210 protein-coding genes, 2 tRNA genes, 1 other RNA gene and 2 pseudogenes (1 of these 215 running past the window's edge) are annotated in these 230,686 nt (G+C 35.8%); 112 read left to right on the forward strand and 103 right to left on the reverse strand.

Annotation, left to right across the window (positions count from 1 at the left end; all coding sequences use genetic code 11):
- Both NU09_RS02355 and NU09_RS02360 read left to right on the forward strand, forming a co-directional pair.
- Positions 1 to 2,464, forward strand: partial view of a T9SS type A sorting domain-containing protein gene (locus tag NU09_RS02355; protein WP_129749654.1) — the final stretch only. It extends 3,695 nt beyond the left edge of the window; the window shows 2,464 of its 6,159 coding nt (coding positions 3,696-6,159); the start codon falls outside the window, past its left edge; it ends in the stop codon at positions 2,462 to 2,464.
- 9 nt (positions 2,465 to 2,473) lie between these two features.
- A complete protein-coding gene (locus NU09_RS02360; RefSeq protein WP_129749655.1) occupies positions 2,474 to 3,334 on the forward strand; it encodes an outer membrane beta-barrel protein in 861 nt (286 codons plus the stop codon).
- Between the two features lie 168 nt (positions 3,335 to 3,502).
- Here the strand turns inward: NU09_RS02360 and NU09_RS02365 are convergent, their stop codons facing one another.
- Positions 3,503 to 4,507: an IS3 family transposase gene (locus tag NU09_RS02365; RefSeq protein WP_129749656.1), complete on the reverse strand. Its 1,005-nt coding sequence runs from the start codon at positions 4,505 to 4,507 to the stop codon at positions 3,503 to 3,505.
- Between the two features lie 265 nt (positions 4,508 to 4,772).
- Positions 4,773 to 6,170: a tRNA uridine-5-carboxymethylaminomethyl(34) synthesis GTPase MnmE gene (gene mnmE, locus NU09_RS02370; protein WP_129749657.1), complete on the reverse strand. Its 1,398-nt coding sequence runs from the start codon at positions 6,168 to 6,170 to the stop codon at positions 4,773 to 4,775.
- Between the two features lie 159 nt (positions 6,171 to 6,329).
- Here mnmE and NU09_RS02375 point away from each other — a divergent pair, with 159 nt between their 5' ends.
- From NU09_RS02375 to NU09_RS02395, 5 genes are all read left to right on the forward strand, one after another.
- The gene (locus NU09_RS02375; protein WP_129749658.1) at positions 6,330 to 7,973 is read left to right on the forward strand and encodes a hypothetical protein; all 1,644 of its coding nucleotides are present in this window, start codon (positions 6,330 to 6,332) and stop codon (positions 7,971 to 7,973) included.
- Between the two features lie 141 nt (positions 7,974 to 8,114).
- A complete protein-coding gene (locus NU09_RS02380) occupies positions 8,115 to 8,960 on the forward strand; it encodes a universal stress protein (RefSeq protein WP_129749659.1) in 846 nt (281 codons plus the stop codon).
- 66 nt (positions 8,961 to 9,026) lie between these two features.
- A complete protein-coding gene (locus tag NU09_RS02385; protein ID WP_129749660.1) occupies positions 9,027 to 10,802 on the forward strand; it encodes a MutS-related protein in 1,776 nt (591 codons plus the stop codon).
- A 110-nt stretch (positions 10,803 to 10,912) separates the two neighbouring features.
- Positions 10,913 to 11,761, forward strand: coding sequence for an alpha/beta fold hydrolase (locus NU09_RS02390; RefSeq protein WP_129749661.1), 849 nt, complete (start codon positions 10,913 to 10,915; stop codon positions 11,759 to 11,761).
- A gap of 77 nt (positions 11,762 to 11,838) precedes the next feature.
- Positions 11,839 to 13,686: a hypothetical protein gene (locus NU09_RS02395; protein WP_129749662.1), complete on the forward strand. Its 1,848-nt coding sequence runs from the start codon at positions 11,839 to 11,841 to the stop codon at positions 13,684 to 13,686.
- Positions 13,687 to 13,842: 156 nt separating this feature from the next.
- Here NU09_RS02395 and dnaN read toward each other — a convergent pair whose 3' ends face one another.
- The 5 genes from dnaN to NU09_RS02420 all read right to left on the reverse strand — a co-directional run bounded on the left by dnaN (position 13,843) and on the right by NU09_RS02420 (position 18,668).
- A complete protein-coding gene (gene dnaN, locus NU09_RS02400) occupies positions 13,843 to 14,961 on the reverse strand; it encodes a DNA polymerase III subunit beta (protein ID WP_129749663.1) in 1,119 nt (372 codons plus the stop codon).
- Between the two features lie 83 nt (positions 14,962 to 15,044).
- Positions 15,045 to 16,730: a gliding motility-associated ABC transporter substrate-binding protein GldG gene (gene gldG / locus NU09_RS02405; protein ID WP_129749664.1), complete on the reverse strand. Its 1,686-nt coding sequence runs from the start codon at positions 16,728 to 16,730 to the stop codon at positions 15,045 to 15,047.
- On the reverse strand, positions 16,730 to 17,455 hold the full coding sequence (gene gldF / locus NU09_RS02410) for a gliding motility-associated ABC transporter permease subunit GldF (protein WP_129749665.1): 726 nt from the start codon (positions 17,453 to 17,455) through the stop codon (positions 16,730 to 16,732). Before gldF ends, gldG begins: the two co-directional genes overlap by 1 nt.
- A 42-nt stretch (positions 17,456 to 17,497) precedes the next feature.
- Positions 17,498 to 17,794, reverse strand: coding sequence for a putative quinol monooxygenase (locus NU09_RS02415; RefSeq protein ID WP_129749666.1), 297 nt, complete (start codon positions 17,792 to 17,794; stop codon positions 17,498 to 17,500).
- Positions 17,795 to 17,840: 46 nt separating this feature from the next.
- Entirely contained in the window at positions 17,841 to 18,668 is an 828-nt protein-coding gene (locus NU09_RS02420) for an S-adenosyl-l-methionine hydroxide adenosyltransferase family protein (RefSeq protein WP_129749667.1), read from the reverse strand.
- Positions 18,669 to 18,771: 103 nt separating this feature from the next.
- Between NU09_RS02420 and NU09_RS02425 the strand changes: the two genes are divergently transcribed.
- The 5 genes from NU09_RS02425 to NU09_RS02445 all read left to right on the forward strand — a co-directional run bounded on the left by NU09_RS02425 (position 18,772) and on the right by NU09_RS02445 (position 22,234).
- Complete coding sequence (locus tag NU09_RS02425) at positions 18,772 to 19,719, forward strand: PhoH family protein (protein ID WP_129749668.1); 948 nt, start codon at positions 18,772 to 18,774, stop codon at positions 19,717 to 19,719.
- 60 nt (positions 19,720 to 19,779) lie between these two features.
- Entirely contained in the window at positions 19,780 to 20,232 is a 453-nt protein-coding gene (locus NU09_RS02430; RefSeq protein WP_129749669.1) for a DUF5063 domain-containing protein, read from the forward strand.
- Between the two features lie 2 nt (positions 20,233 to 20,234).
- Positions 20,235 to 20,672, forward strand: coding sequence for a hypothetical protein (locus tag NU09_RS02435; RefSeq protein ID WP_129749670.1), 438 nt, complete (start codon positions 20,235 to 20,237; stop codon positions 20,670 to 20,672).
- A gap of 52 nt (positions 20,673 to 20,724) precedes the next feature.
- Positions 20,725 to 21,672: a phosphoribosylaminoimidazolesuccinocarboxamide synthase gene (locus NU09_RS02440; protein ID WP_129749671.1), complete on the forward strand. Its 948-nt coding sequence runs from the start codon at positions 20,725 to 20,727 to the stop codon at positions 21,670 to 21,672.
- Positions 21,673 to 21,853: 181 nt separating this feature from the next.
- Positions 21,854 to 22,234, forward strand: a complete 381-nt coding sequence (locus NU09_RS02445; RefSeq protein WP_129749672.1) for an ankyrin repeat domain-containing protein — start codon at positions 21,854 to 21,856, stop codon at positions 22,232 to 22,234.
- Between the two features lie 52 nt (positions 22,235 to 22,286).
- Here the strand turns inward: NU09_RS02445 and NU09_RS02450 are convergent, their stop codons facing one another.
- On the reverse strand, positions 22,287 to 23,375 hold the full coding sequence (locus NU09_RS02450; protein ID WP_129749673.1) for a M42 family metallopeptidase: 1,089 nt from the start codon (positions 23,373 to 23,375) through the stop codon (positions 22,287 to 22,289).
- Between the two features lie 79 nt (positions 23,376 to 23,454).
- Here NU09_RS02450 and NU09_RS02455 point away from each other — a divergent pair, with 79 nt between their 5' ends.
- Positions 23,455 to 24,135 (forward strand): DUF4294 domain-containing protein, encoded by a 681-nt coding sequence (locus NU09_RS02455; RefSeq protein WP_129749674.1) that lies wholly within the window; start codon positions 23,455 to 23,457, stop codon positions 24,133 to 24,135.
- 75 nt (positions 24,136 to 24,210) lie between these two features.
- On the forward strand, positions 24,211 to 24,570 hold the full coding sequence (locus NU09_RS02460) for a hypothetical protein (RefSeq protein WP_129749675.1): 360 nt from the start codon (positions 24,211 to 24,213) through the stop codon (positions 24,568 to 24,570).
- Here NU09_RS02460 and NU09_RS02465 read toward each other — a convergent pair.
- A complete protein-coding gene (locus NU09_RS02465) occupies positions 24,567 to 24,911 on the reverse strand; it encodes a DNA polymerase III (RefSeq protein WP_242501811.1) in 345 nt (114 codons plus the stop codon). The genes NU09_RS02460 and NU09_RS02465 overlap by 4 nt on opposite strands.
- Before the next feature lie 88 nt (positions 24,912 to 24,999).
- On the opposite strand from NU09_RS02465, the gene NU09_RS02470 reads away from it, so the two are divergent.
- On the forward strand, positions 25,000 to 25,242 hold the full coding sequence (locus tag NU09_RS02470) for a hypothetical protein (protein ID WP_129749677.1): 243 nt from the start codon (positions 25,000 to 25,002) through the stop codon (positions 25,240 to 25,242).
- A gap of 13 nt (positions 25,243 to 25,255) precedes the next feature.
- On the opposite strand, the gene dnaX is transcribed toward NU09_RS02470, so the two are convergent.
- The 3 genes from dnaX to NU09_RS02485 all read right to left on the reverse strand — a co-directional run bounded on the left by dnaX (position 25,256) and on the right by NU09_RS02485 (position 27,813).
- Positions 25,256 to 26,341 (reverse strand): DNA polymerase III subunit gamma/tau, encoded by a 1,086-nt coding sequence (gene dnaX, locus NU09_RS02475; RefSeq protein WP_129749678.1) that lies wholly within the window; start codon positions 26,339 to 26,341, stop codon positions 25,256 to 25,258.
- Positions 26,342 to 26,423: 82 nt separating this feature from the next.
- Complete coding sequence (locus tag NU09_RS02480; protein ID WP_129749679.1) at positions 26,424 to 27,497, reverse strand: DNA topoisomerase IB; 1,074 nt, start codon at positions 27,495 to 27,497, stop codon at positions 26,424 to 26,426.
- Positions 27,484 to 27,813: a hypothetical protein gene (locus NU09_RS02485; RefSeq protein WP_129749680.1), complete on the reverse strand. Its 330-nt coding sequence runs from the start codon at positions 27,811 to 27,813 to the stop codon at positions 27,484 to 27,486. The genes NU09_RS02480 and NU09_RS02485 overlap by 14 nt, the downstream gene beginning before the upstream one ends.
- Before the next feature lie 174 nt (positions 27,814 to 27,987).
- Between NU09_RS02485 and rnpB the strand changes: the two genes are divergently transcribed.
- Positions 27,988 to 28,297: RNase P RNA component class A (gene rnpB, locus NU09_RS02490), an RNA gene on the forward strand.
- Here rnpB and NU09_RS02495 read toward each other — a convergent pair.
- The 3 genes from NU09_RS02495 to NU09_RS02505 are packed head-to-tail and all read right to left on the reverse strand — an operon-like array spanning position 28,294 to position 30,280.
- Positions 28,294 to 28,842 carry a DUF3575 domain-containing protein gene (locus NU09_RS02495; protein WP_129749681.1) on the reverse strand — a complete coding sequence of 183 codons (549 nt, stop codon included), beginning with the start codon at positions 28,840 to 28,842 and terminating at the stop codon, positions 28,294 to 28,296. The genes rnpB and NU09_RS02495 overlap by 4 nt on opposite strands.
- A 50-nt stretch (positions 28,843 to 28,892) precedes the next feature.
- Positions 28,893 to 29,480, reverse strand: coding sequence for a 16S rRNA (guanine(966)-N(2))-methyltransferase RsmD (gene rsmD / locus NU09_RS02500; RefSeq protein WP_129749682.1), 588 nt, complete (start codon positions 29,478 to 29,480; stop codon positions 28,893 to 28,895).
- Entirely contained in the window at positions 29,477 to 30,280 is an 804-nt protein-coding gene (locus NU09_RS02505; RefSeq protein WP_129749683.1) for a DUF3822 family protein, read from the reverse strand. Before NU09_RS02505 ends, rsmD begins: the two co-directional genes overlap by 4 nt.
- A gap of 111 nt (positions 30,281 to 30,391) precedes the next feature.
- Between NU09_RS02505 and NU09_RS02510 the strand changes: the two genes are divergently transcribed.
- Both NU09_RS02510 and kdsB read left to right on the forward strand, forming a co-directional pair.
- Positions 30,392 to 31,813: an ATP-dependent RecD-like DNA helicase gene (locus NU09_RS02510; RefSeq protein ID WP_129749684.1), complete on the forward strand. Its 1,422-nt coding sequence runs from the start codon at positions 30,392 to 30,394 to the stop codon at positions 31,811 to 31,813.
- Between the two features lie 19 nt (positions 31,814 to 31,832).
- The gene (gene kdsB / locus NU09_RS02515) at positions 31,833 to 32,561 is read left to right on the forward strand and encodes a 3-deoxy-manno-octulosonate cytidylyltransferase (protein ID WP_129749685.1); all 729 of its coding nucleotides are present in this window, start codon (positions 31,833 to 31,835) and stop codon (positions 32,559 to 32,561) included.
- Here kdsB and NU09_RS02520 read toward each other — a convergent pair.
- Entirely contained in the window at positions 32,558 to 33,277 is a 720-nt protein-coding gene (locus tag NU09_RS02520; RefSeq protein WP_129749686.1) for a phytanoyl-CoA dioxygenase family protein, read from the reverse strand. The genes kdsB and NU09_RS02520 overlap by 4 nt on opposite strands.
- A 4-nt stretch (positions 33,278 to 33,281) precedes the next feature.
- Entirely contained in the window at positions 33,282 to 33,944 is a 663-nt protein-coding gene (locus NU09_RS02525) for a spermidine synthase (protein WP_129749687.1), read from the reverse strand.
- Positions 33,945 to 34,004: 60 nt separating this feature from the next.
- Here NU09_RS02525 and NU09_RS02530 point away from each other — a divergent pair, with 60 nt between their 5' ends.
- The gene (locus NU09_RS02530; protein WP_129749688.1) at positions 34,005 to 34,556 is read left to right on the forward strand and encodes a 1-acyl-sn-glycerol-3-phosphate acyltransferase; all 552 of its coding nucleotides are present in this window, start codon (positions 34,005 to 34,007) and stop codon (positions 34,554 to 34,556) included.
- Positions 34,557 to 34,745: 189 nt separating this feature from the next.
- Here the strand turns inward: NU09_RS02530 and NU09_RS02535 are convergent, their stop codons facing one another.
- Positions 34,746 to 35,255, reverse strand: a complete 510-nt coding sequence (locus NU09_RS02535; RefSeq protein ID WP_129749689.1) for a helix-turn-helix domain-containing protein — start codon at positions 35,253 to 35,255, stop codon at positions 34,746 to 34,748.
- 280 nt (positions 35,256 to 35,535) lie between these two features.
- Here NU09_RS02535 and NU09_RS02540 point away from each other — a divergent pair, with 280 nt between their 5' ends.
- The 4 genes from NU09_RS02540 to NU09_RS02555 all read left to right on the forward strand — a co-directional run bounded on the left by NU09_RS02540 (position 35,536) and on the right by NU09_RS02555 (position 40,456).
- Positions 35,536 to 36,696 (forward strand): M14 metallopeptidase family protein, encoded by a 1,161-nt coding sequence (locus tag NU09_RS02540; protein WP_129749690.1) that lies wholly within the window; start codon positions 35,536 to 35,538, stop codon positions 36,694 to 36,696.
- Positions 36,697 to 36,787: 91 nt separating this feature from the next.
- Entirely contained in the window at positions 36,788 to 37,267 is a 480-nt protein-coding gene (locus NU09_RS02545) for an Lrp/AsnC family transcriptional regulator (protein WP_035130789.1), read from the forward strand.
- Positions 37,268 to 37,345: 78 nt separating this feature from the next.
- Positions 37,346 to 39,928 (forward strand): phosphoenolpyruvate carboxylase, encoded by a 2,583-nt coding sequence (locus NU09_RS02550; protein WP_129749691.1) that lies wholly within the window; start codon positions 37,346 to 37,348, stop codon positions 39,926 to 39,928.
- A gap of 9 nt (positions 39,929 to 39,937) precedes the next feature.
- Complete coding sequence (locus tag NU09_RS02555; protein WP_129749692.1) at positions 39,938 to 40,456, forward strand: DinB family protein; 519 nt, start codon at positions 39,938 to 39,940, stop codon at positions 40,454 to 40,456.
- 25 nt (positions 40,457 to 40,481) lie between these two features.
- Here NU09_RS02555 and NU09_RS02560 read toward each other — a convergent pair whose 3' ends face one another.
- From NU09_RS02560 to aroB, 7 genes are all read right to left on the reverse strand, one after another.
- A complete protein-coding gene (locus NU09_RS02560) occupies positions 40,482 to 40,982 on the reverse strand; it encodes a hypothetical protein (RefSeq protein WP_129749693.1) in 501 nt (166 codons plus the stop codon).
- Positions 40,983 to 41,063: 81 nt separating this feature from the next.
- Positions 41,064 to 41,507, reverse strand: a complete 444-nt coding sequence (locus tag NU09_RS02565) for a hypothetical protein (RefSeq protein WP_129749694.1) — start codon at positions 41,505 to 41,507, stop codon at positions 41,064 to 41,066.
- A gap of 70 nt (positions 41,508 to 41,577) precedes the next feature.
- Positions 41,578 to 41,901 carry a hypothetical protein gene (locus NU09_RS02570; protein WP_129749695.1) on the reverse strand — a complete coding sequence of 108 codons (324 nt, stop codon included), beginning with the start codon at positions 41,899 to 41,901 and terminating at the stop codon, positions 41,578 to 41,580.
- Positions 41,902 to 41,910: 9 nt separating this feature from the next.
- The gene (locus NU09_RS02575; RefSeq protein WP_129749696.1) at positions 41,911 to 42,882 is read right to left on the reverse strand and encodes a deoxyhypusine synthase family protein; all 972 of its coding nucleotides are present in this window, start codon (positions 42,880 to 42,882) and stop codon (positions 41,911 to 41,913) included.
- Between the two features lie 45 nt (positions 42,883 to 42,927).
- Positions 42,928 to 44,328: an arginine decarboxylase gene (locus NU09_RS02580; protein WP_129749697.1), complete on the reverse strand. Its 1,401-nt coding sequence runs from the start codon at positions 44,326 to 44,328 to the stop codon at positions 42,928 to 42,930.
- Positions 44,329 to 44,390: 62 nt separating this feature from the next.
- Positions 44,391 to 44,564, reverse strand: coding sequence for a hypothetical protein (locus tag NU09_RS17040; RefSeq protein WP_165357646.1), 174 nt, complete (start codon positions 44,562 to 44,564; stop codon positions 44,391 to 44,393).
- Between the two features lie 57 nt (positions 44,565 to 44,621).
- On the reverse strand, positions 44,622 to 45,689 hold the full coding sequence (aroB, locus tag NU09_RS02585; RefSeq protein ID WP_129749698.1) for a 3-dehydroquinate synthase: 1,068 nt from the start codon (positions 45,687 to 45,689) through the stop codon (positions 44,622 to 44,624).
- A 91-nt stretch (positions 45,690 to 45,780) separates the two neighbouring features.
- Here aroB and NU09_RS02590 point away from each other — a divergent pair, with 91 nt between their 5' ends.
- From NU09_RS02590 to NU09_RS02615, 6 genes are all read left to right on the forward strand, one after another.
- On the forward strand, positions 45,781 to 46,950 hold the full coding sequence (locus NU09_RS02590; RefSeq protein WP_129749699.1) for a proline dehydrogenase family protein: 1,170 nt from the start codon (positions 45,781 to 45,783) through the stop codon (positions 46,948 to 46,950).
- A 46-nt stretch (positions 46,951 to 46,996) separates the two neighbouring features.
- On the forward strand, positions 46,997 to 47,371 hold the full coding sequence (locus NU09_RS02595; RefSeq protein WP_129749700.1) for a DUF4258 domain-containing protein: 375 nt from the start codon (positions 46,997 to 46,999) through the stop codon (positions 47,369 to 47,371).
- Positions 47,372 to 47,465: 94 nt separating this feature from the next.
- Positions 47,466 to 47,540 (forward strand) — tRNA-Val (locus NU09_RS02600).
- 166 nt (positions 47,541 to 47,706) lie between these two features.
- Positions 47,707 to 48,273, forward strand: coding sequence for a Crp/Fnr family transcriptional regulator (locus NU09_RS02605; protein WP_129749701.1), 567 nt, complete (start codon positions 47,707 to 47,709; stop codon positions 48,271 to 48,273).
- A 57-nt stretch (positions 48,274 to 48,330) separates the two neighbouring features.
- Entirely contained in the window at positions 48,331 to 48,705 is a 375-nt protein-coding gene (locus tag NU09_RS02610; RefSeq protein ID WP_129749702.1) for a VOC family protein, read from the forward strand.
- A gap of 89 nt (positions 48,706 to 48,794) precedes the next feature.
- Positions 48,795 to 49,160, forward strand: a complete 366-nt coding sequence (locus NU09_RS02615; RefSeq protein WP_129749703.1) for a hypothetical protein — start codon at positions 48,795 to 48,797, stop codon at positions 49,158 to 49,160.
- A 25-nt stretch (positions 49,161 to 49,185) separates the two neighbouring features.
- On the opposite strand, the gene NU09_RS02620 is transcribed toward NU09_RS02615, so the two are convergent.
- The 5 genes from NU09_RS02620 to NU09_RS02640 form a co-directional block, all read right to left on the reverse strand.
- Positions 49,186 to 50,577: a TolC family protein gene (locus NU09_RS02620; RefSeq protein ID WP_129749704.1), complete on the reverse strand. Its 1,392-nt coding sequence runs from the start codon at positions 50,575 to 50,577 to the stop codon at positions 49,186 to 49,188.
- A gap of 2 nt (positions 50,578 to 50,579) precedes the next feature.
- Positions 50,580 to 51,944, reverse strand: a complete 1,365-nt coding sequence (locus tag NU09_RS02625; protein ID WP_129749705.1) for an HlyD family secretion protein — start codon at positions 51,942 to 51,944, stop codon at positions 50,580 to 50,582.
- A complete protein-coding gene (locus NU09_RS02630) occupies positions 51,937 to 53,610 on the reverse strand; it encodes a peptidase domain-containing ABC transporter (protein ID WP_129749706.1) in 1,674 nt (557 codons plus the stop codon). Before NU09_RS02630 ends, NU09_RS02625 begins: the two co-directional genes overlap by 8 nt.
- A 4-nt stretch (positions 53,611 to 53,614) precedes the next feature.
- Positions 53,615 to 54,286, reverse strand: a complete 672-nt coding sequence (locus NU09_RS02635; RefSeq protein WP_129749707.1) for a TetR/AcrR family transcriptional regulator — start codon at positions 54,284 to 54,286, stop codon at positions 53,615 to 53,617.
- 263 nt (positions 54,287 to 54,549) lie between these two features.
- Positions 54,550 to 56,235, reverse strand: a complete 1,686-nt coding sequence (locus tag NU09_RS02640; RefSeq protein WP_317125755.1) for an RluA family pseudouridine synthase — start codon at positions 56,233 to 56,235, stop codon at positions 54,550 to 54,552.
- A 94-nt stretch (positions 56,236 to 56,329) separates the two neighbouring features.
- Here NU09_RS02640 and NU09_RS02645 point away from each other — a divergent pair, with 94 nt between their 5' ends.
- Positions 56,330 to 56,887 carry a DUF6642 family protein gene (locus tag NU09_RS02645; protein ID WP_129749709.1) on the forward strand — a complete coding sequence of 186 codons (558 nt, stop codon included), beginning with the start codon at positions 56,330 to 56,332 and terminating at the stop codon, positions 56,885 to 56,887.
- A 22-nt stretch (positions 56,888 to 56,909) separates the two neighbouring features.
- Positions 56,910 to 57,473, forward strand: a complete 564-nt coding sequence (locus NU09_RS02650) for a hypothetical protein (protein WP_129749710.1) — start codon at positions 56,910 to 56,912, stop codon at positions 57,471 to 57,473.
- On the opposite strand, the gene NU09_RS02655 is transcribed toward NU09_RS02650, so the two are convergent.
- The 8 genes from NU09_RS02655 to rlmD form a co-directional block, all read right to left on the reverse strand.
- Positions 57,466 to 57,921, reverse strand: coding sequence for a GNAT family N-acetyltransferase (locus NU09_RS02655; protein WP_129749711.1), 456 nt, complete (start codon positions 57,919 to 57,921; stop codon positions 57,466 to 57,468). The two genes, NU09_RS02650 and NU09_RS02655, sit on opposite strands and share 8 nt — an antisense overlap.
- On the reverse strand, positions 57,918 to 58,745 hold the full coding sequence (locus NU09_RS02660; RefSeq protein ID WP_129749712.1) for a sulfite exporter TauE/SafE family protein: 828 nt from the start codon (positions 58,743 to 58,745) through the stop codon (positions 57,918 to 57,920). Before NU09_RS02660 ends, NU09_RS02655 begins: the two co-directional genes overlap by 4 nt.
- A 30-nt stretch (positions 58,746 to 58,775) precedes the next feature.
- Entirely contained in the window at positions 58,776 to 59,969 is a 1,194-nt protein-coding gene (locus tag NU09_RS02665; RefSeq protein ID WP_129749713.1) for an alanine dehydrogenase, read from the reverse strand.
- Positions 59,970 to 60,023: 54 nt separating this feature from the next.
- A complete protein-coding gene (gene tsaE, locus NU09_RS02670) occupies positions 60,024 to 60,431 on the reverse strand; it encodes a tRNA (adenosine(37)-N6)-threonylcarbamoyltransferase complex ATPase subunit type 1 TsaE (RefSeq protein ID WP_129749714.1) in 408 nt (135 codons plus the stop codon).
- A 9-nt stretch (positions 60,432 to 60,440) separates the two neighbouring features.
- Entirely contained in the window at positions 60,441 to 61,994 is a 1,554-nt protein-coding gene (locus tag NU09_RS02675) for a bifunctional response regulator/alkaline phosphatase family protein (RefSeq protein ID WP_129749715.1), read from the reverse strand.
- A gap of 145 nt (positions 61,995 to 62,139) precedes the next feature.
- Positions 62,140 to 62,841 carry a DUF6048 family protein gene (locus tag NU09_RS02680; protein WP_129749716.1) on the reverse strand — a complete coding sequence of 234 codons (702 nt, stop codon included), beginning with the start codon at positions 62,839 to 62,841 and terminating at the stop codon, positions 62,140 to 62,142.
- Complete coding sequence (locus NU09_RS02685) at positions 62,822 to 63,358, reverse strand: DUF6452 family protein (RefSeq protein ID WP_129749717.1); 537 nt, start codon at positions 63,356 to 63,358, stop codon at positions 62,822 to 62,824. The genes NU09_RS02680 and NU09_RS02685 overlap by 20 nt, the downstream gene beginning before the upstream one ends.
- 21 nt (positions 63,359 to 63,379) lie before the next feature.
- A complete protein-coding gene (gene rlmD / locus NU09_RS02690; protein ID WP_129749718.1) occupies positions 63,380 to 64,792 on the reverse strand; it encodes a 23S rRNA (uracil(1939)-C(5))-methyltransferase RlmD in 1,413 nt (470 codons plus the stop codon).
- A gap of 68 nt (positions 64,793 to 64,860) precedes the next feature.
- On the opposite strand from rlmD, the gene NU09_RS02695 reads away from it, so the two are divergent.
- From NU09_RS02695 to NU09_RS02730, 8 genes are all read left to right on the forward strand, one after another.
- A complete protein-coding gene (locus NU09_RS02695; protein ID WP_129749719.1) occupies positions 64,861 to 65,415 on the forward strand; it encodes a DUF1697 domain-containing protein in 555 nt (184 codons plus the stop codon).
- Between the two features lie 109 nt (positions 65,416 to 65,524).
- On the forward strand, positions 65,525 to 65,941 hold the full coding sequence (locus tag NU09_RS02700; RefSeq protein ID WP_129749720.1) for an OsmC family protein: 417 nt from the start codon (positions 65,525 to 65,527) through the stop codon (positions 65,939 to 65,941).
- Between the two features lie 89 nt (positions 65,942 to 66,030).
- Complete coding sequence (locus NU09_RS02705; protein ID WP_129749721.1) at positions 66,031 to 66,984, forward strand: helix-turn-helix transcriptional regulator; 954 nt, start codon at positions 66,031 to 66,033, stop codon at positions 66,982 to 66,984.
- Between the two features lie 72 nt (positions 66,985 to 67,056).
- The gene (locus NU09_RS02710; RefSeq protein WP_129749722.1) at positions 67,057 to 67,554 is read left to right on the forward strand and encodes a DinB family protein; all 498 of its coding nucleotides are present in this window, start codon (positions 67,057 to 67,059) and stop codon (positions 67,552 to 67,554) included.
- 179 nt (positions 67,555 to 67,733) lie between these two features.
- The gene (gene rocD, locus NU09_RS02715) at positions 67,734 to 68,978 is read left to right on the forward strand and encodes an ornithine--oxo-acid transaminase (protein WP_129749723.1); all 1,245 of its coding nucleotides are present in this window, start codon (positions 67,734 to 67,736) and stop codon (positions 68,976 to 68,978) included.
- A gap of 38 nt (positions 68,979 to 69,016) precedes the next feature.
- Positions 69,017 to 69,463: a hypothetical protein gene (locus NU09_RS02720; protein ID WP_129749724.1), complete on the forward strand. Its 447-nt coding sequence runs from the start codon at positions 69,017 to 69,019 to the stop codon at positions 69,461 to 69,463.
- A gap of 89 nt (positions 69,464 to 69,552) precedes the next feature.
- A complete protein-coding gene (locus NU09_RS02725; RefSeq protein ID WP_129749725.1) occupies positions 69,553 to 69,744 on the forward strand; it encodes a hypothetical protein in 192 nt (63 codons plus the stop codon).
- Positions 69,716 to 70,291, forward strand: coding sequence for a Smr/MutS family protein (locus NU09_RS02730; RefSeq protein WP_242501812.1), 576 nt, complete (start codon positions 69,716 to 69,718; stop codon positions 70,289 to 70,291). The genes NU09_RS02725 and NU09_RS02730 overlap by 29 nt, the downstream gene beginning before the upstream one ends.
- Positions 70,292 to 70,323: 32 nt before the next feature.
- Here the strand turns inward: NU09_RS02730 and NU09_RS02735 are convergent, their stop codons facing one another.
- Positions 70,324 to 71,289 carry a hypothetical protein gene (locus NU09_RS02735; protein WP_129749726.1) on the reverse strand — a complete coding sequence of 322 codons (966 nt, stop codon included), beginning with the start codon at positions 71,287 to 71,289 and terminating at the stop codon, positions 70,324 to 70,326.
- 109 nt (positions 71,290 to 71,398) lie between these two features.
- Between NU09_RS02735 and NU09_RS02740 the strand changes: the two genes are divergently transcribed.
- Positions 71,399 to 72,526 (forward strand): cysteine desulfurase family protein, encoded by a 1,128-nt coding sequence (locus NU09_RS02740; RefSeq protein ID WP_129749727.1) that lies wholly within the window; start codon positions 71,399 to 71,401, stop codon positions 72,524 to 72,526.
- Between the two features lie 78 nt (positions 72,527 to 72,604).
- Here the strand turns inward: NU09_RS02740 and NU09_RS17045 are convergent, their stop codons facing one another.
- The 5 genes from NU09_RS17045 to NU09_RS02760 all read right to left on the reverse strand — a co-directional run bounded on the left by NU09_RS17045 (position 72,605) and on the right by NU09_RS02760 (position 77,313).
- Complete coding sequence (locus NU09_RS17045) at positions 72,605 to 72,781, reverse strand: hypothetical protein (RefSeq protein WP_165357648.1); 177 nt, start codon at positions 72,779 to 72,781, stop codon at positions 72,605 to 72,607.
- Between the two features lie 109 nt (positions 72,782 to 72,890).
- On the reverse strand, positions 72,891 to 73,319 hold the full coding sequence (locus NU09_RS17165) for a hypothetical protein (RefSeq protein WP_242501813.1): 429 nt from the start codon (positions 73,317 to 73,319) through the stop codon (positions 72,891 to 72,893).
- The gene (locus tag NU09_RS02750) at positions 73,316 to 73,654 is read right to left on the reverse strand and encodes a PadR family transcriptional regulator (protein WP_129749728.1); all 339 of its coding nucleotides are present in this window, start codon (positions 73,652 to 73,654) and stop codon (positions 73,316 to 73,318) included. Before NU09_RS02750 ends, NU09_RS17165 begins: the two co-directional genes overlap by 4 nt.
- 103 nt (positions 73,655 to 73,757) lie before the next feature.
- On the reverse strand, positions 73,758 to 75,932 hold the full coding sequence (locus tag NU09_RS02755; protein WP_129749729.1) for a S9 family peptidase: 2,175 nt from the start codon (positions 75,930 to 75,932) through the stop codon (positions 73,758 to 73,760).
- 181 nt (positions 75,933 to 76,113) lie between these two features.
- Positions 76,114 to 77,313, reverse strand: a complete 1,200-nt coding sequence (locus tag NU09_RS02760; protein ID WP_129749730.1) for an aminotransferase class I/II-fold pyridoxal phosphate-dependent enzyme — start codon at positions 77,311 to 77,313, stop codon at positions 76,114 to 76,116.
- A gap of 170 nt (positions 77,314 to 77,483) precedes the next feature.
- Here NU09_RS02760 and NU09_RS02765 point away from each other — a divergent pair, with 170 nt between their 5' ends.
- The 3 genes from NU09_RS02765 (at position 77,484) to lpdA (NU09_RS02775) (ending at position 81,118) form a co-directional block, all read left to right on the forward strand.
- A complete protein-coding gene (locus tag NU09_RS02765; protein ID WP_129749731.1) occupies positions 77,484 to 77,942 on the forward strand; it encodes an Lrp/AsnC family transcriptional regulator in 459 nt (152 codons plus the stop codon).
- 28 nt (positions 77,943 to 77,970) lie between these two features.
- Positions 77,971 to 79,593, forward strand: coding sequence for a carboxylesterase/lipase family protein (locus NU09_RS02770; RefSeq protein WP_129749732.1), 1,623 nt, complete (start codon positions 77,971 to 77,973; stop codon positions 79,591 to 79,593).
- Positions 79,594 to 79,711: 118 nt separating this feature from the next.
- Entirely contained in the window at positions 79,712 to 81,118 is a 1,407-nt protein-coding gene (lpdA, locus tag NU09_RS02775) for a dihydrolipoyl dehydrogenase (protein ID WP_129749733.1), read from the forward strand.
- 156 nt (positions 81,119 to 81,274) lie between these two features.
- Here the strand turns inward: lpdA (NU09_RS02775) and NU09_RS02780 are convergent, their stop codons facing one another.
- The gene (locus NU09_RS02780; protein ID WP_129749734.1) at positions 81,275 to 81,697 is read right to left on the reverse strand and encodes a DUF4293 domain-containing protein; all 423 of its coding nucleotides are present in this window, start codon (positions 81,695 to 81,697) and stop codon (positions 81,275 to 81,277) included.
- Between the two features lie 202 nt (positions 81,698 to 81,899).
- On the opposite strand from NU09_RS02780, the gene rho reads away from it, so the two are divergent.
- Positions 81,900 to 83,678: a transcription termination factor Rho gene (rho, locus tag NU09_RS02785; RefSeq protein WP_129749735.1), complete on the forward strand. Its 1,779-nt coding sequence runs from the start codon at positions 81,900 to 81,902 to the stop codon at positions 83,676 to 83,678.
- Positions 83,679 to 83,717: 39 nt separating this feature from the next.
- Here the strand turns inward: rho and NU09_RS17050 are convergent, their stop codons facing one another.
- Entirely contained in the window at positions 83,718 to 83,885 is a 168-nt protein-coding gene (locus NU09_RS17050; protein WP_165357649.1) for a hypothetical protein, read from the reverse strand.
- A gap of 171 nt (positions 83,886 to 84,056) precedes the next feature.
- Here NU09_RS17050 and pyrR point away from each other — a divergent pair, with 171 nt between their 5' ends.
- From pyrR to NU09_RS02825, 8 genes are all read left to right on the forward strand, one after another.
- A complete protein-coding gene (pyrR, locus tag NU09_RS02790; RefSeq protein WP_129749736.1) occupies positions 84,057 to 84,590 on the forward strand; it encodes a bifunctional pyr operon transcriptional regulator/uracil phosphoribosyltransferase PyrR in 534 nt (177 codons plus the stop codon).
- A gap of 21 nt (positions 84,591 to 84,611) precedes the next feature.
- A complete protein-coding gene (locus NU09_RS02795; protein ID WP_129749737.1) occupies positions 84,612 to 85,541 on the forward strand; it encodes an aspartate carbamoyltransferase catalytic subunit in 930 nt (309 codons plus the stop codon).
- Between the two features lie 72 nt (positions 85,542 to 85,613).
- Positions 85,614 to 85,946 (forward strand): ribonuclease Z, encoded by a 333-nt coding sequence (locus NU09_RS02800; RefSeq protein ID WP_129749738.1) that lies wholly within the window; start codon positions 85,614 to 85,616, stop codon positions 85,944 to 85,946.
- A gap of 90 nt (positions 85,947 to 86,036) precedes the next feature.
- Positions 86,037 to 86,942, forward strand: a complete 906-nt coding sequence (locus NU09_RS02805; RefSeq protein ID WP_129749739.1) for a ribonuclease Z — start codon at positions 86,037 to 86,039, stop codon at positions 86,940 to 86,942.
- A gap of 76 nt (positions 86,943 to 87,018) precedes the next feature.
- A complete protein-coding gene (gene pdxH / locus NU09_RS02810; RefSeq protein WP_129749740.1) occupies positions 87,019 to 87,663 on the forward strand; it encodes a pyridoxamine 5'-phosphate oxidase in 645 nt (214 codons plus the stop codon).
- 82 nt (positions 87,664 to 87,745) lie between these two features.
- Positions 87,746 to 88,270 carry a SixA phosphatase family protein gene (locus NU09_RS02815; protein ID WP_129749741.1) on the forward strand — a complete coding sequence of 175 codons (525 nt, stop codon included), beginning with the start codon at positions 87,746 to 87,748 and terminating at the stop codon, positions 88,268 to 88,270.
- Positions 88,233 to 90,356 carry a polyphosphate kinase 1 gene (gene ppk1 / locus NU09_RS02820; protein ID WP_129749742.1) on the forward strand — a complete coding sequence of 708 codons (2,124 nt, stop codon included), beginning with the start codon at positions 88,233 to 88,235 and terminating at the stop codon, positions 90,354 to 90,356. Before NU09_RS02815 ends, ppk1 begins: the two co-directional genes overlap by 38 nt.
- A gap of 45 nt (positions 90,357 to 90,401) precedes the next feature.
- Complete coding sequence (locus tag NU09_RS02825) at positions 90,402 to 91,292, forward strand: Ppx/GppA phosphatase family protein (RefSeq protein WP_129749743.1); 891 nt, start codon at positions 90,402 to 90,404, stop codon at positions 91,290 to 91,292.
- Positions 91,293 to 91,425: 133 nt separating this feature from the next.
- Here NU09_RS02825 and lepB read toward each other — a convergent pair whose 3' ends face one another.
- Genes lepB through NU09_RS02840 form a run of 3 tightly spaced genes read right to left on the reverse strand, consistent with a single transcriptional unit; the run spans position 91,426 to position 93,563 of the window.
- Complete coding sequence (gene lepB, locus NU09_RS02830; protein WP_129749744.1) at positions 91,426 to 92,088, reverse strand: signal peptidase I; 663 nt, start codon at positions 92,086 to 92,088, stop codon at positions 91,426 to 91,428.
- Positions 92,089 to 92,097: 9 nt separating this feature from the next.
- Positions 92,098 to 92,862: a TIGR02757 family protein gene (locus tag NU09_RS02835; protein ID WP_129749972.1), complete on the reverse strand. Its 765-nt coding sequence runs from the start codon at positions 92,860 to 92,862 to the stop codon at positions 92,098 to 92,100.
- A 26-nt stretch (positions 92,863 to 92,888) separates the two neighbouring features.
- Positions 92,889 to 93,563 (reverse strand): ABC transporter ATP-binding protein, encoded by a 675-nt coding sequence (locus tag NU09_RS02840; protein ID WP_129749745.1) that lies wholly within the window; start codon positions 93,561 to 93,563, stop codon positions 92,889 to 92,891.
- Between the two features lie 248 nt (positions 93,564 to 93,811).
- Between NU09_RS02840 and msrA the strand changes: the two genes are divergently transcribed.
- On the forward strand, positions 93,812 to 94,357 hold the full coding sequence (msrA, locus tag NU09_RS02845; RefSeq protein ID WP_129749973.1) for a peptide-methionine (S)-S-oxide reductase MsrA: 546 nt from the start codon (positions 93,812 to 93,814) through the stop codon (positions 94,355 to 94,357).
- A 16-nt stretch (positions 94,358 to 94,373) separates the two neighbouring features.
- Here msrA and NU09_RS02850 read toward each other — a convergent pair whose 3' ends face one another.
- The 5 genes from NU09_RS02850 to NU09_RS02870 all read right to left on the reverse strand — a co-directional run bounded on the left by NU09_RS02850 (position 94,374) and on the right by NU09_RS02870 (position 98,461).
- Positions 94,374 to 94,691, reverse strand: coding sequence for a DUF6787 family protein (locus NU09_RS02850; protein ID WP_129749746.1), 318 nt, complete (start codon positions 94,689 to 94,691; stop codon positions 94,374 to 94,376).
- Between the two features lie 30 nt (positions 94,692 to 94,721).
- Positions 94,722 to 95,171, reverse strand: coding sequence for a DUF6146 family protein (locus tag NU09_RS02855; RefSeq protein ID WP_129749747.1), 450 nt, complete (start codon positions 95,169 to 95,171; stop codon positions 94,722 to 94,724).
- Positions 95,172 to 95,260: 89 nt separating this feature from the next.
- Entirely contained in the window at positions 95,261 to 96,220 is a 960-nt protein-coding gene (locus tag NU09_RS02860; protein WP_129749748.1) for a D-2-hydroxyacid dehydrogenase, read from the reverse strand.
- 30 nt (positions 96,221 to 96,250) lie between these two features.
- A complete protein-coding gene (gene serC / locus NU09_RS02865; protein WP_129749749.1) occupies positions 96,251 to 97,321 on the reverse strand; it encodes a 3-phosphoserine/phosphohydroxythreonine transaminase in 1,071 nt (356 codons plus the stop codon).
- An 81-nt stretch (positions 97,322 to 97,402) separates the two neighbouring features.
- Positions 97,403 to 98,461, reverse strand: a complete 1,059-nt coding sequence (locus NU09_RS02870) for an acyl-CoA reductase (protein WP_129749750.1) — start codon at positions 98,459 to 98,461, stop codon at positions 97,403 to 97,405.
- Positions 98,462 to 98,531: 70 nt separating this feature from the next.
- Between NU09_RS02870 and NU09_RS02875 the strand changes: the two genes are divergently transcribed.
- The 15 genes from NU09_RS02875 to NU09_RS02945 all read left to right on the forward strand — a co-directional run bounded on the left by NU09_RS02875 (position 98,532) and on the right by NU09_RS02945 (position 119,267).
- Complete coding sequence (locus tag NU09_RS02875; RefSeq protein ID WP_129749751.1) at positions 98,532 to 98,885, forward strand: 4Fe-4S dicluster domain-containing protein; 354 nt, start codon at positions 98,532 to 98,534, stop codon at positions 98,883 to 98,885.
- A 134-nt stretch (positions 98,886 to 99,019) separates the two neighbouring features.
- Entirely contained in the window at positions 99,020 to 99,793 is a 774-nt protein-coding gene (locus tag NU09_RS02880) for an oxygenase MpaB family protein (protein WP_129749752.1), read from the forward strand.
- 100 nt (positions 99,794 to 99,893) lie between these two features.
- Positions 99,894 to 100,238 carry a hypothetical protein gene (locus NU09_RS02885; protein ID WP_129749753.1) on the forward strand — a complete coding sequence of 115 codons (345 nt, stop codon included), beginning with the start codon at positions 99,894 to 99,896 and terminating at the stop codon, positions 100,236 to 100,238.
- Between the two features lie 168 nt (positions 100,239 to 100,406).
- Positions 100,407 to 100,682 carry a hypothetical protein gene (locus NU09_RS02890; protein WP_129749754.1) on the forward strand — a complete coding sequence of 92 codons (276 nt, stop codon included), beginning with the start codon at positions 100,407 to 100,409 and terminating at the stop codon, positions 100,680 to 100,682.
- Between the two features lie 427 nt (positions 100,683 to 101,109).
- Entirely contained in the window at positions 101,110 to 102,138 is a 1,029-nt protein-coding gene (locus tag NU09_RS02895; RefSeq protein WP_129749755.1) for a LacI family DNA-binding transcriptional regulator, read from the forward strand.
- Positions 102,139 to 102,407: 269 nt separating this feature from the next.
- Positions 102,408 to 105,524: a SusC/RagA family TonB-linked outer membrane protein gene (locus NU09_RS02900; protein WP_129749756.1), complete on the forward strand. Its 3,117-nt coding sequence runs from the start codon at positions 102,408 to 102,410 to the stop codon at positions 105,522 to 105,524.
- A 10-nt stretch (positions 105,525 to 105,534) separates the two neighbouring features.
- Positions 105,535 to 107,163 (forward strand): RagB/SusD family nutrient uptake outer membrane protein, encoded by a 1,629-nt coding sequence (locus NU09_RS02905; RefSeq protein ID WP_207209746.1) that lies wholly within the window; start codon positions 105,535 to 105,537, stop codon positions 107,161 to 107,163.
- 27 nt (positions 107,164 to 107,190) lie between these two features.
- Positions 107,191 to 108,315: a SusE domain-containing protein gene (locus tag NU09_RS02910; protein ID WP_129749758.1), complete on the forward strand. Its 1,125-nt coding sequence runs from the start codon at positions 107,191 to 107,193 to the stop codon at positions 108,313 to 108,315.
- A gap of 52 nt (positions 108,316 to 108,367) precedes the next feature.
- Positions 108,368 to 109,549: a glycoside hydrolase family 76 protein gene (locus NU09_RS02915; protein ID WP_129749759.1), complete on the forward strand. Its 1,182-nt coding sequence runs from the start codon at positions 108,368 to 108,370 to the stop codon at positions 109,547 to 109,549.
- An 86-nt stretch (positions 109,550 to 109,635) separates the two neighbouring features.
- Positions 109,636 to 110,328 carry an SGNH/GDSL hydrolase family protein gene (locus NU09_RS02920; protein WP_129749760.1) on the forward strand — a complete coding sequence of 231 codons (693 nt, stop codon included), beginning with the start codon at positions 109,636 to 109,638 and terminating at the stop codon, positions 110,326 to 110,328.
- Between the two features lie 2 nt (positions 110,329 to 110,330).
- The gene (locus NU09_RS02925; protein WP_129749761.1) at positions 110,331 to 112,139 is read left to right on the forward strand and encodes a glycoside hydrolase family 2 protein; all 1,809 of its coding nucleotides are present in this window, start codon (positions 110,331 to 110,333) and stop codon (positions 112,137 to 112,139) included.
- An 8-nt stretch (positions 112,140 to 112,147) separates the two neighbouring features.
- Positions 112,148 to 114,451, forward strand: a complete 2,304-nt coding sequence (locus NU09_RS02930) for a GH92 family glycosyl hydrolase (protein ID WP_262708007.1) — start codon at positions 112,148 to 112,150, stop codon at positions 114,449 to 114,451.
- Positions 114,452 to 114,482: 31 nt separating this feature from the next.
- Positions 114,483 to 115,913 (forward strand): glycoside hydrolase family 125 protein, encoded by a 1,431-nt coding sequence (locus NU09_RS02935; RefSeq protein WP_129749762.1) that lies wholly within the window; start codon positions 114,483 to 114,485, stop codon positions 115,911 to 115,913.
- Between the two features lie 15 nt (positions 115,914 to 115,928).
- Positions 115,929 to 118,103: a GH92 family glycosyl hydrolase gene (locus NU09_RS02940; protein ID WP_129749763.1), complete on the forward strand. Its 2,175-nt coding sequence runs from the start codon at positions 115,929 to 115,931 to the stop codon at positions 118,101 to 118,103.
- 9 nt (positions 118,104 to 118,112) lie between these two features.
- Positions 118,113 to 119,267, forward strand: coding sequence for an aldose epimerase family protein (locus tag NU09_RS02945; RefSeq protein ID WP_129749764.1), 1,155 nt, complete (start codon positions 118,113 to 118,115; stop codon positions 119,265 to 119,267).
- Between the two features lie 167 nt (positions 119,268 to 119,434).
- Here the strand turns inward: NU09_RS02945 and NU09_RS02950 are convergent, their stop codons facing one another.
- Together NU09_RS02950 and NU09_RS02955 are read right to left on the reverse strand one after the other, a co-directional pair.
- On the reverse strand, positions 119,435 to 121,147 hold the full coding sequence (locus NU09_RS02950) for a glycoside hydrolase family 43 protein (RefSeq protein WP_129749765.1): 1,713 nt from the start codon (positions 121,145 to 121,147) through the stop codon (positions 119,435 to 119,437).
- 36 nt (positions 121,148 to 121,183) lie between these two features.
- On the reverse strand, positions 121,184 to 123,088 hold the full coding sequence (locus NU09_RS02955) for a sialate O-acetylesterase (RefSeq protein WP_129749766.1): 1,905 nt from the start codon (positions 123,086 to 123,088) through the stop codon (positions 121,184 to 121,186).
- A 197-nt stretch (positions 123,089 to 123,285) separates the two neighbouring features.
- Here NU09_RS02955 and xylA point away from each other — a divergent pair, with 197 nt between their 5' ends.
- The 3 genes from xylA (at position 123,286) to NU09_RS02970 (ending at position 126,940) form a co-directional block, all read left to right on the forward strand.
- Positions 123,286 to 124,608 (forward strand): xylose isomerase, encoded by a 1,323-nt coding sequence (gene xylA / locus NU09_RS02960; RefSeq protein ID WP_129749767.1) that lies wholly within the window; start codon positions 123,286 to 123,288, stop codon positions 124,606 to 124,608.
- A gap of 68 nt (positions 124,609 to 124,676) precedes the next feature.
- Entirely contained in the window at positions 124,677 to 125,780 is a 1,104-nt protein-coding gene (locus tag NU09_RS02965; RefSeq protein ID WP_129749768.1) for a glycoside hydrolase family 43 protein, read from the forward strand.
- Positions 125,781 to 125,794: 14 nt separating this feature from the next.
- Positions 125,795 to 126,940, forward strand: coding sequence for an endo-1,4-beta-xylanase (locus NU09_RS02970; protein WP_129749769.1), 1,146 nt, complete (start codon positions 125,795 to 125,797; stop codon positions 126,938 to 126,940).
- 122 nt (positions 126,941 to 127,062) lie between these two features.
- Here NU09_RS02970 and NU09_RS02975 read toward each other — a convergent pair whose 3' ends face one another.
- Positions 127,063 to 129,687, reverse strand: a complete 2,625-nt coding sequence (locus NU09_RS02975; RefSeq protein WP_129749770.1) for a glycoside hydrolase family 3 C-terminal domain-containing protein — start codon at positions 129,685 to 129,687, stop codon at positions 127,063 to 127,065.
- A gap of 258 nt (positions 129,688 to 129,945) precedes the next feature.
- Here NU09_RS02975 and NU09_RS02980 point away from each other — a divergent pair, with 258 nt between their 5' ends.
- The 5 genes from NU09_RS02980 to NU09_RS03000 all read left to right on the forward strand — a co-directional run bounded on the left by NU09_RS02980 (position 129,946) and on the right by NU09_RS03000 (position 141,329).
- Positions 129,946 to 132,501 (forward strand): glycosyl hydrolase 115 family protein, encoded by a 2,556-nt coding sequence (locus tag NU09_RS02980; protein WP_129749771.1) that lies wholly within the window; start codon positions 129,946 to 129,948, stop codon positions 132,499 to 132,501.
- A 39-nt stretch (positions 132,502 to 132,540) separates the two neighbouring features.
- Complete coding sequence (locus NU09_RS02985) at positions 132,541 to 134,682, forward strand: alpha-glucuronidase family glycosyl hydrolase (RefSeq protein WP_129749772.1); 2,142 nt, start codon at positions 132,541 to 132,543, stop codon at positions 134,680 to 134,682.
- Positions 134,683 to 135,098: 416 nt separating this feature from the next.
- Complete coding sequence (locus NU09_RS02990; RefSeq protein ID WP_129749773.1) at positions 135,099 to 138,167, forward strand: SusC/RagA family TonB-linked outer membrane protein; 3,069 nt, start codon at positions 135,099 to 135,101, stop codon at positions 138,165 to 138,167.
- Between the two features lie 9 nt (positions 138,168 to 138,176).
- Positions 138,177 to 140,123, forward strand: coding sequence for a RagB/SusD family nutrient uptake outer membrane protein (locus tag NU09_RS02995; protein WP_129749774.1), 1,947 nt, complete (start codon positions 138,177 to 138,179; stop codon positions 140,121 to 140,123).
- Positions 140,124 to 140,288: 165 nt separating this feature from the next.
- On the forward strand, positions 140,289 to 141,329 hold the full coding sequence (locus NU09_RS03000) for a LacI family DNA-binding transcriptional regulator (RefSeq protein WP_129749775.1): 1,041 nt from the start codon (positions 140,289 to 140,291) through the stop codon (positions 141,327 to 141,329).
- A gap of 4 nt (positions 141,330 to 141,333) precedes the next feature.
- Here NU09_RS03000 and NU09_RS03005 read toward each other — a convergent pair whose 3' ends face one another.
- Genes NU09_RS03005 through NU09_RS03020 form a run of 4 tightly spaced genes read right to left on the reverse strand, consistent with a single transcriptional unit; the run spans position 141,334 to position 146,141 of the window.
- Complete coding sequence (locus NU09_RS03005) at positions 141,334 to 142,698, reverse strand: MFS transporter (RefSeq protein ID WP_129749776.1); 1,365 nt, start codon at positions 142,696 to 142,698, stop codon at positions 141,334 to 141,336.
- 5 nt (positions 142,699 to 142,703) lie between these two features.
- A complete protein-coding gene (gene uxaC, locus NU09_RS03010) occupies positions 142,704 to 144,119 on the reverse strand; it encodes a glucuronate isomerase (protein ID WP_129749777.1) in 1,416 nt (471 codons plus the stop codon).
- A gap of 15 nt (positions 144,120 to 144,134) precedes the next feature.
- The gene (uxuA, locus tag NU09_RS03015; protein WP_129749778.1) at positions 144,135 to 145,307 is read right to left on the reverse strand and encodes a mannonate dehydratase; all 1,173 of its coding nucleotides are present in this window, start codon (positions 145,305 to 145,307) and stop codon (positions 144,135 to 144,137) included.
- A gap of 12 nt (positions 145,308 to 145,319) precedes the next feature.
- Positions 145,320 to 146,141: an SDR family oxidoreductase gene (locus NU09_RS03020; protein ID WP_129749779.1), complete on the reverse strand. Its 822-nt coding sequence runs from the start codon at positions 146,139 to 146,141 to the stop codon at positions 145,320 to 145,322.
- A 206-nt stretch (positions 146,142 to 146,347) separates the two neighbouring features.
- Here NU09_RS03020 and NU09_RS03025 point away from each other — a divergent pair, with 206 nt between their 5' ends.
- From NU09_RS03025 to NU09_RS03035, 3 genes are all read left to right on the forward strand, one after another.
- Positions 146,348 to 147,370 carry a sugar kinase gene (locus NU09_RS03025; protein ID WP_242501814.1) on the forward strand — a complete coding sequence of 341 codons (1,023 nt, stop codon included), beginning with the start codon at positions 146,348 to 146,350 and terminating at the stop codon, positions 147,368 to 147,370.
- Complete coding sequence (locus tag NU09_RS03030; protein WP_129749780.1) at positions 147,360 to 148,031, forward strand: bifunctional 4-hydroxy-2-oxoglutarate aldolase/2-dehydro-3-deoxy-phosphogluconate aldolase; 672 nt, start codon at positions 147,360 to 147,362, stop codon at positions 148,029 to 148,031. The genes NU09_RS03025 and NU09_RS03030 overlap by 11 nt, the downstream gene beginning before the upstream one ends.
- A 116-nt stretch (positions 148,032 to 148,147) precedes the next feature.
- Complete coding sequence (locus tag NU09_RS03035; RefSeq protein ID WP_410501050.1) at positions 148,148 to 148,813, forward strand: NrtR DNA-binding winged helix domain-containing protein; 666 nt, start codon at positions 148,148 to 148,150, stop codon at positions 148,811 to 148,813.
- A 93-nt stretch (positions 148,814 to 148,906) separates the two neighbouring features.
- Here the strand turns inward: NU09_RS03035 and NU09_RS03040 are convergent, their stop codons facing one another.
- A complete protein-coding gene (locus NU09_RS03040) occupies positions 148,907 to 149,638 on the reverse strand; it encodes a GntR family transcriptional regulator (RefSeq protein WP_129749782.1) in 732 nt (243 codons plus the stop codon).
- Between the two features lie 233 nt (positions 149,639 to 149,871).
- Between NU09_RS03040 and NU09_RS03045 the strand changes: the two genes are divergently transcribed.
- From NU09_RS03045 to NU09_RS03075, 7 genes are read left to right on the forward strand one after another with little or no spacing between them, the layout of a single operon-like run.
- Positions 149,872 to 152,553 carry an ROK family protein gene (locus tag NU09_RS03045; protein WP_129749783.1) on the forward strand — a complete coding sequence of 894 codons (2,682 nt, stop codon included), beginning with the start codon at positions 149,872 to 149,874 and terminating at the stop codon, positions 152,551 to 152,553.
- Between the two features lie 43 nt (positions 152,554 to 152,596).
- On the forward strand, positions 152,597 to 155,659 hold the full coding sequence (locus tag NU09_RS03050) for a SusC/RagA family TonB-linked outer membrane protein (RefSeq protein WP_207209747.1): 3,063 nt from the start codon (positions 152,597 to 152,599) through the stop codon (positions 155,657 to 155,659).
- Between the two features lie 11 nt (positions 155,660 to 155,670).
- Complete coding sequence (locus NU09_RS03055; protein ID WP_129749784.1) at positions 155,671 to 157,248, forward strand: RagB/SusD family nutrient uptake outer membrane protein; 1,578 nt, start codon at positions 155,671 to 155,673, stop codon at positions 157,246 to 157,248.
- Between the two features lie 12 nt (positions 157,249 to 157,260).
- Entirely contained in the window at positions 157,261 to 158,448 is a 1,188-nt protein-coding gene (locus NU09_RS03060) for a SusE domain-containing protein (RefSeq protein WP_129749785.1), read from the forward strand.
- A gap of 10 nt (positions 158,449 to 158,458) precedes the next feature.
- Positions 158,459 to 159,649 carry a glycoside hydrolase family 76 protein gene (locus tag NU09_RS03065; protein WP_129749786.1) on the forward strand — a complete coding sequence of 397 codons (1,191 nt, stop codon included), beginning with the start codon at positions 158,459 to 158,461 and terminating at the stop codon, positions 159,647 to 159,649.
- 28 nt (positions 159,650 to 159,677) lie between these two features.
- Entirely contained in the window at positions 159,678 to 162,026 is a 2,349-nt protein-coding gene (locus tag NU09_RS03070) for a GH92 family glycosyl hydrolase (RefSeq protein WP_129749787.1), read from the forward strand.
- 17 nt (positions 162,027 to 162,043) lie between these two features.
- Positions 162,044 to 163,189: an MFS transporter gene (locus tag NU09_RS03075; protein WP_129749788.1), complete on the forward strand. Its 1,146-nt coding sequence runs from the start codon at positions 162,044 to 162,046 to the stop codon at positions 163,187 to 163,189.
- Positions 163,190 to 163,249: 60 nt separating this feature from the next.
- On the opposite strand, the gene NU09_RS03080 is transcribed toward NU09_RS03075, so the two are convergent.
- From NU09_RS03080 to NU09_RS03090, 3 genes and pseudogenes are all read right to left on the reverse strand, one after another.
- Entirely contained in the window at positions 163,250 to 165,409 is a 2,160-nt protein-coding gene (locus NU09_RS03080) for a TIM-barrel domain-containing protein (RefSeq protein ID WP_129749789.1), read from the reverse strand.
- A 400-nt stretch (positions 165,410 to 165,809) separates the two neighbouring features.
- Positions 165,810 to 166,001: pseudogene (locus tag NU09_RS03085) on the reverse strand (sensor protein KdpD); the annotation flags it as partial.
- 9 nt (positions 166,002 to 166,010) lie between these two features.
- Positions 166,011 to 166,820 carry an alpha/beta fold hydrolase gene (locus NU09_RS03090; protein WP_165357650.1) on the reverse strand — a complete coding sequence of 270 codons (810 nt, stop codon included), beginning with the start codon at positions 166,818 to 166,820 and terminating at the stop codon, positions 166,011 to 166,013.
- Positions 166,821 to 167,135: 315 nt separating this feature from the next.
- Between NU09_RS03090 and NU09_RS03095 the strand changes: the two are divergent.
- Positions 167,136 to 167,801, forward strand: a pseudogene (locus tag NU09_RS03095) (IS6 family transposase).
- A 403-nt stretch (positions 167,802 to 168,204) separates the two neighbouring features.
- On the opposite strand, the gene NU09_RS03100 reads toward NU09_RS03095, so the two are convergent.
- From NU09_RS03100 to NU09_RS03185, 18 genes are all read right to left on the reverse strand, one after another.
- Positions 168,205 to 168,292: transfer RNA gene (locus tag NU09_RS03100), tRNA-Ser, on the reverse strand.
- A gap of 147 nt (positions 168,293 to 168,439) precedes the next feature.
- Entirely contained in the window at positions 168,440 to 169,573 is a 1,134-nt protein-coding gene (gene ribB, locus NU09_RS03105) for a 3,4-dihydroxy-2-butanone-4-phosphate synthase (RefSeq protein ID WP_129749792.1), read from the reverse strand.
- Position 169,574: 1 nt separating this feature from the next.
- Positions 169,575 to 171,050, reverse strand: coding sequence for an LptF/LptG family permease (locus NU09_RS03110; RefSeq protein WP_129749793.1), 1,476 nt, complete (start codon positions 171,048 to 171,050; stop codon positions 169,575 to 169,577).
- A gap of 7 nt (positions 171,051 to 171,057) precedes the next feature.
- Positions 171,058 to 171,726: a LolA family protein gene (locus NU09_RS03115; RefSeq protein WP_129749794.1), complete on the reverse strand. Its 669-nt coding sequence runs from the start codon at positions 171,724 to 171,726 to the stop codon at positions 171,058 to 171,060.
- Positions 171,707 to 174,202 carry a DNA translocase FtsK gene (locus NU09_RS03120; protein ID WP_129749795.1) on the reverse strand — a complete coding sequence of 832 codons (2,496 nt, stop codon included), beginning with the start codon at positions 174,200 to 174,202 and terminating at the stop codon, positions 171,707 to 171,709. The genes NU09_RS03115 and NU09_RS03120 overlap by 20 nt, the downstream gene beginning before the upstream one ends.
- A gap of 45 nt (positions 174,203 to 174,247) precedes the next feature.
- Entirely contained in the window at positions 174,248 to 174,616 is a 369-nt protein-coding gene (locus NU09_RS03125; protein ID WP_129749796.1) for a diacylglycerol kinase family protein, read from the reverse strand.
- Between the two features lie 14 nt (positions 174,617 to 174,630).
- Positions 174,631 to 175,128, reverse strand: a complete 498-nt coding sequence (gene tpx / locus NU09_RS03130) for a thiol peroxidase (RefSeq protein WP_129749797.1) — start codon at positions 175,126 to 175,128, stop codon at positions 174,631 to 174,633.
- Positions 175,129 to 175,251: 123 nt separating this feature from the next.
- Positions 175,252 to 175,812, reverse strand: coding sequence for a helix-turn-helix domain-containing protein (locus NU09_RS03135; RefSeq protein WP_129749798.1), 561 nt, complete (start codon positions 175,810 to 175,812; stop codon positions 175,252 to 175,254).
- 83 nt (positions 175,813 to 175,895) lie between these two features.
- A complete protein-coding gene (locus tag NU09_RS03140; RefSeq protein WP_129749799.1) occupies positions 175,896 to 176,156 on the reverse strand; it encodes a DUF6952 family protein in 261 nt (86 codons plus the stop codon).
- On the reverse strand, positions 176,137 to 176,451 hold the full coding sequence (locus NU09_RS03145) for a thioredoxin family protein (protein WP_129749800.1): 315 nt from the start codon (positions 176,449 to 176,451) through the stop codon (positions 176,137 to 176,139). Before NU09_RS03145 ends, NU09_RS03140 begins: the two co-directional genes overlap by 20 nt.
- A 20-nt stretch (positions 176,452 to 176,471) precedes the next feature.
- Positions 176,472 to 177,110, reverse strand: a complete 639-nt coding sequence (locus tag NU09_RS03150) for a peroxiredoxin (protein WP_129749801.1) — start codon at positions 177,108 to 177,110, stop codon at positions 176,472 to 176,474.
- A gap of 110 nt (positions 177,111 to 177,220) precedes the next feature.
- Positions 177,221 to 178,696 carry a Na+/H+ antiporter NhaC gene (gene nhaC, locus NU09_RS03155; RefSeq protein ID WP_129749802.1) on the reverse strand — a complete coding sequence of 492 codons (1,476 nt, stop codon included), beginning with the start codon at positions 178,694 to 178,696 and terminating at the stop codon, positions 177,221 to 177,223.
- Positions 178,697 to 178,794: 98 nt separating this feature from the next.
- Entirely contained in the window at positions 178,795 to 179,250 is a 456-nt protein-coding gene (locus tag NU09_RS03160; RefSeq protein ID WP_129749803.1) for a DUF305 domain-containing protein, read from the reverse strand.
- Between the two features lie 90 nt (positions 179,251 to 179,340).
- Positions 179,341 to 179,835 carry a TPM domain-containing protein gene (locus NU09_RS03165; protein WP_165357651.1) on the reverse strand — a complete coding sequence of 165 codons (495 nt, stop codon included), beginning with the start codon at positions 179,833 to 179,835 and terminating at the stop codon, positions 179,341 to 179,343.
- A 76-nt stretch (positions 179,836 to 179,911) separates the two neighbouring features.
- Positions 179,912 to 181,300, reverse strand: coding sequence for a dihydrolipoyl dehydrogenase (lpdA, locus tag NU09_RS03170; RefSeq protein ID WP_129749805.1), 1,389 nt, complete (start codon positions 181,298 to 181,300; stop codon positions 179,912 to 179,914).
- A 650-nt stretch (positions 181,301 to 181,950) separates the two neighbouring features.
- Positions 181,951 to 182,775 (reverse strand): flagellar motor protein MotB, encoded by an 825-nt coding sequence (locus tag NU09_RS03175; RefSeq protein WP_129749806.1) that lies wholly within the window; start codon positions 182,773 to 182,775, stop codon positions 181,951 to 181,953.
- Positions 182,776 to 182,838: 63 nt separating this feature from the next.
- A complete protein-coding gene (locus tag NU09_RS03180) occupies positions 182,839 to 183,834 on the reverse strand; it encodes a glycosyltransferase family 2 protein (RefSeq protein WP_129749807.1) in 996 nt (331 codons plus the stop codon).
- Complete coding sequence (locus tag NU09_RS03185; RefSeq protein WP_129749808.1) at positions 183,831 to 184,283, reverse strand: type I restriction enzyme HsdR N-terminal domain-containing protein; 453 nt, start codon at positions 184,281 to 184,283, stop codon at positions 183,831 to 183,833. Before NU09_RS03185 ends, NU09_RS03180 begins: the two co-directional genes overlap by 4 nt.
- Positions 184,284 to 184,337: 54 nt before the next feature.
- Between NU09_RS03185 and holA the strand changes: the two genes are divergently transcribed.
- From holA to ettA, 4 genes are all read left to right on the forward strand, one after another.
- Positions 184,338 to 185,342, forward strand: coding sequence for a DNA polymerase III subunit delta (holA, locus tag NU09_RS03190; RefSeq protein WP_129749809.1), 1,005 nt, complete (start codon positions 184,338 to 184,340; stop codon positions 185,340 to 185,342).
- A gap of 54 nt (positions 185,343 to 185,396) precedes the next feature.
- On the forward strand, positions 185,397 to 185,576 hold the full coding sequence (locus NU09_RS03195) for a CAL67264 family membrane protein (protein WP_129749810.1): 180 nt from the start codon (positions 185,397 to 185,399) through the stop codon (positions 185,574 to 185,576).
- 126 nt (positions 185,577 to 185,702) lie between these two features.
- On the forward strand, positions 185,703 to 187,799 hold the full coding sequence (locus NU09_RS03200; RefSeq protein ID WP_129749811.1) for an ATP-binding protein: 2,097 nt from the start codon (positions 185,703 to 185,705) through the stop codon (positions 187,797 to 187,799).
- A gap of 90 nt (positions 187,800 to 187,889) precedes the next feature.
- Complete coding sequence (gene ettA, locus NU09_RS03205; protein WP_129749812.1) at positions 187,890 to 189,584, forward strand: energy-dependent translational throttle protein EttA; 1,695 nt, start codon at positions 187,890 to 187,892, stop codon at positions 189,582 to 189,584.
- A 29-nt stretch (positions 189,585 to 189,613) separates the two neighbouring features.
- Here the strand turns inward: ettA and NU09_RS03210 are convergent, their stop codons facing one another.
- From NU09_RS03210 to NU09_RS03225, 4 genes are all read right to left on the reverse strand, one after another.
- Positions 189,614 to 190,324 carry a hypothetical protein gene (locus tag NU09_RS03210; RefSeq protein WP_129749813.1) on the reverse strand — a complete coding sequence of 237 codons (711 nt, stop codon included), beginning with the start codon at positions 190,322 to 190,324 and terminating at the stop codon, positions 189,614 to 189,616.
- A gap of 94 nt (positions 190,325 to 190,418) precedes the next feature.
- A complete protein-coding gene (locus tag NU09_RS03215; RefSeq protein WP_129749814.1) occupies positions 190,419 to 190,922 on the reverse strand; it encodes a hypothetical protein in 504 nt (167 codons plus the stop codon).
- Positions 190,923 to 191,023: 101 nt separating this feature from the next.
- Positions 191,024 to 191,803 carry a hypothetical protein gene (locus tag NU09_RS03220; RefSeq protein WP_129749815.1) on the reverse strand — a complete coding sequence of 260 codons (780 nt, stop codon included), beginning with the start codon at positions 191,801 to 191,803 and terminating at the stop codon, positions 191,024 to 191,026.
- 50 nt (positions 191,804 to 191,853) lie between these two features.
- The gene (locus NU09_RS03225) at positions 191,854 to 192,690 is read right to left on the reverse strand and encodes a UDP-2,3-diacylglucosamine diphosphatase (RefSeq protein ID WP_129749816.1); all 837 of its coding nucleotides are present in this window, start codon (positions 192,688 to 192,690) and stop codon (positions 191,854 to 191,856) included.
- A gap of 135 nt (positions 192,691 to 192,825) precedes the next feature.
- Between NU09_RS03225 and aroC the strand changes: the two genes are divergently transcribed.
- On the forward strand, positions 192,826 to 193,884 hold the full coding sequence (aroC, locus tag NU09_RS03230; RefSeq protein ID WP_129749817.1) for a chorismate synthase: 1,059 nt from the start codon (positions 192,826 to 192,828) through the stop codon (positions 193,882 to 193,884).
- A gap of 387 nt (positions 193,885 to 194,271) precedes the next feature.
- Positions 194,272 to 195,762, forward strand: a complete 1,491-nt coding sequence (locus NU09_RS03235; protein WP_129749818.1) for a T9SS type A sorting domain-containing protein — start codon at positions 194,272 to 194,274, stop codon at positions 195,760 to 195,762.
- Positions 195,763 to 195,831: 69 nt separating this feature from the next.
- On the opposite strand, the gene NU09_RS03240 is transcribed toward NU09_RS03235, so the two are convergent.
- Entirely contained in the window at positions 195,832 to 196,245 is a 414-nt protein-coding gene (locus tag NU09_RS03240; RefSeq protein WP_129749819.1) for a thiol-disulfide oxidoreductase DCC family protein, read from the reverse strand.
- A 6-nt stretch (positions 196,246 to 196,251) separates the two neighbouring features.
- A complete protein-coding gene (locus tag NU09_RS03245) occupies positions 196,252 to 198,420 on the reverse strand; it encodes an endonuclease MutS2 (RefSeq protein ID WP_129749820.1) in 2,169 nt (722 codons plus the stop codon).
- A 120-nt stretch (positions 198,421 to 198,540) separates the two neighbouring features.
- Between NU09_RS03245 and NU09_RS03250 the strand changes: the two genes are divergently transcribed.
- Positions 198,541 to 199,206, forward strand: a complete 666-nt coding sequence (locus NU09_RS03250; RefSeq protein WP_129749821.1) for a uracil-DNA glycosylase — start codon at positions 198,541 to 198,543, stop codon at positions 199,204 to 199,206.
- Positions 199,207 to 199,210: 4 nt separating this feature from the next.
- Here NU09_RS03250 and NU09_RS03255 read toward each other — a convergent pair whose 3' ends face one another.
- The 4 genes from NU09_RS03255 to NU09_RS03270 all read right to left on the reverse strand — a co-directional run bounded on the left by NU09_RS03255 (position 199,211) and on the right by NU09_RS03270 (position 202,445).
- The gene (locus tag NU09_RS03255) at positions 199,211 to 200,143 is read right to left on the reverse strand and encodes a transglutaminase-like domain-containing protein (protein ID WP_129749822.1); all 933 of its coding nucleotides are present in this window, start codon (positions 200,141 to 200,143) and stop codon (positions 199,211 to 199,213) included.
- Positions 200,144 to 200,168: 25 nt separating this feature from the next.
- On the reverse strand, positions 200,169 to 201,014 hold the full coding sequence (locus NU09_RS03260; RefSeq protein WP_129749823.1) for a substrate-binding domain-containing protein: 846 nt from the start codon (positions 201,012 to 201,014) through the stop codon (positions 200,169 to 200,171).
- A gap of 127 nt (positions 201,015 to 201,141) precedes the next feature.
- Complete coding sequence (locus NU09_RS03265) at positions 201,142 to 201,489, reverse strand: translation initiation factor (protein WP_129749824.1); 348 nt, start codon at positions 201,487 to 201,489, stop codon at positions 201,142 to 201,144.
- 8 nt (positions 201,490 to 201,497) lie between these two features.
- On the reverse strand, positions 201,498 to 202,445 hold the full coding sequence (locus NU09_RS03270; RefSeq protein WP_129749825.1) for an isopenicillin N synthase family dioxygenase: 948 nt from the start codon (positions 202,443 to 202,445) through the stop codon (positions 201,498 to 201,500).
- 271 nt (positions 202,446 to 202,716) lie between these two features.
- Between NU09_RS03270 and NU09_RS03275 the strand changes: the two genes are divergently transcribed.
- Entirely contained in the window at positions 202,717 to 204,708 is a 1,992-nt protein-coding gene (locus NU09_RS03275; RefSeq protein ID WP_129749826.1) for a thiamine pyrophosphate-dependent enzyme, read from the forward strand.
- 380 nt (positions 204,709 to 205,088) lie between these two features.
- Here the strand turns inward: NU09_RS03275 and NU09_RS03280 are convergent, their stop codons facing one another.
- The gene (locus tag NU09_RS03280) at positions 205,089 to 205,595 is read right to left on the reverse strand and encodes a DUF2911 domain-containing protein (RefSeq protein ID WP_129749827.1); all 507 of its coding nucleotides are present in this window, start codon (positions 205,593 to 205,595) and stop codon (positions 205,089 to 205,091) included.
- Positions 205,596 to 205,777: 182 nt separating this feature from the next.
- Here NU09_RS03280 and NU09_RS03285 point away from each other — a divergent pair, with 182 nt between their 5' ends.
- Positions 205,778 to 207,697 (forward strand): DUF294 nucleotidyltransferase-like domain-containing protein, encoded by a 1,920-nt coding sequence (locus NU09_RS03285; RefSeq protein WP_129749828.1) that lies wholly within the window; start codon positions 205,778 to 205,780, stop codon positions 207,695 to 207,697.
- A gap of 8 nt (positions 207,698 to 207,705) precedes the next feature.
- Positions 207,706 to 208,311, forward strand: a complete 606-nt coding sequence (locus NU09_RS03290; protein ID WP_129749829.1) for a PolC-type DNA polymerase III — start codon at positions 207,706 to 207,708, stop codon at positions 208,309 to 208,311.
- A gap of 2 nt (positions 208,312 to 208,313) precedes the next feature.
- Here the strand turns inward: NU09_RS03290 and NU09_RS03295 are convergent, their stop codons facing one another.
- The 3 genes from NU09_RS03295 to acs are packed head-to-tail and all read right to left on the reverse strand — an operon-like array spanning position 208,314 to position 211,394.
- Positions 208,314 to 208,766 (reverse strand): DinB family protein, encoded by a 453-nt coding sequence (locus NU09_RS03295; RefSeq protein ID WP_129749830.1) that lies wholly within the window; start codon positions 208,764 to 208,766, stop codon positions 208,314 to 208,316.
- Between the two features lie 16 nt (positions 208,767 to 208,782).
- Positions 208,783 to 209,439 carry a hypothetical protein gene (locus tag NU09_RS03300; protein WP_129749831.1) on the reverse strand — a complete coding sequence of 219 codons (657 nt, stop codon included), beginning with the start codon at positions 209,437 to 209,439 and terminating at the stop codon, positions 208,783 to 208,785.
- Between the two features lie 47 nt (positions 209,440 to 209,486).
- Positions 209,487 to 211,394, reverse strand: coding sequence for an acetate--CoA ligase (acs, locus tag NU09_RS03305; RefSeq protein WP_129749832.1), 1,908 nt, complete (start codon positions 211,392 to 211,394; stop codon positions 209,487 to 209,489).
- Positions 211,395 to 211,729: 335 nt separating this feature from the next.
- On the opposite strand from acs, the gene NU09_RS03310 reads away from it, so the two are divergent.
- The 10 genes from NU09_RS03310 to NU09_RS03355 all read left to right on the forward strand — a co-directional run bounded on the left by NU09_RS03310 (position 211,730) and on the right by NU09_RS03355 (position 222,510).
- Entirely contained in the window at positions 211,730 to 212,338 is a 609-nt protein-coding gene (locus tag NU09_RS03310) for a flavin reductase family protein (RefSeq protein ID WP_129749833.1), read from the forward strand.
- The gene (locus NU09_RS03315; protein WP_129749834.1) at positions 212,338 to 214,650 is read left to right on the forward strand and encodes an FAD-dependent monooxygenase; all 2,313 of its coding nucleotides are present in this window, start codon (positions 212,338 to 212,340) and stop codon (positions 214,648 to 214,650) included. The genes NU09_RS03310 and NU09_RS03315 overlap by 1 nt, the downstream gene beginning before the upstream one ends.
- 15 nt (positions 214,651 to 214,665) lie before the next feature.
- A complete protein-coding gene (locus NU09_RS03320; protein ID WP_129749835.1) occupies positions 214,666 to 216,282 on the forward strand; it encodes an AMP-binding protein in 1,617 nt (538 codons plus the stop codon).
- Positions 216,282 to 216,710 (forward strand): acyl-CoA thioesterase, encoded by a 429-nt coding sequence (locus tag NU09_RS03325; protein WP_129749836.1) that lies wholly within the window; start codon positions 216,282 to 216,284, stop codon positions 216,708 to 216,710. Before NU09_RS03320 ends, NU09_RS03325 begins: the two co-directional genes overlap by 1 nt.
- Positions 216,711 to 216,724: 14 nt before the next feature.
- Positions 216,725 to 217,696, forward strand: coding sequence for a carbon-nitrogen hydrolase family protein (locus NU09_RS03330; protein WP_129749837.1), 972 nt, complete (start codon positions 216,725 to 216,727; stop codon positions 217,694 to 217,696).
- A gap of 28 nt (positions 217,697 to 217,724) precedes the next feature.
- Positions 217,725 to 218,831: a cupin domain-containing protein gene (locus tag NU09_RS03335; RefSeq protein WP_129749838.1), complete on the forward strand. Its 1,107-nt coding sequence runs from the start codon at positions 217,725 to 217,727 to the stop codon at positions 218,829 to 218,831.
- A gap of 22 nt (positions 218,832 to 218,853) precedes the next feature.
- On the forward strand, positions 218,854 to 219,771 hold the full coding sequence (locus NU09_RS03340) for a fumarylacetoacetate hydrolase family protein (RefSeq protein WP_129749839.1): 918 nt from the start codon (positions 218,854 to 218,856) through the stop codon (positions 219,769 to 219,771).
- A 27-nt stretch (positions 219,772 to 219,798) separates the two neighbouring features.
- Positions 219,799 to 220,554 carry an Asp/Glu racemase gene (locus tag NU09_RS03345; protein ID WP_129749840.1) on the forward strand — a complete coding sequence of 252 codons (756 nt, stop codon included), beginning with the start codon at positions 219,799 to 219,801 and terminating at the stop codon, positions 220,552 to 220,554.
- A 61-nt stretch (positions 220,555 to 220,615) separates the two neighbouring features.
- Positions 220,616 to 221,200 (forward strand): GDP-mannose pyrophosphatase NudK, encoded by a 585-nt coding sequence (gene nudK / locus NU09_RS03350; protein ID WP_129749841.1) that lies wholly within the window; start codon positions 220,616 to 220,618, stop codon positions 221,198 to 221,200.
- Positions 221,201 to 221,292: 92 nt separating this feature from the next.
- On the forward strand, positions 221,293 to 222,510 hold the full coding sequence (locus NU09_RS03355) for a DUF763 domain-containing protein (protein ID WP_129749842.1): 1,218 nt from the start codon (positions 221,293 to 221,295) through the stop codon (positions 222,508 to 222,510).
- Here NU09_RS03355 and NU09_RS03360 read toward each other — a convergent pair whose 3' ends face one another.
- Positions 222,511 to 224,034, reverse strand: coding sequence for a DEAD/DEAH box helicase (locus tag NU09_RS03360; protein WP_129749843.1), 1,524 nt, complete (start codon positions 224,032 to 224,034; stop codon positions 222,511 to 222,513).
- Positions 224,035 to 224,192: 158 nt separating this feature from the next.
- Here NU09_RS03360 and nfi point away from each other — a divergent pair, with 158 nt between their 5' ends.
- Positions 224,193 to 224,903 carry a deoxyribonuclease V gene (gene nfi, locus NU09_RS03365; protein ID WP_129749844.1) on the forward strand — a complete coding sequence of 237 codons (711 nt, stop codon included), beginning with the start codon at positions 224,193 to 224,195 and terminating at the stop codon, positions 224,901 to 224,903.
- Position 224,904: 1 nt separating this feature from the next.
- Here the strand turns inward: nfi and NU09_RS03370 are convergent, their stop codons facing one another.
- The gene (locus tag NU09_RS03370) at positions 224,905 to 225,417 is read right to left on the reverse strand and encodes a DUF6155 family protein (RefSeq protein ID WP_129749845.1); all 513 of its coding nucleotides are present in this window, start codon (positions 225,415 to 225,417) and stop codon (positions 224,905 to 224,907) included.
- A gap of 135 nt (positions 225,418 to 225,552) precedes the next feature.
- On the opposite strand from NU09_RS03370, the gene NU09_RS03375 reads away from it, so the two are divergent.
- From NU09_RS03375 to NU09_RS03385, 3 genes are all read left to right on the forward strand, one after another.
- Positions 225,553 to 225,924, forward strand: coding sequence for a hypothetical protein (locus NU09_RS03375; protein WP_129749846.1), 372 nt, complete (start codon positions 225,553 to 225,555; stop codon positions 225,922 to 225,924).
- 129 nt (positions 225,925 to 226,053) lie between these two features.
- Positions 226,054 to 226,341: a DUF3817 domain-containing protein gene (locus tag NU09_RS03380; protein WP_129749847.1), complete on the forward strand. Its 288-nt coding sequence runs from the start codon at positions 226,054 to 226,056 to the stop codon at positions 226,339 to 226,341.
- Entirely contained in the window at positions 226,342 to 227,601 is a 1,260-nt protein-coding gene (locus NU09_RS03385; RefSeq protein ID WP_129749848.1) for a mechanosensitive ion channel family protein, read from the forward strand.
- On the opposite strand, the gene NU09_RS03390 is transcribed toward NU09_RS03385, so the two are convergent.
- Entirely contained in the window at positions 227,598 to 227,996 is a 399-nt protein-coding gene (locus NU09_RS03390) for an acyl-CoA thioesterase (protein WP_129749849.1), read from the reverse strand. The two genes, NU09_RS03385 and NU09_RS03390, sit on opposite strands and share 4 nt — an antisense overlap.
- A gap of 306 nt (positions 227,997 to 228,302) precedes the next feature.
- Here NU09_RS03390 and NU09_RS03395 point away from each other — a divergent pair, with 306 nt between their 5' ends.
- On the forward strand, positions 228,303 to 228,935 hold the full coding sequence (locus NU09_RS03395) for a hypothetical protein (RefSeq protein WP_129749850.1): 633 nt from the start codon (positions 228,303 to 228,305) through the stop codon (positions 228,933 to 228,935).
- Positions 228,936 to 228,937: 2 nt separating this feature from the next.
- On the opposite strand, the gene NU09_RS03400 is transcribed toward NU09_RS03395, so the two are convergent.
- The 3 genes from NU09_RS03400 to NU09_RS03410 form a co-directional block, all read right to left on the reverse strand.
- Positions 228,938 to 229,879: a cation diffusion facilitator family transporter gene (locus NU09_RS03400; protein WP_129749851.1), complete on the reverse strand. Its 942-nt coding sequence runs from the start codon at positions 229,877 to 229,879 to the stop codon at positions 228,938 to 228,940.
- Positions 229,880 to 229,950: 71 nt separating this feature from the next.
- On the reverse strand, positions 229,951 to 230,301 hold the full coding sequence (locus tag NU09_RS03405) for a hypothetical protein (RefSeq protein ID WP_129749852.1): 351 nt from the start codon (positions 230,299 to 230,301) through the stop codon (positions 229,951 to 229,953).
- A gap of 16 nt (positions 230,302 to 230,317) precedes the next feature.
- Positions 230,318 to 230,515, reverse strand: coding sequence for a hypothetical protein (locus NU09_RS03410; RefSeq protein ID WP_129749853.1), 198 nt, complete (start codon positions 230,513 to 230,515; stop codon positions 230,318 to 230,320).
- Positions 230,516 to 230,686 lie beyond the last annotated feature (171 nt).

A 230,686-nucleotide genomic window follows, 5' to 3' on the forward strand; every position in this document is an offset into this window, starting at 1 on the left:
GGTAACGGTAACGGAACCTACCGTACTTACTGCCAACATTAGTTCACAAACCAATGTAGGCTGTAATGGAGGCACTACCGGTGCTGCTACAGTAACAGCAGCGGGTGGTACAACAAACTACACCTATTCATGGGCACCATCAGGAGGTACTGCAGCCACGGCTACCGGCCTTGCAGCAGGAACTTATACAGTAACGGTAACCGATGCTAACGGATGTACGGCTACTGCTTCGGTAACTATTACTGAGCCAACTTTACTTACTGCTTCTGCGGTAGTAAATACCAATGTAAGCTGTAACGGTGGTTCTAACGGATCAGCAACTGTAACGGCTGCAGGCGGTACAACAAACTACACCTATTCATGGGCACCATCAGGCGGTACGGCAGCTACGGCTACCGGCCTTGCCGCAGGTACCTATACTGTAACAGTAACCGATGCTAACGGCTGTACGGCCACCGCTTCGGTAACCATTACCCAGCCGGCAGTACTTACGGCATATGCTGTACAAAACTTCCCGGCCACCTGTGTGGAGAACCTGGATGGTGGCGCTACGGTAACCGCTGCCGGTGGTACAACACCATACACCTATGCATGGGATAACTCGGCCACTACTGCTGCGGTAACCAACCTTTCGGTAGGCAGTCGTACGGTAACGGTAACCGATGCTAACGGATGTACGGCTACAGCTACATTAACCATAGGATTTAACGATACGGTTAACCCAACGCCAACCGTTGCCAACCTTGCCGACATCACGGCACAGTGTGTGGTTAACGAGGCCGATGTTCCGGTACCAACCGCTACCGACAACTGTATAGGTACCATAACCGTAACGCATAACGCAACATTCCCAATCACGCTTCAGGGTACTACGGTAATTACCTGGACGTATGAAGATGTGAACGGTAACACGGCTACACAGACGCAAAACGTGGTAATTGACGATACAACAGCCCCTGTGGGCGATGTAACGAACCTTCTGGCCATTACAATGCAGTGCCAGGTGCTTACTACCGATATACCGGTACCAACAGCTACCGACAACTGTGCCGGCGCACTTACCGCTACAACAACTGACCCATTACTGTACACCACAGTAGGTAACTACGTTATTACCTGGAGTTATGACGACGGCAATGGTAACATTACCACCCAGACGCAGGATGTAATTGTAACCGAGTCGGCTATTAACGCAGTAACGTTTACCAGCCAGACCGTAGTGTACAACACGGCGGCACAGGCCATAACGGTAGACAACCTGCCGGCAGGCGCTACCGTAGCGTACACTATATCTCCGGATACCGGTTTAGGCAATGCAGCCATTAATACGGGTGTTTATACGGTAACAGCAGTGGTGACCCCGGCTCCGGATGCACCCAACTGTGACCCGATAACCCTAACGGCTACCCTGACCATAGAGCAGGCACAGCAGCAGATAATCTTCGATGCGCCTCCGGTTAAAAATCTTGAGGCTGACCCGGACTTCCAGCTCACTGCTACAGCTACATCAGGGCTTCCGGTGTATTATACCTACACCTATACGGCGCCAACCACTCCTGCAACCGTTACTGCCGACGGATGGGTAGACATGCTTACTTCGGGCGTGCTGCAGATAACAGCACATCAGGATGGTGACTCCAACTACCTTCCAGCTGTCCCGGTAACACAGGAGCAGGTAATTACCAGCAGCGACTCAAGCCTACATTTGGTAACCATTGGCGATACCGAATATGTAAACCCAACCGGCGAAGTGTATTACCTGATGCAGTGTGTTGATACTGCTGATGAAGTAACCGTAACCATTGAAACCGAAGTAGGGGCCGCCATCACCCCGGGCCATACCTTTACCATAGCTACCCCTCAGCCGGGCATCTACCACCAGGAAGTTGTGGTTACCTCCCAGGACGGAACGACTACACAAACCTATACCATTACGGTAGAGAAAATGTTCCCGTTCTTTGATATCGCGGTTCAGAAGTTTGATAACCTGTTGTTAGCGAACAACAATCCGCAAACCAACGGAGGATATTCATTTGTAGCTTACGAATGGTATAAAAACGGACAGTTGGTAGGCAGGCACCAGTACTATTCTGAAGGCCCGACCAACAACGACCTGTTAGACCCGGATGCAGAGTACTACCTGAGGTTAACAATAGTTGACGGCGATGTACTGCAAACGTGTATAGGACATGTAACGCTGGAGCACAGCTACAGGATGTCGGTAATACCTAACCCTGCTAAAGTAGCAGGCGAGGTTACCGTTACCTTAGACTTCCCTTCAGCCGAAATGGATAATGTGCGTATCGATATTTTTGATATTCATGGCAAGCTGGTTCACTCTTCTAACACCAGCGAGAGGATTACACCGGTACAGCTTCCGGGAACCCTTCAGGAAGGTATGTACATAGTAAGGTGTACTACGGCCAACCACGAGAAATCATTTAAAATTATTGTTAGCAATTAACCAATCAACATGAAAAATTATAAATTAATTTCAAAAAGCATCTCATCCATTTCCTTTATAGGGTTTTGGATAATGCTTACTGGAAATATTAATGCACAGGGACAGGATAAATCTTTCTCTGAAGTAACAATTAGTGTGGGTGGACCGACATCCTCTTTAAATTATGAAGTTACCGGTGGCGATGTGAGCAACCAGATAGGCCTTAATTTTGGCCTGGACTATACGTTCTTTTTTTCGGATAACTTCGGGTTGTCCCTTGGGGCAGAGTATCAAAGGTTTAATACTACCGCTAAAGCGCAGAATATCCCGGGGACATACGAAACTACTGACTTTGAAGGCGAGAGTTTTGAGTTCAGGTATGCCATGAAGCGTTTTAATGAAGAACAAAAGCTGGATTTTGTAAATATCCCTTTAATGCTGGTGTATCAAAACCAGGAGTACGACTTTTATATAAAGGCGGGCGCCAAGATTGGGTTGCCGGTATCGGGTAAGTTCAAATCGAACTTTAACCTGTCTGCCAGTGGCTACTACCCACAGTATGATGGTGAGCTGTTCGACCCGGCCTTTATGGGCTTTGGGGAGTTTGACGATGTGAAAGCCGACGGCGACATCGACGTTAAGCCTACCTACATAGCCTCGTTTGAGTTTGGTGTAAAGCAGCCCATAGGGAAGGGCAATCTGTATGCCGGCCTTTACTTTGACTATGGACTAAATGACATAGCGGATAAAAAGAGCATGCCGGTAGACTATACCGTTAACGACAGCGGTGCCGGCTTTGGATACAACAGTGTACTGAATACCGATTACGTGGACCAGCTTAAAACCATGGCCTTTGGTATTAAGCTGCGGTACTCCGTCTTTAATTTCTAATACAGGAAGTTTATTTTGTATTGAAGGGGCTGTCTCAACTGTCAGGCAGTCCTTTTTTTATAAGGGGTACTTTCAGTAGTTTTGCCCATAGCCTTGAGCGAGAGAATATTTGGCAAGTAGTGCCCAATAAGGCCATTACTTATTAAAAAGTTTTTGCTTAAGTATGTATTAAGCATGTTTTAAAAGCTGATTGTTTTCGAAAATATTCCTGTTGTCCAGGAAACTGTGCCGTCTCTTAACATTGTAAAAGTTTTCAATATAATAGGCAATCGATATTTCCGCTTGGTGTTTGTTTTGATAACTATTCTGATAAACCAGCTCGGTTTTAATGGTTTTGAAAAAACTTTCTGAAACCGCATTGTCCCAACAGTCGCCTTTACGAGACATGCTCCGGGAAACCGATTTGTATTGACGGAGTTCTTCCACAAACTCTTTGCACGCATACTGTATGCCTCTGTCGGAATGAAAAATCAATGATGAGTTTTCTCTAATCGGCCTGTTTGTAATAGCTTTTTTAAAAGCCTCCACAGTTGTATATCTTGTTTTTAGGGTCGTTGACAATGACCAGCCTACCACTTTTCGATCGTAGAGGTCAATTATGACAGTGAAATAAAGCCATCTTTTTCCCGCCCAGACATAAGTAATGTCCGATACCCAAACTTCATTTTCTCTCTGTACCTGAAAGCTTCGTTGAAGTTTGTTTTCAACGATAGGGAATTTATGGGAAGAATTGGTTGTTATCCTGAACTTCCTTTTGAAAACACTCTCGAGAGATGCACTTTTCATAAGCTTTCGAATCAGTTTTTCCGAAGCATGAAAGCGCAAAGCTTTTAGTTCTTTAGCAATTCTTGGACTGCCATATCTTTTGTTATTTTGAAAATGTATTTTTGTTATCTCTTCAAGCAATAATTGATTTGACAATTCTCTTTTGGACGGGGTTCTCAAAAGCCATTTGTAATAGCCACTTTTACTAACCCCCAAAATCCTACACATATCTTTTACCCTAAAGTACGCTACATTATGTTTTATAAATTCAAATCTGGCCTTCTTTGGTGCCGATATGTACTGACTACACTTTATTAAAATATCTCGTTCCTTTTTTACCTTGGCTAATTCCTTTTTAAGTAATTTAAATTCTTTTTGTGTTTTAAGCTTTGCACTTTTCCTTTCCATTTTGATTTTTTAACGCCTCAAAGTTCCCTTACTTTCTCTTTGTGTCCACTTTATGGTATGAAGACCAGTGTCTCTGTGTGCCATTATTTCGCCAAAAAAAGGTCCCGGAGGACAACTTTTAGAGCGAGGTACAAATGGGGTACAAATTAGAGCCAAACATCACCAAATAAAGATAAAGTGGCTAAAAATGAAAAACCAGTTAAATTGCTGTTTTATAACAATTTAACTGGTTTTGTTTGTGTTGTTTTGCGATGTTTTGCGGCTGCTATTTTCCGATGCAGAAATTAGCAAATATGTTTCCTAAAAGCTCGTCGTTTGTAACCTGACCTGTTATTTCTCCAAAGAAATAAAGTGCCTGTCTAATGTCGATAGCCATAAGGTCTGCCGAAATACCTGAACGTAGCCCAAACTGTACTTTTTGTATTTCTTCTAATGCCTTTAATAACGAATCATAGTGTCTTGTATTAGTTACTATGGTTTCGTTATTGCGAAGGGCTCCTGTATTTACAAATGATAAAAGTTTTTCTTTCAGTTCCTCAACACCTGTGTTTTCTTTTGCAGAAAGCAGGTAAAGCTCAGGGATTGCCTTTATAATTTCTGATTTTTGAATATCAGTAAGTTTGTCTGCTTTATTACCTAATACTACCAGAGGCTTTAGAGGGAATTGATTTTTAATTTTTTCAATCTCTATTTTCAGGCGTTTCATCTGAGCTTCTTCACTAGCGAGTTGAGAGCTGTCTACCAAATAGATAACAACCTGAGCCTGTTCTATTTTCTCAAAAGTCTTTTTAATACCAATGCTTTCAACCACATCCTGTGTTTCCCTTATACCGGCAGTATCTATAAAACGGAAGCCGATACCATTTATAACCAATTCGTCTTCAATAGTATCACGGGTTGTCCCTGCAATGTCCGACACGATAGCACGCTCTTCATTAAGTAATGCATTTAAAAGTGTAGATTTACCTACATTCGGTTCCCCTACAATAGCTACAGGTATACCGTTTTTAATTACATTACCCACGGCAAAAGAGTCTATAAGTCTTTTAAGAACAAATTCTATCCTGTCTAAAAGATCATGGAATTGAGTCCTGTCTGCAAATTCAACATCTTCTTCAGCAAAATCCAGTTCCAGTTCAATAAGTGATGCAAAATTTAAAAGCTCATCCCTAAGTTTGGCGATTTCGTTAGAAAATCCGCCACGCATCTGCTGCATGGCAATTTGGTGAGAAGCTTCATTATCACTGGCTATTAGGTCGGCCACAGCCTCCGCTTGAGATAAGTCTAATTTACCATTTAGAAATGCCCTCAGGGTAAATTCTCCGGCATTTGCCATTCGGCATCCCTTACGGAGCATAAGCTGTATAATTTGCTGTTGGATATAAGTAGAACCATGACATGATATTTCAACAGTATTTTCTCCCGTATAAGAATTAGGCCCTTTAAAAACCGAAAGCAATACCTGATCGTATATCCTGTTGTCTTCGGCAATATGTCCTAAGTGAATGGTATGTGTTTTTTGCTTAGTGATATCCTTGCCAGAAACAGAACGGAAAACCTTTGAAGCAATGGTTATAGCATCGTTTCCGGAAAGTCGTATAATGGCAATGGCTCCCGCGCCTGACGGAGTTGCAAGGGCAACAATGGTATCCTGAGAAATCATAAACAAAAAATTTTATGCAAAGATAGTATTAAAACAAACAACTGCATTATTTTACCATTCATCGCAAGAAAAGAGTCAATTATCTAAAAAATGACTTTCTATAATTAAGTATCAATACATTTGTATCATAATTTATAATAAACCCCACAAACAACTAAGATGAAGATTAATTTTATGCGTTTCGGCGCACTTTTAGGAGCAGTTCTTTTAATGATTTCGTGTAATAATGATGATGACACTATCAACAATAATAATGTTCAGGAAAAAATCATTTTAAATACAGATTCTTCCACATTAAACAATCGAATCAAATTTGACAATTCAGGAGTTTTAGATATTAATCTTCCATTTGCCGGGAGGGATAATGATCCTGTAGCCGGTAATTTCCCTTTAGAACTTGTAGCAGAAATTAATCCTCCTGTATATCAGGGATTAACACTTAAGGCGACTCACGTAGCCATTAACGGTAATTATGCTTATGTATCTTATAACATGCAGGGTGAAGCTTATGCAGGAGCAATAGACGTAATAGATATTACAAACCCTAACGTGCCACAGCTTGTTATGCAGGCTATATTGCCTAATACAGATGTGAGTTCGGTAAGTTATGATAACGGGGTATTATATATAGCAGGTGCTGCCAGTATTGATGCATACCAAGATTTAGATTCTCCTGCTTTTGTAGCAGCAATGACACTTTCTAACGGATTATTGACTACAAATTATACTCAAACTACACTGACAGGAAATGTAGGAACATCTGTAACGTCATCAGGAAATAAATACTTTGCAGTATCTGGTGATAACGGAGAGCTGACTCAGCTAAATAAATCTACTCATCAGGTAGAAATGGCTATTCCTGTAAGCGATTTAAGAGCTGTAGCTTATAACAGCAATAAAGTAGTAATCCTTAGCGGTACTCAGGGGATTAAGGTTTATAACGCAAATAATCTTAACCAGCAAAATACATTTGCAACTTCTCAGGATGTTGCAGATGCTAAAAGAACTATCGATTTTCTTAGTAATAACTCATTGTTAGTTTCTGAAGGTTATAACGGACTTGGGGTTTATAACATGAACTCAGGTAATAAAACACAAACGGTTACTGTACCAACATCTGTTGAGGGTGTAGATCCGTCTGATATAACTACTAATGCAGTATCAGTTAATGACGACAAAGTTTATATATCAAATGGTGGTGCAGGTCTTTATATCTATCAAAACGGTAGCGGAAACCAGGGACTAGATATTATGGGTTCTATAAACCTTGGCAGTTCTTGTAATTATGTTATCAGTAAAGACAAATATATTTTTGCAGCTATGGGTAACGGCGGACTTAAAATTGTTCATATCCTGTCTAATGTACAAACTATAGACTGTACTGACTTCCCTACCTATAATGGTTCTGCATGGTTAAATGTGAACTCTAACCAAACTAAAGAATATCAGGGTTCGGCTTCAATACAGGGCGCTAACATCAATTCTAACTCTAACCTTACCTTCTGTGGTTCGCTTGCAGTTTCTCAGGGACTTAATGTAAACAGTAACGGTACTTTTTATATGAAAGGTTCTTTGGCACAAGGTCAGGCTAACAACCCTTGGTTATCGCTTAACGTAAACAGTAATGCAGTATTTAGGGTAGAAGGTAGTGTGGTTATATATGGTAACCTTGTTTTAAACAGTAATTCTACTATAGAGTTTGTAGGCTCAGGCTCATCAATAACCATATATGGTAACGTTACAAAAGGAAGCAATGTAACAATTACAGGTACTTATACAGATACATTTAATAAGCTAAACTAGAAATACAAAAACGACACAAATTATTTTGCCGGCTTTAAGCCGGTTTTTTTTTAACAAAAACCTTACAAACAACCCTGATAAATATCATAATTTAGGTGTGTAAATTTTGTAACTTTACAGGAATCAACACTAAACTAAATTATGAAGCGTATTCTTTTTCCTACGGACTTTTCTCATGCCGCAAAAGCAGCTTATGTATATGCACTGCGCTTTGCCGACAGTTTTAATGCCGAGCTCATTATACTCCATGTTTATGATCTTCCTATTGTAGATACTCCGCCTATGCCGGAAATGACCAAAGAGATTTTTGATATTGTAGAGATGAATCAGTTCGAAAGCTTTAGGGAAGAACTCCCTGAGCTTCATAGAATAGCAGAGAGCAAAGGACTAGGCCATGTAAAAATGAGAAATGTCCTGCTTTATGGAGATCTTGTTTATAATATCAACAAAGTTTGTAAGGATGAAGCAGCCGATTTTATAATAATGGGTACTAAAGGTGCCAGCGGATTAAAAGAAACGTTTATAGGGTCTACCACTGCATCTGTAATGTCTAATACGGAAGTACCTGTGCTAGCGGTGCCTGAAGAAGCCGAATTTCATCATCAGATAAAAAATATAGCTTTTACCACACAGTATAAGGAAAAAGATAACGATGCCCTTAGACAGGCACTTGAAATAGCCAACAGGTTTAATGCTACGGTTCAATGCCTTTACATTAAGAATCCTGATGATCCTTCTGATATAGATGAACGTATTGCAGAATGGAAACTGTATTACAGGGATGAAAATATTGATTTCTTTAATATAGCTGGAGATCACATAGAGCAGACTATACTTGATTTTATTGAGAGTCAGCATGTGGATATGCTTGTTATGCGCAAGCACAAGAGAAACTTTTTTGAAAGGCTTTTCCACAGTAGCCTGACCAAAAAAATGGCCTATCATACAAAGGTACCTTTGCTGGTTTTTAAGGAACAGGAAAAATAATATATTATCCCGCTTTTGGCGGGATTTTTTATGCCTTTATTATATTTGCCACTTAACCGTACTATAATGGACTTTTACACATCACGCCTTTCTCAATTTACTCAGGAACTCGAACTTTTAAAAAAACGCTATAATACCATAAGTCTGTTAAGGCTTATTGCTGTTGTATGTTTTATATTTTTTGGCTGGCAAGCTATAAAAAACAGTTGGGATATGCTGTTTAACCTTAGCAGTATGTTTATATGTGCCGTTGCTTTTATAATACTGATGAGAAAACATTCACAGGTAGCTAAAGCAAAAACCAGGGCAATTGCATTGGTAGAAATCAATAAAAATGAAATAGCTTATTTAAAACGTGAGGCAATTCCATTTCCTGACGGAGGTGAGTTTGTAGATTTTCATCATACCTATTCCTACGATCTGGATATGTTTGGCAACAAATCATTGTTTCATAATATAAACCGTACGGAAACCTACAGAGGTAAAGTAAAATTAGCCTCTATGCTTTTAAAAGTTCTGCCACAGCAAGAAATACTTCAAAATCAGGAAGCTATAAAAGAGCTTGCCGATAAGGCAGAGTGGAGGCAGGAAATAAGAGCTTTAGGTAAAGTTAATAAGGATAGCAATATTTTATATAAAAAACTAACCGACTGGAGTAAAAAAGGGCTGTATGAAATTCCGAAATGGACAATGTTACTTGCTTATGTATTGCCAATATTATTAGCAGCCTGCTTATTAGGATACATATTTGTAAGGGAAGAAAAATTGCTGAGCTATGCAGGCTATCTTTTTATTTTCAATCTTGGTTTTCTTTCGTCCCGATCTAAATTAATTAAAGCAGAAATAGCTGATACTACAGAACTTCATGAGATTATTTATAATTACAGCCTTATAATAGAACAGATAGAGAACGAAACTTTTAAAAGTGAAAAGTTACAACAATTACAAAAAAAGCTTTTACTGAATAATCATAAGGCGGGAGAGCAGATAAAAGTACTTTCTGAACTTTTTTCAAGAATGGATACGGTTAATAACCTCTTTGTGATGATTGCTTTTAACGGAGGCTTCCTTTTCCACCTGCATACGCTTAATTCGCTTTTAAAATGGAAAAAACAGCATGCAGATGCAGTTTCAGAATGGCTTGAGGTAATTGCGGAGGCAGAGGCATTAAGCAGTATTGCCAATCTGTATTACAATAACCGCGATTTTGTATTCCCGCAGCTTAATAATGAATATAAAATATCCTTTACTAATGTTGCCCATCCGTTGCTTAATGCACAGACAAGGGTAGGTAATGATGTTGATTTTGATCCGAAATTCATGATCCTTACTGGTTCTAATATGTCAGGCAAGAGTACGTTTTTAAGAAGTTTAGGGGTAAATATGGTGTTGGCAGGTATTGGTGCTCCTGTTTGTGCGGCACAGGCTAATATACATCCGCTGCCGGTATTGGTTTCGATGAGGCTTTCGGATTCGTTGTCTGACAGTGAATCGTACTTCTATGCCGAAATAAAGCGTTTAAAACAGATTATGGACAGTCTGGAACAGGAAAAGGCATTTGTGTTACTGGATGAAATACTTCGTGGTACGAACTCTGACGATAAGCGTACCGGAACCATAGAAGTGGTTAAGAAAATGGTTGCCCGTAAAGCTATTGGTGCTATTGCAACCCACGATGTAGAGGTTTGTAATACCACTTTTGAATATCCCGAAGATTTGAGGAATAATTGCTTTGAGGCACAGATTATTAATAACGACCTGCATTTTGATTATACATTAAGGGAAGGTATTTGTAAAAACAAAAGTGCGACTTTCCTTATGGAAAAAATGGGTGTTATATAAATAGCCTTTGGTTTAACTTTTATTAACAGCTAAATATTTCTTAATGAGGGAAATGCTTTTTTTTTGGTTAGTAACTTTATGTTATTATTAATTCAAAACAATAAAAAGTTATGCCATTTATTACAACAAATTCTGTTAGTTTATCCGGAAGTTCAGAAGAAGTAAAGATATTTTATCAGGATATCGGTAGGGGCAAACCGGTAGTTTTAATTCACGGTTGGCCGCTTAATCATGCCATGTGGGAATACCAGCTTAACGAGCTTCCTAAACATAATATAAGAGTTATAGCTTACGACAGGAGAGGTTTTGGTATGTCGTCACGCCCTTGGGAAGGTTATGACTACGATACCTTTGCTTCCGATCTTAAAGCACTTATAGAAGAACTAGAGCTTACCGATGTGACTCTTGTAGGTTTTTCAATGGGAGGCGGGGAAGTAGCCCGTTACCTTTCTAAATACAATGAGGACGGAAGAGTTACAAAAGCAGCTCTTATAAGCGCCGTAACGCCTTATTTATTGCTTACGGATGATAATCCTACAGGAGTGAATCAAAGTACGTTTGATGCTATTCATAATCAGTTAGAGCAGGACAGGGCATATTTTCTGGCAGGTTTTGGTAAAACTTTCTTTGGGGTTCATTTGTTTAGCCATCCTGTTAGTGACGACCATTTACAGCACACACTTAATATGGCAATGAATTCTGCCGGATATGCGACCATCAAATCAATGCAGGCATGGTCTACAACCGATTTCAGGAGAGATTTACCTAAAATTAAAATTCCTTTACTGATAATTCACGGTAAGGCTGATGAAACGGTGCCTATTGGTGGTTCTGCGGATGAAACAGCCAAATATGTACCACACAGTCAATACATAGTATATGACGATGCTCCTCACGGGCTATTCTATACACACAGGGAAAAATTTAATGAGGATATTATAAACTTCATCAATTCATAAAATATTTATAAAATAGATTTTATGTTAAAAATATTCTTAATTTTTTTATATTCGTAAGGAATTAAACGCCTTACGTTATGAAACTTGAAAAAATACTTGATAATATTAATTCTTTTGAAAAGAATTCTTTTCTTAAAATAATTGATACTCTTATCGCTAATAAGCCTAAGAATCTAAAGAAAATTGAAAGCATATTATCTGATTCAAATAAAGATCTTAAAAACGTTGACAGTATCAATATTGTCAACGTTTTTAATTTACTGGAAGAAGAATTTACTGATTATATAAAAAATGAATTTTTAAAAACTTCTTCTCAATTAGATATCTTAATAGATATAATTTCCAGAGAAGGTTGTTGCATCATTAAACAAGACTGGTTTTCAAGATTGTATGATAAGCAGATATCGGCTTTAAATGCAAAGCTAAAATCTTTCAAGTCTGATATTGAGGATGAAAAATCTGAAATACCTATTGAGAGAAAAAGAGATTATAGAATATATAAAGAATGCTTAAGAACAGCATATTTAAATGATGTAGAAAATAATCTTGATAAAAAAATTACTTCAGATGAGCATTCAATATTATTGACTCTTTCTAATCAATTGTCACTTGCACAAGAGGAAATAAAATTGATTAATTATTTAATTCTTCCTGTTAAAAAGATGGATGTTGATTCAGTTATAAATGAATTAAAGTTCATAGGAGTAATCTTTTATTCCAAAAAGAATAATACGTTATATGTTGCAGATGAAATGGTTAGGCTTTTACGTAAAATAAGAGGAAAAGAAGTAGGGGATAAGTTTTTTAGGAGGGTACTCTTACAGTTAAGAGAACCTCAAATTAACTTAATATGTAAAAAACATAATATTGATAGAAAACTTCCATTTGAAGCCAAGATAAATGAAATAATCAGTGCAGGTATTTCATTTTCTCAAATACTTATTGAAGACATTTATAAAGAAGGTACTACCCTTACAGATAGAAAAAAGTTTATTAATGACTTTTGTGAAAAGAGTCTGGGTATTACTTCTATTAAGGGTACTGTAATTGAAGAGAAGGTTGATAATCTAATAAAATATTTTGACGAGTTAGAACAGGATGATAAGATAGGCATGTCACATGATGGATACGAAAAAATGCTTATCCAGATGAATGAAATTATTCCTTCAATTAATCAGATTGTAAGAAATAAATTTGACTTACAAGATGAAAATGTATTGAGGAGTAGTTTCTTACTAGATTATAATATAAAGCCTAGAGACATCATAGAACTTATTCCTGAGAAAGAATTACTAAGATTTTGTGAATCTAAAGATGTGAAAACAAGAGGAGATATTGTAATTAACATATTAGACGCATATAAAGATTCTGAGAACTTATTTTTAGAAAACTATGTAAATATAGGTTTCAGAAATCTTAACGCATTAAAAGAGACAGGGGTAATAGTTAAAGAAATTGATTTAGGACTAAAATTTGAGGAACTAACTAAAAAGATTCTTTTAGAGTTAGGGTTTAATATCGATGAGCCATTGAGAAAAAAGCTTAACACATCAAAAGATAAGATAGATATATTAATTAATCTGGGTAATAATGAATTGATTATTGTTGAATGTAAAACAATAAAAGAAAGTAACTTTAATAAATTCAGTTCAGTTTCAAGACAATTAAAATCCTATGATTCAATAGCTAAAAAGAGTGATTATAAAGTTATTAAATCACTATTAATAGCCCCTGAGTTTTCAGATGATTTTGTAAAAGACTGTGGATTAGAATATGAGCTTAATCTTTCACTAATAACAGCGTCATCACTAATGAAAATTTTAAATGGCTTTAGAAATTCTAAACTAAAAATATTCCCTCATAATTTATTGATGAGAGATGTTTTAATTCAGGAAGATCGAGTGATTAAAGCTATATCAAAATAATTGCTAATATTATTAGCAAAGAAAAAAACCGCAACTCAATTAAGTGTTGCGGTTTTATATATAAAAAGGGTTGGATAAATAGCTTATTTAAGGCAACAGCTTTCTAGTCGTGGTATATTTACGATTAAATTTTGTACTGTTTTAAAAACTAAGGTATTAGCTGTTTAGCATAACAGGCATTACCAGCATGGTAACGGTTTCACCTTCATCAAGCCCGTCTATAGGTGTAAGGATACCGGCACGGTTTGGTAACGACATTTCCAGCATAATTTCGTCGCTTTGCAGGTTAGTAAGCATTTCTGTAAGGAAACGTGAGTTGAAACCTATCTGCATATCGTCACCCTGGTAATCACAAGTAAGTCTTTCTTCCGCTTTGTTTGAGTAATCAATATCCTCAGCAGAAATGTTTAGTTCAGTACCTGCAATTTTAAGGCGTATTTGGTGTGTAGTCTTGTTAGAGAAGATAGCCACACGACGAACAGAGCTTAGGAAAGAAGTCCTGTTTATTAAAAGCTTATTAGGATTCTCTTTAGGTATAACCGCTTCGTAGTTAGGGTATTTGCCGTCAATTAGTCGGCAGGTTAATACATAATTATCAAAAGAGAATGTAGCGTTAGAATCGTTGTATTCAATCTTAACTTCAGCATCAGATGTAGCAAGGATACCTTTAAGGATGTTAAGCGGTTTTCTTGGCATGATAAAATCTGCCACCTGAGAAGCTTTTACATCAGTTCTTGCATATTTAACAAGTTTATGAGCATCGGTAGCCACAAAAATAAGTCCTTCCGGAGAGAACTGGAAAAATACACCCGACATTACCGGACGAAGATCGTCGTTACCGGCAGCAAAAATAGTTTTGCTTACTGCTGTTGCAAGTACTTCTGCAGGTACAACGGTAGAAGAAGGGTCTTCAAGCGATACTGCTTTAGGGAATTCTTCACCTGCTGCATAAGCAAGTGCATATTTACCCGAGTTTGAGCTTATTTCTATAGTGTTGTTATCCTCTACAGTAAAAGTAAGCGGCTGCTCCGGGAATGTTTTTAAGGTTTCCAGTAACAGTTTTGCAGGTACGGCAACGCTACCCTGGCTCTCTGAATCTATTTCAAGAGTTGCAGACATTGTTGTTTCAAGGTCTGAAGCAGAAACCGTAAGTTCGTTGCTGTTTAATTCAAAAAGGAAGTTATCTAAAATAGGCAGTGTGTTACTGCTGTTGATAACGCTTCCTAAAACCTGAAGCTGTTTTAGTAAATATGAACTGGATACTATAAATTTCATTTCTTTATTCTTTGATTTTCGTAAAAATTACGTTTCACAAATATATCGTAATCAAACCGAATGTGAAATATTTTTTATTAACACTATCGGGAATACTTCCTTTTTCTGATGAACGTAAACAGCAAGCCGAATACAAGCAAAATTATTATTGGTAATCCGACAGTTATAAACTGTGCGGTTGTATATTGTTCATAAACTTTTTCCTTATCTAGTAACGGAAGGTCTACATCTTTGCTTCGGATGTTAATAAGTCCGTTATCATCTAACAGGTAATTTACGCAGTTCATAAGGAAAGGCTTGTTGTCATAAAGGCTGTTTGTCCATTTGTCATAACCAAGCTCAAGCGGCTGATACGATTTGTCCAGCTGATTCTTTATGATATCGCCATCTGATATGATAATCATTTTGTTTTCACCTCCCACAGGTTTGAACGAAGGGTCTTTAAAAGGTAATACCCTGTTCTCGTAAGCTGAATGGAATTTACCTTCTAAAAGCACCGAAACAGGTATGTCGCCCTGTCCTTCATAATCAGAAGGATTCGTTTTCTCGTTAACCATACTAAGGCTTATCTGGGTAGGCATACCCAGTCTTTTAGAATAGGGTGATGAGTGTAGTAAAACAGTCTTCTTGATATCATTTTTAAGCGTATCTATCGAGTTAGCGAACTCAAAACGGATACCACTCATATTCTTCACGATAGGATTTTCAGAATCAGGATAAACAAAAGGAGATAATTTCCAAAGGAAGTCCTGATATTCGGTTTGGCTGCCTCTTTCACCTACTGCAAGTTTTATTGAAGTTGCCAGTTCGTCTTTAATAAGATCAGGATTAACCCTTACCCCATATTTAAAGAACATGTCTGTAAGATTGAGGTTTCGGTTAAAGGCAAGCGTATTACCGGTCTCGTTATAAAGACTGTCCATTTCTGCCTGTACCTGATCTATCATCCATAGCGTTTTACCACCATTTATTATAAACTGATCCAATACCTGTTTTTCCTCTTCCGTAAACTCTTTTGTAGGTTTTGCTATTATGGCAAGATCAAAATCGTTTAAAAGTTTTAATGTTTTGATTGGGTCTTTTGCAACCGAATCCAGTGTTACCGGCCCTATAAAATAACTTTCTCCGGCCTGTTTAAGAAAATCGGCAATAAGAAGGTCATGTAACTCGCCATTACCTTTTATCACTGCTATTTTCTTCTCTTTTTCGTTAATAGCCTTGCTTATGGCTTCGGCAAAAGCATATTCCAGGTGCTGTACAGAACTTACCACTTTTTCTGCGGTTGAAGTAGTCATTACATTTTTAAGCAGCTGCACTTTAGATGTTTTTGTCCCGTAGTTTACCATTGCCCAAGGAAAAACCACCTCTTGGCTTTGTTTTCCTTTATCGTCAACAGTTACACTTATAGGAGTAAGACCTCTGCTGTAAAGCATACGCATATCTTCCTGCATGTTATCCTCGTTTTCAAGAGGGTTTTCAAACTGGAAAATAATGTTAGAATTATGCGCCTTAAACTCTTCTAAAAGCTGCCTTGTTTCTGTCTGTAGCCTTTTAAACTCCCCCGGAAACTTTCCGTCAAGTAAAACATCTATGTATAAAGGCTCATCAATCTGGTCAATAAGATTTAAAGTAGCTTCCGATAGGGTATAACGTTTATCCTGAGTAAGGTCAAAACGTTTAAATAAATAGCTTCCTGCAATGTTAAGGGCTATTAAAATTACAACGGTAATAAGCAGTTGTTTTCTTATGTGTTTTTTAGTCTGTTCCATTACCATTTAAGAGTTTTAAGTTTATAAACAGTAAGCGATAAGAACAGGATGGTGATGCTGACAAAGTAAATAACATCTCTGGTGTCTATTACACCGCGGCTCATACTCTTAAAGTGGTAATCCATGCCAAGAGAGGAAATAAAGCCGCTAAAGCCCGTTATAAGCCCGGAAGCGGCCTCAAAACCAAAATAGAACAAAAAGCAAAGGAATACCGAAACGATAAAAGCAACAATCTGATTATCTGAAAGGGCAGAGGTAAATATACCAATTGCCGTATATCCCGCTATAAGGAACAATAGCCCGAAATAAGACCCTAAAGTGCTGCCCATATCAATGTTACCTTCAGGGTTACCAAGTGATGATAGTACAAATACATACACTACTGTAGGTAGTATTGCTAATACTATTAGCAAAAAGGCACCAAAAAATTTACCGTTAACTATTTCCCAAACGGTAAGCGGTTTTGTAAAAAGCAGTTCTATAGTTCCCTGTTTTTTCTCGTCGCTAAAGCTACGCATGGTAACTGCCGGGATAAGAAAAATAAGTATCCACGGTGCAAGGGTGAAGAAAGGGCTTAAATCGGCAAATCCACTGTTAAGTATATTAAAGTCGCCATCAAAAACCCACAGGAATAACCCGTTTAGTAAAAGGAAAATTGCAATAACCAAATACCCTATGGGTGAACCAAAAAAGGATTTGATTTCTCTTAGCAGCAAAGCTTTCATTAGTAATGCCTGTTTTTAAATCAAAGGTTAATAGTTGTATTCTTAGGGTAAAGTTACTACTTTATCCACACTCCATGCCTGAGGCTTGTCTTTAAACAGTTTTTTTGTAAAAGACCACACTTCATCAAACAGATCGGAGTGGCGGTAACTTTCAAGATCTTCTTCGGTTTCCCAATAGCTATAGGTAAAAAATACCGAAGGGTCCTGTTTGTCCCTGTATAATTCTAAAAAACGGTTACCCGGATAGTTTCGTATGTGTTGCTTGAATTCGTGGAAATTATTAAGGAATAAATCAACCTTATCTTCCTGAAAACTCATTTTTACAATCCGTACAAACATACTGTTTTTATATTTTAATATTCTAAGTGTTTATAATTATGCCAAACTATTTAAAAACCACATTAACCACATCCCTGAACTTAAGCCCTAAAAGTGTTCTTGCAGTACCTACAGTTTGAGGGTTACTTCTGTAAATGGCAATTTCAAGAAAGCCTGCCTCATTAAAAATAGCCAGCTTTTCGCCTTCATAGTCTTTAAGTGAAAATTTAGTGTTTACGGCAAAATCAGAATAACTTTCCTTAACCGACTTGATAGTCTTGGTACTGAAGGTAATTTCAAAATCCCTGCCTCTTGCTACTTCCTTAATAAGTTTTTGCGAAATATTCGTCACACAGTTTCCAAAGTGGTCTATATATACCACATAACCCTTAATGGAGTTTTTATCTCCGGCAACAACGGCCTGAAGCTCGTTAGTTTCCTTAAGCGACTGAATTTCTTTCCCTATAACACTTAAAGAGCCTCCTTTAGCCAAATGGCAGGCAACTGTTACAAAAACATCCATATCGGTTGAGCCGCTTGGCAGGCGGTCGTGAATGTTTATTTCAACAATGCGTTGCGGCACCATTTTTCTGGTAAGTATACTAAGGATACCATTATCGGCACAAACAAAATAATGATCGTTCCATTGCATGGCTATGTGCCTGTTTTCCCGGGTAAGCTCGGCATCAACCCCTATTAGGTGTACCGTTCCTTTAGGAAAACTGTTGTAGGCTGCGCCTACTACATAGCTGGCTTCCGATACGTTAAAGAGGTCTATGTCGTGAGAAATGTCAATAATGCGGGCATCTGCATAATCAGATATAATTTTCCCTTTCAAAGCGCCCACAAAATGGTCTTTGATACCAAAGTCAGTAGTAAGGGTAATTATTGACATAAAATTGTGCAAAAGTTTTAAAAAGTGGTTTTAAAAATTCACTAAATTTGAATGCAAAGCTAATAATTATATAGCTATCATTTCTAATTAAAAACAACTGCTTTTGAACGAAAGAACTATTGAACTTGTTGACATCGCTCCGAAAGATTTTTGGGGCGCTCAGGATTCCCATCTTGAAACCATTAAAAAATACTACCCTAAGCTAAAGATTGTAGCACGCGGTACCACACTTAAAGCCTTTGGCGAAAAGGAGATGCTCGACGAGTTTGAAAAGCGGTTTAAGAGGCTTATGCTTCACTTTTCACGCTATAACAATATAGACGATAATGTTATTGAAAGGGTAATACAGAGTGATTCTCAAGTTGAGATGATGGACTCTAAAGATAAAATTTTAGTACATGGTGTAGGAGGTAAGCTTATAAAGGCAATGACTCCAAATCAGCAAAAGCTGGTAGATTACATGGCTAAAAATGATATGGTATTTGCCATAGGTCCTGCCGGTACAGGTAAAACCTATACGGGTGTTGCCCTGGCTGTAAAAGCCCTGAAAGAGAAACAGGTAAAGCGTATTATACTTACACGTCCGGCTGTAGAGGCAGGGGAGAACCTTGGTTTTCTTCCGGGGGATATGAAAGAAAAGCTTGACCCTTATATGCAGCCATTGTATGATGCCCTTAGGGATATGCTTCCTCCCGAAAAACTGGAGGACTATTTACTGAAAGGTATTATACAGATAGCGCCGCTTGCTTTTATGAGGGGACGTACGCTTGATAATGCTTTTGTAATACTGGATGAGGCTCAAAACACGACGCATTCGCAAATGAAGATGTTCCTTACCCGTATGGGGCGTAATGCTAAGTTTATGATAACGGGCGACCCCGGACAGGTGGATTTACCAAGAAGAACCATATCCGGGCTTAAAGAGGCGATTTTAATATTAAAAGATGTAGACGGTGTAGGTATTTTATACCTGGATGATAAAGATATCGTTCGCCACAAACTTGTGAAGAAAATTATTGATGCTTATAAAAGCATAGAGAACCACGATTAACAATTCGGGGCTATTGGCCCCGTTTTTTTTCCATCTCAATGCTTTTTAAAACTATAAAAGATGGAAGAATCAAAAAAACTTTTATCCCTTATTAATGCAGTAGCAAAATGGGGGTTATACACAAATCCGACTGAAACCGCTCTGGAGGAATTAAGGCGCAGCCTGGCAGAACTTTATGCATTTTGCGTAAACATTCGCTATGATTTTGATGAGGAGTATTATCCTGATTCGCCGGATACGGATTATAATGCCATAAGGCAAACCATTGCAGTTAATTTTCCTGATTTTGGGTATTATTACGTGCTTTCTACTTTTAATCCTAATGAAAATCCGGAACTATACATGGGCGATGCTATTGATGACCTGGCAGATATTATAAGTGATTTACTGGAGACCAAATGGCGTTATGAGCATAATGGGGAAACGGACGCTTTATGGTTTTTGGAGTTAAGTTTTGTTTCACATTTTGAACAACATATTATAGATTTGCTACATTATATTAGAAATACATAATAATGATGGATATTACCAAACCCAGAACTTTTGTTTTAAGTATTATAGCTATTTTAACTGTATTGTTTTTAGTATTAATATCCCTGATAATAATATTTAATTTTGGAATGAGTTCTTTCGGGAATTATGGTATGAATAAAACAGTAGGTTGGGCTTGGGATATCAATAACTATGCACCATTTATAGCTTTATTTGCATTGATTTTATGTCTGTTAGGTTATATTACAATGTGGATATTGAAATTTAAGGTAAGCAAGTTAACAAGCCTTATTAATCTTGGAAGTCTGATACTTGCATTAGCTATTGGGTCAATCACTATGATTATAATGTCACGTTTACCTGAGCTTATTCTCTCTTTAACTGCCTTTATAATGCTATTGGTTAACTTCTCTTTTGGAATAAGGGCAAAAATGTATGATAAAAAGCAAAATTTGCAATAATAAGTTTCTTATTTTTGCAGCTTGTTAAACACGAAATAATAACATATAGGTAATGAACACCATCACGACCACTGATTTCAATTTTCCGGGACAAAAATCGGTTTACCGCGGTAAGGTAAGAGAAGTATATAATATTAACGACGAGCTGCTTGTTATGATAGCTACCGACAGGCTTTCTGCTTTTGACGTGGTTATGCCTAAAGGCATACCTTACAAAGGTCAGATTCTTAATCAGATAGCTACTAAATTTATGCGTCTTACTGAAGATATCGTCCCAAACTGGTTAATTGATACTCCGGATCCTAATGTTGCAGTAGGTCATTTATGTACGCCTTTTAAGGTGGAAATGGTTATTCGTGGTTACCTTTCAGGGCACGCGGCACGTGAGTATGCTGCAGGTAGGAGAATACTTTGTGGTGTAGAAATGCCTGAAGGGTTAAAAGAGAACGATAAATTCCCTTCGCCTATTATTACACCAACGACTAAGGCAGATAACGGTGAGCACGATATGGATATTTCTCGTGAAGATATTCTTGCAAATGGTATTGTAACAGAGGAGGACTACCTTGTACTTGAAAAATATACAAGAGACCTTTTTCAGAGAGGTACTGAAATTGCTGCTTCAAGGGGTCTTATTCTTGTTGATACCAAATATGAATTTGGTAAGACTAAAGAAGGTAAGATTGTATTGATAGATGAAATACATACACCTGATTCATCCCGCTATTTTTATGCAGATGGATACCAGGAGCGTCAAAATAAAGGAGAGGCTCAAAAACAACTTTCTAAAGAGTTTGTAAGACAATGGCTTATTGCTAACGGTTTTCAGGGAAAAGAAGGTCAGCAGATACCGGAAATGACCGAAGAGTATATTGAGAGTGTTTCTGAAAGGTATATTGAACTGTATGAGAATATTTTAGGAGAGAAGTTTGCTAAAGCGGATATTTCTAATATACATGATCGTATTGAAAAGAATGTTGTTGCTTTTTTAAGCAAATAAATTTTACATAAAAAATCCTTGGAAAGCGTCCTGCATATGCAGGACGCTTTTGTTTTTATATGCCTGCATAGTAAGATGTTTTGTGTTAAAATAATGTTAAAAACAGTATAATCCTGTAACGATTAGGTTTTTGCAAACGTCTATTACAGTAAATCAAATCATCAATTAAAAATCAATCATCATGAAAAAAACGATCATTTATTTAGGCTTGGCCATATTTACATTCAGTAATGTTGCAATGGCATCAACTTCTGTTAAACCTGCTACCGGATTTGAGTTAGTAAAGGAGTATAAAACCAACACTCCGCTTTGCAATGCTATTTGCAAAGGCGATGTGGAGACAGTTAAAAAATTCATTGAATATGGTGTTGATGTAAATGAGACATCAAACGGTAAAACGCCTTTAATGCTGGCAGCTCGCTATAACAACGTTGAAATAATAAAGTTATTAGTTGATAACGGTGCATACGTTAATGCTAAAGATGATAAAGGCTTTACAGCCTTAAAATATGCAGAGGCGTCTAACGCAAAAGAAGCAGTGGAGTTTCTTAAAGATGCATAATTAATACTTTATGTCCTAAATGAAAAAGCACCTCACTGAGGTGCTTTTTGTATTATTTGAAGTAAGAGAAAGTCTCTTCGTTTTCAATTTTTAAAAGTGATTCATAAATCAGTTTTATTACATTTTCAACGTCATCTCTGTGAACCATTTCTACTGTGGTGTGCATATAGCGAAGAGGCAGTGAAATAAGGGCAGAAGCCACACCGCCGTTGCTGTAAGCAAAAGCATCGGTATCAGTGCCTGTAACACGTGAGGAAGCAAGCCTCTGGAAAGGTATTCCGTTCTTCTCGGCAGACTCAATTATAAGTTCTCTCAAGTTATTTTGTACAGCAGGAGCATAAGTAATAACCGGTCCTTTGCCTATTTGCGTTTCACCCTCAATACGCTTGTCGATCATTGGTGTTGTACTGTCGTGACAAACATCGGTAACAATAGCAACATTAGGGCGTATGGTTTTGGTAATCATTTCAGCACCCCTAAGACCTACTTCTTCCTGCACTGAATTAGTTATGTAAAGCCCGAAAGGCAGTTTCTTTTTGTTTTCGTGAAGTAGTCTTGCTACCTCGGCAATCATAAATCCGCCAATCCTGTTATCTATAGCTCTGCAAACAAATTTATTGTCGTTAAGTACCATAAAATCGTCAGGATAGGTAACAACACAACCTACATGTACACCCAGTTTTTCAACCTCTTCTTTAGACGAACAGCCCAGGTCTATAAAGATATTCTCTATTTTTGCCTGCTCTTCCTTATCGCGTAAACGGGTATGTATGGCAGGCCAGCCGAATACACCTTTTACAATACCTTTTTTTGTATGTATGTTTACTCGTTTTGAAGGGGCAATCATGTGGTCAGATCCTCCGTTTCTAATAACATAAATAAGTCCGTTATCCGTTATATAGTTAACGTACCATGAAATCTCATCACTATGTCCTTCTATTACAACTTTATATTTGGCATCAGGATTGATTATACCTACTGCAGTACCATAAGTATCAGTTATAAAAGTATCAACATAGGGCTTAAGGTATTCCATCCATATTTTTTGGCCTCCGGACTCATATCCTGTAGGAGACGGATTGTTTAAATACTTCTCTAAAAAGGCTAATGAAGCGTTGTTAAGTACAGATTTTGTAGACATAAATATAATTTTTGGCTAAAATATAAATAACATTACAGAGTTAGGTATAATTGTATAAATTTGACATAAATTTTCTTATATGAAAGCAGGAATTTTCTCTTTATTACTATTTTTCGGTACGGCTTTTTGCTTTGGGCAGGAGGTTGTAAAAGATACTGTGAAAAATGGTATTGTAAATGAGACAGAGACCGACAGCATAACTTTTAATTATGAGCTGGAAGATCTGGTGATTTCTAATGTTAATGATGAGCTTTCCGCAGATGAGAAAAAAAGGCTTTTAATTCTTAAGAGGAGGGTGCTAAAGGTATATCCTTATGCAAAAATAGCGGCAGACAGGCTTACCCTGCTTAATGCTAACATGGCTAAGCTTAAAACCGATAAGGAAAAGAAAAAATACTCTAAAATAGTTGAAAAATATCTTGAGGATGAATTTGAAGCCCAACTTAAAAAGCTTTCGAGAAAAGACGGTCAAATTCTGGTTAAGCTCATCCACAGGCAAACAGGGGAGTCTACATTCGATTTGATAAAGGAACATAAAAGCGGCTGGAAGGCTTTTTGGTCTAACCGAATGGCCAAATTGTTTGATATAGATATTAAAAGAAAATACAGTCCGGCCACCGTACCGGAAGATTATTATATTGAAGGTTATTTGCTTGAAGCCTTTGATGCGCACAGACTGGCAAGGCAGGAACCTGCCTTTGAAATTGATTATGAAGCCATATCAGAAATGTGGCGTGAAAAGAATAAAAAGGATAATTAAAAATTAGTTAATACCTGCTTATCAATTAATTAAACTTTAAGCCGCACCTTTGCACCAATGCTAAAGCAATGCATTATGGAGAACCTGACAGGTAACCCCAAAAAGCAAAAGAAGGTGAAGAAAGAGGAGTTAAACACCCCAAAGGAACTGGCTACACTACTGCAGGCCAGGAATATTGATACCGCCCGTTTTGAACCCATAGGGGCAGGATTTTACCACTTGTATGAAGATTGTTTTAATGCCTCGGTTATTTGTATAGACCGAAAAAAGTTTGAGGAAGGTGCCCCTTATCTGGTAAAAATCATTCTTGAAGATTTCACTAATGACGAGTATCTCGCTTTCCGTAAGCGTTTTGAGGTTATCATTAATCCGGAGTATCGCAATTACTATAATTTAAACATTGCAAACGAGTTGCTGCAAAGTCAGATAGCTTAAATATCTAAGTCAAAAGTTTTTCGTAGTATTTCAAGAGCAGGATTAATAGCCTTTAGTTTTTCATAACGCTCTTCGGGAGTAAACGCATATTTCTTTTCTACGACCTCATTTACATGTGTTTCTACTACTATGTCATGATTATGTAGTTTGCCTCTTAAATAGCCTAAAAGGTCTAGTTTATTGTTATCAAAATCTACTTTAGATCCTTCGTTTGGCAACTCAAGCTTAATGGTAAACCCGTCATCCTGTAAAACAGGGTCGTTAATCTGCATATAGGTAGCCATAATCTTTTGGCCGCTATCACTTAGTCGTTGTGCAAATTTATTCCATAATAAGCGCATGTCTGTTTCATTAAAAGCCTCTTTAGGAAGCTCATCATGATGCCTTTGACTAACCTTTTGCTGTTCGGCTATTTCACGTTTCTGCCTGATGCTGTTAAGTGATAAGGCCGATACTTTTACGGTGCCATCCGGTTCTGGTTCCGGTTTAGGTGGTGCTTTTACTTCAACAGGCTCCTCAACTTCAAGCTCTTTTGCCGGTAATGGCGATATTCCTGTAGCTTTTTGCCCAGTAACAATTGGAGCAGGAGGAGTGGTGTTAGCAGTTTCTGCCGATGAATTTGCTGTAGTACTTTGCTGCGTACCGTTTACAGGTGCAGCCGTTTCTTTATAATAATGCGGTGGAATTATAAATTTGTCAGCTTTTTTTTTTCTCCATCAAAAGTGATAGAGGCAAGTTGCATAAGGCAAAGTTCAACCAAAAGTCTTTGGTTTTGACTTGTCTTATATTTTAAATCGCAGTCGTTTGCAATATCTATGCCTTTTAGTAAAAAGTCCTGAGGTGCTTTTTGAGCCTGTTGACCGTACATGGCCTGCGCAGCTTCTCCGGCCTCAAGTAATACAAGTGTTGCAGGGTTTTTACAAACTAGTAGATCACGGAAGTGTGAAGCAAGTCCGGCTACAAAATGATGTCCGTCAAATCCTTTGGCTAAAATATCGTTGTAAGCCAACAGCAGCTCAGGTATTTTGTTTTCTAAAATAAGATCGGTTACCTTAACGTAGTACTCATAATCAAGTACATTAAGGTTTTCAGTTACTGCTTGGCGCGTTAAGTTAGTGCCACAATAGCTGACTACCCTGTCAAAAATAGAAAGGGCATCACGCATAGCGCCATCAGCTTTTTGAGCGATTATATGCAGTGCATCATCTTCAAATTCAATACCCTGACTCTTAGCTACCTCTGCAAGGTGCTCTTTAGCATCTTTTACCGTTATACGCTTAAAATCAAATATCTGACAACGCGATAGAATGGTAGGGATGATTTTATGCTTCTCAGTAGTCGCTAATATAAAAATGGCATGTCTTGGTGGTTCTTCAAGTGTTTTAAGAAACGCATTGAAGGCCGCCTGCGAAAGCATATGCACCTCATCGATGATATAAACCTTATATTTTCCAGTTTGCGGAGGTATCCTAACCTGGTCAATAAGGTTACGAATGTCGTCTACCGAGTTGTTTGATGCCGCATCGAGCTCAAATACATTGAAAGCAAAATCTTCGTTGGGGTCATCATAACCTTCCTGATTGATCTTACGGGCAAGTATACGGGCACAGGTGGTTTTTCCAACTCCTCTTGGGCCTGTAAAAAGCAGTGCCTGAGCAAGGTGGTTGTTATCTATGGCGTTTAGAAGCGTATTGGTAATAGCCTGTTGGCCTACAACATCCTTAAAGGTTTGCGGGCGGTATTTACGGGCTGATACTATAAACTGTTCCATAGAAAAATCTGTGCAACAAATATAATAATTGCAGGGGCAATGACAATATTGTTTAAAAGGTAATAATTAAAAGTTACTAACATTAAGCCACCACTTCAGCAATATCTTCCGTTGTTAGTAGTTCGAGAAGTGCTTTCTCTTCTGCATTAAAACGGTCTTCTTCCTTATTTACAGGTTTGTAGTTCCAAATGGAGCCATTTTCATAGGAAGCTATAACCGTAGGATGGACATAATATTTTTTGCATACAGTTCTTGTATTGCCTAGTTTTGCGGCCACACTGTCTAATACGCTTACAATTTTCTTTTTGCAATCTGTAATATTTGCATGTTCGCCAATTTCATGAAAAGCGCAAAGCGCGTTAAGACTCCCTGCCCATGACCTGAAATCTTTTGCGGTAAAATCTTCTCCGGTTATTTCTTTGAGATAGGCATTTACATCGGCCGAGCCTATACTATGATGTGTACCGTCATCGTCATAATACTGGAAAAGCTCATAACCGGGAATATCGCGGCATTTTTTTACCAAAGCTGCTAACCTGCGACTTTGAAGTTTTATTTTGTGTTTTACTCCTTTTTTTCCTGTAAAATCAAATAAAACAGTTGTGTTTTCAAACTTTACATGTTTATCCCTAAGAGTAGTTAACCCAAAGGAGCCATAAAGCTTTTTATAAGCATCATTACCTATACGTATATTAGTTAGTTCGATAAGTTTAACTACCAGTGCCACGACCTTTTCATAGGGGAGTCCTTTGCGCCTAAGGTCTTTTTCTACCTGATCACGAATATCAGGGAGAGCCAGGGCAAATCTCCTTAACCTATAAAATTTTGACTGATTTCGTATTTTATTCCATTCCTGATGATAGCGGTACTGTTTTCTGCCTTTAGTATCGGTACCTGTTACCTGCAAATGGCCGTTTTCGAAAGGGGAAATCCATACATTTTCCCATGCGGGAGGGATAACCAGTTTTTTAATACGTTCTAAAACTTCGGTATCCTTAACTTTATTTCCGTCGTGGTCCAAATACGAAAAGCCATTGGGTTCCCGCTTTCTGTAATAGCCTTTCTCGCAATTTAAAGAATAACGTAAGCCAACGGCTTTTGCAGTAACTTTTGGATCGTTACCTATTTTTTCGAGTTTATTTTTAAGCCTTCGCATTGTTTTCGGCACACCCTTCATCTCTTCCTTTAATACTCAAATTATGTAGCATTTTTGCAGCACTTTTTTCAGTATAAGCGCCTTGTCCTGCTACAAAAACCCCTTTCTCCCCGTCATTAGAAATTATGCCGTATACAGTAGCCTCATCTCCCGGGTCGGTTTCACCTTCATAACGATATATATGCTCTATGGTGAAATCTTCACAGTGCTGCTTAATACGGTCTTCCTCAAGATTAAAATCGGTTGTAAACCCTTTTTGATACAGCTCTTCCAAAGCTTTGGAAACAGTTGCATAATGATACATTTGCCTATCCATAATTTCTGTGTTTAAAGTTAAGTTTGTTTGATATCTAAAATTAACCATTTAGAATCTAGGCTGCTGCCAACTAAATGTTAAACAAAAAGCCTGTAGTTATAAGAAAATCTTAAATGATTTGTAAGGCTTTACGTGTTTTATCAAACCACTTTAAAAACTTAATGTATCTTTGCCGCCGCAGGCCGCCTTATCGCTGCGCTAACGCGCGGAGGAAAGTCCGGACACCATAGGGCAGCATAGCGGGTAACGCCCGTCATTCCGTGAAAGCGGGAGAGGACAAGTGCAACAGAAAGGATGTACAGGTAATGCTGTAGTGAAATCAGGTAAACTCTATGCGGTGAAATGCCATGTATACCGGCAACTAAGAACTGCCCGTTCAATGCCGGGGGGTAGGCAGATAGACCCCTGCAGTAATGCAGGGGCCAGATAAATGATAAGGGTCCCGCAAGGGATACAGAATCCGGCTTACAGGCCTGCTTTTTATAATTTGTAGCTAAACATTATACCTGCCCTATAAGGCAGCCATTCGCCACTTTTATTATAATTTTTTACATGCTCATAACGGGTATCGGTACCCAGGTAATAACCTTTATAGTTAGCCTGCTGGTTGCCGCCTCCCATAAACATGTCAACCATCCACTTTTCGTTTATTTTTAGTTGATAGCCTATAGTAACACCAAAAAACAAAGCATATCCCTTTTGATATTTGTCTGAGTTGATGTAATTCCACTTTTGTAAAGTGAACTTACTGGCCCCAATGTGACCACCAACATAGATACCATTATAATTTTCAGTGAAATGATATCTTAATTCAGAAATACCCATGACTGTTTTGAACGGAGCACCATTTAATGATTGCCAATACGCTCCTAAAACATCAAACTGATAAGTAACTTTTTTACCCAATGAGGTTTCGACTCCAATCTGAGGGATTCCCAAAATGGTTGAAGGTGCGTTAAACTTAAAATAAGTTTGTGAAAATGAAAGGGTAGCAGTAAATAAAAGAACAATTAAAAAAAACTTTTTCATAGCTAAAAAAAGACCCCTTGTGAGGCCTGTATTATTGGTGAGATTAATGATTATTCCATCTCATCATCTTCTGAAATACCTGTATCTTCAAATTCCTCATTATCAAATTCGAAGAAAGTGAAATAGGATCCTCCATAATGTTTCTGGAAAGAGAAATTCATCAGATGGTCCATTTTGGTATATTTGGAATGCTCGATAATCATAATACCGTCTTCCTGCAGCAGTTCATTTTCAAAAACAAGTGTTGCAATCTCTTCAAAATTCTCCTGGCTCATATCGTAAGGAGGATCGGCAAAAATTATATCGTAAGAAGATTTGTTGGTTTTCAGGAACTTAACAACATCGCTTTTTATTGCAGAAATTGGTAATTCAAATTCTGCAGCAGTTTGCTTTATGAACTTAATACAACCAAAATCGGCATCAACCGATGTTATGTTATCCGCACCTCTTGACCCGAACTCATAACTGATATTACCTGTGCCTGAAAACAGGTCAAGTACTTTAAGTCCGTCAAAATCAATACGGTTGTTAAGGATGTTGAACAGCGATTCCTTGGACATGTCTGTAGTAGGTCTTACAGGCAGGTTCTTAGGGGCTGTAATCCTTCGTCCTTTATATTTTCCTGATATTATTCTCATGAGTTAAATAGTATATAATGCTGCAGCGTCTGATCCATACTTCTGTCCCATTTTTCCTTAAGGGCAAAAGGCTCAAACAATACAACATTTCTTATGTATTTGTACGCTATTTCATAACACGGATGCATCTCGTTTATTTTACCAAGTAATGAAACTTTTATAAACTCAGGGTTAAGCTGTAGTTGTTCAAAAGTAAATAAGAGGTAATAAAGAAAATCTTCCGGGGTGTTATATTCAAACGAATTAAACAGCAGCAGTTTTTGGTTACGTACCACTATAATTTCAAAATGAGTGGCTTGTATGTGTACAAAAACCTGTTTATCGTCTACATTTCTTGAAGCGTCAAGAAGTTTAGAAACCAGTATGCTGTTTGTGTTTTTATAATCAAAAGAGCCATAACGGTCTATTAAGAAGTTGTTTACATCCATAAACGGAACGTGAACGTTGTTTATATCATAGTTTTCAATAGTATCGTAGGCAAAAAAGTCGGTATCAAAAACCTTTGTGTTGTACTGCAGGTAACTACCTAAAAATTCTTCGTCAAAAAGGGCAGTAGGTACAAAAGTGTTTAGGCTGTTGTCATGAAGCACCACAATCTCATCATAGTCATACATCAACTCAGGGTGATTAACAAACGCCTTCCATAGCTGGTCTTCCAGAGGTTTTAATATGGAAAACGCAATACTGTGGCAGTCTGTTATCTTCTGATTTAAGGTGTCAAAACAACAAAAAGACATTTCGTTCAGCGAAATCTGCATCGAAAGTTTCTTATAGTTTTTTGTTGTGATGGTTTGGCTCATTTAGTAATTTTTGATGAGTTACAAATTTACATTCTTTTTTGGTTTGGCACGGGCTACTCATAAAAATCGCCTTATCTTTGAACTTCGTTTAAAAAAAGACTACAATTATTAATGAATTCAGCCGCTTTTTACAAAATACTCCGCAAACAGTTTCCTTACAATCCAACTGTAAAACAGGATATATTTTTACAAAAGATAGCCGAGTTTATAACCAATAACGAAAATAATGACCTCTTTGTTTTAAAGGGATATGCGGGTACAGGTAAAACTACCATAATAAGTACGCTGGTAAACCATTTAAGGGAAGCGGAAAAAAAATATGTATTACTGGCACCAACTGGCAGGGCAGCCAAAGTAATAGCCAATTATTCCCAAAAACCGGCTTTTACCATCCATAAACGTATTTATTTTCCTAAAAAGAGTAGTGGAGGAGCTATGGGTTTTACCATGCAGCAAAATAAGCATAAGAATACAATTTTTATTGTAGATGAAGCTTCTATGATATCAGATGTAGCTGCTGAGTCTAAAATGTATGAAAACGGCTCTCTGCTGGACGATCTCATCTCATACGTGTATTCGGGGCAGAATTGTAAAATGATCTTAATAGGAGACACCGCACAGCTTCCTCCGGTAAATTTAGATATAAGCCCTGCACTAAATATTGATACATTATCGCTGAATTATGATAAAAATGTTCAGCAAATCGAACTGGACGAGGTAATGCGACAGGAAACTGACTCCGGAATCCTTTACAATGCTACAGAATTGAGGGAGGTACTTAAATCTCACTTTATAGATACCTTTCAGTTTAAGGTAAGGGGATTTAAGGATATAGTGCGACTGATTGATGGTTATGATATACAGGATGCCATTAATCAGGCATACAGCAATTACAGTATAGAAGACACGGCTTTTATAGTACGCTCTAACAAACGGGCTAATTTATACAACCATCAAATAAGGACAAAAATACTTTCAAGAGAGAGCGAACTTTCTACCGGAGATTTTTTAATGGTAGTAAAGAATAATTATTTTTGGCTTACTGAAAAATCGGAAGCAGGATTTATTGCTAACGGTGATATTATTGAAATATTGGAGATATTCCGTATACAGGAACTTTACGGTTTTAAATTTGCAAGCGTTAAGATCAGGATGGTTGATTATCCCGACCAGCCTGCCTTTGAGACAGTATTATTACTGGATACCATAACAAGCGAATCGCCTTCGCTAACTTATGAGGAGTCTAACAGGCTCTATCAGGAAGTACAAAAAGATTATGAAGGAGAAAGTAATTACCGTAAATTTATGAAGGTAAAGAACAACCCATATTTCAATGCGTTACAGGTAAAATTTTCTTATGCCATAACCTGTCATAAATCGCAGGGAGGGCAATGGAATACGGTTTTTATAGAGCAGCCTTATTTGCCGGAAGGTATAGACAGTGACTATATAAGATGGCTTTATACTGCTGTAACACGTGCAAAAGACAGGCTTTACCTTATCGGTTTTAAGGATGATTATTTTGAAGAATAAAAATTTTAACACACTGAAAATGAGAATTATAGCAGTTATACCGGCACGATATGCCTCAACACGTTTTCCGGCAAAATTAATGCAAGATTTGGGCGGTAAAACAGTTATTTCACGCACTTATGAGGCAGCTGTAAAAACAGAACTGTTTGATGATGTGTTTGTTGTGACAGATTCTGATATAATTTTTAATGAAATTACTTCAAACGGAGGGAAGGCCATAATGAGTGTTAAGGAGCATGAGAGCGGCAGTGACCGTATAGCCGAAGCTGTAGAAAACCTTGATGTTGACATAGTAGTGAATGTTCAGGGAGACGAGCCTTTTATAAACAAAGAGCCGCTTGCCGATTTGCTTGAAGTCTTTAAAAGTGATGCAGCCCGCGAAATAGACCTGGCTTCTGTAATGATGCATATAACCGATTGGGAAGATATAGAGAATCCTAACAATGTAAAGGTTATTGTGGACCAAAAGCATTTTGCCTTGTATTTTTCACGCTCAATAATTCCGTATCCAAGAGATAAAGAAGCTGGAGTGAGGTATTTTAAACACATAGGTATTTATGCTTTCAGGAAACATGCTCTTATGGATTTTTATAAATTACCGATGCAAAGCCTTGAAGCTTCAGAAAAGCTGGAGCAGCTTCGTTATCTTGAATACGGAAAAAAAATCCGTATGGTGGAAACCTCACATGCAGGTATTGGTATAGATACTCCTGAGGATTTGGAAAAAGCTAAAAAAATACTGGGTTAATTTACCTCCAGTTTTTCAGCCCATTTAATTTCGCTAGGTAACTCCATATTGCTGAATTCAATATGAATAACCCTTCTGTTATTATTGTTTACTGTCCTGGCAGAGCTATGCAATAACAGTGGTTTCATTATCATGACGCCTCCTTTGTCTACGTTACAGATAACTTCTTTTTCCGTACTCCAGTCAATGGTTTCCGGGCGGTATATCTTTTTAAGATGAGATTCCGGTATTACCTTAAGTGCTCCGTTATTCTCATCGGTATCGTCAAGGTGGATACGGATAGTGAAAATATTTTCTAATATTTCAATAGGAGGCTGTACGGCAAACTGATTTTGCTTTACTGTCCACGGCCCAAAATTTTCAATCTCAGTTTTTTTGTCGACCGATATGGTTAAATCCTGATGATAAGCTACAAACCAGTTTGAATTTCCGGGTTTATTAAAATAAATAGATTTTATAGAAAAGTAATCTTTTCCAAACAGGGTACTGATTATAGTTTTAAGATTGTCATTAAAAACGAGAGATTGTACATAGGGAATTTCTTTTAAAAACTGCCTTATTGCAAAAAGGTCTTTAGATTTTCTAAAAGTATCACCTGTAATGTTAGTAGTATTTATTATTGCTGCAATATCTTCTGTTTCCTTTTTTGTATAAATGTTATTTAAAACAGTAAAACCACTGTTGTTAATTTCTTTTTTGTAAACAGCAAAATCCATAAACTTATCGTAATTTTTTTATGGTGAACAGTTCGTTATGATCCTCAACTTTCGGGTACATCCTAACCGAATAATCCTCTGTAAAACGTGAGCGATAAAGTAAATTACGCTCTTTGTCTTTTTTATTTAAGGTCATGGTATTAAATAATATAAATCCATTTACCTTAAGTAAAAAATTAATTCTGTTTATAAAGAACTCTTCAAATAAAAAATTAGGCATAACCGTATCCTGAAAGATATCAATTATTATTAAATCGTATTTTTCTTTTGTTTTTAAAACAAATTCAAAAGCATCATCATTTAAAAGGGTTAGGTTAGGGATTTCGTTAAGCTTAAAATAATCGTTGGCAATTGTAATTACGTCAGTATCCAGCTCAACCCCTGTAATTTGGCCTTTAAAACCTATTTCGCTAGCAAGGGTTTTAATAACGCTTCCGCCGGCAACACCTAAAACAAGTGCGTTTTCAAATTTTTTAATACGTTCAAAACCAATGTAATGAAGCCCTTTTCGCAGGATACGTTGCAGGCTGCCATAAGAATAATTTGTACTTTTAGAGTCAAGTACCAGTTGTCCGTTATTCCAGGTAACTTCAAGGGTTTTATTAATTGCAGAATTTCGTTTATAGATATTTACGGGGATAAAATAGCTAAGGAATTTCTTAAGCATTTCAATGTATTTCGTTATTGTAAATATATATTATTTTTGCGCCTGTTTCTTTAAATGCCTATGAAAAAAATATATCGATTTATCTTCTTTAAGTTAATGGGTTGGCGCTTAAATGGTTCTATGTCACCTGAACTTAAAAAATGTATTATAATAGTAGTTCCCCATACCAGCTGGATGGATTTTGCTATTGGGGTTTTTGCCAGGGGCAGTATAGGTCTTGAAATGCACTATGTTGCTAAAAAAGAGCTTTTTGTATTTCCGGCAGGGGTGTGGTTCCGCTGGATGGGAGGTGCCCCGCTTGACAGACAGAAAAATGAGAACAAAGTAGAGGCAATTGCTAATATCTTTAAAAGCCGGAAAGTGTTCAGGTTAGCCATAGCTCCTGAAGGTACCCGTAAAAAAGTGAATACATGGAAAACAGGGTTTTATTATATAGCACTTAAGGCTAATGTACCTATAGTAGCCGTAGCTTTTGATTATGGTAAAAAAGAAGTGAAATTAGCACTACCTTTTTATCCTACAGGAAATAAGGAAGAAGACTTTAAAATACTGGAATCTAATTATAAAGGAGTTACGGGCTATATACCTGAAAACAGCTATAAAAATGATTAAGAATAGTTTAACTAAAAATTATATTTGTTTAACATTTAATAGATGTAATTTTACAATACACCAATAAAAATAATATTAAGTGTATTTAAAAACAGCCGGGAGAAGGCTGCTTTTAGGAGAAAATAAATTTGTGTTTGTTTTATTGGTTAATGGACCCCGGAATTCTGGTTGAATTTCGGGGTTTCTTTTTTATGCTTTTGGCTTATAGTGTTTAAAAGTGCCGTCTTTATAGAAAATAACAACCTGCTCCACTTCTGAGTGATTATGAGCTACAGGTATGCTGGCAATTTCAGTAGCAGACTCTTTTGTTTCTTCAATAAGCTTTTCAGTAACTTCCTGTTGGTTTATTTCAACTTCTTCACTTTTATTTTCCGGCACCGAAAATAGATCTTCAAAATTATTTTTGGCTTCATTTACCGTAGAAGGAGAAGGGGTAGGTTGGGCTATATTTTCATTTTCGTGTTTTGCTTCGCCTTTAGGAAAAGATCCTTTACCATGTAATAGCCAATACAAATCTACCTCAGGATAATTGTCTGTAATACGCATAACAAAATCCAGACTGGGTTTATTTCTTCCTGATAAAAGATGTGATAATCCTGAACGCTGTACACCAATCTGATCGGCAAAAACAGAAGCAGATATACTGTAGTAATCTAATATAGTTTCCAGTCTTTTAATGAAATCTTCGGTGTTTATCATTGTAAACAAGTATTGGTTTATTAGTGTTTTACAAATGTAAACAAATGTTTTTAATTACACAAACACACACTCCGAGATGGTATAAACGCTAAATAAAAAGTTTAACTAGATACACTTAAAAATCTGATAATTAAAATTATAATGTTTTTATTTAAGACAGTGTTGAAGAGATCAATAGAATAATATCGAACGTGTTTACAAAAGTAAACTAAAGAATTAATTTCATTGTTTACAATTGTAAAAATTAAGATGTTTACTTTTGTAATCTAAATTGTTAAGCATGGATTTTGAAGGGATTTTCAGTAAATATGTAAACACTCAGTTACAAGGAAGATACATTACTAATAAACATATTGAACCAATATTAAACGAATTAAAAAACGATTTTGAAATTGGTGTTGCAGGTCATTCTGTTTTAAATAAACCTATATATAGTATTAAAACCGGTACTGGTTCAACCAGGGTTTTTATTTGGTCTCAAATGCACGGAAATGAATCAACCACTACTAAAGCGGTTTTTGATTTCTTAAACTTCCTTAAAAGCGATGATGAACTAGCTAAGTCATTTAAACAACATTTTACCTATTATATATTGCCTATTGTTAATCCTGATGGAGCTGAACTTTATACGCGTGCAAATGCAAATGAAGTAGATTTAAACCGCGACTCTGTAAATCTTTCACAACCGGAAGCTAAATTGCTGAGAGAGTCATTTGATTCCTTTAAACCGCATTTTGCATACAATATGCATGATCAGCGTACAATATTTGGATTGGGAGATAATAATCCTAAGCCTGCTACTGTATCATTCCTTGCACCTTCTTATAATGAGGATCGAGAGGTAAATGAACCAAGGCAGGTCGCTATTAATGTTATTGCTGCAATGAATGAAACATTACAGGAGTTTATACCAGGGCAGGTAGGCAGGTTTGACGACGGATTTAATATTAATTGTATAGGTGATATGTTTCAGTCTTTAGGAGTGCCAACAATACTTTTTGAAGCCGGACATTACCAAAATGACTATTTAAGAGAAAAAACACGAAAATTTGTGTTTTTTGCAATATTATCAGGATTTAATGCTATTTACGAAAACGTTATAGTTGTTAACAAAAGAGAAGATTATTTCAGAATTCCTCAAAATAAGGTAATATTTTTTGACTTCATGTATAAAAATGTCAAAATAAATTATGAAAATAAAGAAATTATCACGAATTTTGCATCTCATTACAAGGAAGTCTTAATTGATAATTCTGTAATTTTCGAAGCTTTTATTAAGGAAATAGGGGATTCAGGTAATTTTTACGGTCATGAAGAATATGATTGCCAGGAAGAACTTTTTACAGGACAAGACGGAAGTCATTTGCCAAAAAGTGAAGAAAAAGCAGATTTTATAGTAGGTAAAAACAGAGAATTTGTTAATGGATTAGAAAAAAAATAACGATATTCTTTTTTTATTGAAAATAAATTAATTTTTTTGTAGTGGTTTTATTATTAACAAATATATAATCTACCTAAAAAAAGTTACGCTTATGAGCAAGTTTCGTTTAGATGAAGTTGATCACCAGATATTAGATATGCTGATTGACAATACTAGGGTTCCGTTTACTGATATAGCCAAAAAACTATTAATTTCTGCCGGAACAGTCCATGTAAGGGTTAAGAAAATGGAGGATGCAGGAATTATTCAGGGTTCTTCACTTACTTTAGATTACGAAAAACTTGGATATTCATTCATCGCTTATGTAGGTGTATTTCTTCATAACACTTCACAAACTAAATTTGTTCTTGAAAGAATAAACGAGATACCTTTTGTAACTGTTGCACATGTTACTACCGGTAAATTCAACATCTTTTGTAAAATAAGAGCAAGAGATACTAAGCACGCAAAAGAAGTTATCTTTATGATTGATGATATTGAAGGAGTTTACAGAACAGAAACCATGATATCACTTGAAGAGAGCATAAACGATAAAAAACGTTTAATGCATACAATCTTCAAAGATCTGTAAGATTTTTTATAAAAAGTTTATAACCCTCATGTTAGTCGCATGAGGGTTTTTTTATTAAATTCAGTAAAAAATAATAGTATGTACCCAGCAACCAGAATAGAACGATTTAAAGAAAATGTTGGCCTTAAATATCAGCTGTTTAACAGCATTTTTATGACGCTTCCTTTTGATGCCATTGATAATACAGGTGTGTTGTTGCCATTATTTACTGAAACTTGTGAAAATGGCTTTAAGCAAAATAAAAATCCACGGGAAATTTTTGATGCATTTATAGAGAAATACCAGCAGGACAGTACCGAACAGGAAAAAATAGACCTGATGTTTCGCTTTATACAATATGTAGAGCGACAGGTTGTGCTTTTTGATGCTATAGAAGACGCTGCTTTTCTAAACCTTCACAATATAGAAGGAACAGGTTCTTTAAGAGAAATTAGAGAAAAGGCAGAAAGTCAGGGTTATGGTGATGAATTAAAAGATTTTTTAGAGGAATTTCAGGTAAGGACTGTGTTGACCGCGCATCCAACGCAGTTTTATCCGGGATCGGTATTAGGTATTATTACCGATTTAACCGAGTCCATTAAAAACAATAACCTTTCTGAAATAAAAACATTACTGGCTCAGTTGGGAAAAACTCCCTTCATAAAAAAAGAAAAACCAACCCCTTTTGATGAGGCGGTAAGCCTTATATGGTATCTGGAAAATGTTTTTTATAAAACAGCTGGTGAGATGTCATTTTATATTCAGGATACTATATATAAAGGAGAGAATCTTAACCATCCGGTTATGTCTTTTGGTTTTTGGCCTGGAGGTGACAGGGACGGTAATCCGTTTGTAACTACAGAGATAACTCTCGATGTCGCTGCAAGATTGCGCACTTCCATACTTAAATGTTATTATAGGGATATCAGGAAAATGAGACGTAAACTTACTTTTCCCGGTGTAGAGCCTTTAGTAATTGAAATTGAACAAAAGCTTTACCGTTCGGTATTTTATTCTCAGGGAGAACTTTATATTGAACTGGATGAGCTTAAAGGTCTGTTGAGTGAAATGAGAAAAATAGTGGTTGAAAGACATCAGTCACTTTATATAGACGAAATTGATAAACTTATAAATAAGGTAAATCTTTTTGGTTTTCATTTTGCTACACTTGATATCAGGCAAAACAGTCGTATACATGATAAGGTAGTTAATGATGTACTTACCAATCTTGATAACAAAAATAATACTACAGTAGCCTCAGGATATAGCTCATTAATTGAAAAGGATAAGCTAAAAGCTTTATTAGCGCTTAAGGGTACTATTGAAACTAATGATTTCGAGGATGACAATACCCGAATGACACTAGAATCAATTCTTGCTATGAAAACCATTCAGCAAAGAAATGGGGAACAAGGGGCAAACCGTTACATTATAAGCAATAATGAAAATGCTCATAATGTCTTAGAACTACTTACGTTGTTTGAATTACTGCAGTGGCAGGAACCAACCGTTGATATTGTTCCGCTTTTTGAAACAGTAGACGACTTAAAAGAGGCGGGTGAAGCAATGCGTAAATTGTATGAAAATCCAAAATATGCCCAGCACCTGAAGAAAAGAGGTAACAGACAAACAATTATGCTTGGCTTTTCTGACGGAACAAAAGATGGAGGTTATCTTATGGCTAACTGGAGTATATATACCGCAAAAGAAAATCTTACTGCGGTTGCCCGAGAATACGGTATTAAAGTAATATTTTTTGATGGCCGTGGCGGACCACCGGCAAGGGGTGGAGGTAAAACCCATAAGTTCTATGCTTCATTAGGCCCTTCTATAGAAAATAATGAAATTCAGATTACTATCCAGGGACAAACCATAAGTTCTAATTTTGGTACGTTGGATTCCTGTAGGTATAATCTAGAAAACCTTTTAAGTGCCGGTATTATAAATGGTGTATTTAATAAGGATAAGAAACAGCTTACCTCAGAACAGCGAAAAATGTTTGATGAACTGGCAAAACTAAGTTTTGACAAATATACCGAGTTTAAAAATCATCCGAAGTTCTTACCGTACCTCGAAAAAATGAGTACGCTTAACTATTATGCGAAAACCAATATTGGCAGCAGGCCTTCAAAAAGGAGTAAATCAGCTCAGTTGGATTTCAATGATTTAAGAGCTATTCCTTTTGTGGGATCATGGAGTCAGTTAAAGCAAAATGTTCCCGGATTTTATGGTGTAGGGTATGCATTAGGTGAAATGGAAAAAAACGGAAAATGGAAAGAAGTGGAAGAGTTATACGAACAGTCTTTATTTTTCAGGACACTTATAGAAAACAGTATGATGTCGCTTTCAAAATCTTTTTTCCCCTTAACGGCTTATATGAAAGAGGATAAGGAGTTTGGTTCATTTTGGGAAATTATTCATAATGAGTACCTTGAAACAAACAGATTGTTGCTTAAAGTTTCAGGTTATAAAGAATTGATGGAAAATTATCCTGATGGTGTAGCTTCTATTAAAATGAGAGAGCATATTGTATTACCTTTGTTAACCATACAGCAATATGCCCTTCATAAAATAAGGCAGATGAAGAACGGGGAGGAGAAGGACCATTTGCTTGAGGTTTATGAAAAAATAGTAACTCGTTCCCTTTTTGGGAATATTAATGCCAGCAGAAACTCTGCCTAAAATTTAAAAATGAAAGTAAGAGAATTATCAAGTGATGAGTATGCTCCGTATTGTAAAACCTATCTTATAAATGTTGATGACACTTACACATTAACCGAATGGATGGAAGTAAGTGTGCATGAATTTATTCACTTTGTACAGGATATACCAATGGATAAGCATGGTTACAGATATGCGGAAGGTAAGTGGACAATTAAAGAAATTATTCAACACATTATTGATACCGAACGTATTTTTGCTTACAGGGCTTTAAGGATTTCCAGAAATGATAAAACTCCGTTACCTGGTTTTGATGAAAGTGAATATGCTAATAACAATGATGCTGAAAACAGAGGCTTACAGGATATACTCACTGAGTTAGCTCTGGTAAGGCAGTGTAATATGATGTTGTTTAAATCTTTTTCTCAGGAACAATTGCTAAGAAAGGGTGAGGCATCAGGACATCAGGTGTCGGTAAGAGCGTTAGGTTTCCTAATTACGGCACATCAAAAACACCATATGAAAGTTTTTAAAGAAAGATACTTATAATAAAAAAAGCCCTTTTGGGCTTTTTTTATTTACAGTCTACTTTAGAAAGTGTTTGGGTAGAAGCGGCTTCTTTATTTTTATATTTCCATACACCATTTTCACCTTCAATCATTTCCCCATATATAATTGAAACCTGATTTTCACCTAAGGTAAATACCAGTTCTTCTTTATAATTCATGCCCTCTGCAGAATAATCGGCAATAGCGTTTCCTGTATTTCCGCTAAGTGTCCCTTTAAAAGTGCTTAATTTTTTGTCCTTCTCAAAAGGTAACCAGTTAAAAGTACCGCTAATACTGTCACCTTCTCTTTCAAGCTCAAAAACAATACTGTCTCTAATAACCTTGTCCTCATTATATTCGGCTTTACTTTCTGTAACTTTAAGAAAGCACATTTTCTCATAAGAAGGAGTTTCAGTTACATTTTTCTCTGCTTTTTCTTCGGGTACTATAACCTCTTCATTTTTTTTATCATTACATGAAATAAATAATGATGTAGTAATAATAAGTAATGCTGCTGTTTTCTTCATGATTAATGGTTTTTTATAAAAATAAATCATTGCCTAAAAAAAAAGAACTCAATTAAGAGTTCTTTAATATAGTTAATAGTATTATTTATCGGTTTCAATTTTATCTAAAACCAGATCACCACCATATTTAGGGTTGTCTTTATACCTCCATACACTATCTTTGTCCTTATATTTTTCATCAATTTTTATGTACACTTTTTCTTTATTTAAAGAAAAGAAAAATTCTTCTGTTTTGAGGGTATCGTTAATCATACCTGTAGCAAGTGTAGTTGCTTCTGTACCGGGCATAAGACCTTTAAAAGTAACCGCAGTTTTTGTTTTTCCGTCTAAAATATATTGGTAAGTACCGGTAAAACTGTCTCCTTTGCTTATTACATTAAGTATTATACGGTCTCTTTTTGAAAAAGCACCATATGATATTTTATTCGTTGTTTCAAGTGATATTTGTTCGGTAGGTTTTGCTTGTTTTTGACCGCAAGAGTAAAGTACCGAAGTAATAAGAGTAAAAAAGATAATTTTTTTCATAATAGTTTTACTTATAATAAAAAAGAACTCAGTTAAGAGTTCTTTAATATATCATTATCCCCGACACCTGTTATTCTTCTTCTTCTTCTTCTTCTTCTTCAGTATCTTCGCTTTCGTCAGCAATTTCAAGATCTTTTAATGCATCAAGATCATCGCTTCCGTCTGCATCAAGATCGTCATCTTCATAATTTTCGATTCTGTCTGCAAGCTTAGTACTTACTTTTACAAGGTAAATGGTATCCTCAGTACGTACTTCTACCGCTTCGATAGTTTCGTTTTTTGCATTTTTAAAACGGATGATGTCCGAATCATCATATCCGTCAGGAAATTTTTCCACAAGAAGGGTTAAAATTTCATTAGTCAATTTGGCGTAATCAACAATAACTCTTTTCATAAAATGATATTATAAATCTAACAGGTAAGCAAAAATTAGAGGGGCAACAATTGTTGCATCCGATTCGATAATAAATTTAGGTGTGTTGATATCCAGTTTACCCCAAGTGATTTTTTCGTTAGGAACAGCACCCGAGTAAGAACCGTAACTTGTTGTTGAGTCTGATATTTGACAGAAATAGCTCCAGAAAGGAACATCGTGCATTTCCATATCCTGATAAAGCATTGGTACTACACAAATAGGAAAGTCACCTGCTATACCACCACCAATCTGGAAGAAGCCTACGCCATTGTTACTGTTTTTAGTATACCAGTCTGCAAGGAAAGTCATATATTCAATACCTGATTTCATTGTAGAGGCTTTAAGTTCACCCTTAATTACATAAGAAGCAAAAATATTACCCATAGTACTGTCTTCCCAACCCGGAACCACTATTGGAAGATTCTTTTCGGCAGCAGCATACATCCAGCTGTCCTTAAGGTCTATTTCATAGTACTCTTCAAGAGCACCGGAAAGTAAAAGTTTATACATAAACTCATGAGGGAAGTATCTTTCACCGTTATCATCAGCATCTTTCCAAATCTTGTAGATGTGTTTTTGCAGCCTTCTGAAAGCTTCGTGCTCTGGTATACAAGTATCTGTCACACGATTAAGCCCTCTTTCCAGTAAATCCCATTCCTGTTGTGGAGTAAGATCTCTGTAGTTTGGCACTCTTTCATAATGAGAGTGAGCCACAAGGTTCATAATATCCTCTTCAAGGTTAGCCCCTGTACATGAAATGATTTGCACTTTATCACGACGAATCATTTCTGCGAAAATTTTACCAAGCTCCGCTGTACTCATAGCACCTGCTAGTGTCACCATCATTTTAGCACCGCCTTTAAGCTGATCTTCATACGCTTTTGCAGCATCAACTAATGCAGCCGCATTGAAGTGTAAGTAGTGCTTTTCAATAAACTGGCTAATTGGTCCTTTGTTCATTTTAATATTGTTTATGTATGTTTTTTTAAAAAAGTCAAAAATAGATTATTTTTTTTCGTATCCTAATATTTTTAGAATATCTTCTGCCTGTTGTTGTTCAGAAAACACCTCGGTAGCTAAAATACCGTTTTCATCCCTGTCTATCAGTATATGTTTTGGCTGCGGGATAAGGCAGTGGTGTAATCCTCCGTATCCGCCAATTGTTTCCTGATATGCACCGGTATTAAAGAACCCGATATATAAAGGTTTTTCTTTATTGTATTTAGGCAGGTAAATGGCGTTCATGTTTTGCTCTGAGTTGTAATAATCGTCACTGTCACATGTCATACCACCTAAAAGAACTCTTTCATACTGGTCATTCCAGCGGTTTATGGCAAGCATGATAAAACGCTTATTAATAGCCCATGTATCCGGAAGGGTAGTAATGAAAGATGAATCGATCATGTTCCATTTTTCCCTGTCATTCTGTTGTTTTTGGTAAAGTACCTGGTATATGGCACCTGCACTTTCGCCTACAGTAAACGAACCGAATTCAGTAAATATGTTTGGTACATCAACATCAGCTTCCTCACATGCAATCTTGATCTGGTTAACAATCTCATCAATCATGTATTGGTAATCATAATCAAAAGCCAGTGAGTTTTTGATAGGGAAACCACCACCTATATTAAGACTGTCCAGTGTAGGACATTCTTTTTTAAGGTTGATATAAACTTTTAAACATTTTAAAAGCTCATTCCAGTAGTAAGAAGTATCCCTTATACCTGTATTGATAAAGAAGTGAAGCATTTTAAGCTCCAGATTCTTGTTTTCCTGTATTTGTTTTCTGTAAAAAGGTACAATGTTTCTGTAACCTATACCTAATCGGGAGGTGTAGAACTCAAACTTAGGCTCTTCCTCAGCGGCGATACGGATACCTATTTTAAACTTACCTTCAATCTGTTCCTGTAAAAGGTCCAGTTCTTCGTAGTTGTCTATAATAGGAACAGTTTTGTTGTGCCCGCTATTAATAAGCCTTGCAATACCTTCTATGTATCCGTCTCTTTTAAAGCCGTTACATATTACATAAGTATTTTTATTTATTTTTCCTGACTCAAGCAGGTTTTCAACAATATTTATGTCAAAAGCCGACGAAGTTTCTATATGGATGTTGTTTTTAAAAGCCTCATTCATTACGTATTCAAAATGAGAACTCTTAGTACAGTAACAATAGTAGTATTTACCATCGTACTTATTTTTTTCCATGGCATTTCTAAACCACCCTTTTGCTTTACGGATGTTATTAGAAATTTGTGGCAGGTATGTAAATTTTAAAGGTGTACCATATTGCTCCACAAGCTTCATAAGATCTATGTTGTGGAATAACAGGTTGTCTTTATTTAGTGTGAATTCTTCCTGAGGGAAATAAAATGTTTGGTTTATCAGGTCAAAGTATTTTGTATTCATTGCTATTTGTAAGTTTTTGACAGATTATAAAATTAAGAAATACCTAAAGGAATAATCTGTTTTCAAACTCTTAAATTAGCATACATTATCTCTAAACTTTTGTGAATGTTTTTATTAAATAAAGTTTCATAACCTGTAATATTTTTCAGAAAAAGCATAAAACGCTTGATAAGGGCTAACTTACTGCTATTGCTTGTAGTTGCTGCTTTAGAAAGTATATTTAGGTCTCTTTTCATCGGCGCAAATGTAAAAAATATTCATTCGTATTTAAAAACAAATTTCTTAAAAAAATGTTACCCCAAATAGTTGTTGAATGCGTTGATTATCAAATCGTTTTTCACAGGCTCATTAAACAGGGCTTTTCCAATGCCTTTTAACAGCACAAACTGAACTTCACCAAACTCACTTTTTTTATCGTGAGCCATTATATTTATGATGTTTAGAATGTCGCTTTCACTAAAGTGGGTAACACCGAATAATGAAGTTATAACTTCTTTTATTTCGGTATATTCATTTAAAGTTAATAAATCTTTTTCAAATGATATGTAACTTTCTAAAACCATACCTATGGCAATGGCTTCACCGTGAAGTAATTCTTCTTTTTCAGGGTCTTCCAGAAAATAAGATTCTATAGCATGACCAAGGGTATGTCCAAAGTTTAATATTTTCCTTAATCCTTTTTCATTGAGATCCTGAGATACTATATCGTTTTTAATAATTACAGAAGTATATATAAGCTCAAGCAGGTCATCGGTTGTTAATCCGCTAAGGTCTAAAAACTGATTCCAGTAAGCTTTATTACATATAAGTCCGTGTTTCAGCATTTCTGCAAGGCCCGATCGCATTTGGTTCTGCGGTAATGTATCAAGGTAATTGACATCTATTAAAACAGCAACAGGTGTGTTGATAACCCCTACCTGATTTTTAAGTGTGCCCAAATCCACTCCTGTCTTTCCGCCTACAGAGGCATCTACCATAGCAAGTAGGGAAGTAGGTACATTAATAAAGTCTATTCCCCTTTTAAAAGTAGAGGCTACAAATCCACCCAAATCGGTAACCATACCACCGCCTACATTAATAAGGAGGCTCTTTCTGTCGGCACCCATTTCCGTAAGGGCATGCCAGGCCTGCACGCAAGTCTCTATGGTTTTGTTTATTTCTCCTGCATCAATTTCAAGTATCTCAATTTCCACGAGCGTGGCAAACTGGGCCAAAAAATTAGGGAGGCAAAGCTGAGAGGTGTTACTGTCGGCTAATACAAATACTTTAGAATACTTTTCGGGGGTTACATTATCCTTTAGGAAAGCATAACAATCGGCATTAAAATAAACGGAATATCCTGTGGATTGAATAGCCTGCATAGTGTAGTGTTTTAATTATATCGCAAAATAAAGTATTTTATATCATTAATTCTTGAACAGTATTTATATTTGCACAAATTTTTTAAACACAATGGAAAAAATCTTCAACAATACAGCGGTTGCTTTTTCCCTTAAAAGTGATACTGAACTTGACAGGGCATATTTTCTTTTTAAAATGATAGCTTCACAGCCTTTAGTGAGAATAGGAACAGCGGTAACTAACTTTGCATTAAAAGTACATTTACCTGTTGAAGGCCTAATCAGGGCTACAGTTTTTGATCATTTTTGTGGAGGTACTACAGAAGAGGATTGCCTGCCGGTTGTAGATAAAATGTTTACCAAAGGTGTTACTTCAGTTCTTGACTATTCTGTAGAGGCGAAAGAGGAAGAGTTGGAATTTGATAAAGCCCTTGAAAAAACATTAAAAACCATTGTTTTTGCAAAAGAAAGAGCGGCTATACCTTTTGCTGTATTTAAGCCTACCGGTTTCGGACGTTTTGAATTGTATGAAAAACTGGGAGAAGGTAAAACCTTTACAGTTGAAGAAGCTGCAGAGTGGAACAGAGTAATTGAGCGTTTTGAAAAGGTTTGTAAAACGGCTCATGAAATGGATGTTGCCTTATTGATTGATGCTGAAGAAAGCTGGATGCAGGACGCTGCCGATGATCTTGTTGCAGACATGATGCGCAAATACAATAAAGAAAAAGCTATTGTATACAATACCCTGCAAATGTACCGTTGGGACAGACTGGATTACCTTAAAAAACTTCATTCACAAGCTCAGGAAGAAGGTTTTCATATTGGAATGAAGGTAGTAAGGGGAGCTTATATGGAAAAGGAAAACAAAAGGGCAGAGGAGAAAGGTTATAAATCACCTATTTGTATTTCTAAAACAGCTACAGACGAAAACTATGATGCTGCTATAGTATATATGGTAGATCATATAGATAAGATGGCTATTTTTGCCGGCACTCATAACGAGGAGAGCTCTTATAGGCTTATGCAGCTTATGGAAAAGAAAGGTATAACAAAAGCAGATAGAAAAGTGTTTTTCGGTCAGCTTTACGGTATGAGTGATAACATTAGCTTTAACCTTGCTGAAAACGGTTACAATGTAACCAAGTATCTTCCGTTTGGTCCTGTAAGGGATGTTATGCCATACCTAATAAGAAGGGCAGAAGAGAACACTTCTGTAGCAGGGCAAACAACCCGCGAGCTTAATCTTATAAGCGCTGAAAGAAAAAGAAGAAAATTAGAATAACAAATTAAAGCAGGCTTGGCCTGCTTTTTTCAAAAATATATTTATTATGAAATTTAAACACCGTTTAGCTTATTACCTTTTTGGAGCCCTTATTGGCTGTATGTTCTTATTTATGTTTTTAGATAAGAAAGATGCCGAGTTTTGTTATCTGCCCAACTGTAGGGTATTAAAGAACATCAGAAGCAAATCTTTTACTATGTCAGAGGAGGCTAAGCAAAAATTAGAGGAAAACTGGGTAACAATGGATGATGTAAAGAAATGTACAGAGCATGGCGACGTAGATTTTTCAAGAAGTAAGGCTTCTTATAGAGGAGGTAAAATTTATGTTATTGAAGGTAGAAATACTAATAATGAGCCTATTGAGATTGAAGTGGTGAATTTTGAAAATAAAGTGCTTTTGAAGGACATAAAAAAACTTTAAAATATTTTTTAAAAACGCTTGCAAATACAAATACTAGGTGTATATTTGCACTCGCAATAAGGAACTGAACAAGGGACGAAATTGCAGACATATCGGGCGATTAGCTCAGTTGGTTCAGAGCATCTCGTTTACACCGAGAGGGTCGGGGGTTCGAATCCCTCATCGCCCACTACTTAAAGAACTCCTCAGGAAACTGGGGAGTTTTTTATTTATATTTGTTCTCATAAGAATCCGCCAAGGAGGTAGAGAGACAACTATTTTTGTTCTGATACGATATAGCTATATGAGAACTGGTTAATGTTTCCGAAAAATGGTACTCCAATTAATTCAAACAAATGATATCAGAGATATTACATACAACCGGTAATTATGCGGATTGGGAAGTGTCTGTTTTTGAGAAAGCGGTAAAGATAATTCAAATCCAAAAAGGGGAAACAATCTTACATGAAGGCGAAGTTGCACGCTCACTATACTATTTAATCCAAGGTGAGGCCTATCAGTTTAGAAGTGATGAAGACGCTTTACATGTTATTGACCTCCATACACAGGGCACTTGGTTTTTTAATTATAGCAGTTTCGTTTCCCAGGAGCCTTCCCGGTTGTCTATTGCGGCGTATTCTGATAGTACGGTTTTGGAACTTAGCCTCGAAGCAGTACATTACCTGATTGGAAAATCAAATTCATTTCTGCAATTAAACAATGTAATGATTGCTCCGGCAACAAGGTTGAATTTTTTCGATGCTGCCCTGACGCCTTTAGAGAAATATAATTTTGTAATGGGGAATACGCCAGACCTTGTACAGGCCTTTCCCTTAAAATTCATTGCATCTTACCTAAAGATTGCACCTGAAACACTTAGTCGCGTCAGGTTGCAATGGGCAAGGGAAGCAAGAGGTTCTTGATTTCAGTCAAGCGATTGTCCTACACTAATTGTTTAGCTTTGTAGCAAATAAGTAGCTATGAAACATAACGTCAAAGCCATTAGGCCATTTATAGGCGCACAAAACTTTAAATGTTCCGCTGATTTTTACCGCGACCTTGGGTTTGAAGAGGTAGTACTATCACCGGGTTTTTCGCTTTTTAAAACCGGTAACCTCGGATTTTATCTTCAGGACGCATATGTAAAAGACTGGATTGACAATACCATGATTTTTTTAGAAGTGGACGATGTTACAGCTTTTTGGGATACGCTTTCTGCCCTGCGCTTAGCTGAAAAATATCCGGGAGTTAAACTTGTACCTGTTAGAACCGAACATTGGGGCAGGGAATGTTTTGTATATGATCCTTCCGGTATACTATGGCACTTCGGAGAGTTTTTTACCCCTGAGAAGTGAGAAGCATATCTTTACCCCGTCAGGTAAGCGAATTAACTTTTACACTATCATTCCGTATCTTAAAACTAATAATTAAAAAGCACAATATCATGAATTTTACAAAACTGATTCCCAATATATTTTATGCAGATATTAACGACGGGCTTAAACTATTTGTAGAATGCCTTACCTTCGAAATCACGCACAATGAGCTAAGTGCAAAACAGCCTTTCTGCGTGCTGGAAAAGGACGGATTAAGCATATACCTCTTTCAGGATGCTGCGGCAGCTGGGGAGCACCACCCGGAAATCCGGCTGGTAACCGATGCAATTGAAGACGTGTACAAACAGGTTGCTGCTTCCCACCCTGAATTTTTACACCCGAATCTTAAGGTTGTTACACTACGGCCCTGGGGAGCAAAAGAATTTGCATTGACGGATTGCCAGCTTGGGATTAGAATACAACAGTGGACGTAACCGGGAGTGTACACTAAACTATAGACTATTGCGAAACAGCCATAATTTTGAAAAGGCCTGCATTGCTCATCAATAAACTGTTTTCCATGTTAATTTGCTGTATTCTTGCAGCTATAAGATTGGTCTCACGGGAATTGATAATAAAGATTGAACTTTCCCCAAACGAAAAAAGACGGTCTTCGGCTTCAAGCATTGTCTGGTAATCTTTTACAAGGCTTTCCAAAAGGTTTACCTGTCTTTTAAGCGATGCTATTTCTGTAAGCTGTGCATCAATCTTATTTTTAATCTGTAACTGTTCCTGTTGCAATTCGAACTTTGTATCCTGTAACTTGAGCTTAGTTAAGTTTAAGGCTCCTCTTTCTTTCCTTAAAAAAATAGGGAAGGAGAAGTTAAGTCCTATCTTGTAATCTTCTGTACGAAAATTATCAAAATAGGAGGGTTCTGAAAGATAATAATAGCCTAAATCAATTTTTGGAAGTAAATAATTGGCTTTGAGTTTTCTTTCAATATCCAGCATCTCAATTTTAGTTTCAAGCATTTTAAGTTTTGGATGTGTTGTAATAATAGCCTCAGTATTATTTATTTCTCCTGTATTTAATATAGTTTCAATCTGTTCAATGAGCTCTACTTCCGGTTTTAAATCTTCTGCAGGTTCAACCGGAGTTCCGTTAATCCATAAATAGTTAGCCATTTCCAGTCTCGCTTTATTTAATTTAAGCGTTGCATTTTCTAGGCTTAACTTACGGTTTTTTAAAGATATGCCCGTTTCTACACTATCAATAGCAGGTTTGTCACCCTGTTCTATAAGCTTTAAAACACCCTCATAGCGCTCTTCTGCATAATCAAGGTACTCTTTATACATTTGTACCTCGTTATAATGTTTAAGCCATGAAAAATAAGCCTCAGAAGCATTGTAAAGTACATCTAAAGCAGAAAGGCGCTGTTGGGCCTGACTAAGGTTTATTTGTAGTTTAGCGTTCCTTAAATCGGCCATTCGCTGATTAATAAATAATCCCTGTCCAACCGGTACGGTAATACCAACAGAAGTAAGCCCCTGGTTAGGTGTGGAGTTTTGCGGATTAAGATAAACACCCTCACTGTTATCAAAAGCTGCCTTTAGTTCTATACCATACCAAGTAGGGATTTTAAAGCTACTGTTTAAAATGGAATAATATTCTGTATCCTTGAATTGTTTTTTATCAAAGTCCACTTCAATTTTAGGATCAAATCCGCCACGTGCCTGCATAAGTTGTGCCTGCGCTTTATCAATTTCAAGATTGGCACGGCTCACCATTGGGTGATACTTTTTTACATAACCCAAATATTCACTAAAACTAAGTATGTCTTTATCAAATTCTTGTGAAAATGCTCCAAAAGGCATTAAAACAATAAAGACAAGAAAGAGAAACGGTTTCATGATTATTTCTTTTGGTTATCTTTTGATGAAGTTGCTTTATCAGTTTGCGCGCTGTAATAGTTAGGAGGGAAGCCGTTTAGGTTTCGCCATATCTCATACCATACAGGTACATTATCAAGCAAGGCTATTGTTTGTGCACCGGCACCTATACTTAATTGTTCCGGCCATGGTTGCTCATCCTTATCTGGAGATACAAGTACCCTGTATTTACCGTTAGGGCTTATAAAGTTTTCTATTGCCACTACACGACCGCCAAATGTACCATAAGACATTCCAGGCCATCCCGAAAATACAATGGTAGGCCATCCGTCAAACCAAACCCTTATTTTTGACCCTTTCCTGATTAAAGGTAAATCTATAGGGTCTACATAGGTTTCTACAGCAATATCATAGCCCGAAGGCATAATACTTACTACAGAAGTACCTTCCTTAATTGTTTCTCCTATACCGCTTAGTAGTGCTTTATTTATATAACCGCTTTGTGGTGCTTTTATGTAATATAAACCATTACGGATACTATAGTTAACATACTGGTTTTCCAGTTTGGTAACCTGTGCCTCGGTATCATAAAGACTGCTTAAGGCAGTATATTTATCACTACCTGCCTTAGATATCTTTTCGGTATACTCGGCTCTTATTCGGTTAATTTCTACACGCGCGTTAATAAGCTCATTTTTTGATCCAAGCAGTTTGTTTTCCTGAGTAATTATTTTTGCTTCTGCTTCCTGTAGCTTGAGTCTTTTTTCTTCTACATCGGTTAAAGGTTTTAGACCTTCACGGTTAAGGTTTACGGCACGGTCAAACTGTGTTTTTGCAATTGTAAGCTGCGTATTAACAGCAGCAAGGTCCATACTGTCGCTCTTAACTTTTAGTTGTGCCTGCTTTATTTTGTTACGTCCCTGTTCAAGTTTTAACCCTAATTCTGTATTTAAAGACTGCATTTGACTTTCCAGAGCGACTACTTTGTTGTCATAGGATTCTTTAGCCATTTTTTTGGCATCTACCTGCTGCTTGGTGTTTTCTACAAGGTTAGGGTCAAAGTATTCTTCCTTAATTTCAGAAATAAATACAATGGTATCGCCCTTATTTACAAAATCACCTTCCTGCACATACCATTTTTCAACTCTTCCCGCAATGGCAGAGTGAATGGTTTGTGGCCTTTGGTCCGGTTTTAATGTTGTTACAGATCCTGTACCCCTAATGTTTTGTGTCCACGGTAAAAACAAGCCAGCAAAACATATAACACAAACAAAAACAATTATCCTGTTCAGGATTTTGTAATGAGGCCTGTTGTTAAGCACTTTTATGGTCTCATATCCGGTACCATTTTCAATTTTAACCGGGTTATTGTCAGATATATTAAGCATTGCCTGTTATTTTAATGTCGTTAACAATCTCTCCGTTGTTCATTTCAATAAGCCTGTCGCAGGTTTTTTCCCAATACTGGTCAACCGATGATACAATAACTGTCCAGTTGTTTTGCGGGCTAACCAAAAAGTTGGTAATCTTTTTTGCACTTTCGGTATCCATACTTATGGTTGGTTCTTCCAGGAATAGTATTTTAGGTCGGGTAATTATGGCTCTTGCAATCATTATCTTTTGGATTACCGATCTTGTTAACTGTCTTCCGTCAGGATTAATTTGTGTTTCCAGTCCCATAGGCAGCCTTTTAACTATTGTAGTAAGGCCAACAGCGTTTAAAGCCCATTTAATATCTTCACCCTGAATGTATGGGTTATTAAAGGTTAAATTCTCCAAAAGTGTGCCTTCAAAAAGAGTGTCATCCTGCATAACTACACCTATGCGATCTTTATAACACCCATTGTCTGATTTTTTTATGATATTGTCATTGGCATATAGTGTTCCCGATGAAGGAATTAAAAAACCGGAAAGTAATCTCACCAATGTTGTTTTACCGGAATTATTATTCCCGGTAATAAATACTTTTTCAGACGGTAAGATTTTCAGACTTACTTTTTTGATGATATCAATGTCGTTATCAGGATAACGATAGCTCATTTCCTCAGTTTCCAGAGTAATATCATTTTCAAAAAGATCTGCTTTGGTACTTTTAAAATCTTCCTGAATTTCAAGATCTGTTACAACTCCAATTTTCTCGACAGCAGTAAGTACATCATATAGGGTTTCAAGACCAATGATGATCTTCTCTACCGAGTTAATAATAAGTAGTATTATAATTTCGGCAGCGACAAACTGTCCAATGTTCATTTTTTGGCTAAGTACTAAAAAACCACCAACAGAAAGAAGACCGGCTGTTATAAAAACCTTATATAATATAAGCTGCGAGAACTGTCTTTTTATTACATTAAAGTGCTTTTCCCTAAACGATACATAGTTGTTTACCAGTTTATCATTTTTATTAAGGGAGAAATCAAAATTACTTTTTCTCCCAAATGTATTTTTATTACGTGCTATTTCCTGTAACCAGTAGGCTACCTTATATTTGAAGGTAGATTCTTTAAGGCTTGTATTTAAGCCTTCCTGAAATGAGAATTTAAAGATGATATAAAGTATTCCTACCAATAACACACCAAATATTATAAAGAACGGGTGATAAAGTGATAGTAATATTAACCCAAGACTAACCTGTAATAGGGCAGTAGTGAAGTCTAGTAAAAGTTTTGATGTCCCTTTTTGTATGGTAAGGGTATCAAAAAAACGGTTAGCCACTTCAGGAGGATATTTATCATAAAGTGCATTAAAGCTTAATTTTGGTAAGCGGTATGCAAATTCAAATGAAGACCGTATAAATATTTTCTGCTGGAGATTTTCCGTTATTCTTAACTGCATCAGTGTTAGTATCCCCACCAATGCTACCCCCAGGGTTACTATTATTATTAGTACTATCCATGATATACTTATCTGACCTCCCTGTATAAAATTAACTATAGCTTGTACACCCAGAGGTAAAGAGAGGCTTATAAGCCCTGAGAAAGCTGCATAAAAAATTATTTGATAAATGTCTTTTTTATCCAGTTTCAGTAAATTATAAAATCGTTTTAATGGGGTCATATCTTTAATTTAAAACTTTGTTAATCATATCCATGTAAAAATCAGCTGGCGTAATTAAATCATCGCAGTTAGTTATGGACTTTAAATGTTGCTTTAAAAAATGCTGATGCAAAGCCCCTTCAATTATGGAACTTGCAAGAGAGTCAGGGTAGGGATAATTACTGTTTACCTCTTTTATTAGTTGTGAGATACGATGTATTACCCGTTTATAGATTAAAAAGAAACCATTTCTGTTTTCCAGATCAACTTCTTTTGTCAAAATTGTTTTTGTAAAATCTGATATAATTATTCGTTGTAATACAGATTCATTAATATGTTCGGTAGATAAATCATCTTCAATCTCTTCTGTAAATAATAAAATTGCTTTTTTCAGCCTCTCATGTGCACTTTCAAGATTAGCGGTTTCAAAAACCAGACGGTATTCCATCCAACTCCAGTACCACGAAGTAAGATATATTAAGAGTTTATGTTTGTTTTCAAAGTATCGGTATATTGAACTTTCATTACTTTCAATTTTTTGTCCCAGTTTTTTGAAAGTAAAAGCTTCAAAGCCCATCTCATCTATAAGCAAGATACTTTCATTCAATATTTTTTTACCTAATGCTGAACTTTCGGGATCTTTTACATAAACATTTTCGTTTATAATCAATTTAACGTTAGATAGGACAACTCGCATATTAAAATATTTACTTGCAAAAGTAATAGTATTACTTTTAATATTGATATTAAATTCTAATTTTAACTTTTGTTGATGTTTAAATTTAATATAATTAAGTGAAATTATGGCTTTTAACCATGGTGTAAATGCCTGTTTTAAGCGAGTAAAATTGTATGTGTAAGCATTAAATTTACATGACGTAATTTAATGTAAGATGCAGGGTTTGGATTTAATACGCGTTTGTGCGAAAAAGTAGTGGGAGGATTTAAGAAAATTTATATTTAAAAGCCTTCAGTTACTTCAAAACTTATTTTTTCCTCTGTTACAGGATGTACAAATTCAAGATAAGCGGCATGTAGGTGAAGTCTCTCTGCAGCAGTGCCATACAAATCGTCGCCTACAATAGGAGCGTTTAGGCCCAACTCATGTGCCGAGTGCATACGTAACTGATGTGTACGTCCCGTAAGTGGCCAAAAGTGAATCTTGGTTGTTTTATCTGTTTTTTCAACAACCTTCCATTTTGTAGTGGCTTTTTTACCATGCTCAAAACAAACAAGCTGTCTTGGCCTGTTATCCAGATCACCACGCAATGGTAAGTTTATTTCACCTTCCTGTCCGTCTATAACTCTGGAAAGCAATGCAGTATATCTTTTGTTTACAGTTCGTTTTAAAAACTGTTTTTGTATGTTTTTATGTGCTTCTTTGGTTTTGGCCACTACTAAAAGGCCTGATGTAGACATATCCAGCCTGTGTATAATAAGAGGTTCTATATCTCCCCACATGGCCTGTAGCCTAGAATAGACAGAGTCCTGAACCAATATGCCGGGAACTGAAAGCAGTTCAGCAGGTTTATTAACCACGATTAGATGATCATCTTCATAAACTGTCTCTAGTTTTTTTCCTTCGCCCTGATTGATAAGGAATGGATTATCATCTACAGGCATCCCTTCCAGCATGTGTTTTAGGATAGGCTTGCATTTACCTGTACAGGCAGGATAGTATTGTTTGTGCTTCCTGACTTCAGATTTTGGAGATGCTCCCCACCAAAACTCAGCCATTGCTATAGGTTTAAATCCGTGAAGGAAAGTATACTGAAGTAATTTAGGAGTTGCACATTCACCTGCACCGGCAGGAGGCTTGCCAAAAACGGTATCGCTGAATATAGCGTGCAGGCTTTTTTCTTTGCGGTCCTTATTTAAGAAAGCATATTGTTCAAAAAGCTGTTGCTGTAGTGCTGCCGATTTTTCCCTTCTTTCTTTCTTAAGACTTTCAATAGTGTCTTTATATTTTGCCACTTCAATTTGTACCTCTTCCAGAGTTTTTTTCCATTGATTGGAAAGAAGTGAGTACTGGTGGTTGTCATAATGGCTAAAGCGTATTAAATATGCTTCAAAACGAGCATAATCAGCTTCATTAATGATGTTTTTTCTTCGGTCGCGCAGACTTTTCCTGTAAGCCTTATTGCTTTTTAAACGTTTTTTAAATGCTGCTATTTCTTTTGCAGACTGAACAGAAAATTTTTCTAAGTCCTCTTTTAGCTTGATATATCTTTCATCCTGTTCAATTTCCTTAACCTTATCATTAATGCTGTTAAGAATGTATTGCTCTTTAAGAAAAAAGCTGTCTTCCACAAGCATATCAAAAACAGGAGGTACAAACATAGGATGGTCATTAGAATCGGCAAGTTTTCCTGAAAAAGCCGAAAGATACCCCAGCTTGCCTTCTTCATCCTGAATTACCAATACCCCAAACATTTTACCTATAACCAGTCCGGGTTGATTTTCTATAAGTCCGAAGTTATGGTTTAAATCGGTTTGATTTTCGAGATATTCCTGTAATTGAGCTGTAGCAATTTTAGTGAGCGGGTGGGGTTCGTAAAAAAACGGAAAAGTAAAGCGCTCCGGTAAATCTATATCATTTATCAGGCTCTCAGTAAAATACGTAATTCTGTCTTTTGGATTGCTCACCACCGCACAATTATTTTTTTGCGCGAAAGTAACTGATTTTGATTAAAAACTAAAAGAAAGCTACATTTGTTATCTATTATTTTGCAGGAATTTTATGGAATACGATAAGTTTATATTTTGCCTTGAGGCTGTTAACGATGTTGAAACAGATACCGAAACAGAAGTAGTAAGGAATTTGGAAAAGTTGGCTTATGAAGGGATAGACAGTATTTACAAGAGTTGTGACACAATAGAGGGAATGGAAGAAAGCCTTCAGATATTGCTTTATAATGACCATAATTTTAAAAATTATGAAATTATTTACTTGGTAATGAAAGGGGAGGCAAATAATATATGCCTAAATGGTTATTACTATAGTATTGAAGAAATAGCCGAGCTTTTTGAAGGAAGAATGAAAGGAAAGGTTATTCATTTTGCTAATTCAAAGATTTTAGATCTTGAAGAAGAAGAAGCCCAGTATTTTTTAGATGTTACAGGGGCTAAGGCTATTTCAGGATACGGAATTCCTTTTAGCGGTGTAAGCAGCGTTAATTTGGACAAGATATTCTTCAGCCTTTTTCAGGATAGTGATGATGTAGTTGATATTGTAGAAGAGCTGCATGAAAAAACGTATGCGCTTTGTAAAAGGCTTGATTTTAGGTTGTATTATTAATTAGACTTTAAGCGATTTATATATGGAGATATTTAGCGATATAATAAGTTTAATTAACCTTTTATTTATCAAGCCTCTTTTGGTTACAGTTTTTATTTTACTTTTTTACAGAATTTTATCTAGCAGAAAAGATGTTGTTACAGAAGCTGTTTTAATTGTAAAATGGGGAGTGCTTTTGTATATTTTTCTTGATATAATTTTCTATTCAGTACTTTTAATTTTTCCTAATGAAGAATATGGTTTTGTAAACAGGGCTACCGGGCCATATTGGTGGAGTTATTTAATAATGATGTTAGGACACCTTTTAATACCTCTGTTGCTGTTAGTAAAAAAGTTAGGTAGAAACATTTATTTCCTGCTCTTTGTAAGTTTTGTAATTAATATAGGCTGGATGTTCGAGAGATTTGTAATAATTATGACGTCAATACACAGAGATTATGAACCGGATAGTTGGTCAGGTACTTCAATTCCTTTGTATGGAGATTGGTCATTACTATTAATAGGTGTTATTGAAGCTGTATTAGTATTGACTTTAGCCTATTTTTTAACTCTTAAACCTAAGAAAGAAGAAATCAGTACTAATTAATTTTTTCTATACTATTTTCCATTCTGTATAAGTCCAAGTCTTTACCCCAGTAATCTTTCACGATTTCCTGAGTTTCAAAACCAAATTTCTGGTAGAATTTGTAGGCCAGCTGAGAGGTGCGCACCATTATTTTTGTAATGGTTTTAATTTCTTTTAATTTCTTAATCCTGTATAGGGTAAGGGTAGTACCAAGTCCGGCGCCCTGATGCTCCGGATGAAAAAAATCCCAGGAAAGAGTACCTGTGGTTTTATCTTCAGAAATATTAAAGCCTCCCGCACCTACAATTTCGTTATGCAGTAATATTATAAAATAGCTGTAAATGTGTTTATCCAGATAATCAATAAGGTCCTGTTCTTCTTCAGGAGCAAAATATTTTGGAATATTAAGACGAAGCAGCTTTATAAGAGATTCTCTATCAAGAGGAGTATATTCTCTTATTGTAATCATCTCTTGTAGAATAATATCCTGAAGCCTACAATAATTAGGCATACAGCCAGTGCCCTAATAATAACATGGCTTTTTATCCTGTGAGAAAAATAGGCTCCTAACTGAGCTCCAGGTACGACGCCTAAGCTTAGGTAAACTATGGTAAGAATAATTTCGTTATTGCTGTATGTTCCACTAAAGGCATGGGTAATAACACTAACCGTAGCCATTACAGCTAAAATAAAGTGTGAGGTAGCTGTTGCAATATGAACAGGGAAACGCAACCAGTTTACCATTGCGGGTACGTGTATAATACCTCCACCAATACCTAAAAGAGGGGAGATGTAGCCTACAAATACACTTATTATAGCTCCAAAAGATTGTTTGTAACTGTATTCATAAGTTGTTCCTGCCTTATCTGTAAGTTTGGTGCTTTTATATCCTTTTCTGGTAATTTGAGTTATTTTTTGAGCAACAACTTTTCGGTTTTTAAAGAAAAGATAAATTGATAAAACAACGAGTAATATACCAAAAATAATATTAAATGTTTTCTCGTTTATGTATTTAACTGTCCATACTCCTAATATAGATCCCGGGATAGTATATAAAGCAAATGTAACTCCAGCTTTATAATCAATCCTGCCCGATCGTGCATAGGCAAATGAACCTGATATGGAATTTAAGGCAACTACAGCTATAGATATTGCTGTTATTGTTTCAGGTTCAAATTGTGGGTAAAAGAATAAAAGAAAAGGAACAAGGATAAAGCCTCCACCGGCCCCAATAAGTGTTCCGACAGTTCCTATAATTAATCCAACAATGATGAGTAGTAGTGTGTTTTCCAAATCGGGTTTTTTTTCCTGATTTCTAAATAATTAAAATATTAAAAGATTAATATCTCTGAAAGGTATATTAAACCAGTCGGCTATAGATCTGTTAGTTAATAATCCATGATAGAAATATATACCGTGTTTCAAACCATAATTGCAGCGTATTGAGCTTTCTATACCACCATCTTCGGCCATCTGCAGTAAAAACGGACTAATGATATTACTGATAGACATAGAAGCCGTTTTAGAATAGCGTGACGGTATATTAGGAACGCAATAGTGAATTACATTGTTCTTAATAAATGTCGGCTTTTCGTGAGTGGTGATTTCCGAAGTTTCAAAGCATCCCCCAGTATCTATACAAACATCAATAATAACAGCACCTTTTTTCATATGCTCTACCATAGTTTCACTAACTACAATAGGTGTACGTTCTTTTCCACGCATTGCGCCTATGGCTACATCACAACGCATAAGGGCTTTTAATAATACCTTTTCTTGTATGGTTGATGTAAATATGCGTTGGTTAAGATTGTTTTGCAACCTGCGCAGCTTATTGATGGAATTATCAAACACTTTTACGTTAGCACCAAGTCCTAACGCTGTTCGGGCAGCATATTCGGCAACCGTTCCTGCACCAACAATAACAACCTCTGTAGGAGGAACACCGGTAATATTACCCAATAGTAAGCCTTTACCTATTTTTTGGTTTATCATCAATTCTGATGCTATAAGTACAGATGCTGTCCCTGCAATTTCACTTAATGATTTTACGGCAGGGTAGGAGCCGTCTTCATCCTTAATGAATTCAAAAGCCAGGGCTGTTATTTTTTTAGAAGTCAGAGCCTCAAAATATTCTTTTTTCTGGGTTTTTAACTGAATGGCAGAAATGATCAGCGTTTGCTGGTTCATCATTTCAATTTCCTTGACTGTAGGTGGTTCTACTTTAAGAATAACGGGACATCCAAATACTTTTTTTGTATCGTTGGTTATTTCGGCACCTGCGTCGCTGTATTCCTTATCCGTATAGCTGGAACTCAATCCTGCACCTGCTTCAATCATAACGCGATGGCCATGAGCCGTAAGCGAAGTAACCGCATCGGGTGTTAGGCAAATTCTTCTTTCCTGATAAGATGTTTCTTTGGGAATACCTATAAACAGGTTACTTCGTTGCTTTCCTACTTCAAGTTTCTCCTCCTGCGGAAGCAATTGCTGTTTTGTGAACGGTGTTAACGACATGGTTTGGCTGAAAAAATTTGATACAATTTACAAAAATTATACTAAGTTAAATAACTATTTTACAACTAGATGCCTCTTTCCGTCCGGCAGTTGTTTTATGGTAATTGTAGTGTGGTCTAAAGGTATAAGGTTAGGTGTTTTTTCCGGCCATTCTATAAGGCAAAAGTTACCTGAATAAAAATACTCATCAAGCCCCATATCATATGCTTCTTCTTCTGTATTTAAACGATAAAGGTCAAAATGGTACAGTATATCACCATTTTCTGTTTCATACTCGTTTACCAGAGAAAAAGTAGGACTGGAGGTCATGTCTTTAACCCCCAGCCGTTTTGCTATAGCCTTAATAAGTGTTGTTTTGCCTACACCCATGCCTGCATGAAACAGCACAGTCTTTTTCATATCATGTGCGAGTATCTGTTTTGCAGCATTATCAATCTCCTCAAGGGAAAAAGTCAGTTCCATATAATTAACCTATTTTGGGTTAAACACTAAAAACGGAATAATCATTTCTTCCAGTGAAATACCGCCATGCTGGTAGGTATTTCTGTAATAGCTTACATAATGATTAAAATTGTTTACATAAGCCAGAAATAAATCGTTTTTAGCAAAAATAAAAGAACTGCTCATATTTACAGCAGGAAGCTGAATACTTTTTGGATCTTTTACATGATAAACATCTTTATCTTCAAAAGTAAGGCTTCGTCCTGTTTTATAACGCAGGTTAAGGCTTGTATTTCTGTCTCCTATAACTTTAGAAGGGTTCTTTACGTTTATGGTACCGTGGTCTGTAGTCAGAATAAGTTTAAAGCCCATTTGCTGAGCCTGTTGTATCATTTCTAATAACGGGGAGTTTTTAAACCAGCTTAATGTAAGCGAACGGTAAGCTTTGTCGTTACTTGCCAGTTCTTTTACCACATCCATTTCGGTTTTGGCGTGAGACAGCATATCCACAAAGTTGTATACTATTGTAGTAAGGTCATTATTTTTAAGCCCCTTAAAGTTGTCTACAAGCTTTTTACCATCCTTAAAGTTGGTGATTTTATAATATTCCTGTTTGATGTTAAGACCTAAACGGCGAAGTTGTTCTGTAAGGAACTCAGCTTCATAAAGATTTTTACCACCATCTTCCACATCATTTTTCCAGTATTGCGGGTATTTTTTTTCCATTTCTAAAGGAGTAAGACCTGAGAATATGGCATTACGCGCATACTGTGTGGCAGTAGGTAATATGGAATAGTATGAAGTTTCCTTTTCAAGCTTGTAATGGTTATTCACTACACCTTCAAAAGCTTTCCACTGGTCATACCTAAGATTATCAACCACAACAAAAAGTATAGGTTGTTTCTTTTGAATTTCTGGAACAACAAGTTGCCTGAACAGGTTATGTGAAAGTATCGGTTTATCATCTTCTTTAGGATTAAACCAATCTTCGTAGTTTTTCTCTATAAATTTACCAAACTGTGAATTGGCCTCCAGTTTTTGAGATTCCAGTATTTCTATCATACTGTGGTCTTCAATATTTTCAAGCTCAATTTCCCAAAAGATAAGTTTTTTGTAAAGATCTACCCAATCCTCATAACTGTTTACCATAGAAAGATCCATGGATATTTTACGAAATTCCTTTTGGTAATCAAGCGTAGTTTTCTCAGATACCAGTCTTGAGATATCAAGGTTTTTCTTTAAACTAAGCAGTATCTGATTAGGGTTTACAGGTTTTATAAGATAATCGGCAATTTTAGACCCTATTGCCTCTTCCATAATGTATTCTTCCTCACTTTTGGTAATCATAATTACCGGAACAGAAGACTTTTTCTCTTTCATTTCGGCAAGCGTTTCTAATCCGCTTAACCCGGGCATATTTTCATCAAGGAATACTATATCAAAGTTTTCTTCATCAAAAAGATCAAGGGCATCCTGTCCATTATTGGCAGTAGTAACTTTATAATTCTTTTTTTCAAGGAAAAGTATATGTGGTTTTAAAAGGTCAATTTCATCATCAACCCATAAGATCTTTATTTCATTCATAATTCTGGTAGTTATTCAGCATAAAATTATCTTGCAATTTAACGCTAAATCCCCATTTTAGTATTAATTATTTTATAAAAATAACCCGTGGCAATAAAAAAAGCGCAAGTATATACTTACGCTTTTAAGTTAGGGTGCTGTTATACTATTTTTTACCTTTCTTGTAGATAGGTATTAAATAGGAAACAGTATAATTAAATCCGGTTCCAAAGCTACCTTCATAAGTTCGGTTAAAGCCCGGAATGTATAGATTGTCGAAGTTATCAGGCTTATTGTTTACAATAAGCGTCTTAAGCCTTAAGCTAAAACCAAGGAAAAGGTTATTTACCAGTTCTGCTTTTACACCGGCTACAAATTCAAGCCAATGTGCATTTAACCCAGTATATTCCTGGTTGGGATAGACTATAGTTGGGTCATAATAGCCGGAAGGATCATAAATCTCGTAACTATTAAGGGTTTGGCTAAAACTGCTTACCCCATAACGCATACCCACATAGATCATATTTTGCATGTCCAGCCAGTTCTCATAAGTATTATAATCAAAACCTACTTTAAGGTAGGTTCCGTTAGTGGTAAAGTTTAACTGGTCGTCGTCAACCGTAATTTTTGTGTTTCCTATCTCTGCAGCTGCAAAGAATTTTTGTGAAACCCTGTAGTCGCCCACAATCTCAAAACCCTGAAAATTATCGTCATAAATAGAGCGTGCAGCGGTATATAAGTCTGCACCTATACGAAGGCCATAACGCTGGTTTTTAATAGAAGTGTTGACTATTGTATCCTGTTCCTGTTGTGAAAATGCTGATGTAAAAACCAACATTAAAACGACACTAAAAATAAATTTTGACATGTACTTCATCTGAGGTTTCAATGTTAGGCTGTTCTATTGTATAATCCTGTATCCAAAGGCCGTCTGCATCCTGAGAATCATCTACCTGTGGGTTAGGATCATCCTGTGTATTCGGGTTAAGTATAAAATTAGATTTAAAACCGCAGGCTCTGGAAACATAAATTTCGTTATGTACATATTTAAAAGTAACAGCATCTTTGTTATAAATGGTATCACTGTTTACTTTTTTACCCAGACTAAAAATCCATTGCGATTCTTCATTATCAGTCCTCAGGGGTACTAATATTTTATTAGTGTTTAAATATGTTTTGTAACTGGGTAGTGTATCGCCATCAGTTGTGAAATATTGAAAATAAGTTACATTTTTCAGTACAGTACGGTTGTCTTTATCATAAAACTCAACTACAATATTTGGAGTAGTAATACTACCCTCTGCACATAAATCGTCTTTTTCACAACTCAAAAAGCCTATGGCTGTAAGGAGTAACAGAAAAGAACATGTAATTATTTTTTTCATATTGATAAGGCGGATATTAAATTATCGTTTTTCCAAAAGTACAACATTTTCCACATGATGTGTTTGCGGGAACATATCCACAGGACGCACACGTGTAACTTTATATTTTTCGTCCATCAAAGCAAGGTCGCGTGCCTGTGTTGCTGAGTTACAGCTAACATATACCACTTTCTCCGGTGCAATTTTTAAAATTTGCTCTACCACATCTTTATGCATACCATCGCGTGGCGGATCGGTAATAATAACATCAGGTTTACCGTGCGTACTAATAAATTCTTCATTGAACACAACTTTCATGTCTCCAACAAAAAACTCGCAGTTGGTAATATTATTGCGTTTAGCGTTTTCCTTAGCATCGGCAATTGCTTCCGGTACAGCTTCAACACCAATGACCTTTTTAGCTTTTTTAGAAACAAACTGTGCGATTGTGCCTGTACCTGTATACAAATCGTATACCAATTCGTTACCTGTAAGACCGGCAAATTCTCTGGTTATCTTATAAAGCTCAAAAGCCTGGTCAGAATTAGTCTGGTAGAAAGACTTGGCATTAATGCTGAATTTAAGACCTTCCATCTCTTCCAGTATATAATCACGGCCTTTATATAGTATAATATCCTGATCGTAAAGTGTATCGTTAGCCTTACTGTTAATTACATATTGTAATGAAGTGATTTGCGGGAAACGCTCTGCAAGGAAATCAAGTATTAGCTCACGTTTTTCCTTATCGTCTTCAAAGAACTGTATAAGTACCATTATCTCTCCTGTAGAGGCAGTACGTATCATCAGCGTACGAAGAAGCCCTTCGTGATTACGCGGATTAAAGAATGTAAGTCCGTTTTTATTGGCAAAGTCTCTTATCTCATTTCTTATGGCATTGCTGGGATCCTCCTGAAGGCTGCAATGTGTAATGTCAAGAATTTTATCCCACATTTTAGGGATGTGGAATCCCAGGGCATTAGCATTGTCAATTTCTTTTCCGCTTTGAATCTCTTCTTCAGTCATCCAACGGCTGTTGGAAAAAGAGAATTCCATTTTATTACGGTAAAAAAACTGTTTTTCTGATCCTAATATAGGTTCAAAATCAGGCAATTCTATTTTACCAATACGCTTAAGGTTGTTATATACTTCCTGGTTTTTATAAAAAAGCTGCTGGCTGTATTTCATGTTTTGCCATTTACAGCCTCCGCAAGAACCAAAATGACTACATACAGGGTCAATTCTGTGTTCAGAATATTCATGAAAGTTAATAGCTTTTCCTTCATAATACGACTTTCTTTTCCTGAAAGTCTGTATATCTACCACATCACCCGGAACCACATTTGGTATAAATATAACTTTTCCGTCGGGAGCTTTTGCTACCGATACGCCTTTTGCGCCTGCATCAAGTACTTTGACATTGTCAAACACTATCTTGTCTGATCTTTTTCTTCCCATGCGGCAAAAATAAGCTATTGCTTATAAAATTTAAATATTTTTGTAATTAAACTCTTTATACTACAATAATGGCTTTATACTTAGCGCTTTTCAGGGGGATAAATGTTAGCGGAAAAAAAATCATAAAGATGGAGGATCTTAGGAAACTCATGGATGCCGAAGGATACAAAAACGTGAAAACGTATATACAAAGCGGTAATGTGATTTTTGAGTCAGATGAAACTTCTAAATCAAAAATAGCTGCGGCTATTGAGTCCATGATTGAAAAACAATACGGATTTAAAGTAGTTATTTTTGTAATAGATATGAATGATGTTAACAGGGCAGTGGCTAATAATCCTTTTGCCAAAAAAGGAGAGTTGGAGGAAGGCACTAAAAAGCTGTATGTAACTTTCCTTTCGGAAAAACCTTCAGTTGAGAATATAGAAAAACTAGAGCAGAGTTCAATCGGAGAGGATATAATCGAATTAAGAGATGATATTCTATATTTTAAACTGATTTCTAAAGCATCTGAAACTAAACTTTCCAATAACCTTATAGAGTCTAAGCTTAAGGTAAGTGCAACTACAAGAAACTGGAATACAACCCTAAAACTGCAGAGTATGATGGAAGATTATGAGTAACGACTTACAACTTTAATCTTTTGTTAAATTTAAGTTGTTCATACTATGTTGCTTAGCAATTGAGTAACTTTATAAGGAATTAAAAACAACTATAAAAAAGAATCGACTTATGAAGAGAAATGCAACAGCCGTTTGGGAAGGCTCATTAAAAGAAGGAAACGGTAAAATTAGCACTCAAAGTGGTGTTTTAAACAATACACAATATTCATTTAAAACCCGTTTTGAGGATGGAAATGGTACTAATCCTGAAGAACTAGTAGCGGCTGCCCATGCAGGTTGCTTTACCATGCAGTTAACTGCTTATATAAATGAGGCAGGTTTTGATGTAGCATCTATTGAAACAAAGTGCAATATTGACTTTCAAAATGGTAGTATTGTCGAGTCTCATTTGTCATTAATAGCGAGAATTGATGATATAAGTACTGAACAGTTTCAGGAGCTGGTTAAAAAAGCTGAAACGAATTGTCCTATATCAAGACTGCTTAATACGAAAATCACGTCGAATGCAACGCTTGTGCAGAACTAGATAAATTACAAAGGTTACTTAAAGCCCCTTGCTAAGGGGCTTTATTTATTTTAGGGATTTGTATATTTGGCATATCAATCTCCAATCAAATGAACCGTTTTGACAGAATTACTGCAATATTGATACAGCTGCAGTCTAAAAAAGTAGTAAAGGCACAGGATTTGGCCGACAGGTTTGATATAAGCCTTCGTACTGTATATCGCGACATCCGTACACTAGAAGAGGCTGGTGTCCCTCTTTATGGTGAAGCAGGTGTAGGGTATTCTATAGTAGACGGGTACAGGCTACCTCCTGTTATGTTTTCCAGGGAAGAAGCGATGGCTTTTTTAACAGCTGAAAAACTTATGGAAAAGTTTACCGACGCTTCGCTACAAAATCATTTTTCTTCTGCCATGTATAAGGTTAAAGCTGTTTTGCGAGGGACAGAAAAAGACCTTGTTGAGAATCTTGAAAATCAAATAATAGTAAACCAGAGAAAACGGAATATTGTACCTCCCGGTAATATACTGGATACTTTGCTTAAAGCTGTATCAGATAAATTAGTTGTCAAGATGGAATACAGGGCCTTTGGTAATGAACAGACTTCTGAAAGAAAAATAGAACCAATAGGTATATTTCATGAAAATGAGAATTGGTATACTATTGGCTATTGCCATTTAAGACAAAGCTACAGGCAGTTTAGAATTGACAGGGTAATAAATATATTCCTTACCGATGAACAACAGCAGGAACGAACTTCGCTGAAGGAGTACTACGAAATGAAAGAAGAGGCCAGGGCTACACTTACCATGCAGCGGGTAGTGATAAGAGTTGAGAAGTCTATAGCATTGTATATACAGGAGCGCAGGTATTATTATGGATTCGTTTCGGAAAAGGCTGTAGGCGATTGTATAGAGATGACTTTTTTAACTCAATCGCCCGAAGAAGGCTTTGCAAGATGGTTTATAATGTTTGCCGATCATGCTGAAATAATTGAACCTCAGTCTTTAAAGAAAGATATAAAAAAGCTTTTGGAAAGAATTTCAAAAAAAATTGAAGCTTAAAAATGCTGCTGACATACTGTTGTCACAAACCAGGGTTTACTTTGTCTTGTCAAACAATAAACCACAACAGTTATGGATTTAATTAAGTTATTACAAAGAGAAATGAATCAGGAAGCTTTAACAACCCGCAAAATGCTTAGCAGGGTTCCTCCTGAAAAATTTGACTGGCAGCCTCATCCTAAGAGCATGACACTTGGCAGACTTGCATCTCACGTTGCCGAGTTACCGGGTTGGGTAGCCATGGTAGTAGATACCGACGAACTGGATTTTGCCAATAATCCGTATGAGCCTAAGGATGTAAAGAACACAGGAGAATTACTGGATTATTTTGAAGATTCTTTAAAAAACGGTAAAGACGCTTTAAACAGGGTGAACATCGAGCAATTCTCTGAGCCCTGGACACTGCGTAACGGAGAGCAGGTTTACAGTACAGAACCTAAGTATGATGTTATCCGTATGGCACACTCGCAGGTAATTCATCACAGGGCACAATTAGGGGTGTATTTAAGGCTTCTTAATATACCTATACCAGGGAGCTATGGTCCAAGTGCCGACGATGTTACCTTTTAAGGTTAAAAACACAATAAAATTACTAATCCCTCACTGCAGTATTGCGTGAGGGATTTTTATTTACATTTTAATCAGTTTAAGCTATAAATCGTTTAATTTTTATTAATTTGCAGTAAGGATGATTTCTCTCCTAAAACAAAGCAGGAATTGTAAAGTGAAAATTAAAAATTAAGATTACAATGTCAGTTTTAGAAAAATTGAGTTCGGCAGATGCCATTGCTTTAGAAGACAAATATGGAGCACATAATTATCACCCGCTTCCTGTGGTGTTAAGTAAAGGTGAAGGTGTTCATGTTTGGGATGTGGAAGGAAAAAAATATTATGATTTTCTATCGGCATATTCAGCAGTAAATCAGGGTCATTGCCACCCGAAAATTGTTGGGGCAATGATGGAGCAGGCTCAAACTCTTACGCTTACATCAAGAGCTTTTTACAATGACCAGTTAGGTAAGTATGAAAAGTTCATAACAAACTATTTTGGGTTTGATAAAGTATTACCAATGAATACCGGCGCCGAAGCGGTTGAAACAGCTATTAAGCTTTGCCGTAAATGGGCTTATGAGAAAAAAGGTATTGCAGAGCAACAGGCTAAAATAGTAGTTTGTAAGAATAACTTCCACGGAAGGACTACTACAATTATCTCTTTTTCTAACGATGAAGACGCCAGGAAAAACTTTGGCCCTTATACAGAAGGTTTTATTAAGATAGAGTATGATAATCTTGAAGCGTTAGAAAATGCTTTAAAGAATGATAAGGATATTGCAGGTTTCCTTGTAGAGCCTATTCAGGGTGAAGCAGGAGTTTATGTTCCGTCAGAAGGCTATCTTGCAAAAGCTAAAGCACTTTGCGAAGAACATAATGTATTATTTATTGCCGATGAAGTACAAACCGGTATTGCAAGAACAGGTAAGCTTCTTGCTGTTAACCATGAAAATGTGCAACCCGATATCCTTATTTTAGGTAAAGCTCTTTCAGGAGGTGCTTATCCGGTTTCTGCAGTATTGGCAAATGATGCAATTATGAATGTTATTAAGCCCGGGCAGCATGGTTCGACCTTTGGAGGTAACCCTGTAGCAGCTGCTGTAGCAATTGCAGCCCTTGAAGTGGTGCAGGAGGAAAAACTTGCTGAAAATGCGGAAAGATTAGGAATCATTTTCAGAGAAAAAATAAATCAATATATTAGCAACAGCAATGTTGTTACTTTAGTAAGAGGTAAAGGTTTACTTAATGCTATTGTAATAAATGATACCGAAGACAGTTCAACAGCATGGGACATATGTGTTAAGCTTAAAGAAAACGGACTTTTAGCGAAGCCTACCCACGGAAACATTATTCGTTTTGCACCACCATTGGTAATGAACGAGACACAGCTTTTAGACTGTATAAGTATTATTACAGCTACGCTTAAAGAATTTGAAAAATAATAAAAACCGATAACCAATTATTAATTAAATACTTTTTTATGGAAAATAATTCCGCATTTGAATCATTTGAATCTCAATTAAGTGCAGAAGCAAAAGGCTTTTTAAACACTTCTGCTAACTGGGGCTTATTTTTATCAATTATAGGTTTTATAGGCTGCTTATTTAGCTTATTCGGGTCATTAGGTATGATGGCAGGAGGTGCTGCGATGGGAGCAAATCCAGTTTTTGCTTCAATGCCTTCTATAGGAATATTAATGCTTGTAGGTACTGTTGTATTTTTTATTCCGGTTTTATATTTATGCAAATTTTCTATTTCTGTTAAGAAAGCTATTGAGGTTAATGATACAGAAAAACTTACATCATCTATACGTAACCTTAAAAACTATTTTATGTGGGCCGGCATACTTACAATTGTTTGGATTTTATCTTATGGATACCTAATGATTTCTGTAATTGCAAATGCAGCTGAGCTATCAAGAATGTAATACATAGAATCATAATATTTAAATCCCGCCCTGAGCGGGATTTTTTATTTAAAAAGATATAGTAAATTTGATGCTTTAATTTGATCTTGATGAAAACCGTATATATAATACTGATTTTTGCTGCGGCCTTCCTAGCCTTATTTGAACAATCTAAAGAGCATCCTAACCAAATAATAATGGTTTTGGCCTTTGTGTTTTTTGTTGTAGGATTAATGAGGCTTATGGCTAAGGTACCAAGCAAAAATGCTGAAAATGAAGATAAGAACGATGAAGAAGTTTGAGATAGGTGATGAGGTAACTGTTTTGGATGATTCTTTTAGCGGAAAGGTTAAAGGGTTTAAAAACGGTAAAATTGTTATAGAAACTCAGGAAGGTTTTGATCTTGATTTTGAGGAGCATGAGTTGGTTAAAATAAGCGGAGGAGGAGAGTTGAAATCTTTATTTTCTTCTCAAAGTCTTTCGTCTGTATTAAGAGACAAGGAAGAACCTAAAAAGAGAAGTTTCGTTAAAGAGAAACGTTCTAAAAAGGATGAGTTTGTTTTAGAAGTAGATCTTCACATAGAAAAACTGGTTCCTAATAAAAAAGGAATGTCTAATTATGATATTCTTACCCTGCAAACCGAAACAGCAAAAAGGCAGCTTGATTTTGCTATTAAAAACAGGATGCCTAAAGTAGTTTTTATTCACGGTGTAGGTGAAGGTATTCTAAAAGCCGAGCTCGATTTTTTATTGGGCAGGTATGATAATATTGTATTTGGTGATGCCAATTATCAAAAATATGGCCTTGGTGCTACAGAGGTATACATAAAACAGAATCCTAACAGATAAATAAAAAAGGCAGCTTAACGCTGCCTTTTTTATTATGGATAAACCCCAAAAGGATATTCTGTTTCGTCTTCAGGATAATATTCCTGAATCTCAAATGTTTCTTCTGTATTGCCTGAGTTTATAAATGTTATCCCCACTAAAGCTATATGATGTTCATAAGAACCGTCAATTTCACTAATGGTGGTCCTTACCCTTATTTCTCCTCCATCACCATTCCATCTTTCCAGAGTAACCGGATTAACAGGAGGTACATTACTGCAAATTACGTCTGATGAAAGGCTGCCTGAATAGATATCAAAAATAATCCTGTTGTTTTCATCAAACTCATATACCCTGTATTCATCTTCCTGAGTTACCTCGTTTATAAAAAGAGTGTTTTTTACCTCTGGAGTTAAATCCAGTTTAAGGGCTTCGTAGGAAGCATTATACTTAAATATTAAACCGGCATCGCCATCGCAATGCAGTACATCAATCTCATTCCCGTTACTGTCAGTTATAAATTCAAAATTATAACTTGGCTCTGTAGTATAAGTGCCAAAATTCTGATTCTCTATAACTGTACTTTGCTCACCATTAATAAATTCAAGATAAACTATTTTAATAATGTGCTGATAGCTATTATTATCCAGTTTTTCGGTTATAATTTTTAGTGTTCCTCCTGCAGATGCATTCCATTCTTCAACCACTATAGGAGATGAAGGCGGGATGTCACTGCATATAACCGATGAGTTAGCAGTACTATTATAGTTTCGGTAAATTACCTTGTTGTTATTACCTATAACAATATCTTCTCCTTCTTCTCCACTTTCTACATTAGCAAAATATGATGAAGGGATATCAAGAATAAGCATTTCGGTACCGTTAACTTTATATATAAGGTTATTTTGCGAACAGTACTGTAGGGTTGCATCACCAAAATCAAAACTTTTAAACGTCATATCGCCGTCATCACAACTTATAAAGAATATTACGCTTAAAATAGCCAGGAGCTTTTTCATAAATGTATTTTTCAACAAAAATAATGTTTTTAGCGAGTTAGTAAAACGTTTTTAAGTATCTATAGGATACAGGAATGATTTTTTATACATTTTAAGTAATTTTGCTGCTATGAAAAAAGCATATCTTGATAATGCCTCTACAACGGCTATGCGTCCTGAAGTAATACAGGAAATGGCTGCTGTTATGACAGAAAATTTCGGTAATCCTTCATCAACCCATAGCTATGGGCGTGCTGCAAAAGTTTTAATTGAAACAGCAAGAAAAACTATAGCCTCACTTATTAAGGCAGAAGCAAGGGAGATAATTTTTACTTCGGGGGGTACAGAAGCTGATAACTGGATATTAAGGAGTGCTGTAAAAGATTTAAAGGTTAAACGTATAATTACCGCAAGAACAGAGCATCATGCGGTGTTACATACTGTTGAGGTTTTAGTGGCGGAGTATGGCATAGAAGCAAAGTATGTTGATTTAAACCCTGACGGATCGTTTAATTTAAATCATCTGGAAGAGATGCTTGCTGAAAACATACCAACTTTAGTTAGCCTGATACATGTAAATAATGAAACAGGAGTAATAGCCGATTTACAGGCTATAGGAACTTTATGTAAACAGTATGGTGCCTGGTTTCATTCAGATACTGTACAATCAATAGGGAAGACCGAATTTGATTTGCAAAACCTTCCAATTGACTTTATGGCTGCCAGCGCACACAAGTTTCACGGACCAAAAGGAGTAGGATTTGCTTTTATAAGGAAAAATACCCCGCTGCATGCCATGATTTACGGAGGTGAGCAGGAAAAAGGAATGAGGGCAGGCACAGAGGCTATTCATCAGATAGCAGGAATGGCCAAAGCTCTTAAATTGTCTTATGACAATCTTGAAGAAGAAAGAAACTATATATCTTCTCTAAAACAGTACTTTAAAGAAAGACTTGATGCTGTAATGCCCGGTTATCGAATTAACGGAGAAGGAGCAGATCTTTTTTATAATATAACCAATGTATTACTGCCGCTAACAGAGGATAAAACCTCTATGATACTCTTTAATCTTGATATGAAGGGAATTGCCGTATCGCGAGGTAGTGCATGCCAGAGTGGTAGTATAAGGCCCTCACATGTGTTACAGGAAATGCTGTCGGAAGAAGATATTAACAAACCTTCTTTAAGGATTTCCTTTAGCCATTACAATACCAAAGAAGATATCGATTTACTGATTGATGCCTTAAAAACTATTTAGTTTTTACTATTCTTAAATAAATTCATAAGCTAAATCCTTGATAAAATAAGGCTTAGCTTATGAATATGATTCGTGATTCTAAGCGTTAGCCTTGTACTTATTATAGAAATAAGCAGGCAGGTATCCTAAATTTAAAAGTAAAACACCCATGCATAGCTGTATGCTTGCTGAGGGCCAGTGCATAATTTTAAAAAGGATGCCATTCCCAATCAAAAAGAAAGCAAAGAAGCCAGTTACATAAAATAGCTTTTTCATAATTTTAAAGGTTTTATAGTTAATAATATTTATTTAAATGCATTTTTATAAAATGTATAGATGTTAAAAAATAAGGCTATTAGCCTTATAATTATTGATTATTATTGTTTTATGAGTTTCTTATATATGCAAGTTTATATCTATGATAAAAATATAAGGGAAGAAAAGTAGTAATTAATAGTAAAAAGCCTATTGCTAATGATATACTTGCAAATGGCCAATGCATAAATTTAAACAACATGCCTATACAAATTAATGAACTGCTTATAAAACCGGATATTGATACAGCTTTTTCTCGTCTCATGTTTTTTTTAAACATCGTTTCTAAATAAGCATTTCTTTGTAAAGCTCTTATTTCACTGTATCCGCCAAAATTCTTGATTGCTTTTTTATATGCTGTATCAAAATCGTCAAATTCCCTGTTTTCAATATAAGTACAGATATGATCTAATACATCATTATGCAATTCTTCAGATGTTAATCCGTAAAGTTTCAGATTATCTGAAATAAAATCTATTTGCTGTTCTGTTAGTCTCATTTTGCCAGTTCTTTTTGTTTAAAAATTATAGAAAGAGTTTCAATAAAATTAGTAAGCTCAACTGTAACTTTTTCAGCAGCTTTTTTACCATCATCGGTAACCTGGTAGTATTTTCTAACCCTTTTGCCTATATATACTTTTTCGGTATTAAGTATGCCTTCGGCTTCCAGTCTGTGCAGTATAGGGTAGAGGGCACCTTCAGATATATCTATTTTCCCCTTCGTTATGTCTTTCACCGTTTGGGTAATTTCATAACCATACATTTTTCCTTTGTCGTTCAACAATTTCAGGATAATGGGCTGTAATGTTCCTTTTGTTAGCTCTTTATTATACATATTGTAAATATACATTTTATTTAAATGTATTAACAGAATAACGACATTTTATTTTGTTTATTATAAGGGAATAAAAAAGGAGCCCATTTGGACTCCTTAATTTTTATTTTAAATATGTTTCAAAATAGTCGGCTATTTTGTGGTTCAGGTGAATCCTGTCTTTTCCGCGAACATTATGTTCGTGAGTAGGGTAAAGGAAGTAGTCAACCTGTTTGCCGGCAGTAATACAAGCGTTGATGAACTCCATACTGTGTTGCTGAACAACTACATTATCCTGAGCCCCGTGTATCATTAAAAGTCTTCCTTTTAATTGACCTGCTTTATTAACTATACAGGCTTTCTCATAACCTTCAGGATTTTCCTGAGGCATATCCATATAGCGCTCACCATACATTACTTCATAATATTTCCAGTCGCAAACCGGACCTCCTGCAACACCAACTTTAAAAGTATCAGAGTGGTTAAGCATTAATGAAGTAGCCATAAAACCACCAAAACTCCAGCCATAAACTCCTATCTTATCCTGATTTACAAAAGATTTTGATTTGAGGAATTCTATACCCTTCATTTGGTCAGCCATTTCATTTTGGCCTAAGTTTCTATGTATAACATGCTCAAAGTCACGGCCACGGGCATCACTACCTCTGTTGTCAAGTGTAAATACCACATAACCTTGCTGAGCCATATAGTAATCAAATAATGATGCGCCTCCTAACCAATCGTTATTAACCAATTGTGCATGAGGACCTCCGTAAACATATACCATTACCGGATATTGTTTGTTAGCATCAAAATTACCAGGATAAATTAATCTGCCATTTAAAGGAGTTTTTCCATCGGCTGCAGTAATTGTTACGAGTTCCATTTTAGGCAACTCTGTTATACCTGTATATGGGTTATTAGCTTTAAATAGAGAAGTTACTTTTTTGTTAGCTGTATTTATAATGCTTACATCATTAGGAGTAGTGGTATTACTAAAGCTGTCTAAAGCTAAAGCACCGTCGCTACTAACCATTACAGAGTGTGTTCCCGAACCTGTAGTGATTTGTGTTGTTTTACTAGACTTAAGGTTTACCTGGTATAAATGTCTGTCTAATCCATTATTTGCAGTACCAACATAACATACCGATTTACCTTTAACATCAAAATCTAATAACTCTGTAACAACAACATCGTTATAACCTAAGTTTTTAAGTAGCTTACCGTCAGTGTTATAAAGGTATAATTGCTCATATCCGTCTTTTTCTGTTCTGTATAAAAACTCGGTATTGCTGTTAGGAACAAAAGTAAGTTGGTGTAAAGGCTCAACATAGGTTGAAGACTGCTCTTCAAAAAGAGTTTTTACAAAATTACCGGTTGTAGCTTCATATTTATTAAGTTTAAGATGATTTTGCTCGCGGTTAAGTACACCTACATAAATATATTTGTTATCAGGACTCCATGTAACACAGGTTAAGAACTGCTCTTTTGGCCCTTCTGTTTTTAAAGTAGTTTTACTGTTGTTTGCTACATTGTAAACAACAAGTGTAACCTCTTCACTTTTCATACCCGCCATAGGGTATCTAATATCTTTTTCTGTAGCAATACGCTGACCGAAATCCACTAAAGGGTAATCAGCAACCACGGTTTCGTCTTTACGGTAATATAAAAGCATTTTGCTGTCCGGAGACCACCACATACCTTTGTTGATACCAAATTCCTGACGGTGTACATAATCACTCCCGTTTACAATACCTTTATCAGTATCGTTAGTAACATTGGTATTTTGTCCATTTTCTGTAGTTATTACGATATTGTTTTCTTTAAGCCATGCTGCTGAAGTACCGTTTGGAGCCATTATCTGTTGGCTGGCATCTGCCGCAATTGCTATTGCATGCTTTACTTCTTTTTTCTCTACATCAAAAAGAACAAGATAGTTTCCGTTAGATCCTGCTGCTTCAAAAGCAATAGTGTTTTTGTCTTCCCATTTATATTGGTAAGGGAATATCTGGAAATTGAAAAATTCTGAAGGGTATTTATTTTTAAGTGCCGAAGTAAGTTCTTGCTTTGTAAGAAATGTTTTTTCTTCCCATTTAGCGTCTTCACTTCTTGACATTAATTTAGAATAGGTATTGTCAAGATAGGTGATGGTTTTTGCATCTTTTCTCCATTGTGGGGCTGTAAGGCTTTTAGGGGCATAGGCTTGATATTGCCCATAAGTAGCCTGTTCTATGGTTAGGTTTTGTTGTGCAGTAGCAACCATTCCCGATAAAAGGAACAGCAATAAAAGTTTTTTCATGTTTTTATAATTTATGGCGAATTTAGTTAAACTCTAACTTTTGCTGAAATATAATAATAGTAATTAGTAGTATTTATTGCTGAATAGTTACAAAAGAGGTAGAATTAATAACGTTTTTTGAATAAAATAAAAAACCGTTTCCTAAGAAACGGTTTTCAGTTGTTTATGTTTGTTTGAATAATTATAATACTCCAAGCTCCTGCATACAGCTCTTCATCATATTATAAGTTCTTTCAATATCGTTATCAAGTCCTATTGAAAAACGGATAAGACCATCAGTTAATCCCATTTCTTTTTGCTCATCCATTGGTATTTCGCTTGAAGTGGAAGTTCCCGGAGCACTAAATAATGTTTTGTAGAAACCTAAACTCACAGCCAGGTAACCAAGATTTTTATGCTGCATAAGCTCCATAAGCTCGTTAGCTTTGTCAAGAGTACCAACATCAACTGTCATCATACCTCCAAAACCATATTCAGGGTTAATCATACCCTTGTAAAGTTTGTGGCTTGGATGACTTTCAAGACCAGGGTAAACAACTTTTAACCCGTCTTTTTCAAAACGTTCAGCCAGATACATAGCATTATGGCTGTGTTGTTTCATTCTTATATGTAGAGTCCTTAGATTTTTAAGTACACTTGCCGCTCTAAGGCTGTCCATTGTAGGGCCTAAAAGCATACTTGCACCGTCGTTTACATTACGCAGGGCATCAATAAATTCCTGAGTACCACATGTAACACCACCTACAGTATCACTACTTCCGTTAATAAATTTGGTAAGACTGTGTATAACTACATCAGCACCCAGTTTAACAGGTGATACAGAAAGAGGAGAGAAAGTATTGTCTACAACAAGCTTAAGGTTGTGTTTTTTTGCAATTTTAGCAAGACTTTCAATATCAGCTACCTCAAGAAGAGGGTTACTAACGGTCTCACAGTATAAAACTTTAGTGTTAGACGTAATAGCTGCCTCAACTACATCAAGTTTGGTAATATCTACAAAAGACGTATTGATGTTTAGCTTTGGTAAAAAGTTTTTCATGAAAGCATATGTTCCTCCATATATAGTACGGCTGGAAACGATATGATCTCCGGCTCCGCAAAGCTGTAGCAATACAGGTGTAATTGCACCCATTCCTGAAGCCGCAACGTTAGCAGTTTCAGTACCTTCCATAGCAGCAAGTGCCTGACCTAAGTATAGGTTACTTGGAGAAGAGTGGCGTGAATATAAATAACAGCCTTCTGCATTACCTTCAAATGTATCGAACATTGTTTTTGCAGATAGGAATGTATAAGTTGATGAGTCAGATATAGAAGGGTTTACTCCTCCAAACTCTCCAAAATATTGCAGATCCTGAATATTGTCAGCCGGGTTGAATTTCATGATGATTTGTTTTAAAATTTTAGTAAATTACTGTTTCAAAGAGACAAAAATGTAAACTAAAAATCAATGATTATGTGTTTAATTAGATAATTAATCTATAAATTTGGATATTGTTAGTTTATTTTTTTACCTCTTATAACTAAATAATAGTTTAACCGAAAATTTTTCACATGAACTTTGATACAACAGATAAGAAAATATTAATGCTACTTCAGCAGGATAGTACGCGAACTACCAAAGAGTTATCGCTTAAACTCAACCTCTCGGTTACTGCGGTTTATGAACGGATAAAAAAACTGGAAAGGGAAGGGGTTATCAGTAAATATGTTGCCTTGCTTAACCAAAAAAAGGTTAATAGGGGATTTGTGGTTTTTTGCCATTTAAAGTTAACCCAACATGCTAAAGACTACCTTACACGTTTTGAACAGGAAGTAGTTAGGCTTGATGAAGTGGTGGAATGCTATCATGTAAGTGGGGATTATGACTATATATTAAAAATATATGTAGCAGATATGGAGGAGTACAGGGAGTTTATGGTGACAAAACTTACTACTTTGCAACATATAGGTAGTACACATAGTACCTTTATGATTAGCGAAGTGAAGAACACAAATGTGATAACTTTGTAATATATTTACATAAACCAACCGCATTATTATGAGAAAATACCTTTTTATACTTTTTGGAAGTATACTTGTTTCTTCGTGTACTCAAAATGAATTAGAAGTTAGGGTGGAACAGGGCGTTTTAGAAGGAGTTTTATTACCTGAAGGAATACACAGTTTTAAAGGAATACCATTTGCCCAGCCTCCTGTAGGCGAATTGAGATGGAAAGCACCACAGCCTCCTCTTGAATGGCCCGGAATACGTAAGGCAGATAAGTTTGCTGATAATGCCATGCAAAAACCGGTTTTTGGAGATATGAGTTTTAGGTCTTCAGGGATGAGTGAAGATTGTCTTTATCTGAACGTTTGGGTACCTGCTGATGCTAAGGGTAAAAAACTACCGGTATTGGTTTATTTTTACGGAGGCGGGTTTATTGCCGGAGACGGGTCGGAAGGGCGTTATGATGGCAAAAGCCTTGCTGAAAAAGGAATAGTAACGGTTACTGTAAATTACAGATTAGGAATTTTCGGGTTCTTTTCTCATCCTGAATTAACCAAAGAATCCCCTGATAAAGCATCCGGTAATTACGGGTTACTGGATCAGCAGGCTGCATTGGTATGGGTAAAAAAGAACATAGCTGCTTTTGGCGGTAATCCTGATAAAATTACTATTGCGGGAGAATCGGCGGGGTCTATATCCGTATCGGCACAAATGGCCTCCCCTTTATCCAGAGATCTTATAGCAGGGGCAATAGGGCAGAGTGGTGCTATGATAAAACCTACACTTGATGCCATACCTCTAAGCGATGCAGAGCAACACGGTGTTGAATTTGCACAGCGTGTTAAAGCAAAATCGCTGGCAGATTTAAGGGCAATTCCTGCTGAAAAATTATTAGATGATGCTTCAAAGCCCGGAGCTTTCAATACACGTGCAACTGTAGATGGTTATTTTTTACCTAAACTTCCATCAGAAATATATGCTGCGGGCGAACAGGCAAAAGTACCATTACTTGCAGGATGGACCTCTACTGAAATACCTTATATGGCTTTCATGCAGGGACAGTATCCAAATCCTGAAAATTACAAAACTAAAGTTGAACAGATGTTTGGGGATAAAGCAGAGGAAGTATTAAAGTTATACCCGGGTAATACTCAGGAAGAGGTAATTAGCTCTGCTACTGCATTAGCAAGCGATAATTTTATTGTCTTTAGCACATGGAAGTGGGCAGAGTTGCATAAAAACACAACAAGACAGCCAACTTATGTGTATAAATTTGCCAAACCAAGACCAGTCTTAAGGTCTGAATTAGGAGACGTTACAGAAGGACTGGCAGGTGGTATTAAGGAGAAAAGTGAAGAACAGAAAAAAGACACAATGCCAGCAGCCTTGTCTGGGGCATCTCATGCTTCGGATATTGAGTATTTATTAGGGAATCTGGATAAGAACGAATCTTATAAATGGAGTAAGGAAGATTATAAGGTTTCTGAACTTGCAGAACAATATATAGCCAATTTTATTAAAACTGGTAATCCTAACGCAGAAGGTTTACCACAATGGCCTGTAAGTAAGGCAGGGGAAAACATGAATATCATTAATTTAGATACGGTTACTAAAGCAGCACCACTATCAGATAGTGACAGGTACATTTTCCTGAATAGTCATTACGAATTTTAAGAAACGGCTAGGCAATTTATTAAAAGAGGAATACAAATTCCTCTTTTTTATTTGGTATCATGTAAATGATATTGACTAAATTTGCCCTACAAAATTAAAACACACTAAAAGTTATATTATGAGTTCATTTGACGTAGTCGTTATAGGCTCTGGACCCGGCGGATATGTAGCTGCAATCCGTTGTGCTCAATTAGGTTTTAATACCGCAATCATAGAAAAATACCCTACACTTGGTGGTACTTGCCTTAACGTAGGTTGTATTCCATCTAAAGCTCTTCTTGATTCTTCTCACCACTATCATGATGCTATATCTCACTTTAAGGAGCATGGTATTGATATTCCGGGAGAGATAAAAGTTAACTTCGAGCAAATGATTGCCCGTAAACAGGGAGTTGTTGATCAGAACGTTAGCGGAATTAAATACCTTATGGACAAAAATAAGATAACTGTTTTTGCAGGTGTTGGTTCATTTGAAGACTCTACTCATATTAAAGTGACTAAAAATGACGGTTCTGAAGAAGTTATCGAAGCTAAAAACACTATTATAGCTACAGGTTCTAAACCATCTTCTTTACCTTTTATCAAAATAGACAAAGAAAGAATAATTACTTCTACAGAAGCTCTTAAACTTAAAGAAGTGCCTAAGCATCTTATCGTTATTGGTGGTGGTGTTATTGGTCTTGAGTTAGGTCAGGTTTACCTTCGTTTAGGTGCTCAGGTATCTGTTGTTGAGTATCTTGACAGGATTATCCCTGGTATGGATGGTGGTTTATCAAAAGAACTTACCAAAGTACTTAAAAAGCAGGGTATGAAATTCTATACTTCTCACAAAGTTAAATCAGTAGAGAGAAGTGGAGAAGGAGTAAAGGTTCAGGCGGAAAACGCTAAAGGAGAAACAATCACTCTTGATGGTGACTACTCTTTAGTTTCTGTAGGTCGTCGTCCATTTACAGACGGGCTAAATGCTGATAAAGCTGGAATTAAGGTTTCTGACAGAGGACAGATAGAGGTTAACGATCATTTACAAACGAATGTGCCTAATATTTATGCTATTGGCGACGTAGTACGTGGTGCTATGCTAGCTCACAAAGCAGAGGAAGAAGGTGTATTTGTAGCTGAGACTCTTGCCGGACAAAAACCACACATTGATTATAACCTGATACCGGGTGTAGTTTACACATGGCCTGAGGTTGCAGCTGTTGGTAAAACAGAAGAGCAGTTAAAAGAGGCTGGTGTTGAGTACAAGTCTGGTAGCTTCCCTTTCAAAGCATTAGGCCGTTCTCGTGCAAGTATGGATACTGATGGATTTGTAAAGATCCTTGCTGATGCAAAAACTGATGAAGTTCTTGGTGTTCACATGATTGGTGCCCGTGTTGCTGATTTAATTGCTGAGGCTGTTACAGCTATGGAGTTTAAAGCGTCTGCAGAAGATATTTCAAGAATGTCTCATGCTCACCCTACGTATGCTGAAGCTGTAAAAGAGGCTGCGCTAGCTGCAACTGACAACAGAGCGTTGCATGTATAATAAAATGTTTATATCATATATATTAAACCCCGCAACTAGCGGGGTTTATTTTTGTACTTAATTTTCCTTACGGTAGAATTTCATTAGTTATATAAACTAAAAATCCCCGCTTATAAAGCAGGGATTTTAACGCACTAATAAACTAAGTTAAAAGGTTTACCTTAATCGGTCCACTGATTTTACGAGATCTTCGTCCTTTTTGATTGCCTTATTGGCAAGGCTTAAAAAAACGATAGAAATAATCGGAAGAATCATCCCAATACCCTTCTCAGAAACAATAAGATCCTTATTTGTTTCTCCGGATAAGTTTAGCAGCCGAATTATAAATAATCCTAATAAAATTAAATTTAATATTATATTAAGCCTGCCCATTACAAACTGGCTTTTTCTTTTCTTAAACGATACGATACTTATAATTGAAAGTGTCGTACTAAGGCCAAACAGCGCAATAAATGCCAGGTTTTTCATAAAAAAATATTCTTCCCCGGCAGCTGTAACCCATAAAGGAAAAACAAAAGGTAAAACACCTGCAGCAACAAAGGCTATAAATAGATATACTGTTTGTATTCGCTGTAACATTACTTCTTATTTTCGGTCACAAAAATATGGTTTCTTTTTTAAAAATAGCTATTGTATAGTAAAAATAAATTCGTATTATTGCAATACAAAACCGTAAGCGCTTCATTCTCCGAAGCGTTATATTTCAGAAAAAATACACCCTCACTTTATTTTTACTTAAATTTTGAATACACTCTCAATTAATTTAATTTAACATTGATACATGTTTGATATTTCCGAACTAAAAGAAATGAAGCTTCCCGAGCTTCAGGAAATTGCTAAAAAAGCTAAGATCAGTAAATACCGCGGCTTAAAAAAAGACGAGCTTGTTTACCAGATTTTAGACCACCAGGCTGCAAACCCGGCACAAATAAAGCCTTTATTTGATGAACCGGCACCGGCAACAGCAAAAGAAACAGCTGCGCCACAGGCGGAAAAGCCAAAAAGAGCAAGGATTGCTAATGATAAAGCCCCTGTAAATAAAAAGGCTCCTGTAAAACAGGAACTACCTAAAAAGGAAGAGCCTAAAGCTACTGCTGAAAAGGTTGTTGAAACAAGACCGGTTATACAGGAAGATGCAAAAGAGAAAAATATAGTGGCAAAAAAAGCTGACTTTAAACCTCAGCGCCCTGTAAAAGAACCTGAAACTACACAGCAGCCGGCTGCTGAAACAAAAACAGAAGCACCTGCTCAGCCAAAAGAAGATAACAGGAAAAAAAATATACCGGATAACAGGCAGAAAAACCAAAAACCTGCCGAAAGTAAGTCTACAAAAGCTCAGATATCGGAAGAAGAGCGTTTAGCGCAAATAGAACGTGCTAATGCAAACAATCCTAATCATCCGAGTTATAAGAAGAAGCAAAATTTCAGAGAACCCGATTATGAGTTCGACGGAATTATTGAGAGTGAAGGTGTTCTTGAAATGATGCCTGATGGCTATGGTTTCTTACGTTCGTCTGATTATAACTACCTGGCATCTCCGGATGATATTTATTTATCAAACTCTCAAATACGACTTTTTGGTCTAAAAACAGGAGATACCGTAAAAGGTGTGGTTCGCCCTCCTAAAGAAGGAGAAAAATACTTCCCGCTAGTTAGAGTATTAAAAATTAACGGACACGATCCTCAAGTTGTAAGGGACAGGGTTTCTTTTGAGCACCTTACACCGCTTTTCCCTGAAGAAAAGTTTAATCTTGCGAATAAGCAAAGTACTATATCTACAAGAATTATTGATTTGTTTTCACCTATAGGTAAAGGTCAGCGTGGTATGATCGTTGCCCAGCCTAAAACAGGTAAAACAATGCTTTTAAAGGATATTGCTAACTCTATAGCTGCAAATCATCCTGAAGTTTACCTGATTGTATTACTTATTGATGAAAGGCCTGAAGAGGTAACCGATATGCAGCGTAGTGTAAGAGGAGAAGTTATCGCTTCAACTTTTGATGAACCTGCAGAACGCCACGTAAAGGTTGCAAACATAGTGCTGGAAAAAGCTAAGCGCCTTGTAGAGTGTGGTCACGATGTGGTTATACTTCTTGATTCAATTACCCGTTTGGCAAGAGCTTACAATACAGTTCAGCCTGCTTCAGGTAAAGTGCTAAGTGGTGGTGTTGATGCAAATGCGCTTCAAAAACCAAAACGTTTCTTCGGTGCTGCACGTAACATAGAAGGAGGAGGATCTTTAAGTATTATTGCTACCGCTCTTACTGATACAGGTTCTAAAATGGACGAAGTTATCTTTGAAGAATTTAAAGGTACAGGTAATATGGAACTTCAGCTTGACCGTAAGATTGCTAACAGACGTATATTCCCTGCTATTGATCTTACTTCTTCAAGTACACGTAGGGACGACCTTCTTCTTGACGAGAAAACAATACAGCGTATGTGGATCATGAGGAAATATCTTGCAGATATGAACCCGGTTGAAGCTATGGACTTTATAAACGACCGATTCAAGAAAACAAGGAACAATGAAGAGTTCCTTCTTTCAATGAACGATTAATAAAATAAAAAAAAGCCCCGCATTTAGCGGGGCTTTTTTTTATTTTCTAAACTTACTTATAAGCCATATTATAAGTACTATAACAACAATTACAATAAAAATCCCTACTCCCATGCCAGCTTCAAAAATATCTCCTGCAAGTTCGCAACCGGTAAGTGTGGTTAACATTAAAGCTAAAAAGCTTAATTTCAATATTCTCTTTTTCATATTTCCTGTTTTTAGGTTTGTTATATAAATTTAAAGCACTAAAAACTGTATTTAGTTAAAATTAAATTAATCTTAAGCCTGCCTGAATAAAATAGCTGATTAAATATGAAATGTTATTTTTTCTAATTCTGTTTTTTCACTACTTTTACACTCCAAACATAACACAGCACTATGAGCCATAAAATATTGCTAACTTCAAAAGAAGTCAATATCATCCTTAATCGTTTGGCCTGCCAGTTAATTGAAAAACATCTTGATTTTTCGGATACAATACTTATTGGATTACAGCCCAGAGGCCGTTATCTGGCAGAACGTATAAAACAACTGCTTGAGCAGGATTACAATGTAAAAAACGTCCCGTTAGGGTTCTTGGATATTACTTTTTTCAGAGACGATTTTCGTAGGTCTGATAAGCCATTAGAGGCTAATAAAACCCAAATAGACTTTTTGGTAGAAAATAAAAAGGTAGTTTTTATTGATGATGTATTGTATACAGGTAGAAGCATTCGTGCAGCACTAACTGCAATACAGTCTTTCGGACGTCCGTCAGAAATAGAACTTCTTGTACTTATAGATAGGCGTTTTAGCCGTCATTTACCTATTCAGCCCGATTACAGGGGGAGGCAGGTAGATGCCATAAACGACGAAAAGGTAAAAGTAACCTGGGAGCAAAACGAAGGAGAGGATAGTGTTTATTTAATATAGGCGTAACAGCAAGTAACAGCAATGAAAGAATTAAGCGTTAATCATTTATTAGGAATTAAATATATCAACAAAGCTGATATTGACCTTATTTTTGAAACGGCCGACCATTTTAAAGAAGTAATTAACCGACCTATTAAAAAAGTCCCTTCTCTAAGGGATATTACAATAGCTAATATATTTTTTGAGAACAGTACACGTACTAAGCTTTCTTTTGAGCTTGCTCAAAAAAGACTTTCGGCAGATGTCATCAGTTTTTCGGCTGCACAATCATCTGTAAAGAAAGGGGAAACGCTTATAGACACTGTAAACAATATACTTTCCATGAAAGTGGATATGGTAGTTATGCGTCACTCAAATCCGGGAGCTGCACACTTTCTTTCTCAAAATGTTGGAGCAAGTATTATTAATGCCGGAGACGGAGCTCATGAACACCCTACACAGGGGTTGTTAGATTCTTATACTATAAGAGAAAGATTAGGAGAAGTAGGAGGTAAAAAGGTAGTTATTGTTGGAGATATACTTCACTCAAGGGTAGCACTTTCTAATATATTCGCATTACAGATGCAGGGTGCAGAAGTTATGGTTTGCGGACCAAAAACTCTTATCCCTAGATATATTGATTCTTTAGGAGTAAAAGTTGAGCCTAACCTGCGTAAAGCTTTAGAGTGGTGCGATGTGGCTAATATGCTAAGGGTGCAAAACGAGCGTCTTGATGTAAACTACTTCCCTTCTACAAGAGAATATACACAACAATACGGAGTTGATAAAGAATTACTTGACTCCTTAAACAAAGAAATTGTAATTATGCACCCGGGGCCAATTAACAGGGGTGTTGAGATTACAAGTGATGTGGCCGATTCTCAGCAGTCTGTAATATTAAATCAGGTTGAGAATGGGGTAGCGGTCAGGATGGCTGTTATCTATCTGTTAGCTTCAAAGATTAAGCAATAAATATTAAAATTATTATAAGAGGTAGCTTTTTTACTAACCACTTTGTAAATTAGCTATCAGTAATTGATAAAAATGAAAGTAGAAGAAAAAGGACATACCGTTACTCTAAAAGATACCCAGGGCGATGTTATTGCTTTCAGGGATAAGATAGAGGGCGAATACAATACATTCAAAAATCAAAATATCGTTATTGATATTACTCAGGATGCTGATGTTGAGTTAAAAGACATCCTGTCTTTTCTTTCGTTATCTAACAAACACAGGAAATCAAAAAAATCGTTTGTAGTTGTTGTAAACGATTTTGACTTTAATGAAGTGCCGGATGAAATGATAGTGGTGCCAACAATTCTTGAAGCACACGATATCATTGAAATGGAAGAGATTGAAAGGGACCTGGGCTTTTAATTCTTTAATTTATTATCTGTTGCAGGCAACAGGCGAGCAATTAGGGGCTATTATATAGTACCTTAATAATTGCTTTAAAAATTTAAGCAAATGAATCTTACCATATTAGGCTGTTATGCTGCTACTCCCAGAACATTAACTAATCCTACATCGCAGGTATTGGAAATTAAAAACAGGATGTTTTTAATTGATTGTGGTGAAGGTACTCAGGTACAGCTTAGGAAAAATAAGGTTCGATTCTCAAAAATCAATCATGTTTTTATTTCCCATCTTCATGGTGACCATGTCTACGGATTGATAGGGTTGATTTCTACTTTTTCATTACTTAACAGAAAAACAGATCTTCATATTCACGGACCAAAAGGTGTTAAGGAGCTTATTCTTATTCAATTGAAATTAACAGCATCCTGGACAAGTTTTGATCTATACTTTCATGAACTGGAAGGAAAAGAATCTCAGGTTGTTTATGAAGATGATAAGGTGGTAGTGAGTACAATTCCCTTACAACACAGGGTTTATACTAATGGTTACCTTTTTAAGGAAAAACCGGGAGAGAGAAAGCTAAATCTTGGGAAGGTAGAGGAGTATGGTATAGAGACCTGTTATTATCAAAAAATAAAGAATGGTAGCGATATTACGCTGGATGACGGTAGGGTAATCCCAAATGTTTCAATGACTTTTGATCCGCCCGCCCCTCAGAGTTATGCTTTTTGTTCGGACACGATGTATAAAGAAGATATAATCCCGATAATTAAGGATGTTGATGTTTTGTATCATGAGAGTACTTTTCTTGATTCGGAAGAACATCTTTGCGAGAAAACAATGCATTCTACAGCTAAACAGGCCGCTACAATAGCCAAGCAGGCTAATGTTAAGCAGTTGGTCTTAGGGCATTTTTCTACTCGATATGATTCTATTGAACTTTTTAAGGAACAGGCTCAAACTGTTTTTGAGAATGTACATTTGGCTGATGATGGTAAAATATTTGAATTTTAGCCAATTGATACGATTAGTGATAATCAGAAAATAATTAAATTAGAGGAGGCAGATTAGCCGGTAATATCCTTATAATATGAAAGATTTAAGTAACTACAGGCGCTCTTATGAAAAGAGTGAACTAACCGAACAGAATTTACCTGAAGATCCTATTACTCTTTTTAAAGCATGGTTTCATGAAGTAGAGGAGTTTGGAGGTTCAAGTGAGGTTAATGCCATGACAGTATCTACTATAGGTAAAGATGGTTTTCCTAAAGCCAGAGTTGTATTGCTTAAACAGTTTACTTATGAAGGTTTTATCTTTTATACTAATTATAATTCTGAAAAGGGAAACGCAATAGAAGCCAATCCAAATATTTGTCTGTCTTTTTTCTGGCAGGAAATGGAAAGACAGGTAATTATTAAAGGTAAGGCAGAGAAAGTAGCTGAAAACCTTTCTGACGGATATTTTGAAAGCCGTCCGGCAGGAAGCCGTCTGGGAGCTATAGTATCGCCACAAAGCGAAGTAATACCTTCAAGAGATTATCTGGAAGGAAAACTACATGATCTTGAAAAAGAATACGCTGAAGGAGAAATTCCACGTCCTAAACATTGGGGAGGTTATATTGTTAAGCCTGTTGAAATTGAATTTTGGCAGGGAAGACCAAACAGATTACATGACAGGATAAGATATAAACTGCAGGAAAATTTTAACTGGTTAACAGAAAGGTTAGCGCCGTAATAAAAATTAACAAAATGTTTGTATTTTATTATGTTAATATTTCGGATATTTAATATATAGATATTAATTAAAATGCAGGCTCATGAAAAACTTGATATTAATCCGTCATGCTAAATCTAGCTGGGATGCCCCTCTAATAGACAAGGACAGGCCGTTATCTAAACGCGGAATTAACGATGCTCATCTGGTTGCTAATAAAGTTTCCGGATATTTACCTAAAACTTTCCTCGTTTGGTCAAGCTCAGCACAAAGGGCTAAAAATACAGCCTACATTTTTGCAGAAAGCCTTTCTATCCCCATAGATAATATAATCTTTAACGACGACCTTTATACTTTTGAGGTAAGAAAGCTTGAGAAAATCATAAAAAGTTGTGATAACAAATATGATAACCTAATTCTTTTTGGACATAACGAGGCGATTACTAATTTTGTTAATATCTTTGGGAACATTACCATAGATAATGTGCCTACTTCGGGATTTGTTTCAATGTCATTTAATACAGATGATTGGAACGTTATCGAAAAAGGTACAATAGAACAAACCGTTTTTCCAAGCGAATTAAAAAAGTATGATCCACCACCACACACCGGTGAACCGGTATATTGATAGGGAAAAAAGCTGGCTTGCATTTAATGCGAGGGTACTGCAGGAAGCTGCAGATGAAAAAGTCCCTTTATTAGACAGGCTTAGATTTTTAGGAATATTTTCAAATAATTTAGACGAATTTTTCAGGGTTCGGTATGCTGCCGTAAGGCGTTTAAGTCTTGCAGGGCAAACCGGCGAAAAGATACTTGGTGGTATATCTGCACAGCAACTGCTTAAGGATATTACCGAGATTGTTATTGAACAGCAGTCTGAAAGTTTAAGGATATTAAGTGTTATAGAGCAGGAACTACAGCAGGAAAACATTTATATTATTAACGAAACAGAAGTATCTAAAGAACAGCAAAACTTTATAAAGGACTTTTTTATCCAAAAGGTAAGTCCTGAGTTGGTAACCATTATACTTAATGATCTAGATGAGTTTCCGCTTCTTAAAGATGCGGCGGGATATCTTGCGGTAAAACTTGTAATACCTCCAAAGGAAAAGAAAATTACTGAAGGAGAGCCTGTTAATCTTGAGCCTGAAGTACGTTACGCTGTTGTTGAAATGCCTAAGACTATTAACCGTTTTGTGGTATTACCTTCAAACAACGAAAAACAGTATATCATACTTTTGGATGATGTAATTCGCTACAATTTGTATAGTATCTTCAATATTTTTAATTATGAAAGCATTTCGGCCCACATGATTAAAATTACCAGAGATGCTCAGTTAGAGATTGATAGTGATCAGAGTAAGAGCCTTATGGAGAAAATATCCAAAGGAGTTAAGGAAAGAAGGATTGGTGAACCTGTTCGTTTTGTATACGACCAGTCTATAGAAAAAGATACATTAAACTTTTTCCTTACGAGAATGGGTATTGATGCTACCGATAGTATTATTCCGGGAGGGCGTTATCATAACAGGAGGGATTACATGAGCTTTCCTAATTTGGGAAGGTATGATTTGCTTTATAAACAAAATACTCCATTACCTATACCGGGACTTAGCCTAGAAGGAAGCATATTACAAAAGATAAAACAAAAGGATTATCTTCTAAATGCTCCTTATCAATCGTATTCTTATGTTATAAAGTTTTTAAGGGAGGCGGCGTTAGACCCTAAGGTTGTTTCTATTAAGATAACATTATACAGGCTAGCTAAGAATTCACAAATTGTGAGTTCCCTTATCAATGCTGCAAAAAACGGTAAGAAAGTAACTGTTCAGATAGAACTTCAGGCACGTTTTGATGAGGCGAGCAATATCTCCTATTCTGAACAGATGCAAAGAGAAGGTATCAACCTTATTTTTGGTGTAAAAGGATTAAAGGTGCACAGTAAAATATGTGTTATCGAGAGGATTGAGAAAGGTAAGTTTAAACGTTACGGTTTTATATCTACAGGTAACTTCAACGAAGCTACTGCTAAAATTTATACCGATGTTACTTTGTTTACCTATCACCAGCAAATATTAAAGGACGTAAATAAAATATTTGACTTTTTTGATGTAAATTACAGGGTACACAGGTACAAGCATTTGTTTGTTTCACCTCATTATACAAGGTCTAAGTTTTATAAACTGATAGACAGGGAAATACTTAATGCTATAGCAGGAAAAGAGGCTTACATTAAGCTCAAAATGAACAGTCTTACTGATTATAAAATGATTGATAAACTGTATGAAGCAAGCAGGGAAGGTGTAAAGGTTCAACTTATAATAAGAGGTATATGCTGTCTTATTCCGGGAGAGGAAGATATGAGTGAGAATATTGAGGCAATTAGCATCGTGGATAATTATCTTGAACACTCTAGGGTTTATATATTTGGTAATAGTGGCGACCCTGAGGTATATATATCTTCTGCCGATTTTATGACGCGTAACCTGGATGAGAGGGTAGAGGTAACGTGTCCTATCTATGATGCCGATATAAAACAGGAGCTTATAGATACTTTTGAGATAGGATGGAAAGGTAATGTAAAAGCAAGGCTTCATTCAGAAAACCTTGAGAATAAATACAGAAAACGCCCTCATGAAAAAGTATTCAGGGCACAACTTGAAACATATAACTATTACAGGGATATGCTTGAAGTGATTTACGAACAATTATAATTAGATTCTGAGGTTGTAAATGAAAGACCTTAGTAACTGAAGAGAATGATTAACATAAAAAAATATGCTGCTATCGATATTGGATCTAATGCCATGAGGCTATTAGTGTGTAATATTGTGGAGCAGGAAGGGAAACCTACACAATTCAATAAAAGTTCATTAGTACGTGTTCCTATTCGTTTAGGGCAGGATGCTTTTACAGTTGGTGAGATTGCAGAGGAGAGCATAGAGCGAATGATTGATGCTATGAAGGCTTACAAGCTGCTAATGAAAGTGCATAAAGTAGAACGTTATATGGCATGTGCTACTTCTGCTATGAGAGAGGCTTTTAACGGAAAGGAAGTAGCTGATCTTATTGAGCAGGAAGCAGGAATTAAAATTGAGATTATAGATGGTAAAAAGGAAGCAGCTATTATTGCTTCTACCGATTTACATACCTTTATAAAACCCGACCAAACCTATCTTTTTGTTGATGTAGGTGGTGGTAGTACAGAGTTTTCATTATTTGATAACGGAAAGATTGTTGCTTCAAAATCATTTAAAAATGGTACAGTACGTTTACTAAACAATATGGTTAACGAACTGGTTTGGGTTGAGATTGAAAAATGGATAAAAACCGTTACCGAGCCTTATGAAAGTATTACGCTTATAGGTTCCGGAGGTAACATAAACAAATTGTTTAAACTGTCGGGTAAAAAACAGGATTTACCATTATCCTATTTCTACATAAATTCTCAGTACCAGTTTTTAAATACGCTTACTTATGAGCAGCGTATTTCCGAACTTGGACTAAACCCTGACCGTGCTGATGTAATTATTTATGCTACCCGCATTTACCTTAATGCTATGAGGTGGAGTGGTGCACGTAATATTTATGTTCCTAAAATAGGACTTTCAGACGGTATTGTTAAAGCAATGTACTATGGTAAGGTATAATTAAATGGAAACAAGTGTAAATAACTTTTCTTTTGGTATAGGTATGTGGCAACTGTTCTGTATACTGTTGCTCCTGCTTTTTGCAGTAGGTATATTTTTTCTTGTAAGATTTGTTGTAAAAAAAAATGAGAAATTAATCGATTATAGTTGCTTTGATATCTCTTTTATCAATTAATCCGATATACCTAGAATCCATAGCATTATCCCTGTTATCACCCATAACAAATACTTTATTGGCAGGAATGATTATAGGACCAAAATTGTCTTTATTCCAGTTCTTTCCAAAAGTCTCAACGATAAATTTGTCGGGGATACTATCTAGCTTTCTTTTAAAAGGAAACTTTGCTTTATACATAATACTATCTTCAGCACTAGTAGTTAAGTATTTATTATTGAATAGGATAGGATAGGCTTTTTGTGAAAAATAATCTTTTTCATTTTCAGGAAGCTTTTTTATTTCTTCAATATCAATTAAGTAATTATGCTGAAGATTATAGTCCTTATCGAAATTTATCCCATTACGAAATAAAACGCCATCCCTAATTTCAAGAGTATCATTTTCTACTCCTACAAGTCTAAAAAAGCAGGAACCATACTCACATTTATAAATAATAAAATCTCCGACTTCTGCTTTTTTCAGACTCGAAGCGAAGAAAGTATCTCCTAATTTTATTGTAGGCTCATTACTACTAGTAGGTGCGTTGTAAAGATTTATTATTCCCAGTACCCTACATACAATGAGTAAAAAGAAAATAGTACCTAAAAAAATACCTGTAAATAAAAGTCCTTTTTTCATTGTGAAAATTTAAAATCCTTCAAATACACCTAATCCAAAAAGAGCAAAGTCATATTTAACCGGATCGGTTGAGTCTAATAGTCTTAATTCTGTATCCAGCTCAAACAGAGCTTTTGCGTCATTTTGTTTTCTATTCAATAAGCCAAGTTTACGGGCTACATTACCGGAATGAACATCAAGCGGGCAGGAGAGATTGGATGAGGAAATGTTTTTCCAAATTCCTAGATCAACACCAGCATTATCGTTTCTTACCATCCAACGTAGAAACATATTCATCCTTTTTGCGGCCGAACCATTTAAAGGGTCCGATATATGTTTTTGAGTACGTTGCTGATGTGCTATTTCAAAAAATATTTTTTTAAATTCACTAATGCTTTGCTGTAAGCTGTTGTTTTCCTGGTGCCTTGCAAATACAGACTCCAGCCCGCCATGATTGGTGTAAATGTTTTTTAGTGACTGTATAAAAGTGGCAAAATCGATACCGTTAAAAGTACGATGCACAAAGTTTTCTAAACTTTCAAGATGCTCTTCGTTATGACTCATCACAAAGTCATAAGGACTATTCCCCATGAGCTCCATCATCTTTTTGGCATTATTGATAATCATTTTGCGATTACCCCATGCTATAGTCGCCGAAAGAAAACCGGCGATTTCTATATCCTCTTTTTGTGTAAACAGGTGAGGTATCTGTATTGGGTCGGTATCAATAAAATCAGGGTTGTTGTAAAGTAATACCTTTTCATCAAGGAACGATTTAAGTTCCTCCATATTCATTTTTTCTTTCATTAAACCTGCTTCAATCATATATTATGTCCGGCTATTATCTGTCCGTCACTCATAACCAGTTTTCTGTCTGCCATATTGGCCAGTTCTTCATTATGGGTAACAATTACAAAAGTCTGCCCCATTTCATCTCTCAACTTAAAGAATAACTTATGAAGATTCTCTGCAGAATGTGTATCAAGGTTTCCGGACGGTTCATCGGCAAAAATAACGGCAGGCTTATTAATAAGCGATCTTGCCACGGCTACACGTTGCTGTTCACCGCCCGATAATTCACCAGGTTTATGATTTATTCTGTGTGATAGTCCCAGATACTCCAAAAGTTTTTTAGCTTCTGCTTCAGTCTCGGCTTTTGGTTTTCCGGCAATAAAAGCAGGAATGCAAACATTTTCCAGAGCTGTAAATTCAGGGAATAACTGGTGGAACTGAAATATAAATCCTAATTTGATATTACGAAACTTAGACAAGGCTTTGTCTTTCATGTTAATCACATCTTCATCATCAATTAATAATGAAGTGCCGGCCTCAGCTTGTGGTTTGTCCAATGTACCTAAAATTTGCAGGAGTGTTGTTTTTCCAGCTCCGGAAGCTCCTACTATAGAAACAATTTCTCCTTTTTTAATATGAAGGTCAACACCTTTAAGCACATGTAGTGCATCATAATATTTATGGATGTTTTTTGCCTGTATCATCAATTCGGGGTTTTCACAAAGAAACAAACAATTTAAAGAAAAATAAATCTTTTTTGGCACAATATTTCGTATATAAAAGTATAGCTATTACCTGAAAAAAGAATTGTATAATTTTGAAAAACCGTTACACAATGAAAAACATACTAGCCATTACATTTGCTTTTTTAGCGCTTTCCTGTCAGGGAAAAGCTGAAACTGCAACGGCCGAAAATAATAACGACGAATTAGAGAAAGGAGAATTAAAACAAATGGATAACAGTAAATTAGAAACCGCCATCTTTGCAGGTGGCTGCTTTTGGTGTACAGAAGCTTTTTTTACCGAACTTAAAGGAGTGGATAAAGTAATTTCGGGCTATATCGGCGGAATTACAAAAAATCCTACCTATAGGGAAGTGTGCAGTGGTACAACAGGACATGCGGAAGCAATTAAGATAACCTATAATCCTGATGAGATTGCTTATGAGGATTTACTGGAAATATTTTTTGCCACACACGATCCAACAACCCTAAACAGGCAAGGTGCCGACGTGGGGACACAATACCGAAGCGAAATTTTCTATACTACGCCGGAGCAGAAAACCGCGGCAGAAAACTTTGTTAAACTATTAGAAGATCAGAAGATATTTGATAAAAAGATAGTGACTAAAGTAACTGAAGCGCCAACTTTTTACCCTGCTGAAGATTACCATCAGGATTATTTTGCCCTAAACCCTGATCAGCCTTATTGCAGGGCGGTAATTGAACCTAAGATGGCCAAGCTTAAAAAGAATTATAAATCTAAGCTTAAGGAATAAAAGAAAAAGCCCCTGATTAAGGGGCTTTTTTATTTTTAAACAGGAAACCTAGTCCCATTGCCTTAAGCATCTTTTTTTCAAAGTTCCAGAAGAACCTGAACTGTCCGGAAATAAAACCGAAAAATACAAGCAGTACCTGATATACAGGAAAAATTATAAGTATTCTTAAAGGGATATACAGCCAGGGAGACAAAGCTTCTTTAGATATCCCCAACCACTGAATTACAGGCTTAGATAAATAAGCAGATGTAGATCCAGTTACGGCAAATACAATAAATATTAGTACAAGCTGGAAGTTACTGGTAATACCCCAGCGTTTTTTTAATTTTTCCATGAAAAGGGTTAAAAGACAAATATACTTGATTTAGAATTGTGGTACAATACCTCCCAAACGCTCTCCGGTAGTTAATTGAAAATATACCAGATAATTGTAAAGCATATAATTTACTTCATAACCATAATCTATATGTGGTTCATAATCTATAGCCATTAAATATAAGTCTCCATATCGTTGGGGCTGCATGGCCCGAATATTCCATTGTGTAACCCAAAGCTTATTTTTGGTTTCAAAATACTGTAGATTATAGTATCCCCTTGGTCTTGCTCTACTATATAACCATGAGTTAAATCCGGGGTCAATAATGATGATTTCGTATTCTAATTCATCGTTTGCAATACGCACCGTGTCATTAGCCATAGCGACAGCCTTTTCCTCGTCGGTTATAGACATGGGTTGCATGTCGCTTTTCTCCTGAGTCTTACAGCTTATTATAAGCAACAATAAACAAGAAAAAAAGAGTAAATAATTTTTCATAGCATCATGATTTAGCAATCATAACTATAAAATTAAAAAATAAAAGCACCCTTTTGGGTGCTTTAGTATAATTTAACCTTTTAAGGTTTTTATTGTTCTGTTTTAAGGATGCTGATAATCTGTTCTGCCAGTTCAGTACCAATCCTGTCCTGAGCTTCGAGAGTAGCAGCTCCGATGTGCGGAGTTAATGAGATTTTAGGATTCATTAGCACCTGTACGGCGGGTTTAGGCTCATCTTCAAATACGTCAAGTCCTGCAAAGGAGACTTTTCCTGAATCAAGAGCATCAACTAAGGCAACTTCATCAATAATACCTCCACGTGAAGCGTTAACTATACCTACGCCATCTTTCATTACTTCAAACTGATCTTTACCTATAAGGTAACCTTCCTGAGCAGGAACGTGAAGTGTAATAAAATCAGCATGTTTAAAGATGTCTTCTATTGGTTCGGTTGTAATCTCAACATTTATAAACTGGTTGTTGTAAAAATCAACCCTGATTTCTGCCTTACCAATAAACTTATCTGAAGCAATTACTTTCATGCCAAGGCCTAAAGCAATCCTCGCAACCGATTTACCTATTTTTCCAAAACCTATAATACCAAGAGTCTTGCCTCTAAGCTCTATACCGGCAGCATATGCTTTTTTAAGGCTTTCAAAGTTTATATCGCCTTCAAGCGGCATAAGTCTGTTTGAGTCATGAAGAAAACGTACTCCTGAGAACAAGTGAGCAAAAACAAGCTCGGCAACAGAGTCAGATGATGCGGCCGGAGTATTTATTACATGGATTCCTTTTTCACGGGCATATTCCACATCAATATTATCCATCCCAACACCACCGCGGCCTATAATTTTCAGGCTGGGGCAGTTGTCTATAATATCTTTTCTCACTTTTGTTGCACTTCTAACAAGCAGCACATTAATGTTGTTTGTGTTAATGTAATTTGCTACCTGCTCCTGAGCGACTTTTGTTGTTATAACTTCAAATCCGGCATCTTCAAGGGAAATAACACCGCTTTTAGAGATTCCGTCGTTTGCTAAAATTTTCATTATTATTTACGGGATTTTAATGATTAAAAATTAGGCGTTTCTTTCCAGCTCCTGCATAACATCCACAAGTACTTTAACGCTTTCTATAGGCATTGCATTGTATATGGAAGCCCTGTATCCGCCAACAGATCTGTGACCGTTAAGTCCGCTTATATCTGCCGATTTCCATAACTTATCAAACTGTTCAGTATATTTTTCATCCTTAAGCAGGAAGGTAACGTTCATTTTAGAACGGTCTTCTTTATTTGCTGTACCTGTAAATAACGTGTTACGGTCTATTTCATTATAAAGAAGCTCTGCTTTTGCATTATTTTTCTTCTCTACAGCTGCGACACCGCCGTTGTTTTTAATCCATTGCAAAGTTAACAGCGAAGTATAAACAGGGAACACAGGAGGTGTATTGTACATACTCTCTTTAGCAATATGCTGACCATAATCCATTATACCGGGAATAGCCCTGCCTGTTTTATCTAAAATATCTTCCTTCACCACTACAAGGGTAGTACCTGCGGGTCCCATGTTTTTTTGAGCACCTGCATAAATAAGGCCGAATTTAGAGAAATCCAGTTCTCTTGAAAAAATATCTGAACTCATATCACATACCATAGGCACTCCTGTTTCAGGAAAACTATGCATTTGCGTACCAAATATTGTGTTGTTGCTGGTGCAGTGAAAATAATCTGCATCTGTAGGTACAGTAAAATCTTTTGGTATATAAGTGTAGTTAGCTTCTTTAGAAGAGCCTATAATTTCAGTATTACCAAAACGCTTGGCTTCTTTAATGGCACCTGCTGCCCATGTTCCTGTATCCAGATAAGCGGCTTTTCCGTTTTCCTTTAAAAGGTTATATGGCACCCTTACAAATTCCATACTGGCACCGCCGGAAAGGAAAAGAGCCTGATAGCCTTTATTTTCTAAGCCTAAAAGCTCTAAAGCCAAAGATCTGGCTTCTTCCATTACAGCAACAAAATCTTTGCTTCTGTGGGATATTTCAAGGATTGAAAGGCCAAGGTTATTAAAATTGAGGACTGCCTGGGCAGATTTTTCAAATACCTCTTGTGGCAGGATTGAGGGACCTGCACTGAAATTATGTTTTTTCATGGGACAAATAAAATAGAATGCGAGTTACAAATTTCCAAAATATAGCTTAGAAAACAGCAAAAAATATTGGGAAATATTTCGCTATATTTTTGATAAAAATGCAATAGTATCTACATTATCAGCATAATCCCAAAGTTGTGGTTTTTGTGTTTGCCCAAAAGCAACTGTATTTTCCCCCGAAATGTTACCAACTATACATTGTATATGGTCCTTTTCATCTTCCAGTTTTGCTTTAAGATTATCGGTATTTGTATAATATTCGTAAAACAGACTCGAAATAGGAGAGGAGTAACTGTTATCTTCTTTTATGGTAAGAAAACCGTTATCAAGCAACTTAAAGTTACTCATTAAAAATACGGCTTTATTGTAGTCGTAATTGTTAGCATATTTTTCATACTGAATAATATCCCTGTATTCATAAACTGCTTCCCAAAACGGAGTAAAGTTATACCCTTCAGGAACAAATAATTTAGAGACATTTCTACAGCCTAAACCAAAATACCTGAATATATCTTCTCCAAGCTGTACAAGTTCTTCTTTACTCTCATTTCCTGTAAGCACTGCCGCAGAGTTCCTGTTCTTACGTATAATTGAAGGTTTATTTTTAAAATAATATTCAAAGTAACGGGCTGTATTATTACTTCCGGTAGCTATTACAGCATCAAAACCTTCCAGTTTTCCTTCGGTAAAACTAATGTAATCTTTAAAACGGGGTTCTACAGCAACAATGTATTTTGCTAAAAAGGGTAGTAACAGTTGATCGTTTGAAGATGTTTTCACTAAAGCTCTGTGTCCGCTTATTAAAACAGAAAGAAAATCATGAAATCCTACTAATGGTATATTACCAGCCAGTATTAAACCAACTGTTTTTGGTTGTACATTTTCAAAATCATATTCATTAAGCCATTTGTCAAGATTTTCAGATGTAAGAGCATCTGCCCAGGATTGAGCTGCAAAATATACCTGTTCTTCTGTAAACCAACCATTGTGAGACTGTGATAATTTTATTAGATTGATAAAATCATCAAAAAATAAGTCATTACATAATACCCCCTCTTTTTGAGAAGTATTATTTTCAGAAAACTGACTTAAAAATTTTCCTAATTCCACAAAGGCTGTTTTTCTTTCGTCTAAAGTCATTAGATTTGCTTATGAATAGTTTTGGATGTAATTTTGTGCAAATTTACATTATTAAAAAATAAAATAAGCTATGGCTATCATTATAACAGACGAATGTATAAACTGCGGGGCATGTGAACCGGAATGCCCAAATACTGCAATATATGAAGGTGCTGATGACTGGAGATATAAAGACGGTACCAGTTTAAATGGCAGAATTGTACTGCCAAGCGGGGAAGAGGTAGATGCTGACGAGGCGCAAACTCCTATTTCTGACGATATTTATTATATTGTTCCTGGTAAATGTACCGAGTGTAAAGGTTTTCACGAGGAGCCTCAGTGTGCTGCGGTATGCCCTGTGGACTGCTGTGTGCCTGATGATAACCATGTGGAAAGTGAAGAAACACTTTTAAACAGACAGGCATTTTTGCATAACGAAGAATAGTCTATTCTATATATCATTTTAAGCCCCAGCATTGCTGGGGCTTTTTTTATTGAAATAATTTAAGTCAAAATGTTTTTATGGTATCTGTAAATAATTTAACTTTGAAATGCAAAGTACTTTTAATTTAAAATAACATGGACACAGAATATTTTGTACCTAAAAATTCTATAGTAAGAAAGATATGGGGTAAGAGCGATACCATTATTTTTATATTCGCAGGGGCCTCTGCAGAGTTTGCCCTAAACAAGGCGGTAGACTGGCTGTATTTTACAGGTAAGCTACCTAAAGATCCTTTGGGCCGTCTTTTTTCTACAGTTGCTTATGCAAGATTAATTGTATTTGCGGAAAAAGAATCAGCCATAAAGGCAATTAACTCAATTGCAGCCATACATTCACAGGTAGAAACTAACAGACAGTCTAAAATACCGGATTGGGCATACAGGGATGTGCTTTTTATGCTGATAGCTTATTCCATAAAATCTTTTGAAGTGTTGGAACGTAAACTAACAATAGAGGAGAAGAGGGAAGTGTTTAATGTATTTAATAGGGTAGGACTGCTGATGGGATTAAAAGGGCTCCCTTTAAATTATGAAGAGTGGCAGAGTATGCGACAGGAGCATTTATCACAAAATATGAAGTATAGTCATTATACCGATGATTTATTCAGGCAATATAGAAAACATCTTGGTCCTGTAAGATATAGAATACTGCTTGAAGTACAGCGAACTGTAATCCCTGTTGAAGTTAAGGAAATGCTTAGAATAAAAAATACAGGGTTTATTAGCAATACAGGGTTATCTTTATATAAACTTGCAAAAGTTTTAAATTCCGATAATATTTTGAAATCGATAGTTTTACCTTCGGCTTATAAAGAGAAAGTAAAAGCATTGGATAATCCTCCTGTATAGAGTATTAAATATTGAAGAAGTTTTAACTGATACTAAGTATAATAGAATAATGAGAAATCTTAACGTTTATATTTATTTACATTAAAATTTAAAAAAAAATATGACAAAGAGAGAGCAATATCAATTAGAGTTTTTAAAAGTTTTGAATAATAATAGAGTTGATTATGAATGTTATCACACTGGACAAAATCCTGATTTTAATCGTTTAGCATTCAAATTATATATAATGGACAAGCTTGAATGTGAGGGATTAATTGATGAAATTAATAATGCTGAAAACGGAGAATATTATGAGCATTTTTTTTCATTAGATAATGCTGCAGCTAGTGACGAAGATGGCATAGAAATAGTTCCACCCAATATTATTATTGATAATCAATTGATAATTAGTTTTTCAGATATGAAGCAACTTTTAGATGAATGGTTAGACTTCAGGAATAGTTAAGTACAATAACATACCTTCCCCTGCAAAAAGTTACTATCCTAAATTATCGGAGATAGTGACCTTAGGAAATTTTTCTTAATATCGAAATAAAATAATTGAACATTATCTGCTAACACAAGTGTTATAATATAACTATATTTCACATCTGACAATTGTAAAATACTTATCATGAGTAAAAGCGAAGAATATAATATAAAATTTTATAAAATTACAATAGATGGTGGTCGTATCAGGTATATTTTTGACACCAATGAAGCGATTGGAATCTGTAAAAATCTATCTTTTATTTTCTTCCTTCATCGAAACGAAATCGAAGCTTTGATATGGGAAATAAATTCAATCCAGCAAAACGAGCCATATGATCATGATTTTCTGGAACAATCTGAAATTTATGGGATTTTTGAAGTCACTTTCTCAAATCCGGAATTTTATGTATCTGGATAAAACACCATCAACATGAACGATTTAAAATTATTATTAGAGGAATGGTTGGATTTTATTAATGAAGGATATTCTAAAGAGAGATCTTCTGAAAAATTAACGTTCTCATGTAGTCCTTTTTTAATGTATTTCAGACGTTCGTCCTGTGTGAATTTTTTCAGGTATTTCATTAGGCAAATTAAATCACTGTTCAAAAGATAGAGTATCATATAAGTTATGTTTTGGAAATATTTAAAATATTTTATATACCACTAAGAGTTGAAATCAAATATAAAACCACTCTCAAAAAAGCGGAATTTTAAACTTAATATATTATGAATTTAGCGTCAATAGTTTTTTGTTTTTGAAGATGTTTTATCATTTTAGTTATAAATTAACGTATTATTGCATAAAATAAAACACAACTATCACCTTATCGTCATTGTATAACATGAAAAAGAAACAAGTATCAATTAAGAGTATTGCAACGGCCCTCAATATATCTGTTACTACAGTTTCATTTGTACTTAATGGTAAAGCAGAAGAGAAACATATCTCTAAAGAGATGACTCAAAAGGTTTTGGACTATGTAAAAAAAACAAATTACAGGCCTAACCAAATAGCTCAGAGCCTTCGGACAGGAAAATCAAAAATCCTGGTTTTTATGGTTGAAGATATCTCAAATAACTTCTTCAGCAAATTAGCCAGGATTATTGAAGATATGGCTTATGAAAAAGGTTACAAAGTAATTTTTTGCAGTAATGAGAATGATGACAATAAATCTGAAGAGCTTATTCGCCTGTTTAATTTCAGGATGGTAGACGGATTTATAATTGTTCCTTCTCCGGGAATGCAGGGCGTAATTGAACAGCTTATTGAAGAAAATATACCTGTTGTACTTCTTGACAGATATTTTTCTGATTTAAATAGTAATATTGTTATTGTAAATAATGATGAAGCCGCTTATAACGCTACAGAACATTTAATAAAGAATCAATACAGGAAAATAGGTTTTATTACTACTGATACTTCTCAAACACAAATGCTTGATCGTTTAAACGGTTATAAAAGAGCTATTTCTGACAATGGTCTTGTTTCAAGCATTTTATCTATACCTTACAATGAAAGCAGTACACAAATTAGTAGAGATTTAATTTATTCTTTTGTTGCTGATAATCCTGAACTGGATTCATTGTTTTTCTCTACAAATTATCTTGCTCTTAGAGGGTTGGAGTCACTTAAATCAGACTGTGATGCATTAAAAAAGAATTTTGGTGTGGTAACATTTGACGATAATGAGTTCTTCTCTATTTGTAATCCTACCATAACTGCAGTTGCACAACCTCTCTATGAAATAGGAGAGGAGCTTATGAAGATAATGCTTAATCTGCTAAAAAAAATAGACGACAAACCTCAAAAGATTATTCTAAACACAGAATTGAAGATTAGAGAATCATCAAAGCCAAAGCAGCTATTTTAAGAATTTAGTTTTTCTTAATTTAAAATTTTACTCCTTAAAATTAAGAATACGTTAAATTTTATTTTGAATAAAAACATAATTTCAAAAAAAATAATTCTGTACTTCGCTGATATCATTGTATTATTTTTAAAAAGTCAGGTATTATTTAACACTTGATTGATAATTTAACATAATTAATTTGCTTAATGAAAAAATATTTGTTTTACTAAATCGTTTTAGTACATTTGTTTTAAACCTTAATTAATTATTCCTAGTTAACAATCAACTTAATGAAAATCAAAACTACTTTTAAAAATTTTCGGCAAAGCAGAGATTTGCTAAAAATAAGGGAAGGGTGTAATTTAAAAAGCACTTTACTTACCTTATCACTACTGCTATTATTTTCTTCTTCGGCTTTTGCCCAAACCCAGGTAAGGGTATCAGGTACGGTAAGTGATGCCACAGGTGTCACTTTACCAGGTGTTACAGTTTCTGAAAAAGGAACTACGAATGCTATACAAACAGATTTGGATGGAAACTATTCAATTGAAGTTTCTTCATCAGAATCTGTAATTGTTTTTTCTTATATAGGAATGCAAACGATTGAGAAGAAGGCCAGTGAAGGCCCGAACATTACAATTGTCATGCAGGATTCCTCTACAAATCTTGAAGAGGTTGTAGTAATAGGATATGGTACCCAGAAGAGAGGTAAGGTTATTGGAGCTGTTGATCAGGTAAACAATGAAGCCTTTAATGGTAGGGCTGTTGTAAATACAACTCAGGCACTTCAGGGGAAATCGCCGAGTTTAACAATTCAGCAAACCAACTCTGAGCCCGGCGCACCACTTAATATAAATATCAGGGGTATTGGTACACTTGGTAATAACAGTCTTTTAGTTGTAATAGACGGTATTGTGGGGGGAGATATAAATTCTTTAAATCCTGCAGATATAGAAAGTGTATCAGTTCTTAAAGATGCCGGTAGTACAGCAATTTACGGTTCAAGAGCCAGTAATGGGGTAATCCTTATAACTACACGTAAAGGAAAAAAGAATTCAAAAATGACAGTACAGTATAATACTCTTGTTGGTTTTAATTCTCCACATTATTTTACAAAACCTGTTCACGGTTATGAAAATGCTATGCTAAGGAATGAAGCTGCCTATAACTCAGGAGAGTCCAGTGCTGTTTTTACGGCAGATGAAATTGCAACTATGAAGGCAAATGGTGATACTGAATGGTTTGCCGAAGAAATAGTTAAGCCTGCATTACAACAAAATCATAATTTCTCGGTATCGGGAGGTAATGAAAATTCAAGCTATCTTGTTTCTGCAGGTTATTTAGATCAAAGGAGTACTTTCGTTGGTCCTTCTAAAGGAATGGAACGTTATAACTACAGGATTAATCTTGTAAATGAGTACAACAGATTTAAGCTAACGTCTTCTATAGCTTATGCGAAACAAAAAATTACAGACCATTCTTACTCTACAGGTACATTGATGGTAGATGCTTTTAGGGTACCATTATATTATACTCAAAAAGATGAAAACGGAAACTACCTTACTAATGATGTCCTTCAGCAGTTTAACCCATTAGGGGTTTTAGAAGAAGGTGGATTTAGAAGATATGATAATGATGATATTTTCGGTACTATCAATGCCGAACTTAAATTGACAGATAACGTTAAATTAAAAGGTATTTTTGGAGGAAGATCTTGGTCTAATACTATGTACAGCAGAGTCCAGACAGTTAATTTTCAACCAGGGGGTATTTATGGAGCAGACAGGAATACAAACGATGAAAGCCGTAAGAGTTTAGATCTTAATACTCAGTTTATGGCAGAATATACCAATACATTTGCAGATAAGCATTATGTAGATGTACTAGTTGGTGTTTCTAATGAAAATCATTCTGATAGAGGAACGGGTATTTATAAGCTTTATACAGATCCTGATCTAGGAACTCCTACAAGTGAAACAGTTATTAGTGAAAACTCATATAATTCTAATCAAAGCTCATCAAAAAACAGTCTTAATTCATTGTTTGGACGTGTTTCTTATGATTTTGAAAATAAATATTTTACTGAATTCAGTTTTAGATATGATGGTTCATCTAAATTCAGAAAAGACATACGTTGGGGATTCTTTCCTTCTGTAACAGTTGGTTATAATGTGACCCGTGAGGATTTTATGGAAAGTTACCGCTCTAATGTAGGTAATCTTAAACTAAGGTCTTCATACGGTGTAGTAGGAAATCAAAATGTTGGAAATTATCAGTTTCAAACTACTTACTTTACTTTTCAAAATGCCTATGGCTTTAACAATACAGGTGTAACCGGTACAGGATATAATTTTGCTAATCAGAATATCCAGTGGGAAAAAGCCTCTACTTTTAATATTGGTCTTGATGCTGACTTTTTTAAAGGAGCTCTTAGTTTAACTTTTGATTATTTTAATAAAGTTACCAGAGATATACTTGTACCACCTCAGGTGCCGGGTGTCTTTGGAACTGGTCTTCCTGATTTTAACTCTGCAGAAGTTGGTAGTAAAGGATGGGAGGTAAGTCTAACTTACAGACATTCAGGTGAAGTTTTTAATCACAGCCTTACTGTAAATGTTGGTGATTCAAAAAATAAAGTGCTTGACTTTAACGGAGGTCAGGAAAGGTTAACAAACCTTGAAGAAATGCAGGTTATTTTACGTGAAGGGCTTCCATATAACTCTTATGTAGGGTTGATGAGAGATGGTTACTTCCAAAGTTGGGAAGAAATTCAAGGAGCAGCTGTTCCTGTTGGTGTAAGTGTACAGCCTGGGGATAACAGATATGTTGACCTTAATAAAGACGGAAAAATTGATGATAACGATAAATTCATTTTTGGTAATCCATTCCCAAGATATACTTATGGAGTTACTTATAATTTAGGTTATAAAAACTTTGATTTGGGAATATTTGTTCAGGGTGTAGGTAAAAGAACAATGATGATAAGAGGTGAATTAGTTGAACCATTTCATTATAATTATGGTATGACCATGTATACACATCAATTGGATTACTGGACACCACAAAACCCTGATGCAAAATATCCTCGTTTAGCAAATAATGGTACTCAGTCTAATACCAATAACTTTAGAAGAGGATCTGATATGTATCTTTATGACGGTGCCTATTTAAGGCTTAAAAATATTCAGATTGGTTATTCACTTCCTGATAGTGCAGCTAAACAAATAGGTGTTGAAAAATTCCGTATGTATGCTTCAGGTCAAAACCTATTTACATTATCTAAAGTTAAATTTGTAGATCCTGAACTTTCAGAATTTAACAGTAATATGACGGCATCAGGAGCTAATAGCGGAAGAGCTTATCCTACAATGGTTTATGTAGGTTTAGGCTTAGATATAACTCTATAAAAAAATGAAAATGAAAAACAGAATTTTAAATAAACTTTTTCTTGTTCCTCTTGCAGCCTTAATGGTAGTGGGTTGTGAGCCGTTAGATCTTGCACCGGAAAATCAGTTTACCGATTCAAACTACTGGACAAGTATTGAGAATGCATCTACGGTATTAAATACTGCTTATTCTCAGATGCAGAACAGTAATTATTTCTTTTACAACGAAGGTTTGTCTGATAATGCTTATAATGGCAGGGGGGATGTGGCAGGTGTTGCTTCTATAGCTGCCGGTATATATGACCCTTCGTTAGCAAGGTTAAAAGATGAATGGAATACGAGATATGCCGGAATAAAAACCTGTAATTTATTACTTCAGAATATAGACAGGATATCAACAAGTGATGTAGAGACAATTGAAAGATTTAAGGCAGAAGCTCGTTTTTTAAGAGCTTTTCAACACTTTCAATTAACTACATGGTTTGGAGATATACCATTACTGGATCACGACCCGTCTCTGGAAGAAGCTACTTCAATTACACGTACTTCTCATGCGCAGGTTGTTGAGTTTGTATTAAATGAACTGGATGACATTATAGAAATATTGCCTACAAATTCACAATATGCACCTCAGGATAGGGGTAGAGTAACCTCGGGGGCTGCACTTGCCCTAAAAGCAAGAGTACTTTTATATGAAGAAAGATGGGATGAAGTTGTTGAAGCGACAGAACAGTTAATGAATGGCCAATATGGTGATTACAGTCTGTTTAATTCGTATAGCGGTATTTTTCTTCCTCAAAATGAATACAATAGTGAAGATATCCTAAGTATTCAATATGTTCCTCAGGACAGAATGTGGGGAGAGTTTTTTGATATGGCTCCTTTATCTGTTGGTGCAAGGCTTAATGCTTTAGCCCCTACACAGGAACTGGTTGATAGTTACCTTATGCTAAACGGACATAAGATTAATGATCAGGATTCAGGGTACGATGAACAAAATCCTTATGTAAACAGGGATCCAAGATTAACAGGTACTGTGGTATATCATTTATATGATTGGGATAATGGAGACGGAACTTCAAGTACTATTTATATAAAGCCGGGAACTTTTCCGGGTGATGATGCTCCGGACGAGTATGTTCCTGGTTCATCAGCAAGTCCTACCGGATATTACACACGTAAATATTTTGATCCTCAGCATTTATCTTCTTTACAGTCAGGTCTTAACCTAATGCTTATTCGCTATGCAGATGTATTGTTAATGTACGCTGAAGCTAAAAATGAACTTGGCCAGATGGACAGCAGTGTTTGGGATATTACTATTGGGGCATTAAGAGAAAGAGCCGGATTTACAGATGCATTAGCATTAAATTTTGATAGTTCTTTAAACCAGGCTCAGTTAAGGGATGTGGTAAGAAATGAGAGACGTTCAGAATTTGCTATGGAAGGCTTAAGGATTTTTGATATCAGAAGGTGGAAAATAGCAGAAGATGTACTTAACGGATGGGCTCATGGTGCTCAGTACGGAATAGAGTCTCAGGATAATGGATATATAAGGGCAAACCTTAGAACTTTTGATCCAGGTAAGCACTATTTATGGCCTATACCTCGTGATGAGAGATTGATAAACAGTAATTTAACTCAAAATCCTGGTTGGTAAAAAATTTAAAACTTAAAAACAATCAATATGAAAAATTTATATACAAAATTATTATTCCTGTTTTTAGCTGTTATGGCTACAGGATGCTCGGATGATGATGCCGTAAGTCATACTAATGTTTCGGCTGTTGAAGCATTATACTTACCTGAAGACAATAAATTCTATGATTTAGGTGCACAAAGTTCTGCCTTATTTGAGTGGCAGGGAGCGTATGCCGAAGATAATGGTGTTGTACTTTATGATGTTGTTTTTGATAAAGAGAACGGCGATTTTTCTAACCCGGTTTATGTTATCCCTTCTGATGGTAACGGATTTCAAAAAACGTTGAATCTTTCTTTTACGAAACTTAACACAATTGCAGGTTTAGCAGGCATTGAGCCTGAAACTACAGGGAAATTAAAATGGACAGTTCGCTCATCTAAAGGAATAAACTTTATGATGGCTTCTGTTTACCGTACTATCGAAGTTTTACGTCCGGGTGGTTTTTCACCTCCAGATCAGTTATTTATTACAGGTTCAGCTTCTGAAGAAGGTGATGTAGTTGAAAATGCAATTCCTTTTAAAAAGACCGGAGTTTCAACCTTTGAGATTTACACCCAGTTACAGGCAGGTGAATACAGTTTTATTACACGTATAAACGGAACTCCTGAAGTATTTTATATAAATGATGGTGATTTAAAACAAGACGGATCTACTACTTATAGTGATGAAACTAAAGTATACAGAATTAGGGTTGACTTTAGTGATGGATCTACAGAAATTACTGAAATACAAAAAATTGAATTATGGTTCCCTCCATTGAGTGAATATTTATTTGAATATAATTACGCAGGTCACGGAACATGGGAAGCTTTAAATGAATATATTGAGTTTAAGCAGGAATCTTGGGGAAGAGATGAGCGTTATAAATTTAAATTCACTGTAGTAACTGACGGAGAGACTACAGAAGAATGGTTTGGTAGTGTTAATGCAGACAACAACAGACCGGATGAAAATTCTTCAGAATCATACTGGTATATGGTTCCGGTAACGAATGATTTTTGGAATAACTGTTTCAAATTTGCCACACCGGTAGACATGAGTAATGTTAATGCTAAAATAGATTTTGGCGCAACAATACCGGCATATACACATAGCTTTACAGTACTTTAATAATAAAAAATATCCTTCGCTGTGTAGCAGCGAAGGATGAAAAACATTTAATATGAAAAGTTTATTTTCGATACAAAAATATGCGGCAGTATTCGTTTTGGGTTTAGGTGCTTTAGTTACTTCGTGTGATGATGACCCTATTCCGTTAAATGATCCTTCTTTAGGAGGAGGACAGGAATTTGAATATACCTGGGCTCAGACTGCTGATTCATTACAGGCTGCTACCTATAATACTTTTTTAGGTTCAAACGGAACTTTTGTACAAAACAATGCCGGTAATTCAACATTTCACTACTGGCCAAATGCCCATGCACTTCATGTATTGACAGACGGATATTTACGTACTGGTGATGAAAATTATGTTCCTAAAATGAAGGCTCTTCTTGATGGTATAAAGGTTAAGAACGGAGGCACCTATAACAATGTATTTAACGACGATATGATATGGTTGGCAAATGCTTGTGTTCGTGCTTATAATGCTACTAATGATGAGGATTACAAAGATGTAGCCTTGGAATTATGGGGAATAATAAAACAGAGTTGGAGTGATGATGTTTTTGGCGGTGGTATTACATGGAAGCAGGATACACCTTATCAAAAAAATGCCGTTTCTAATGCACCAGCAGCAATATTAGCGATGCGATTATATGAAATAGACCAGAATCCTGATGATCTTGTTTGGGCTCAAAAAATCTATGATTGGCAAAAAAGCACTCTTGTAAACCCATCCAATGGTATAGTGTGGGATAACATTTCATCTGATGGTCCTGAAGGTACTCCGGTTGTAAATTCTGATTGGGTGTTTACATATAATATGGGGACATATATTGGAGCAGGTGTATGGTTATATAATGCAACGGGTGATCAGTCTTATTTAACTGATGCTGTTAAGTCTGCAAAAACATTAATTATTAGCCCGCAACTAACAACAGAAGGTATCTTAAAAGATGAAGGCCAGGGAGATGGCGGATTATTTAAAGGTATTTTAGTGAGATATTTTACTGAGCTTATAGAAGTATCTTCTTTAAACTCTACAGATCGTAGCAGTTTTGTAAGTTTCTTACGATTTAATGCAACTACTTTTTATAATGATGGTCTGTTAAGACCTTCAATGATGTGCGGACCAAACTGGAAAAACACACCAACAGGAACTACTGATTTAACAACGCAATTAAGTGGCGTTATGCTTATCGAAGCAGCTGCAAAACTTCATGAAGAGCAATTATTAGATTAAATATGTAACCGCCGGCAGGAGTTTATTCTAACGGCGGTTAATCTTTTTATTAAACCAGCTAAACAATATACGCATATAAAATATACATGAAAAAAATAATTTTCCTGATGGCACTTTTTGTTGTGTTTGGATTTCAGAATACAAATGCACAGGATTGGGCTAACTTAAAAAAATATGAAAAAGAAAATATAAGATTGGGAAAACCTAAGGCGATGGAAAAGAGAGTGGTATTTATGGGGAATTCCATTACTGAAGGATGGCTAAGAACAAGCCCTTCTTTTTTTGAAGGTAAATCATATATAGATAGAGGGATAAGCGGGCAAACCACGCCGCAAATGCTTCTTCGATTCAGGCAGGATGTAATTGACTTAGAGCCAAAAGTTGTTGTGATTTTGGCGGGTATCAATGATATTGCCGAAAATACAGGACCAATATCTTTAGAACAAACAGCAGGAAATATCTTTTCTATGGCAGAGTTGGCAAAGGCTAATGGTATAAAAGTAATACTATGTTCAGTACTGCCGGCTTCTGATTTCCCCTGGAGTCCGGGAAAAAATCCGGGTCCAAAAGTAGTCAAACTTAACGCAATGCTTAAAAGTTATGCTAAAAATAATAATATTCCTTATGTAGATTATTATTCAGTTATGGTAAATAGCGAACTTGGATTAAAAAAAGAACTTGGTGAAGATGGTGTACATCCTAACAGGGAAGGTTATGCCATAATGGAACCTATAGTTGAAAAAGCGATTGCAAAAGTTATTAATGAGAAAGTAAAATAATAATGAAAAAATATATTGTTACAATAATTGCCCTTGTTGCTACCCATGTTGTTAATGCTCAACAATGGCAGCCGCAAGGAAATAAAATAAAAACTAAATGGGCAGAGCAAGTAGACCCAAATAAAACACTACCGGAATACCCGCGCCCTATAATGGAACGTGACAAATGGAAAAATCTTAACGGGCTTTGGGATTATGCAATTCAGCCGATAGGAAAAACTGCCCCTTCAAAATATGATGGGAAAATACTTGTTCCCTTTGCTGTAGAGTCAAGCCTGTCGGGAGTTATGAAAGAGGTTGGCTCGGCAAATGAACTTTGGTATGAAACCACTTTTTCTGTAGATAGTAACTGGAAAAATAAAGATATCTTATTACACTTTGGAGCAGTGGACTGGAAAGCCGAAGTGTGGATTAATGATGTAAAAGTAGGTGTTCATACAGGAGGGTTTAGTCCTTTCTCCTTTAATATCACACCATTTTTAAATGGTAAATCAAATAAATTAAAAGTTAAGGTTTGGGACCCGTCAAACGATGGACCTCAACCAAGAGGAAAGCAGGTTAAAAATCCGGAAGGAATTTGGTATACACCGGTAACAGGTATATGGCAAACGGTATGGCTTGAACCCGTTAATAAAAAACATATTGAGAAATTAAAATCAACTCCTAACATTGATACTAACACTATAACTATTTTAAGTGAAGTTGAAGGTGCTGATAAGGGAGATATTGTTGAAGTAACTGTATATGAGGGAAATACCGTTATTGCTTCCTCAAAAAGTGTTGCGGGACAATCGGTTGATATAATTTTAAATAATCCAAAACTATGGTCTCCGGATTCTCCGTTTCTTTATGATACCAGAGTTAAACTTATAAGCGGAGGTAAAGTACAGGATGAAGTAAAGAGCTATTTTGCTATGCGTAAAATTTCATCTAAGCGCGATGATAGTGGTATAGTAAGAATGCAGCTTAATAATAAGGATTGTTTTCAGTTTGGACCTTTAGATCAGGGTTGGTGGCCTGATGGTTTATATACAGCACCAACAGATGAGGCTTTAAAGTATGATATAGTACGAACTAAAGAGCTAGGGTTTAATATGATTCGTAAACACGTTAAAGTTGAACCGCAAAGATGGTATACACACTGCGATAGGTTAGGAATTTTAGTTTGGCAGGATATGCCAAGCGGAGATGACGGACCTATATGGCAAATGCATAATTATTTTGAGGGTACTGAACTGAAGAGAACGGCACAGTCTGAAGAATACTACAGAAAAGAATGGAAAGAGATTATGGATAACTTATACTCTTATCCAAGTATTGTAGTATGGGTTCCGTTTAATGAAGCATGGGGACAATTTAAAACTGTTGAAATTACTGAATGGACAAAGAAGTATGACCCAAGCAGGCTGGTAAATTCGGCTAGTGGAGGTAATCATTTCCAAACAGGAGATATTCTGGATATACACCATTACCCGCAACCTAACTTATTATTGTATGATGCAAGAAGGATAACTGTATTAGGAGAGTATGGAGGTATCGGTCTTCCTATTGAAGGGCACTTATGGCAAACAGATAAGAACTGGGGGTATACCCAGTTTAAAAATAAAAACGAGACTACTGCTAAATACATTGAATATACAGATTTATTGAAAAAACTTGCAAAGTCAGGATTTTCAGGAGCTGTATATACTCAAACAACAGATGTTGAAGGAGAGGTTAATGGTTTTATGACCTATGACAGAAAGATTGATAAAATGAATTTTTCAGAAGTTAGGGCAGCAAATCAGGAAGTAATCAATTCAATAAATTAATTGATAAGTTGAAAAGATTAAGTATACAAAATATTTTGTTAGGGTTAGTAATAGTAACCGCATCTGTTACTAGTAGTGGTCAGACTGTACCTGTTAGCGATAGTAGAACACCCGTAGAATGGGTGAGTCCGTTAATGGGTACAGACTCTGATTATCATGTCTCAAACGGGAATGTATATCCCGCTATAGCCATGCCGTGGGGTATGAATTTTTGGACTCCCCAAACAGGAGGCATTGGAGATGGTTGGACATACACCTATAATGCAACAAAAATTAAAGGTTTTAAACAAACCCATCAGCCTTCTCCATGGATGAATGATTACGGACAGTTTTCTATTATGCCAATAACAGGAGAACTTAGATTTAAAGAGGATGAAAGGCAAAGTTGGTTTTCTCACAAGGCAGAAACGGTAACACCATATTATTATAGTGTTTATCTGGCAGATCATAATATAACAACTGAAATAACCCCTACAGAAAGGGCAGCACGTTTTAGATTTACTTTTCCTAAAACAGATGAAGCTTATATAATTGTTGATGCATTTGATAACGGATCTTATATAAAAATAATACCTGAAGAAAATAAAATTATTGGTTATACCACAAAGAATAGTGGAGGGGTACCTCAAAATTTTAAAAACTACTTTGTAATTGTTTTTGATAAGAGCTTTACAACTTCTTCAGCTTTTAACGGAGATGATTTGGTAAAAGAGATGGAACTTAAAGCAAATCATACAGGAGCTGTAATTGGTTTTAAAACAAAACAGGGAGAACAGGTTAATGCTAAAGTGGCATCATCATTTATAAGTTTTGAACAGGCTGAAATAAACCTTAAAGAAATAGGAAACAATTCTTTCGATCAGCTAAAGGAAAAAGCGAAGTCTGTTTGGAATGAAAATCTGGGAAGAATAGTACCAGAAGGTGGAACCGCAGCCCAAACTACTACTTTTTATTCCTGTTTATACCGCTCCATGCTTTTCCCTCGTAAATTCTATGAGTATGATGCTAACGGAAATGTAATGCATTATAGCCCTTATAATGGGAATGTTTTGTCTGGGTATATGTACACAGATACTGGTTTTTGGGATACGTTTCGTTCTTTATTTCCATTTCTTAATCTAGTCTTTCCTGAACAGAATTCAGAAATTCAGGCTGGTTTGGCAAACGCATATAAAGAAAGCGGATGGCTGCCCGAATGGGCCAGTCCGGGGTTAAGAGATATTATGGTAGGCAACAACTCTGCCTCAATAGTTGCCGATGCTTATCTTAAAATAGGTTCTGAAAACAAATATGATATTAATACGCTTTATGAAGCGGTAATACACGGAGCTAATAACGCAGGGCCTTTAAAGGCAGTAGGTCGTGCCGGTGTAGAGCAATATATACAATTAGGTTATGTTCCTTATGATGTGGTGAATGAAAGCGCTGCAAGAACTTTAGAATATGCTTATGACGATTTTGCCATCTATCAGTTGGCTAAAGCATTAAAGAGACCTAAAAAGGAAATAGCCTTATATAGAAAAAGGAGCCAAAATTATAAAAACCTGTTTGATCCGTCGCATAATCTTATGCGTGGAAAAATGCAAAATGGGGAGTTTATGAAACCTTTTGATCCAATTCGTTGGGGAGAAGGTTTTACAGAAGGCAACAGTTGGCATTACAGCTGGTCTGTATTTCACGATATTCAGGGACTTATAGACCTTATGGGAGGTAAAGAGACTTTTGTAAAACAACTGGATAGTGTTTTTTCAATGCCTCCGGTATTTAATAACAGTTTTAACGGAGGGTTTATTCATGAAATGCGTGAAATGCAGGTGGCAAACATGGGGCAGTATGCTCACGGTAACCAGCCAATACAACATATGATATATCTTTATAATCACGGTAGTGAGCCGTGGAAAGCTCAGTATTGGGTAAGGGAGACCATGAACAGGCTGTATACCCCTAATCCTGATGGTTATTGTGGCGATGAGGATAATGGGCAGACATCAGCCTGGTATGTATTTTCAGCTATGGGTTTTTATCCAGTCACACCAGCTACAGACCAATATGTACTGGGAGCACCGCTTTTCAAAAAAATTACCATTAATCTGGAGAACAATAAACAGATAATAATAAATGCTCCAAAAAACAGTGCTGCAAACAGGTATATAAAATCATTAAAATTTAATGGAAAAGAGTATACTAAAAACTGGCTTAGCCATACAGAACTTATAAAAGGAGCAGTTCTTGATTTTGAGATGGATGACATTCCAAACAAGAATCGCGGAATTAATAAAGAAGATTTACCATACTCATTAACAAACGAATAATCAGGCATAGCCTTATATAAAAATTACAAGAATGCAAAGAAGAAAATTTATTCAGAACACTGCACTTTTCGGCGGTTTGACTTTACTTGATCCTATGGAAATTATTGCAGGGATTAACAGCGGAAATAATTTTCCGGTAGTAAGAGTGGCTAAAGGCAAAAGAAATTTTGAAAGTGAAGTAATAGAAAAAACAATAACAGAGTTTCAAAAAAACGTAAAAGACAAAGAGCTTGCCTGGTTATTTAATAACTGTTTTCCAAACACTCTGGATACAACAGTAACCTATGCACAAAAAAACGGACGACCTGATACATATGTAATTACAGGTGATATAGATGCTATGTGGTTAAGAGACAGTTCTGCTCAGGTATGGCCATATATGGCTTTTGCAGGAAAAGATACGAAGCTTAAAAACCTTATTGCCGGAGTTATTAACAGGCAAACAGAATATATTTTGAAAGATCCTTATGCGAATGCATTTTATGGAGACCCGAACAAAAGAGGAGAATGGACGAGTGATCATACTGATATGAAACCGGGAGTACATGAAAGAAAATATGAAATAGATTCTTTATGTTACCCTATACGCCTTGCTTATAATTATTGGAAAACTACTGGAGATACATCTCCATTTGATGAAAATTGGGTAAATGCAATAAAAACAACACTTAAAGTTTTTAGGGATCAACAGGAAAAGGACGGAAAAAATCCATACTCATTCCAACGCACAACCCAGTTTGGAACCGATACAAGGGCACTTAAAGGATATGGATATCCTGTTAAACCGGTTGGATTAGTGTGTTCTGCTTTTAGGCCGAGTGATGACGCTACAGTATTTTCATTTCTGATACCTTCAAATTTCTTTCTTGTAGTTAGTATGAAACAGGCTGCAGAAATGATGAGGGAAATTAAAAAGGACAATGCTACCGCAAAAGAGCTTGAGGCACTTGGAGCAGAAGTAGATAAAGCATTAAAGGAACATGCAATTGTAAATCATCCTAAATATGGAAAAATTTACGCATTTGAAGTAGATGGATTTGGAAACAGTTTATTGATGGATGATGCCAATGTACCAAGTTTACTGGGCTTACCATATCTGGATGCGGTTGATGTAAATGACCCAATTTATCAAAAGACAAGAAATTTTGTTCTTTCTACCGATAATCCTTTCTTCTTTAAAGGGACTGCAGCCGAAGGTATTGGAGGTCCTCACGTAGGAATGGATATGATATGGCCTATGGCAATTACTATGAGAGCTCTTACAAGCACAGATGAAAATGAAATAAAAGAGTGTATAAAGATGCTGAAAGCTACACACGGGGATACCGGGTTTATGCATGAATCTTTCCATAAGGACGATCCTAAAAACTTTACAAGACACTGGTTTGCCTGGGCAAATACACTTTTTGGAGAATTGCTGTGGGATACTTATAAAAAACACCCTAAACTTTTAGAACTGTAAAAGCGAGTTTAAATTATGAAAAAATACAAAAGTAATTTTGCATTTGCTTTTCTGGTTGCCGCCTTTTGTTTGGGAGAGGTATCGGCACAGTTAAAGACAAGTGTTGCAAAAACAAAATATACCTCTCAGGTTAATCCTTTTATCGGTACGGCCCCATTATTAGACACAAAAATTATAGGGTATACACCTCCTGCAGATATGCGTGTATGGGCAGGTCTTGTATTTCCGGGTTCTTCTGTACCTAATGCTATGGTACAATTAAGCCCTATGACGAAATATAGATCCGGGGCAGGTTATGAATATGAAGACACCTCAATTTTAGGTTTTACTCATACTAATAAAGGACATTGGAATTTATGTCATATTCCCATACTTCCTGTATCGGGTAATGCGTCAGTACCATATCAGTCTGCTTTTAGTCATGATAAGGAAAAAGGAAGTCCGGCATACTATGAAGTGTATCTGTATGACTATGATGTTTTGGTAAAACTTACTTCTACCTTACGTTGTGGTGTGCACGAGTATACTTATAAAAATAATTCAGGCAGAAAGATATTGTTTGATTTAGGTAAAGCAAACAATCATGTAGACGACTGGACTATTAAACAGGAAGGAACAAATGTAATTACGGGATATCAGCGAACCGGCGGAGAGAAAATTTACTTTTACGCTACAGTAGATGCTGATATTCTTAATACGGATGTAAAAGATATTACTAAAAGTAACGGATATGCCTTATTGTCTTTAAAAGACGGTAACACCCCGGTAACTCTAAAAATCGCTTTATCTTTTGTAAGTGTTGAAAATGCGGCTCAGAACCTAAAGAGTGAGGTAGGTAATAAAACTTTTTCACAAGTTTACCAAGAAGGTAATACAACATGGGAAAGCCTGCTGTCTAAAATTGAAGTAAAGGGCGGTACAACCCACCAAAACATGTTGTTTTACAGCATGCTTTACAGATCGTTTCTTTGGCCAGCCCTTAGAAGTGACGTAAACGGACAGTTTACGGATGAAGCAGGTAAGGTTAGAAAAGAGAATTATCGTTATTATACCCTGCCATCTTTATGGGATGATTACAGGAACAAGCTTGTACTTCTTAGTATTTGTTCTCCGGATGTAACAAACGATGTTATAAACTCTATGATTAATGAAGGAGAAATAAAAGGTTTTATGCCTACATTTTTTCATGGTGACCACGCAGCATCTTTCGTTGCAGGTTCTTATTTAAGAGGCATTAGAGATTATGATGTAAATAAGGCTTATGAATTATTGTTAAATAACGCTTATAAAGAGGGGGGAACAAGACCTTATATTTCGGAATATATTGCCAAAGGTTTTATTTCAGATCCGGATGTTAAGAATCCACATGTTGAAACAAAAGCAAAAGCGGGTGTTACAAAGACACTTGAATATGCTTATGATGACCATGCTTTATCGCTTCTTGCTAAAGAGTTGGGAGATACTGAAAATTATAAGGATTTAGAGAAACGCTCTAAAAATTATATCAATGTATTTGATAAACAAACCAGCTTTATGAGAGGAAGGCTTGACGACGGAAATTGGATTACTCCTTTTAATCCTGAATATCCTTACTATGAATATATGTATCGTGAAGCTAATGCATGGAATGTATCGTTTTATGTGCCTCATGATATGGAAGGTTTGGTTAAACTTTATGGAGGAAAAAAAGCTTTTGAGAAAAAACTTGATACTTTTTTCACGAAGCCATGGAATCCTGAATACATAGCCTGGAATATATCAGGCTTTATAGGTCAGTACTGTCACGGTAATCAGCCGGCTCACGAAGCTCCTTTTTCTTACTATTTTGTAAATAAGCCTGAAAAATCGCAAAAGATTATTGATGAAGTTTTAGCTACTATGTATGATATTGGACCCGAAGGTCTTGCTATGTGTGGTATGGACGACGCAGGCGAAATGTCATCATGGTTTGTATGGTCAGCTTTAGGTTTGTATCCTTTATCTCCGGCTGATCCTGAATATATAGTTACAGTACCGGTTTTTGATAAAGTTGAATGGACAATGCCGTCAGGTAAAAAGCTTGTAATAAGTAATCCTAACGGTAAAAGAGATTTAAAATCAATAAAAGTAAATGGTTCGGATATAAAAGGATATTTTATACCACATGATTTATTTATAAACGGTGGTACTATTGAAGTAAATACAAAATAACAGAATATAATGAATTTTAAAAGTATCATTATAATTTTAATAGCCTGTATTTTACAGGGATGTAAAGAAGAAGCCAAATCAGAAACACATTCTGTAGAAGAGGCCAAATCTTCTGTTACACAGTCTGTATATGCTATAACTTCTGAAGGAGAGGAGGTCCATAAGTATACCTTAATTAACATAAAGGGTATGCAAATGGAAGTCATTACAATGGGCGGAGCTATTATATCATTAACAGCACCGGATAAAGAAGGAAAATATGAAGATATAGTATTAGGATACACAACTCCTGATCTATATTTAAATGGTAATCCTTCATATTTCGGAGCAATTATAGGGCGTTATGGTAATCGTGTAGCTAAAGGCAAATTTACCTTAGAGGGTGTTGATTATCAGCTTCCGGTTAATGATGGAGTTAATCATTTGCACGGAGGTAAAGGATTTGATCAGAGGATTTGGAAAGCAGAGATAATTGCAGAAGATGAGCCTTCATTAAAGTTGTCGTACACATCTGTAAATGGAGAAGAAGGATATCCGGGAAATCTTAATGTATCTGTAATTTATACGCTTACTAATAACAATGCTCTTGAAATTACTTATGAAGCTGATACGGATAAAACAACCATTATAAACCTTACTCAGCACTCATACTTTAATTTATCAGGTAATTTTAAAACTATACTGGATCACAGTTTAGAAATTAAAGCTGATAAGTTTTTACCTGTTGACAGCACCCTCATCCCTACAGGTGAGTTAAGAACTGTTACAGGAAGAACACCATTTGATTTTACAGTAGCAAAAAATATTGGGAAAGATATTGATGCAGATAACGATCAGCTTGTAAAAGGTAAAGGATATGACCATTGCTGGATATTTAATGATACCATTAAACACATGAAAAAAGTTGCTGGTTTGCATCATAAAGAATCTGGCAGATACATGACAGTTTATACAGATCAACCAGCTATTCAGTTTTATAGCGGAAATTTTTTAGACGGAACTTTGGAAAGCAAAAAAGAAGGGAAATATGAGAAAAGAAGCGGTCTTTGCCTTGAAACACAACATTATCCTGACTCGCCTAATCAAAAAAAGTTCCCTTCGGTTGTATTAAGAGCGGGAGAGGTATATAAAACAAAAACAATCTATGAGTTTAGTATTAAGTAATTATAAATAGCTAAACAAATAGTCATAAATATTTTTTTGAAAGTTAGTAGTTTAAAATTAAAGCCAATTCAAATTGTGAATTGGCTTTTTTATTGAAAATGACTGATTTATTATAATTGATAATCGTAATAAGACAAAGCTTTCAAATGTATTTAATGAATTACTGATTAAGGTAAAATATCATTTGAACTCGTAGCGTATAAACCGATAAGGTTTCCTGTAAATCCTCCTGCAACATCGGTTGAAAGTATATCTCCTGATACTACTCCTCCAAGGTTATTGAATTTACTGCCATCAAAAGAGTAATTAAAACTATAGTCATCTCCTTTTGCAGTTACCTGTAGATATAATAGATTGTTTATATCTGTTTTCTGACTGGCAATAACTGTCGACTTTCCATTTTCTGTTCTCTCAAGTACGAGGTAATAATCGTTTCCTTTTTTGGTAAGCCCAAAAACATAATTGAATTTTTCATTTTGAAAACAGGTAATGCCGGCGAGATCTTTTTCTGATTTGGGTTGGTATGATAGTTTTACTTTCGCTTCAAAAGCAGCATGTTGTTGTCTATAGAAAAGGGTAGAAGTGGGACTAGTTGCTTTAATGTTTGTTTGGAAAGGAATGATTTTTAAACCTTTCTTTCCGGTTACTATAAACTTTTCTCTTGGTCCTCTTATGCCAATCCAGCGATAATCTAACTCATTAGAGATAAAGCTTTCTGTAAAGCTAAAATTCCCGTTGGGTAAAAAGCCGTTTTTCCCGGTTTTATTTTCAACACCATTTGGTAATTTTAATAAAGGTTTTAATGGAATGAGACCATTCTCAAAAACAGGAAATTCTCCACTCCAGTCTACGGGAAGTATAAATGTTTCACGTCCTGTGTTTACACGTTGTTTTTCGTTAGGGCGAACGGCAAGAAATACTCCGTAATAATTTCCGTCAGGTGTTTCCACAAGATCAGCATGTCCTGCCCAATCTACTTTATTTGCCCTGTCTTTTGCAAAATAGCGTTGGGTAAGTATAGGGTTATTTTTAGCAGGAATATAAGGGCCAGTAGGTTTATCGCTTACAAAAATTACTTCACTGTGCCAGTCGCCCGTCCCTCCTTCAGCACACATAAGATAATATTTGTTATTCTTTTTGTAGATATGAGGCCCTTCAATCCAAATTGGTTTTTGTGTAATATCTGTTCCTCCGTTTACAATAATCTTATCAGAATTAGGAACAACCTGATCTTTTTGCAAATCATATTCCCATATTTTTATAACCCTGTGTCCCTGATATAGTTCTGTTCCCTTATCCGGAGAATCATTATGCACCAAGTAAGCTTTACCGTTATCATCAAAAAATAATGACGGATCTATTCCTTCAAAATTAAGCTTAAAGGGATCGCTCCAGCTTTTAGCAGGATCTTTTGTTTTTACGACTATATTACCCATACCACCTGCAATCTCCGTAGTAATCATATAAAAAGTATCGTTATAAGGATTGTATTTAATATCGGGCGCATATACCCCGCCGGATATTCGTGAGTCTTCTACCTTAAGCTGAGATTCCCTGTCCAGTACATGTCCTATTTGTTTCCAGTTTACCAAATCGGTAGAATGAAAAATAGGAACTCCGGGAAACATGGCAAACGAAGAATTTACCAGATAGTAATCATTTCCTTTACGCGTAATGCTTGGATCCGGATAACAGCCCTGTAGTATGGGAGTATAAAACTCATCAGCCTTTAAAGGGTTTTTATCGTAAATATCATCTTTTCCCTGATAAGAGAATTCTGAAAACACAGGGCCTTCTTTGCTATTTAACTGAGGTTTTTGAGCCGAAGACTGATAAAATGATATAATAATTAATAGTACTGTTATTATTGTTTTTTTCATAGAAAAAAGGATTGGTTTTATTAAAAGAATAGGAAATTAATTGTCTGTCCTAAAAGGAACCGCAGGTAAATCTTCCTTATTAATTAAGTTAGGATTTACAGGATTGTCTGCCCAGGCATATCGTATGTACAATGGTTTTTCAATATTTTCATTCCATAGTATTACTGTGTTTCCATCTATTTTGGTTCTTGCCCAAACAAAATTCTTGTCTGTCCCGGCAATGGCAAATTCAGAGGGTGCCTCACCATCAGTTGTTGAAAGACCACTCCCTATATTGTTAAAGCTTACTATTATTTTATTTCCCTGAATTTCTGATGATTTGTAAGAAGGACCGGAACTTATTATAGATTCATTATAAGCCGTTTTTTTTGCAGCCAGTGCCAAGCGTTCACCTACCTCTTTTTTTCTGTCGGGATGTATGTCATTCCATTCACCTAAATCTATTGCCACTGCCATCGCTGTCTTTTGAATAGATAAAGATTTGGTCTGTTCTTCCCTAAACAATGCCCATTGACTTTCTGATGGGAGGTAGTTATAATCCATAAATCCGGGAAGCTGTACATATAAAAAAGGTAATTGTTTATTCCATTTAGTACGCCAGTCGGTTATAAGTGCAGCCTGAAGCTTTGAATACCCGAGTGCATTTCCGGTATTACTTTCTCCCTGATACCATACAAAACCTTTAATAGTGTAATTTGTTAAAGGTGATATCATTGCATTATAAAGTGCGGCAGGCTGATAATGTAGAGTTATTTTGTTATAGTTTTTATTAGACGGTGTATTTACTTTTCCGACTTTATATTGCCAGTATCCGGCAAGGTCAATAGTATCTTTTCCAGCAACAACATAATATGGTTTATCTGGTACAAAACCACCTTTGCCAAAATTATTGGTAACCTGTACAACAAAAAGATTTTTACCGGGTTTTAATACGTCATCAGCAACAGGATAGCGACGCTGAGGATACATATATGTTGTATTGCCAATTCGCTTACCGTTAATATATAGCACATCGGCATCTACTATGCGGCCTAAAAATACCATTGCCTCTTTCTTTGTCATAGCTTCAGGAATGTCAATTTCCCGTCTGTACCATACTGTACCGTCTAACCCTTTTATTCCCTGATCTTCCCAATAGCCTGGTATGGCTATATTTCTCCATCCTTTGGGTTTATAAGCAGTATCAAACCATTTTTCTTCCAGGCCCTTATCCTCAGGTAAAGAGGTTTCAGGTTGTGGTAATGTATTTTGTCTGCTTATGTATAAAGTATCTTTGTTCTTATTAATAGTTTCAAGTACATTAGGAAATTCCTTAAACCCTTTTTCGCTAATCCAGGCTTCAATGGGTGTGCCCCCCCAACTGGAATTTATAATTCCTATCGGGACTTTGTATTTCTCATATAATTCTTTAGCAAAAAAATAGGCAACAGCCGAAAATTCATTTATATCAGGATTTATAGCTTTTTTCCATGAGCTTTTAGATAGCTTTGTTTGAGGTTCAGAGAGATTTACAGTATTAGGTACAAAAAACTGCCTTATTTCATTATAGGATGCATTTGCTATTTCTTCGGCATACAACACATTATGTAACCGCATTTGATGTACCATGTTAGACTGACCTGCACAAAGCCATACCTCACCAACCATAATATCATTAAGTGTAATCTTATTACTGCCTTCAATTCCCATACTGTATGGTCCGCCAGCCTTACTGGGAGACAGGGTAATTTTCCATACGCCGTCTTTTGCAGTAGTAGTTTTATATTTTTTATTTTTAAACCTAATTGTCACTTTTTCGTTGGGAGCTGCCCAACCCCAAATATTTATAGGTTCTTCTCTTTGCAAAACCATACCGCTGCTTACTATCTCAGGTAATTTTACCTGTGCTTTTATGGTAATCGAAAGTATAAGAGTAAAAAATAAAATCAGGGCTTTTCTCATGTCTTCAGTCGGTTAAAAATTTTAAAAAGCATTATTTGTAAAGTTATTTTTTTTAATCAGTTTGTCTTGTAATATCAATAAAAGATACAGAAAACGTTTTCGTAAATTTTCATCTTTACTTCTAAGGCTTTAGGAATAGTACACTTACTTTTGAGAATAAGTACTTACCTTAAAGAAGGTTACAATCCACTAAAAATATGAACACTACAAAACAGGTTTATTTTAAAACTGTAGATAAAATACAGTTTGAAGGAAAGGATAGCGATAATCCGCTTGCTTTTAAATGGTATGATGAAAACCGAATAGTTGCCGGCAAATCACTTAAGGAACATTTTAAATTTGCAATGGCCTACTGGCACACCCTGTGTAATACAGGTGATGATCCCTTTGGTCCGGGTACAGTAAGAAATCCGTGGAATTCAAACGAAGATGCCATAGCCCGTGCAAAAGATAAAATGGATGCAGGTTTTGAGTTTATGGAAAAACTTGGCCTGCCTTATTATTGTTTTCATGATGTAGATCTTGTTGATGAAGCTCCCACGCTTGCAGAGTTTGAGCAGCGTGTACAGGCAATGGTAGCTTATGCAAAGGAAAAACAAAAAGAAACAGGAATAAAGCTGCTTTGGGGAACAAGTAACCTTTTCAGTAATCCGCGTTATATGAATGGGGCTTCAACAAATCCTGACTTTGACGTGGTAGCTTATGCAGGAGGACAGGCTAAAATTGCTATAGATGCAACCATTGCTTTAAATGGTGAGGGATATGTGTTTTGGGGCGGCCGTGAAGGTTATATGAGTCTTCTAAATACCGATATGAAACGTGAGCAGGAACATCTGGCAATGTTTCTTGCCATGTGTAGGGATTATGCACGAAATGAAGGTTTTAAAGGTTCTTTCTTTATAGAACCCAAACCTATGGAGCCTATGAAGCATCAGTATGATTTTGACGCGGCTACCTGTATAGGATTTCTTAACAAATTTGGGTTGCACGACGATTTTAAATTAAATATAGAGGTAAACCATGCTACACTGGCCGGACATACCTTTGAACACGAACTTCAGGTTGCAGCAAATGCAGGTATGCTAGGGAGTATTGATGCTAACAGGGGAGATTATCAAAACGGTTGGGACACAGACCAGTTTCCTATAGATATTTATGAGATAACCCAGGCGATGCTGGTATTTTTACAAAATGGAGGAGTAAAAGGTGGCGGAATAAATTTTGATGCAAAGGTTCGCCGTAACTCAATAGATTATGAAGATAAGTTTATCGCTCATATAAGCGGTATGGATACTTTTGCAAGAGGACTTATTTGTGCAGACCATATACTTAATAATACAAGATACAGCGAATTAAAATCCACACGATATATGTCATTTGACAGTGGTAATGGCGCTGCGTTTGAAAATGGTAAACTTACCCTTAAAAACCTTAGTGACATAGCTCGTGAAAATGGCAATCCTACGCCAAGGAGTGGCAAGCAGGAATTATTTGAGCAGATAATAGCAAACGCATATTAAACTTTTAAACCACTTTAAATACTTTATTTAAAGTGGTTTCTTTTTACCAATTAAAACCAAGACCTATAATGAACAGAAAAATTTACACATTAAGATCATACACGGCAATGATATCGGCAGCTTCACTAATAGCCTTTATTTCCTGTAAAGGGGAAAAGGAGAAAGAAGCCAACGTTGAGGAAACAAAAGAGACAACAGAAAAAGGGTTTTTAACTCAGCCTTTAGTTTCTCATATTTATACAGCAGACCCCTCTGCACATGTGTTTGATGGAAGGATATATATTTATCCTTCTCATGATATTGATGCCGGTATCCCTGAAAATGATAATGGTGACCATTTTGATATGAGAGATTATCATATTTTATCAATGGATAGTATAGGTGGAGAGGTTACCGATCATGGTGTTGCTCTTGATATTAAAGATATTCCCTGGGCCGGACGTCAGTTATGGGCTCCCGATGCGGCATATAAAAACGGAACATATTACCTGTATTTTCCTGTAAAGGATAAAGATGATGTGTTTAGAATTGGAGTAGCAACCAGTAAATCCCCGCAAGGCCCTTTTACACCCGAAAAAGAACCTATAAAAGGAAGTTTTAGTATAGATCCTGCTGTGTTTACCGATGACGACGGAACGTCTTATATGTATTTTGGGGGTATTTGGGGAGGTCAGTTGCAACAGTGGGCTTCAGGGAAGTTTGATGCAAACGGTTCAAAAACCGATTTAGAAGATCCAAACGTTCCTGCGCTGAGTTGTAAAGTTGCTAAACTTTCTGATGATATGCTACAGTTTGACGGACCTGTACAGGATGTTATTATAAGTGACAGTAATGGGAAGCCACTTCTTACTTCAGATCATGACAGAAGATTTTTTGAAGGCTCATGGATGCACAAATACAATAATAAATATTATTTTACATATTCCACAGGAGATACCCATTATCTGGATTATGCAACATCAGACAAGCCTACGGGGCCGTTTGTTTACGGAGGTCATTTTATGAACCCTGTACAAGGGTGGACAACACACCATTCAATTGTTGAGATTAACGGAAAATGGTACATCTTCTATCATGATACTCAACTGTCAGGAAAAACTCATCTCCGCAATGTAAAGGTGACGGAACTGACTCATAATCCTGATGGTAGTTTAGGGTTAATTAATCCGTAACAAAATCATAGTTAATGACGTACACAAGTAAAACCATAAGAAAAATTATATTAGTCACTGTTGTAGGTATAAGCTCATTTTCCTGTAAGCATAGTGTTGAATATAATGACAAAGGTGAAACCTTTAAGGATGCTTTTAAAGATAAATTCTACATAGGGGTAGCAATAAACCGTAGACAGGCTATGCAAAAAAATGAAAAGGAAGCTACTCTTATAAAGCAACAGTTTAACAGTATCAGCCCGGAGAACGATCTTAAATGGGAAAACATTCATCCTGCGCCGGGAATTTACAACTTTAATCCTGCGGACAAGTATGTAAAAACAGGAATGGAATCGGACATGTTCATTATAGGGCATACTTTAGTTTGGCACTCGCAAACCCCCGACTGGGTATTTACCGATGAACATGAAAATCTACTCACCCGAGAGCAGCTACTTGAACGGATGAAAAGTCATATAGATGCAGTAGTTACCCGATATAAAGGGAAGATAAAAGGATGGGATGTTATTAATGAAGCCCTTAATGAAGATGGCTCTTTAAGAGATTCTAAGTGGAGAAATATAATAGGGGATGACTATATAGAAAAGGCTTTTGAATTTGCCCATGCTGCAGATCCTGAAGCTGAACTGTATTACAACGACTATAATTTATATAAGGCTGAAAAACGAAGTGGTGCGATTAAGATAGTTAACAGCTTAAAGGATAAAGGAATACCAATAAAAGCAGTCGGGGAGCAGGGCCATTATAATTTAGACAGAGCCTCTTTAAAGGATATTGAGGCTACGATACAGGATTTTATAAAAGCCGGAGTAATTGTAAATTTTACTGAACTGGATATCTCTGTATTACCTGAAGCAAATGCAGATGCTACAGCAGATGTGGCTAATTCTGAAACATATAAAGAGGAACTTAACCCATATACTGACGGATTACCTGCAGAAGTAGAAAACCGTTTGGCACAACGTTATGGAAGCATATTTCAACTATTCGTAAAATATGAAAAACATATTGACAGGGTTACTTTTTGGGGCCTTTCTGATGCTGATTCCTGGTTAAATAACTGGCCAGTTAGAGGGAGAACCAACTATCCTTTACCTTTTAACAGGGACTATACCGTTAAAAAAGAGGTAACAAAAGCAATATTGGATGCTGCAAAATAAATAGTCTTCGTTAGTAAATAGCAAAGCCTGTAGTGAGTTCAATCCTACAGGCTTTTTAATTACGCTAACTAACTTTTAACCAGTAAAAGTTGTTACCGTAACTGTTCATAGACAGTCTTTCTTTATTTTATATAAATCGTTTTGGTTATCATATTACTGGTACTTTTATTAGGTTCTCCCGGTTGATGGCCACCAACAGCAATATCTAATTCCCCATACAATGGTTTTAATTCTCCGTCCGGAGTAACATGGGTAAGATCTTCCGGTGTAAGTTTAAAGATTACTGTTTTAGACTCTCCTGATTTTAGATTAACTCTTTCAAATCCTTTAAGGGTTTTTAGGGCTGTTTTTATTTTTTGGTTTTTATTTATTAGGTATAATTGGGCTACTTCATCACCCTCTGTTTTTCCTGTGTTGGTTATTTTTACTGATATTTCAATCCCTTCTCCTTTATTTATTTTTGCAGGTATATTTAACTGATCGTAAACAAAAGACGAATAGCTTAGTCCAAAGCCAAAACCATATAGAGGTTTTCCGGAAAAATATCTGTAGGTACGATTTGTCATGCTATAATCTGTAAATAGGGGGATGTCATTATCATCTCTGTAAAATGTTATAGGTAAACGTCCTGAAGGATTATAGTCTCCAAAAAGAATATCGGCAAGGGCCATACCGGCAGCCTGTCCGCCATACCAACAGTTTATAATCGCAGGTATGTTTTCACATTCCCAAGGAGTAGCAATGGCACTACCTGTCATCATTACAAAAATTACTGGTTTCCTCGTTTTTTGTAATGCCTTCATCAAATCAGTTTGTATTTGTGGGAGTAAAATAGAGGTACGGTCACCGCCATCAAACCCGGGATAGTTTACTTCCATTTCTTCACCTTCCAATTGAGGAGATATACCTCCTGCAAAAATAAAAGCATCTGCATCCTTGTACCGATTAGCAATACTTTCAAAGCTGGAGTTAGTGTATTTACCTGTACTAAACCTTACATTGGCTTTTCCTTTTCCCTGCCAATATTCTATCTGTAGATTATAAACAGAATCTTTTTTTACATTTAGTTCATAAGTTTTAGCTCCCCATCTGTTTCTGTTCCATGCATCAATAACCGTTTTTCCGTTTACAATAAATCGATAACCATCATCTGCTTCCAGTTCAAATACTACCGGTCCATTAACCTGAGGTTTAAAATCAGTAATGAAGCGTACAGAAAAATTGTAGGCTTTGATGTCGTTTATAACAGTTTGTCCTTCCTGCCAGTTATAATCAGGACTTTTTTCTGTTTTTACAATAGGAGTACCTTCTAAAAGCGTATTATTATAGTACTCTGCCTTAAAACCCTTTTTACCCTTATAAGAATATTGGTCTTTAAGATTGCTGTACTCAAGAAGAGTATTGTCTGTAAAATTAACTGCCTTTTCAAAAATTACTTCACAGTCTTTAGGTAGCTTTTCTTTTATTCCCTGCAACACAGTAGTAATATGCGATGGTGTGCCGTTATAATTGCCTAATACAGCTATTTTGTTATCAGCATTTGGACCCAAAATCACTACTTTTTTTAGTTTTTTACTTAGGGGTAGGGTTTTATTTTCGTTTTTAAGCAGTACTATAGATTCCCTCGCCATTTTTAGAGCATGATCTGCATGAGGTTTGCTTTCTAATACAGATGTTGGCGTTTGTGCATATTTTACCATAGAAACCGGGTCGAACATTCCTAAGCGAAACCGGATCATGAATAATCTTTTAACGGAAACATCTATTTGCTCTTCTGTAATTTCTCCCTTTTTTACAGCCTGTATCAGGGAGAGATATACATCTGTTCCACATTCCAGATCAGTACCGTGAAACACAGCATCTGCCGATGCCAATTCAGCATTTGGGTGTGTTTTGTGATGTTTAAAAAAGTCATCAATAGCCCAACAATCGGAAGAGACATACCCTGTAAAACCCCACTGATTACGTAAAATATCAATCATTAGGGTATTGCTGGCACAACACGGTTGCGTTCTGAATGCATTATAAGCACACATAACCCCTGCTACATCAGATTCGGTCACAAGTTTTTTAAAAGCAGGCAGATAGGTATCCCATAATTCGTACGGACTAACATCTACATCAAAAGTATGGCGAAGAGGTTCAGGGCCACTATGTACAGCATAATGCTTGGCACAAGCGGCAGCTTTCAGATATTTTGAGTCATTACCCTGTAGCCCTTTTACAAAAGCATCGCCTAGCTGTGCCGTTAAAAAAGGATCTTCCCCGTATGTTTCCTGTCCGCGGCCCCAGCGTGGATCCCGAAATATATTAATATTGGGAGTCCAGTAGGTAAGCCCCAGATAACGCTCTTTGGTTTGTCCGGTCTCCAATGCAATGTTATATATAGCTCTTCCTTCTGTAGCCGAAAAATCTGCCATAGTGTAAAGGGCTTCTTTATCAAAAGTAGCGGCCATGGCTATGGCCTGCGGATATACTGTTACATTATAGGGTGTACGTGCCACACCGTGAAGTGTTTCATTCCACCAGTCATATGCCGGAATTCCAAGACGTTCAATAGCAGGGGAAGAATTAAGCATTTGTGATACTTTCTCCTCAAGGGTTAGCCTGCCAACAAGGTCATTTACTCTTTCCTCAAAAGTTAAGTTATAGTCCTGAAACGGATATTGATGAGTCTGTGCAAAAACTGAGAAACCGGTATTTACATACAAAAAGAACAGAAATATATAAAGTGTATTAAATCTCATTTTTTAATAATTGAATAATTTGAAAGGTAATTTATTGGGAAGTATATATCCATTTTTTTGTTTTCTCATGACAGAGAAATAAAATGCATATTTCAAAAATATAACATAATTATAGTGCTCTTATCGAAACAAAATGAAAGTTACGAATACGTTTGCGCTTATATTTCAGAAAAATATGAGAATTAAGAAATTTAAAAGGTATTATTGAAATACAAAAATTTAATATTTACGGTAAATACCGGGATTAGTCAAAATATAATGAAACAAATTATAACCTTTTTAATAGTCTTAGTCTCTTTAAATGGTGTTGCACAGAAAGTTATAACCGATATTAATAACGGAATGGATTTTCCGGTTGTTACAACAGAAGCTGCTACAACCGTATTTTATGATAAGAATGAAGATTCACTTGTGTCAATAGCAGTAAACCTTTTTACAGATGATATTGAACGTGTAACAGGGAAAAGACCGCAACAGCTTACAAAGATTAATAAGGAAAAGAATATAATCATAATAGGTACCCTGGAGAAATGCACTTTTTTTAAAGAACTTGAGAAAAATAAAAAAATAGATTTTTCCGCATTAAGAGGAGAGTGGGATGGATATATGATTCAGGTGGTTAAAAGTCCTTTTAAGGGCGTTGACAAAGCATTGATTATTGCAGGTAGTAATAAACGGGGAGCAGCTTACGGAGCGTTAGAGCTTACTAAGCAAATGGGGGTTTCTCCTTGGTATTGGTGGGCAGATGTACCGATAAAGAAAAAAGAGCAGATTTTTATAAAGAGTGATGTAAACATTAATGATGCCCCTAAGGTAAAATACAGAGGGATTTTTATAAATGATGAAGCTCCCGCATTAAGTGGCTGGGTGGAAGAGAACTACGGAAAGTTTAATCATGAGTTTTATACTAAAGTATTTGAACTTCTATTGAGAAATAAAGCTAATTACTTATGGCCAGCAATGTGGGGCAGGGCTTTTAACGATGACGACAAACTTAACCCGGTATTAGCCGATAAATGGGGTATTGTTATGGGGACTTCCCATCATGAACCAATGCTAAGGGCTCAGGCAGAATGGAAGAGGTATGGCAGTGGAGCATGGGATTATACAAAAAATGAGGCAGTACTTAAAGATTTTTGGAGAAAGGGTATTGAGAATATGGGGTCTCACGAGAGTCTGGTAACCATAGGTATGCGTGGTGACGGAGATGAGCCAATGACAGAAGGTACCGCAACAGCACTTTTAGAAAGAATAGTTAAAGACCAGCGTGATATTATAGAAGAAGTGACGGGGAAACCGGTTGAAGAGACACCTCAGGTTTGGGCACTTTATAAAGAGGTTCAGGATTATTATGATAAAGGAATGCGTGTGCCCGATGATGTTACATTATTGTTGTGTGATGATAATTGGGGAAATATCCGGAAATTACCTGCAAGGAATGAAAAGGAAAGAAAAGGAGGCTATGGTATATATTATCATTTTGATTATGTGGGCGGACCAAGAAATTATAAATGGATTAATACCAATAATATAGCCAGGGTATGGGAACAAATGCATTTGGCTTGGGAATACAATGTAAAACAGATATGGATTGTAAATGTGGGTGATATAAAACCAATGGAGTTTCCTGTTTCTTTTTTTCTGGATTATGCATGGAATCCTGAGAAATGGACACCTGATAATTTAAGGGATTACTATACAGAGTGGGCCAGAGGTCAGTTTGGAGATACCTATGCTAAGGAAATAGGTATTATCCTTAGAGAATATGGTCAGCTGGCTTCAAGAAGAAAACCTGAACTGGTTGATAAAAACACATATAGTATTGAAAACTATGATGAAGCTTTAACGGTAGTTAATGAATACAAACAGTTATTACATAAAGCGGAAAAAATTGAGAATCAATTGCCGAAGGACTATAAAGATGCCTACTATCAGTTGGTTTTACACCTTATACAAGCCAATGAAAATTTGCATAGAATGTATATAGGTGTTGCCCTGAATGAAAAGTATGCTGCTCAAAACAATGTAAAAGCTAATGTTTATGCAGATTTAGTGAAAGAACTGTTTATAAAAGATTCCCTTATTTCTAAGCAATATAATAAAGAGTTGTCCGGAGGTAAATGGAATCATTTTATGGATCAGACACATATAGGTTATACTTCCTGGTTTGATCCTAAAAATAATATTATGCCATCAGTATCATATGTTTCATCTGATTTTCAAATTAAGCCTTTTATAGAGATTACTGAGGTAGTAAAATCGTCTAAAGAGCAAGCTGTAATGGATACTAAAACAATTTTTTATGAAGAGAATGGCTATGTTTCCATCAATGCAGAAAATTACAGTAAAGCAAATAACACAAACGGGATTGAATGGAAAATCATCCCGGATATAGGACGAACTGCATCAGGAGTCAGTCCTTTTCCTGTAACGGCTCCTGCACAGGATCCTTATTCGGGAGGGCCCGGTCTGGAATATACTTTTTACAGCTATGAAGACGGGCCGGTAAATATACATATCTATTTTTCCCCAACACTTAACTTCCATAATACCGAAAGCGGATTACGCTTCGCTGTTTCGGTAGATGACTCCAAACCTGTTCTTCTTAGCATAAATGCAGAGAAAGAAGAGAGGGCCTGGGCCAGTTGGGTGGCAAACAATATCATTATTAAAGAAACCACATTTAAGGAGCTTAACCCCGGAAAACATACTGTAAAGCTATGGATGGTAGATCCGGGTATTGTACTGCAAAAAATCGTATTAGATTTTGGAGGTATGAAAAAAAGTTACTTAGGCCCTCCTGAAACCAGATAAATAACTCACGTTTACATTTAATTGCGATACCACATAAATATGACACCAAAACTCTCACGAAGATTTTTATTTATTTTAATTCTTTTATCTCCTTTTATCCTTAAAGCTAATGATGGTTATGACCTTTGGCTTAACTACAGAAAAATTGAAAATAAAACACTACTCGACAAATATGGAAAAGCGTTTACCAGCTATTATATCTCAGGGAAATCTGAAACTTTAAAAGCAGCGGAAAATGAACTTAAACTTGCTTTTTCGGGATTACTGGGAACTAAGCCTAAAGTTTTGAATTCTATTACTAATAACTGTATTGTACTGGCTACAAAAAATGAATCTGTGCTCAAAGGGCATGTATCTGTAAAAAATTACGATAAATTAGGAAAAGAAGGCTTTATAATCAGATCAGTAAAAATTAATAACAAAAACTGTACATTAATTAGTGCCAATACAGATATAGGTATTTTATATGGTGTTTTTCATTTTATAAAGCTTATACAAACACAACAGATAGTCGATAAGCTAGCTATTACTGAAATTCCGAAATTAGATATAAGGGCTTTAAACCATTGGGATAATCTTGACGGGAGTATTGAGCGTGGATACGCCGGTAATTCCTTATGGAAATGGGACGAGCTACCCAATACAGTTGATAAAAGATATACTGATTATGCAAGGGCAAATACATCTATAGGAATTAATGCTACTGTCCTGAACAATGTAAACTCCAATCCTAAGATTTTAACAAAAGAATATCTTGAAAAGGTAAAGGCTCTCGCAGATGTTTTCAGGCCATACGGTTTAAAGGTATATTTATCCGTCTCATTTACTTCACCAATAAAACTGGGCGGTTTACCTACTGCCGACCCACTTAATCCACAAGTGATTGACTGGTGGGGAACTAAAGCAAAAGAAATATATATACTTATTCCTGATTTTGGAGGTTTTTTGGTAAAGGCAAATTCTGAAGGGCAGCCAGGACCTCAGGACTATGGGCGCACTCATGCAGATGGGGCTAATATGTTGGCACAGGCATTAGAACCTTATAAAGGAGTTGTAATGTGGAGGGCTTTTGTATATAATAGTGACCCCGAAGAAGACAGGGTGCTTCAGGCTTATAATAGTTTTAAACCTCTTGACGGCCAGTTTAAAGATAATGTACTTATACAGATAAAAAACGGTCCTATAGATTTTCAGCCACGTGAGCCTTTTTCACCACTATTTGGTGCTATGCCCAATACCTCGCTTATGATGGAGTTTCAAATTACACAGGAATATTTAGGGTTTTCTAATCATTTGGTTTTCCTTTCCACTTTGTACGAAGAAACATTAGACTCTGATACTTATGCCAAAGGAGAAGGAAGTACTGTAGGAAAAGTAATTGAAGGGAATTACTCCACTAAAAAACTTACGGGTATGGCAGGGGTTTCTAATATAGGCAATAGTGCGAACTGGTGCGGACATCCTTTTGCGCAATCTAACTGGTACAGTTTGGGAAGGCTGGCATGGAATCCTGAAACAGCTTCAGAAACCATAGCGGAGGATTGGATCCGTATGACCTTTTCAAACAATAAAGAATTTATTGCGCCTGTAAAAAAGATGATGTTGGAATCAAGGGAAACTACAGTAGACTACATGACACCTTTGGGATTGAACCATATAATGGCTTATAATACACATAGGGGACCAGGCCCCTGGGTTGATACCGCAGCACAACCCAACTGGAAATCCACCTATTATCACAGGGCTGATAGTGAGGGTGTTGGGTTTGACAGGACTACTGGTGGTTCTAATGCTGTATCGCAATATTTTTCTCCTGTAAAGGACAGGTTTAATTCACTTGAAACATGTCCTGAAAATCTTTTATTATGGTTTCATCATGTTAGCTGGAATCATAAATTGAAATCAGGTAATACTTTGTGGGATGAAATTTGCTTCCATTATTATAGTGGTGTTGATAAAGTAAGGGAAATGCAATCTTCATGGAATCAGCTAAAACCCTTTATTGATGATGAGAGGTTTATTAAAGTAAAGCATTTACTTGAGGAGCAGGAAGAGGAAGCTGTAATTTGGAGAAATTCTTGCGTGCTTTATTTTCAGACTTTTTCCAAAATGGCTATCCCTGTTGAATTGGAAAAACCTGAAAAACCATTGAGCTATTATATCGACCTTAAATTAGAATAGCTTTTCAATCAATAATTACAATTTTCATATCGGTTATCACAAATGGTTACCTATACCTATGTTATAAATATTGTTTTAAGCGCAATACTTCAATTATTGTTCTATTAACGCGAATAAAATAAAATATTGACAAATTAGGTGTTATTTTTTTGAGGATAATGTTTTTATTGAATTTTTAACTAAAACGTATTCGTAGCTTTTATGTATTAGATTTTTAACTTAAAATAAGAAAATTTTACTTTTGGTCTATAACACCATAAGGTGGTTTAAATAATTTAAAAATAGGTTCTTACATCATAACTTAAAAAATTAAGGGTGGCTTACACCTTCTTCACGAAATCGATTTAGTTATGATTGTTTGATCAATACAAGAAAAAGTAAACACAAATATTATTAATAACCAACTACTAACTATTATGAAAAAACTCTACAAAGTATCAATTAAATCCCATCGCCTTTTATTGGTTTTGGCGTTAGTCTTTAGTACGCACTTGTGCTGGTCTCAGGATATGAACATAAGTGGTACAGTTACTTCGGGAGATGATGGTATGGGTATACCGGGTGCTCTGGTTGCAGTTAAGGGGACAACAAACTCTGTAGCAACAGATCTGGACGGTAATTATACTATATCGGCACCCTTAAATGCTGTATTACAGTTTTCATTTATAGGATACCAGTCGCAGGAAATTACTGTTACCGGTAATACTATAAATGTAGTATTACAGGAAGAGGCACAGGTTCTTAACGAGGTTGTTGTTGTAGGTTATGGTACGCAGCGCAAAGAAGCTGTAACAGGGTCTGTTATATCAATTAAAGGAGACGATATAAGAGAAGTACCGGCACCTAACATAACACAGGCTCTACAAGGCCGCCTTGCGGGGGTTGAAATCAATCAGACCTCATCGCAGCCCGGAGCATCTATGCAGATTCGTATAAGAGGTGCACGTTCTCTTACTGCGAGTAATGACCCTCTTATTGTATTAGATGGTATTCCTTTTCCGGGCTCGTTAACAGATATAAGCACAGATGATATTAAAAGTATAGATGTACTTAAAGATGCATCTGCTACAGCAATTTATGGTTCAAGGGGTGCTAATGGTGTAATTTTAATTACTACCAATAAAGGAACTTTGGGCCAAAAGGCAAAATTCTCTTATAACTCCTACTATGGTGTAAGAAATGTATTTTCAGATTATCCAATGATGGACGGAGCCAAATATGCAAAATTACGTGCTGATGCAGGAATGTTCTCAAACGGAATTGACGAATCTGATGATGTAAATACCGATTGGCAGGATTTGTTTTACAGAACAGGGAGTGTACAAAACCATCACTTTAATGTATCGGGCGGATCTACTACCGGCAGCTATAGCTTTAGTACAACATATTATAAAGATGAAGGTGTTATACCTCTTCAGGATTATGAGCGTTTTTCACTGGTTAGTTCTTTGGATCAGCAAATAGGTAATTATGTAAGAGTTGGCTTTAATACAAATAACAATTATTCAGTTACTAATGGTAGTACTTTAGGTACTTACGGTGTTATAAGTATGTCACCATTGGCAAACCCTTATAATGAAGACGGTTCATGGAGAAGAACAGTAAGAATGCCGTTAGATGAGCAATGGGTATATTCAAGGGATATAATGAATAATCTGGATGACAGATTTTTAGATCAGACAAAAGCCTTTGCCTCTTATAATACAGTATATGGAGAAGTAAAAATTCCGGGAGTTGAAGGGTTAAAATACAGATTAAATTTAGGAGGAAACATCCGTATGAGTACAGGAGGAACCTATACAGGACAGGGAGTGTTCAGCACAAATCCTGATACACCTTCTACAGCTACTGTTAATAATTCTTTTAATAGTAACTGGGCAGTTGAAAACATAATTAGTTATGACCGTACTTTTGCTGAGAAACATACAATAAATGCAGTTGCTCTTTACTCGGCACAGGAAAATTTCTTTAATAGCTCTTCGATTTCAGCAAGAGAAATACCTTCAGATGCTTTTCAGTTTTTTAATTTAGGACAGGCTCAGGGAGAAATAACCATTAACCCTGCTAATCAGAGCTATCAGAAGAGTGGATTAGTTTCTTATATGGGGCGTTTAATGTATTCTTATGACGATCGTTATATGGTAAGCGCTACTTTCAGATCAGATGCCTCTTCAAGACTTGCTCCTGGGCATCAATGGCATTCTTATCCGGCTGTTTCTGCAGGATGGAATATTGCTAATGAATCCTTTATGGATGGAGTGGATGAGATCAGTCTTTTAAAATTTAGGATAGGCTATGGTGAAACTTCAAACCAGGCTGTTGATCCATACAAGACTTTAGGATTATTAAGTACAAGACCGTACAATTTTGGAGGTGATTTTGTGACGGGATATTATGTGTCCGAACTTCCAAACCCTAATCTTGGTTGGGAGTTCTCAAAAACATGGAACTACGGACTTGATTTCGGATTATTTAATAATCGTTTATCAGGAACTTTAGAATATTATGTACAAAATACAAATAATGTACTGTTAGGTGTTAATTTACCGCCAACATCAGGAGTAGGTAGCTACACGGCTAATATTGGTGAAACGCAAAATAAAGGTTTTGAGCTTTCTCTTAATGGTGTGATATTAGATAATCCTAGTGGAGTAACATGGAGTGCAGGTTTTAACCTTTACTCTAATAAAAATAAGCTGACAGCATTAGCATCGGGACAGCAGGAAGACGAGGCTAACTGGTGGTTTGTGGGTCAACCCATAAACGTTATTTATGATTACAATAAACTAGGACTATGGCAGGAGGGAGACCCTTATCTGGATATATTAGAGCCGGGAGGAAATGTAGGTATGATTAGGGTAGAATATACCGGTGATTATAATGAAGATGGTACTCCAACAAGAGCTATTGGCCCGGATGATCGTCAGGTTTTGGATGTTAATCCTGATTTTCAGGGAGGTTTCAATACTAATGTAAATTATAAGAATTTTGATTTTGGTATAGTGGGAGGTTTCCAGAGCGGAGGTATACTTATAAGTACGCTTTACGGTTCTTCAGGATACTTAAATATGCTTAACGGTCGTAGAGGTAACGTTGATGTTGATTACTGGACTCCAGAAAATACAGGAGCTAAATATCCTAAACCAGGAGGTATAACAAGCGGAGATAATCCGAAATACGGAAGTACATTAGGTTATTTTGATGCTTCTTATGTAAAAATCAGAACCATTAGCCTTGGCTATACCTTTAATCAGGACTTTATTAAAAAGGCCGGAATAGACAAATTAAGGCTTTATACTACGGTACAGAATGCATTTGTATTATACTCTCCTTATCACAAGGAAACTGGTCTTGATCCTGAACCTAACTCATATGGAGATCAAAACGCAGCCGTAACTACCAGTTATCAGAGAAGGTTACTTACAGTAGGTACAAATACACCTGCGACACGTACTTTTATGTTTGGTTTAAATCTAACATTCTAAAAATCAATTATGAAAAATTTAAAAATAAAAATTATAGCAACTACCCTTTTTACAGCCATACTGTTTATGGGATGTAGTGATGAAATTTTAGATGAACAGCCTCGCAGTATTTATACTCCTGATTATTTTAAAACTGAAGAAGGAGTTTACGGAGGTTTAACATCAATGTATGCACATTTAAGGTATATATACGGACAGGCATATTACTACAACAGTTGTCTTACAGGAACGGATGAGGTAACATACGCCCAAAGTGCAGATGCCAACTTTAAAGATATGGATCTTTCGGGTGTAGGACAGGTAACCAGTGTTACAAGCCGTGCAGATGTTTTATGGAATGCCGCTTTTCCTAATATTAATACTGCAAATGGTATAATAGAAAATGCTACGGAAGTAGGTACAATACCTGAAGCACTTATATCGGAAGCAAGGTTCTTTCGGGCATTTGATTATTTTATGCTGGTACAAACATTTGGTGGTGTACCATTAGACTTAGGAGCAGGAGAGTTAAGGTTCAATACAAATCCGGTAAGGACATCCGTGCGTAATACAGTTCCCGAAGTATATACTAAAGTAATATTCCCGGACCTAATAACAGCGATTAACGATTTACCTGAAGCCGGACGTGTAACCGGAGGTGCTACAAAAACTTTAGCTCGACTGTATCTTGCAAAAGCATACTTAACATATGCGTGGTGGCTGGAAAATCCTAACGGTATTCCAACTTATCCTGATACATCAAGGGTAGATCCTGACGGACAAAGTGCACAGTGGTATTATCAGCAGGCTTATGATATTGCTGTGGAAGCTATAGATAATCCGGGGCCATTTGCTTTACAGCAAACATATTATGATGTTAATTTGGGTTCTAACGACCGTAATAACGAAATATTATTATATGCTGACCATACTGAAGCAAGTGAATTTTATAATGGTGCCAGTTTAACTTACAGTAATGGTGCAGCTCCTGATAATTTTGCAGGCTGGATGATGACATGGAATTATACGAATCTTAGAAGTGCGGCCGATATGGCTCAAGAAAATCTTATAAGTTCGGTACAACGTGAAGCTTCTCAGGCCCTTGGACGCCCTTGGACGCGTATGTGTCCTACTATAGATGTAGTAACCAATACATTTGCAGATAAGACAAATGACTCAAGATACGATGGAACCTTTACCACTGTTTATCGTGGTAACTGGCCTAAAGGAGGAGTATCCAATGCATTCTTATATAATGCTAATAATATGGAGGTTTACCCGGGTGATGCCATATTAACTTTCTTAAACGAAGAACCTGCTGAAGCTATCGATTATTCAAACTCTGTATACAAGAGTAATATTGGTGCCGGTGTTTTACCGGGAAGGGCAGACTATGTAATATCGCCACAAGGAATAAGTAGGCTTGCCTATCCGGGCTTATGGAAATTGGGAACTTACCGTACCGATAATGGTAGTGGACTGGGGCAGCCAAATGCAGCGAGTACACGTCCGTTTAATGTGGCTAAATTCTCTGAACTATATTTTATAGCGGCAGAAGCCAATGTAAAAGGAGCAGCGCCACAGGGCGGTAAAACAGCTTATGATTTAATAAATGTTATTCGTGCACGTGCAGGTATGTGGCGTTGGGATAACAATGGCAATATGGTTAAGAATGAAGACAATAGTGCTGCTATGGTAGCTGCAACACCAACAAATATTGATATTAACTATATTCTTGCCGAGCGTTCTCGTGAATTTTATGGAGAGGGTTATCGTTGGTTTGATCTTGTGCGTACACAAAAATGGGGAGAGTTGGCTTCAACCTATACTATTTGTGGCTCAGGTATTGGCGATCATACACCACAAACAATTCAGCGTAATATTGAACCTTACCTTTATTTACGACCAATTCCTCAGGGTCAGCTTGATGCTATGGAAGGAAATACACAAAATTATCAGAATCCGGGATATAATTAAATTAGTTTGTGTTAAGTTGAGTTTAAACCTGCGACAGCTACTGTTGCAGGTTTAATTTTTTATATTGATAAAAAATTTGTAATTTATTTAGATAAATAGATTATTGATTGATATTTTATTTTAAATTATTATAATTGCCTTACCAATTAATTAACACAATTATAAATGGCTAATATTACAATAAAAGATATTGCAAAAGCACTTAATTTCTCTGTTTCAACTATCTCTAAAGCTTTAAATAACAGCTATGAAATAAGTGCCGAGACAAGAAAAATAATAATAGATTATGCTAACCAGCATAATTACAGGCCTAACAGGTTAGCAAAGAGCCTTAAAATAGGGCATACAAACTCAATTGGTGTAATTGTAAACTCTTTTTTCAGTAGTACTTTTTTGGCACAGGTATTAGATGGTATTCATAAGGCTTCCAATGAGGTAGGCTGTGATATTATTATAATGCAGAGTTATGAAAATGTGGCCAATGAGAAAGCTTGTTTAGACTCGTTAATCTCTAAAGGTGTTGATGGTATTTTATTATCTCCTGTTAGCGAAACATCTAATTCTGATTATATTAACCTTATTAATGAAAAGCACTGCCCGGTTGTCTTGTTTGACAGATTAAATCCTGAAATTAAAACAACCAAGATTGGAGTCAATGAATATAAAGGAGCATTAGAGGCCACCCAGCACCTTATAGACATTAACAGAAAAAGAATATTATTTATAACAGGAGATAAATTTGGTGATAATAATCAAAGAATTCAGGGTTTTAAAAAAGCATTAAAGAATTTAGACATACCAATTAATCCCCGATACATGGTTTTTTGTAGTCTCGAAAACACCGATGAAATGGATGCTAAAATAAGTAACTCCATATTGGAGTTAAGAGAGCAAAATATAGCACCTAATGCTATATTTGGTGCTACAGATGTTATAACTACCAGAAGCTTGGGTATTTTAGCAAAATTAAAAATAAAAGTACCGGAAGAAATTGCCGTAATAGGTTTTGCAAATACAGATATTGCTTTTTCACTTAATCCTTCACTTTCTGCTATAAGGCAGCCGGCAAAAGATATGGGGTATATGGCACTTAAAAAACTTATGGAGCTTATAGAATGCGAATCAAATGCAAAAAGGGCGTCAATATATGAAACCATACTGCTTGATACCTCAATAAGTATAAGAAACTCTACAACCCTGCAATAAGTATTTATTTTATTTTAGGCACCAAAAGTTTCATTATGAACCATGCAAACAGATAGGCAATCGCACAAAAAGTGAATACTATTGTGTATCCCATAGTCAGGTCTCCCGAAGCTTTATAGGCATCAAAAAGCTTACCTACAAGAAAGGATGTTAAAGCTCCCCCGATGCTGCCTGCCATAGTGCCTATACCGATTACGCTGGCTATTGCAGATTTAGGAAACATATCAGATGCTGTTGAGTACAGGTTTGCGGACCATGCCTGGTGTGCAGAGGCACACGTTCCTATTAAAAGCACCGGAATCCAGAATGTTATTTCTCCCAGTGGCTGAACTAATAGCACAACCAGAGGTATAAGAGCTATGAAAAACATTGCTTTTCGCCTTGCGGGTGCGGTATCATACCCTTTTTTTATAAAATATAACGGAAACCATCCGCCGCAAATACTACCTACCATGGTCATGCTGTATAACACGGCCAAAGGAAGGGTAATATCGGTGTTTTTCAACCCAAACTGTGAAGTTAGATAGGAGGGAAGCCAAAATAGCAGGAACCACCATACCCCGTCTGTAAAAAACTTACCCAATGTAAAAGCCCATGTTTCTCTAAAAGCCAATAGTTTAAACCATGAAGTTTTAGTTTCCTTTATTTCTTCAGGATTTATAATGTTAACTTCACTATCTTCTGTTATATATTCATATTCCTGAGCCGTTAACCTTTTTTGTTTTGAAGGCTCATCATAATAGATCCACCAGAAAACAAGCCATACAAAACCTAAAGATCCTATTATAATAAATGAACTTTCCCAACCTAGGTGATAAGCTATCCAGGGCACAGTAAGTGGTGCCAGAATAGCCCCTATATTTGATCCGGAGTTAAATATACCTGTAGCCAGCGACCTTTCTTTTTTAGGGAAATATTCTGCTGTAGCCTTAATGGCGGCAGGGAAATTGGCCGATTCACCAATTGCAAGTATTGCCCTTGCTATGATGAAGCCTGCTACCGATACAGAAATACCTGTAATTCCCAATATTCCTAAAAGATCTGAAGTTCCCTTACCTATAGGAATTGCAAAAGCATGTAGTATCGCTCCTATAGACCACACTATTAAAGCTATGGCATATCCTTTTTTTGTGCCTATCTTATCTATAAGCCTACCGGAGAGTAGGGTAAACAAACCATAAGTAAGTTGAAAAACGGCGGTAATCAACCCATAATCAGTATTGGTCCATTTCAGTTCTTCTTCAAGAATCGGATGTAATAAACTTAGTACCTGCCTGTCTAAATAGTTTATGGTTGTACCAAAAAAGAGCAGTGTACAAATTGTCCAACGATAATTACCAATATTATTTATGAGTTTTGTTTTATTCATCTATATTAACTTTGGTTAAGGTTAAAGTATTTTTTTGCATTGTGGTAGCAGATATCGGAAATTATAGATCCTATCCAGTTAACATCATTAGGCAGGTATCCTTTTCTGATATCTTCGGCAAAAAGGTTGCAAAGTAATCTTCTGAAATATTCGTGGCGTGAATAGGAAAGGAAACTTCGTGAATCTGTAAGCATACCTATAAAAGTACTTATTAACCCTTGATTTGACAGAGCATTCATCTGATTTGTCATTCCGTCAAGCTGGTCTAAAAACCACCAGCCTGATCCGTATTGAACTTTCCCTCTCACACCTTCTCCCTGAAAGTTTCCTGTCATTGTTGCAAATACTGTATTGTCTGCCGGGTTAAGGTTGTATAATATGGTTTTAGATAATTTATTATCAGATTCCAATTCGTTTAGTAATGTAGATAATGTTTCGGCCTGCTTATAATCTCCTACGGAATCAAAACCGGTATCACGGCCTAAAACCGAAACTTTGTATGCATTACTATTTCTTAAAGCTCCTAAATGAAATTGCTGTACCCATCCTTTTTCATGATACATTTTGCAGAATTCAACCAGCATAAAATAGGTAAAACTTTCTTTTATTTCTTTAGCTTTACTGTCATTACCGTTTAAAACCTCTTTAAATATTTTCTCAATATCAGTTTTGCTGTTCTTTCCTTTGTGAGGTATGGCACTTAGTCCGTGATCTGAAGATACACATCCGGCATCATTAAAATAATTGATTCTTATTTTAAATGCTTGTAGTAAAGATTCTAAATCTGTTATATCTATATGAGTAAGTTCACCTAATTTGTGTACATAGGTTCTGAATTTATTTCCGGAATCAATAGTAAATATCCGGTCCGGACGAAAAGTAGGCAGTACCTTGACCTTCGAATTATCCTGACGGATTTTAAGGTGAGCTTCAAGTGAATCAAGAGGATCATCTGTAGTACCAACCATCTCCACATTAAAATTGTTTAGTAATCCTTTTGGAGAAAAAGCCTGTGATTGAAGTTTTTCGGAAGTTGTATCGTAAATTTTACGGGCAGTGTCCTGATTTAAAAGTTCCGTTATACCAAAGGGATTTTTAAGTTCCATATGTGTCCAGTGAAACAATGGATTTCTTATGGTATAAGGCACTGTTTGTGCCCATTTTGAGAATTTTTCATAATCTGAGGCATTACCGGTTATATACTCTTCCTCAATACCCAAAGCCCTCATGGCTCTCCATTTATAATGATCTCCTTTTAGCCATGCATCGGTTATATTTTCAAAGTTTATATTATTAGCAACCGCAGAGGGGGAGAGGTGGGAATGATAATCTATTATAGGCTGATTTTGAGCATAGTTAAAGTATAACTGCTCTGCAATATCAGATTCAAGAATAAAATTATCTTTTAAAAAGAAAGACATAGTGTAATTTTAATATTATTGTCCGGTAATCCCTAATTCTAGACCTCGAAGTTCTGCCAACCCTTTTAACCTGCCAATGGCAGAATAGCCCGGATGTGATGTTTTGTTAAGGTCATCTAGTATCTGATGTCCGTGATCGGGTCTGAAAGGTATGGGTACAGAGCGGTTATTATTTTCTTCTAGGATAGCTTTCATTATTTTATACATATTGACATCACCATCTAAATGATTTGCTTCATAAAAATTACCTAACTTATCCTTTTTCACATTTCTTAGATGTATAAAATATACCCTGTGTTTTACGGTTTCAAATATTTCAGGAATATCATTATGACTACCTGCCCCTAACGAGCCGGTGCAAAAACATACCCCATTAAAATCATCCTTGACCTCATTAATTATATATTCAAAATCATCTTTATTGCTTACAATTCTCGGCAGTCCCAATATAGGGTATGGAGGGTCATCCGGATGAATTGTCATCTTTATTCCTTCCTTTTTGCAAACATCAGCAATTGATTTAAGGAAAAAAACAAGATTTTCCCTTAATCCCTTATGACCTATTGACTGATAGATTTCTATACTTTGCTGTAAGCTCTCAAGGGTAGTACTACTTTCCCCGGGTACTCCCATAAGAATAATCTCTTTTAAAGTGTTACTTTCTTGTATACTAATAGTGTCTTTTATTTTTTCTGCCTGTTCTAAAACAACATCAGAATAGTCTTTTTCAGCGTCTTTTCGTTTAAGAAGGTAAATATCAAAGTAAGCAACTGAAGCCCATTCAAAGTAAAGAGCTTTTGCTCCGTTTTTGAGTTCCAGGTCGAGTTTTGTGCGAGTCCAGTCTAACACAGGCATAAAATTATAGCATACAGTTTTTAAGCCACATGTACTCAGGTTTTTTAGGGATGCTTTATAATTTTCCAGATATATTTTTGCATCTTTACTACGTGTTTTTATGGCTTCGTGGACAGGAACACTTTCTACTACAGACCAGGTTAAGCCTGCATCCTCAATTTGTTTTTTTCTTTTTTGAATTTCTACGACAGTCCAAATCTCACCATGGGGAACATGATGCAGGGCAGACACTATTCCTGTGGCCCCAGCCTGTTTTATATCCTGAAGGCTAACGGTATCATCAGGTCCATACCATCGCCAGGTCTGTTCAAGTTTATTTTTATAAGTATTCATAAATCAACATAATTATACGCCACACCAGGCATTAAAGCCGCCATCAACAAAAACTGTTTCACCATTAACAAAGGCGGAAGCATCACTTAACAAATACACTAAGGTGCCCTGTAGTTCTTTAGGATTACCAAGTCGTGAATAAGGAGTATTGTCAGCAAATTTTTTTGCACGGGAAGTAAAGCTTCCATCTGTATTCGTTAAAAGAGTACGGTTTTGTTCAGTAAGAAATACGCCGGGGGCAATAGCATTAACACGCACCTTATCACCGTAACGTAGTGAGAGCTCTGTAGCCATCCATTTGGTATAGCCGTCTATACCATGTTTTGCTACAGTATAACCTAAAACACGGGTAATAGCTCTACTGGCAGCAAGAGAAGAAATATTTATAATTGCACCTTTACCTTTTTCCGCTATTATTTGTCCAAAAACGTGCGTTGGTATTATAGTACCATAAAGGTTCAGTTCGATTGCTTTTATGGTGTCTGACACTTTTGAGTCGAAAAGATTTTGATTTGGTTCAAAAGTTGCTCCAGGAATATTACCTCCTGCAGCATTTACCAAACCATCAATTGTTCCAAAGTGAGTTAATATAATATCTCTGGCCTTTATAACATCTGTTTCATCAAGCACATCTGCTATTACAGCAATAGCTTCTGCTCCATATTTAGCAGCCAGTTTTACTCTTGAATCAGCCTTTTCTTTATTACGCCCCAAAACGGCTATTTTTCCTCCGGCCTGTGCAATTGCCTCTATAAAGGATTCGCCCAAAACACCGGTTCCACCTGTTACGACTATAACTTTATCCTTTAAGGAGAAAGAGTCTAAAATATCCATAGATAAAATATTGGTTTATAATCTTTTTTCAATATTCAATATTACCTTTAAAATTCAAGAAAGGTTATTTATTACAAATATTTCAGCTAAAACGTATTCGTAAGTTTAGATAGCTCTTGTAAGTATAGCTGTTTTAAATATTTTATTTTTGAAGAGTAGGCTGTACTTAATTAAAATAGCTGTCTTAATAAAAATATTCTAAAAATTTGGATGAAATTACTCTTTTACAAAACCATAGGATATGCTGCTTTGGAGAAGTATTGCTTCGTTTTGCCTTAAAAGAAAATTGGGTTTCTGATTCGTCTATTCCTTATTATATAGGAGGGGCAGAACTGAATGTTGCAACCGCATTGGCATTATGGGATATTCCTGTAAATTACCTGACAGCCTTACCGGATAATTATATTGGGAAGGATATAGGCAATCAGATCAGACACAGAGGAATTAACACTGACGAAGTTTTCTATTCGGGGAATAGGTTGGGAATATATTATCTGCCTTATGGAACTGAAGTTAAAAATAATGGAGTAGTATATGACAGGGATTTCTCCTCCTTTTCACAATTAACACCCGGCACTATTGATTGGGATAGAGTTTTTGAAGACTGTACATGGTTTCATTTTAGTGCCATTAGCCCTGCTCTTAATAAAAATATTGCCCTCATTTGTAAAGAAGCTGTCACTGTCGCATCTGCAAAAGGTATAACAATATCCGTAGACCTTAATTACAGAAACAAATTATGGAAGTATGGTGAGTTGCCCGATAAAATAATGCCTGATTTAGTTAGTGACTGTAATGTAATAATGGGAAACATTTGGGCTGTAGAGAGTCTTTTAGGAATACCGGCACATCTTACTGAAAGTAAAAATGTTTCTAACGAGAAATTGAACGAAGCGGCAGTAATAAGTATAGAAAGAATACAGAAAAAGTATCAAAAGGTTCATACAGTTGCTCTTACCTATAGGTTAAAAGAGTCTTATTTTGGCGTATTGCAAAAAGAAGATACTTTTTTCACCTCAAATATTTTTGAAAACATATCTGTTACTGACAGTGTAGGGAGTGGTGATTGTTTTATGGCAGGGCTTATTTACGGTATATGTAATAACCTTCCTTCTCAGGATATAATTAATTTTGCTGCAGCAGCAGCAGTAGGTAAACTTGCTGAATCCGGAGATGCAACAAATCAATCAGTTGAGCAGATTAAAAGAATTTTAAGCAATGCGAGATAAAGAAATTATACATAATCGTATAAAAAGTGAGGGTATACTTCCCTTGTTTTATCATGACGATACCGAGGTTTGTATTGCAGTTACAAAAGCTTTATTTAAAGCAAATATTTCAATAATAGAGTTTACCAACAGGGAAAAAAATGCAATAAAAAATCTGCAGGCTATAATAAAGGAGCGTGATAGTTCAATGTCTGACCTCCTTATTGGTGTTGGTACAGTAACCAATGCCGATGAAGCCAATTTATTTATTGAGCTTGGAGCAGATTTTTTGGTAAGTCCTTTTTTTGATGAATCAGTTAATAACGCAGCAGTAAAAGCAAAAGTTCCATACTTTCCCGGATGTATGACGCCAAGGGAAATTCATCTTGCCGCAGCTGCTGGCTGTACAATTATAAAGCTATTTCCTGGAAATGTATTGGGGCCGGGGTTTGTTGAGGCAATACGTCCTCTCTTTACTACTATTGATTTTATAGTAACAGGGGGTGTGGAAACTAATCAAGATAATATTACTTTATGGTTTAAAAGCGGTGTATCTGCTATAGGGTTAGGAAGTAAACTTATTACTAAAAATATACTTACAAATAAAGACTACAATTCTTTGACGGAAACAGCCATTTCTGTTAAAACAATGATAGACCAAATAAAAAACACTAATCATTAATCTGATTATATTTTAAGTAAAGCCTCTTAAAATAACCAGTCATAACACCTTAAATGATTTGCAAAGTGGAAAAAAAGATTAATAAAGAGTCGGGAAAAACCACGCAAAAGTCTGTAATGAATTCCATTACAATTGACTGTGTAATATTTGGTTTTAATAAAAATGGACTTGAGGTGCTTCTTGTTCAACATGGTGTTGGTATACGTAAAGGGGAGTGGGGTTTACCTGGGGGATGGATAAGAGAAAAGGAAAGTATTGATAGTGCTGCCCAAAGACTTCTTGCTGACCTGACAGGTCTTAACAATGTTTATTTGGAACAGTTGAAAGCGTTTGGTCAGCCAAATCGTTTTCCTTTAGGCAGGGTAATAACCATAGGTTATTTTGCATTAATAATGCGTGATGATTATACTATTCAGCCAGGTTTTACAGCTTCCGATGCAAAATGGTATAAGATAAATGAAATACCAAATCTTATTTATGACCATAATGCCATACTTGATTACAGTATAGAATGCCTGCGTAACCGCGTAAGGCAGGCTCCGATAGGTTTTAATCTTTTACCCGATAAATTTACGCTTTTGGAACTAATGCGCTTATATGAAGAAATTTTAGGTATTGAGATGGATAAATCCAACTTCAGAAGAAAAATACTTAAAATGAAGTTACTTGTTGAATTGAATGAGAAACAAAAGAAAGTTTCTCATAGGGCCGCCAAATTGTATGAGTTTGATCAAAAAATATATGATAAACTAACAGAAAAAGGTTTTAGTTTTGAGATTTAAATAAAGGTTAGCAGAGACTCTGTCACACTATAGATTTCTCTATGGAGATTAATTTTTTAAATTAACTAACAATAATAACCTTTATTTTTTGAATCAAACCTCACGGTCAAATTCCAGTGTGTAGGTAAAGCTATCAGCGCGGTAATAACCATCGTTCCACTCTAAGGGCCTGTTTCCCGGGTCGAAAACAAAACGTTTTCTTCTAAGAATAGGGTCTCCTTCCTGTATTTCCAGTTTTTTAGCGAAGAAAGTATCAGCTTTTACAGCACTTATTTCTTCTTTAGATAGCTTAGCTATAGAATTATAATGAGCCAGAATATCATAAAGAGGTTTAGAGAAGTCTTCATTTCCGGTTAACCCTATACGAGGATTAAAATAAGATACAAAATATACGAACGGAATATCTGTATTTCCTCTTAAGCGTTCAAGCTTTAGTATTCTTGCATTTTCTTCTAGATTAAAAAACAGACTAAGCTCTTTATTGGCTTTTACCCAGCTAACATGAAGTTCATAATTTTTTGGTATGATTCCTAAAGCTTTCATTTCCTGAGAAAAACTTAACCAGTTTTGTGCTTTAGAACTTATTGCAGCTTTTTTGACAAAAGTACCAACCCCTTTTTTACGAGTTAGTAATCCCTCATAAACTAATTTGTTAATAGATTGTCTTAGTGTACTTCTTGATATGCCTAATTGTTTAGACAAACTAACTTCATTTGGCATTTTAGCGCCGTTTTGATATTCATCAGCTTTTATAGCCTCTCTAATTTGTTCTTCAATTTGAATATGTAATGGTATTGGACTATTATAATCTAATGATATCTTCATTTATTATGTTAATTATTTAATAATTATTTATTTTTTAAATTATCATTATTATCAGCATTAAACTTTATAAATAGAAACTTTATGCTGTTTTTTCTGCTTTTTATATAGACAAAGGTAATTAATTTTTAACAAAAATTAAGTTATTATTTTGTTATCATAAATGCTTTTCTTTAATTTGCTATAACGTTATTGTACATACATATGTACATATGTGTATTTTTAAATTAAATTATATGTCACTTTATTATTTAGGTATCGATGTAGGTGGTTCTCATATCTCCGGAGCATTGGTAAATGCAAAAACCGGAGAATTAATAAAAGAATCTTATCATAAGGCTGCTCATGACTCTAACAGTTCATGTTCAGAATTTTTTAAATGCTGCGAGGAACTCTTTTCAATTGTAATGAGTAACTCTAATGTGAGCAATTTTGAAAGTATAGCAGGTGTTGGTGTGGCCATGCCAGGACCCTTCGATTATGAAAATGGTATTTCTAAAATTTACGGTGTTAAAAAATATGAAGCCTTATTTGGGCTTAATGTTAAACAGGAATTACAAAAAATTGCTGGCGGGACACCTGTTTATTTTATTAATGATGCGGAGAGTTTTGCAATTGGTGAATATGTAAGCGGCGCAGCCATTAACAGTGCAAAAAGTATAATCATGACACTGGGTACAGGTTTTGGCAGCACATTTCTTATAGAAGGGGAGATGCAGGATGGAGTTGGGGAAGGTGTTCCTACAAATGGCTATCTGTATAATATTCCTTTTAAAGATGGTATTGCTGACGACTTTTTCTCTACACGCTGGTTTGTTCAACAGTGGAATGACATAAATAATGAAAATATTGCCAGTGTGGAGGCTATTGCCAAACTGGCGAATGAGAATGATCTGAAAGCCCTTGGTTTATTTGATTTATTTGCAGAGAATTTCGCAGATTTTATGAAGCCTTGGGTAGACTCATTTAAACCCGAACGAATAGTTTTAGGAGGTGGTATAGCTAAGGCAGCGCCTTTATTTATGGATAAGTTTTTAGGTAAGCTGAATTTAGAGAATAGTTTAGATGTAAAAATTTGTGAACTTTGGGATAAGGCAGCAATAATTGGGGCTGTAGCATACGTTAAAAACAAGCAGGAAAAAGAAATATCAAAAAATAAAATAGTAAGAAAAACAGAACAGTTTTTAATACCTGAAAAGAAAGAGGAAAGTAGTGAAATAGCCTATGATGCCTATCCGGCTTTTAATATTGGAAAAAGTAAAATTAAAACGGGTTATGAAAATCTTGCTCAATTTATATCACAATCTTCAAGTGTTGTTATAGATGGCTATCAGGGGATATTTTGGGATGATATTATAAAATCTATAGATAGAGAACTGGCTCAAATAGGTAAAAGTGCAAGATGGTTTCATGTTGATGCTGCTATGAAGCCGGCTGATGAGATTAATGGAATGTTAGAGCCTTATCTGGGTGGTGATGACCCTTTGTTTGGTAAGATTACCGACAAAACATTATCAGACTGGTTTGATAAAGACAAACTTTCTAAGATAGTTAAGGACCCATCGGTAGATATTAATATTGTTGTTGGGCCCGGTGCCGCATTAACAGGTTGGGATGCTCCCATATTATATATAGACCTTCCTAAAAATGAACTTCAGTTCAGAGCCAGGGCAGGAAGGGCAGGTAATTTAGGAATGGAAGTTCTTACCGATAACAAAAGCACTTACAAAAGGTTCTTTTTTATTGATTGGGTGGTTCTTAATAAGCATAAAGAACATTTACTACCTAACATAGATATTATTATTGACGGACAAAGGCCGGAGACTATTCTTTTTATGAAAGGAGAAGACTTGAGAGCCGGACTTACTGCCATGGCATCTAATGTTTTCAGGCCAAGACCTTGGTTTGAACCGGGTGCCTGGGGAGGCAGTTGGATGAAAGACCATCTTGAAGGCGTTAACAGTAATGTTGAAAATCTTGCATGGTCTTTTGAGCTGATGGTTCTTGAGAACGGATTGTTACTTGAAAGTGATGGTTTTATTCTTGAAGTTTCGTTTGACACTATAATGTTTAATAACTACAAAAACATTCTTGGAGATTGTGCCGAAACCTTTAAACATGACTTCCCCATACGATTTGATTTCCTGGATACTTTTGACGGAGGAAATTTATCAATTCAATGCCACCCTTCTCCACAATATATAAAACAGGAATTCGGCATGCCATTTACTCAGGATGAGACTTATTATATTCTTGACTGTAAAGATGATGCCGAAGTTTATTTAGGATTTAAAGATGGTGTTGAACCTCTGGATTTTGAACAGGCATTAAAATACAGTCAGGAAAAATCAATAGAGTTGGATGTAGACAGATATATCCAAAAATTCGAGGCAAACAAACATGACCTTTTCTTAATTCCGCACGGAACCATACATGCTTCGGGCAGTAATAATATGGTACTTGAAATAAGTAGCGCACCCTATATCTTCACATTTAAGATGTATGACTGGCTTCGTCTTGATTTGGATGGTAAACCACGTCCTATAAATATTGACAGGGGAATGGCAAATGTCAACTTTAACAGAAGCGGTGATACGGTTGAAAAAGAACTGATATCCAAACCATATGTTATAGAACAACATGATAGTTATACAATAGAGCATTTGCCTACACATAAGGATCATTTTTATGATGTTTACCGCTATAATATCACACACGAGGTTACAATAAACACTAACAACAAATGTCATGTATGGATGTTAGTGGAAGGCTCAAAAATAGAAATTACTACACAAAATGGTGTTTCACAGATTTTTAATTATGCCGAAACATTTGTAGTACCTGCTGCGGCACAGAGTTACACAATTAAAAATTTAAGCGATATACCTGTACTGCTGGTAAAAGCTTTTGTAAAATAATCATACCCTTACCGATAAACAACTAACACATAAGTATGAAATTATGAGAAAACACGAAAAAAGCAGACTGTTTTCCCGGATCGAAAAACGAACCGGATTAAAACTTGCCATACTCATTGCCTTAATTTTTAACACAGGTATGTATGCGCAAACCACCATTACCGGTGTTATATCAGATTCTACAACTAACGAAACTGTTATTGGAGCAACAGTAGCTGTAAAAGGCACTACTAATGCTGTCGTGAGTGATTTAAATGGAGTTTATACCATAAAAGCACCAGATGATGCAGTACTTGTTGTATCCTTTATAGGTTATGCGACTCAGGAACAGCAGGTAAATGGAAGAAATACAATAGATTTTGTACTTAAGGAAGAAATAAACTCTTTACAGGAGGTTGTTATTGTAGGGTATGCTACCCAAAAAAGGAACAGTATAACATCGGCCATCAGTACAGTTGATTCAGATGTTTTTGAGAACCGACCCGTAACAAGCGCTGCACAGGCTTTACAGGGTACAACTCCAGGGCTTGTAATACAGCAGGGCAGTAATGAGCCGGGTCAGGGTTCGGTAATTAACATTCGAGGTATAGGTACTTTTCAGTCAAATACATATCCTCTGGTGCTTATTGATGGTCTTATAGGAAGTATAGATAATATTAACCCCAATGATATAGAGACAGTTTCAGTACTTAAAGATGCGTCATCTACAGCCATATATGGTTCAAGGGCGGCTAACGGGGTTATATTAATTACGACTAAAAAAGGTAAAGCAGGGAAAACAAGTATTTCTTACGATTATTTATACGGTTTTCAGGAAGCAACCAACATGCCAAAATATGCTCAGGCATGGGAGTATGCCGAATTGCGAAATGAAGCATTAGTTAATTCAGGCCTGCCTGCAAGATATTCTCCTCAGGAGATCAATGAATTCAGATCATTAGGTAAAGGTACTATATGGCTGGAAGAATTATACAGGAAGTCAGCCCCTCAGGAATCACACAATATTGCTGTACAGGGTGGAGGAGATAGAACTACTTATCATTTATCTGTAGGACACTTAAATCAAAGGAGCCTTTTTGAAGGTAATGACGATTATGGATTAAAACGAAATAACGCAAGGTTAAATATAAGTTCAAAACTATTTGATAATCTAAACATTGTAGCGACAGGATTTTATAATGGCTCTACTGTAAATGAACACGCCTACTGGACAAATTGGCTAATAGAACAGGCTACCAGAATGCCGGTAATTTATAACATAAGAGATGAAGAAGGTAACTTTACATTACCAAGTGGTAGTAATTCTAATGCACTTGCAAGACTTACTAACGGAGGGATGAGAACTTATGAAATAGATAATTTTTCAGGAAGCCTTAGTGCAGAATGGAGCATTGTAAAAGATCTTAAGCTTAAAGGCTTTTTTGGAGCAAATGTTTCAGATAATAATACCCATGAATTTAGGAAATCTATAGATTATGCACCTTATTTAGGAGGTGGAGATTTGGAAAGTTCTGTTATGGATCGTTTTGATAAAACGGTTTTGCTTAATTCAACAGTAACTCTTAACTATACAAAGAATATAGGTGAAAACCATTCTTTTATTGGCTTGTTGGGACTATCGCAGGAAAGTAGTGAAAGAAGATGGTTTCAGGCAAGAAAAATAGGAATTCCGGGTAATGAGTTTGGAGTTTTAACAAACGGTACTGTTACAGATGAGAGCAATACTTATGGTAGTGCTGAAGAATGGAGCATTCAATCTTATTTCGGAAGACTTAACTATTCTTATAAAGATAAATACCTTTTTGAAGGTAATTTGCGTGCCGATGGCTCTTCACGTTTTGCTTCAGATAATCGTTGGGGAGTATTCCCTTCCTTCTCTGCAGGATGGCGTATATCGCAGGAGAACTTTATGCAGGCTACAGCAGGATTTCTAAGTAACCTTAAATTAAGAGCTTCATGGGGGCAGGTAGGTAATCAGGACATCGGACTTTACCAATACTTAAGTACCATTACAGTAAATACCCAGGCTTATTCATTTAATGATAATTTAGCTAATGGAGCATATTTTAGTGTAGCTAACCGCGACATTAGTTGGGAAACGAGTGAAACACTTGATTTTGGTATTGATGCCGGATTTTTTAATAACAGGCTGAACTTTACTTTTGATGTATACAGTAAAGACTCTAAAAATGTATTGGTTAGTAATTTGCCGGTTCCGGGAATTTACGGCACAGGTTCTCCGGTACAAAATGTAGGATCTATCAATAACTCAGGTTACGAGATAGCTGTAAATTATCGTTTTGATACAGGAAAAGTAAGTCATTCCATTACGGCTAATCTTGCAGATAATGTGAATGAGGTTACTGATGATGGTGGCAGGACGCTGATAGGAGGTACTGATGTAGTAACGATACTTAAGGAAGGGTTTCCTATTAATTCATACTATGGCTTAATGACTGACGGTATTTATCAAAATGCAGAAGAAGTGGCTAATGGACCTCAGCAAAACTTTAATGCAGCAGGTGCCAAACCCGGAGATTTAAGATATGTAGACAGGAATGGAGACGGAGTGATAAGAGAGGAAGACGACCGCTTTATATTAGGAAACCCTTTTCCAAGATATAATTATGGTTTTACTTATAGCGCTCAATGGAAAGGGCTTGACTTTAGCTTCTTTATACAAGGAGTAGGAAAGAGAAGCATGTGGATACGTGGGGAAGGCGTAGAAGCATTCCATAACAACAACGAAGGCCCGGTGATGGATTATCATATTGACCGCTGGACACCGGCAAACCCTGATGCTTCATATCCACGTCTTACTGTAGGTGCAGAATCAGCAAATAATGCTGCCAGATCTGACTTTTGGATACAAAATGCCGCTTATGCAAGGCTTAAAAATTTACAGTTAGGTTTTACAATTCCAAAAGAAATTACACAACAAATAGGAATAAACAGGCTTAGGGCTTATATAACTGGCCAAAACCTGCTAACACTTACTAAACTTAAAGCCGGTTACGATCCTGAAATTAATTCAGGAGATGCCAGTAGCGGAAGGGTATATCCGGTAACCAAAGTATGGGCAGTAGGACTAAATGTTAACTTTTAAAAAAATTACAAATGAGAAATTATCTGATCATAGCCTTATTTATCACGATGATAACAGGCTGCGAAAGTTTAGATACCCCGCTTGTAGACAGGGAGTCGGATATCACATTCTGGGATAAGCCCGAAGATGCATTGGCTGCCCTTAATAGCTGCTATCCGGATCTTTATGGAGCTGAACAGTTTATATTTAATGAATCTTTATCAGACAATTCGTATACAAGAAGTAATAACGGATCGTTAGTAAGAGATATTGCAAATGGTAGTTATGATGCATCCGCACCGTTAGTAAGAGAAGTATGGAATGCACGATTTGCGGGTATAAGGCGTTGTAATATACTTCTTGATAATATTGAAAATGTGGCGGGACTTAGTAATGAGCTTAAAGAACGTTACAGAGCAGAAGCCAGAGTAATAAGAGCCTATCACTACTTTATACTAATGAACAATTTTGGTGATGTGCCGCTTGTTACACAACAAATTAGTATAGAGGAATCTATGACTATATTCAGGTCACCAAAACAGCAGGTATTACAGTTTATACTGGATGAACTTGATGAATCGATGGGGCTGCCTACCTCTTATCCTGATACCGATAAAGGACGCATTACAAAAGGTGCTGCTATGGGGCTTAAAGCACGAGTACTGCTTTGTGAAGAGCGCTGGAATGAAGTGAGTGCTGTTTGTGAAGATATAATAAACGGTGAAGCAGGTAACATAGATTTATTTAACAGCTATTCTGGCTTGTTTAAGCCTGAAAATAAGGATAATATAGAAGTATTACTTAATGTAGAATTTATGCCTCTTAACAGAGAGCATAACATACAATATTTCCTTATTCCTCCATCTTTAGGTGGTTTTGCGGCAATATCTCCAACACAGGAGCTTGTAGATGATTACATCATGCTTAATGGAAATACCATAGCAGATCCTTCATACAATGAACTTGATCCTTATAGTAACAGAGATCCGAGACTGGATGCAACAATTATAAGGCATGAATCACAACTTGAAAATCCTGACGGAACTTTCACCACCATTCAAACTGCTTTAGGTACAGGTCCGGATGCAATTCACTATGCTTCAAATTCAACACCAACAGGTTATTATGTTGCTAAGTTTTATGATAAAACAGCCCGTAACCTGGTTAACTCCGGATCTAATTTAATTCTTATACGCTATGCAGACATACTCCTTATGTACGCAGAGGCTAAAGCAGAATTAGGACAATTTACTCAAAATGAATGGGATATGACTATACGTAAATTACGTGTACGTGCAGGTTTTACAAATGACAATGCTCTTGATTACCCTGCCGTATCTGGATCAGCTCTTATTGAAATTATAAGACGTGAGCGAAGATCTGAACTAGCTATGGAAGGATTAAGACTTATGGATCTAAGACGTTGGGGAAATGCGGAAGAAAAACTTAACGGATGGGTGCATGGTATGAAAACAGATGAAGATGCTGTTGACGATGGCTATGTAAGAGTGGAAAATAGGATATTTGATCCTGCAAAGCACTATTTATGGCCCGTGCCACAGGCGGAACGCGATTTAAATTCTAATATTTCACAAAATCCTAATTGGTAAAAATCGAAAATTATGAGAAATATTTATTATAGTTTACTTAGTCTTGTAACGATGTTCCTTTTTGCATCGTGCGGCGATGATGATTATGCATTGCAGGTTGGATTTGAAGCTCCTACAGAGCTTATAACACCAGTAGACAATCATTATATTGCAATTGATCTTGAAAATACGGCACCAACTGTTTTTGAGTGGACTGCTTCTGAATCTAAATATGGAGGTGTAGTCCTTTATGAAGTGGTTTTTGATATCCCTTCCGGCGATTTTTCAAACCCTTTCTTCCGTATTCGATCTGCCGGAGGAGGCAGTCAAAATTACCTTTCCCTAACCTCAGGCCAACTTGTGTCGATTGCACGAGATGCAGGTATAGGAGTAGACTCTGAAGGTGAGGTTAAATGGACGGTAATTGCTTCTCAGGGAGGCGAGAGTAAGGTGACTGAGCAGGTAAATGTGTTAAAGCTTAAGCGCCCTGCAGGAATTAGTGATATACCAACAACATTATTTATATATGGTGATGGTTTTGAGGCTGATAGTTTTGATACAGCTATGCAATGCAAAATGATTGCTGATGGTACGTTTGAAATAATAGCATCGCTTAATGACGGGAATATTAAGCTTTGTAATTCATTAGCTGATGACAGGACTTATTATCAGCTTGGTGTAAATAACAAACTTATTGAAGCAGATGGTGAGGCCGATATACCAGTTACAGGTACCGGAAATGCATATAGGATAGTGATAGACTTTAACCTGTTAACTATTTCGTATACCGAAATACAAAATATTCAAATGATAAGAACCTGGCAATATAATTTGGGAGATTTAGTTTATGAAGGAAATCATAAATTCTCTGTTTCCGGCATTGCATTACCTTATTTTCATGACTGGGGTTACCCGGAGGAACGTTACCGTTTTTGGGTAACAACAAATAATGGACTGGAAATATGGGGCAGCTATCATAATGATGCTATGAACGGATCTAACATTCCTGGTCTTACAGCCTTTAATGTACAGCCGGACGGTACATCTGAACCTGAAGAATATTACAATATCTATAATCTTGCAGATATACCTAGTCCGGGTCAAAACCAAGACTGGACAGGTATGTATAAACTGCCTGTAGGCTCTGAAGACAAAACTGCAGATGTAATTATTGATATGTCGCCATCACAAGATTATAAACACTCTATTACAGTATACTAAAAATATAATTATGAAATATCTATATATAACCTGCTTTGTGTTTTTTGCCTCTTTACAGATATCCTGCCAGGAGAACGAAGATACAGGTCTTATTAGCGGTGGGAACACTGAACCGGAAGAGACAATAACTTATAGTGAAAAAGCTAAGCAGACATTTGATCTTATCCAGCAATATTACAAGATTAACAGTACAGGCTATTATCGTGAAAACTTCCCTGTGCAATCAGGAGATAGAGAATGCTCTTACTTATGGTCTTTAGATGGTCTTCTTTCAGGAGTAAATCAGCTAGTAGCATTAGGCTTTGATGACCCTGAGCTTAATCACTCTTATGTAGCTCTTGAAGGCTATTATGATACCCAGCGTACACCGTCGGCTTATGCTGCCTTTCCTGTACAATACAGCCAGGATGACCGCTTTTATGATGATAATGCTATTATTGCCATTGATTTGATTGAAAACTATGAGATTACAAACAATACGGCATATCTTAATCGTGCTAAGGAAATTGCACAATTCAGTCTTACCGGAGAAGATAATCTTACAGGAGGAGGATTATATTGGAGCGAGCAAAACAGGAATAATCCGGAAAGTGAACTATGCATGAAAGCTGTAAGTTCTACAGCATTTTCGGTAACATATCTGCTAAGGCTTTATGAACATACTGATGAGGAACAATACCTTCAGTTTGCAATGAGATTATATAACTGGCTTAATGAGTATATTCAGGATCCGGTTGATAATCTTTTTTGGAATGATATAAGAGTAAGCAATAATTTTGTGAACACGACAAAATGGACTTATAATAGCGGTGCTATGATTACTAATAATGTCCTTTTATATGAAATAACAGGAGAAGAGGTTTATCTTGACAGAGCAAGGACTATAGCAGCATCTACTTACACTCATTTTACAAGAACTGTAAATTCAAAGCTGTTTTTCCCGGCTAATGATTCGTGGTTTAATGTATGTCTTTTTAGAGGATATCTTGATTTGTTACAGTATGACCAAACGGCACAAAGTTATGTAAATGTATTTATACAAAATGCAGACTATGCATGGAGCAATGCACGTAACGAATATGATCTTTTTTATGAAGATTGGGCAGGCCAAAATCCGGGGAGGGATAAATGGTTGCTTCAACAGGCAGGTTTAGTAGAGATGTATGGAAGGATTGCCATTCTTAAAGGAGAGCAACAGTAACTAATAAACCTGTATTAATATTTTAATTATGATAAATAAAACTTTAAGTATATCTATAGCTTTAATCAGTTTTATAACAGTATTTGGTCAGGAAAAAAGGGAAAAACTTTCCGATTATGTAGACCCAAATATAGGTACGGCACACAGCCGCTGGTTTTTCTATACCCCGGCTTCCGCTCCTTTTGGTATGGCAAAACTTGGCCCATCTACTAATGCACATTTAGGTAATGCCCAAGGATGGGAAGCTACAGGTTATGATGACAGGGATACATCTATAGAAGGATTTGCATGCCTTCATGAATTTCAGATAGGTGGTATTGTTGTGGCTCCATCTGTAGGGCAACTGCAAACAGTGCCCGGTCCCTTAGAAAATCCTGATGCAGGTTACCGTTCCCGATTTGACAGGAAGGATGAGTATGCCACTTCAGGGTATTATTCTGTACTATTAAAAGATTATAATGTAAAAGCAGAATTAACAGCTACAAAACGCGTAGGTTTTCAGCGATATACCTTCCCAAAATCAGGACAGTCTAATATTATTTTTGACATTGGTAACAGGCAGGGTGAAAGCGGTGCCGTAAAAGAAGCCAAGGTAACCTTGACAGCTGACGGCAGAATTGAAGGCTATGTTATTACTACACCTGAATATGTGAAAAAATATCAGGCCGGAGCCGATGTGCGCATGTATTTTAGTGCCGTTGTAGATAAGAAATTTAAAGATTTTGGAGTGTTTAATCATAATGATATTAAACAGGGTGTAAAAACTACGAGTGGTGAAGGTGCTGGAGTTTACCTTGTGTTTGATACACAGGAGAATGAAACTGTAACCGTGAAAATAGGTTTGTCCCTTACTTCAATTGACAATGCACGAAACAACCTGGAATCGGAAGCAAAAAAACTTGGTTTTGATAAAGCTAAAAAGCAAAACCTAAAAGTATGGAATGAACAGCTTGGCAGGATTACAGTAGAAGGTAAAAATGAGAAGGATAAAATTAAGTTTTACACAGGGCTTTACCATGCTTTATTAGGCAGGGGAGTAGGTAGTGATGTAAATGGTGCTTATCCGATGAATAATGGACAAGTAGGACAAATACCGCTTGATGCTAAAGGAAAACCTCTTTATAATTATTATAATACAGATGCTATTTGGGGTGGTTTTTGGAATCTTACCCAACTTTGGGCACTTGCATATCCTGAATATTATGCCGATTGGGTACAGGGACAACTATTAGTATATAAGGATGCAGGATGGCTAGGAGATGGTATTGCAAGCAGTAAATATGTGTCAGGAGTTGGAACAAACTTTACAGGTTTAGCAATAGCATCGGCTTATAATTCAGGAATAAGGAGTTTTGATATTGAAACAGCTTATGCTGCAGCTTTGAAAAATGAGCTTGGATGGCAGAACCGTATTGAAGGAGCCGGCAAAATGGATGTGAAACAGTTTATAGAGTTAGGTTATGTTCCGCAGTTAGATGATGTCGGCTTCAATACTTATGCTAATGGTTCTGGCTTTTCGGCATCACACACACTGGAGTACTCTTACAGTGCCTATGCAGTAGCTCAGTTTGCCAAGGCTTTAGGTAAAAACGACGATTATAACAAACTAATGGGTTTATCTAATGGCTGGAAGCTTTTATATGATAACGAAACTAAATTTATAAGACCTAAAAATGCTGAGGGAAAATTTGTTGATAATTTTGATCCTTTACAGCCCTGGAGAGGTTTTCAGGAGGGTAATGCTTGGCAATACACCTTTTACGTGCCTCATGCAGTAAAGGAGCTAGTACAGACGTTAGGAAAAGATACTTTTAACGAAAGGCTTAATAATATATTTGAATCATCACAAAAAAACATTTTTGGAGGAGGAACAACAATAGATGCTTTTGCAGGACTTTCTGCATTATATAATCACGGTAACCAGCCTAACCTTCACATTTCATGGCTTTTTAATTTTTCAGGCAAACCGTATTTAACTCAAAAATGGGTTCATGCGATTTGTGATGAGTTTTATGGAACAGAAGGTGTACACGGGTATGGTTACGGGCAGGATGAAGATCAGGGACAATTAGGAGCCTGGTATGTAATGTCGTCTATAGGTCTTTTTGATGTAAAAGGCCTTACCGATGTAAATCCGTCATTCCAGATAGGGAGTCCTCTGTTTGATAAAGTGACTATAAAACTTCCAAAAGAATTAAACAGGAACAAATTTGTTATAGATGTTACTAATAATTCTAAAGAAAACATATATCTGCAGGATGCTGATTTAAATGGCGCACCTTTAAACCAGCTTTCTATACCATTACAGCAAATAGCAAATGGAGGAACCTTAAAATTAAAGGTAGGAAAATCACATTCTGAAAAATGGTCACAATAATTTTATAATATTTTTTGATGCAAAAAGAGTTATCATCACTTAAGCTTTTTCCAATATTATTTGGATTCTTTATAATGGGATTTTGTGACTTGGTGGGTATTTCGGTTACTTATGCCCAATCACAGTTTCAATGGAGCGAGTCTCAGGCAGGGTTTTTACCATCACTGGTTTTTTTATGGTTTTTTATACTCTCAATACCTGCCGCTATTGCAATGGATAAGCATGGGCAGAAAAAAATTGTTTTAACCGGGTTTATAATAACCTTTGCAGCTACATTAATTCCGGTAATTCAGTTCAATGAGATTACCTGTTACATAACATTTGTATTATTAGGAATAGGCAATACTTTTTTACAGGTTTCCCTTAACCTTTTGCTGGCAAATGTTGTAAACCCAAATAAATTAGGTAGTTATGTGACTTTAGGGCAGTTTATAAAAGCTGTTTCATCTTTTTTAGGACCAATAATTGTAGGCTATTTTTCATTGAAATATGCCTCTTGGGAAAAGAGTTTTTATATATATAGTGCAATTACATTAATAGTAATGCTTTGGTTATTTTTTACAAGAATTAAAGAGAGTCGCAGTGAAAATAATGTTTCAGGTCTTATTGAAACGCTTTCTCTGCTAAAAGATACCAGAATTATGCTTGCTTTTATAGGTATTTTATGCATAGTGGGTCTAGATGTAGGCATGAACATTGTAACGCCTAAGCTATTAATGGAGCGAATAGGATTAATAAAAGAAGAAGCCTCATATGGATCAAGCTGGTATTTTGCTGCCAGGACTATAGGAACGTTTTGCGGTGTTTTACTATTAACTAAATTACCTGAAAGGACATTTTTTAGGTTTAATATGTTATTAGTGCTTTTGGCACTAATAAGTCTCTTTATTGTAAATAGTCAATCTTTAATACTGTTATTTGTTTGTATTATTGCGTTTGGCTCTTCCAGTATTTTTGCAGTGATTTATACTATTGCAATAAAAATAAATCCAAATAAGACTAATGAAATATCCGGTCTTATGATAACCGGTGTTGCAGGAGGAGCTATAATACCACCACTAATGGGAACAGCCGGACAGATTTCTGGTTCACAACAAGGCGCATTACTTATACTTTTAGTTTGTGTTGTGTATTTAAGTTTTTGTTCTTTTAAACTTAACTAAAAAACTAAAGGCTCTGTTGTCTGTTTCATATTCAGACAACAGAGCCTTTATCTTATCTTATTATAATTTTACTTTTATAATATCTTTTAGGGTACCATTACCGTTATAAACTTTATTATTCATTATAACTTGTACATTAATATTACGTATAATGGTATCAGTATTCATATTTCCTTTTTTATTACTTACTTTAACAAATACTGTTTTACCCTTTTTCTGAGCAATGAATTTAATCAAACTAAATTCACCATTTTCAAAATTCCAGTTATCACCTTCATCTATATAAAGTTCACCTAAAGCCTTACCATTCTCGTCAAGACAGACAATAAGCGTGAGGGGATCAAAAGAATTTTCATTAGTATTCTGAATAATTTTGCCTACAGGTAATATACTTCCTCCTCTAATCTTTATTTGAGCCTGGTAAGTATCCTCTAAATCACCATCAACCAAACTAAATTCTTCCCAAATACCAGAAGGTAGTGCCGGATCTTTTGCAAACGAAGGAATAACTAATAAGTCTTTACCTAATAAAAATGCTTGTTCTTCAGCTCTAAGTTTTAAGTCTTTACTATCTGCAAAAAAAACAGGAGCCATTACAGGTAATCCAGTTTTGTGCGAATTATAGAATAAAGTATATAGGTGGGGGAGTATACGATAGCGTCTCTCTAATGCAATTTTTGAAGATATTTCAATGTCTTGTCCAAAGGCCCATGGTTCTTTATTATTTGTACCAGCACAGGCATGTCCCCTGGCAAAGGGCATAAAGGCTCCAAACCCAAGCCAATTAGCCCATAAATCACCACTTGTATTGCCTAAAAAACCTCCAATATCCGGACCGTTAAAAGGTTGTCCAGAAAGCCCCAGAGTTAAAGACATGGGTACAGATAGCTTTAAGTGTTCCCAACTTGCATAATTATCACCGGTCCATGTTGCAGCATAGCGTTGTCCCCCTAAAAGATTAGCTCTGGTAAGTAGAAAAGGCCTTTTATTAGGGTTTGTATTTATAATACCATTATAAGACGCTTCGACCATTAATCTTCCGTATGCATTATGATATAACAAATGTGAGCCTGCAGGTAAATTATCACCTCCTCTATGAGGAGTCTCATAAGGCATAGTTCCCAAGCGTAAATTTTCAGGTAATTCATTGTCATTAACTGCCGGTTCATTCATATCGTTCCAAACACCGTCAATACCTGTGTCAAGAAAATCTTTATAAATATCTGCCCACCATAATCTGGCTTGCGGCATTGTAAAGTCTGGAAAAGTACAATCACCAGGCCATACTTTTCCATGGTATTCTGTGCCATCCGGGTTTTTAACCCATATATCATTTTTAGTGCCTGACTGGTAAATATGATAATTCTCATCTACCTTTACTCCGGGATCAATCATGTATACAGCTTTGAAACCTTTTTGGTGTAATTTGTCATTAAGACCTTTAGGATTAGGAAACCTTTTTTTATCGAAGGTAAAAACTCTGTATCCATCCATATAATCAATATCCATCCAAATAACATCACATGGAATTTTTTTTAACCTGAATGTGTCTGCTATTTGAAGTACACGTTCTTCTGAATCATAAGAAAATCTGCATTGATGATATCCCAATGTCCATCGGGCAGGCATTTTAATTGTACCAATAAGTTCTGCCAGGCCTTTCATTACAGCTTGTGGAGAATCACGATCTATTACATAGACTCTAAACAATGCACCTTCTGAATTGTATATTATTTTATCTGAATCTGTTATAAGTTCAGCTTTCCATGTGCTGTCAAACAATATGCCGAAAGCTGTCCCATTGGCGCGAACACCCATAACCCAGGGATGGGTTTGATAAAGTCTTTTCCCATTTTCAACACTGTATGCTCCGGTATCTGTATTCCAAAGTTTAATTGATTGATTATTTCGCAATAGCGGCCCTGTGACTTCACCTCCACCGTATAAACTGACATTATCTTCTAATACAAGGGTAGCACTTGCTTTATCGGCCACTAAAGTAAACTCTGGAAGTAGTCTCCAATTTTCAGGAAGACTACTATAGTTAACAGGATCACTTTGTAATATTAATGAAGGTGTTTTATTCTTATCAAAACCTTGTGGTATGAACTCGGCAATGCCATTACCAACTAATGATTTTTTGTGAATAGGAATAGTTTGAGAAAATGATAAGATACTATAAAACAGAAAAAAAATGCAATAATATTTACTTCTAGTCATTAGGATTATATTTTATAAGTATCAAATATATGTAAATCAAACTAATTACTAAAACGTTTTACTAAATTGAATTGTAGCCTAGTTAGAAGATATTAGGCTATAACAATTACATGTAAATAATTAAGGATAGTATATACCTGAACAATAATAGTTACAGGCTTGTATCACATGCATATTATCTATTTTGATCTTGCTTTGCGGGTTTGTAGATACAAATGTTGAACTTATAGAAACCTTAATACAACTTTTGAATATCAATAATATAGGAAACAATCAGAAAATAAAAATTCACATGAACCGTGAGTTATCTTAAGTTTTTATAAAAAATTGTTTCTTTTGTTTTTCTATTGGTAACCTGATTAACTCCGTTATTTTGTGTCCACTTTTTGGTATGAATTCCAATATGTTGAGGCTTAAAAAAATTACCTAGGGCCGACTGGATTTTATCGGCTGTATATATTTTTCCTTCTTTAAGGCGGGTAATCAGCTCATCGGCGATTAAGTCAATATTTACCATCTCGTCGGCAGCTTTAAGAACACTGTAGGGAATTCTTTCCTTAACCTCAATCCCTGTTATTTCCTTAATATCATCAGGCATGCATTACTTTTTTGTGTCCAGAAATTCAATTATACGCCTGTCTACCTCATCTTTTTGGTCTATAGTAAGAAAATGCCCGGCATCTTCAATAACTGCAGCATTTATTTTAGGCAGTATTTTACCTGCTTTTTCAACTATATTACTATTATTAAGAATATCATGATCGCCAACAAGCACTAATACAGGTAGTGTTAACGATTCAAGTTCTTTCTTACTGAAAGGAGTCATTTGCAGCACATCAAAATTAGACTTTGTATTTTTTACACCAAGGTACATCTGTTCCTTAAAGGCAGGAGCTATTTTTTCGGGCCTGCGTGAGAGGGCATTCACAGCTTTTTTTAAATTATTTCTGTTTGGGAAGAATTTAAAATTAGCAGCTGTCATAGTTTTAGTGTCAACCTCAATATTGTTAAAGGTTTGTACCGGTGCCAGCAATATGAGTTTTTTTATTCTGTCCTTAGAATGTAGCGTATAATGTGTTGCCATCCATCCGCCTCTTGACATTCCGACAAGATTAAACTGTTCTAATCCGAGATTATTGAAAACCTGATCATACCAAGAAATAATCTCATCTGTATTAAGTTTATCGCCTTTTGAAACTGATTTTCCGGGCTCCATTAAATAATCTATGGTATATACCCTGTATTTTTTTGCATAATCCCCAATATTTGGATACCACATAGTAGAACTGGCGTCCATACCATGCAATAGTACCAACGGCTCACCGGATGTAGGACCGCTTATTATAACATGTGCTGTGCCAAAGGAAGTATTAATATCTTTTTCCTCATAAGAAACAGGCCATAGTTTCATTGTATTATTATACGAGGTGATATATTTTTGTTCGGCTTTAGAATTTTTAAATACAAAATGGCTGCTTGCTGTTTTTGTTGCCCCACAGCTAAATAATATAAAAGCAGATACTATAAAAAGTGATTTATTGAACATAGATACTAAGATTTATTATCAAATTTCTGACATAATACAGTTTATCTGTATGACCATTTTTAAATATTTAACTAAAATGGTATGTTTTTAACGGAGTTTCCAGCATATAGATTTTAAACAATATTGGTTCTGTCGCATCTACACATATGTTTTACCTTTGGTCTTTAAAATCTTTATTTCATGAATATCAAAGGTCATTGCTATCCGAAATCTATAATTCTTCAGGCCGTATATTTTAAGCTTAGGTTTACTCTGAGCTACCGCGATGTTGAAGAGATAATGAAGATTCGCGGCGTTTAGGTTGACCATGCTACGATTCAGCGCTGGGTGTATAAGTTCACACCATTTATTGAGTTGCAAATGAAAAAGAGAAAACTTTTCGTTGGGACTAGTTGGAGAATGGATGAAACATATATTAAAGTGAAAGATGTTTGGTTTTATCTGTACAGGGCAGTTGACAAATCAGGCAATACAGTTGATTTTCTGTTGACTAGAAAAAGGCAGAGGATGAGTGCCCAATCTTTTTTAATCAAAGCGATTACTAATAATTGTAAACCAAGAGTCATCAATATTGATAAAAGTGTTTCCAATACTGGGGCTATCAAGGTTTATAATAAACGTTCTTTACCTAAAATTAAAATTCGTCAATGTTAATATCTTAATAATATTGTGGAGCAAGATCATCGTTTTATAAAATGGAGAATACAAAACAGCTTAGGCTTTAAAAGTTTTGAATCAGCTAAGAGAACATTTAGTGGAATAGAAGTTATACATATGTTGAGAAAGAATCAGATGATTAATCCTGGGACAACTACGTTCAAATTATTCTGCAAACTGGCAGCATAATTTTAAAGTGCTTGAATTTCCTGGACTTAACAAACAGATGCGACAGAACCTTGATTTGTTGTTGTAGGAGATTTTGGAAAAAATAGGTTTTCTCCATTTAGATACTTTTCAGTTTTAATGTAAAAAATGACTTTTAACATGACTTATCTGTTTTTAAATTAATATTCAAATAGATTTAAAAACTTCATGAGTCCCTATTGTTTTTAGGGAATTCCCCGGGAATTCTATCTTTTTAGTTACCCTTTTTCTGTAAAATAATAAACAAAAAAGATAGGGTAACCAATAGGGTAACTGTCCTTTGATATTATATGTGTATTTTAGAATATGTCTAAAAACGAAAAAACCTTAAAACACTAGTGTTTTAAGGTTTTTTGACTTTTAAAGTTTCTTTTGAAACTTCCTTTGGCGGAGAAAGAGGGATTCGAACCCCCGGACCTGTTACAGTCAACGGTTTTCAAGACCGCCGCATTCGACCGCTCTGCCATTTCTCCAGTATGTCGCTATCATTCCCTGATTGCGGTGCAAATATAGAAAGCTTTTCCGGTTTTCAAAAACATTTTAAGTAAAAAAAGTAAAATATTTTAGCACTGTTTTTTAAGCCTTTCATTTACTTATGGTTAAGAAAAAAATATTTTTTCTTAATATTCCACATACTCGGTAATTTCCAGTCCGTAGCCTATCATACCTACACGTTTTGTTTGTGTAGAGTTTGTAAGAAGGCGTATTTTTGAGATATCAATGTCATGTAAAATCTGTGCTCCGATACCAAAGTCTTTCACATCCATTTTAATTTGCGGAGCTTTATTGATGCCTTTTGACTGTAATTCTTTTAACTCTTTTATACGGGTTAAAAGTTCAGATGGTTGAATTTCCTGATTTATGAACAGTATAGCACCTTTACCTTCCTTATTTATGCGTTGAAACATATTATCAAGCTTTCTGTCGGCATCGTTTGTTAGTGTGCCTAAAATATCATTATTAACCTGTGTTGAGTTAATACGTGTTAAAACAGGTTCTCCTATATTCCAGCTGCCTTTTGTAAGGGCAACATGAACTTGTTTGTTTGTAGTTTGCAGATAAGCCCTTAATCGGAAAGTACCAAACCTTGTTTCTACTTCAAAATCTTCTTTTTTCTGAATAAGGCTGTCATGCTGCATTCTATATGCGACAAGATCTTCAATAGATACCAGTTTAAGGTCAAACTTCTTAGCTACTTCATATAACTGCGGTAATCTGGCCATTGAGCCATCATCGTTCATTATTTCACAAATTACACCTGCAGGTCTAAAACCGGCAAGCCTTGCAAAGTCAATAGCGGCCTCTGTGTGACCTGTTCTTCTTAACACACCACCTTCTTTAGCTATAAGAGGAAAAATGTGTCCTGGTCTCCCTAAATCGTTTGGTTTTGTATTAGTATCTACTAAAGCTTCTACTGTTTTAGCCCTGTCGTGTGCTGAAATACCTGTAGTAACACCATTACCTTTAAGATCTATAGAAACTGTGAAGGCGGTTTGCATACTATCGGTGTTGTTGGTAACCATAACATTTAGCTCAAGTTCTTTACAGCGTTTCTCGGTTAGGGGAGTACATATAAGCCCTTTTCCATGTGTTGCCATAAAGTTTATCATCTCGGGAGTAACCTTATCAGCAGCGGCAAGAAAATCTCCTTCATTTTCGCGATCTTCATCATCAACAACAATAATAACTTTACCGTTGCGGATATCTTCTATAGCTTCTTCTATAGTATTTAGTTGTATATGCTCAGCAGACATTTTATTCTTCGTTTGATTTAATCTTAAATAATTTCATTGCGGCTTTTTGCAACGGAAGCATAATTGCATCCATATTAATCATACCAATATCATTAGTGGCTCTGTATGTTAGTAATATTGCCAGAGGTGTTAATACAATAGATGACATCCATGACCCGAAAAATGGAGGGATGCCGTTTTCCTGAGCCAGTTTTTTACCAAAAGTATTTATAAAGTGGAATACAATAAATATGATTACAGCAAATACTATTGGTAAGCCAATACCTCCTTTACGGATTATAGCTCCCAGAGGTGCTCCTATAAAAAACATTAAAAGACAGGCATAGGCAATAACAAATTTTTCGTATAATGCCAGCCAGTGGTTATTAATGTTCTTCATTCTTTCATTTTGTGCACTAATACTTTGCTTAACAATATTGGCACTACTGCTTGTATTGTTAATTGATATATCAAGTATTCTTTGTTTTTTGGAATCGACCATAAGGCTTAACAGGTCATTTTTATCTGTTTTTACAGAATCAGGAAGCTTTTCAAGATTACTGAAGTCTCTTTCTGAATAACTGGTTTTCCTGGAAAGTGCATTAGCGGTGCGCTTTACTACATTGTCAGTTATAGAACGCTTTTCTTTGTTATAATTATTTTCCAGTGAATCAAGAGTGTAAGTAAGTTCACTTATAGTAAGCATTCCATTTGTTTGTGAAATTTTTTCCTCATCCATATCATCATTATTTAATATAGAAAGGTCAATATTCATAATTTGTTTAGAGAAAGTACTTTTAGCAAATGGAGCTTTTTGTTGTTCTCTTGAGTTCTTAGATTTAAGTTCCTCATAATAGTAACCGTTAAAAAGTTCAAGCTGTAGAAGATTAGAGGATTCATTGCTTTTAAGTAAGCCGTTTTTAGCTCTTATTATAGTTGACTGTATTTCTCCTTTACCTCTTTTATGAATAGTTACATCAGTAAGTTTTTCTCCTTTTTCGCCAGATTTTTTAGATACTTTTATATTAAAGTTGTCGCCAATTGAGTTGAACTGACCCTCAACAATAGCCATGGCTGGCTGTCGTTGAATTATATTTTTTCTAAGGTTAACAAACTTATATTCAGCCTTAGGGATAACATTATTTGCAAAGATGAATGCAACGATACTCAATCCTAAAATAAATATGGTAAGTCCTCTCATAGCGCGTCCTAAAGATATTCCAGAAGACTTCATTGCGGCAAACTCATAGTTTTCGGCAAAACTTCCAAAAGTCATAATTCCGGCCAATAGTATTGACAGTGGTAATACCAGTGGAATCATTTTAGGAGAATAAAACAAAAGAAACTTTATTACCAGCCAGGCATCAAGGTCTTTTCCTGCAAGTTCGGCAATAAACAGCCATATTCCCTGTAAAATAAATATAAAGAACAGGATAATAAATACTGTAGCAAATGTCGTGATAAACGATTTGAGGATATAGCGGTCTAAGATTTTCACCGGAAAACTAGTCTAATCTATTAATGTAATAATTAGGATATTTACTTTCGGTAAAGGTAAAATGATTTTTTGACAAAGGTTGATTTGTTTTAAAAGAATTTATGGTAAAAGTGCTTTTACTGCCATCTTTGTCTACTTGGATCAGATTATGGATGTGTTTTGTCTGATAATCAATGCCAATAAGTATTTCTTTAGCCTTGTTATTAGCATCAATAGGTTTCAGTTTTACATACTGTATTTTACGGCCTTTTACATTTTGAAGGATATCCATTGAATATTTATAGCCAGAACTAAAGAAAGTAAGCATTTTAGAAGGAGTAAGTTCGTCCTTCTTATCTTTATCATAATTTGAAATGGTTATTTCTTCGTCTTCCGGTACAATATTATATATTTTTTTACCGTCAAAGATTCGTGTAATGCCCATAAAGTTTAAAACATACATTTCTCCCTGCATAGAAACATTGCCTTTACTTTCCTGGTTAAGGTTACTATTTGGGTTGGAGTAGGAGTATTTAAAATCAAAAACTATATTTTCATATCCTTTAATTTTTGCTGATACATCATCAAGAAGCTTTTTAGCTTTTTGTGATGAATCCTGTGCGTTAAGTGAAAAGGTTATAAAAAATACGGTCAATACCCTTATAAAATTGTACATCTTAAAAGTTGTTTTCTTCATTCTTAAAAAATTGTTCCAGCGACGTAAGATCAGGGATTAAAACATTACGGGCTTTACTACCTTCAAAAGGACCTACAATACCAGCTGCTTCCAACTGGTCGATAAGCCTTCCGGCACGGTTGTACCCAAGTTTTAATTTACGCTGAAGTAATGATGCCGAACCTTGTTGGGCTGTAACAATAACTTCTGCGGCTTCTCTGAACATAGAGTCTCTCTCAGATACATCTATATCAAGATTGGTGCCACTTTCTTCACCTACATACTCTGGAAGCTGATAAGCATCCGGATATGCTTTCTGTGAACCTATAAATTCTGTTATTTTATCTACTTCCGGTGTATCTACAAAAGCACATTGTACACGCGTAAGGTCATTACCCTGTGTGTAAAGTAAGTCACCTCGGCCTATTAACTGATCAGCGCCCTGACTATCAAGAATAGTTCTTGAGTCAATTTTAGATGTTACCCTAAAAGCTATCCTTGCCGGGAAATTGGCCTTAATAATACCTGTAATTACATTAACCGAAGGTCTTTGTGTTGCAATAATAAGATGAATACCAATAGCACGTGCTAACTGAGCCAAACGGGCGATAGGAGTTTCAACTTCTTTACCGGCAGTCATTATGAGGTCGGCAAACTCGTCAACCACAAGAACGATATATGGCAGGAAACGATGTCCGTTTTCTGGATTAAGTTTTCTTTGTTTAAACTTATCGTTGTATTCTTTAATGTTTCTAACCATTGCATCCTTTAAAAGGTTGTAACGGTTGTCCATTTCAATACATAATGAGTTTAAGGTGTTGATGACCTTTGTGTTATCGGTTATAATAGCATCCTCACTATCAGGGAGTTTAGCCAGATAATGTCTTTCAATTTTATTAAATAAAGTTAGCTCAACCTTTTTAGGGTCTACCAGTACAAATTTAACTTCAGCGGGGTGCTTTTTATATAGTAACGAGGTAAGCACTGCGTTTAAACCTACCGACTTACCCTGTCCTGTAGCACCGGCCATAAGAAGGTGAGGCATTTTGGCAAGGTCTACCACAAAAGTCTCATTAGATATGGTTTTACCTAAAGCTATAGGCAACTCCATTTCTGCATTTTGGAACTTAGGAGAAGCTATTACGCTTTTCATGGAAACCATAGTTGGAGTTTTATTAGGTACTTCAATACCAATGGTTCCTTTACCCGGAATAGGAGCGATGATACGTATTCCTAAAGCCGAAAGTGATAATGCAATATCATCTTCAAGGCTTTTGATTTTTGAGATGCGTATCCCAGCTTCGGGTATTATTTCATATAATGTAACCGTAGGACCAACAGTTGCCTTAATTTGAGCAATGTCAATCTTGTAGTTTTTAAGAGTCTCTACAATACGGTTTTTATTTTCTTCCAGTTCTGCCTGATTGATAGTTATACCGCCTGAAGAGTACTCTCTTAGAAGCTCAATTGATGGCATTTGATAATTGGAAAGTTCAAGGGTAGGGTCAAACTCTCCAAAATCCTGAACAAGTTTTGCGGCAAGATTTTCTTCTACAACATCTTCTTCAGCAGACTTTTCTATTACGAAGCTTTCGTCGCTACTTTCAATTATCTCATTCTGTTTTGTCTCTTCAGGTTTAAAAGGTTCTTCCTTAGTTTTAGGATTCAGGTTAATTTCTGAAGAGTGACTTATAGTTGGTTTAAGTGATTCTTTATTTATTTCAAATTGAGAAGTAGGTATTGTTTTTAGCTCAATATTTTCTAAATCCAAATCGTCTTCTTCATCAGCTTCGTAAGCATTGTTTATTATAGGAGCAGTTATGCTTTCAGGAGTATTTTGTGCCTTTTCCTGTGCAGCAAGTTCCTGTAGCCTTTTTTCTTCAGCAGCTTCTCTTTCCTGTTGTCTTTTCTCAAAGAATGTTTTAATGGCATCCGGAGATATTTTAACCCTTAATAAAAGGAATACAAACAACCCGAAAATAAGTACAAGAAGAGTTCCTGTCTTGGCAAGATAATCCTGCATGTAAAGGTTTATTTCATAACCTATAATACCTCCTAATTCAGGAAGATACTGGTTGAAAAAACCAAAAAGGACCGAAAGGATTATTACCAGGTATAAATCCCAGAATAATGTTTTTTTAAGTTTGCCAACGGGTAAATCTAATACCAGATAAGATCCCAGTAAAAAGAAAAAGCGGATAAAAATAAAGGAAGCCGCACCAAACCCTCTATATATAAACAGGTCTGCAAGGTAAGCTCCAAACTTCCCCAGCCAGTTATATACCTTTTCCTGCCTGTTTCCTAAATCAGAAAGGCCACTTTGGTCAAAATCACCATATAAAAAATAAGAAACAAAAGAAAGCAGTAATGCTATGGAAAAAAGGAAAAACAAAATTCCTACCAATACTTTATTGCGCCTTGAAAGTTGGAATTTCTTTTTTTCCGTAGTGGGTTGAGCTTCTTTTTTGCCAGTATCTTTTTTATTGCTTTTTGCCATTTATAATTTGCTTACCTAATTGTAAAAATAGAATAAAACCTTAAATCAGCAGAAAAATTTAGGGTAATAAATAATTATGCCGATAGCTATTGCTGTAAGTGCCGCAAAAAATACGGCACCTGCAGCAATATCTTTTATAAAACCGATACGTTCGTTGTATTGCGGATGGATGAAGTCGGCTATTTTTTCGACTGCAGTGTTAAGTCCTTCAATAGAAATAACCAAGCCAATAGCAAATATTTGAAAGAGCCATTCGGTAGAGGATATTTCAAAATAAAAACCGGCTATGGTTACCAGTATTCCAATGGAAAACTGCACCATTATACTGTGCTCTGTAGTTAGCAGTTTTATTGCTCCTTTGGCAGCATAAACCATGCTTTTTAACCTGCCTGTAATAAACCTGTTGTCCTTCATCAAAAAGAAAATTATTAAAGTGCCGCTAAGGCATTTTCATAATTAGGCTCATCAGCAATTTCAGAAACCTGTTCAGTATATTTTACATTTCCGTTTTCATCAACAACAACTACAGCACGTGAGTGTAAGCCTGCAAGAGGTCCGTCTGTAATTGTAAGTCCATAGCTGTTTCCAAAAGAACCATCTTTAAAATCTGAAAGGGAAATTACGTTTTCAATTCCTTCAGCTCCACAAAAACGCTTTTGTGCAAAAGGCAGATCGCGTGAAATACAAAGAACTTTTGTATTTTTCAGTGAAGATGCTTTTTCATTGAACTTTCTTACAGATGTAGCACATGTCCCGGTATCAATACTTGGGAAGATGTTAAGTACAAGTTTAGTACCTTTAAAATCAGAAAGAGATACTGATGAAAGATCTGTTCCTGTTAATGTAAATTGTGGTGCTGCAGTACCGTTTTGAGGTAGTTCACCTGATGTTTTTACCGGATTTCCTCCTAAAGTTATGTTAGCCATTTTCTTAGATTTGTTAGCTAACAAAAGTAAGAAAATATATTATAAGAGTTTGGGTAGGGAGGTAGTTTTATAGTTATATTAAGACTAAGGCTGAGCTATTGTTTCTAACAAAAATGTATTAGCTTAAAGCTCATCTATTTTCCTACGTTTATTTTCTTTTACCGACTTGTAATGGGTAGGGGTGAAGCCTGTTACTTTTTTAAACTGACTCGATAAATAAGCCGCACTGCTGTATCCCATGGCTTCGGCAATTTCACTTAATGATAGTTCATCATATACCAGTAATTCTTTTACCTTTTCTATACGTTGGGCTATAAAGTATTTCTCAATAGTAGTGCCTTCAACTTCAGAGAAGAGGTTGCTTAAATAGGTATAATCATAATGGAGCTTATCGGCCAGCCAAAAAGAAAGATTTGTATTAAGTATACTGTCTGAATGATGAATTACATAAACAATCTCATTTTTAATTTGCTCTATAAGCCGGCCCTTTTTGTCGTTTATAATTTCAAATCCTAATTGTTTAAGGATAATTCCAAGTTCAGCGAGTTCTTGAGTTGACAAATTTCCTTCAATTTCCGCTTCACCTAAATCAATAGACTTTATTTTGGTATTTAGTTTTTCAAGCTCGTTTTTAACTGCAGTAATACAGCGGTTACAAACCATGTTTTTTATATAGATGTGCATTCTTATCAGTGTTGTTTTTAACAAAAGTAAACAAAAAACGCTCTGTTGTGATAACAGAGCGTTTAGGTAAATTATGTAAAAACCTAATTTTTATCAATTGCACCAAGAACACGTGTCATAAAGCTGTTTAGTGCTTCTTTGCGGTCCATTCCGTTCTTAACCATTTTATTTACCTCAAGGGCACCATACATGTTTGAGATAAGCTCACCTATAACATCAAGCTCTTCGTCTTTAAGAGAAGGAACTTCGGTTAATGCCTCAAGTACTTCTAGGGTTTCTATAATATAATCCTGGTCGTTATCTTCAATAAACTGGGTTAAATGCTTAATTACTGGTAACTTCATTGACTAATTCGGTTAAAACGTCTACTTTATTTGTTTGTGTCTGATTAACAAGAACACCGTTTTTAAAAGTGGCAAATGTAGGTAGGTTGTCTACTTTAGCCAGTTTTCTTGATTCCGGGAAATTCTCGGCATCAGCAATTACAAACGTTATGTTTTCATTTTCAGAAGCCATTTTTTTGAATTTTGGCTTCATGATTCTGCAGTTTCCGCACCATCCAGCCGAATATTGTACTACTACAACCGGCTCTCCTGAAACGATTTCTGCCAAATTATCTTTTTCCAGTTCTTTTAACATGGCTTCTTTAAATTTTTATATTAGTTTACGCTTAAGTAAGAAGCAACACCTGTACGGTCTGCTGTCATAGCTTCTTTACCTTCTTCCCAGTTTGCAGGGCAAACCTCACCTTTAGTTTGTACGTGAGTGTAAGCGTCGATTAATCTTAAGTACTCATTTACATTACGGCCAAGAGGCATATCGTTTACGCTTTCGTGGAAAATTTTTCCTGTTTCGTCAACAAGATAAGTAGCTCTGTAAGTAACATTAGAACCTTCTAAAAGAACTGAATCAGTCTCTTCGTTGTAACCTGCAGTTTCTACATCAAGAATACCAAGGATACTTGAAAGATTTCTGTTAGTATCAGCTAAAAGCGGGTAAGTAACCCCTTCAATACCACCGTTGTTTTTTGGAGTGTTTAACCACGCAAAGTGAACCTCGTTAGTATCGCAAGAAGCACCTATTACAATAGTGTTTCTTTTTTCGAACTCACCAAGAGCAGCCTGAAAAGCATGAAGCTCAGTAGGGCATACAAAAGTGAAATCTTTAGGATACCAGAATAAAAGTACTTTTTTGTTATTATTTACTGCTTCTTCAAAAATGTTAATTTTAAGGTTATCTCCCATTTCTGAGATAGCGTCAACTGCAATGTTTGGAAATTTTTTTCCTACTAAAGACATACTATTATTAATTTATGGTTTATAATTTTAATTCGTTGCAAAAATACATTATAATAGTTTTTAACTATAGTTATAAGTATCATAAATGTTTATTGGGATATAGAATTCCTTTATGCCGAAACAACTCTTTCGGTTAACTGTCTGATTTTAATCCTGAAAGCAGCAAAGATTAAAGTCATAATAGGACTTAAAATATTAAAAAAGGCGTAAGGAAGATAATTTAAGGTAGATACTCCTAATACGCTCGACTGATAGGCGCCACAGGTATTCCATGGGACAAGTACTGATGTTACCGTGCCTGAATCTTCTAAAGTACGGCTCAGGTTTTCCGGAGCGAGCCCTTTTTCCCTGTAGGCTTCAGCAAACATTTTTCCGGGAACCACAATTGCTAAGTATTGATCGGATGCGGTTACATTAAGTACAATACAGCTACTTACAGTACTTGCAAAAAGGCCAAAAATGCCATTAGCAACTTTTAGCATTGCTCTGCTTATTGCTTTTAACGCACCAATCGCCTCCATAACTCCGCCAAAAACCATAGCACATAATATAAGCCAAATGGTTCCTAACATTCCTTCCATACCTTTAGACTCAAAAAGTCCCTGTAATGTTTCGTTTGATGTTTCTACAGAACTTTTAACAGTGATAGAATTCATAATGCCTTTATAGCCCGAAATAAAGTCCAGTTTATTTCCACCACCAATTTTAGCAACCAGTTCCGGTTGGAATATAAGGGCAAACAATGCTCCTAATAGTGTTCCTATAAGCAGTGCTATAAGTGGTTCTGTTTTTTTTACAATTAGAGCGATTACTATAATTGGCACAATAAATAGCCAAGGACTGATGGTAAAAATTTCCTTTATAGCATTTAGTGTCGTTGCTGTATCGGTAGCACCTTCCATGTTCTGTGTTAATCCTAAAATAATAAACAGGATTAATGTAATGATATAGGTAGGTACCGTTGTATATACCATGTATTTTATATGCGTGAATAAATCTGTTCCTGCCATTGCAGGCGCAAGATTGGTTGTATCGGATAGGGGAGACATCTTATCACCAAAATAAGCTCCTGAAATTACGGCCCCTGCAACCATACCCGGATTAATACCTATTGTATTTCCTATTCCTATTAATGCTACACCTACAGTAGCTGAAGTTGTCCATGAACTACCGGTAGCTATTGATATTATAGAACAGATGATTACACATGCCGGAAGAAAAATGTCCGGATGAAGTATTTGTAATCCGTAATATATCATTGCGGGTACTATGCCACTTATAAGCCAGGTGCCCGATAAAGAACCTACAAGTAAAAGGATTAAAATAGCGCCCGATGTAGATTTAATGTTTTTAGACACTTTGTTAAGCATCTTTTCATAAGGTACTTTATTTACAAAACCTACTACTGCTGCAAATGCACCACCCATTAACAGTACAAACTGATTAGATCCGCCAATGGCATTATCCTTAAAAATATAAACGTTAAGTGCTAAAAAAGCGACAAGTAAAATTATTGGGATTAATGACTGAAACAGGGTTATCTGTTTTTCGTTATGTTGAGTAGTTTCGGGTATGTTATTATCCATTTATAGCCTTTCTGTTAAAGAAACGCAAGATAGTAAAATTCTGATATTTAGAGTGAGTATAAACAGTATGAATTTTACGACACTCACACAACAAAGACTTATTTATCTTCCATTCTTTTTAAAATATCCTTCATCTGCTCAATCTCTCTTTTTTGAGATTCAATAATCTGTCTTGAGAGAGCCTGTACTTCAGGATCTTTTAAATCGGCATGTTCACTGGATAATATAGCTGAAGAATGGTGGGGTATCATGGCTTCCATGTATCGTTCGTCATCTATGTAGGCTTGGGTTCTCAACATTACAAATGATGCGGTAAATAATAAAACTCCCGCTATTATAATAATATTGTTTTTTCCTCGGTTTCTATACATTTTCTGCATAAACAGCAACATTACCAGCGCCATAGGAACAACCATTAATATTGTCATATAAAATCGGCTAAGACTCAAGTATATATGACTTTCACTGGCTACATTAGCATACATTACAGCATACATTACTATAAATGAAACAAGCAGCATCAGCAAAAACCTTCCGTAGTTTCCTCTTTCCATTATATTGCAATTTATAGTTTAACAATAGTAAATTTACAAATAATGTACGGTAACTATGTTATAGATAAGTGAAAGTATGAGTTAGGTGTTTTATCTCCACGCTTCTATTATAGCTAGAAGCATAAGTTTTGTACCTATAAAGAAATTTCCTTCTTTGTAATTAGGGATGCCGTGTTTGTTGATTAACTGTTGGCAAAAATCATCATTAATTATTTCTTGTGTCCCTATGCTAGTGTTAATTCTTACACGCCTAAGTTTTTTACTTAATATTATACTCAACCCATTGTTTTTATCAGGTTTACCTATGCCCCAATAGCTAGATAGGTCAATGGTATATTTCTCGAAACTATCATAATTACTAATATTATCGATGGTCGCAACCACAATTTCATTTCCTGTTTCTTTTTCAAACAAGGAAATAATTTCTGTAAGCTCTTTTATTTCTTCTGGGGTATAAATATTTTCAAAATCATTTATATATCCTGTTGTGGGAGGGAACTGAGTGTTATTTTCTTTTTCTTGAGAAGAACACAATGAAATTGAGAATAAGCTAAATAAGAAAAAGAATATTGCTTTAATTTTCATTTGGTTAATTTTTTTATAAATATATAAAATAAAAAATCCGCCATAAGGGCGGATTTTATTATTATCGTTATACTTATTATAAGTGAATAACTTCACCATAAGCATCAGCAACAGCTTCCATCACTGCTTCACTCATAGTAGGGTGAGGGTGAACTGCTTTTAATATTTCGTGACCTGTAGTTTCCAGTTTACGGGCAACAACAGCTTCGGCAATCATATCGGTAACACCGGCACCAATCATGTGGCAGCCTAACCATTCGCCGTACTTAGCATCAAAAATAACTTTTACAAAACCGTCAGGAGTACCTGCTGCTTTTGCTTTTCCTGAAGCTGTGAACGGGAATTTACCAACTTTAAGCTCATAACCTTTCTCTTTAGCCTGCTTTTCAGTAAGACCTACAGAAGCGATCTCAGGAGTAGCATAAGTACAACCAGGAATGTTTCCGTAATCAAGAGGTTCTACGTGCATACCTGCAATTTTCTCTACACAAAGGATACCTTCAGCAGAAGCAACGTGTGCAAGAGCCTGTCCGGGAACAACGTCGCCAATTGCATAGTAGCCAGGGATATTAGTCTGGTAATAGCTGTTTACTAATATTTTATCTCTGTCTGTAGCGATACCAACTTCTTCAAGACCTATATTCTCGATATTTGATTTAATACCTACTGCAGAAAGCACGATGTCTGCTTCAAGAATTTCTTCTCCTTTAGCTGTCTTTACAGTAGCTTTAACTCCGTTACCTGTAGTATCAACTTTCTCTACAGAAGAGTTAGTCATTATCTTGATACCTGATTTTTTAAGTGAACGCTCAAATTGTTTTGAGATATCCTCGTCTTCAACAGGAACAATATTAGGCATAAACTCAACAATAGTTACGTCAGTACCCATAGAGTTATAGAAATGAGCAAACTCAACACCTATAGCTCCAGAACCTACTACAATCATTGATTTAGGTTGTTCTGGCAGGGTCATTGCCTGACGGTAACCAATAACTTTTTTCCCGTCCTGAGGCAGGTTAGGCAGTTCTCTAGAACGTGCACCTGTAGCTATAATGATATGATCTGCGCTTATTTCAGTTGTTTTACCGTCTTTATCGGTTACATCAACTTTTTTACCGGCTTTTACTTTACCGGCACCATAAATAACCTCAATCTTATTTTTTTTCATAAGGAACTGAACACCTTTGCTCATACCGTCGGCAACGCCACGGCTACGCTCAATAACAGCGTTAAAATCCTTATCAAACTCTTTTACTGTAAGTCCGTAGTCTGAAGCGTGTTTAAGATAATCGAATACCTGTGCACTCTTTAAAAGCGCTTTAGTAGGTATACATCCCCAGTTAAGGCAAATACCGCCAAGGTTCTCTTTTTCTACAACAGCTACTTTAAAGCCAAGTTGTGAAGCCCTTATTGCAGTAACATAACCGCCTGGACCGCTTCCTAAAACTATAATATCGTATTTCATCAGTATGTATTTTACCGGTTTAAATTCCGCGTACGAAAATAAGTATTTATTTGCTTATTCTAAAATCTTTGAATTTATTTCATTTTATTTAAATAATAAATAATCTTTATTAAATTTTGTGTAAAAAGCAAATTAAATAACAAAAAATTTAGATGTAATTAACATGTGTTAACATTAATTTTGTAATTTTACTAATGTAAGACCAAACCAGACCCCACAAAAGATCTTTTTCTTTTTTGAATTTTTATAATATTTAAAATCTAACTAATTGTTATAAAAATGTGATACTGAAGGAATATATTAAAATTTAATCCTTTTCAATTAACCAATTTCTACCACAACGCAAATTAAGGATTATGAGAGTTTTTACTTTAATTTTATCGACAATTGCTTTTTTCTCCACAACCTATTACTCAATTGTTGCATTCCCAGATCTGTCAACAGCAAACGGAATTTTGTATTTCTCAATGCTGGTTATTTTACTTTTAATATGTATTACCGGTATGATTTTAAGTATACCTATGGGTAACTCAAAGAAGAATAGAGCTGTTAATAACAGGAAACAACAAAAGCGAAACGAATACTCATTAATTTAAAAATGAAAAAGGCTGCCGATTGGCAGCCTTTTTTTATTATAATAAACTAAAGATTTATTTAGTTTGATTTTTCATTTCTTTTTCAATCATGTCGTAGAACTGATCGATTTTAGGAAGAACATAAATTCTTGTTCTTCTGTTTCTTGCTCTTCCTTCAGCAGTATCGTTAGATTCAAGTGGAATATACTCACCACGTCCAGCAGCAACTAATCTTTGAGGCTCGATATTAAAATCTTCCTGAAGTATTCTTACGATAGATGTAGCACGTTTAACACTTAAGTCCCAGTTATCCTGTAGTACAGGGTTTTTGATAGGCACATTATCAGTGTGGCCTTCCACCATACATTCAAAGTTAGGTTTATCCTTAACTATTGCCGCAACCTTTCCTAAAACTTCTTTAGCTCTGTCGCTTACCTGATAGCTACCGCTTTTAAATAGCAGCTTATCTGCAATTGAAATATATACAACTCCTTTTTCAACATTTACTTCGATGTCCGGATCATTTATACCAACAGCTCTTTTGATGCTAGTTACTAATGCAAGTGTTACAGAGTCTTTACGTGTTAAAGCATCCTGTAGTCTTGTAATTCTAAGGTCTTTCTCCTTGATCATTTCAAGAGATCTTTCAACATTGGCTGCATCTTTAGATGAAAGAGTAGCCATAGTATTGTGAAGGTCAGAGTTGTTCTTTTTAAGGTAATCAACCTGATCTGTCAATGAGCTCTTCTCGGCTAAACAGGTATTCAGCTTCATGGTAGCTGTATTAAGTAGATCCTGGATCTCTTTGTTCTTTGCTTCTAACTCGGCAATCTTCTTTTTAGATCCACAAGATGTCAGCGTCATTGCTGCCAATGATAGTAATAGAACGGTTCTTCTCATAAGATAGAAAGTTTAAATTTAAAACAAAATTATATATATTCCTGCAAATAATAACGCTTTGGTCTATAAACTATTGTTAAAATTTTTCTTACCTAAAATGAAATAATTGTAAACGATACTATTTGTTTTGTAGTAATTTTTATACTGCTTTGATTTTCTTTTGTTTAAAAATTTGAACAGATATAAATAAAAATAAAAATGAGACTTTAAAACAGCCCATAAAAAGGCAAATTTACCCTGAGAAAAAAACCGCATACTTGCCAATCCGTCCTGAAAAAGTCGGACAAACAGTACAGGAAAAAGTTTGCTTTTTGGAAGATTCTTAAGCATCATCCATAATGAGTTCCTAAAGTTGAGAAAAGTTTTCTTTGGGTTTGTATTTTTTAGCGTTGCTCCGCCTACATGAAAAACATGGGAAGTGCCGCAGTATTTTATTTTATAGTTTTGGTTAAATGCACGCCAGCAAAGGTCTATTTCTTCCTGATGGGCAAAAAAGTCTTCATCGAATCCGCCAAGCTCCCAAAAAACATCTTTTCGTATAAAAAAGCAGGCACCTGATGCCCAAAAAATATCTAAAATATCATTGTACTGGCCATTATCCTTTTCAATAGTTTCAAAAACACGACCCCTGCAATAAGCAAAGCCGTATTTATCAATAAAACCACCGGCAGCTCCGGCATATTCAAAAGTATCTCTTTTGTAGTAATCAAGTATTTTGGGTTGTACGATAGCTGTCTCCCTGTCTTTATCAAATAACTCAGCTATTGGTAAGAGCCAGTTAGGGGTAACCTCAATATCAGAATTTACCAAGGCATAAATTTCTTCATCAACTTCCTTAAGGGCCTCATTGTACCCTTTTGCATAGCCAAAATTGCCTTTGTTCTGTATAATTTTAATTTGAGGAAAAGCAGTTTTTACATACTCTACAGATGAATCGGTAGAAGCATTGTCTGCAACATATATAGTCGCATTTTCAGAATATTTAATGATGTAGGGTAAAAACTCTTCTAAAAGTGCTTTTCCGTTCCAGTTTAAAATAACTACGGCAATATTATTCATCGGCTTATTGTAAAGTCAGGCAGGTTACGTAGAAAATTATATTTTTCCTGTTCATAGTCCATATGGCAAAAGTAATGATTTAACCCGTTTGTAACCATCATATAGTTAGCATTAAGAGTCATGTTATAACGGGCTATCTGATCAAATGTGTTTTGAGTAATGGCAACCTGTGGGGCTTTGCATTCAATCAAAAGAAATATGCTTCCGTCAGGATTAAAAACCACTACATCATATCGCTTTGTGAGTCCGTTGATTTTTAATATTTTCTCAACGTTTATATATGATTTGGGATATTTTTTTTCATTAAGAAGGTAATGTACCACATGTTGCCTAACCCATTCCTCTGGTGTAAGAAGAATAAATTTTTTACGTATTTCATCAAAAATGGCGACCTTATTTTCACTATTTTTGAATCGGAAAGTATAATTGGGAAAGTTTAGCTTTTGCATAAAGCAAATGTATAATTTTTTTGATTTTAATTAATTTGACTAAACAAAGGCTTAGTGGACGAGGTAGTAAAAATTGTTAACGATATAAAACAGGGCAATATAAAGCCCATTTATTTTTTTATGGGTGAAGAGCCGTACTATATAGACAGGCTTACCGAGTATATTGAAGACAACATACTTAGTGAAGAAGAGAAAGGTTTTAATCAAATGGTGTTATATGGTAAGGATGTAAGTATTGAAGATATTATGTCCAGCGCCAGGAGATACCCTATGATGGCCGAAAGACAGGTAGTGATAGTTAAGGAGGCTCAGGAACTTTCCAGGACAATTGATAAGCTTGAGACTTATGCCCAGAATCCGCAGCCTACAACGGTTTTGGTGTTTGCCTATAAATATAAAACCCTTGATAAACGTAAAAAGGTTACCAAGCTTTTAGATAAGGCCGGACTGGTTTATGAAAGTAAAAAGCTTTATGAAAACCAAGTAGCCGACTGGATAAAAAGAGTGCTTTCCGGTAAAGGATATACAATAGAACCAAAGGCTGCTGCAATGCTTGTGGAGTTTTTGGGTAACGACTTAAGTAAGATTAATAATGAGATTGAAAAGCTGTTAATAATACTTCCTAAAGGAAGCAATATAACCCCAAAGAGCATTGAAGATAATATTGGTATCAGTAAAGATTATAATGTTTTTGAACTTAGAAAAGCCATAGGGGAGAGGGATCAGTTAAAGGCATATAAAATAGCTGATCATTTTTCTCAAAACCCAAAGGATAACCCATTGGTCATGACTACAGGCTTGATATTTGGTTTTTTTTCACAATTACTTCAATATCACGGTTTAAAGGATAAAAGCGCCGGTAATGCTGCAAAAGTACTTAAGGTAAATCCTTATTTTATGAAGGATTATGATATAGCTCTCCGTAATTATCCTATGAAAAAAGTTAGTGGTATCGTTAATGCTTTACGAGATATTGATGTAAAAAGTAAAGGAGTAGGGGCTAATGCCATATCTCAGGCCGATTTACTTAAAGAGATGCTTGTAAAAATATTTAATTAAATAAAAAGCACGATATTTGCAGGCTAAAACCCTTTATAAATATAATATAACAAAATGGGAATGAACAAAAACACCATCTTCGGGTGGGCTTCATTTATACTGTTCCTTATTGGTGCGGCTCTGGTTCTTTTGGGAGTATTAAAATATCCTGATTATGCTATAGGTTTTTCTGTAGTAGGAATCGGTTTTTTTGCAATCTCCTGGGCATTTAATGCTTTAAAAGGCAGGATTTAAGCATCTTTTTTCTTTTTATCAAAGCTTTGTAATAAATTACTGATTTAACATTTTAAATCAGAATTCATTTTTATTACCTTTACTTATCTTTATTTATTGTTTAAGTAATACCCAAGCCCTACACTAATGGAAAAACAAGCTTTTCCTATACCTGCTAATGAAAAAGAAAGACTCGAAGCTTTACATGATTATAATATTTTAGATACATTCTCTGAAGAGGAGTTTGATGATATTGTTCATTTAGCATCATATATATACAAAACCCCTATAGCTTTAGTGTCTTTTATTGATGAAAAAAGACAATGGTATAAAGCTAAAAAAGGGATGGATGTTTCTGAGTTACCCCGAGAGGAAACCTTTTGCCAGCATGTTATAATGCAGGATGATTTAGTTGAAGTACCAGATGCGACAAAACATCCTATATTTAAAGATAACCCAAATGTAACGGGAGACTTTGGCGTACGCTTTTATGCCGGAGTACCTTTAAAATCTTCAGAAGGTTATAATATAGGTACAATTTGTGTTGTAGATACGGTAGTAAAAGAGATTGATGATGATCAGCGTAAAGCACTTAAAATTTTGGCTCATCACGTAATGAATCAGGTTGAAATAAGAAAAAGAAACTTAGAAATAAGGAAAAGGAACTCAAATCTTCGTGAAGAGGTAGCCAGAATGGCAAAGAAAGAGCTGGAATCCGTAAACAGAGAACTTGAAAGTTATAAAATAGCTTTAGATGAAACTTCAGGGGTTATTATTTTCGATAAAGAAGGAAAAATAACTTTTGTAAATGATACAACATGTAGCATTACAAAATTCAAACGTAAAGAATTAATAGGTAAAAGTATTAAGGATACAAAAACTGCTTACGGAAATACAGGAGCATTCTCGAACTTATGGAATACAATTAATTCAGGTGCTGTATGGAGAAATGAAGTTAACAGTGAAACCAAAGACGGAAAACAGTATTGGGTTGAAGTGGTTGTAGTTCCTTTTTTAGATAGTAAAGGCATTCCTTTTAAATTTGTTGAAATAGCAAATGATATAACCGACAGAAAAGCTGTAGAGGCCGAATTGATTAAAGCAAAAGAAATTGCAGAAAAGGCTATTTTTGTAAAAGATAGTTTTATGGCCAATATGAGCCATGAGATTCGTACCCCAATGAATGCCATAATAGGTTTTACTGATTTACTTGCACGTACTGAGTTAAACGAAAAACAAAAAGAGTTCGTTACTAATGTACAGACAGCTGGTGACAACCTATTGTTAATTATTAATGATATACTTGATCTTTCTAAAATAGAATCAGGAAAGCTTGTAATTGAGAAGTCACAGTTTAATTTAAAGCATACTCTTAAACATGTTTACGATCTTTTAAAAGTAAAGGCTTCGCAAAACGGTGTTGAATTCAATTTATTTCTGGATGCCAATATGCCGGAAACAGTTTTAGGGGATAAGGGGCGTATAAATCAGGTATTAATGAATCTGGCAGGTAATGCACTTAAATTTACCGAAGAAGGAGAGGTTACAATTTCTGTAAAAAAGATTGATGATACCGATGGTAACTGTAGGCTTAAGTTCTCTATAAAGGACACAGGTATAGGTATACCAGAAGATAAACTGAATACTATATTTGAACGTTTTACCCAGGCAGAAGAAAGTACTACCAGGAGATTTGGAGGAACAGGATTAGGGCTCAATATCGTAAAGCAGCTTGTGGAGCTTATGGATGGAGAGCTTGGAGTAAAAAGTACTTTAGGAAAAGGATCGGAGTTTTATTTTATACTTGATTTTGATAAGACTTGTGAGTCCGGTACCATAGAAGAAAAAGTTGAAGAAAAACAACCAGCCGAGAGCTTAGGTAGCCTTTCTATAATGCTTTGTGAGGATAATATACTTAATCAGCATCTTGCCAAAAACATCATAAAGGGATTTGGATTTGATATTGATATTGCCAATAATGGGCAAGAAGGTATAGATTTATTGGCTAAGAACAACTATGATTTAATTCTTATGGATTTGCAGATGCCTGTAAAAGATGGTTACCAAACAACTGTATTTATAAGGGAGGAATTAAAAAATAATGTTCCTATTATAGCAATTACTGCACACTCATTAATAGGGGAACAGCAAAAATGTTTTGACTTAGGAATGAACGCTTATGTATCTAAACCTTTTAAACAGCATGAACTTCTTGAGAAGATATATGAGGTGATGGAGAAATAATAAAATCATAAATAAGTGCGGGTAATTTGAAATCTTTATATTTCAGATTATCTTTGCTGCTACTTAAAACTAAATTAATCAAATTACATAATGTCAGACGATAAGAAAGTAATATTTTCAATGTCCCGCGTAAGCAAAACTTACCAGGGAGCTAACAAACATGTACTAAAAGATATATACCTAAGCTTTTTTTACGGAGCTAAAATTGGTATCCTTGGTTTAAACGGATCTGGTAAATCATCGCTTCTTAAAATTATTGCGGGAGTTGATAAAAGCTACCAGGGAGATGTTGTTTTTGCACCGGGATATACTGTTGGGTATTTAGAGCAGGAACCACAACTGGATGAAAATAAAACAGTAATCGAGATAGTTCGAGAAGGTGTAGCAGAAACGGTTGCTTTACTTGATGAGTTTAATAAAATTAATGACATGTTTGGCCTTCCTGAGGTTTATGAAGATGCAGATAAAATGCAGAAACTTATGGACCGTCAGGCTGAATTACAGGATAAAATAGATGCATCAGGTGCATGGGAACTGGACACTAAGCTTGAAATAGCAATGGATGCTCTTCGTACTCCGGAACCGGACACACCTATTAAAGTGCTTTCAGGAGGTGAAAGAAGAAGGGTGGCTTTATGTCGTTTACTATTACAACAGCCAGATGTATTATTACTGGATGAGCCTACCAACCACCTTGATGCAGAGAGTGTACTTTGGTTGGAGCAACACTTACAACATTATGCAGGTACTGTTATAGCGGTTACTCACGACCGTTATTTCCTTGATAATGTCGCTGGATGGATTCTTGAACTTGACAGGGGAGAAGGTATTCCGTGGAAAGGAAACTACTCTTCTTGGCTTGATCAAAAATCAAAACGTTTAGAGCAGGAGGAAAAAACAGCTTCTAAAAGAAGAAAAACTCTTGAAAGAGAGCTTGAATGGGTTAGACAGGGAGCTAAAGGCCGTCAGACAAAACAGAAAGCCCGTTTACAAAATTACGACAGATTATTAAATGAAGATCAAAAACAGCTTGAAGAGAAGCTAGAGATTTATATCCCGAACGGACCAAGACTTGGTACTAATGTAATTGAAGCTAAAGGTGTTGCTAAAGCATTTGGTGATAAACTATTATATGATAACCTAAACTTTACTCTTCCTCAGGCAGGTATTGTTGGTATTATTGGTCCTAATGGTGCCGGTAAAACAACAATCTTCAAGATGATAATGGGACAGGAGAATCCGGATAAAGGAGAGTTTACTGTAGGAGATACTGTAAAGATTGCTTATGTAGATCAGTCGCACTCTAACATTGATCCTGAAAAAACAATTTGGGAAAACTTTTGTGACGGACAGGAACTAATCATGATGGGAGGCCGTCAGGTAAATTCAAGAGCTTACTTAAGCAGGTTTAATTTTAGTGGTAGCGATCAGAATAAAAAAGTAGCTACACTTTCAGGTGGTGAGAGAAACAGGCTTCATTTAGCCATCACTCTTAAAGAAGAAGGTAACGTATTGCTGCTGGATGAGCCAACAAACGACTTAGATGTAAATACATTAAGAGCTCTTGAAGAAGGTCTTGATAACTTTGCAGGTTGTGGAGTTATTATTTCGCACGACAGATGGTTCCTTGACAGAGTATGTACACACATCCTTGCTTTTGAAGGAGATTCTGAAGTATACTTCTTTGAGGGAAGTTTCTCTGAATATGAAGAGAACAGGAAAAAACGTTTAGGAGGTGATTTAACACCTAAGCGTATTAAATACAAAAAACTTATTAGAGGATAATAAAAAAGGAGGCTAATTGGCCTCCTTTTTTATTTTATCAGTTTTATTGCAAGAATAAGAACAACTATGTTAAGCGGTATAAACCAAAACAGCCAGTTAAGTGTATTCTTTTTGGTTCTGTTTGATATAAAATCACTAGTCTTGGTGTAAATTAATTCTGAAGCTTTTTCATTATTGCCTGATTTAATTACTTCAAGGCTTTGGTTTACAAACTCAAAAAACGGTAGTCTGTTTAAAAAGAACAAAATTACTTTTTTTGCTATCCCGGGCAGATTATCAAATTTATTTACAATACTGTTTATGTTTACAGAAGCGGTGTTAAGTTTTTCATGATTCTGAATTTTATTCTGAACCTGAAAGACCGTAATATCACATATCTTTTTAAAAACCGGAGTAAGTCCTTTAGATATTTCTAAATAGAAATTAAAGGTGATATATCTGTAAGCTTTATAAGCATATAATCCTGTAAAAATAATTCCTAATAGTAGTATTACCAGTGGAGTATACCAAGGTTTTTCAGATAAGTCAAAAAGGGAATAGGCTAACCAGGCTAAATTAATTGAGGCGATAAGAAACAGGAATAATGATGTTTTCAGAATCCCTTTAGTTCCTGATTTAATAATGGAAATAGGCTTGTTAAGCTGCTTTATTTTTTCAATTGTTTTTTTATCAACTTCAAAGCTGAATTCTTTTTTAGTTCCGGCTGATGTTTCTAATTCTAATGTAAATTCTTCTTTCATAATTAGTAAGGTTGGTTAATGAAAGCCAAATATAAAATAAACAATAAAAAAAGCCCTGGTAATACAGGGCTTTTTTTATTGTTTATTACGCTTATTAGAATCTGTAACGTACACCTAAAGCAATATCCGGTCCAAAGTCGTCTTCACGGAAATCATCGGCAAAATAAATCTCAGGTCTAAAGTCTAGAGATAATTGTAATGGTATATCAAAGTTGTACTCAATACCAATATCTCCTGCAAGTAGGGCATAGAATCCGCTGTCATCGTCGCCGTCATAATAAGGAGGACGATTATCTTTATCAAAACTCCATGTTCCAAAACCACCACCTACACCGGCATACCAGTTAAAGCCACCTTCAATGTTCCATACCCATTGGTATAAACCAACAACTTTAAAAGCATCATAATTATCTGAATCTCTCCATCCTAAGTCTACCTCAAGTCGGTTATTACTGGCTAAAAGACGCTGATATGAAACCTCAAAACCAAATCCGTCATTTTCTCCAAGTCTTAAACCTAAGGCATTTCGCCTATCCTGTGCATTAGTGCTTAATACTAATCCTAGTAGTAAAAAAGCTGATAAAAATAGTTTCTTCATAATGTTGTTTTAGTTATTTATTTAACAAATATACCATGTTGCTTTTTGTAAGAATACTATCTTTTCAAATATTTAACATCTTTGTTTAAGCCTGATTTGGCTTATTCAACATTATAAGAAGACAGAGTTTCTTCCTGATGTTGGCTATAGGATTGAGGAATAGGTAGTTCAATTGTGGGTAAGCTGCTTAAAGCATATTGGGTATTAGTTGAAGTGTGAATCATACCTATGTTTTCTGCATAATACTGTGTTGAGACAACTACATCCTGAGCAGGTAATAATGTATAAGGGAACGGAAAATCAGGTATAGAAACCTGTACCTGCATATTTAGTTTTACAACACTTGCTTTTACATTATTATATGATTCATTATTTGAAGTAGTAAAGGAAGGATAGCTTTCTCCAGCCTCAGAAGATAGTGTATAATTAATGGTAATATTAAAACCTTCTAATTGTTGTTGGGTACTTCCGTTTACTGAAGTTAATTGTGTACCGGCTGTTGCATTGGAGTCAAAAATTATAAAATCACTAATAGTTAAATCTAAAGGGAAATCAGGTATACCGGTATCAACACCGCCACTTAAATATAGTTTACCATCAGTATTTCTTAGCCCGTTACCTCGTAGTGAAGTAGAATAAAAGCCAATAGGGAATGACTCAGTTTTAAATTTTTTATAAATATTACCGTTAATAGTAGTGTCATTTGAAATGTATATTGAATCCTGTCCTGTTATTCCCTCCATAGTTATATCATAAACCCAATAATTACCTGTTGATAGAGGGATAGCATTATTTACTCCTGAAACAGAACTATCATCGTCTGAAGAGCAGGATATTAGGAATAAGCTGAAAATAAGTAGTAAGTAGTGATTTTTTTTCATTGTTTTTGGTTGAAATTAGAAGACTAATATAAACCAAAAATAGCTACTGATTATTTTTTATTAAAAAGTAACGATGCTATAAGTTCATTGCTTAGTTGGGTCTCCATTTCAAAATACTCCTCTTCATCGTTAAGCTGGACTTTTATCTCATCCATATGACGGTATAATTTCCATCTCTTTTTGTGATATTCAAGTGCTGTAAGGTTTTCTATCCAGTCACCGGAATTTAAATAAGTAACAGAACCTTTTTTGTTTTCCTTGTTAAGCATTTTAGGTTCATGAATATGTCCGCATACAACATAATCGTATTGATTTTCAATTGCCAGATCTGCAGCGATAGTCTCAAAATCAGAAATAAACTTTACAGCTTTTTTTACTCCCGATTTGATTTTTTTTGAAAGGGAATAAGGTTCTTTCCCCATTTTTACGAGGCACCAGTTTACAAAACGGTTTAACAGTATAAGGTAGTCATAACCAATACCGCCAAGTTTAGCTATCCATTTGGCATGGTTAACTGAGCTGTCAAAGACATCCCCATGAAAAAACCATGCTTTTTTATTGTCAAGCTCAAGTACAACCTTATCTACTATAGAGAAGTTTCCTATAGTTGTGTCGCTGAATTTTCTTAGCATCTCATCATGATTACCAGTAATGTAGTATACACGAGTTCCCTTAGAAGCGAAATCAAGCAGTTTTTTTACTACTTTCATATGTGGTTTCGGGAAGTAAGATTTTCTGAATTGCCATATATCTATTATATCACCATTTAAGATAAGTGTTTTTGGCTTAATTGTAGAGAGATAAGCCAAGAGTTCTTTTGCATGGCACCCATAGGTTCCTAAGTGTACATCAGAAAGAACTACAACATCAACTATTCTTTTTTTCATTAAGAATGTTTTATTGCAAAATAGACGGATTAACTTAAACTGGTGGTTAATTAAACATTAATTTTAGGTTTTTTGGAATCTGACTTAATTAAGGAGTATAAAACATTAAATTTGTAAACAAACTATTACTTAATCATGGCAGGAAATACTTTTGGCAATATATATAGGTTATCATCTTTTGGGGAATCTCACGGAGAAGCAATTGGAGGGGTTATAGATGGATGTCCGCCAAATATAGAATTAGACCTTAATGTGATCCAAAAAGAACTTGATCGCAGAAAACCGGGGCAATCTGCAATAGTAACACAAAGAAAGGAAAATGATGAAGTAGAATTTCTTTCAGGAATATTTGAAGGAAAAACTACAGGTACACCTATAGGGTTCATTGTGAGAAATACAAATCAAAAGTCTAAAGATTATTCTCATATAGCTGATACTTACAGGCCATCGCATGCTGATTATGTTTATGAAAAAAAATATGGCATAAGGGATTATAGAGGAGGAGGGAGGAGCTCTGCTAGGGAAACAGTGAGTAGGGTAGTTGCCGGAGCTATAGCAAAACAAATAATTCCTGATATAAAAATTAATGCATTTGTATCTTCGGTAGGAGATATATTTATAGATAAGCCCTATCAGGCACTGGATTTTTCTCTTACTGAATCTAATGATGTTCGCTGTCCTGATTTAGCCACAGCAGAAAAAATGGAAGCTTATATTAAAGAGATAAGAAAAGAAGGAGATACTGTGGGAGGCACAATAACATGTGTAATTCAAAATGTTCCTGTAGGACTAGGCGAGCCGGTATTTGATAAACTACATGCAGAGTTAGGTAAAGCAATGCTCTCTATTAATGCCGTAAAAGGTTTTGAATATGGAAGCGGGTTTTGCGGAGCTAAAATGAAAGGGAGTGAACATAATGACCTATTTAATACTGATGGAAGCACGAAATCAAACCTTTCGGGTGGCATACAGGGAGGAATAAGCAACGGAATGGATATTTACTTTAGAGTTGCCTTTAAGCCTGTAGCAACAATAATGCAGGAACAGGAAACAATTAATAGTAAAGGAGAAGTGGTTAAAATGCAGGGTAAGGGCAGGCACGACCCTTGTGTGGTTCCTAGGGCTGTACCTATTGTAGAGGCCATGGCTGCAATGGTAATAGTTGATTTTTACTTACTTAGTAAAGTATATTAATTTTGCTTTTATGAAAAACAATTACTTTTTGCTCTATTTTGTGGAGCTGTTTTTTCTGTAAATGATAAATATCTTATTTTAAGGTTAACTTTAATAGTTACAATCCTTTTATTATTAATTATATTAGGAGAGTTTACTCAAATTGATGTAGATAGTAATGTCTCTCAAGTGCAATTAAATGTTTAGACTTATCAATCGGCTGTATTTAATGAATATAAATTCAGTAGATGCAGTTCTTACTAAAAAAATAGTTAAGAATTAATAAAAAGAGTTAATATCTAAATAAAAAAGAGGGTCTAAAGCCAGTTTTTTATTTAATGTAAATAATAACACTTGTTTGATACTTTTTTTTTATTATTTTTGAGGTAAAATTATAAAACTATCATCATGAAGAAAAAATTACTTTTAGGAGCAATTTTATTTGCCTCTTTTTTAACGGCAAATGCTCAAGACAGTTGTGATGCGGCAACAGCTGTAACAACAGGTCAATACAGTGTATCAGCTATTAATGGTGCATATGAGGCAGGTTGTTATGCAGGAAACAGCCAAAATGCACCTGCAGCTGAGTGGTATGCTTATACTGCAACAGCTAACGGATATTTAACTGTTTCTAGTGCTATTACAGGAAATGCTAATGGAGAGGCAGGTATAGATACAAGATTGTCTATACTAACAGGTACTTGTGCAGCTCTAGAGTGTTATGGATATAACGACGATGTTGATCCTAATGCTACTACTCCAGACTACAGGTCTGAGGCTACTGTACCAGTTGAGTCTGGAACTGTATATTATATTGTATGGGATAACAATTGGCAAAATCAAGCTTTTGTATTTGATGTTACTTTTACTGCTGCTGATTGTGTTAGCCCAAATGTATTTGGTTTTCAATCGCCTTCAGTAGGAACTGACTCAGCTTCATTAAGTTGGATGGCAGCTCCTGGTTCTCCCGATTATGATGTTATGTATGGGGCTATTGGTTTTACAACAGACGACACTACAGGAACAACAGTGAGTGTTGATACAAATTCAGCAGATCTTTCAGATCTTCCTGCTGAAGCTAACTTATGGTATTATGTAAGATCAAACTGTGGTGATTCACAAGGTGACTGGGTTGGTCCTTTTGCTTTAACTTTAGCTGCTGGTCTTGATTATTCTAATGGCTTTGATGATGCAGCTAACAGAGCTGATGGATTTAGAAATTTAGCAGGATGGGGACTATCTACAGATGAGAATGAAGGTGCTACTTTGTCACATTCTCCTACAGGTTTCCTTTTTTCAGCTTTAAGTACTACTGGAGCATCTAATTCTTGGATATTAGCTAAGCCGGTTGTTTTAGCAGCAGGGGAAGAAGTTACTTTTTCTTACTATGCGCAATTATTAACTAATAGTACTACACTAAATGCAACATTAAATGTTACAGTTGGAATGTCTTCTGATATAAGCACACATGATATTGTTGATACTTACACATTTGCAGGTTCAGCTGCTTATGCTAATCATACGTTTACTTATACTGCAGATGTAGCCGGAACTTATTATTTTGCTTTTAATAATGCATCTGCTCAGGCAACAGGTAATAATTTTATCTTATTAGATACAGTTTTACTTGATTCTAACTTAGGTTCAGAAGATTTCCTTGCTTCTCAATTCTCTATCTATCCAAACCCTGCATCTGATGTAATCAACATTGCTAATGCTGAAAACATCCTTGTAAACGGTGTGCAGATTGTTGACCTTAACGGACGTGTTGTTAAGTCTGCTAAATTCAACGGAGTTACTGAAGCTCAAATCAACATCTCTGACTTATCTTCAGGAATGTACTTAATGAATGTATCTTCAGATCAAGGTACTATAACTAAGAAAATCGTTAAGAAATAATTTCTTATAGTTATAAAAATTAAAAGTCCCGCATTTGCGGGACTTTTTTATTTGTTGAAATTTAATATTTTAAAGAAATTTAGCTTTCATTTCAGGAGTTGGAATCATGCATTCTTCTTTTTTCCCATACCATTTATATCTGTTTCTGGCAATATAGTCATACACTGAATTTGAAACAGATTTTGGCAGGATTGAAAATGCATTCATCAAAGGATATATACCTCCAAGTTGTACCGCTATTTTAATTGCTGCTTCGGCTTTATAATAGTAAGCTAAGCCTGGTTCATATAAAATTATTGAGTCTGTTTTAGTTCTGTCAATACCAATATGATTTACAATCTCTTCTCCTAAATCTGATTGTAAGGCAACAAACCTGAAGATATCTTTTTTATCACGCTTAATAATAAACTGAACGGTCGAGTCGCATAAGTTACAAACACCGTCAAATAGTATTATTTTTTTATCTTTTGGTAAGTTTTCCATTTTTAATTATTTCTTTTTGGCTTCAACGAGTTCAAGAGATTCAATATCAACTTTTGAAGTAAAAATACCATAGTTTACAGTTGCTTTATTTTTTTCTATACTGTCAAGAGTACCTACAGCTTTACCGTCAATCATTCTTACCCTGTCGCCAATTTTTAAAATAGCTTTAGGTTTTACAATAGTTTTTTCCTTAAGTTTCTTTTCTTTTTTCTCTTTACGAATTTCTTCAACCTTTTCTTTAACCTCGATTTCAACCTTCTTTTTAACTACCTCTTTTGCCTTTTGCTCCTTAACGGTAAGTTTTTTGCGCTTCGAGTTTTCTATTTCAACCATTTTAAGGAATTCGCCTATTAGCTCTTTCTTATTTTTATTGTTGAAGTATTTCTCACTTATATCGTCAATTTTTTGCCCCATATAGATCAAGCGTTGGTTTGCATCATACAATTCCTGATAGCTTTCAAGTTTTTGCTGGATCTTTGTATTGATACTCTCCATTTTTTTACTCTCTTCACGTGCCTTTCCTTCTTCTTCTTTTAGGGTTTGTGAGGTTTTTTCCAGTTTAGAACGCTCTTTTTGAAGATTGGCAATTGTTTTATCAAAACGTATTTTACCTTTTTCTATTTTCTTTTTTGCTCTGTTGATCAGTCCAAAAGGTATACCATTTTTTTGCGCTACTTCAAAAGTAAAGGAGCTACCTGCCTGACCTAAAATCAGCTTATACATTGGTTCCAGAGACTTTTCGTCAAAAAGCATATTTGCATTTGTAGCGAAAGGAAGCTCATTAGCCAGTATTTTAAGGTTAGTGTAATGTGTGGTAATTATACCAAAAGCTTCCCTGTAATAAAACTCTTCAAGAAATGTTTCGGCCAGAGCACCTCCCAGCTCAGGATCAGAACCGGTACCAAATTCATCAATAAGGAAAAGTGTTTTTTCATTGCATTTCCTTAAAAAGTAATTCATGTTTTTAAGTCGGTAACTATAAGTACTAAGGTGATTTTCAATAGATTGATTATCACCTATGTCTGTCATTATCCTGTCGAATAAAAAGGTTTCACTTCGCTCATGAACAGGAATTAATAAACCACACTGTAGCATAAGTTGTAATAAACCTATGGTTTTTAATGTAATACTCTTACCTCCAGCATTAGGGCCTGATATTACAATAATCCTGTTTTCCTGTGTTAACTCAATAGTTTGAGGAAAAGTAGGTTTACTTTTCTGTTTATTATTCAGAAATAGGATAGGGTGGTAGGCTTCCCTAAAAAATAATCTTTTCTCATTTGATATTTTAGGTAGTATACCATTTATTCTGCGGGCATATTTAGCCTTCCCTGAAATAATGTCTATATCCGTTAAAAACTCCTGATAATCTTTCAATAAGGGAACATAAGGGCGTACAACATCACTTAATTGCCTAAGGATACGTTTTATTTCCTCTTTTTCTTCATATTCATAGTTATTAAGTTCTCGGGAGTAGCGTAAAGTGGCTTCTGGTTCTATATAAGTAATACTTCCTGTTTTAGAGCTTCCCAAGATTGAACCTTTAACTTTACGTCTGTACATCGCTAAAACGGCAAGTACCCTTCGGTTTTCCACGACACTTTCACGAATATCATCAAGATAACCTAAACCGTTATACTGGCTAAGGGCCATGGCAAAGCTCTGATTTATTTTACTTTTTACCAGATTCATTTCCCGGCGTATATTTTGCAGTTCAGGAGAAGCATCATCCTTTATTTCACCATACTTGTCTATTATTTTGTCAATATTCTTTACTATTTCCTTAGTGTATTCAACTTCATTGGCTCTCTTATAAAGGGAAGAATAATAGTCCTGAAATTTTTCCAAGAATTTTATAAGAGTATTAGACGTTTCTGATATATTGGAAATTTTCCTGAATCCTGCAGCTTCAAGATAGCTGTCTTCGATAGAAAGAAACTTGATTTCATTGGCTATTGCTTCAAAGCCATGATTGGGTAGCGCGTTATTATTATCGAAAGAAGATACGTATTCTGATGTTTGTTGTAAAGAAAGCATTAAGTCCTCCCTGTTTTTGAAGGGAGCAATATTCATTGCTTTTTCTTTTCCGTTATCTGTTGTACAGCTTGTGGCTACAGCTTCCAGAACGGTATTAAATTCTAAATCTTTAAGGGTTTTATCTGTGATACTAATCATTATAAATTTCAGCAAATTTTATACAAAAATACTACATATTTAGACTATATGTACAACTTTAAAATACCTTTATAAATGCTTTAAAGCGCGAATAAGTATATTTGTGAAAAATAAACAATAATGCAGGTTAAAATACATCCATCCTGGAAAGAAGTTCTGGAAAACGAATTTGAAAAACCATATTTTAATTCTTTAATTAATTTTGTTAAAGATGAATATACCCATCATACCTGTTATCCAAAAGGGAGTCATATTTTTTCTGCATTTGATCATTGTCCGTTTGATAAAGTAGAGGTAGTGATAATAGGACAAGATCCTTATCACGGTCCAGGTCAGGCCAATGGCTTATGTTTTTCTGTTAATGATGGTATTCCTATGCCGCCGTCTTTAATCAATATTTTTAAGGAAATTGAAACGGACTTGGGTAAACCATTTCCTCAAACAGGTAATTTAGAACGTTGGGCCGACCAAGGAGTGCTATTACTTAATGCTGTTTTAACGGTTAGACAGGGAGAGGCAGGGAGTCATCAAGGAAAGGGCTGGGAAACGTTTACGGATGCTGTTATCCAGAAAATTTCCGACGAGAAGAAAGACGTTGTTTTTCTGTTATGGGGTGGATTTGCTAAAAAGAAAGGTGCCCGTATTGACAGACAAAGGCATTTAGTACTGGAAACAGGACACCCTTCCCCGTTAAGTGCTAACAGAGGGTTATGGTTTAATAATAAGCATTTTAGCAAAACGAATGAGTTTTTAAAACAAAAAGAAAAGAAGGAAATTAACTGGTAACTAACTATTCTAAAGTTAGTGCCCCCAAAATTTCTTCTGACATAAATGGTCCTCCCGGATAGGTGGCTGTATAATCAAGGTTTAGCCATATTTGGCCGCGTTCATCAATGTGGTAATGAATTTCCCTACCACGGCTTTCATCCACAAATAAGACTTCTTTAATAAGGTAATTGGCGGTTTCCAAGTCAGCTTTATGGCCTACCAACATCTCCGGATACAAGTGTCCTCCTGTATGAATAAGTCTTGGAGTGCCACCTATAGCTCTTATGCAGGCAACCATAAGTATAGCATGGTCATCACAGTCTCCTGAAAAATGTTGTAAAGATTCTGATGCATATGCTATGTATTCCCTTCCTTTAGGATCGTTTACATAGTTCCATTTGTTACGTATTTCCTTAAAGACAGCAAAACACTGAATCATAAGTCTGTCTTTACGGTTACTTTTCACTTCATTAAAGTATTTTCTTGTAGCTGCTAGAGCAAAATTTCTGACTCTTGGGTTATTATAATCAATAGCATCTAAGGTTTTAGACTTGTTAGGGAAGGGTAGGAGTTTTGATATTATTATATCTTCGGGGTTAGGGTCATCTGCCATTGCAAAAACCATAGCTCTGTAATCCTCAAATACGGCAACAAAACCATATTTTCCAAATATAGACCCGTAAATTAAAGCTATAAGATAGAAGAAGATACAGACTATGAGAATCGTTTTTAAAAGCCTTAAAACTAACTGTATAGCAACTATTAATGTAATAAATATAAAAACCCTGTCCAAATGTAAAGGCCAGTTTGGGTCTAAAAGGTTTTGATGCAGAATTATAAAAAGAGGTATGGCAATAAGAACATTTAGTACAAAGATGATAATAGAATCCCAGGGCTTCTTAATCTGAAGCTTTTCTTTAAGTTTTTTAATAGATTCGGAATTTATCTTTGTCATTGTCTATTCGATAAAACACATGGTTTTATCCGGTTACTGCTTCATAAGATGTTTTATTTTCAATTATCTGTAAGCGAACTAACTGATTCTGCACTTTATCAAACGTGGTTTTATCCAGTTTCGTTTGCGACCATTCGGTTAGTTTTAACCATTCTTTTATATCTTCAACTTTTTGATGGTATTTGTCAGCCAAAACCATATCAATGTTTTCGATACTTTTAAAAGAAGCAGTTTTGTTATTGATTACCTCAAGAACTGTACCGATAGCCTCAGGATTCTTTTCAAGAATTTCGTTTCTTACAGCAATTACAAAACAGGGCCATGGAGTAGGACAGTCACCAATTCGTCTAAATATCCCTTTATCTACTAAAGGCTTGGTCATAAAGCGTTCCCACATAAAATAATCAGCTTTTCCTTCAGTAAGGGCATCAACGGCACCATCTATGGTATTAACGATTTCAAAATCAAGTTTAGTAGTATCCCACCCCTGGTTTTCAGCATTTACAAAAGCCATTAAATGAGATCCCGACCCATAACGACTTATAGCTACTTTACCATTTTGGATATCTTCTATTGTTTCGTGAGCCGAACCTGCAGCGACGTGAATACCCCAAATAAGAGGTGAGGCTACATATACCTGAACAATTTTAGAATGATTTTCTGCGGCAATATCCTTAATAATTCCTTCCGTTAAGATTACTGCAATATCGGTATCTCCATTGCGTAACATTTGACAAAGTTTACCTGTACCTTCAGGAACATCAGTCCATTTTAAATCAATATTGTTGTTTAAGAATTCTTTATTATTGATGCTTAAATGCCATGGCAGGTTAAAATGCTCAGGGACACCGGCTATTTTTAATGTAGTCATTATTTATGTCTGTTAAAAAGATAAAGGTACTAATAGAATTTACTGTCTCAAAACTTTTGGTATTATAAAAAATCCCTAAAAGGCATAATAGCACTTTAGGGATTTTAAATTATTATTTGATTAGTTATTAACCGCCTACACGTTTTACTTTATAGCCTTCTTTTACAAGGTAATCCGTTATTTTGTCTCTAAAGTTACCTTGTATTATTATCTCACCATCTTTAGCTGTACCGCCTACACCACAAAGGGTTTTTAGTTTTTTAGCAAGGGTTTTAAGATCTTCTTCATTACCTTCAAAACCTTTTATGACTGTAGCAACTTTTCCTCCACGATTTTTTTTATCAAGGTGTGCTTCAAGTCTTTGCTCTCCGTTTGCAGGGGTATTAATGTTTTCTTCGCTTTCAAACTCGAAGTCTTTATTGGTAGAGAAAACAAACCCTCCTAAATCTTCTAAACTATTTAATTTCTTTCCCATAATTCTTTCTATTTAATAAGTCCAAGTTCCACAAGCCTTTCGTGTAAAAACTCTCCCGCAGTTACATCATCAAACTGTTTTGGGTTGTTTTGATCTATACAGTTTTCTAGGCAGTTCAGTTCCATATCTGCTACTGGGTGCATAAAAAACGGAATAGAATAACGCGATGTACCCCATAATTCTCTTGGCGGGTTAATTACCTGGTGTATTGTAGATTTGAGCCTGTTATTTGTATGTCTGGAAAGCATATCTCCAACATTTATAACTAATTCATCCGGCTCTGCAATAGCATCAATCCATTCACCGTCATGATTTTGTACCTGGAGGCCACGTCCCTGTGCCCCCATAAGGAGCGTTATAAGGTTTATATCTCCATGCGCTGCTGCACGTACTGCATCTTTTGGTTCATTAGTAATAGGAGGGTAGTGTATCGGTCTTAATATACTATTACCTTCAGTTACATATTTGTCAAAATAGAACTCGTCTATCCCTAGATAAACAGACAATGCTCTAAGCACATAAATACCTGTTTTTTCAAGCATTTTATAGGCTTCCTCACCAGTTGAATTAAATTCAGGCAATTCTGCAACTTCAACATTTGGAGGATAGATAGTATTATATTTGGAGTCTGATTTCAAATATTGTCCAAAGTGCCAAAACTCTTTTAAGTCACCTTCCTTACGACCTTTTGCATGTTCTTTACCAAAAGAGACATAACCACGTTGCCCGCCAATTCCGGGTATTTCATACTTTTCTTTTGTTTCCAGCGGAAGATTGAAAAAGTCTTTAACTGAAGCATATAGCTTGTCTACCAGTTCATGATCAAGGAAATGCCCTTTTAAGGCCACAAAGCCTATATCTTCATATGCTTTACCGATTTCATTTACAAATTTTTGTTTGCGTTTCGGGTCATCCGAAAGGAAATCACGCAAATCTACACTGGGGATGTTTTGCATATTTTTTAATACAAATTGGTTTTATTAATCTTGCCTGAAACCAAGCATAACAAAGGTAGAAATAATTAATTCTTTTAAAGGAAAAAATAACATGCGGAAAGGTTAAAACATGATTATATTTTTTATGGTATAATCAAAAAGACTTGTTACTTTTGATTAATAAAAATGTTGATATATAATTTTCTCAAACGTTTGATGTTATAATTATATAACATTTAAACTTGATAATGTTATTTTTTATACATTTGAAGCAGTTTACTCAAACCAATTTATGACATCTACAGTATTAAAATTCGACAGGAAAAATTTAACTGACGCTAAGTTAATAGAATTATATAAAAAGCTTTTAAAACCAAGGATGATAGAGGATAAGATGCTTATCCTTATACGTCAGGGAAAAGTATCAAAATGGTTTTCCGGAATCGGTCAGGAAGCGATATCTGTTGGTGTAACAGCAGTACTACAAAATGACGAATATATACTGCCGATGCACCGTAACTTAGGTGTATTTACAGGAAGAGATATTCCTTTATACAGACTATTTTCTCAATGGCAGGGTAAGGCTAATGGTTTTACTAAAGGCCGTGACAGATCATTTCACTTTGGTACTCAGGAATATAAGATTATTGGTATGATTTCCCATTTAGGCCCACAATTAGGTGTGGCAGATGGTATTGCCCTTGCTAATAAGCTTAGCAAAAATGGTAAAGTTACTGCTGTTTTTACCGGAGAAGGCGCTACAAGTGAAGGAGATTTTCATGAGGCTCTTAATATTGCCGCTGTATGGGAATTACCTGTGCTTTTTGTAATTGAAAATAACGGATACGGATTATCTACACCAACTAATGAGCAATACCGTTGTGAACACCTTGCAGATAAAGGCATCGGTTATGGAATTGAATCTCACATAATTGACGGTAACAATATATTAGAAGTATACACTCAACTTAGTGAGATTGTAGATTCAATAAGAGAAAATCCACGTCCTGTATTATTGGAGTTTAAAACCTTCAGGATGCGTGGCCATGAAGAGGCGAGTGGTACCAAATATGTTCCGCAGGAACTGATGGATTTATGGGCTATTAAAGACCCAGTAGATAACTATAGAAACTTCTTAAAGGAAGAGGGAATTTTATCTGATACTCTGGATGAAGAAATAAGAGCCGAACTGAAGCAGGAAATAGATGAAAATTATCAAAAAGCATCTAATGAAGAACCTATACAGGCATCTTTAAGTGAAGAATTAAATGATGTTTATAAAGAGTTTTTTTTTGAGGAATTTAACTCTAAAAATGATTCTGAAAATATAAGGATGATTGATGCTATATCACAAGGATTAAAACAATCTATGGAGCGTCATGAAAACCTTGTTATAATGGGGCAGGACATTGCTGAATACGGAGGAGCTTTTAAAATTACAGACGGCTTTGTAAATGAGTTTGGAAAAGACAGGGTACGTAATACGCCAATATGCGAATCGGCAATAGTGTCTGCAGGTATGGGATTATCCATAAATGGATATAAATCGGTTATAGAAATGCAGTTTGCTGACTTCGTTTCAACAGGATTCAATCCAATTGTAAATTATCTTGCAAAAGTTCATTACAGATGGAATGAAAAAGCAGACGTGGTTGTTAGAATGCCATGTGGTGCAGGAGTACAGGCAGGTCCGTTTCATTCTCAGACAAATGAAGCCTGGTTTACCAAGACTCCTGGATTAAAGGTAGTATATCCGGCATTTCCATATGATGCAAAAGGGTTACTCGCTACAGCTATTAATGATCCTAATCCGGTAATGTTTTTTGAACATAAAGCCTTATACAGAAGCATTTATCAGGATGTACCAAAAGATTATTATACATTACCATTTGGTAAGGCATCATTAATTAAAGAAGGTAATAATGTTACTATTATATCATTTGGTGCCGGTGTACACTGGGCTTTAGAAGTTTTAGATAAAAACCCCGAGATAAAAGCAGATTTACTTGATTTAAGGACGCTTCAGCCAATGGATACTGAAGCAATAATCAATTCGGTTAAGAAAACAGGAAAAGTAATAATACTACAGGAAGACACATTATTTGGAGGTGTAGCAAGTGATATTTCTGCGATGATTATGGAAGAATGTTTCAATTATTTAGATGCCCCGGTTAAGCGTGTAGGAAGTCTTGAAACCGCAATTCCTTTTACAAAAGCCCTTGAAGATCAGTATTTGCCTAAAAAAAGGTTTGAAACTGCTCTTAAGGAACTACTTGAATATTAGTTAAGTTATTTCAATAAAAACCTCTGCCAACTAATGCCCCCAAAAGTTTACTGGCAGAGGTACAATTTAATTAATGTGCCACAAAACTACTAAAACCAAAAGTTAGGGTTTTATACTTTTATGTAATTTTAGTTATATAATTACTTATATGTCGATCTTTTGATGACAGATATATTAGAAGCATCAAAATTATTAATATAAGTAGTTATATATTATATTACTTTGCATAAGTATGAATAATTTTAAAAGCATTAAATTTGAATTATAATATACATTATGTAAAATAAAAGATATAAAAAACTCCACTACATTTTCATAATAGCTTAAAAATAACACTGCCTTACCAAGCAGTGTTATATATACTTATTATTTTATTCTTCTTACTTAATACTGATTGGAATATCAAGATTATCCCAGCTTAAAGTAACATTGTCAGCATTTACAGAATACTCTAAACTTTCAGTTTTAGCTGCAGATTGTTTTGGCTTTACAGTAACTCTTAACTGATCTTGAGCTGAATCATATTTTGAAGCCTGCATAGATCTGTCTTTACCAAAGATTATTGTAAAGTTATCTTTTTCAGGAATTACATAAAATGAATATTTACCTGCAGGAAGTTTTTTTCCTTCTACAGTAATCTCTTTATCAACTGCAAACATTGTTGGTGCATTTGCTCCGGCTCTCCAAACTTTACCATAAGGAACTAAGCCTCCCCAAATTTCTCTTCCTCTTACAGAAGGACTGCTGTATATAATACTAATGTTGGCACCGTTAATTTCACCTGATGATGAAGCTGCCGGACTTAAAGGCTGTTTTTCTTGTGCACCTGCTAAAACTGTAAAAAATACAGTTAAAAGTACTGTAGCAATTTTTTTAGAAATTTTCATGTTTTAATAAATTTGATTGTTAACCCCGTAAATTTAAAAACATTAATTTAAAAGCAAATTTTATTTTAAGGTTTATTTAAGAATTGTGAGTTAATTTTTAACAAACAATTGGATTGTTTCACTAGAAATTGCTTGCTATGATTGTTAAAAAGTAGTATTTTTAAATCACAAATAGCCTTATTATGAAAAATCCTGTTGCTGAGAATGTTGCTAATTTTTTGAAGCACTTCCCCCCTTTCAGTAGTCTTACTTTTTCAGAGTTGCTTAGTATTGCAAATCAGTCTAAGATAATTTATCTGGAAAAAAACCAAACTTTATTTAAAGGTGGTGAAGACACCCATAAGGATTTTTATGTCGTAAAAAGTGGTGCTGTGGGACTTTCGCTTACATCGGACGCAGAAGAAACCTTGGTAGATAAATGCGATGAAGGCGATATTTTAGGATTAAGACCTTTTTTTGCCAAGAACCATTATTTAATGACAGCAAAGGCTCGTGAAGAATCTATCATATGTGCTATACCAATTGCAGCATTTGAGCCTTTAGTGACGGGAAATTCTGAAGTATTAAAGTTTTTGCTTCAAAGCTTTGCATCACATACAAGAAACCCCTATGATAAAGAACATAGTGGAAAACTGATTTCTGAAAATATGATATTTGCTGAACATACTACAGATATCCAGTATTTTCAGCCGATAGCTTATACTAAAAATCCGATTACTGCTAATCTGGATGATGTGGTTATGTATATTGCTAAAACAATGTCTAACAGTGCTATAGGTAGTGTAATTATACAAAAAGATAAGCTACCTATAGGTATAATTACTGATAGAGATTTAAGATCTAAAATAGCTACAGGACTGTTTCCTATTGATGTTACTGCCGATAAGATTATGACAACTCCTGTTATAACAGTTCCGGAAAATATATCGGTTGCAGAAGCTCAAATGCTTATGCTTAAACACAATGTTGGACATTTATGTGTTACTAAAGATGGTACGGAAAAATCGTTTATCACAGGTATAATTTCTGAGCATGATGTTGTTGCCGCACAATCTAATACACCTGGTGTGCTTTTAAAACAAACCAGAAGAGCCTCTGAAGGAAAAGAGTTAAAGGTTGTGAGAGACAAGCTAAGTGAATTGATTCAAAACTCAATAGATAAAAACATTCCTATTTATCATATTACAAATATAGTGTCTGAAATAAACGTAGCTATAACAAGAAGGGCTATAGAGCTTGCGGTACAGGAAATGGGTACTCCCCCTCCTGCCCGATTTGTATGGATAAATATAGGGAGTCAGGGCAGAAAAGAACAGCTATTACTTACGGATCAGGATAATGCATTAATTTTTGAGGATGTAGACTCGAATGAATATGAAATGGTTAAAAGCTATTTCCTTGTTCTGGCTGATAAAGTGGTACATACCCTTAAATATGTGGGTTATGAAATGTCCCCAGATGATGTAATGGCTAACAACCCAAGATGGTGTAAATCAGTAACTGATTGGATTAAACAATACAATACATGGATAAACACCCCTGCTGAAAGAGGAGTTGAGTTAAGCACACTTTTCTTTGATCTTGATTTTGTATATGGTATACCTGAAATAGAACAGGTTATTACCGAAACCATTATTAAAAACATGAATCATAACAAGAAGTTTTTTGCTTATCTTGCTGCAGATACATTAAAAAATCCTGCACCGTTAGGGTTCTTCAGGCAGTTTTTAGTTGAAAATGACGGTGAGCATAAAGACAGCTTTGATATAAAAAGCCGAGCTCTTGAGCCGTTGGGAGATGCTGCAAGGGTTTTAGCTTTAAGCCATAACCTAGTAGACTTTACAGGTACTTACCAGCGTTATAAAAAACTGGCTGAGCTTGAACCTGAAAATGAAGAGCTGTTTAACAATTGTGCAGATGCATTTAATGTATTAATGCGTTTTAGAACTGAAGAAGGTTTAATTAGTAATTCTGACGGTAAGTATTTAAATTTGAAAGATTTATCAAAGTCAGACAAACTAAAGCTTAAACATTGTTTTCAGCCTATAAACGAGATACACGATTTGATTAAAAACCGTTTTTCACTTACATATATAAATTAATATATAGTATGGCATTAGACTGGCTTATAGGGACAAACCTACCACAATTCTGGAAAAACTATCTTGCTCATTTTGAAAAGGAGGAAAAACAGGAAGTACATAAACGTTATGTAGTTTTTGATATGGAAACTACAGGTCTTAACTGGCGTGAAGATGTTATACTTTCTATTGGTGCCATTGGTATAAATGATAATGCCATTGAAATAAGAGATTTCTTTGAGATTTTCATCAGGCAGGAAAAATTTAATCCGCAATCTATTGCTTTCAGTGGTGTTTTTAAGGATGAGGAGGAGAAATATGTAGAGGCCGAAGCCATGATACAGTTTCTTAACTTTATTCAAGATGCTACCCTGGTTAGTCATAATATAAATTTGGATATAGAAATGATTAATCTGGCCCTTAAGCGCTTGGAGTTAGGGAGATTGAAAAATGCTTTTATGGATACAAATGCCTTATACCAGCGTTGGCAACATCATGTCGAAGATACTCAGGTGAGCCTTGATGAAGTATGTGATGCCTTAAAAATAAACAAGAGCGATCGTTTAACTGCATCGGGTAATGCATACATAACCGCTCTTGTATTCTTAAAATTAAAAGCTAAACTTGGCTTTTAGATTTATAAATTATCCCTTTTATAAAAAATATAATCGGTAACTAATGGTGCTAAGCCATGTAATTTAGAATCTGTAGCTATTTGCCCCCTGTGATAGGTTGAGTGGTTTACAACATGAAAAAGCATATCCCTTATGATGTTTATAAATTCCTCTCCTTTTGAGTTAAAATAGCTTATTCTCTCTTCTAAATTAAATGAATCGATTATTCGTATTGAATTTTGGAAATTTACCTCATTAATTTTCTTAAGGTTTATTACAGGGCGCATTTCCCAAACCTGTGTTTTACAATCTTTTTTCTCGATTCTACTGTTCCATATTTCGTGAGCATTAATGGTATGATTTATTAGTACTAACGATTTTTCCGGAATAGCATCTTTACTTTGCAGTAAGCTGTCAATTAACTTACTGTTGAAAGTATATGTATATTCAAAAATTTCTTTTAAAAATGTTTTCATACTAATAGCTGTTTGTTTAATATTTGCAGCCCCGCTCAATAACAAGAACTTTTTTTAGTTTCTTATAATCTGTCAGAATCATTTTTTCAAGCAGTTCCTCATCCTTAACAATATAAGTTTGCCTGAAAAGCCCACTTGGAAGTGTTTTTCCTGATGCCCAGCAGAAGTAAGGAATAGTACCAGGAGTTACATTAGGAAGGTGAAATTCTGTACTTTTTTGAATTATAAAGTGCCTCTCACCGGATTCTTTAGCAGCTCCCGGATCAACAGACCTTATGACATAATGCTGAAGTGTGTCTTTTTTAATAATAGTATCATTTAGTTTCTGGAAATCAAAACTAATAACAGAGTTTTTAGCATTACTCAAATCCTGTTTTTCTGTAGAAGAACAGTTTACAATAATACTCTCTTCATTAAAAAAATCTTCTTTAGACATTTTAAGCATAGCCTTTTGTCCTGAAGCATGTAAAAATGTTATTGTTACATTTTTACCTTTTTCTAAAACAGACAGTATGTAGCTGTTATCTTTTGAGTTAGAAAATTCAAAAGTTTTGTCTACATCTGTTTTCTCGTCTTTTTTGAACTGATACTCAGAGTACGTGTCAAATTCATATCGCTGCCCAAATCCTGCAAAGGAAATAAGCAGCAATAGTGCTGTAAAGTGTTTGTTCATGGTTGGTTTGGTTGTTGTTTAGTTTTTAGTTGGATGTTGGGATTTATTTATAATCTTTCATTTTTTATTTCGTCTACAATTTCAGGGTTTAACAATGTTGTTGTATCTCCAAAGTTAGAAAAGTCGCCTTCTGCAATCTTTCTCAATATTCGGCGCATAATCTTTCCGGAACGCGTTTTAGGCAATCCTGATACGAATTGAATTTTATCCAGTTTTGCAATAGGGCCTATATGGCTTGATATATGCTCGTTAATTTCTTTTTTAAGGTTTTCTCTGTTTCGGTCTTCACCCGATTCTTTAAGAATAATGAATCCGTAAAGGGCATTGCCTTTTACATCGTGAGGAAAACCAACAATTGCAGATTCTGCAACTGCAGGATGCTCATTTATAGCATCTTCGATAGGTGCAGTGCCCAGGTTATGACCGGATACGATAACTACGTCGTCTACCCTACCGGTAATACGGTAATAACCTACTTCATCTCTAAGAGCTCCGTCTCCTGTAAAATATTTACCGGGATAAGCAGTAAAGTATGTTTCTTTAAATCGTTGGTGATCTCCCCATATGGTACGTGCCATTCCCGGCCAAGGGAATTTAATACAAAGGCTTCCCACTACCTGATTATCTTCTATCTCATTACGCCTCTCATCCATTAGTACGGGCTGTACTCCCGGTAATGGTAAAGTAGCATAAGTTGGTTTAGTTGGCGTAACAAATGGTATAGGTGATATCATTATACCGCCTGTTTCAGTTTGCCACCAGGTGTCCACAATAGGAGATTTCTTTTTACCAACATGGTCATTGTACCAGTGCCATGCTTCCTCATTTATAGGTTCGCCTACAGATCCTATTATTTTAAGTGAAGAAAGATTGTACTTATCTACCCATTCCCAGTTTTCTTTGGCAAGTGAACGGATAGCTGTTGGTGCAGTATAGAACTGGGTTACTTTGTGTTTATCGATTACTTCCCAAAAACGCCCAAAATCAGGATAAGATGGGACACCTTCAAAAATAACAGTTGTTGCACCGTTTAATAGCGGACCATAAACTATATAAGAGTGCCCTGTTATCCAGCCTATATCAGCTGTACACCAGTACACATCATTCTCTTCATAATTAAATATATTCTTAAAGGTATAAGCAGTGTAAACCATATAACCTGCCGTAGTGTGTAGCATACCTTTAGGTTTACCGGTAGAACCAGAAGTATAAAGTATAAATAAAGGATCTTCAGCATCCATAATTTCTGCAACATGGTTAGGTTGTGCAGCATCTAAAAGGGGTTGAAGCCATTCGTCGCGTCCCTCCTTCATTGTAACAGTGCTGTTAGTTCTTTTTACAACCAGTGTTTTTTCAACACAGTCACATTTTTCAAGTGCTTCATCAATTATGCTTTTCAGTTCTATGGTTTTGTTTCCTCTATATCCTCCATCGGCAGTAACAACAAGTTTACATTGTGAATCCAGTATTCTTGCGGCAACGGCAGAAGCAGAGAAACCGGCAAAAATTACCGAATGCACGGCACCTATTCTTGCACAGGCTAAAACGGTAACTGCCAGTTCGGGTATCATAGGCAGGTATATACATACCCTATCCCCTTTTTTAATGCCCTGGTCTTTTAGTACGTTTGCCATTTTGGTTACCCTGTCATATAACTCATTATAAGTTATATGTTGTGCTTCCTCTTTAGGGTCGTTAGGTTCAAATATAATAGCTGTTTTGTCTCCCCTTTTAGAAAGATGCCTGTCTATACAGTTTTTTGTAATGTTTACTTTGGCGTTTAAAAACCATTTCACATCAGCCTCCTGCATATCAAACTCGACAACCTTATCCCATTTCTGGTACCAGGTAAAGTTTTCATCTGCTATTTTATCCCAAAATTTGCGGGGTTCTCTTATAGATTTATTATAGTGCTTAAAATATTGTTCAAGACTTTTTACCTGATAGTAACTCATCTTAATTATGCGGTTTTAATTGTTAAAAGTCAAATAAGTCCTAACAAAAATACAATAATTAGGTGCACTTCTGTATGGCATTTCGGATAAAAATCATGATTTTCTCGATAAAGTAAAAAATATACTTAAAACACGATTTTTTTATTTAGTACATAATTTTAAATATATTTTTTTGAAATTTATTTAAATTTTAAATTTGCTGTTGATCAGTAAAATAACAACCAATAATGAAAAGAAATTTAAATAATTCTTTTTTAAACTATGTCTTTATAACATAAATATGTAAAAAATGATAATATTTTTTTCTTTTATTTGCAATATATATTAATACCGATATGATAATTGACCCGGCACATACAAGCCAAAGTGACGTTTATAAAATCCTTACCGGATCGGTTATTCCACGACCTATAGGATGGATATCCACAATAAGTGAAGACGGAGTACCGAATCTTGCTCCCTTTTCGTTTTTTAATGTTGTGGGCGAAGATCCGCCACATGTAATGTTTTCTACCGTAAGGCCCGGAAACTCTAATAAAGATACCCTTAACAATGTACTCGCGACAAAACAATTTGTAGTAAATATGGCCGTTGAAGAACTGGTTGAAGCGGTAAATACAAGCTCTGCCTCCCTTCCTCCTAATGTTAATGAGTTTGATTATGCAGGAGTTACACAGGCTCCGGGTATTAAGGTAAAAGCACCAAGAGTACTGGAAAGTCCTATAAACTTTGAATGTGAGCTAGTACATCATTATACACTTGAGGACCACAAACATGGAGGGGCTACCATTATGATAGGACGTGTAGTAATGTTTCACGTTGATGAAAGCGTATTATTAGATAATTATAAAATTAATCCTGAAGTATATAAACCTGTGGCCAGACTGGCAGGTTCTAACTATGCTAAACTGGGAGAAGTTTTTTCAATAAAAAGACCTCAATAATGAAAATAACAGTTATCGGCGGCGGACCCGGCGGTTTATACTTTTCGATATTAACTAAGAAAGCTATTCCTGATTGTGATATTACTGTTTATGAACGTAACAAAGCTGACGATTCCTTTGGCTTTGGGGTAGTATTCTCAGATGAAACCTTAAGCGAATTCTTAACACGAGACCCTCAGTCGTATGATCTAATAAGGAGCAGGTTTGCTTATTGGGATGAGCTTGATGTAGCCCGAAATGGTGAGAAAGTACGCATTACAGGTAATGGTTTTTGCGGATGTTCCCGTAAAACACTTTTACAGTTATTACAGCAACGATGCCGTGAAGAAGGACTAAAACTAAATTTTGAAGCTAATGTAGATGATGTTTCACAGTTTAGTGATTCCGATATTATAGTGGCAGCCGATGGTATTAACAGCTGTATAAGAGATAAATTTGCTACAGAGTTTGGAACCGAAATCAAGATGCAGAACAATCGTTTTGTATGGTTAGGTTCTACAAGACCACTTGATGCCTTTACCTATTTCTTTAGGGAAACACCACACGGAACTTTTGTGGCACATACTTATCAGTATGAAGAAGGTATGAGTACCTGGATATTTGAAACTACCGATGAGACATGGCAAAAAGCAGGTTTTAGCGTTACTGATGAGCAGGACACTATTGCAAAATTATCAGAAATGTTTAAGGAAGAACTTGACGGACATTCGTTGATTTCCAACAGGTCACACTGGAGACAATTTCCTGCGGTTACCAATAAAAACTGGAGTAAAGACAATATAGTATTATTAGGAGATGCCAAGGCAACTGCCCACTACTCTATCGGTTCGGGTACTAAACTGGCTATGGAGTGTGCTATTGCACTGGCCGATTCGGTAATAAAATACAGAACAGACACAAAAGCTGTTTTTGAGAACTACGAAAAGCTTAGAAGAAATCGTGTAGAGGTTATTCAACATGCTGCAAATGTTTCTCTTGAATGGTTTGAAAATATGGACAGGCATATTAAGCATGATTTTATGCAGTTTGCCTTTAGTGTAATGACAAGGGCTAAAAAAGTAACTTTTGAAAATCTTGCACTAAGGGATTCATCCTTTACTCAAAAAGTTCTGGAAGAATTTAATACAAGAACTGAAAATAAGAACCTTAAAACTTCTGCCGCTTTTACATCTTTCCAATTAAGGAAAATGAAGTTGGATAACAGGATTGTTATGAGTCCCATGGAACAATATTCTGCCGTGGACGGACTTGTAAACGACTGGCACCTGATGCACTATGGTTCAAGGGCTGTTGGCGGTATAGGGTTAGTCCTTACCGAAGCTACAGCTGTATCCCCTACAGGCAGGATCACTCTAGGATGTCCGGGAATATGGTCTGAAGAACAAGTCGCAGCATGGGAAAGAATTACTGATTTTATACACTTAAACAGTACTTCTAAAATAGGAATGCAAATAGGCCACTCAGGCAGAAAAGGAGCTGTAAAATTCCCTTGGGAAGGCAATAATGAGCCATTAGAAAATGCATGGGGATTAATGTCGGCCTCCCCTATTCCGTTTAACAATAAAATAGAAACTCCTGAGGAAATGACACAGGAAGATATGGATATCATAGCTTCTGAGTTTGTAACAGCCGCACAAAATGCAGATAAAGCAGGATTTGATATGATTGAATTACAAGCTCATCACGGATTCCTGTTAGCTTCATTCCTTTCTCCTCTAACTAATATACGTAATGATGAGTTTGGCGGAAGCATAGAAAACAGACTGAAGTTTCCTATAAGGGTATTTAGAGAAATGAGGGCTGCGTTCAATCCAAACAAACCTATGAGTGTAAGGATTTCTGCTTGTGACTGGGCAGAGAACGGGATTACTGAAAACGATGTTGTAAAAATAGCCGAAGCCTTTAAAGAAGCCGGGGCTGATATTATAAATGTTTCTACCGGATTAACAGTAGAAAATCAAAAACCAGCAGTGGGAAGAATGTGGCAAACCCCATTCTCTGATATGGTTAGAAATGAAGCAAATGTACCAACAATAACTGCGGGGTATATTCAGGATATAGACCAGATCAATACCATTTTACTTAATGGTCGTGCCGATTTAGTTGCACTTGGAAAAACATTACTGTTAGACCCTTCCTTTGTCAGGAATGCACAGGCTTATGAACAGCATAAGGCTGACAATTTAGACGGCTTGGGGATACCAAAACCTTATTCTTTTGCTACTTCTCACCTTTACCCGTACAGGGCTGGTGAACGCAAAATGATGGAAGGAATGAAAAAAGCACTTAAACCTTTAACTCATAAAAAGTAATAAAGCATTATAGTGATGAAACATTACGAAGATAATTTTGCACACGATCATTTACCTTCTCAGGAATTACATGCCGAGTGTTTTACAGGGCATTCTGATTTTGAATTTCCGGAGGATTTAAACTGTGTGGAAAGGCTTTTAGACAGGCACATTGCCGGAGGTAACGGAAATAAGGTTGCCATACGCACTTTTGATACAGAATGGACCTATAAAGATTTATATGAAAAAGCGAACCAGATAGCTCATGTATTGACTGAAAATTTAGGCCTTGTTCCAGGTAACAGGGTACTTATTCGTTCGGCTAATAACCCTATGTATGTTGCCTGTTGGTTTGCAGTATTAAAAGCCGGAGGTATTGTAGTAGCCACTATGCCCCTTTTAAGGGAAAAAGAGCTTACGGTAATGGTTGAGAGTGCCAAAATATCACATGCATTATGTGATTACAGGCTTGAAGAGGAAATGATGGCTGTAAAGAGTCCGTTCCTAAAGCAGGTTATTACTTTTGACGGTTCGGGGAAAGGAATTTCTAAATTGGAAACCCTTATGGCCAATAAGCCAAAAACCTTTGATAATTACGCTACCAAATCAGATTCGTTGTCTATTATAGGTTTCACATCCGGTACTACTGGAAGACCGAAGATGACATCTCATTATCACAAAGATATTTTACTGATTTGTGAAGCTTTCCCTAAATATTCATTACAACCTACTCCGGATGATGTCTTTACGGGTAGTCCGCCACTTGGTTTTACCTTTGGATTAGGAGGATTGGTATTGTTCCCGTTCTATTTTGGAGCTTCAACCTTTTTGATTGAAAAACCGGCTCCTGAGTTACTTTTACAGGCTATTCAGGACTACAAGATAACTATTTGCTTTACCGCTCCCACAGCCTGGAGGGTACTAACCCAAAAGGTTCAGGATTATGATATTTCATCCCTTCGCAAATGTGTTTCGGCGGGAGAAACGCTTCCTGTAAAGGTTTGGGAAGACTGGTACAAAGCTACAGGACTTAAAATCATAGATGGTATTGGCTCTACCGAAATACTGCATATCTTTATATCCTCCAATGAGGAAAACATGCGTATTGGAGCAACCGGATTACCGGTTCGCGGCTATGAGGCAAAAATTATTGATGCTGATGGCAATGATATTGAAGATGGTACTGAGGGCCGACTTGCTGTGAGAGGAATTACAGGTTGTAAGTACCTTAACAGCCCTGAAAAACAAATGGAATATGTTCAGGGTGGCTGGAATGTTACAGGAGATATTTTCCGAAAGGATAAAGAAGGATATTTTTGGTTTGTTGCCCGTGGTGATGATATGATTATCTCATCAGGGTATAACATTTCAGCAATTGAGGTGGAAAGTGTTTTACTAACCAATGAAAACGTTTCGGAATGTGCTGTTGTGGGACTTCCTGATGAAAATCGCGGCATGCTTGTTTGCGCTTATATAGTACTAAAAGACAAGTCAAAAGCTTGTGACGAACTTACAAAGTCTATTCAGGATTGGTTCAAGGAAGCTGCTGCCCCTTACAAATATCCAAGAGAAATAAAATATGTTGATGTATTACCTAAAACCGAAACGGGTAAAATACAGCGATTTAAATTAAAAAATACGGTACAGGCTTAATGGAAAGAGCATTTATTAAAAAAGAAAAAGTACGTTTTCAGCATGTAGATTATGCAGGTATAGTTTTTTACCCTCGTTTTCTGGAAATGCTTAACTGCCTTGTTGAAGACTTTTATGAAGAGGCTTTAGAATTACCTTTTAAAAACATACATAAAACCGGAGGTATACCAACGGTCGATCTAAAAGTACAGTTTAAAAAAGCGGCCCGTTTGGGTGATGAACTTACCAAATACCTTTGGTTAAAAAACATAGGAGGTTCATCTATGGTATGCGGATTTAAATTTGAACATGAAGATGGTTCAACCTGTCTTGAAGGAGAGGTTACACTTGTAAAGGTAGATTTCCTTAATGACAGAGGTGATATTAAGGCTAGTCCGTTTACTGATGCTATGAGAATAGTGTTAGAAAGATATAAAACAGAGAATTAATAATTCGAAATACAATGTTAGAATTACCAAAATTTAAAGCTGCTGCCGTTCAGGCTGCTCCTGTTTTTCTTAATGCAGAAGCCACAGCAGACAAAGCCTGTTCAATTATTGCCGAAGCTGCAGGAAACGGAGCATCATTAGTTGCTTTTCCTGAAGTGTTTGTAGCTGGTTATCCTTACTGGAACTGGATTATGACTCCGGTACAGGGAAGTAAATGGTACGAAATTTTATATAAAAACTCTATTGCCGTTCCCGGACCTGAGGTTAACAGGATTTGTGAAGCAGCTAAAGAGCATAATTGTCATGTGGTTATTGGTGTAAATGAGCGCGGGCAAAGCTTTGGAGAATTATATAACACTAATCTTATTATTGATAACAAAGGGAATCTGATAGGTAAACACAGGAAACTTGTACCTACATGGGCTGAAAAGCTTACCTGGACAGGCGGCGACGGTTCATCTCTAAAAGTATATAATACGGAGATTGGCCCTATTGGTACACTGGCTTGCGGTGAGAATACTAATACCCTTGCCCGTTTTACACTGCTTACTCAGGGAGAATTAATACATATTGCGAATTATATTTCGTTACCCGTAGCGCCGCCTGATTATAATATGGCTGAAGCTATTAAGATAAGGGCTGCGGCACACTCATTTGAAGGTAAATTGTTTACCATTGTGTCCTGTTCAACCATATCTAAGGAGATTATGGATGCTCTGAAGGAAGACGTGCCGAATGTAGAAGAACTGCTTACCAGAAAAAACAGTGCATTCACAGGTGTTATAGGGCCAAACGGAGCTGTTATAGGTGAACCGCTTATAGATGAAGAGGGGATTGTGTATGCTGATATCGATTTGTCTAAATGTATTCAGCCGAAACAAATGCATGACATATTAGGTCACTATAACCGCTTTGATATATTTGATTTAAAGGTAAATACCACCCCGCGAAAAAACATTACCTTTATTGATAATCAAGAAGATTAAACAACAAACAACTTAAAATACTATTAGTATGGATACAAAATACGATGACAGTGTACTGGGACGCGCAAGAGTACAGGACACTCCAGAATTAGAAGCCTACTATGCAGAATTGAACAAACTTGGTGCCGGTGCTCTATGGACCGTTGCAAATGATATTGAACCTTGGGAACCTCGTCCCTCTTCTGTTCCGATGCTTTGGCGTTATGAGGATTTAAGGGAGCTGGTTTTAAAATCATCGGAGCTGGTAACACCAGAGCAGGCTGGCAGACGTGTCGTTTATCTTGTAAATGATAAACGCAGGGATGTTAGTGCAGCTGTGGGATGGCTTTATACGGGTATTCAGGTTACAAGGCCTGGTGAAAGTACATCGGCTCACAGGCATAAAGCTTCTGCCTTACGTTTTATCATGGAAGGTGAAGGCGGATATACAGTTGTAGACAGTAATAAAATAATGCTGGAAGTCAACGATTTTGTTATCACTCCTAACAGTACTTGGCATGAACATGGCGTTGAAGAAGGCGGCAAGACCTGCATTTGGCAGGACGGACTTGATATTCCTTTAGTAAATGCACTTGAAGCTAATGATTATGCCGTTTTTGATGGTAAACAACCGTTAGAAAAACCTATAAACTATTCCCCGTTAACTTATGGGGGTGCAGGTTTAGTACCTGCTGACCAGGAGTGGAATAAGCCCTACTCTCCCCTTTTTAAATATTCATGGAAACAGGTTTACCCTGCTTTACAGGATGCAGCAAAAGTTAAGGAAGGCTCGCCTTTTGACGGAATACTTATGCATTATACCAATCCCGTAACCGGTGGCCATGTAATGCAGACAATGGGTGCTTCTATTCAGATGTTGCGTCCTGGAGAACATACCAAAGCTCATAAACACACAGGTTCTTTTGTGTATCAGTGTGCTAAAGGTAAAGGTTACTCAATAATTGGAGGAAAACGTTTCGACTGGAAAGAAAGAGATATTTTCTGTGTACCTTCGTGGGTTTATCACGAACACGTAAACCTTTCCGAAACAGAAGATGCATGCCTGTTCTCGTTTAATGACCTGCCTGTTATAGAATCACTTGGATTATATCAGGAAAAAGCACATCCGGAAGGACACCAGAAAATAGAACAATAAGAATACAAACGAATAAATAATAATGAAATTAGTAACTTACAGAATAAACCATGCGCCGTCAAGCCTTGGTTTTATTGAAGGTAATATTATAATTGACGCCGAAAAACTGGGGCATTTAAAAAAGAGCCCGCTTCCTAACAATATGCTTGATTTTATTGATTTAGGTGAGCACGGCGTTAAGCAGGCTACACAATTAGTAAACACTGCAACAGAAGAAGAACTTTTAGAGTGTTCTGTTCCAATTTCAAACGCTACAATACTTGCTCCTATACCAAAACCTAGAAAGAACATATTTGGTATTGGCCTTAATTATACTGAACACGTTGCAGAATCGGCACGTTCTTTAGATACTTCTAAAGAGCTTCCGCAGCAACCCGTAATCTTTTCTAAGCCTACTACAGCTGTAACAGGTACCAATACTAATATAATTCACAATCAAAAAGTAACACAACAGCTTGATTATGAAGTTGAATTAGCTGTTATTTTAGGTAAGGGAGGTAAAAACATCGCTAAAGAAAATGCTTTAGATTATGTTTACGGTTATACGGTAATAAACGATATAAGTGCAAGAGATTGCCGTCGTGCCGGACAATGGATTGTTTCTAAAGGTCAGGATACTTTTGCTCCTATGGGGCCTGTATTGGTTACCAAAGATGAAATAGCAGATCCCCACAACCTAAACCTTTCACTAACGGTTAACGGTGTTGAAAAGCAAAATTCTAACACCAAGTTTATGCTTTTCAATATTAACGACCTGATACATGATTTAAGTACAGTGTTTACTCTTGAAACAGGAGATATTATTGCTACCGGAACACCTGCAGGTGTAGGCGCCGGAAGAAATCCTCAGGAGTTTATGTGGCCAGGCGATGTTGTTGAGGCAACTGTTGAAGGTATAGGCACCCTTAAAAACACTATTGTAGATTCAGAAAGTTTATAATAAACACTTAAAGTTTAACTTTAAATAATGAGTAATAAAGTATACAGAATAGGTCAGATAGTTCCGAGTTCAAATGTAACTATGGAAACTGAGATACCTGCCCTTTTACGTTCTCGTGAGACAATCGCACCAGAGCGTTTTACCTTTCATTCCAGTAGAATGAGAATGAAAAAAGTAACCAAAGAAGAGTTAGAAGCGATGGATGCCCAGAGCCTTAAATGTGCTCAGGAATTATCTGATGCACGTGTAGATGTAATGGGTTATGCCTGCCTTGTTGCTATTATGAGTATGGGACGTGGTTACCATTGTGTTTCGGAAACTAATCTTTACGAGGAAACTGTAAAAAATGATGCCCCTGCTCCTGTTGTTACGAGTGCAGGTGCTCTTATAAACGGATTAAAAGTATTAGGTGCTAAAAAAGTAGCAGTAATTACTCCGTATATGAAACCGTTAACTGAAATGGTTGTAGACTATATCGAGCATCAGGGATTTGAAGTGGTAGATTATGTTGCCCTTGAAATTCCGGATAACCTTGAGGTTGCCGCTCAGGATCCCAAAAATCTGCTTGAGATTTATAAAAGACTTAATCTTGAAGGCGTAGATGTTATAGTTGCTTCGGCCTGTGTACAGATGCCTTCGCTTGAGGCGATTGACGCTATAGAGAAAGAAGTGGGCATTCCGGTAACATCGGCAGCAGTATGTACAACATACGAAATGCTTAAAAAACTTGGATTAGATACTAAAGTACCTATGGGTGGTGCTTTGTTAAGCGGAAAATATTAAAATATAGTTATATTTGAATATACTTATCCCCTCTTTAACGAGGGGATTTTATTTTTGTATAATGGAAAAGGAAAAGAATATAAAAATCATCTCTTCTACCCTTTTATCGGATAATTGGGGAGAACTACGTAAAGTTAAATATGACTTTAAGCTTAACGACGGTACATGGCAACAACAGGAGCGTGAAGTTTATGATCGCGGCAATGGAGCTGTTATCCTACTATACAATAAAGACAAGGGTACTGTTATACTAACCAGGCAACTACGTATACCTACCTGGTTTAATGGTAATGAGGACGGTATGATGATTGAGGCTTGTGCGGGAGTTTTGGATGAAAACGATCCGGAAGAATGCATAAAGCGCGAAACACAGGAAGAAACCGGATACAAGGTTACAGAAGTAAAAAAAATAATGGAAGTTTATATGTCACCAGGGTCGGTAACGGAAATCATTTACTTTTTTACAGGAGCCTATGCAGATGATATGAAAATAAGTGAAGGTGGTGGTGTTGAAGGTGAACATGAAAATATAGAGGTTCTTGAAATTCAGTTTATTCAGGCCCTTCAAATGGTTGAATCGGGAGAAATTAAAGACGCTAAAACAATTATGCTGTTGCAATATGCAAAGATTAATGATTTGGTGTAAAATAGATACAACATTATAACAAACCGCCGTGTTTAACATTATGTAACACGGCGGTTTTGTATTTTTACAGTTCTTACTTCACTTAACAATTAATGAAACGATCAGGCTCAGCAGATTTACCGTTGCATAACGGACATGTACCTCTTTGGTTATCCGAAAGGATGTCAAAGCTCGGGCTTGCTATTGTTGAGACCATTGCAATGGAGTTCTCAACGGAAGAAGTAGTTACTAAACTTGCCGATCCTTTTTGGTTTCAAAGTTTTGGTGCTGTCATGGGGATGGATTGGCACTCATCAGGAATAACGACATCTGTACTTGGAGCACTTAAGAAATCGGTTAATCCGCATTCAAAAGAATTAGGGATATACATTTGTGGTGGTAAGGGTAAGCATTCTATGAAAACTCCCAATGAATTACTTTTTGTAGGTGAGAAAACAGGATTAAACGGCGCTCAACTTGCCGACTTTAGCAAGTTAACTGCAAAGGTTGATAATACAGCTATTCAGGATGGATTTCAACTTTATCAGCATAATTTCATTGTAACGGATAAAGGTGACTGGTGTGTAATCCAACAGGGAATGAATAACAGTAACGGAATGGCAAGAAGATATCACTGGCATTCAAAAGACTTGCAGTCATTCATAAACGAGCCTCATACTTTTATTTATGGAAAAAATCAGGGAGAAATACTCAACCTGACTGCTAACAGTGCTTCTTCAGCAAGAGAAAAATCATTACAAATCGCTAATGAAAATCCGGATAAAGTACTTAAAGAAGTAAATCACTTAGTAATGCCTAATCATCATGATGTAAGGATGAAAGACATTAACATGAAAAGGCTCGGCGCAATGCTTTGGGTAACTCATGAAAATCGGCCTCAGAATTTTGAAAGCCTTCTTATGCTGAAAGGAATGGGACCACGAGCACTACAATCATTAGCATTGGTAAGTGAAGTTATTTATGGCACCCCTACCCGATTTGAAGATCCGGCCAGGTTCTCTTTTGCTCATGGAGGTAAAGACGGACATCCGTTCCCTGTACCTGTTAAAGTGTTTGATGAGACTATTAACACATTACAAATGGCTATTAACCGGGCAAAAATTGGCAATAGTGATAAAATACATGCTATTAAAAAGCTTTCTGAGATTTCTATGGATGCGGAAAAGAGTTTTACACCAAACGAAAATTTTGATGCCCTTATTCAAAAAGAAAGGGATGAGTCATACAAATACGGAGGAAGGACCGTATTTGGAAAAGCACAGCCACCTAAAAAAGATAGTCCTTCTTCAGGTCAGCTGTCTTTATTTTAGCTATTCGCCCATAACATACTTTCGGTATAATTTACCTATCATAGCACTTAAGCGTGTTTTATAGTCTTCCATCAACCATTCCCTGTAGTTCTTAGTGGTTCTGGTTAACAGTTTTGAGTATTCTTTTACTCTATATTCAATATCTGCGTCAAGTAGCTTCGCAAGTTTTTTCGCCTCAGGTAATGTATCACTATTGTCAATGCACATTTGTGCATGTTGCAGTATCGATTTATCTATTACTGATTTTGGCTTCATTTTTAACTCTGCAGCTACTTTAAACTCGTCTTCCACATCAAAGTTTATATCGTCTGAATTGGCAAACTGCTCACGAATTTCCTCCGGCATGTTGTAAACATGGTAGCTTTCAATATCAGCATCAGAACGGATACTGTCTAAAAAGGCTTCCGGATTACGGAAAATATATTGCCAGTCTATCGGGTCGCTCCATAAACCAAAGCGCTGGGCATTATTACCAAGGTCTATTACCGTAAAAATATCTTTATTAGGCAACTTTCTTGAACCGCGCCCAATCATCTGGAAATAAAGTGTTAGCGAACGAGTTGCCCTGTTAAGGATAATTGTTTCAACAGTTGGCTCATCAAAACCGGTTGTCAGGATTGACACCGATGTTAATATAGCATCGGGAGTGTTTTTAAACCAACTTAATATTTTCTTACGCTCCATTTCAGGAGTTCTGTTATCAAGATGTTTTATAGGCAAACCTGCCGCTTTAAATGTTTCATAAACATATAGCGAGGTATAAATACCGTTATTGAATATAAGCGTTTTTTTTCCTCTTGCCCTATAGATATAAGCCTGTAGTAGTAAATCCTGCATATTGGCACGTGAATATAGCTCATCTGAAGATGCAACAGTATAATCTCCGTTAATACCCAGTTTCAGGGAAGTAAGCTCAACATCATAATCGTACATGGCAGCATTGGCCAGGTATCCTTTCTTTATAAGTGATTGGATAGGCTCCCCTACTATAAGTTCGTCATAAGTTTCATACATCGGCAAATCGATGTTTGAACTCAACGGAGTTGCCGTAACGCCTAAAAACAGTGAGTTTTTGAAAAATGAAAACAGTTTTCTAAAGGAATTGTAATGCGCTTCATCCACTATTACAAGCCCCACGTCATTCATATGAAACTTCTTGTCCTTTAGCCTATTATTAAGGGTTTCTACCATTGCTACATAACAGGTGTAGTCATTGTCTTCAGGAAGTTCCTTTACATTACTGTCTATAATGGCGTTTTTAACTCCAAATCCTTTAAGCATTTGCGAGGTTTGCTTACTAAGCTCAATTCTATGGGTTAAAACCAGTACCTTATGTTTATATTTTTCTGTATAGCGGCGTGCTATTTCTGAGAAAATAACAGTCTTACCACCTCCGGTAGGGAGCTGGTAGAGCAAATGATAGTTGTCAGGCTTACCTTCAAACGTGTCAAAAATAGCATCTATATCCTCTTTTTGATATTGGTACAGCTCTTTCCTGTCTTCTTCCTTTAATTCTCTTTCCATACGGTTCGATAAATACCAAAAATAATGGATTGGGGTCCATATTTCTGTTTAAAAAATCATAATCTTTCACCATACCTAATTTTAGGGAAACATTAGCATTACCAAGACTTTAATGGGGATTATTAATTCGTATTTTTAGCTAATTTTAAAGTGGTTTTATGCTAAATTATAACAACATTTCCATTGCAGAAGCTACTGCACTTCAAAATGAACTTAGGTATAAGTTGGTACTGCAAACATACAACAAAAATCTTACTACTATAGCAGGTGGCGATATTTCACATAATAAAGATACAGATATAGTATATGCTGGTATTGTTGTTTTAAGCTATCCTCAAATGGTTTTACAGTCGTATTCGCTTGTAATTGCTAAAACATCATTTCCATATGTACCACAATATTTGGGATTTAGGGAAGTGCCTGCTTTAATGCTGGCCTGGAATCAATTACCTGTTAAACCGGATTTACTTGTTTTAGACGGACAGGGAATTACACATCCCCGAAGAATGGGTATTGCTTCTCATTTTGGAGTTTTGGCAGATGTACCTACCATTGGTTGTGCTAAAAATATGTTGTTTGGTAAGTATGATCCGCTTGGTTTGGAAAAGTTTAATGCCAGAGGGATTTATAACTCAGGTGAACTGTTAGGCTATGCACTTCGTACTAAAACAGGTGTTAAACCTGTATATATTTCGCCGGGACATAAAATAACAGTTGAAGATTCTATAGATGTTATGAAGCATTGTGTGCTTAAACACAGGATACCTGAACCTACCCGACTGGCACATGAAAAAGTAAACCTGTTTAGAGTTGGTAAGCTTAAGTCAGGTTATCATGTGGCAGATATACAGACGAATCTGTTCATGTAGGCTATTCAAAATTATCATAAATTCTTTCGAATTCCTTTCGGTTCTCCCAATGCTGTACAAAAGCTTCGTCATGAATGGACTTTAATCTCTTTTTAAAATCCTGAGCCATACCGTTAGCGATAACAAAATCAGTAACCTGTTTAAAGGAATTAAGCATGCTTTTATAAAAAGAGGAATATCCTATTTGTCTTTCTGCCGAATAGCTTTGTGCTATTTCAATATTAAACAGCATTATATCGGCTATCATGTAAGGGTCGGCACCAAGAGCTATAAAATGCTTGATGTATTTTTGCGCTACCGACCTTCGCATTTTTGCTTTCTTACTCTTTACAGGGAAATATTCGTTAGAGATTTTCACTTTTGCCTCCTGTTCCAGCTTATCTTCTTTGGGGTTAAAAACAAAATTATAGTAAGTTTTTACTTCACTAAATTTGTCGTACATTTCGATGAATTGCTCTTCAAGTTGATCTTTAGTTAGTCCGGAAAGGTATTTTTTAAGGTCTCTTTTGCTCATAAAACGCTTTATATAGCTCAAAAATAAGGTTTAAAAATGGCTAAGGCAATTATTTAAAAAAAAGATATGGAAAAATTAGATAAAGTAGTATTTTTGCAGTCCTTAAATAAGTTCAAAACTAAATCGCTATAAACTGTGGAAAATCCGAGTGCACAAAAACTGATCAAAAAAATACAGGTTGATCTGTTTAAAAATGGTTTTGTTGCTGAAACAATGATTGCCGACCTGAAAAGACTGCGCGAATATGCGCTTGAAGAACAAAACCCGGTATTAGTAAAAGCTATACGCTTAACCTATGAACACCTGGAAGAAAATGGAGCTTTCTTAATCCCAATTCCGGATGATGAGCCTGTAGACGAAGAAACAGAACTTATTACTGAAGAGAATAAAAGTACTGAAAACAATATTGAAAGCTTAGAGTACCTTTTATCATTGTTTAGTGATTTAAGCAAGAAGAACAATCTTTTAGATTTAAAAGAATACAATAAAGCTTTCCAGGAGTTTTAAAATAATTTACATCATTAGTTATATAATTAGGGCTGTTTGGAAACAAACAGCTTTTTTTATTTGTACAATTAACTTTTTCGGGGTTTTTAGAATTGTTCTTAATTAGTACCTTTGCCCAAAATTAAAATTATGGTAAAGTTTTTTAAGATAATAGCTACTTTAGAGGGGCTTTCGCTTTTAGTACTACTTTTTGTTGCTATGCCAATGAAATATATTTTAGACATGCCGGAAATGGTACGCTATGTCGGTATGGCTCACGGTATGCTTTTTATTGCTTATATTGTTTTGGCATTTATACTTTTTAGTGAAGAAAAGTGGCCTGTAAAAAAGTTGCTGATTGTTTGTGTAGCATCAGTAATTCCTTTTGGGACTTTTTATATTGAAAACAAATATTTTAAAGCATCTTCAAACTCATAAATGGACGCATTTAACTGGGCATATAAAATATTAAGAGAATTAGATTTTAGCAGAACGACAGCTACATACGGCAACCTTATGGTTAATATTGTGGTCATTGTACTGGTAGCACTTATCCTTGATTTTATTTCTAAAAAAATACTGGTTGCTGCTTTTAGTGTTTTGGCTAAAAGGACAAAAACTGCTTTTGACGACTTTTTAGTTGAAAACAGGGCTACCAAATATGTTGCCCATTTAGTACCTACCCTATTTATTTACCAAACGCTTCCTGTAGTTCTTAAAAACTTTAAATATTGGGAAGCTGTTTTTGAAAAAGGGATGAAAACGTTTATCATCCTTCTTTTTCTTTGGATTATAAGGAGCATACTGCACTCTGTAAAAGACTATTTAAAGACAAAGCCTACTTATAGTGACAAGCCTATAGATAGCTATATACAGGTTATGATGATCATCTTATGGATGTTTGCCATAATCTCTGTAATACTAATGCTTTTTGGACTTGAAATAGGTGCGCTATTAGGGGCTTTAGGGGCAATTTCAGCTATTATATTATTGATATTCAGGGATACTATACTTGGTTTCGTAGCCAGTATTCAGGTTAGTGTTAATGACATGGTGCGCATTGGCGACTGGATAACCATAGAAAAATATGGTGCTGATGGTGATGTTATTGAGATTAATCTTGCTACAGTTAAAGTTAGGAACTTTGATAATACTACTACTACCCTGCCTACTTATAGCTTGATTTCCGATTCTTTTAAAAACTGGAGAGGTATGGTTAACTCCGGTGGACGAAGAATTAAAAGACACATACTTATTAAAGCAAACAGTGTTCGTTTTGTTACCGGAGATGAGATTGAAAAATTCAGGAAGATACAAATGTTGCAGTCTTATATAGACCATCGCCAGGCTGATATTGATAAGTTTAACAGCCTTAATGCCGCAGATAAGAGCATATCTATTAACGGACGTAACCTTACTAATTTAGGATTGTTTAGGAAATATATAAATCAGTATATAGAAAATCATCCGGCGATTAATAAGGAGATGACCATGATGTGCAGGCACCTACAGCCAACTGAAAAAGGTATACCTATTGAGATTTATGCTTTTACATCCGATAAGCGTTGGGTTAATTATGAATATATAATGGCCGATATATTTGACCACATAATAGCTGCTGTACCTTATTTTGGACTTGAAATATTTGAACTTCCGTCAAACAACAATAAAGCAGCCTTTGTAGAGCCTGATAATTAACGGTTGTTGGCCGCTATACGATCTTTTACATACTCTATTTTAGTCTTTCCGTGTGGAGCAGGTTTACCAAAACTATCAAGGTTTACCATAGTGATGTTATCTACCGTGATAATTTTTTCATGAGTCATTTTATTACGTACCTCACATTTTAATACTAAAGAAGTAGTGCCAAAACGAACCACATCAATACCTATTTCCACGATATCGCCCTGCTGTGCTGAGCTCATAAAGTTGATTTCAGACATGTGTTTGGTAACTACACGTTGATTCTCAAGCTGAATTATAGAATATAAAGCAGCTTCCTCATCAATCCATGCCAATAGCTTCCCACCAAACAATGTACCGTTAGCATTTAAATCTTCGGGCTTAACCCATTTTCTTGTGTGGAACTTCATATAGTAAGTTTTTACTTAAACAAATTTAAAATTTATATCCTTTTAACAAATAGCAGAAGTATTATTTAACCTAAAAGGTTTTCGCTAAATTTATTTTGCTTTTATTGTTAATTTGTAGTGCAAAATTACATATAAAGTCAATCTTATTTCTTGATTTTCAAAAGGTTTTATTTATATAACTATTGGTTTTAACCATAAGTTTATGTTCAAAATATACATATACTATATGCTATAGAAAAGAAACAAACAGATGTACTTACCCTATGTATATTTAAAGTATTTTTGAAACCTATCTTAAGTACTTATATGGATTTAGAAATAATAAAAAATCATTACAGGTCACTGAGTGACACTAAAATAAAAGATATTGCAAAGTTTGAGGCAAGGGCTTTAAGGCCTGAAGTAATTCCTGTACTTAAGCAGGAAATTATAAACAGAAAACTTCCCGAGGAACTTTTAGATTTTTTAGATAGAAAATTATTAAGACCTACAGAATTAGAAATCATTAATTATTGTAAAATAATTCAGAAACAGCGTTGTCCTTCTTGTTATAAAAGAAGCACAAATTTAAATGCTACTAATTATAAATATGTAATAAGTTTTTTACTTGGCTGTGTATATAGGGTTAAATTTAAAATCGCTTGTCCTCATTGCCTGAATAAACAAGTGCGTAATGCTTCTATTAAAACTTTTCTTTTAGGGTGGTGGTCATTTTATGGATTTATTCATACAATAGATTCTTTAATTTTCAATTTCAGCATGTTTAGAAAGCATCATCACAGCATTCCTAATGAAACGCTTAAGGATTTTGTATGCAAAAATATATCTATAATAGAAGCGTGTAAAGAGAGTGAATTAAGAATGCAGGATTTTTTGAAAAACCCTCATAACAATGCCAGACAACTTTCAATAAATCCTGAAGAGTATTATGATCGATAAGTTTAATCCGTACTTTCTATCATCCATGGACGTTCCTGACCTCCAAAGTTTTTAGCTTCTATATATATCTTTTTTACTGTAGGGAATTTCTTTTTTATTTCGTCTTCCAGTTGTTTAATGGTGCTGAAAAGATTTTCAACTGTCATATCACTTTGAAATTCAACATCAAGAGCAAGTAAAATTTCGTCTGGTGCTAAATGCATGGTTAAAGGGAAATAAAGTGTTTTTACACGATTATCATTTTCTACGAGTTTGTAAATGCCTTTTACTATTTCACTGTCAGCACTTTCCCCTACTAAAAGACCCTTACTTTCCTTAACCATTATTATGGCAACTATTATCAGTACCAGCCCAATAAGCATTGATGCCAAGGCATCATATAATGGATTGTTAAGATAGTGTCCTAAAAATACTCCTGCCAATGCTATTAACAATCCTGCAATAGCGGCACTTTCCTCATAAATAACAGCGAATAGCGCCGGATCTTTACTAAGGCTTACTTCTTTCCAAAAGCCGAGCTTTCCTCTACTCTTGTTAAACTGTCTTATAGCGTAAAGAAGTGAAGCTCCTTCAAAAATAATAGACGAAAAAAGTACAATGTAATTCCAAAACGGATCTTTAAGTTCTACAGGGTGCTGTAAATGGGTTATTCCTTCATAAACAGACATACCCCCACCTAGTGAGAACACAAGGATTGCTACAATTAATGACCAGAAATAAATTTCCTTACCATGACCAAACGGGTGGGTCCTGTCGGCTGGTTTTTGGCTTCGTTTCATTCCTAATAAAAGAAGTAGTGAATTGCCGCTGTCAACTGTACTATGGATACCTTCCGATATCATAGCTGAACTTCCTGTTACAGAGGCAGCTATAAATTTTACTGCCGCAATGGCTAAATTGGCTGCCAAAGCTCCGTAAATGGCTATTTTAGAGTTTCCTGTCATTGGTATAATATGAAAAAATCCCCGACATTTTTTAAAATATCAGGGATAAGTATAAAGGATTACTTGGATTATTAGTTAGTGTAACGCTCATTTGATTCCTCAAAATCATCATCGTCACTTGATATTGATTTGTTTTGATCTTCGTCTAAATCAAGGTTATCATTAAGAATGATGTCATCCTGGTTAAAAGCATCGGAATTTCGGCTATTACCGCCTTCTTCATCCCATTCGTCTTTACCGTTATAATCATTTGGGTCAACCCTGTCAGAGTTGGCCGTATGATTATCCTCCTTGGTATAGCTTACACTTGGCTGTTCCATGGCCAGATATTTATTGGGATTATCTAATTTAGCCGTTTCGTTTTTTTGCTTTGGTGATTTAGATTTTTCTTCTTCATTATTTCTTTTCATTTTCTCATCCATAGCATCATTTTTTTGTTTAAAAAAGTAAAAATGTACTTATATCATTAATTTTTAAAAGTCTCAAATTGGTTTTAAGCAAGTTTTTCAGTAACTGATTACAAGATAGTACTTCATTCTTTTGAGCTTCTTTTTCCTGTTGTGCAGCAGCTTTTTCATAAGAAACTGTTCTCATGGCATCCACCCCTCCCGACTGTGTTGTAATTATGCGTTCCATGGCAATTTATAATTTAACGGTATTAAATGTTTGTTTTTATGTACTCCTAAGTTATTAACTTATTTCGTAATTTTTATCTAAAAGTGTATTAAATAATCACCAATTTAGAAACTTTAACTTTAAGCAGGTCATTCACAAAATGTTACATAGAAAACTTTAACATAATCTACT

Origin of the sequence: Flavobacterium beibuense (assembly GCF_004151245.1) — a bacterium.
Taxonomy (GTDB): Bacteria; Bacteroidota; Bacteroidia; order Flavobacteriales; family Flavobacteriaceae; genus Flavobacterium; species Flavobacterium beibuense_A.

Bases quoted from the DNA above. Each gene is read 5' to 3' on its own strand.
- NU09_RS02360 (WP_129749655.1), top strand. From the start codon at position 2,474: ATGAAAAATTATAAATTAATTTCAAAAAGCATCTCATCCATTTCCTTT.
- NU09_RS02365 (WP_129749656.1), bottom strand. From the start codon at position 4,507: ATGGAAAGGAAAAGTGCAAAGCTTAAAACACAAAAAGAATTTAAATTA.
- mnmE (WP_129749657.1), bottom strand. From the start codon at position 6,170: ATGATTTCTCAGGATACCATTGTTGCCCTTGCAACTCCGTCAGGCGCG.
- NU09_RS02375 (WP_129749658.1), top strand. From the start codon at position 6,330: ATGAAGATTAATTTTATGCGTTTCGGCGCACTTTTAGGAGCAGTTCTT.
- NU09_RS02380 (WP_129749659.1), top strand. From the start codon at position 8,115: ATGAAGCGTATTCTTTTTCCTACGGACTTTTCTCATGCCGCAAAAGCA.
- NU09_RS02385 (WP_129749660.1), top strand. From the start codon at position 9,027: ATGGACTTTTACACATCACGCCTTTCTCAATTTACTCAGGAACTCGAA.
- NU09_RS02390 (WP_129749661.1), top strand. From the start codon at position 10,913: ATGCCATTTATTACAACAAATTCTGTTAGTTTATCCGGAAGTTCAGAA.
- NU09_RS02395 (WP_129749662.1), top strand. From the start codon at position 11,839: ATGAAACTTGAAAAAATACTTGATAATATTAATTCTTTTGAAAAGAAT.
- dnaN (WP_129749663.1), bottom strand. From the start codon at position 14,961: ATGAAATTTATAGTATCCAGTTCATATTTACTAAAACAGCTTCAGGTT.
- gldG (WP_129749664.1), bottom strand. From the start codon at position 16,730: ATGGAACAGACTAAAAAACACATAAGAAAACAACTGCTTATTACCGTT.
- gldF (WP_129749665.1), bottom strand. From the start codon at position 17,455: ATGAAAGCTTTGCTGCTAAGAGAAATCAAATCCTTTTTTGGTTCACCC.
- NU09_RS02415 (WP_129749666.1), bottom strand. From the start codon at position 17,794: ATGTTTGTACGGATTGTAAAAATGAGTTTTCAGGAAGATAAGGTTGAT.
- NU09_RS02420 (WP_129749667.1), bottom strand. From the start codon at position 18,668: ATGTCAATAATTACCCTTACTACTGACTTTGGTATCAAAGACCATTTT.
- NU09_RS02430 (WP_129749669.1), top strand. From the start codon at position 19,780: ATGGAAGAATCAAAAAAACTTTTATCCCTTATTAATGCAGTAGCAAAA.
- NU09_RS02435 (WP_129749670.1), top strand. From the start codon at position 20,235: ATGATGGATATTACCAAACCCAGAACTTTTGTTTTAAGTATTATAGCT.
- NU09_RS02440 (WP_129749671.1), top strand. From the start codon at position 20,725: ATGAACACCATCACGACCACTGATTTCAATTTTCCGGGACAAAAATCG.
- NU09_RS02445 (WP_129749672.1), top strand. From the start codon at position 21,854: ATGAAAAAAACGATCATTTATTTAGGCTTGGCCATATTTACATTCAGT.
- NU09_RS02450 (WP_129749673.1), bottom strand. From the start codon at position 23,375: ATGTCTACAAAATCTGTACTTAACAACGCTTCATTAGCCTTTTTAGAG.
- NU09_RS02455 (WP_129749674.1), top strand. From the start codon at position 23,455: ATGAAAGCAGGAATTTTCTCTTTATTACTATTTTTCGGTACGGCTTTT.
- NU09_RS02460 (WP_129749675.1), top strand. From the start codon at position 24,211: ATGGAGAACCTGACAGGTAACCCCAAAAAGCAAAAGAAGGTGAAGAAA.
- NU09_RS02465 (WP_242501811.1), bottom strand. From the start codon at position 24,911: ATGCGCTTATTATGGAATAAATTTGCACAACGACTAAGTGATAGCGGC.
- NU09_RS02470 (WP_129749677.1), top strand. From the start codon at position 25,000: ATGCTGTTAAGTGATAAGGCCGATACTTTTACGGTGCCATCCGGTTCT.
- dnaX (WP_129749678.1), bottom strand. From the start codon at position 26,341: ATGGAACAGTTTATAGTATCAGCCCGTAAATACCGCCCGCAAACCTTT.
- NU09_RS02480 (WP_129749679.1), bottom strand. From the start codon at position 27,497: ATGCGAAGGCTTAAAAATAAACTCGAAAAAATAGGTAACGATCCAAAA.
- NU09_RS02485 (WP_129749680.1), bottom strand. From the start codon at position 27,813: ATGGATAGGCAAATGTATCATTATGCAACTGTTTCCAAAGCTTTGGAA.
- NU09_RS02495 (WP_129749681.1), bottom strand. From the start codon at position 28,842: ATGAAAAAGTTTTTTTTAATTGTTCTTTTATTTACTGCTACCCTTTCA.
- rsmD (WP_129749682.1), bottom strand. From the start codon at position 29,480: ATGAGAATAATATCAGGAAAATATAAAGGACGAAGGATTACAGCCCCT.
- NU09_RS02505 (WP_129749683.1), bottom strand. From the start codon at position 30,280: ATGAGCCAAACCATCACAACAAAAAACTATAAGAAACTTTCGATGCAG.
- NU09_RS02510 (WP_129749684.1), top strand. From the start codon at position 30,392: ATGAATTCAGCCGCTTTTTACAAAATACTCCGCAAACAGTTTCCTTAC.
- kdsB (WP_129749685.1), top strand. From the start codon at position 31,833: ATGAGAATTATAGCAGTTATACCGGCACGATATGCCTCAACACGTTTT.
- NU09_RS02520 (WP_129749686.1), bottom strand. From the start codon at position 33,277: ATGGATTTTGCTGTTTACAAAAAAGAAATTAACAACAGTGGTTTTACT.
- NU09_RS02525 (WP_129749687.1), bottom strand. From the start codon at position 33,944: ATGCTTAAGAAATTCCTTAGCTATTTTATCCCCGTAAATATCTATAAA.
- NU09_RS02530 (WP_129749688.1), top strand. From the start codon at position 34,005: ATGAAAAAAATATATCGATTTATCTTCTTTAAGTTAATGGGTTGGCGC.
- NU09_RS02535 (WP_129749689.1), bottom strand. From the start codon at position 35,255: ATGATAAACACCGAAGATTTCATTAAAAGACTGGAAACTATATTAGAT.
- NU09_RS02540 (WP_129749690.1), top strand. From the start codon at position 35,536: ATGGATTTTGAAGGGATTTTCAGTAAATATGTAAACACTCAGTTACAA.
- NU09_RS02545 (WP_035130789.1), top strand. From the start codon at position 36,788: ATGAGCAAGTTTCGTTTAGATGAAGTTGATCACCAGATATTAGATATG.
- NU09_RS02550 (WP_129749691.1), top strand. From the start codon at position 37,346: ATGTACCCAGCAACCAGAATAGAACGATTTAAAGAAAATGTTGGCCTT.
- NU09_RS02555 (WP_129749692.1), top strand. From the start codon at position 39,938: ATGAAAGTAAGAGAATTATCAAGTGATGAGTATGCTCCGTATTGTAAA.
- NU09_RS02560 (WP_129749693.1), bottom strand. From the start codon at position 40,982: ATGAAGAAAACAGCAGCATTACTTATTATTACTACATCATTATTTATT.
- NU09_RS02565 (WP_129749694.1), bottom strand. From the start codon at position 41,507: ATGAAAAAAATTATCTTTTTTACTCTTATTACTTCGGTACTTTACTCT.
- NU09_RS02570 (WP_129749695.1), bottom strand. From the start codon at position 41,901: ATGAAAAGAGTTATTGTTGATTACGCCAAATTGACTAATGAAATTTTA.
- NU09_RS02575 (WP_129749696.1), bottom strand. From the start codon at position 42,882: ATGAACAAAGGACCAATTAGCCAGTTTATTGAAAAGCACTACTTACAC.
- NU09_RS02580 (WP_129749697.1), bottom strand. From the start codon at position 44,328: ATGAATACAAAATACTTTGACCTGATAAACCAAACATTTTATTTCCCT.
- NU09_RS17040 (WP_165357646.1), bottom strand. From the start codon at position 44,564: ATGAAAAGAGACCTAAATATACTTTCTAAAGCAGCAACTACAAGCAAT.
- aroB (WP_129749698.1), bottom strand. From the start codon at position 45,689: ATGCAGGCTATTCAATCCACAGGATATTCCGTTTATTTTAATGCCGAT.
- NU09_RS02590 (WP_129749699.1), top strand. From the start codon at position 45,781: ATGGAAAAAATCTTCAACAATACAGCGGTTGCTTTTTCCCTTAAAAGT.
- NU09_RS02595 (WP_129749700.1), top strand. From the start codon at position 46,997: ATGAAATTTAAACACCGTTTAGCTTATTACCTTTTTGGAGCCCTTATT.
- NU09_RS02605 (WP_129749701.1), top strand. From the start codon at position 47,707: ATGATATCAGAGATATTACATACAACCGGTAATTATGCGGATTGGGAA.
- NU09_RS02610 (WP_129749702.1), top strand. From the start codon at position 48,331: ATGAAACATAACGTCAAAGCCATTAGGCCATTTATAGGCGCACAAAAC.
- NU09_RS02615 (WP_129749703.1), top strand. From the start codon at position 48,795: ATGAATTTTACAAAACTGATTCCCAATATATTTTATGCAGATATTAAC.
- NU09_RS02620 (WP_129749704.1), bottom strand. From the start codon at position 50,577: ATGAAACCGTTTCTCTTTCTTGTCTTTATTGTTTTAATGCCTTTTGGA.
- NU09_RS02625 (WP_129749705.1), bottom strand. From the start codon at position 51,944: ATGCTTAATATATCTGACAATAACCCGGTTAAAATTGAAAATGGTACC.
- NU09_RS02630 (WP_129749706.1), bottom strand. From the start codon at position 53,610: ATGACCCCATTAAAACGATTTTATAATTTACTGAAACTGGATAAAAAA.
- NU09_RS02635 (WP_129749707.1), bottom strand. From the start codon at position 54,286: ATGCGAGTTGTCCTATCTAACGTTAAATTGATTATAAACGAAAATGTT.
- NU09_RS02645 (WP_129749709.1), top strand. From the start codon at position 56,330: ATGGAATACGATAAGTTTATATTTTGCCTTGAGGCTGTTAACGATGTT.
- NU09_RS02650 (WP_129749710.1), top strand. From the start codon at position 56,910: ATGGAGATATTTAGCGATATAATAAGTTTAATTAACCTTTTATTTATC.
- NU09_RS02655 (WP_129749711.1), bottom strand. From the start codon at position 57,921: ATGATTACAATAAGAGAATATACTCCTCTTGATAGAGAATCTCTTATA.
- NU09_RS02665 (WP_129749713.1), bottom strand. From the start codon at position 59,969: ATGTCGTTAACACCGTTCACAAAACAGCAATTGCTTCCGCAGGAGGAG.
- tsaE (WP_129749714.1), bottom strand. From the start codon at position 60,431: ATGGAACTGACTTTTTCCCTTGAGGAGATTGATAATGCTGCAAAACAG.
- NU09_RS02675 (WP_129749715.1), bottom strand. From the start codon at position 61,994: ATGAATGAAATAAAGATCTTATGGGTTGATGATGAAATTGACCTTTTA.
- NU09_RS02680 (WP_129749716.1), bottom strand. From the start codon at position 62,841: ATGTCAAAATTTATTTTTAGTGTCGTTTTAATGTTGGTTTTTACATCA.
- NU09_RS02685 (WP_129749717.1), bottom strand. From the start codon at position 63,358: ATGAAAAAAATAATTACATGTTCTTTTCTGTTACTCCTTACAGCCATA.
- rlmD (WP_129749718.1), bottom strand. From the start codon at position 64,792: ATGGGAAGAAAAAGATCAGACAAGATAGTGTTTGACAATGTCAAAGTA.
- NU09_RS02695 (WP_129749719.1), top strand. From the start codon at position 64,861: ATGGCTTTATACTTAGCGCTTTTCAGGGGGATAAATGTTAGCGGAAAA.
- NU09_RS02700 (WP_129749720.1), top strand. From the start codon at position 65,525: ATGAAGAGAAATGCAACAGCCGTTTGGGAAGGCTCATTAAAAGAAGGA.
- NU09_RS02705 (WP_129749721.1), top strand. From the start codon at position 66,031: ATGAACCGTTTTGACAGAATTACTGCAATATTGATACAGCTGCAGTCT.
- NU09_RS02710 (WP_129749722.1), top strand. From the start codon at position 67,057: ATGGATTTAATTAAGTTATTACAAAGAGAAATGAATCAGGAAGCTTTA.
- rocD (WP_129749723.1), top strand. From the start codon at position 67,734: ATGTCAGTTTTAGAAAAATTGAGTTCGGCAGATGCCATTGCTTTAGAA.
- NU09_RS02720 (WP_129749724.1), top strand. From the start codon at position 69,017: ATGGAAAATAATTCCGCATTTGAATCATTTGAATCTCAATTAAGTGCA.
- NU09_RS02725 (WP_129749725.1), top strand. From the start codon at position 69,553: ATGAAAACCGTATATATAATACTGATTTTTGCTGCGGCCTTCCTAGCC.
- NU09_RS02730 (WP_242501812.1), top strand. From the start codon at position 69,716: ATGAAGATAAGAACGATGAAGAAGTTTGAGATAGGTGATGAGGTAACT.
- NU09_RS02735 (WP_129749726.1), bottom strand. From the start codon at position 71,289: ATGAAAAAGCTCCTGGCTATTTTAAGCGTAATATTCTTTATAAGTTGT.
- NU09_RS02740 (WP_129749727.1), top strand. From the start codon at position 71,399: ATGAAAAAAGCATATCTTGATAATGCCTCTACAACGGCTATGCGTCCT.
- NU09_RS17045 (WP_165357648.1), bottom strand. From the start codon at position 72,781: ATGAAAAAGCTATTTTATGTAACTGGCTTCTTTGCTTTCTTTTTGATT.
- NU09_RS17165 (WP_242501813.1), bottom strand. From the start codon at position 73,319: ATGAGACTAACAGAACAGCAAATAGATTTTATTTCAGATAATCTGAAA.
- NU09_RS02750 (WP_129749728.1), bottom strand. From the start codon at position 73,654: ATGTATAATAAAGAGCTAACAAAAGGAACATTACAGCCCATTATCCTG.
- NU09_RS02755 (WP_129749729.1), bottom strand. From the start codon at position 75,932: ATGAAAAAACTTTTATTGCTGTTCCTTTTATCGGGAATGGTTGCTACT.
- NU09_RS02760 (WP_129749730.1), bottom strand. From the start codon at position 77,313: ATGAAATTCAACCCGGCTGACAATATTCAGGATCTGCAATATTTTGGA.
- NU09_RS02765 (WP_129749731.1), top strand. From the start codon at position 77,484: ATGAACTTTGATACAACAGATAAGAAAATATTAATGCTACTTCAGCAG.
- NU09_RS02770 (WP_129749732.1), top strand. From the start codon at position 77,971: ATGAGAAAATACCTTTTTATACTTTTTGGAAGTATACTTGTTTCTTCG.
- lpdA (WP_129749733.1), top strand. From the start codon at position 79,712: ATGAGTTCATTTGACGTAGTCGTTATAGGCTCTGGACCCGGCGGATAT.
- NU09_RS02780 (WP_129749734.1), bottom strand. From the start codon at position 81,697: ATGTTACAGCGAATACAAACAGTATATCTATTTATAGCCTTTGTTGCT.
- rho (WP_129749735.1), top strand. From the start codon at position 81,900: ATGTTTGATATTTCCGAACTAAAAGAAATGAAGCTTCCCGAGCTTCAG.
- NU09_RS17050 (WP_165357649.1), bottom strand. From the start codon at position 83,885: ATGAAAAAGAGAATATTGAAATTAAGCTTTTTAGCTTTAATGTTAACC.
- pyrR (WP_129749736.1), top strand. From the start codon at position 84,057: ATGAGCCATAAAATATTGCTAACTTCAAAAGAAGTCAATATCATCCTT.
- NU09_RS02795 (WP_129749737.1), top strand. From the start codon at position 84,612: ATGAAAGAATTAAGCGTTAATCATTTATTAGGAATTAAATATATCAAC.
- NU09_RS02800 (WP_129749738.1), top strand. From the start codon at position 85,614: ATGAAAGTAGAAGAAAAAGGACATACCGTTACTCTAAAAGATACCCAG.
- NU09_RS02805 (WP_129749739.1), top strand. From the start codon at position 86,037: ATGAATCTTACCATATTAGGCTGTTATGCTGCTACTCCCAGAACATTA.
- pdxH (WP_129749740.1), top strand. From the start codon at position 87,019: ATGAAAGATTTAAGTAACTACAGGCGCTCTTATGAAAAGAGTGAACTA.
- NU09_RS02815 (WP_129749741.1), top strand. From the start codon at position 87,746: ATGAAAAACTTGATATTAATCCGTCATGCTAAATCTAGCTGGGATGCC.
- ppk1 (WP_129749742.1), top strand. From the start codon at position 88,233: ATGATCCACCACCACACACCGGTGAACCGGTATATTGATAGGGAAAAA.
- NU09_RS02825 (WP_129749743.1), top strand. From the start codon at position 90,402: ATGATTAACATAAAAAAATATGCTGCTATCGATATTGGATCTAATGCC.
- lepB (WP_129749744.1), bottom strand. From the start codon at position 92,088: ATGAAAAAAGGACTTTTATTTACAGGTATTTTTTTAGGTACTATTTTC.
- NU09_RS02835 (WP_129749972.1), bottom strand. From the start codon at position 92,862: ATGAATATGGAGGAACTTAAATCGTTCCTTGATGAAAAGGTATTACTT.
- NU09_RS02840 (WP_129749745.1), bottom strand. From the start codon at position 93,563: ATGATACAGGCAAAAAACATCCATAAATATTATGATGCACTACATGTG.
- msrA (WP_129749973.1), top strand. From the start codon at position 93,812: ATGGATAACAGTAAATTAGAAACCGCCATCTTTGCAGGTGGCTGCTTT.
- NU09_RS02850 (WP_129749746.1), bottom strand. From the start codon at position 94,691: ATGGAAAAATTAAAAAAACGCTGGGGTATTACCAGTAACTTCCAGCTT.
- NU09_RS02855 (WP_129749747.1), bottom strand. From the start codon at position 95,171: ATGAAAAATTATTTACTCTTTTTTTCTTGTTTATTGTTGCTTATAATA.
- NU09_RS02860 (WP_129749748.1), bottom strand. From the start codon at position 96,220: ATGAAAATTTTAGCAAACGACGGAATCTCTAAAAGCGGTGTTATTTCC.
- serC (WP_129749749.1), bottom strand. From the start codon at position 97,321: ATGAAAAAACATAATTTCAGTGCAGGTCCCTCAATCCTGCCACAAGAG.
- NU09_RS02870 (WP_129749750.1), bottom strand. From the start codon at position 98,461: ATGACTTTAGACGAAAGAAAAACAGCCTTTGTGGAATTAGGAAAATTT.
- NU09_RS02875 (WP_129749751.1), top strand. From the start codon at position 98,532: ATGGCTATCATTATAACAGACGAATGTATAAACTGCGGGGCATGTGAA.
- NU09_RS02880 (WP_129749752.1), top strand. From the start codon at position 99,020: ATGGACACAGAATATTTTGTACCTAAAAATTCTATAGTAAGAAAGATA.
- NU09_RS02885 (WP_129749753.1), top strand. From the start codon at position 99,894: ATGACAAAGAGAGAGCAATATCAATTAGAGTTTTTAAAAGTTTTGAAT.
- NU09_RS02890 (WP_129749754.1), top strand. From the start codon at position 100,407: ATGAGTAAAAGCGAAGAATATAATATAAAATTTTATAAAATTACAATA.
- NU09_RS02895 (WP_129749755.1), top strand. From the start codon at position 101,110: ATGAAAAAGAAACAAGTATCAATTAAGAGTATTGCAACGGCCCTCAAT.
- NU09_RS02900 (WP_129749756.1), top strand. From the start codon at position 102,408: ATGAAAATCAAAACTACTTTTAAAAATTTTCGGCAAAGCAGAGATTTG.
- NU09_RS02905 (WP_207209746.1), top strand. From the start codon at position 105,535: ATGAAAAACAGAATTTTAAATAAACTTTTTCTTGTTCCTCTTGCAGCC.
- NU09_RS02910 (WP_129749758.1), top strand. From the start codon at position 107,191: ATGAAAAATTTATATACAAAATTATTATTCCTGTTTTTAGCTGTTATG.
- NU09_RS02915 (WP_129749759.1), top strand. From the start codon at position 108,368: ATGAAAAGTTTATTTTCGATACAAAAATATGCGGCAGTATTCGTTTTG.
- NU09_RS02920 (WP_129749760.1), top strand. From the start codon at position 109,636: ATGAAAAAAATAATTTTCCTGATGGCACTTTTTGTTGTGTTTGGATTT.
- NU09_RS02925 (WP_129749761.1), top strand. From the start codon at position 110,331: ATGAAAAAATATATTGTTACAATAATTGCCCTTGTTGCTACCCATGTT.
- NU09_RS02935 (WP_129749762.1), top strand. From the start codon at position 114,483: ATGCAAAGAAGAAAATTTATTCAGAACACTGCACTTTTCGGCGGTTTG.
- NU09_RS02940 (WP_129749763.1), top strand. From the start codon at position 115,929: ATGAAAAAATACAAAAGTAATTTTGCATTTGCTTTTCTGGTTGCCGCC.
- NU09_RS02945 (WP_129749764.1), top strand. From the start codon at position 118,113: ATGAATTTTAAAAGTATCATTATAATTTTAATAGCCTGTATTTTACAG.
- NU09_RS02950 (WP_129749765.1), bottom strand. From the start codon at position 121,147: ATGAAAAAAACAATAATAACAGTACTATTAATTATTATATCATTTTAT.
- NU09_RS02955 (WP_129749766.1), bottom strand. From the start codon at position 123,088: ATGAGAAAAGCCCTGATTTTATTTTTTACTCTTATACTTTCGATTACC.
- xylA (WP_129749767.1), top strand. From the start codon at position 123,286: ATGAACACTACAAAACAGGTTTATTTTAAAACTGTAGATAAAATACAG.
- NU09_RS02965 (WP_129749768.1), top strand. From the start codon at position 124,677: ATGAACAGAAAAATTTACACATTAAGATCATACACGGCAATGATATCG.
- NU09_RS02970 (WP_129749769.1), top strand. From the start codon at position 125,795: ATGACGTACACAAGTAAAACCATAAGAAAAATTATATTAGTCACTGTT.
- NU09_RS02975 (WP_129749770.1), bottom strand. From the start codon at position 129,687: ATGAGATTTAATACACTTTATATATTTCTGTTCTTTTTGTATGTAAAT.
- NU09_RS02980 (WP_129749771.1), top strand. From the start codon at position 129,946: ATGAAACAAATTATAACCTTTTTAATAGTCTTAGTCTCTTTAAATGGT.
- NU09_RS02985 (WP_129749772.1), top strand. From the start codon at position 132,541: ATGACACCAAAACTCTCACGAAGATTTTTATTTATTTTAATTCTTTTA.
- NU09_RS02990 (WP_129749773.1), top strand. From the start codon at position 135,099: ATGAAAAAACTCTACAAAGTATCAATTAAATCCCATCGCCTTTTATTG.
- NU09_RS02995 (WP_129749774.1), top strand. From the start codon at position 138,177: ATGAAAAATTTAAAAATAAAAATTATAGCAACTACCCTTTTTACAGCC.
- NU09_RS03000 (WP_129749775.1), top strand. From the start codon at position 140,289: ATGGCTAATATTACAATAAAAGATATTGCAAAAGCACTTAATTTCTCT.
- NU09_RS03005 (WP_129749776.1), bottom strand. From the start codon at position 142,698: ATGAATAAAACAAAACTCATAAATAATATTGGTAATTATCGTTGGACA.
- uxaC (WP_129749777.1), bottom strand. From the start codon at position 144,119: ATGTCTTTCTTTTTAAAAGATAATTTTATTCTTGAATCTGATATTGCA.
- uxuA (WP_129749778.1), bottom strand. From the start codon at position 145,307: ATGAATACTTATAAAAATAAACTTGAACAGACCTGGCGATGGTATGGA.
- NU09_RS03020 (WP_129749779.1), bottom strand. From the start codon at position 146,141: ATGGATATTTTAGACTCTTTCTCCTTAAAGGATAAAGTTATAGTCGTA.
- NU09_RS03030 (WP_129749780.1), top strand. From the start codon at position 147,360: ATGCGAGATAAAGAAATTATACATAATCGTATAAAAAGTGAGGGTATA.
- NU09_RS03035 (WP_410501050.1), top strand. From the start codon at position 148,148: ATGAATTCCATTACAATTGACTGTGTAATATTTGGTTTTAATAAAAAT.
- NU09_RS03040 (WP_129749782.1), bottom strand. From the start codon at position 149,638: ATGAAGATATCATTAGATTATAATAGTCCAATACCATTACATATTCAA.
- NU09_RS03045 (WP_129749783.1), top strand. From the start codon at position 149,872: ATGTCACTTTATTATTTAGGTATCGATGTAGGTGGTTCTCATATCTCC.
- NU09_RS03050 (WP_207209747.1), top strand. From the start codon at position 152,597: ATGAGAAAACACGAAAAAAGCAGACTGTTTTCCCGGATCGAAAAACGA.
- NU09_RS03055 (WP_129749784.1), top strand. From the start codon at position 155,671: ATGAGAAATTATCTGATCATAGCCTTATTTATCACGATGATAACAGGC.
- NU09_RS03060 (WP_129749785.1), top strand. From the start codon at position 157,261: ATGAGAAATATTTATTATAGTTTACTTAGTCTTGTAACGATGTTCCTT.
- NU09_RS03065 (WP_129749786.1), top strand. From the start codon at position 158,459: ATGAAATATCTATATATAACCTGCTTTGTGTTTTTTGCCTCTTTACAG.
- NU09_RS03070 (WP_129749787.1), top strand. From the start codon at position 159,678: ATGATAAATAAAACTTTAAGTATATCTATAGCTTTAATCAGTTTTATA.
- NU09_RS03075 (WP_129749788.1), top strand. From the start codon at position 162,044: ATGCAAAAAGAGTTATCATCACTTAAGCTTTTTCCAATATTATTTGGA.
- NU09_RS03080 (WP_129749789.1), bottom strand. From the start codon at position 165,409: ATGACTAGAAGTAAATATTATTGCATTTTTTTTCTGTTTTATAGTATC.
- NU09_RS03090 (WP_165357650.1), bottom strand. From the start codon at position 166,820: ATGAAACTATGGCCTGTTTCTTATGAGGAAAAAGATATTAATACTTCC.
- ribB (WP_129749792.1), bottom strand. From the start codon at position 169,573: ATGTCTGCTGAGCATATACAACTAAATACTATAGAAGAAGCTATAGAA.
- NU09_RS03115 (WP_129749794.1), bottom strand. From the start codon at position 171,726: ATGAAGAAAACAACTTTTAAGATGTACAATTTTATAAGGGTATTGACC.
- NU09_RS03120 (WP_129749795.1), bottom strand. From the start codon at position 174,202: ATGGCAAAAAGCAATAAAAAAGATACTGGCAAAAAAGAAGCTCAACCC.
- NU09_RS03125 (WP_129749796.1), bottom strand. From the start codon at position 174,616: ATGAAGGACAACAGGTTTATTACAGGCAGGTTAAAAAGCATGGTTTAT.
- tpx (WP_129749797.1), bottom strand. From the start codon at position 175,128: ATGGCTAACATAACTTTAGGAGGAAATCCGGTAAAAACATCAGGTGAA.
- NU09_RS03135 (WP_129749798.1), bottom strand. From the start codon at position 175,812: ATGCACATCTATATAAAAAACATGGTTTGTAACCGCTGTATTACTGCA.
- NU09_RS03140 (WP_129749799.1), bottom strand. From the start codon at position 176,156: ATGAAGTTACCAGTAATTAAGCATTTAACCCAGTTTATTGAAGATAAC.
- NU09_RS03145 (WP_129749800.1), bottom strand. From the start codon at position 176,451: ATGTTAAAAGAACTGGAAAAAGATAATTTGGCAGAAATCGTTTCAGGA.
- NU09_RS03150 (WP_129749801.1), bottom strand. From the start codon at position 177,110: ATGTCTTTAGTAGGAAAAAAATTTCCAAACATTGCAGTTGACGCTATC.
- nhaC (WP_129749802.1), bottom strand. From the start codon at position 178,696: ATGGATAATAACATACCCGAAACTACTCAACATAACGAAAAACAGATA.
- NU09_RS03160 (WP_129749803.1), bottom strand. From the start codon at position 179,250: ATGGAAAGAGGAAACTACGGAAGGTTTTTGCTGATGCTGCTTGTTTCA.
- NU09_RS03165 (WP_165357651.1), bottom strand. From the start codon at position 179,835: ATGAAAATTAAAGCAATATTCTTTTTCTTATTTAGCTTATTCTCAATT.
- lpdA (WP_129749805.1), bottom strand. From the start codon at position 181,300: ATGAAATACGATATTATAGTTTTAGGAAGCGGTCCAGGCGGTTATGTT.
- NU09_RS03175 (WP_129749806.1), bottom strand. From the start codon at position 182,775: ATGAGAAGAACCGTTCTATTACTATCATTGGCAGCAATGACGCTGACA.
- NU09_RS03180 (WP_129749807.1), bottom strand. From the start codon at position 183,834: ATGAATAATATTGCCGTAGTTATTTTAAACTGGAACGGAAAAGCACTT.
- NU09_RS03185 (WP_129749808.1), bottom strand. From the start codon at position 184,283: ATGCAAAAGCTAAACTTTCCCAATTATACTTTCCGATTCAAAAATAGT.
- NU09_RS03195 (WP_129749810.1), top strand. From the start codon at position 185,397: ATGGGAATGAACAAAAACACCATCTTCGGGTGGGCTTCATTTATACTG.
- NU09_RS03200 (WP_129749811.1), top strand. From the start codon at position 185,703: ATGGAAAAACAAGCTTTTCCTATACCTGCTAATGAAAAAGAAAGACTC.
- ettA (WP_129749812.1), top strand. From the start codon at position 187,890: ATGTCAGACGATAAGAAAGTAATATTTTCAATGTCCCGCGTAAGCAAA.
- NU09_RS03210 (WP_129749813.1), bottom strand. From the start codon at position 190,324: ATGAAAGAAGAATTTACATTAGAATTAGAAACATCAGCCGGAACTAAA.
- NU09_RS03215 (WP_129749814.1), bottom strand. From the start codon at position 190,922: ATGAAGAAACTATTTTTATCAGCTTTTTTACTACTAGGATTAGTATTA.
- NU09_RS03220 (WP_129749815.1), bottom strand. From the start codon at position 191,803: ATGAAAAAAAATCACTACTTACTACTTATTTTCAGCTTATTCCTAATA.
- NU09_RS03225 (WP_129749816.1), bottom strand. From the start codon at position 192,690: ATGAAAAAAAGAATAGTTGATGTTGTAGTTCTTTCTGATGTACACTTA.
- aroC (WP_129749817.1), top strand. From the start codon at position 192,826: ATGGCAGGAAATACTTTTGGCAATATATATAGGTTATCATCTTTTGGG.
- NU09_RS03235 (WP_129749818.1), top strand. From the start codon at position 194,272: ATGAAGAAAAAATTACTTTTAGGAGCAATTTTATTTGCCTCTTTTTTA.
- NU09_RS03240 (WP_129749819.1), bottom strand. From the start codon at position 196,245: ATGGAAAACTTACCAAAAGATAAAAAAATAATACTATTTGACGGTGTT.
- NU09_RS03245 (WP_129749820.1), bottom strand. From the start codon at position 198,420: ATGATTAGTATCACAGATAAAACCCTTAAAGATTTAGAATTTAATACC.
- NU09_RS03250 (WP_129749821.1), top strand. From the start codon at position 198,541: ATGCAGGTTAAAATACATCCATCCTGGAAAGAAGTTCTGGAAAACGAA.
- NU09_RS03255 (WP_129749822.1), bottom strand. From the start codon at position 200,143: ATGACAAAGATAAATTCCGAATCTATTAAAAAACTTAAAGAAAAGCTT.
- NU09_RS03260 (WP_129749823.1), bottom strand. From the start codon at position 201,014: ATGACTACATTAAAAATAGCCGGTGTCCCTGAGCATTTTAACCTGCCA.
- NU09_RS03265 (WP_129749824.1), bottom strand. From the start codon at position 201,489: ATGGGAAAGAAATTAAATAGTTTAGAAGATTTAGGAGGGTTTGTTTTC.
- NU09_RS03270 (WP_129749825.1), bottom strand. From the start codon at position 202,445: ATGCAAAACATCCCCAGTGTAGATTTGCGTGATTTCCTTTCGGATGAC.
- NU09_RS03275 (WP_129749826.1), top strand. From the start codon at position 202,717: ATGACATCTACAGTATTAAAATTCGACAGGAAAAATTTAACTGACGCT.
- NU09_RS03280 (WP_129749827.1), bottom strand. From the start codon at position 205,595: ATGAAAATTTCTAAAAAAATTGCTACAGTACTTTTAACTGTATTTTTT.
- NU09_RS03285 (WP_129749828.1), top strand. From the start codon at position 205,778: ATGAAAAATCCTGTTGCTGAGAATGTTGCTAATTTTTTGAAGCACTTC.
- NU09_RS03290 (WP_129749829.1), top strand. From the start codon at position 207,706: ATGGCATTAGACTGGCTTATAGGGACAAACCTACCACAATTCTGGAAA.
- NU09_RS03295 (WP_129749830.1), bottom strand. From the start codon at position 208,766: ATGAAAACATTTTTAAAAGAAATTTTTGAATATACATATACTTTCAAC.
- NU09_RS03300 (WP_129749831.1), bottom strand. From the start codon at position 209,439: ATGAACAAACACTTTACAGCACTATTGCTGCTTATTTCCTTTGCAGGA.
- acs (WP_129749832.1), bottom strand. From the start codon at position 211,394: ATGAGTTACTATCAGGTAAAAAGTCTTGAACAATATTTTAAGCACTAT.
- NU09_RS03310 (WP_129749833.1), top strand. From the start codon at position 211,730: ATGATAATTGACCCGGCACATACAAGCCAAAGTGACGTTTATAAAATC.
- NU09_RS03315 (WP_129749834.1), top strand. From the start codon at position 212,338: ATGAAAATAACAGTTATCGGCGGCGGACCCGGCGGTTTATACTTTTCG.
- NU09_RS03320 (WP_129749835.1), top strand. From the start codon at position 214,666: ATGAAACATTACGAAGATAATTTTGCACACGATCATTTACCTTCTCAG.
- NU09_RS03325 (WP_129749836.1), top strand. From the start codon at position 216,282: ATGGAAAGAGCATTTATTAAAAAAGAAAAAGTACGTTTTCAGCATGTA.
- NU09_RS03330 (WP_129749837.1), top strand. From the start codon at position 216,725: ATGTTAGAATTACCAAAATTTAAAGCTGCTGCCGTTCAGGCTGCTCCT.
- NU09_RS03335 (WP_129749838.1), top strand. From the start codon at position 217,725: ATGGATACAAAATACGATGACAGTGTACTGGGACGCGCAAGAGTACAG.
- NU09_RS03340 (WP_129749839.1), top strand. From the start codon at position 218,854: ATGAAATTAGTAACTTACAGAATAAACCATGCGCCGTCAAGCCTTGGT.
- NU09_RS03345 (WP_129749840.1), top strand. From the start codon at position 219,799: ATGAGTAATAAAGTATACAGAATAGGTCAGATAGTTCCGAGTTCAAAT.
- nudK (WP_129749841.1), top strand. From the start codon at position 220,616: ATGGAAAAGGAAAAGAATATAAAAATCATCTCTTCTACCCTTTTATCG.
- NU09_RS03355 (WP_129749842.1), top strand. From the start codon at position 221,293: ATGAAACGATCAGGCTCAGCAGATTTACCGTTGCATAACGGACATGTA.
- NU09_RS03360 (WP_129749843.1), bottom strand. From the start codon at position 224,034: ATGGAAAGAGAATTAAAGGAAGAAGACAGGAAAGAGCTGTACCAATAT.
- nfi (WP_129749844.1), top strand. From the start codon at position 224,193: ATGCTAAATTATAACAACATTTCCATTGCAGAAGCTACTGCACTTCAA.
- NU09_RS03370 (WP_129749845.1), bottom strand. From the start codon at position 225,417: ATGAGCAAAAGAGACCTTAAAAAATACCTTTCCGGACTAACTAAAGAT.
- NU09_RS03380 (WP_129749847.1), top strand. From the start codon at position 226,054: ATGGTAAAGTTTTTTAAGATAATAGCTACTTTAGAGGGGCTTTCGCTT.
- NU09_RS03385 (WP_129749848.1), top strand. From the start codon at position 226,342: ATGGACGCATTTAACTGGGCATATAAAATATTAAGAGAATTAGATTTT.
- NU09_RS03390 (WP_129749849.1), bottom strand. From the start codon at position 227,996: ATGAAGTTCCACACAAGAAAATGGGTTAAGCCCGAAGATTTAAATGCT.
- NU09_RS03395 (WP_129749850.1), top strand. From the start codon at position 228,303: ATGGATTTAGAAATAATAAAAAATCATTACAGGTCACTGAGTGACACT.
- NU09_RS03400 (WP_129749851.1), bottom strand. From the start codon at position 229,879: ATGACAGGAAACTCTAAAATAGCCATTTACGGAGCTTTGGCAGCCAAT.
- NU09_RS03405 (WP_129749852.1), bottom strand. From the start codon at position 230,301: ATGGATGAGAAAATGAAAAGAAATAATGAAGAAGAAAAATCTAAATCA.
- NU09_RS03410 (WP_129749853.1), bottom strand. From the start codon at position 230,515: ATGGAACGCATAATTACAACACAGTCGGGAGGGGTGGATGCCATGAGA.